Source organism: Sphingomonas sp. GW821-FHT03E12 (assembly GCF_059420685.1).
Genome location: NZ_JBWKUF010000001.1, coordinates 1 through 227,950 on the forward strand (window position 1 = coordinate 1; position 227,950 = coordinate 227,950).

The 227,950-nt window shown below is 67.1% G+C and carries 201 protein-coding genes, 1 tRNA gene and 3 pseudogenes (1 of these 205 cut by a window edge); 87 read left to right on the forward strand and 118 right to left on the reverse strand.

Features of this window, described 5'->3' with window-relative positions; translation table 11 throughout:
- Positions 1-145 precede the first annotated feature (145 nt).
- Positions 146-1,612 carry an MFS transporter gene (locus AC07TU_RS00005; protein ID WP_495185867.1) on the reverse strand — a complete coding sequence of 489 codons (1,467 nt, stop codon included), beginning with the start codon at positions 1,610-1,612 and terminating at the stop codon, positions 146-148.
- A gap of 150 nt (positions 1,613-1,762) precedes the next feature.
- Between AC07TU_RS00005 and AC07TU_RS00010 the strand changes: the two genes are divergently transcribed.
- Positions 1,763-2,632, forward strand: coding sequence for a LysR family transcriptional regulator (locus AC07TU_RS00010; protein ID WP_495185868.1), 870 nt, complete (start codon positions 1,763-1,765; stop codon positions 2,630-2,632).
- Positions 2,633-2,645: 13 nt separating this feature from the next.
- On the opposite strand, the gene AC07TU_RS00015 is transcribed toward AC07TU_RS00010, so the two are convergent.
- The 11 genes from AC07TU_RS00015 to AC07TU_RS00065 all read right to left on the reverse strand — a co-directional run bounded on the left by AC07TU_RS00015 (position 2,646) and on the right by AC07TU_RS00065 (position 25,926).
- Complete coding sequence (locus AC07TU_RS00015; RefSeq protein ID WP_495185869.1) at positions 2,646-3,083, reverse strand: hypothetical protein; 438 nt, start codon at positions 3,081-3,083, stop codon at positions 2,646-2,648.
- Positions 3,084-3,090: 7 nt separating this feature from the next.
- Positions 3,091-3,705, reverse strand: a complete 615-nt coding sequence (locus AC07TU_RS00020; protein ID WP_495185870.1) for an OmpH family outer membrane protein — start codon at positions 3,703-3,705, stop codon at positions 3,091-3,093.
- A gap of 4 nt (positions 3,706-3,709) precedes the next feature.
- Positions 3,710-4,513, reverse strand: a complete 804-nt coding sequence (locus AC07TU_RS00025) for a SapC family protein (protein WP_495185871.1) — start codon at positions 4,511-4,513, stop codon at positions 3,710-3,712.
- 29 nt (positions 4,514-4,542) lie between these two features.
- Positions 4,543-17,871 (reverse strand): filamentous hemagglutinin family protein, encoded by a 13,329-nt coding sequence (locus tag AC07TU_RS00030; RefSeq protein ID WP_495185872.1) that lies wholly within the window; start codon positions 17,869-17,871, stop codon positions 4,543-4,545.
- 103 nt (positions 17,872-17,974) lie between these two features.
- The gene (locus AC07TU_RS00035; RefSeq protein ID WP_495185873.1) at positions 17,975-18,331 is read right to left on the reverse strand and encodes a hypothetical protein; all 357 of its coding nucleotides are present in this window, start codon (positions 18,329-18,331) and stop codon (positions 17,975-17,977) included.
- A 161-nt stretch (positions 18,332-18,492) separates the two neighbouring features.
- Complete coding sequence (locus AC07TU_RS00040) at positions 18,493-20,199, reverse strand: putative porin (protein ID WP_495185874.1); 1,707 nt, start codon at positions 20,197-20,199, stop codon at positions 18,493-18,495.
- Positions 20,200-20,251: 52 nt separating this feature from the next.
- Entirely contained in the window at positions 20,252-20,962 is a 711-nt protein-coding gene (locus tag AC07TU_RS00045) for a TonB-dependent receptor (protein WP_495185875.1), read from the reverse strand.
- Positions 20,962-21,381, reverse strand: coding sequence for an ExbD/TolR family protein (locus tag AC07TU_RS00050; protein WP_075152919.1), 420 nt, complete (start codon positions 21,379-21,381; stop codon positions 20,962-20,964). Before AC07TU_RS00050 ends, AC07TU_RS00045 begins: the two co-directional genes overlap by 1 nt.
- Before the next feature lie 17 nt (positions 21,382-21,398).
- Positions 21,399-23,135: a DUF2341 domain-containing protein gene (locus tag AC07TU_RS00055; protein WP_495185876.1), complete on the reverse strand. Its 1,737-nt coding sequence runs from the start codon at positions 23,133-23,135 to the stop codon at positions 21,399-21,401.
- On the reverse strand, positions 23,135-24,733 hold the full coding sequence (locus tag AC07TU_RS00060; protein WP_495185877.1) for a ShlB/FhaC/HecB family hemolysin secretion/activation protein: 1,599 nt from the start codon (positions 24,731-24,733) through the stop codon (positions 23,135-23,137). Before AC07TU_RS00060 ends, AC07TU_RS00055 begins: the two co-directional genes overlap by 1 nt.
- 323 nt (positions 24,734-25,056) lie before the next feature.
- Positions 25,057-25,926, reverse strand: a complete 870-nt coding sequence (locus AC07TU_RS00065; protein WP_495185878.1) for a helix-turn-helix domain-containing protein — start codon at positions 25,924-25,926, stop codon at positions 25,057-25,059.
- Between the two features lie 125 nt (positions 25,927-26,051).
- Between AC07TU_RS00065 and AC07TU_RS00070 the strand changes: the two genes are divergently transcribed.
- The 4 genes from AC07TU_RS00070 (at position 26,052) to AC07TU_RS00085 (ending at position 29,025) form a co-directional block, all read left to right on the forward strand.
- Positions 26,052-26,747 (forward strand): energy transducer TonB, encoded by a 696-nt coding sequence (locus AC07TU_RS00070; RefSeq protein ID WP_495185879.1) that lies wholly within the window; start codon positions 26,052-26,054, stop codon positions 26,745-26,747.
- Between the two features lie 85 nt (positions 26,748-26,832).
- The gene (locus AC07TU_RS00075; RefSeq protein ID WP_495185880.1) at positions 26,833-27,468 is read left to right on the forward strand and encodes a TonB C-terminal domain-containing protein; all 636 of its coding nucleotides are present in this window, start codon (positions 26,833-26,835) and stop codon (positions 27,466-27,468) included.
- Positions 27,468-28,025, forward strand: a complete 558-nt coding sequence (locus tag AC07TU_RS00080; protein ID WP_495185881.1) for an RNA polymerase sigma factor — start codon at positions 27,468-27,470, stop codon at positions 28,023-28,025. Before AC07TU_RS00075 ends, AC07TU_RS00080 begins: the two co-directional genes overlap by 1 nt.
- A 31-nt stretch (positions 28,026-28,056) precedes the next feature.
- Positions 28,057-29,025: a FecR family protein gene (locus AC07TU_RS00085; RefSeq protein ID WP_495185882.1), complete on the forward strand. Its 969-nt coding sequence runs from the start codon at positions 28,057-28,059 to the stop codon at positions 29,023-29,025.
- Positions 29,026-29,038: 13 nt separating this feature from the next.
- On the opposite strand, the gene AC07TU_RS00090 is transcribed toward AC07TU_RS00085, so the two are convergent.
- A complete protein-coding gene (locus tag AC07TU_RS00090) occupies positions 29,039-33,094 on the reverse strand; it encodes a glycosyl hydrolase (protein ID WP_495185883.1) in 4,056 nt (1,351 codons plus the stop codon).
- A 198-nt stretch (positions 33,095-33,292) separates the two neighbouring features.
- Here AC07TU_RS00090 and hppD point away from each other — a divergent pair, with 198 nt between their 5' ends.
- A complete protein-coding gene (hppD, locus tag AC07TU_RS00095; RefSeq protein WP_495185884.1) occupies positions 33,293-34,342 on the forward strand; it encodes a 4-hydroxyphenylpyruvate dioxygenase in 1,050 nt (349 codons plus the stop codon).
- Between the two features lie 136 nt (positions 34,343-34,478).
- A complete protein-coding gene (locus AC07TU_RS00100) occupies positions 34,479-34,835 on the forward strand; it encodes a Rieske (2Fe-2S) protein (RefSeq protein WP_495185885.1) in 357 nt (118 codons plus the stop codon).
- On the opposite strand, the gene AC07TU_RS00105 is transcribed toward AC07TU_RS00100, so the two are convergent.
- The 9 genes from AC07TU_RS00105 to AC07TU_RS00145 form a co-directional block, all read right to left on the reverse strand.
- Positions 34,832-36,304, reverse strand: coding sequence for a flavin-containing monooxygenase (locus AC07TU_RS00105; protein WP_495185886.1), 1,473 nt, complete (start codon positions 36,302-36,304; stop codon positions 34,832-34,834). The two genes, AC07TU_RS00100 and AC07TU_RS00105, sit on opposite strands and share 4 nt — an antisense overlap.
- A gap of 370 nt (positions 36,305-36,674) precedes the next feature.
- The gene (locus tag AC07TU_RS00110; RefSeq protein ID WP_495185887.1) at positions 36,675-40,877 is read right to left on the reverse strand and encodes a translocation/assembly module TamB domain-containing protein; all 4,203 of its coding nucleotides are present in this window, start codon (positions 40,875-40,877) and stop codon (positions 36,675-36,677) included.
- Positions 40,877-43,045 (reverse strand): autotransporter assembly complex protein TamA, encoded by a 2,169-nt coding sequence (locus AC07TU_RS00115; protein WP_495185888.1) that lies wholly within the window; start codon positions 43,043-43,045, stop codon positions 40,877-40,879. The genes AC07TU_RS00110 and AC07TU_RS00115 overlap by 1 nt, the downstream gene beginning before the upstream one ends.
- Before the next feature lie 77 nt (positions 43,046-43,122).
- Complete coding sequence (locus tag AC07TU_RS00120; RefSeq protein ID WP_495185889.1) at positions 43,123-45,225, reverse strand: malate synthase G; 2,103 nt, start codon at positions 45,223-45,225, stop codon at positions 43,123-43,125.
- Between the two features lie 74 nt (positions 45,226-45,299).
- Positions 45,300-45,752: a MarR family winged helix-turn-helix transcriptional regulator gene (locus AC07TU_RS00125; protein WP_495185890.1), complete on the reverse strand. Its 453-nt coding sequence runs from the start codon at positions 45,750-45,752 to the stop codon at positions 45,300-45,302.
- A 94-nt stretch (positions 45,753-45,846) separates the two neighbouring features.
- Positions 45,847-47,136 carry an MFS transporter gene (locus AC07TU_RS00130; protein WP_495185891.1) on the reverse strand — a complete coding sequence of 430 codons (1,290 nt, stop codon included), beginning with the start codon at positions 47,134-47,136 and terminating at the stop codon, positions 45,847-45,849.
- A gap of 55 nt (positions 47,137-47,191) precedes the next feature.
- Positions 47,192-47,983 (reverse strand): 2-keto-4-pentenoate hydratase, encoded by a 792-nt coding sequence (locus tag AC07TU_RS00135; RefSeq protein ID WP_495185892.1) that lies wholly within the window; start codon positions 47,981-47,983, stop codon positions 47,192-47,194.
- A 66-nt stretch (positions 47,984-48,049) separates the two neighbouring features.
- The gene (locus AC07TU_RS00140; protein WP_495185893.1) at positions 48,050-49,489 is read right to left on the reverse strand and encodes a mannitol dehydrogenase family protein; all 1,440 of its coding nucleotides are present in this window, start codon (positions 49,487-49,489) and stop codon (positions 48,050-48,052) included.
- Entirely contained in the window at positions 49,486-50,958 is a 1,473-nt protein-coding gene (locus AC07TU_RS00145; protein WP_495185894.1) for a UxaA family hydrolase, read from the reverse strand. The genes AC07TU_RS00140 and AC07TU_RS00145 overlap by 4 nt, the downstream gene beginning before the upstream one ends.
- Positions 50,959-51,032: 74 nt before the next feature.
- On the opposite strand from AC07TU_RS00145, the gene AC07TU_RS00150 reads away from it, so the two are divergent.
- Positions 51,033-52,052, forward strand: coding sequence for a LacI family DNA-binding transcriptional regulator (locus AC07TU_RS00150; RefSeq protein WP_495185895.1), 1,020 nt, complete (start codon positions 51,033-51,035; stop codon positions 52,050-52,052).
- Between the two features lie 222 nt (positions 52,053-52,274).
- Entirely contained in the window at positions 52,275-52,427 is a 153-nt protein-coding gene (locus AC07TU_RS00155) for a hypothetical protein (protein ID WP_495185896.1), read from the forward strand.
- A gap of 206 nt (positions 52,428-52,633) precedes the next feature.
- Here the strand turns inward: AC07TU_RS00155 and AC07TU_RS00160 are convergent, their stop codons facing one another.
- Positions 52,634-52,828 carry a hypothetical protein gene (locus AC07TU_RS00160; protein ID WP_495185897.1) on the reverse strand — a complete coding sequence of 65 codons (195 nt, stop codon included), beginning with the start codon at positions 52,826-52,828 and terminating at the stop codon, positions 52,634-52,636.
- A 274-nt stretch (positions 52,829-53,102) separates the two neighbouring features.
- Here AC07TU_RS00160 and AC07TU_RS00165 point away from each other — a divergent pair, with 274 nt between their 5' ends.
- From AC07TU_RS00165 to AC07TU_RS00200, 8 genes are all read left to right on the forward strand, one after another.
- On the forward strand, positions 53,103-53,315 hold the full coding sequence (locus AC07TU_RS00165) for a cold-shock protein (protein ID WP_495185898.1): 213 nt from the start codon (positions 53,103-53,105) through the stop codon (positions 53,313-53,315).
- Positions 53,316-53,371: 56 nt separating this feature from the next.
- The gene (locus AC07TU_RS00170) at positions 53,372-53,566 is read left to right on the forward strand and encodes a hypothetical protein (RefSeq protein WP_495185899.1); all 195 of its coding nucleotides are present in this window, start codon (positions 53,372-53,374) and stop codon (positions 53,564-53,566) included.
- Positions 53,563-53,706 (forward strand): hypothetical protein, encoded by a 144-nt coding sequence (locus AC07TU_RS00175; RefSeq protein WP_495185900.1) that lies wholly within the window; start codon positions 53,563-53,565, stop codon positions 53,704-53,706. The genes AC07TU_RS00170 and AC07TU_RS00175 overlap by 4 nt, the downstream gene beginning before the upstream one ends.
- Before the next feature lie 498 nt (positions 53,707-54,204).
- Positions 54,205-55,644: a glucuronate isomerase gene (gene uxaC, locus AC07TU_RS00180; RefSeq protein ID WP_495185901.1), complete on the forward strand. Its 1,440-nt coding sequence runs from the start codon at positions 54,205-54,207 to the stop codon at positions 55,642-55,644.
- Positions 55,645-55,666: 22 nt separating this feature from the next.
- Complete coding sequence (kduI, locus tag AC07TU_RS00185) at positions 55,667-56,509, forward strand: 5-dehydro-4-deoxy-D-glucuronate isomerase (protein WP_495186867.1); 843 nt, start codon at positions 55,667-55,669, stop codon at positions 56,507-56,509.
- A 5-nt stretch (positions 56,510-56,514) separates the two neighbouring features.
- On the forward strand, positions 56,515-57,270 hold the full coding sequence (gene kduD, locus AC07TU_RS00190; protein WP_495186868.1) for a 2-dehydro-3-deoxy-D-gluconate 5-dehydrogenase KduD: 756 nt from the start codon (positions 56,515-56,517) through the stop codon (positions 57,268-57,270).
- Positions 57,271-57,295: 25 nt separating this feature from the next.
- Positions 57,296-58,306, forward strand: a complete 1,011-nt coding sequence (locus tag AC07TU_RS00195) for a PfkB family carbohydrate kinase (RefSeq protein ID WP_495185902.1) — start codon at positions 57,296-57,298, stop codon at positions 58,304-58,306.
- Positions 58,303-59,850 (forward strand): carboxylesterase/lipase family protein, encoded by a 1,548-nt coding sequence (locus tag AC07TU_RS00200; RefSeq protein ID WP_495185903.1) that lies wholly within the window; start codon positions 58,303-58,305, stop codon positions 59,848-59,850. The genes AC07TU_RS00195 and AC07TU_RS00200 overlap by 4 nt, the downstream gene beginning before the upstream one ends.
- 52 nt (positions 59,851-59,902) lie before the next feature.
- On the opposite strand, the gene AC07TU_RS00205 is transcribed toward AC07TU_RS00200, so the two are convergent.
- From AC07TU_RS00205 to AC07TU_RS00220, 4 genes and pseudogenes are all read right to left on the reverse strand, one after another.
- On the reverse strand, positions 59,903-61,288 hold the full coding sequence (locus AC07TU_RS00205) for a DUF4861 family protein (protein ID WP_495185904.1): 1,386 nt from the start codon (positions 61,286-61,288) through the stop codon (positions 59,903-59,905).
- 13 nt (positions 61,289-61,301) lie between these two features.
- On the reverse strand, positions 61,302-62,885 hold the full coding sequence (locus AC07TU_RS00210) for a pectate lyase (protein ID WP_495185905.1): 1,584 nt from the start codon (positions 62,883-62,885) through the stop codon (positions 61,302-61,304).
- Complete coding sequence (locus AC07TU_RS00215; protein WP_495186869.1) at positions 62,882-63,277, reverse strand: cupin domain-containing protein; 396 nt, start codon at positions 63,275-63,277, stop codon at positions 62,882-62,884. Before AC07TU_RS00215 ends, AC07TU_RS00210 begins: the two co-directional genes overlap by 4 nt.
- A pseudogene (locus tag AC07TU_RS00220) lies at positions 63,269-63,979 on the reverse strand (ThuA domain-containing protein); the annotation flags it as partial. The gene AC07TU_RS00215 and the pseudogene AC07TU_RS00220, both read right to left, overlap by 9 nt.
- A 294-nt stretch (positions 63,980-64,273) precedes the next feature.
- Here AC07TU_RS00220 and AC07TU_RS00225 point away from each other — a divergent pair.
- Genes AC07TU_RS00225 through AC07TU_RS00235 form a run of 3 tightly spaced genes read left to right on the forward strand, consistent with a single transcriptional unit; the run spans position 64,274 to position 69,757 of the window.
- A complete protein-coding gene (locus AC07TU_RS00225) occupies positions 64,274-67,096 on the forward strand; it encodes a TonB-dependent receptor (protein ID WP_495185906.1) in 2,823 nt (940 codons plus the stop codon).
- 14 nt (positions 67,097-67,110) lie between these two features.
- The gene (locus AC07TU_RS00230) at positions 67,111-68,130 is read left to right on the forward strand and encodes an alpha/beta hydrolase (RefSeq protein WP_495185907.1); all 1,020 of its coding nucleotides are present in this window, start codon (positions 67,111-67,113) and stop codon (positions 68,128-68,130) included.
- Positions 68,131-68,155: 25 nt separating this feature from the next.
- A complete protein-coding gene (locus AC07TU_RS00235; protein ID WP_495185908.1) occupies positions 68,156-69,757 on the forward strand; it encodes a family 43 glycosylhydrolase in 1,602 nt (533 codons plus the stop codon).
- A gap of 4 nt (positions 69,758-69,761) precedes the next feature.
- Here AC07TU_RS00235 and AC07TU_RS00240 read toward each other — a convergent pair whose 3' ends face one another.
- The 8 genes from AC07TU_RS00240 to AC07TU_RS00275 all read right to left on the reverse strand — a co-directional run bounded on the left by AC07TU_RS00240 (position 69,762) and on the right by AC07TU_RS00275 (position 78,177).
- Positions 69,762-71,381, reverse strand: coding sequence for a HAMP domain-containing sensor histidine kinase (locus tag AC07TU_RS00240; RefSeq protein WP_495185909.1), 1,620 nt, complete (start codon positions 71,379-71,381; stop codon positions 69,762-69,764).
- Positions 71,378-72,088, reverse strand: coding sequence for a response regulator transcription factor (locus tag AC07TU_RS00245; RefSeq protein WP_495185910.1), 711 nt, complete (start codon positions 72,086-72,088; stop codon positions 71,378-71,380). The genes AC07TU_RS00240 and AC07TU_RS00245 overlap by 4 nt, the downstream gene beginning before the upstream one ends.
- An 11-nt stretch (positions 72,089-72,099) precedes the next feature.
- Positions 72,100-73,749 (reverse strand): DUF4153 domain-containing protein, encoded by a 1,650-nt coding sequence (locus tag AC07TU_RS00250; protein WP_495185911.1) that lies wholly within the window; start codon positions 73,747-73,749, stop codon positions 72,100-72,102.
- 142 nt (positions 73,750-73,891) lie between these two features.
- Positions 73,892-75,040, reverse strand: coding sequence for a copper resistance protein B (locus AC07TU_RS00255; RefSeq protein ID WP_495185912.1), 1,149 nt, complete (start codon positions 75,038-75,040; stop codon positions 73,892-73,894).
- Entirely contained in the window at positions 75,037-76,830 is a 1,794-nt protein-coding gene (locus tag AC07TU_RS00260) for a copper resistance system multicopper oxidase (RefSeq protein WP_495185913.1), read from the reverse strand. Before AC07TU_RS00260 ends, AC07TU_RS00255 begins: the two co-directional genes overlap by 4 nt.
- An 86-nt stretch (positions 76,831-76,916) precedes the next feature.
- Positions 76,917-77,468, reverse strand: a complete 552-nt coding sequence (locus AC07TU_RS00265) for an RNA polymerase sigma factor (protein ID WP_495185914.1) — start codon at positions 77,466-77,468, stop codon at positions 76,917-76,919.
- Positions 77,465-77,899: a periplasmic heavy metal sensor gene (locus tag AC07TU_RS00270; RefSeq protein ID WP_495185915.1), complete on the reverse strand. Its 435-nt coding sequence runs from the start codon at positions 77,897-77,899 to the stop codon at positions 77,465-77,467. The genes AC07TU_RS00265 and AC07TU_RS00270 overlap by 4 nt, the downstream gene beginning before the upstream one ends.
- Positions 77,896-78,177 carry a hypothetical protein gene (locus AC07TU_RS00275; protein ID WP_495185916.1) on the reverse strand — a complete coding sequence of 94 codons (282 nt, stop codon included), beginning with the start codon at positions 78,175-78,177 and terminating at the stop codon, positions 77,896-77,898. Before AC07TU_RS00275 ends, AC07TU_RS00270 begins: the two co-directional genes overlap by 4 nt.
- 109 nt (positions 78,178-78,286) lie before the next feature.
- Here AC07TU_RS00275 and copC point away from each other — a divergent pair, with 109 nt between their 5' ends.
- Together copC and copD are read left to right on the forward strand one after the other, a co-directional pair.
- A complete protein-coding gene (copC, locus tag AC07TU_RS00280; protein ID WP_495185917.1) occupies positions 78,287-78,676 on the forward strand; it encodes a copper homeostasis periplasmic binding protein CopC in 390 nt (129 codons plus the stop codon).
- A 1-nt stretch (position 78,677) separates the two neighbouring features.
- On the forward strand, positions 78,678-79,553 hold the full coding sequence (gene copD / locus AC07TU_RS00285) for a copper homeostasis membrane protein CopD (RefSeq protein WP_495185918.1): 876 nt from the start codon (positions 78,678-78,680) through the stop codon (positions 79,551-79,553).
- A gap of 6 nt (positions 79,554-79,559) precedes the next feature.
- Here the strand turns inward: copD and AC07TU_RS00290 are convergent, their stop codons facing one another.
- Complete coding sequence (locus AC07TU_RS00290; RefSeq protein ID WP_495185919.1) at positions 79,560-80,699, reverse strand: NAD(P)/FAD-dependent oxidoreductase; 1,140 nt, start codon at positions 80,697-80,699, stop codon at positions 79,560-79,562.
- A 114-nt stretch (positions 80,700-80,813) separates the two neighbouring features.
- Here AC07TU_RS00290 and AC07TU_RS00295 point away from each other — a divergent pair, with 114 nt between their 5' ends.
- A complete protein-coding gene (locus tag AC07TU_RS00295) occupies positions 80,814-81,707 on the forward strand; it encodes a LysR family transcriptional regulator (protein ID WP_495185920.1) in 894 nt (297 codons plus the stop codon).
- Between the two features lie 18 nt (positions 81,708-81,725).
- On the opposite strand, the gene AC07TU_RS00300 is transcribed toward AC07TU_RS00295, so the two are convergent.
- The 5 genes from AC07TU_RS00300 to AC07TU_RS00320 form a co-directional block, all read right to left on the reverse strand.
- Positions 81,726-83,135, reverse strand: a complete 1,410-nt coding sequence (locus AC07TU_RS00300) for a CapA family protein (protein ID WP_495185921.1) — start codon at positions 83,133-83,135, stop codon at positions 81,726-81,728.
- Positions 83,136-83,143: 8 nt separating this feature from the next.
- Positions 83,144-84,421 (reverse strand): M20/M25/M40 family metallo-hydrolase, encoded by a 1,278-nt coding sequence (locus AC07TU_RS00305; protein WP_495185922.1) that lies wholly within the window; start codon positions 84,419-84,421, stop codon positions 83,144-83,146.
- Between the two features lie 266 nt (positions 84,422-84,687).
- Complete coding sequence (locus tag AC07TU_RS00310; RefSeq protein WP_495185923.1) at positions 84,688-85,311, reverse strand: RNA polymerase sigma factor; 624 nt, start codon at positions 85,309-85,311, stop codon at positions 84,688-84,690.
- A 57-nt stretch (positions 85,312-85,368) separates the two neighbouring features.
- A complete protein-coding gene (locus AC07TU_RS00315) occupies positions 85,369-86,928 on the reverse strand; it encodes a serine hydrolase domain-containing protein (protein WP_495185924.1) in 1,560 nt (519 codons plus the stop codon).
- 19 nt (positions 86,929-86,947) lie between these two features.
- Entirely contained in the window at positions 86,948-89,653 is a 2,706-nt protein-coding gene (locus AC07TU_RS00320; protein WP_495185925.1) for a TonB-dependent receptor plug domain-containing protein, read from the reverse strand.
- A gap of 427 nt (positions 89,654-90,080) precedes the next feature.
- On the opposite strand from AC07TU_RS00320, the pseudogene AC07TU_RS00325 reads away from it, so the two are divergent.
- From AC07TU_RS00325 to AC07TU_RS00340, 4 genes and pseudogenes are all read left to right on the forward strand, one after another.
- A pseudogene (locus tag AC07TU_RS00325) lies at positions 90,081-90,242 on the forward strand (Arm DNA-binding domain-containing protein); the annotation flags it as partial.
- A gap of 9 nt (positions 90,243-90,251) precedes the next feature.
- Positions 90,252-91,172, forward strand: a complete 921-nt coding sequence (locus AC07TU_RS00330; RefSeq protein ID WP_495185926.1) for a tyrosine-type recombinase/integrase — start codon at positions 90,252-90,254, stop codon at positions 91,170-91,172.
- 274 nt (positions 91,173-91,446) lie between these two features.
- Positions 91,447-91,701, forward strand: coding sequence for a hypothetical protein (locus AC07TU_RS00335; RefSeq protein ID WP_495185927.1), 255 nt, complete (start codon positions 91,447-91,449; stop codon positions 91,699-91,701).
- A 66-nt stretch (positions 91,702-91,767) separates the two neighbouring features.
- Complete coding sequence (locus AC07TU_RS00340) at positions 91,768-92,187, forward strand: hypothetical protein (RefSeq protein ID WP_495185928.1); 420 nt, start codon at positions 91,768-91,770, stop codon at positions 92,185-92,187.
- On the opposite strand, the gene AC07TU_RS00345 is transcribed toward AC07TU_RS00340, so the two are convergent.
- Entirely contained in the window at positions 92,184-100,076 is a 7,893-nt protein-coding gene (locus tag AC07TU_RS00345) for an Ig-like domain-containing protein (RefSeq protein WP_495185929.1), read from the reverse strand. The genes AC07TU_RS00340 and AC07TU_RS00345 overlap by 4 nt on opposite strands.
- A gap of 345 nt (positions 100,077-100,421) precedes the next feature.
- Between AC07TU_RS00345 and AC07TU_RS00350 the strand changes: the two genes are divergently transcribed.
- Positions 100,422-101,054: a phage tail protein gene (locus AC07TU_RS00350; RefSeq protein ID WP_495185930.1), complete on the forward strand. Its 633-nt coding sequence runs from the start codon at positions 100,422-100,424 to the stop codon at positions 101,052-101,054.
- A gap of 89 nt (positions 101,055-101,143) precedes the next feature.
- On the opposite strand, the gene AC07TU_RS00355 is transcribed toward AC07TU_RS00350, so the two are convergent.
- Positions 101,144-101,434: a DUF6916 family protein gene (locus tag AC07TU_RS00355; protein WP_495185931.1), complete on the reverse strand. Its 291-nt coding sequence runs from the start codon at positions 101,432-101,434 to the stop codon at positions 101,144-101,146.
- Positions 101,435-101,547: 113 nt separating this feature from the next.
- On the opposite strand from AC07TU_RS00355, the gene AC07TU_RS00360 reads away from it, so the two are divergent.
- Positions 101,548-102,105: a GNAT family N-acetyltransferase gene (locus AC07TU_RS00360; protein ID WP_495185932.1), complete on the forward strand. Its 558-nt coding sequence runs from the start codon at positions 101,548-101,550 to the stop codon at positions 102,103-102,105.
- Between the two features lie 11 nt (positions 102,106-102,116).
- On the opposite strand, the gene AC07TU_RS00365 is transcribed toward AC07TU_RS00360, so the two are convergent.
- Positions 102,117-103,286 carry a sulfotransferase family protein gene (locus AC07TU_RS00365; RefSeq protein WP_495185933.1) on the reverse strand — a complete coding sequence of 390 codons (1,170 nt, stop codon included), beginning with the start codon at positions 103,284-103,286 and terminating at the stop codon, positions 102,117-102,119.
- A gap of 149 nt (positions 103,287-103,435) precedes the next feature.
- Here AC07TU_RS00365 and AC07TU_RS00370 point away from each other — a divergent pair, with 149 nt between their 5' ends.
- The gene (locus AC07TU_RS00370) at positions 103,436-104,032 is read left to right on the forward strand and encodes a phospholipase effector Tle1 domain-containing protein (RefSeq protein ID WP_495185934.1); all 597 of its coding nucleotides are present in this window, start codon (positions 103,436-103,438) and stop codon (positions 104,030-104,032) included.
- A 147-nt stretch (positions 104,033-104,179) separates the two neighbouring features.
- On the opposite strand, the gene mobA is transcribed toward AC07TU_RS00370, so the two are convergent.
- From mobA to AC07TU_RS00435, 13 genes are all read right to left on the reverse strand, one after another.
- Entirely contained in the window at positions 104,180-104,368 is a 189-nt protein-coding gene (gene mobA, locus AC07TU_RS00375) for a molybdenum cofactor guanylyltransferase (RefSeq protein WP_495185935.1), read from the reverse strand.
- A 4-nt stretch (positions 104,369-104,372) separates the two neighbouring features.
- Positions 104,373-105,605 (reverse strand): molybdopterin molybdotransferase MoeA, encoded by a 1,233-nt coding sequence (locus AC07TU_RS00380; RefSeq protein ID WP_495185936.1) that lies wholly within the window; start codon positions 105,603-105,605, stop codon positions 104,373-104,375.
- A complete protein-coding gene (gene cobA, locus AC07TU_RS00385; protein WP_495185937.1) occupies positions 105,592-106,392 on the reverse strand; it encodes a uroporphyrinogen-III C-methyltransferase in 801 nt (266 codons plus the stop codon). The genes AC07TU_RS00380 and cobA overlap by 14 nt, the downstream gene beginning before the upstream one ends.
- Positions 106,385-108,985, reverse strand: a complete 2,601-nt coding sequence (locus tag AC07TU_RS00390) for a molybdopterin-dependent oxidoreductase (protein ID WP_495185938.1) — start codon at positions 108,983-108,985, stop codon at positions 106,385-106,387. Before AC07TU_RS00390 ends, cobA begins: the two co-directional genes overlap by 8 nt.
- Positions 108,982-109,320 carry a nitrite reductase small subunit NirD gene (gene nirD, locus AC07TU_RS00395; RefSeq protein WP_495185939.1) on the reverse strand — a complete coding sequence of 113 codons (339 nt, stop codon included), beginning with the start codon at positions 109,318-109,320 and terminating at the stop codon, positions 108,982-108,984. The genes AC07TU_RS00390 and nirD overlap by 4 nt, the downstream gene beginning before the upstream one ends.
- Positions 109,321-111,822: a nitrite reductase large subunit NirB gene (gene nirB, locus AC07TU_RS00400; RefSeq protein ID WP_495185940.1), complete on the reverse strand. Its 2,502-nt coding sequence runs from the start codon at positions 111,820-111,822 to the stop codon at positions 109,321-109,323.
- Positions 111,822-112,991, reverse strand: a complete 1,170-nt coding sequence (locus tag AC07TU_RS00405; protein WP_495185941.1) for a hypothetical protein — start codon at positions 112,989-112,991, stop codon at positions 111,822-111,824. The genes nirB and AC07TU_RS00405 overlap by 1 nt, the downstream gene beginning before the upstream one ends.
- Positions 112,992-113,041: 50 nt before the next feature.
- A complete protein-coding gene (locus tag AC07TU_RS00410) occupies positions 113,042-114,277 on the reverse strand; it encodes a nitrate/nitrite transporter (protein WP_495185942.1) in 1,236 nt (411 codons plus the stop codon).
- A gap of 259 nt (positions 114,278-114,536) precedes the next feature.
- The gene (locus AC07TU_RS00415; RefSeq protein ID WP_495185943.1) at positions 114,537-115,748 is read right to left on the reverse strand and encodes a CmpA/NrtA family ABC transporter substrate-binding protein; all 1,212 of its coding nucleotides are present in this window, start codon (positions 115,746-115,748) and stop codon (positions 114,537-114,539) included.
- Entirely contained in the window at positions 115,745-116,326 is a 582-nt protein-coding gene (locus AC07TU_RS00420; RefSeq protein WP_495185944.1) for an ANTAR domain-containing response regulator, read from the reverse strand. The genes AC07TU_RS00415 and AC07TU_RS00420 overlap by 4 nt, the downstream gene beginning before the upstream one ends.
- A gap of 163 nt (positions 116,327-116,489) precedes the next feature.
- Entirely contained in the window at positions 116,490-117,074 is a 585-nt protein-coding gene (locus tag AC07TU_RS00425; protein ID WP_495185945.1) for a DUF6118 family protein, read from the reverse strand.
- Positions 117,075-117,083: 9 nt separating this feature from the next.
- On the reverse strand, positions 117,084-117,659 hold the full coding sequence (locus AC07TU_RS00430) for a hypothetical protein (protein ID WP_495185946.1): 576 nt from the start codon (positions 117,657-117,659) through the stop codon (positions 117,084-117,086).
- Positions 117,656-118,033, reverse strand: coding sequence for a hypothetical protein (locus AC07TU_RS00435; RefSeq protein WP_495186896.1), 378 nt, complete (start codon positions 118,031-118,033; stop codon positions 117,656-117,658). Before AC07TU_RS00435 ends, AC07TU_RS00430 begins: the two co-directional genes overlap by 4 nt.
- Here AC07TU_RS00435 and AC07TU_RS00440 point away from each other — a divergent pair.
- Positions 117,986-118,196: pseudogene (locus AC07TU_RS00440) on the forward strand (helix-turn-helix transcriptional regulator). The gene AC07TU_RS00435 and the pseudogene AC07TU_RS00440 sit on opposite strands and share 48 nt — an antisense overlap.
- 222 nt (positions 118,197-118,418) lie before the next feature.
- Here AC07TU_RS00440 and AC07TU_RS00445 read toward each other — a convergent pair.
- From AC07TU_RS00445 to ypfJ, 4 genes are all read right to left on the reverse strand, one after another.
- Positions 118,419-118,494: transfer RNA gene (locus tag AC07TU_RS00445), tRNA-Ala, on the reverse strand.
- 106 nt (positions 118,495-118,600) lie between these two features.
- Complete coding sequence (locus tag AC07TU_RS00450; RefSeq protein WP_495185947.1) at positions 118,601-119,395, reverse strand: hypothetical protein; 795 nt, start codon at positions 119,393-119,395, stop codon at positions 118,601-118,603.
- 2 nt (positions 119,396-119,397) lie between these two features.
- Positions 119,398-119,871, reverse strand: coding sequence for a GreA/GreB family elongation factor (locus tag AC07TU_RS00455; protein WP_495185948.1), 474 nt, complete (start codon positions 119,869-119,871; stop codon positions 119,398-119,400).
- Between the two features lie 16 nt (positions 119,872-119,887).
- A complete protein-coding gene (gene ypfJ / locus AC07TU_RS00460; RefSeq protein ID WP_495185949.1) occupies positions 119,888-120,799 on the reverse strand; it encodes a KPN_02809 family neutral zinc metallopeptidase in 912 nt (303 codons plus the stop codon).
- Positions 120,800-120,926: 127 nt separating this feature from the next.
- Here ypfJ and AC07TU_RS00465 point away from each other — a divergent pair, with 127 nt between their 5' ends.
- The 4 genes from AC07TU_RS00465 (at position 120,927) to AC07TU_RS00480 (ending at position 124,874) form a co-directional block, all read left to right on the forward strand.
- Positions 120,927-122,084: a patatin-like phospholipase family protein gene (locus AC07TU_RS00465; protein ID WP_495185950.1), complete on the forward strand. Its 1,158-nt coding sequence runs from the start codon at positions 120,927-120,929 to the stop codon at positions 122,082-122,084.
- Positions 122,085-122,093: 9 nt separating this feature from the next.
- Positions 122,094-122,879 (forward strand): 3-hydroxybutyrate dehydrogenase, encoded by a 786-nt coding sequence (locus tag AC07TU_RS00470; protein WP_495185951.1) that lies wholly within the window; start codon positions 122,094-122,096, stop codon positions 122,877-122,879.
- 1 nt (position 122,880) lies between these two features.
- Complete coding sequence (locus AC07TU_RS00475) at positions 122,881-123,498, forward strand: DUF4893 domain-containing protein (RefSeq protein WP_495185952.1); 618 nt, start codon at positions 122,881-122,883, stop codon at positions 123,496-123,498.
- Between the two features lie 62 nt (positions 123,499-123,560).
- The gene (locus AC07TU_RS00480; RefSeq protein ID WP_495185953.1) at positions 123,561-124,874 is read left to right on the forward strand and encodes an amidohydrolase; all 1,314 of its coding nucleotides are present in this window, start codon (positions 123,561-123,563) and stop codon (positions 124,872-124,874) included.
- Between the two features lie 3 nt (positions 124,875-124,877).
- On the opposite strand, the gene AC07TU_RS00485 is transcribed toward AC07TU_RS00480, so the two are convergent.
- The gene (locus AC07TU_RS00485; RefSeq protein ID WP_495185954.1) at positions 124,878-125,138 is read right to left on the reverse strand and encodes a hypothetical protein; all 261 of its coding nucleotides are present in this window, start codon (positions 125,136-125,138) and stop codon (positions 124,878-124,880) included.
- Positions 125,139-125,264: 126 nt separating this feature from the next.
- Positions 125,265-126,011 (reverse strand): Bax inhibitor-1/YccA family protein, encoded by a 747-nt coding sequence (locus AC07TU_RS00490; protein WP_495185955.1) that lies wholly within the window; start codon positions 126,009-126,011, stop codon positions 125,265-125,267.
- 117 nt (positions 126,012-126,128) lie between these two features.
- Here AC07TU_RS00490 and thpR point away from each other — a divergent pair, with 117 nt between their 5' ends.
- Positions 126,129-126,671 (forward strand): RNA 2',3'-cyclic phosphodiesterase, encoded by a 543-nt coding sequence (gene thpR, locus AC07TU_RS00495; protein WP_495185956.1) that lies wholly within the window; start codon positions 126,129-126,131, stop codon positions 126,669-126,671.
- A gap of 9 nt (positions 126,672-126,680) precedes the next feature.
- Here the strand turns inward: thpR and AC07TU_RS00500 are convergent, their stop codons facing one another.
- Entirely contained in the window at positions 126,681-127,280 is a 600-nt protein-coding gene (locus tag AC07TU_RS00500) for a superoxide dismutase family protein (RefSeq protein ID WP_495185957.1), read from the reverse strand.
- 72 nt (positions 127,281-127,352) lie between these two features.
- Complete coding sequence (locus AC07TU_RS00505; RefSeq protein WP_495185958.1) at positions 127,353-128,249, reverse strand: tyrosine recombinase XerC; 897 nt, start codon at positions 128,247-128,249, stop codon at positions 127,353-127,355.
- 46 nt (positions 128,250-128,295) lie between these two features.
- Between AC07TU_RS00505 and AC07TU_RS00510 the strand changes: the two genes are divergently transcribed.
- The 5 genes from AC07TU_RS00510 to gloB are packed head-to-tail and all read left to right on the forward strand — an operon-like array spanning position 128,296 to position 132,099.
- Positions 128,296-129,024 (forward strand): alpha/beta fold hydrolase, encoded by a 729-nt coding sequence (locus AC07TU_RS00510; RefSeq protein ID WP_495185959.1) that lies wholly within the window; start codon positions 128,296-128,298, stop codon positions 129,022-129,024.
- Positions 129,021-129,773 (forward strand): tetratricopeptide repeat protein, encoded by a 753-nt coding sequence (locus AC07TU_RS00515; protein WP_495185960.1) that lies wholly within the window; start codon positions 129,021-129,023, stop codon positions 129,771-129,773. Before AC07TU_RS00510 ends, AC07TU_RS00515 begins: the two co-directional genes overlap by 4 nt.
- Before the next feature lie 49 nt (positions 129,774-129,822).
- The gene (locus AC07TU_RS00520; protein ID WP_495185961.1) at positions 129,823-130,275 is read left to right on the forward strand and encodes a VOC family protein; all 453 of its coding nucleotides are present in this window, start codon (positions 129,823-129,825) and stop codon (positions 130,273-130,275) included.
- Positions 130,276-130,296: 21 nt separating this feature from the next.
- A complete protein-coding gene (locus tag AC07TU_RS00525; protein WP_495185962.1) occupies positions 130,297-131,367 on the forward strand; it encodes an NAD(P)H-dependent flavin oxidoreductase in 1,071 nt (356 codons plus the stop codon).
- Positions 131,368-131,370: 3 nt separating this feature from the next.
- Positions 131,371-132,099 carry a hydroxyacylglutathione hydrolase gene (gloB, locus tag AC07TU_RS00530; protein ID WP_495185963.1) on the forward strand — a complete coding sequence of 243 codons (729 nt, stop codon included), beginning with the start codon at positions 131,371-131,373 and terminating at the stop codon, positions 132,097-132,099.
- Here the strand turns inward: gloB and AC07TU_RS00535 are convergent.
- Genes AC07TU_RS00535 through rsmI form a run of 4 tightly spaced genes read right to left on the reverse strand, consistent with a single transcriptional unit; the run spans position 132,096 to position 134,931 of the window.
- A complete protein-coding gene (locus AC07TU_RS00535) occupies positions 132,096-132,695 on the reverse strand; it encodes a DedA family protein (protein ID WP_495185964.1) in 600 nt (199 codons plus the stop codon). The genes gloB and AC07TU_RS00535 overlap by 4 nt on opposite strands.
- Positions 132,696-132,729: 34 nt before the next feature.
- Positions 132,730-133,686 (reverse strand): glutathione synthase, encoded by a 957-nt coding sequence (gene gshB / locus AC07TU_RS00540; RefSeq protein ID WP_495185965.1) that lies wholly within the window; start codon positions 133,684-133,686, stop codon positions 132,730-132,732.
- 49 nt (positions 133,687-133,735) lie between these two features.
- Positions 133,736-134,089 (reverse strand): YraN family protein, encoded by a 354-nt coding sequence (locus AC07TU_RS00545; RefSeq protein ID WP_495185966.1) that lies wholly within the window; start codon positions 134,087-134,089, stop codon positions 133,736-133,738.
- On the reverse strand, positions 134,086-134,931 hold the full coding sequence (gene rsmI / locus AC07TU_RS00550; RefSeq protein ID WP_495185967.1) for a 16S rRNA (cytidine(1402)-2'-O)-methyltransferase: 846 nt from the start codon (positions 134,929-134,931) through the stop codon (positions 134,086-134,088). Before rsmI ends, AC07TU_RS00545 begins: the two co-directional genes overlap by 4 nt.
- Before the next feature lie 11 nt (positions 134,932-134,942).
- On the opposite strand from rsmI, the gene AC07TU_RS00555 reads away from it, so the two are divergent.
- A complete protein-coding gene (locus AC07TU_RS00555; protein ID WP_495185968.1) occupies positions 134,943-136,136 on the forward strand; it encodes a penicillin-binding protein activator in 1,194 nt (397 codons plus the stop codon).
- A gap of 160 nt (positions 136,137-136,296) precedes the next feature.
- Here AC07TU_RS00555 and hemW read toward each other — a convergent pair whose 3' ends face one another.
- Entirely contained in the window at positions 136,297-137,433 is a 1,137-nt protein-coding gene (gene hemW, locus AC07TU_RS00560) for a radical SAM family heme chaperone HemW (RefSeq protein ID WP_495185969.1), read from the reverse strand.
- A 39-nt stretch (positions 137,434-137,472) separates the two neighbouring features.
- On the opposite strand from hemW, the gene AC07TU_RS00565 reads away from it, so the two are divergent.
- Positions 137,473-138,024: a CAP domain-containing protein gene (locus tag AC07TU_RS00565; RefSeq protein WP_495185970.1), complete on the forward strand. Its 552-nt coding sequence runs from the start codon at positions 137,473-137,475 to the stop codon at positions 138,022-138,024.
- A gap of 207 nt (positions 138,025-138,231) precedes the next feature.
- Here AC07TU_RS00565 and AC07TU_RS00570 read toward each other — a convergent pair whose 3' ends face one another.
- Both AC07TU_RS00570 and AC07TU_RS00575 read right to left on the reverse strand, forming a co-directional pair.
- Positions 138,232-140,376: a TonB-dependent siderophore receptor gene (locus AC07TU_RS00570; protein ID WP_495185971.1), complete on the reverse strand. Its 2,145-nt coding sequence runs from the start codon at positions 140,374-140,376 to the stop codon at positions 138,232-138,234.
- Positions 140,377-140,453: 77 nt separating this feature from the next.
- Positions 140,454-141,062, reverse strand: a complete 609-nt coding sequence (locus AC07TU_RS00575) for a TetR/AcrR family transcriptional regulator (RefSeq protein WP_495185972.1) — start codon at positions 141,060-141,062, stop codon at positions 140,454-140,456.
- A 92-nt stretch (positions 141,063-141,154) separates the two neighbouring features.
- On the opposite strand from AC07TU_RS00575, the gene AC07TU_RS00580 reads away from it, so the two are divergent.
- The 3 genes from AC07TU_RS00580 to AC07TU_RS00590 are packed head-to-tail and all read left to right on the forward strand — an operon-like array spanning position 141,155 to position 142,739.
- Positions 141,155-141,817 carry a class I SAM-dependent methyltransferase gene (locus AC07TU_RS00580; protein ID WP_495185973.1) on the forward strand — a complete coding sequence of 221 codons (663 nt, stop codon included), beginning with the start codon at positions 141,155-141,157 and terminating at the stop codon, positions 141,815-141,817.
- 14 nt (positions 141,818-141,831) lie between these two features.
- On the forward strand, positions 141,832-142,332 hold the full coding sequence (locus tag AC07TU_RS00585) for a DinB family protein (RefSeq protein WP_495185974.1): 501 nt from the start codon (positions 141,832-141,834) through the stop codon (positions 142,330-142,332).
- A gap of 11 nt (positions 142,333-142,343) precedes the next feature.
- Complete coding sequence (locus AC07TU_RS00590; protein ID WP_495185975.1) at positions 142,344-142,739, forward strand: cupin domain-containing protein; 396 nt, start codon at positions 142,344-142,346, stop codon at positions 142,737-142,739.
- Here AC07TU_RS00590 and AC07TU_RS00595 read toward each other — a convergent pair.
- The 5 genes from AC07TU_RS00595 to rph form a co-directional block, all read right to left on the reverse strand.
- On the reverse strand, positions 142,736-143,434 hold the full coding sequence (locus AC07TU_RS00595) for a phosphocholine cytidylyltransferase family protein (RefSeq protein ID WP_495185976.1): 699 nt from the start codon (positions 143,432-143,434) through the stop codon (positions 142,736-142,738). The genes AC07TU_RS00590 and AC07TU_RS00595 overlap by 4 nt on opposite strands.
- Positions 143,435-143,504: 70 nt before the next feature.
- Positions 143,505-144,596, reverse strand: a complete 1,092-nt coding sequence (locus tag AC07TU_RS00600; protein WP_495185977.1) for an inositol-3-phosphate synthase — start codon at positions 144,594-144,596, stop codon at positions 143,505-143,507.
- A 5-nt stretch (positions 144,597-144,601) separates the two neighbouring features.
- A complete protein-coding gene (locus AC07TU_RS00605) occupies positions 144,602-145,456 on the reverse strand; it encodes a CDP-alcohol phosphatidyltransferase family protein (protein ID WP_495185978.1) in 855 nt (284 codons plus the stop codon).
- 123 nt (positions 145,457-145,579) lie between these two features.
- On the reverse strand, positions 145,580-146,221 hold the full coding sequence (gene rdgB, locus AC07TU_RS00610; protein ID WP_495185979.1) for an RdgB/HAM1 family non-canonical purine NTP pyrophosphatase: 642 nt from the start codon (positions 146,219-146,221) through the stop codon (positions 145,580-145,582).
- Positions 146,218-146,934, reverse strand: coding sequence for a ribonuclease PH (gene rph, locus AC07TU_RS00615; RefSeq protein WP_495185980.1), 717 nt, complete (start codon positions 146,932-146,934; stop codon positions 146,218-146,220). The genes rdgB and rph overlap by 4 nt, the downstream gene beginning before the upstream one ends.
- Before the next feature lie 254 nt (positions 146,935-147,188).
- On the opposite strand from rph, the gene AC07TU_RS00620 reads away from it, so the two are divergent.
- The 7 genes from AC07TU_RS00620 to AC07TU_RS00650 all read left to right on the forward strand — a co-directional run bounded on the left by AC07TU_RS00620 (position 147,189) and on the right by AC07TU_RS00650 (position 153,206).
- Positions 147,189-147,608 carry a DUF6438 domain-containing protein gene (locus tag AC07TU_RS00620; protein WP_495185981.1) on the forward strand — a complete coding sequence of 140 codons (420 nt, stop codon included), beginning with the start codon at positions 147,189-147,191 and terminating at the stop codon, positions 147,606-147,608.
- A gap of 46 nt (positions 147,609-147,654) precedes the next feature.
- On the forward strand, positions 147,655-148,698 hold the full coding sequence (hrcA, locus tag AC07TU_RS00625; RefSeq protein ID WP_495185982.1) for a heat-inducible transcriptional repressor HrcA: 1,044 nt from the start codon (positions 147,655-147,657) through the stop codon (positions 148,696-148,698).
- A gap of 22 nt (positions 148,699-148,720) precedes the next feature.
- Positions 148,721-149,269 carry a nucleotide exchange factor GrpE gene (gene grpE / locus AC07TU_RS00630; protein WP_495185983.1) on the forward strand — a complete coding sequence of 183 codons (549 nt, stop codon included), beginning with the start codon at positions 148,721-148,723 and terminating at the stop codon, positions 149,267-149,269.
- A 57-nt stretch (positions 149,270-149,326) separates the two neighbouring features.
- Positions 149,327-152,068 (forward strand): [protein-PII] uridylyltransferase, encoded by a 2,742-nt coding sequence (locus AC07TU_RS00635; protein ID WP_495185984.1) that lies wholly within the window; start codon positions 149,327-149,329, stop codon positions 152,066-152,068.
- Between the two features lie 67 nt (positions 152,069-152,135).
- Positions 152,136-152,507, forward strand: a complete 372-nt coding sequence (locus AC07TU_RS00640; RefSeq protein ID WP_495185985.1) for a hypothetical protein — start codon at positions 152,136-152,138, stop codon at positions 152,505-152,507.
- Between the two features lie 136 nt (positions 152,508-152,643).
- The gene (locus AC07TU_RS00645) at positions 152,644-153,024 is read left to right on the forward strand and encodes a VOC family protein (protein WP_495185986.1); all 381 of its coding nucleotides are present in this window, start codon (positions 152,644-152,646) and stop codon (positions 153,022-153,024) included.
- Positions 153,021-153,206: a hypothetical protein gene (locus AC07TU_RS00650; RefSeq protein ID WP_495185987.1), complete on the forward strand. Its 186-nt coding sequence runs from the start codon at positions 153,021-153,023 to the stop codon at positions 153,204-153,206. The genes AC07TU_RS00645 and AC07TU_RS00650 overlap by 4 nt, the downstream gene beginning before the upstream one ends.
- 16 nt (positions 153,207-153,222) lie before the next feature.
- Here AC07TU_RS00650 and infC read toward each other — a convergent pair whose 3' ends face one another.
- From infC to thrS, 5 genes are all read right to left on the reverse strand, one after another.
- Positions 153,223-153,756 (reverse strand): translation initiation factor IF-3, encoded by a 534-nt coding sequence (infC, locus tag AC07TU_RS00655; protein WP_066571643.1) that lies wholly within the window; start codon positions 153,754-153,756, stop codon positions 153,223-153,225.
- Between the two features lie 195 nt (positions 153,757-153,951).
- Positions 153,952-155,097 (reverse strand): hypothetical protein, encoded by a 1,146-nt coding sequence (locus tag AC07TU_RS00660; protein WP_495185988.1) that lies wholly within the window; start codon positions 155,095-155,097, stop codon positions 153,952-153,954.
- A 51-nt stretch (positions 155,098-155,148) separates the two neighbouring features.
- The gene (locus AC07TU_RS00665; RefSeq protein ID WP_495185989.1) at positions 155,149-155,796 is read right to left on the reverse strand and encodes a helix-turn-helix domain-containing protein; all 648 of its coding nucleotides are present in this window, start codon (positions 155,794-155,796) and stop codon (positions 155,149-155,151) included.
- Entirely contained in the window at positions 155,793-156,236 is a 444-nt protein-coding gene (locus AC07TU_RS00670; protein WP_495185990.1) for an acetyltransferase, read from the reverse strand. The genes AC07TU_RS00665 and AC07TU_RS00670 overlap by 4 nt, the downstream gene beginning before the upstream one ends.
- The gene (gene thrS, locus AC07TU_RS00675) at positions 156,233-158,224 is read right to left on the reverse strand and encodes a threonine--tRNA ligase (protein WP_495186870.1); all 1,992 of its coding nucleotides are present in this window, start codon (positions 158,222-158,224) and stop codon (positions 156,233-156,235) included. Before thrS ends, AC07TU_RS00670 begins: the two co-directional genes overlap by 4 nt.
- 284 nt (positions 158,225-158,508) lie before the next feature.
- Here thrS and recF point away from each other — a divergent pair, with 284 nt between their 5' ends.
- Both recF and AC07TU_RS00685 read left to right on the forward strand, forming a co-directional pair.
- The gene (recF, locus tag AC07TU_RS00680; RefSeq protein ID WP_495185991.1) at positions 158,509-159,570 is read left to right on the forward strand and encodes a DNA replication/repair protein RecF; all 1,062 of its coding nucleotides are present in this window, start codon (positions 158,509-158,511) and stop codon (positions 159,568-159,570) included.
- Between the two features lie 47 nt (positions 159,571-159,617).
- Complete coding sequence (locus AC07TU_RS00685; RefSeq protein WP_495185992.1) at positions 159,618-160,667, forward strand: DUF5700 domain-containing putative Zn-dependent protease; 1,050 nt, start codon at positions 159,618-159,620, stop codon at positions 160,665-160,667.
- Here the strand turns inward: AC07TU_RS00685 and AC07TU_RS00690 are convergent.
- Positions 160,664-160,801, reverse strand: a complete 138-nt coding sequence (locus AC07TU_RS00690) for a hypothetical protein (protein WP_495185993.1) — start codon at positions 160,799-160,801, stop codon at positions 160,664-160,666. The two genes, AC07TU_RS00685 and AC07TU_RS00690, sit on opposite strands and share 4 nt — an antisense overlap.
- A 2-nt stretch (positions 160,802-160,803) precedes the next feature.
- Positions 160,804-160,956 (reverse strand): hypothetical protein, encoded by a 153-nt coding sequence (locus AC07TU_RS00695; RefSeq protein ID WP_495185994.1) that lies wholly within the window; start codon positions 160,954-160,956, stop codon positions 160,804-160,806.
- Between the two features lie 140 nt (positions 160,957-161,096).
- Between AC07TU_RS00695 and gyrB the strand changes: the two genes are divergently transcribed.
- Positions 161,097-163,649, forward strand: coding sequence for a DNA topoisomerase (ATP-hydrolyzing) subunit B (gene gyrB / locus AC07TU_RS00700; RefSeq protein WP_495185995.1), 2,553 nt, complete (start codon positions 161,097-161,099; stop codon positions 163,647-163,649).
- On the opposite strand, the gene AC07TU_RS00705 is transcribed toward gyrB, so the two are convergent.
- On the reverse strand, positions 163,650-164,783 hold the full coding sequence (locus tag AC07TU_RS00705) for an acyltransferase family protein (RefSeq protein ID WP_495185996.1): 1,134 nt from the start codon (positions 164,781-164,783) through the stop codon (positions 163,650-163,652).
- Positions 164,784-164,937: 154 nt separating this feature from the next.
- On the opposite strand from AC07TU_RS00705, the gene AC07TU_RS00710 reads away from it, so the two are divergent.
- The 3 genes from AC07TU_RS00710 (at position 164,938) to ppc (ending at position 169,848) form a co-directional block, all read left to right on the forward strand.
- Positions 164,938-165,315, forward strand: a complete 378-nt coding sequence (locus tag AC07TU_RS00710; RefSeq protein ID WP_495185997.1) for a septal ring lytic transglycosylase RlpA family protein — start codon at positions 164,938-164,940, stop codon at positions 165,313-165,315.
- A gap of 109 nt (positions 165,316-165,424) precedes the next feature.
- Complete coding sequence (locus AC07TU_RS00715; protein ID WP_495185998.1) at positions 165,425-167,101, forward strand: MFS transporter; 1,677 nt, start codon at positions 165,425-165,427, stop codon at positions 167,099-167,101.
- 71 nt (positions 167,102-167,172) lie between these two features.
- Positions 167,173-169,848 (forward strand): phosphoenolpyruvate carboxylase, encoded by a 2,676-nt coding sequence (gene ppc / locus AC07TU_RS00720; RefSeq protein ID WP_495185999.1) that lies wholly within the window; start codon positions 167,173-167,175, stop codon positions 169,846-169,848.
- On the opposite strand, the gene AC07TU_RS00725 is transcribed toward ppc, so the two are convergent.
- Positions 169,845-170,339: an Lrp/AsnC family transcriptional regulator gene (locus AC07TU_RS00725; protein ID WP_495186000.1), complete on the reverse strand. Its 495-nt coding sequence runs from the start codon at positions 170,337-170,339 to the stop codon at positions 169,845-169,847. The two genes, ppc and AC07TU_RS00725, sit on opposite strands and share 4 nt — an antisense overlap.
- Before the next feature lie 100 nt (positions 170,340-170,439).
- Between AC07TU_RS00725 and AC07TU_RS00730 the strand changes: the two genes are divergently transcribed.
- Entirely contained in the window at positions 170,440-170,808 is a 369-nt protein-coding gene (locus tag AC07TU_RS00730; protein ID WP_495186001.1) for a nuclear transport factor 2-like protein, read from the forward strand.
- 18 nt (positions 170,809-170,826) lie between these two features.
- Here the strand turns inward: AC07TU_RS00730 and AC07TU_RS00735 are convergent, their stop codons facing one another.
- The 5 genes from AC07TU_RS00735 to AC07TU_RS00755 all read right to left on the reverse strand — a co-directional run bounded on the left by AC07TU_RS00735 (position 170,827) and on the right by AC07TU_RS00755 (position 173,963).
- A complete protein-coding gene (locus AC07TU_RS00735; protein ID WP_495186002.1) occupies positions 170,827-171,222 on the reverse strand; it encodes an acyl-CoA thioesterase in 396 nt (131 codons plus the stop codon).
- 40 nt (positions 171,223-171,262) lie between these two features.
- Positions 171,263-171,670, reverse strand: a complete 408-nt coding sequence (locus AC07TU_RS00740; RefSeq protein WP_495186003.1) for an ExbD/TolR family protein — start codon at positions 171,668-171,670, stop codon at positions 171,263-171,265.
- 63 nt (positions 171,671-171,733) lie between these two features.
- Complete coding sequence (locus AC07TU_RS00745; protein WP_495186004.1) at positions 171,734-172,327, reverse strand: YdeI/OmpD-associated family protein; 594 nt, start codon at positions 172,325-172,327, stop codon at positions 171,734-171,736.
- Between the two features lie 64 nt (positions 172,328-172,391).
- Complete coding sequence (locus tag AC07TU_RS00750; protein WP_495186005.1) at positions 172,392-172,646, reverse strand: DNA primase; 255 nt, start codon at positions 172,644-172,646, stop codon at positions 172,392-172,394.
- A 78-nt stretch (positions 172,647-172,724) separates the two neighbouring features.
- The gene (locus AC07TU_RS00755) at positions 172,725-173,963 is read right to left on the reverse strand and encodes a multidrug effflux MFS transporter (protein ID WP_495186006.1); all 1,239 of its coding nucleotides are present in this window, start codon (positions 173,961-173,963) and stop codon (positions 172,725-172,727) included.
- Between the two features lie 103 nt (positions 173,964-174,066).
- Between AC07TU_RS00755 and AC07TU_RS00760 the strand changes: the two genes are divergently transcribed.
- From AC07TU_RS00760 to AC07TU_RS00770, 3 genes are all read left to right on the forward strand, one after another.
- Positions 174,067-174,570 (forward strand): hypothetical protein, encoded by a 504-nt coding sequence (locus AC07TU_RS00760; RefSeq protein ID WP_495186007.1) that lies wholly within the window; start codon positions 174,067-174,069, stop codon positions 174,568-174,570.
- Between the two features lie 139 nt (positions 174,571-174,709).
- Positions 174,710-175,660 (forward strand): isopenicillin N synthase family dioxygenase, encoded by a 951-nt coding sequence (locus AC07TU_RS00765; protein WP_495186008.1) that lies wholly within the window; start codon positions 174,710-174,712, stop codon positions 175,658-175,660.
- A gap of 52 nt (positions 175,661-175,712) precedes the next feature.
- Positions 175,713-177,005, forward strand: a complete 1,293-nt coding sequence (locus AC07TU_RS00770) for a homoserine dehydrogenase (RefSeq protein ID WP_495186009.1) — start codon at positions 175,713-175,715, stop codon at positions 177,003-177,005.
- Between the two features lie 4 nt (positions 177,006-177,009).
- Here AC07TU_RS00770 and AC07TU_RS00775 read toward each other — a convergent pair whose 3' ends face one another.
- Both AC07TU_RS00775 and AC07TU_RS00780 read right to left on the reverse strand, forming a co-directional pair.
- Entirely contained in the window at positions 177,010-177,360 is a 351-nt protein-coding gene (locus AC07TU_RS00775; protein ID WP_495186010.1) for a hypothetical protein, read from the reverse strand.
- 54 nt (positions 177,361-177,414) lie between these two features.
- Positions 177,415-177,753 carry a hypothetical protein gene (locus AC07TU_RS00780; protein ID WP_495186011.1) on the reverse strand — a complete coding sequence of 113 codons (339 nt, stop codon included), beginning with the start codon at positions 177,751-177,753 and terminating at the stop codon, positions 177,415-177,417.
- A gap of 156 nt (positions 177,754-177,909) precedes the next feature.
- Here AC07TU_RS00780 and glpX point away from each other — a divergent pair, with 156 nt between their 5' ends.
- Genes glpX through AC07TU_RS00795 form a run of 3 tightly spaced genes read left to right on the forward strand, consistent with a single transcriptional unit; the run spans position 177,910 to position 181,536 of the window.
- Positions 177,910-178,878, forward strand: a complete 969-nt coding sequence (gene glpX, locus AC07TU_RS00785) for a class II fructose-bisphosphatase (protein ID WP_495186012.1) — start codon at positions 177,910-177,912, stop codon at positions 178,876-178,878.
- Positions 178,879-178,906: 28 nt separating this feature from the next.
- Positions 178,907-179,614: a CPBP family intramembrane glutamic endopeptidase gene (locus AC07TU_RS00790; RefSeq protein ID WP_495186013.1), complete on the forward strand. Its 708-nt coding sequence runs from the start codon at positions 178,907-178,909 to the stop codon at positions 179,612-179,614.
- Between the two features lie 53 nt (positions 179,615-179,667).
- The gene (locus tag AC07TU_RS00795; RefSeq protein ID WP_495186014.1) at positions 179,668-181,536 is read left to right on the forward strand and encodes a CocE/NonD family hydrolase; all 1,869 of its coding nucleotides are present in this window, start codon (positions 179,668-179,670) and stop codon (positions 181,534-181,536) included.
- A gap of 24 nt (positions 181,537-181,560) precedes the next feature.
- Here AC07TU_RS00795 and AC07TU_RS00800 read toward each other — a convergent pair whose 3' ends face one another.
- The 6 genes from AC07TU_RS00800 to AC07TU_RS00825 form a co-directional block, all read right to left on the reverse strand.
- The gene (locus AC07TU_RS00800; RefSeq protein ID WP_495186015.1) at positions 181,561-182,331 is read right to left on the reverse strand and encodes an ABC transporter permease; all 771 of its coding nucleotides are present in this window, start codon (positions 182,329-182,331) and stop codon (positions 181,561-181,563) included.
- Positions 182,328-183,269 (reverse strand): ABC transporter ATP-binding protein, encoded by a 942-nt coding sequence (locus tag AC07TU_RS00805; protein ID WP_495186016.1) that lies wholly within the window; start codon positions 183,267-183,269, stop codon positions 182,328-182,330. Before AC07TU_RS00805 ends, AC07TU_RS00800 begins: the two co-directional genes overlap by 4 nt.
- 80 nt (positions 183,270-183,349) lie before the next feature.
- Positions 183,350-184,426, reverse strand: a complete 1,077-nt coding sequence (locus AC07TU_RS00810) for a serine hydrolase domain-containing protein (protein WP_495186017.1) — start codon at positions 184,424-184,426, stop codon at positions 183,350-183,352.
- A gap of 23 nt (positions 184,427-184,449) precedes the next feature.
- Positions 184,450-185,202, reverse strand: a complete 753-nt coding sequence (locus AC07TU_RS00815; protein ID WP_495186018.1) for a DsbA family protein — start codon at positions 185,200-185,202, stop codon at positions 184,450-184,452.
- Positions 185,199-186,545 carry a M48 family metalloprotease gene (locus AC07TU_RS00820; protein ID WP_495186019.1) on the reverse strand — a complete coding sequence of 449 codons (1,347 nt, stop codon included), beginning with the start codon at positions 186,543-186,545 and terminating at the stop codon, positions 185,199-185,201. Before AC07TU_RS00820 ends, AC07TU_RS00815 begins: the two co-directional genes overlap by 4 nt.
- Positions 186,546-186,677: 132 nt before the next feature.
- Entirely contained in the window at positions 186,678-189,287 is a 2,610-nt protein-coding gene (locus tag AC07TU_RS00825) for an Rne/Rng family ribonuclease (protein WP_495186020.1), read from the reverse strand.
- A gap of 463 nt (positions 189,288-189,750) precedes the next feature.
- Here AC07TU_RS00825 and AC07TU_RS00830 point away from each other — a divergent pair, with 463 nt between their 5' ends.
- The 4 genes from AC07TU_RS00830 to AC07TU_RS00845 all read left to right on the forward strand — a co-directional run bounded on the left by AC07TU_RS00830 (position 189,751) and on the right by AC07TU_RS00845 (position 195,574).
- On the forward strand, positions 189,751-190,998 hold the full coding sequence (locus tag AC07TU_RS00830) for an N-acetylmuramoyl-L-alanine amidase (RefSeq protein WP_495186021.1): 1,248 nt from the start codon (positions 189,751-189,753) through the stop codon (positions 190,996-190,998).
- A 96-nt stretch (positions 190,999-191,094) separates the two neighbouring features.
- Positions 191,095-193,605 carry a penicillin-binding protein 1A gene (locus AC07TU_RS00835; protein WP_495186022.1) on the forward strand — a complete coding sequence of 837 codons (2,511 nt, stop codon included), beginning with the start codon at positions 191,095-191,097 and terminating at the stop codon, positions 193,603-193,605.
- A 65-nt stretch (positions 193,606-193,670) separates the two neighbouring features.
- On the forward strand, positions 193,671-194,798 hold the full coding sequence (gene prfB, locus AC07TU_RS00840; RefSeq protein WP_495186023.1) for a peptide chain release factor 2: 1,128 nt from the start codon (positions 193,671-193,673) through the stop codon (positions 194,796-194,798).
- Positions 194,795-195,574: a class I SAM-dependent methyltransferase gene (locus AC07TU_RS00845; RefSeq protein ID WP_495186024.1), complete on the forward strand. Its 780-nt coding sequence runs from the start codon at positions 194,795-194,797 to the stop codon at positions 195,572-195,574. Before prfB ends, AC07TU_RS00845 begins: the two co-directional genes overlap by 4 nt.
- Before the next feature lie 2 nt (positions 195,575-195,576).
- Here AC07TU_RS00845 and AC07TU_RS00850 read toward each other — a convergent pair whose 3' ends face one another.
- The gene (locus tag AC07TU_RS00850; RefSeq protein WP_495186025.1) at positions 195,577-195,975 is read right to left on the reverse strand and encodes a JAB domain-containing protein; all 399 of its coding nucleotides are present in this window, start codon (positions 195,973-195,975) and stop codon (positions 195,577-195,579) included.
- A gap of 150 nt (positions 195,976-196,125) precedes the next feature.
- On the opposite strand from AC07TU_RS00850, the gene AC07TU_RS00855 reads away from it, so the two are divergent.
- The 7 genes from AC07TU_RS00855 (at position 196,126) to AC07TU_RS00885 (ending at position 203,753) form a co-directional block, all read left to right on the forward strand.
- Complete coding sequence (locus AC07TU_RS00855) at positions 196,126-196,920, forward strand: thymidylate synthase (protein WP_495186026.1); 795 nt, start codon at positions 196,126-196,128, stop codon at positions 196,918-196,920.
- Positions 196,917-197,393 (forward strand): dihydrofolate reductase, encoded by a 477-nt coding sequence (locus AC07TU_RS00860; RefSeq protein ID WP_495186871.1) that lies wholly within the window; start codon positions 196,917-196,919, stop codon positions 197,391-197,393. Before AC07TU_RS00855 ends, AC07TU_RS00860 begins: the two co-directional genes overlap by 4 nt.
- Before the next feature lie 102 nt (positions 197,394-197,495).
- A complete protein-coding gene (locus AC07TU_RS00865; RefSeq protein ID WP_495186872.1) occupies positions 197,496-198,668 on the forward strand; it encodes a dipeptidase in 1,173 nt (390 codons plus the stop codon).
- A gap of 189 nt (positions 198,669-198,857) precedes the next feature.
- Positions 198,858-199,787 carry a bifunctional riboflavin kinase/FAD synthetase gene (locus AC07TU_RS00870; RefSeq protein ID WP_495186027.1) on the forward strand — a complete coding sequence of 310 codons (930 nt, stop codon included), beginning with the start codon at positions 198,858-198,860 and terminating at the stop codon, positions 199,785-199,787.
- A 69-nt stretch (positions 199,788-199,856) separates the two neighbouring features.
- Positions 199,857-202,766: an isoleucine--tRNA ligase gene (gene ileS / locus AC07TU_RS00875; protein WP_495186028.1), complete on the forward strand. Its 2,910-nt coding sequence runs from the start codon at positions 199,857-199,859 to the stop codon at positions 202,764-202,766.
- The gene (lspA, locus tag AC07TU_RS00880; RefSeq protein ID WP_495186029.1) at positions 202,763-203,293 is read left to right on the forward strand and encodes a signal peptidase II; all 531 of its coding nucleotides are present in this window, start codon (positions 202,763-202,765) and stop codon (positions 203,291-203,293) included. The genes ileS and lspA overlap by 4 nt, the downstream gene beginning before the upstream one ends.
- Positions 203,286-203,753, forward strand: coding sequence for a DUF3035 domain-containing protein (locus tag AC07TU_RS00885; protein ID WP_495186030.1), 468 nt, complete (start codon positions 203,286-203,288; stop codon positions 203,751-203,753). The genes lspA and AC07TU_RS00885 overlap by 8 nt, the downstream gene beginning before the upstream one ends.
- An 89-nt stretch (positions 203,754-203,842) precedes the next feature.
- Here AC07TU_RS00885 and AC07TU_RS00890 read toward each other — a convergent pair whose 3' ends face one another.
- The 4 genes from AC07TU_RS00890 to AC07TU_RS00905 form a co-directional block, all read right to left on the reverse strand.
- Complete coding sequence (locus AC07TU_RS00890; RefSeq protein WP_495186031.1) at positions 203,843-204,571, reverse strand: TorF family putative porin; 729 nt, start codon at positions 204,569-204,571, stop codon at positions 203,843-203,845.
- 250 nt (positions 204,572-204,821) lie between these two features.
- On the reverse strand, positions 204,822-205,280 hold the full coding sequence (locus tag AC07TU_RS00895) for a RidA family protein (RefSeq protein WP_066571765.1): 459 nt from the start codon (positions 205,278-205,280) through the stop codon (positions 204,822-204,824).
- A complete protein-coding gene (locus tag AC07TU_RS00900) occupies positions 205,277-205,924 on the reverse strand; it encodes an HAD family hydrolase (protein ID WP_495186032.1) in 648 nt (215 codons plus the stop codon). The genes AC07TU_RS00895 and AC07TU_RS00900 overlap by 4 nt, the downstream gene beginning before the upstream one ends.
- The gene (locus tag AC07TU_RS00905; RefSeq protein ID WP_495186033.1) at positions 205,921-206,193 is read right to left on the reverse strand and encodes a DUF3572 family protein; all 273 of its coding nucleotides are present in this window, start codon (positions 206,191-206,193) and stop codon (positions 205,921-205,923) included. Before AC07TU_RS00905 ends, AC07TU_RS00900 begins: the two co-directional genes overlap by 4 nt.
- Before the next feature lie 41 nt (positions 206,194-206,234).
- On the opposite strand from AC07TU_RS00905, the gene AC07TU_RS00910 reads away from it, so the two are divergent.
- Positions 206,235-206,597 (forward strand): response regulator, encoded by a 363-nt coding sequence (locus AC07TU_RS00910; protein ID WP_495186034.1) that lies wholly within the window; start codon positions 206,235-206,237, stop codon positions 206,595-206,597.
- A 114-nt stretch (positions 206,598-206,711) separates the two neighbouring features.
- Here the strand turns inward: AC07TU_RS00910 and rpmG are convergent, their stop codons facing one another.
- Entirely contained in the window at positions 206,712-206,879 is a 168-nt protein-coding gene (gene rpmG / locus AC07TU_RS00915; protein ID WP_066571778.1) for a 50S ribosomal protein L33, read from the reverse strand.
- A gap of 189 nt (positions 206,880-207,068) precedes the next feature.
- On the opposite strand from rpmG, the gene AC07TU_RS00920 reads away from it, so the two are divergent.
- The 3 genes from AC07TU_RS00920 to AC07TU_RS00930 all read left to right on the forward strand — a co-directional run bounded on the left by AC07TU_RS00920 (position 207,069) and on the right by AC07TU_RS00930 (position 208,561).
- Positions 207,069-207,386: a hypothetical protein gene (locus AC07TU_RS00920; protein WP_066571779.1), complete on the forward strand. Its 318-nt coding sequence runs from the start codon at positions 207,069-207,071 to the stop codon at positions 207,384-207,386.
- Positions 207,387-207,398: 12 nt separating this feature from the next.
- Positions 207,399-207,965: a TMEM165/GDT1 family protein gene (locus AC07TU_RS00925; protein WP_495186035.1), complete on the forward strand. Its 567-nt coding sequence runs from the start codon at positions 207,399-207,401 to the stop codon at positions 207,963-207,965.
- A 98-nt stretch (positions 207,966-208,063) separates the two neighbouring features.
- Entirely contained in the window at positions 208,064-208,561 is a 498-nt protein-coding gene (locus AC07TU_RS00930; RefSeq protein ID WP_495186036.1) for a Dps family protein, read from the forward strand.
- Positions 208,562-208,571: 10 nt separating this feature from the next.
- On the opposite strand, the gene AC07TU_RS00935 is transcribed toward AC07TU_RS00930, so the two are convergent.
- Together AC07TU_RS00935 and AC07TU_RS00940 are read right to left on the reverse strand one after the other, a co-directional pair.
- Positions 208,572-209,582 carry an aldo/keto reductase gene (locus AC07TU_RS00935; protein WP_495186037.1) on the reverse strand — a complete coding sequence of 337 codons (1,011 nt, stop codon included), beginning with the start codon at positions 209,580-209,582 and terminating at the stop codon, positions 208,572-208,574.
- The gene (locus AC07TU_RS00940) at positions 209,579-211,195 is read right to left on the reverse strand and encodes a rhamnogalacturonidase (protein ID WP_495186038.1); all 1,617 of its coding nucleotides are present in this window, start codon (positions 211,193-211,195) and stop codon (positions 209,579-209,581) included. The genes AC07TU_RS00935 and AC07TU_RS00940 overlap by 4 nt, the downstream gene beginning before the upstream one ends.
- Before the next feature lie 60 nt (positions 211,196-211,255).
- Between AC07TU_RS00940 and AC07TU_RS00945 the strand changes: the two genes are divergently transcribed.
- The 3 genes from AC07TU_RS00945 (at position 211,256) to AC07TU_RS00955 (ending at position 215,068) form a co-directional block, all read left to right on the forward strand.
- Complete coding sequence (locus AC07TU_RS00945) at positions 211,256-211,984, forward strand: SDR family oxidoreductase (protein ID WP_495186039.1); 729 nt, start codon at positions 211,256-211,258, stop codon at positions 211,982-211,984.
- A gap of 138 nt (positions 211,985-212,122) precedes the next feature.
- Positions 212,123-214,108, forward strand: coding sequence for a right-handed parallel beta-helix repeat-containing protein (locus tag AC07TU_RS00950; protein ID WP_495186040.1), 1,986 nt, complete (start codon positions 212,123-212,125; stop codon positions 214,106-214,108).
- A 129-nt stretch (positions 214,109-214,237) separates the two neighbouring features.
- Positions 214,238-215,068 (forward strand): ThuA domain-containing protein, encoded by an 831-nt coding sequence (locus AC07TU_RS00955; RefSeq protein ID WP_495186041.1) that lies wholly within the window; start codon positions 214,238-214,240, stop codon positions 215,066-215,068.
- Here the strand turns inward: AC07TU_RS00955 and AC07TU_RS00960 are convergent.
- Together AC07TU_RS00960 and AC07TU_RS00965 are read right to left on the reverse strand one after the other, a co-directional pair.
- Complete coding sequence (locus tag AC07TU_RS00960) at positions 215,065-215,763, reverse strand: anti-sigma factor family protein (RefSeq protein ID WP_495186042.1); 699 nt, start codon at positions 215,761-215,763, stop codon at positions 215,065-215,067. The genes AC07TU_RS00955 and AC07TU_RS00960 overlap by 4 nt on opposite strands.
- Entirely contained in the window at positions 215,760-216,242 is a 483-nt protein-coding gene (locus tag AC07TU_RS00965; RefSeq protein ID WP_495186043.1) for an RNA polymerase sigma factor, read from the reverse strand. Before AC07TU_RS00965 ends, AC07TU_RS00960 begins: the two co-directional genes overlap by 4 nt.
- A gap of 96 nt (positions 216,243-216,338) precedes the next feature.
- On the opposite strand from AC07TU_RS00965, the gene AC07TU_RS00970 reads away from it, so the two are divergent.
- Both AC07TU_RS00970 and AC07TU_RS00975 read left to right on the forward strand, forming a co-directional pair.
- The gene (locus AC07TU_RS00970; RefSeq protein WP_495186044.1) at positions 216,339-217,592 is read left to right on the forward strand and encodes a S8 family serine peptidase; all 1,254 of its coding nucleotides are present in this window, start codon (positions 216,339-216,341) and stop codon (positions 217,590-217,592) included.
- A gap of 86 nt (positions 217,593-217,678) precedes the next feature.
- Positions 217,679-218,632, forward strand: a complete 954-nt coding sequence (locus AC07TU_RS00975) for a hypothetical protein (protein WP_495186045.1) — start codon at positions 217,679-217,681, stop codon at positions 218,630-218,632.
- 54 nt (positions 218,633-218,686) lie between these two features.
- Here the strand turns inward: AC07TU_RS00975 and AC07TU_RS00980 are convergent, their stop codons facing one another.
- From AC07TU_RS00980 to AC07TU_RS01015, 8 genes are all read right to left on the reverse strand, one after another.
- Positions 218,687-220,309, reverse strand: a complete 1,623-nt coding sequence (locus AC07TU_RS00980) for a rhamnogalacturonidase (protein WP_495186046.1) — start codon at positions 220,307-220,309, stop codon at positions 218,687-218,689.
- Between the two features lie 64 nt (positions 220,310-220,373).
- Positions 220,374-221,171, reverse strand: coding sequence for a kinase (locus tag AC07TU_RS00985; protein ID WP_495186047.1), 798 nt, complete (start codon positions 221,169-221,171; stop codon positions 220,374-220,376).
- Positions 221,155-222,111: a 2-hydroxyacid dehydrogenase gene (locus tag AC07TU_RS00990; RefSeq protein WP_495186048.1), complete on the reverse strand. Its 957-nt coding sequence runs from the start codon at positions 222,109-222,111 to the stop codon at positions 221,155-221,157. Before AC07TU_RS00990 ends, AC07TU_RS00985 begins: the two co-directional genes overlap by 17 nt.
- Positions 222,112-222,120: 9 nt before the next feature.
- The gene (locus tag AC07TU_RS00995; protein ID WP_495186049.1) at positions 222,121-222,891 is read right to left on the reverse strand and encodes an enoyl-CoA hydratase/isomerase family protein; all 771 of its coding nucleotides are present in this window, start codon (positions 222,889-222,891) and stop codon (positions 222,121-222,123) included.
- Positions 222,888-224,003, reverse strand: coding sequence for a carbohydrate ABC transporter substrate-binding protein (locus AC07TU_RS01000; RefSeq protein ID WP_495186050.1), 1,116 nt, complete (start codon positions 224,001-224,003; stop codon positions 222,888-222,890). Before AC07TU_RS01000 ends, AC07TU_RS00995 begins: the two co-directional genes overlap by 4 nt.
- The gene (locus AC07TU_RS01005; protein ID WP_495186051.1) at positions 224,000-225,193 is read right to left on the reverse strand and encodes a CaiB/BaiF CoA transferase family protein; all 1,194 of its coding nucleotides are present in this window, start codon (positions 225,191-225,193) and stop codon (positions 224,000-224,002) included. Before AC07TU_RS01005 ends, AC07TU_RS01000 begins: the two co-directional genes overlap by 4 nt.
- Before the next feature lie 12 nt (positions 225,194-225,205).
- Positions 225,206-225,952 carry an SDR family NAD(P)-dependent oxidoreductase gene (locus AC07TU_RS01010; RefSeq protein WP_495186052.1) on the reverse strand — a complete coding sequence of 249 codons (747 nt, stop codon included), beginning with the start codon at positions 225,950-225,952 and terminating at the stop codon, positions 225,206-225,208.
- Positions 225,949-227,127 (reverse strand): aldose 1-epimerase family protein, encoded by a 1,179-nt coding sequence (locus tag AC07TU_RS01015; protein ID WP_495186053.1) that lies wholly within the window; start codon positions 227,125-227,127, stop codon positions 225,949-225,951. Before AC07TU_RS01015 ends, AC07TU_RS01010 begins: the two co-directional genes overlap by 4 nt.
- A gap of 88 nt (positions 227,128-227,215) precedes the next feature.
- On the opposite strand from AC07TU_RS01015, the gene AC07TU_RS01020 reads away from it, so the two are divergent.
- Positions 227,216-227,572, forward strand: coding sequence for an L-rhamnose mutarotase (locus tag AC07TU_RS01020; protein WP_495186054.1), 357 nt, complete (start codon positions 227,216-227,218; stop codon positions 227,570-227,572).
- 127 nt (positions 227,573-227,699) lie between these two features.
- Here the strand turns inward: AC07TU_RS01020 and AC07TU_RS01025 are convergent, their stop codons facing one another.
- A protein-coding gene (locus AC07TU_RS01025; protein WP_495186055.1) for a FadR/GntR family transcriptional regulator crosses the window boundary here: on the reverse strand, positions 227,700-227,950 show its 3' portion. It continues 484 nt past the right edge of the window; 251 of the gene's 735 nt are visible here — the last part of the coding sequence; its start codon lies beyond the right edge, outside the window; the stop codon is at positions 227,700-227,702.

The window sequence follows — 227,950 nt, forward strand, 5'->3', positions numbered from 1 at the left end:
ACCCGCTCCGGCAAGATCATGCGCCGCATCCTGCGCAAGATCGCCGAAGGCGACACCTCCTCCCTCGGCGATACCTCAACCCTCGCCGACCCCGCAGTCGTCGACGACCTCGTCGCCAACAGAGTGGGGTGAACCTGCGGAGCGCTCATGCTGCACACTCTCTCCGGGTTTCCCTCAGCCCCGAACGGAACAGGACGAAGCTCAACGCGGCGAGGATCCATGCGCCCGCTCCGCCGTAGATCATGACGAGGCCAAAACCGGCGGCAATCGCCTGACCGGCCGCGAGCGCCTCGCTATTACCGGCGGCGATCGCCTCCGCCGCGGCGCGCAATTGGGAGATCTCGACCGGCCCGGCGGCAGCCCGCTGCAGCGCCGCGGCGATCCCTTCGACCAGCAGGATGCCCATGACCGCAATGTTCACCGCCAGGGTGATCAGCCGCGCACTCATGTCGATGCCGGACGCCATCCCCGCCCGGCTCGGCGGCACCGATGCCGTGGTGGTGTTGGTCACGGGCGTGTTGGTGATACCGATCCCGATTCCGGCAAGCAGCAAACCCGGCAGCATCGTCAGCCAGCCCGGCTGTGCGGCAATGCTGCCCAGCTTCATCGCCATGAAGCCGAGCCCGATCGTGGCGAGACCGAGCGGGATGACGGTGCCCGGCCCGTATCGCAGAGCCATGCGCTCACCCAATGGCGGAAAGACCAACGCCGGCAGCGTATAGGCGAGCAGGCACAGGCCGGTGCTGAGCGGATCATATCCAAGGCCGGTCTGCAGGTAGATCGGCAGATAGATCATGAACGGCCAGTAGCTCACATTCATCGCGATACAGCCAAGGATCGCGCCGGAGAAACTGCGGTTCCGGAACACGGAGAAATCGAACATCGGATGCGCCTGCCGCCGCTCGGCAACCAGAAAGGCGGCGAAGCAGACTGCCGTGGCCGCCGCGATCGCAATCGAGCCGTATAGCCCGAGTGCAGACCCCTGGGTGATGACATAGACGAGTCCGAACACCGCCAGCGACAACGTCACGATCCCTGCCACATCCAGACGCTTGGCTTCCGGATCACGGGATTCAGCAATGGCACCCGCAGCGATCGCAAGGGTCAGCAGGGCGATCGGAACATGGACGAGAAAGATCCATTCCCAGCCCGTCAGCGCGATGATCGCGCTCCCGACAAGCGGACCGAAACCAAGGCCGATCCCCGACACGACGCCCCAGGTCGCAAAGGCACGGCTGCGGGCGCGCGCATCCTGAAACTGGTGCGAGAGGAGCGCGATCGAACAGATCAGCATCGCCCCGCCGGCCAGCCCCTGAAGCAACCGGCCCGCGATCAGCAACGCCATGCTGTCCGTAAGGCCGCACAATGCAGAGGTGGCGCCAAAGGCGGCGACGCTGACCAGGAAGACCCGCTTGCGCCCGAAGCGATCGGCCAGCGTTCCGGTCGCCATCAGTACCGTGGTGCAGGCAAGCGTATAGGCGTTCATGACCCATTGAAGCTCCTGGAAATCGCCATCCAGGACCCGTTCCAGGCTGGGCAGGATCACCGGCACGCTGGTGATCTCCAGACCGAACATCAATGCGCCGAGGCACATGGCAAGCAAGGCCAGCATATCTTTGCGGGCTGAAGGGGGGGACATCGGCGGCACCTCTCGCGTGTGTGGGCGTGCTTGCCCGGCCGGCGCGATCTGGGGCGGAGGAAGTGATAACGGAAATGATTTTATTTTCTGGAATCTATTACGATCGATAATTAATCATGCACCATGGACATCGATCCGATCCTTCTTCGTGCGTTCGTGGCGGTGAGCGAGACGGGCGGCTTCACCCGCGCCGCCCGGCGGCTGAACCTCACCCAGCCAGCGGTCAGTCACCAGATCCGGCGGCTCGAGGAGCAGATCGGCCGGGCGCTGATCCGCCGGACGACACGTCGCCTGATCCTCACCGACGATGGAGAGGACTTCCTGCTCCACGCCCGGCAGATACTAACCGGTCTCGATGCGCTCGCGCAGCGCTTCCGCCCCTCTCCCGTGACCGGCGTCGTGCGGTTCGGGGCTCCGGAAGCGTTCATGGGCGAGCGGCTCCCGGCGCTGCTCTGCCGCTTCTCACGCGCCTTTCCGGCGGTGCGGCTCGACGTGCATGTCAGCACCTATCTCGATCTCAGCACGATGATCGCGACAGACGATCTCGACCTTGCCGTCGTGCTCTCAACCGCCGGCGGCGAGAATGGCGGCGTCCCGCTGCGACGCGCCGAGTTCGCCTGGGTTGCTGCCGACAACTTCCTCCCGCCCGCAGGGGCGTCGCTGCCGCTTGCCTTCCATCCGCCCAATTGCATCAACCGGCTGGTGGGTGTGGCTGCACTGGAGGCGACGCCGATCGACTGGCACATCGCCTTTACCTCCCCGAGCGAACAGGGCCTGCGCGCGGCGGTGCGGTCGGGGCTGGCCGTGGCGGTGCTGATGCGCAGCGACATCGAGCCCGGCCTGCGCATCCTCGACGGCGACTATGGTCTCCCGGCACTGCCGAGTGCCGACTTCATGCTGATCCAGAGCAGCGCCACGCCATCCCCGGCCGCCCGCGCCTTTGGCGAGATGCTGGTGGAGATGGAAGCGCCGGCGGAGGACACCGCTCGCTGATCCGGCGGGATGCTCACTCGGCCGCCGCGTCAGCCTCGATCCGGACCGCAATGCGCATCGGCAGCAGCATCGCCTTTGGCGGCTTGCCGAGGCTGCGGCCGATCAGCGCATCGTGCAAATCGCTATTGGCCTGCGCATCTGTGAAGGGCGCAAAGCGCAAGCGTTCGATACGACCGTCCGGCTTCACCCAGAGGCTGATCTCGACATCGACCGGCGCACCTTCGGCAACCCGCCGGTCGTTGAGGTAGCCGCGCAGCCGCGCGGGGATCTCGCCATCCTCCTGCAGCCAGGCGGACACCGTGTCCGTCGAAGCTCCGGCATAGCGGACCCATTCGACGGGGGCGGCCGAGGGCGCGACGCTCTGCGCGGACGCCGCGCCCAGCATCGCAGCGAAACCCGCCGCGATGCCGGCGACACGCGCGGTCAGCACGCGACGGGTTCCTGACTTCATCGCCGGCTCAGCGCGCTGCGGGCGCGGCAGGCGCCGCCGCCTGCGGGAGCCGCTCACGCTCGAAGGTGATTGTCTGCACCTTGGCGTCGAGTCCCTTCACGACATCGGCGGTGAGGTCGTTGCCGAGATTGCCGCCGAGCGCGACGTTGCGGTCGAACAACAGGCCGCATTTCTTCTGGCCATAGACCTGCGCGATCACCGGCTGCGCGTCATTGGCGATCCGCTCGAGCGCCTTGGTACGTGTCGCCTCGATCTCGCGGCTGTCATGCGCGGCCTTGGCCTGCAAAGCCTGCCAGCGCGTAGCCGCCGCGGTGCGGCGCTGCTTGGTCTGGGGATTGTCGGGCTGCCCCTCCAGCGCCTTGGCTTCCGCTTCGATCGGCGCGCGCTCGCTGTCGATCGCGGTCTGCGCCGCACGGGCGATTTCCTGCAGGCGGACGGTCGCGGCCTTGCCGACGGCGGCATTGGCATAGATCGCCTCGCGCGAGATCAGGCATACGCCGGGAACCAGCGGCCCGCCGAGCGTCTGTTGCGCAGCCGGTGCGGCCGGCGCCGCAGTCTGCGCGAGTGCCGGGCTGACGAGCGCCGCTGCCAAAGGGAGAGCGATGAGAGAACGCAGGATCATGAATTCAACCTTCTTCCGAATGCGTGGTGTGGCCCTCACCATGCGGATGTGACGTTGGCACGACAGCCGGGCGCCCCGCGCGCCGCGCCAGCAGGACCGGAAACCGGTCGAGCGAGGCGAGGTGATACTGAACAAGCGCGAGCCACCCGTTGCGATGCCATTCGATAACCGTTTCGTCCGGAAGCTGCGAGAGCTTCTCGACGTCGACGATGCGGAAGCCGTCGAGCCCCAATGCGCGGCCGTCGGGCAGTTGCACATCGGCGCGCCGGTCGACCAGCAGCTCCGCCGCAACCAGTGCATCGGCAAAGGCGCGCGTCGCGGTGGCCTGAAACTGGAATGCGTCGCAAAAGGCGAGCGCCTGGCGTGTCAGTTCCGACGGCTCGGCGCCGTCGAACAGGGCGGTGCCCTCGCCGCCGTCCTTGCGGATCCGGCCTGCTGCGGTGTCGATCGCCAGCGCGAACCCTTCAGGATTGATCGTCGGGATGAAGCCGAACGGGTAACGCCGGACATAAGCCGGAACATAGGCGTCGGCCGCCCAGTCACCGCCGGTGACGAACAAATTCTCGCGCTCGACCCCCATCACCGCGATCGGGTGCGCGTCGCCCGCGGAAAAGACGATGGGATAGCTGTGCATCGCCTGCGCGATCTCGCCGGTGACGACCGGAACGAACGGCGTCTCCGCCGCAAAGGCGAAATCCCCCTCGCCCAGCCGCCAGCCCTCGTGCGCAACGGCGGAAAGCGGCTCGGGCGCCGTGTAGAACAGGGGCACCGGCCCCGCCGCTGCGGCGGGGTTCTGATCTTCGGACATGGTGTTCAATTCTCCAGTGGATACGCGTCTCAGGGCTCGGCGCCGAAGCCGAGCAGGCGGACGGTGACGATCACGGGCATGTCGGTGCGTGCCGGCCGAGCACGCTCGGCAGCCTTGACCGCTTCGGCGACCACCGCGCTGCTCGCCGACGAGGCCGCAGTCAGCGCGCTGGTGTTGACCACCGGCGGCAACGGGATGCCGCGCGCCTCACCCTCGACCTTGATGTTCGCGGCGTTGAGCACCTGAAGCGCGGCGAGGTTGACGTTGCCCGACACGCGGATGCCCGCCTCGCCCGCATCGATCACGCCAAGCGGCGCGATCAGATCGACGTCGCCCGCGGGGATTTCCGGGATCGGCGCCAACGTGGCGATGCCCGCACCAGTATTCTGCGTCGGCGGCGACAGGGTGACGATACCGTAGCGGTCATAGATGCGCCGCGGCGGCTGGAACACGGCCGTGCTCTTCGATCCGCGGCCGGCGTTGATGTCGCCTTCCGCCGACCAGATCAGCAGATCGCCGCCAAAGGTCGTGAACACGCGGCTCTGACCAAGCAGCACCGAACGGCGCGAGTAGATGTCGATATCGCCCGAGCCCATGCTGAGCACGCCCGCCGTCGCCGGCGGCACCAGACTGCCGACGCCGACCAACGTCTGGCCGCCCGCGACGAGCAGCTCGACATTGCCGCCGAACAGCGTCCGCACACCCGACCCGCCGAACATGGTGAGGTCGCCCGCATAGGAGATCGCCTTGCCGCCGGCATCCTTCTCCGGGAACAGCACCGCAATCGCGTTGCGGCCGCGCAGATAGCTCGCGAAACGCGGACCTTGCTCGTCATTATACTCGCGCCCGCCGGCCTTCAGCTCGTCATAATAGACCTGGCGGACGAAGATGCCGCGCTCGACTTCGGTCAGCTCGCTGTTGAAATAGTCGAGCGCACCCTTCGCGTCAGCGGCCTCATAGCCGAACCGGGCCTTGAGCCACTGGCGCAGTTCCGCGTCATAGGTCTTGACGACCTTGCCCTCATTCTCCGGATGCGCGAGCGGGAATTCGGCGTTCGCGCGGTTGGTGGGATCGAGGTAGAGCTTGGCGAACGCGTCGTAGTTCGGGCCGCCCGCGCCCACGCCGGTCAGCACGGTGATCGCCGCGCCGCCATTGCGGGTCTCCGGGGTCAGGCCGAACAACGGCCCCATGCTGCTCAACCGGCCATTGTCGCCCTGATAGACGTGGCGTCCGGCCTCGACGATCAGATTGCCCGGCCCGGCGACGGTCATGTTGGCGAAGACTACGTCGCGCCCGGCCGAAATCAGCGTGATGTCGCGCGGATCGTTATGGACGACGAGGCCGGAGGTGAGGAACGGGCCGCCATAGATTTGCCCCGTGCCGCGGCAGTCCACAGGACCCGCGATCCCGCACCCGAGCGCCAGCGGCGAACCCAGATTGACGATGTCGCGCCCCGCACGGATCGTCGCCGATCCCGAGCTGATATAGATCGGGCTCAGCAGGCTCCAGCTGGTCATACCGAACGAGAATTCGCGCACATCGCCTTCGACCGCGTAGAACAGCGCCGGCTTCTTTCGGCCTTCGATCAGGCGGCCGCTCGCGGTTTCCGGCTGGAACGCGATGGCACTGCCGACCGAGCCGTTACCCTTCACCTCGGGCACCGGCCCGTTCGGGACCCGCTGCGCCATTCCGCCCCAGACCGGCCGGAAGATGTTGGGCAGCAGGTCCGGGCTGTTCGACATGCCGGACATCGCGATCGGCATGCTCGTCACGAAATCCCCGACGCCTTCCTGCGAGAACTGGGCCATGCCGGAGATGGTGTGGCCCGCCAGGAACTCGATCTGCCCCTTGGGCGAAGGCGAAAGGACCAGCGCCGGGATACCGGTATTGCAGTCATTGCCGCAGAAGGCGCCGCTCCAGTCGATGTTGCCGCCCGGCGCAGTGGCGGTGAGGATCGCCGGATACCAATAGCGCAGGTCGCGCCGCCCGGCGTTCGACGTCGCCAGCGCCACCGGGGTGATCGACCCGCCGGCCGAATAGAGGTGGATCGCGGTATCGTCCTGCCACAGCGTGAAGCTGCTGCGCGCGAACAGCCCGTCGGTCCGCGTCCAGACGCCCGCGGCGTTGACCGTGCCGAAGCTGGTCCCCGCCTCGGTCATCTGGACGAGCGAGCCGGGGTCGGCGACGCCCGACAGGGTCAGCTTGCCGCGGGTGGAAAGGGTCACCGTCGTGTCGCCCGGGGCGAGCGTGATCCAGCCAATCGAGCGCGCAGTGACGTCGATATCGCCGCGCAAATTGGTCAGCGTGCCGCCCAGATCGGTGTCCGAAATCTGCCCCGGAGTCATTGGGTTGAGCGCGCCGCCGATCCGAATCGTCATGTCGCCGCCGCCGGTCTGCACCACCTCGCCGCCGGTGACGAAGCCCGCGACGCGGGTTACCTCGGTCACTCGGCCCGTCCCGGCCACCGCGAAGTCGAGCCCCGTGCTCGCGATCCGTGCCCGCAGCGAACCGCCGCTCGCGGTATCGCCGAGCGGCGTGCTGAAATCGGTCAGCGTGCCGGCGTCGCCGCCCGCCGAAACGGTCAGGTTGCCGCCGCCCAGCGTACCGATTCCCATGAAGCCGACCAGCAACGGGGCATTATGGCTGATGATCGAATCATTGTAGCTCGCCGCGTAGTTGGGGATGTAGCCGCCGAAATGGATCCACCAGGCGGTGGGGATATCCTGACCGAGCTGCGTGCCGACGCCTTCGGTCACGCCATAGCCGCCCTGACGCCACAGCCAGTTGGTGATCGATCCGCTGCCCGGCCGCAGATAGGCGAAGTCGCGCCCGGTCTGATAGCCGATCAGCTCGCCCTGCACCGCGAGGGTGAGGTCGCCGCCATGCTCGGGATACCAGGCGCGATAGTCGCGGATGCTGTCGGCATAGCCGTCGAACCCGGCGCCGATCCACGGATTGGCGAGGTTGCGCCCGCCCGACAGGATGCCGCGCGGCTGATCATAGACATTATAGCCATCCGGCGTGGTGCCGCCGATCGTGTCCGAAGGCGTACCCGCGGTATAGACCCCGAACAGCGAATATTGCTTGTAGGAACCACCCGCGAGCAGATCGAGCGAGCCGATGCCGGTGCGCACGACGCTGAACGCCTGCACCGCGCGCATGCGGATCAGCCATTCGGGAGTGAAGCCGTCCGCCGTGGTCAGCTGCGGGTTGAGATAGTGGCGATCGGACAAATTGAGGTCGCCCGTCTGGCCCGATGCGGCAAGGTCGGTGGCGGCGCGGAGAGCGCGGCCGTCGGCCGATCCGATATCGGCGCCCGCCACGAAGCGCATCGACCAGGATTCCGAACCCTGTTTGAGCATCGGCGCCGTCGCCCAGATGCGCCCCTGCGTGCCGTCGGCCTGGACCGGGCGCATCTGCTCGCGCGGAGTTCCGGCGATCTGGACGTCGACCCCGGCGCCGAGCACCGTGCCCGCGGGTACGATGAGCGGCTGCGCGAGGTAGACGTTCGCGACGTTGAAGACGTTGAGCGGCGTACCCGCTGGCACCTTGGTCATCGTGACCCAATAGTTCGCCGGCATCGTCGAACCGGCACCAAACCAGCTCCCTTGGGGCAGACGCGCCGATACGACCGCGCCTGGCCGGACGATCGGCGCCGCGCCGGCCTCGAAGTCGGCCTTGCTGGCCCAGATCGGCGCCGTCGCGGTCCATCCGGTCTGCGGAACCTGAGTGGTAAGTTCGAAGCCGAACGGGATCGCCGTGCCGCGGCGGATCTGCGTGCCATGCCGCACGACGATCCCGAAACCGAGAACGAAGCTCGAGTTCGGACCGCCCGGGAAGACGGTCGCCGTGCCCGTGGCGCTGCCGAGCAGTTCCATCGCGGACGGCAGCGTGACCGGTGCGGTGAGCAGCCCGGTGATCGCCGACGACAGCAAGGTCACGTCGCGCGGAATGACGTCGCCGGCGGCGAGCGTGACCATCGACGACAAGGTGACCGACGCAGGCAGCTTGACGCCCTTGGGCCAGGTCATCGCGCGCAGGCTGACCGCACCGGGCATCACGCTGCCCTCGCCCAGCACCGTGCCAGCGGGCAGTTGCGTGTCCGCCGCGATGATCGCGCCACGTGCGATCACGCTACCGTCGGGCAGCCCGATATCCGCGCGCGCCACCCATTCGCGGCCGAAGGTGAAGGCCGAGGCCAGACGCGTTTCGGTGCCGAGCAACGTGTTCGACTCTGCGGTGAAGCCGTTGACCGGCAGATCATAGCCCAGCGCCACGGCGCCCGGGAACCGCGTCCCGGTGCCCAGCGAAGCGACCGCGGGCAGGCGATAGTCCTGGATCCAGGCATCGTTCACCCCCTGGCTGCCGGGGTAGAGGACCCAGCCATTGTCGTCCGGGGTGCGCGCAGGCACGCCGAAGCCGTCGGTGATCGATCCGTTGATGTCCAGATCGCCCGCCGCGCGGATCAGCAGCGCGCCCGCCTCGCCCGAGCCATAACCGTCGCCGAACGGGTCGGCATAGTTGGCGGCACGCTGGGTCTTGGCGTTGAGGCTGGCGTAGCGGTGTCCGGCAAGGTTGAGGTCGCCCGAGACCCGCAGGTCGCCGCCTGCCGCGCTCACCAGCTCGACGCCGGGGCGCAGGTGGAAGGCATCGCCGAGCGCGCGCAATCCGGCGATCCGGCCGAGCAGCGCGCCATTGCCGATCGCGGCGTTGATGAACGCATCGCTGTCCTGATGGATGCCGTCGAGCAGCGCCTGGTCGATGATCCCGCCCGCAGGCTGATAGCTGCGGAAGGCATTGACCGAGAGGCTGCTGGCGCCACGGATGTTGAGCGCGCCCGCCGCCGCGATCGCGACATCGTCGCTGCCCAGGCGGCGCGCGTTGAGCTCGATCCTGCCGCGGCGGACGCCGTCTGGCGACGTGACGTCGATCGTCGCGCCCTGCTGGAGCGTCAGCGTACCCCCGGTGCTGCTCAGCTCGACCGTCGCGCGGTTCGATGCCTCCACCGGCGCGCCATAGGCATCGACCTGAAGCACCGTGCCGCGTGCATCCAGCACCGCACTGCCGGTCAGAACCAGGTCGTTCTTCGCCGACAGGCGGATCGATCCCGGCTTGGCGCCGCTCGCATCGATGCGGCCGGTGACCGTCAGGCTTCCGCCGTCGGCGGTGATGCTGACGTTGCGTGCCTTCACCTCGTCGCCGATGACGAGGTCGCCGGTCCGGGTCAGGAAGCTGCGCGAATGGGAGACGCCGCCCTCGTTCAGCCGCGCATTGAGCGCCGCGAAGCCCGCGATCTGGCCTGCGCGAATGTCGATGCCGCCGGCGCGCAGTTCGGGGTTCGGTCCCTGCCCGCCATTGCGCGCCTCGCCCCTGATCGCGCCGTCGAGCGCCGCCATGCCCTTGAGCGCGGTGACCTTGAGCAATCCGGCATGGTTGTAGTCGGCGCTGAGATCGATCACCGCCCCCTTCGCCATCAGCACATTGCCGGTCGCGCTTTCCAGCTCGACGTCGCCGCCCCAGCTGTAGCGGGTCTCGTCGAAGAATTTCGACGCCATCCCGGCCATGTCGATCTTCGCGCGATCGCCCAGCGTCACGTCGCCGTCGCGCGCGGTCAGCTTGAGGCGGCCGCTCGGCAGCGCCACCAGCGTGTCGAGTGCGACCGTGCTGCCGGTGAAGGCGATCTCGCCGCCCAATGGAACCTCGGGCCGGTTGGCCGGGGCGGTCCAGCCCTGCGGCGCGGCAAGCTTGATCGCCCCGCCCGCGACGAAGCCGACATTCGACCCGCCCTTGCCGGTCAGCAGCGGCGTGGTGATGTTGAGCGCGCCGCCGGTGCCGGGCTTGCCCGCAACCGCCTGCGATTCATAGACCGAGATCGTCCCGCGATCATTGGTCTCGATCCGCTGCGCCGCGGTAAGGTTGACCGCCGAGAAACCGAGCGCAAGCCGGTTCATGTTGAGCGTCGGAATGCCCGAGAGCTTGTCCTGATAGCCCAGCACGATCCGGTCGGCGACAAGGTTGAGCGTGCCGTGGCCTGTGCCCGGTCCGCCCGCGATCGGCGCGCCCGGATTGGCTTCGACGATGACCGAGCTATAGCTCGGCCCGCTCGTCCCGTAGACGCCGTTCCACACCAGGGTCGCCGCGCTGATCGTCGCGGTGTCGTTCGCGCCGCCATGACCATAGAGCGCCGGCGTGTTGAGCACGAGCTGAAGCGCCGAAGTCCCCGCGCTCCCGCGCGTGTCGAGATTGACGGTGCCGTAGAAGTTGATCGAATCATTGGCGGTCAGGATCAGCCGCTCCAGCGCGGGCGCACCGGTGCTGCTGTCACCGCGCATCAGCCGTTCGAGCACGCCCTGGTTGAGCAGGATGCCGCTGGGCAGGATGCCCGCCTGACCCGCCGCAGCGAGCGACTGGCTGGTGCCGATGTTCACGCTGCCGGTCGACAGCGCCAGATAGCGCGCGCCGTAGCGAACCTGCTCGCCCAGGCGGACCTGGCCGATGCTGGAAAAGGCGAGCGTACCTTCCGAGTAGAGCGCAGCGCCGTCCTCGACGGTGATCACGCCGGTGGTGCCGGCACCCGACGGAGCCTGAAGCTCGAGCAGGCCGTTGGAGACCGCCAGCATCGCCACCCGGTTGCTGATGATCTGATAGCCGCTGTTCATGTCGAACGCGGGCTTGCCCTTGCCGATCGTGGAGAGCGTCGCGCCCGCTTCGACCGTGATGTCCGAGCGGCCGTCGGAGACCAGCATGATCTGTGCGCCCGACAGGGTCGCACCCTGGCGCACGGTGATGCCGTTGAAGCCGGTGTACGCGAACTGCTCGTTGCCCGCCCGGATCTGGAGCGTGGCCGTGATCGCCGTGGTGCCGAAGACCTGCCGCTGGACCTCACCGCCGATGATCAGCAGGTTGGCGCCGACCGCGTTCAGATCGGATGCGTAGAGGCCCGCGGCGCCCTTGCTCGCGGTCATGCCGTCGGCAAGGATCTCGAGCGGCATCACGCCTGCGGAACGGTAATTGCCCGGGGTCACCGACAGCGACCCGCCGATTCCGCCCTCGGCCGCGGCGAACTTGCCGGTACCCTTGAACGAGAAGAGCGGACGGTCCCCCAGATCGGCCACAGCGGGCAGCGCCAGCGTGAACTGCTTGCCGTCGCGCGGCAGCACCGGCGGCGGGCGGTTGAACAGCGCGCGATCGGGCAGGTCGGTCAGGAACTTCTCGAAGCTCGTCTCGACATATTGCGAATGAGTGCGGACCACGTCGGCAGGGGTCAGGATGATATCGACCGCCTGTGCCGATCGGGTCGTGAGATTGGCGACGCCGGTATGGACACCCAGCGCAAGCGATCCGTCGGGCAGCTTGGTGAATTGGCCAGCCCCGGGCGCGGTCGTCCGCCCCATCTCGACGCGATACGCGCCCTTCATCAGCGCGAACTCGGCGGGCAGCAGCATATAGGTGCCGGCCTTCAGCCCGGGCACGCCCTCCGGCACGATGATCTGCTGGCCGAATTCGGGCTGCGCATGGCCGTCGATCGCGCGCGGTGCGGCCGATCCCTGATAGTCGGGGACGATCGCATAGACCTTGTTGTCGGCATGGCTGAACCCGGCATAGGCAGGGTTCACATTGGCAAGCGCAGTCTTGAGGATATCGACCGATCCGCCGCGGCCCGGGGTGAAGCCCGCACCGGTCGGCATGCCGCCGCCCGACAGGTCGAGCACTGCGCCCGCATCCGCCCGGAGCGAGCCCACCACGGTCACGCCCTGACGCGAGGTGGCATCGCCGAGCTTGACGCCGTTCAGCATCCAGCTGAGGCCGTCGGTGGTGCCCCCATAGGGAATGGCGAGGCCCGCACCGCTCACCGAGGTGAGGCTGCCCGGCAGCAGATTGACCTCGCGGGTGGTGACGTAGCTGTCCGACCAGCCGATCTGCCCCGGCGTCGCCTTCTCCGGCCCCGGTACATAGTCGTCGCCGCCGACCCCCAGCGTGATCGAGCCGAGCGGCGCAACCAGCACGCCGCCCTGGTTGATGATGTCCGCGCCCACGGTGAGCTGGCCATAGACCGACAGCGGGGCCGAGGGCTTGCTTCCGGCCAGCTTGTGGAAGCTGACGGTGCCGCCCTCCATCATCGTGCTGTAGATCGCGGTGTTGCCCGGCAGGCGGTAGGAGTAGACGCCGGCATAGATCGCCGCGACCGCGCCTGTGGTTGGATAGATTTGCGCGGCGGTGAGCGAGATGTTGCTCATCGACCGCACCTCGCCGCCGGTCAGGCGGATGTCGCTGCGGCTGACGATGTTGATGTCCTTCGACGCCGCATAGTCATAGTCGCGCTGCCCGCCGCCGATCAGCCCGATCGTGCCGTTCACGCCGAAGCGGATGCCCGCCATGTCGATCAGGCCGCCGGTGATGGTGACGCTGCCATTGCCCGCGACAGGCCGGGTCTGCAGCGCGAGCTGCCCCATATTCTGCGCGACGAGGGTGTTCCCCCACATCGTCCCGCCGCCCGCGAAATTCACATAGGCGGCCGACAGCTTGATATGGCCGTCGGGATTGAGGTTCGCGATCGACCCGAACAGCGTCAGGTTGCGGCCGAGATCGAGCGAGACGTCGCCGTTGAACAGCACGACATCGTCGCTCGCCAGCGACAGGCTGTCGAAGCCGCCCGCCTTGATACGATCGGCACCGATCCGCGCCTGGCCGACGAGATTGGCGACACCTTCGTTCGAGGCATTGGCCTGAGCGACGGTCTGCCCCGGCGTCCAGCAACCGGTGACGCAGCCGCCGAACTCGATCGCATCGGACAGGACCGGCGAGTAGCTGGTATCGACGATCACCTTGCGCAGCTGGCGCATGAAATCGGGGACTTCGCGGCCGGTGCCGATCCCGCGATCCGACACCAACGGCGTCGTCAGCCGGATCGACAGCTCGCCGCCCAGTGCACCCTTGCCGCCCGCCCTGGCGCGCAGATCGCCGTCGAGGAAGACGCCGAACTGCGAGTCGAAAGCGATCTTGCCGCCATCGGTCGCGAGCAACAGGCTGCTCCGCTGCGCCGGAAGGCCGGAGCCCAGATAGTCGATCTCCGCGCTCGCGCCCGAAGCATCGAGCACCGCGCCCTCGCGCACCACGACATAGGCCGAGGTCATCTGGCGCGGCGCGGGCAGCGTCGAGCCGAAGGGCTGCTGGGCCTCGCCGCCGATATGGATCGATCCGCCCGCCGAGACGCTGGCATAGCGCAACCCGCGCGCGTCGACCGCAGTGAAGGCGCGGCCGGAAACATCGATCACCGCGCCGGAATCGATCCACAGCGAGCGGGTCGGATCGTAGCGGATCGGTGCGTTGGCCGGAACGTCGCGGTTCATATTCTCGAACAGGGTCGAGGTGAGCTCGACCGTGCCGCCATGCGCCTCAATCTTACCCTGAAGCAGGATCGATTCCGCCGCGGTCAGCTTGACCGACTGGCCGTCATCCACGCGCAGGACCGCGCCCTTGCCGACGCGCAGCTGGCCGAACAGCTGGCGATCGGTGAGCCGGTTGCCATAACCGTCGCGCCCGTCGCCATCGCCCAGGCCCGATGCCGCCAGCGTCAGGCTCGCGCCCTGGCGCTGGATGAAGCGGCCGTTCGCCGCGTCCTCGCGCATCATCGGCGCGGTCCACAGCTCCATCGCGTCGTCGAGCGCGGCACCGCTCGCCACCTTGTGGCTGTCGCCCGTGATCCGGCGCACCGGCGCCATCACATCGAGCTTGGTATTGTCGCTCACCCACAGGTCTCCGCCCGCGCGAACGGTGTAGTTGGTGAAGCCCTTCTGGAAGAAGTCCGTTTCGAGGTGCAGCGGGGTCGCGACCTTGAGATCGGCCTCGAACGTCCAGCCGCGCTTCAACGTCGTGCCCGCCGCGAGCGTCAGGTCATTGGCGAGCGGGGTGCCCGCGGGGATGAAGCGCGTGATCGGCGTCGCAAGCGGAACCTCGTTCCCGCCATAGATCGCGCTCAGATCAGGGACGGGCTGTCCCTTGGCGAGCGACATATAGGCCATCGCAAGGAAGGTGCCCGCGGGCAGCATCTGCCCCGGCCCGTACCAGTTGAAGTCGACGTCATAGGCCTCAGCGCCGTCGGGAACGAGCCAATCGGCCAGCAGCGTCCTCTCGGTGAAGTCGAGGAACAAATTGTCGTCGGCGATGTCGCCGGTCAGCAGCTTGGTGACCTGATAGGAATATTCGAAGGGCAGGCTCATCCCCGCCTTGAGCAGCAGATTCTCGCCGAGTTGCATGTCCATCGGCAGCGGCTGCCCCGCGACCAGCAGATTGCCGCCTGCGAACAGGTTCTCGCCGATCGTCACCGGCCGCCCGCCATTGTTGATGATCAGCGACCCGCCCGCAAAGTCGCCTGAGCCGTAGGAGCGGATTTCGCCGTCGAGGACGAGTGTGTTGGCGATGGGCCGGGGCGTGTTGCTCGCCGAGATCACCACGTCGCCGCCACGCGCGCCGAGCGTCTGGCCCTGTTCGAGGATGGCGCCGCCCGCGGAGACGTCGATCAGGCTGTTCTTGCCGAGCCGCGCCGATCCCTGGCTGCTGCTGATGAAGACGTCGCCGCCCTTGAGGAACGCGAGGTCGCGGCGGCTGCCGCCGGTCTTGAGGTTCACCCACAGGCCGGTGGCGTCGATCTTCACGCCCTGCGCCACGTCGATCGGGGTCGGGATGATGTCGCAGACGGTGCTGCAATTGGCGATGATGCCCTCGATCGAGATGGTGCCGCTGCGCGCGGTGAGATCGCCCGCGATCTTCGTCTTTTCGGCGCGCAGTGCGATGCTGCCGCCATGGGCGACGGACAGGTCCGCATCGACCAGCAGGCTCTTGCCGCTGACCCGCAGCGCGCCGAGGCCCGCCTGGTTGATCGATTCCGCCGAAAGCTGGACGTTGTTGACCAGATCGGGCGTCAGCACGGTCCCGGCATTCATGCCCGAGGTGACATCGGTGCCGTTGCTGATCGTCACGTTCGAGCTGAACGGCTGGAAGCCCGAACTGGGCACATGCGCCTCGAGCCGGTTGCCGACATAGAGGCCGCCGGCAAGCGGGGTCACATTCTGCGGCAGCTTGTACCCGTCGATCCGGGTCGCGGTGGTGCCCTGCAGGGTGCCCTGCGGATCGACGGTGATCGGGAGGTCAGGCCGCGTCCGGGTCTGGCGGTCGCCGACGACCACATCGGCGCGGATCGTTCCCTCCATCAGCACCGTCGGCACCGACAGCGAGATCGTGCCGGCATCGCGGCCGACGGTGTAGCCGTCCTCCCAGCGCGCCGTCTGGGTGCGCGAGAAGGGCGTATTGAAGAGCTCGGTATAGCCCTCGCCCCAGCGTTCGTGGCGGCGCATGAACGCGGCGCCAATCGACATCATCTTGACGCCCGCCGGCGCCTGGCCCGAGGCATAGAGCTTGCCGTCGGACCCCATGAACAAGGTCGAGCGGACGATACCCGCTTCATAATCGAGACTGCCGCCCGAGATGTCGAGGATCGCGCCCTTCTGGATCACCAGCTGGCCGGCGTCGGGCGGACGCACATTGGTCGAGCCGACGCCGCTCTGGAAGGTGATGCTGCCGCCCACCGAGGCCCATTCGCCGATCGAATGCGCGACGTTGCTGAGATGCCCGCCAACCTCGAGCAGGCCGCCTGGCGTGTAATAGCGGTCGCCAGTGTGCCCGCCCGTGCCGCTCGGCAGCAGGATCAGGTCGCGGATGTCGATCCACACGTCATTGTGCTTCAGCCCCTCGACCTCGCGGTTCACCGCGGAATCGCGCATCTCATAGGGCTGGACATTCACCTTGAGCGTGTTGGACTCCATGTCCATCGCCACGCCGCGCACGCCCGACACGTCGAGCACCGCGCCTTCGCCGACGAACGCCTTGGTGCGCGCCATCACCGCGATCTGGCCGCCCTGCGCGATCGTCTGCGACCCGGCCTCGAAATTGGCCGTCCCGCCGGTCATGATCTCGACGCGCGAACGGTCGAGCCGGTCGGCGATCATCAGGCCGAGATTGCCGTCGCCCTGATTGTTGAGGTTCCAGCTCAGCGTCGTCTGCGGCGGGTTGGCGAGCGCGTCGCGCTGCGCATTGGTGGCGGTATCCTTGCTGTCCAGCTCGGGCAGGATCAGCGTCAGGCTGTTCCCGGTCAGCGTGACGCTCGTGTTGCTCTTGTTGCCGGCGACGTTGGTCAGCAGGTGGACGGTGCCGCGCGCATGGACGTTGGTCGTCGCCACCGCGACGCCACCCTGCACGACATGCTCGCCTGCGATCGTGATGTCGCCCTGCCGCGCCTCGATCAAGCCGCTGTTGACCGCCCGCCCGGCGGTGCTGTCCGCGGCGACGGTGACCTGCACCTCGTTGCCGCGCGTGGTCGACCGCTGGTTGGCGTCGGTGCCGTAGCCAGGCCGGATCAGGAAGCTGTCGCCCGCCGCGAGCAAAGTCTGGCCGCGATCGGTGCGGATCGACCCGGCATTCTCGACCTTGCTGCCCAGCAGCATGACGAAGCCGCCGGCCTCGACCACCGATTTGGGCGCGGTCGTCGTGATCCGCGCGCCGGCCTCGACCTTCACCTCGCCCTTGGCTGCGGTGAAGCTCTCGACGATCGCGCTTGGCGGGGTGCTCGCCGAGCTCTGCGTGACGCGGGCATAGATGCCATAGTCGCGGAAATGCTGGTCGGTCATCGTCGCCGCAGCGGCAACGATGTTGCGCGCATTGACCTGGCTCGCGCCGCCGAAGATCACGCCATTCTGGTTGAGGACATAGACCGAGCCGTCGGCCTTGATCGTGCCCAGGATCTGCGACGGATCGGCGCTGTTGCCGACGACGCGGTTGAGCGTCACCCAGTTGCTGTTGCCGTGGTGGTTGAAGGTCAGGTCGGTCTCGCGCCCGACATTGAACGAATCCCAGTTGAGGATCGCCTTGTCCTGCGTCTGGTTGACGGTCACCGAGGTCCGCCCGCCGGTGCCCTGGCTCTGCGTCGGGCCATCGGCACCGACCCACAGCTTCGGGTCGAGCGCAACGCCATTGGCGACCTTGAGCCCGCCGTCGCCAAGCCCGTTGGGCACCGCGGACTGCGCCGCCAGTGCCGCTGCGCGAGCCGCCGCCTGCGCCGCGTCCATCTGCGCGCGAATCCGCGTCGCATTCTCGAGCGTCGCGCGGGTGCGCTGCGCCGCCGCGCGCGCCGCGGCGTCACGGCTCGCGGCGGTCTGCGCTGCCTGCGCAGCGGCGGTCGCCGGGTTGGCGGTCGCGCCGCGGCCACCGAAATTCTGGGCGAGCGAGGTGCCGGCCAGCACCAGGCTGCCGAGCGAGGCGCCAAGGAGCAGACGGTTACGGAACGGGCGGTCGGTGCGGATCATCGTGCGGACTCCAGGGTGCGCGCCGGCCGGCATGCGGCAGCGTCGAAAGCGGAAGGAACAGGACGCGGCAGGCGGAGGGCGCCGCGCGTCGCGAGGAACGGGATCATGGCTGCCGGCCCATCGGGTTGACCGGGACTGCAGTCGGGCGGGCGGGGCGTGCCGAAACGCCCAGATTGCTTCCCATGCGCAGGCGCGAGCCCGACAGGCTGGTCACACCGACGCGCACGTCGGGCGAACCGGCGCGAACGACTGAAAGGTTGCGGATCGCATCGGCCTGTGCGCGGGCGATCCTTGCCGCCTGTGCCGCCTGTCGCGCGGCACATTCCAGGTCGCCCGATCGTGAGTCGCCGACCTCGACGACGACGCACGGCGGCGCCGGTGGGGATTGAACCACCGGTTCCGGCGCATCGCGTTGCGTAGCCCCGGCCGGGATCGCGATCGCCGCGGCGAACCCCAGCATCACACGCGCCGCTCCGGCCGTCCGGACTCGCCCCGAAGGGGCTCGAGGCGAGTCCGTCCGGCCGCGCGCACCGGCACAAAGGGCCGCCGGTGCGGGCCGCGAGCCGGGGGAGCTGCCGTCCCCCTGCCCTGCGCAAGAATGAGCGAGCGGCGCCATTGCGATCAGAACCGCGTGGTCAGGTCGAGCATCAGGTGATCGACCGAGAGCGGCGGTCCTGCGATCTCGTCGGCCGACAGCCAGCGCACGCTGAGCGCGGTGTTCTTCGCGAAGCCATAGGTGGCGCCGGCGAACCAGCCCTTCATGTTGGTGCCGCCAAGGCCGAAGTCGCTGTCCGCGATCGCATCGAGCGTCGCATCGGATTCGACATGGCGGTAGCCGGCGAGCAGGCTCCAGTCGCCGGCGCGGATGTCCTCGCTCAGATTGCCGACGGCGAACTGCGCCTGCCAACCCTTGTCGCCGCCGTCATATTTTCCGCCGGTCGTACCGATCACCGGCGCGAAATTGTTGAGCGCGAGTGGCGCGATCTTGGCGCGGTCGAACCCCAGATTCTGGATATAGTCGCCGGTGAACCGCGCCGTGACGCGGTCGTTCAGCCCATATTCGATCTCGCCGCGCGCGCCGACGACCTGGAATTTCGAGGCAAGCCCGAAATACTGGACCTCGGGGCTGGCACCGGGCGCGACCGCCGGGTTGGGGATGACGTGGCGCAGCGGCTTGTTGGTGTTGCCGAACTGCTGGAACGCCGGTCGCATCGCATCGGTGTCGCAGGCGTCCTGGTCGAAATTGCACGGCTTCGAAAGTTGGCCCTGCACATTTTCGAACCGGTAATAGCCGCCGGCGATGCGCGCACGGAACCGGTCACCCGATCGGAAGTCGATGCCGATCTGCCCGGCGGCGAGGTAGCGATCCTGGCTCGGATAGGCGCCGCCGAAGATCGTGCCGACGCCGCTCGATCCGAAGTTGAACGCGGTGTTGAACAGCGGGAAGAAGCCCGCGGTGCCGAACACGCTGACAGTGTCGCCGAACCTGGTCTCGCCGGAGATCGCGACGCCGTCGAAGTTCAGATCCTCGTCGAACTGCATCGCGCTCGACCAGAAGGGGTTGCCGAACCGGCCGACGCTCACCTTCACGTCCTTGACCGGCGTCAGCGTCAGGTTGGCGCGATCGAGCCAGAGGGCATATTTGCCGAACTCGCCATTCTGGCCGAGCGTCTGGTTGGTCGAGACCGGGCCGGTATCGTTGCCGGTGGCGACGCGCACTTCCGCCGCAACCCAATCGTCGATCCGAACCTTCAGGCCCAGCCGCGCGCGCAGCCGCATCGCCCAGCGATTCTCGACCGTGTTGAGATAGGGCGGGCGGACAAAGCCCGGCGCACCCTGATTGACCTGCAGCCCGGCGCCGGCGTTGATCGCGCGCCAGTTGACCAGATCCTGCGAATTGCCCTCGCCGAACAACATGCCGTCGGCGCGCGTGCGGATGTCCCCGAACAGGGTGATCCGCTTGGTCCATTCGGCGACCTCGCCGGGCTTCGCCCAGCCTTCATTCTGCACCTGTGCCGTCATTTCGGTGCGGACCTGCTGGACGATCTGGTCGCGCACCACCTGCGGCACATAGGGGATGGTCTGGGTACCGTCGGCCGCGACGCCGCCCGCAGGGACCGGCGGCTGGGCGGGCTGGGCCGCCGGCGCGGTCGCCTCGGCGATCATCGCATCGGCTTCCTCGCGCGAGACCAGGCCCTTCTTGACCATGAGCTCGAGCAGCTTGTTGGAGTCGACCTGCTGCGCGAGCGCAGGCGAGGCGAGGAGAGAAGCACCGGCCGCACAGGCGAGCAGCGAAGTCTTCAGGTGACGAACATGGACACGAAACATGGGATCATTCCCCTTGGAGCAATGGGTTTGGTGGACTGGAGCGCCGCGGCGCTCAGCTCCCACTCAGGGCGACGCGCAGGCTGGGCATTCCGGCCGGCGGGCGCTGTGACAGTTGAAATCCGGTCAGCAATTGGGTGATGCGCGCGTTGCGGCGTTCGTCGCCGCCGCGAAGCACCCGCACGCGGCTGATCCGCCCTTCGGCATCGACCGCAATCTCGATCTCCTCGATCCGGTAGCGGCCGCGGTTCAGGTCGCGATCGGCCTGCGCCGCGCGGCGGATGTCGCCGACCGCCATCTGGCCATAGGCCGCAAAGATGCTGCCTCCACCGCTGCCGCCCGGGCGTCCGCCGATCCGCGTTCCGCCCCCGTCCCCGGCCGCAAGGCCATAGTTGGAGGGGCCGGCGCCTTCGCGCGCAGTGAGCGCATTGTCGCCGGGCGCCGGATCGGACTGGCTCGGCGCATCCGGCGTCGGCGGCGTCGGCGCCTCGACCGGCTGGTCGAGCGGCGGCGCGATCGTCGGCTCGGGCGGTGCGATCTCCTTTTCCTGTGGCGGCGGAGGGGGTGGCGGAGGTGGCGGCGGCAGGATCACCTGCGTCGTCTTGTTCTCGTTAGGCCGCTCGGTGACGATCTGGGCGCTGAACAGGCTCCAGATCACGAACCCGGCGAGCGCGATCCCGCCAGCCATGGCGATGCGGCTCAGCGTGACCGGGGAGCGTTTGCGACGCCCCCCGCCCGGGCCGCCGGGCATAGCCAGCGCCGTCATCACTTGCCTCCGCCGGGAGGACGGGTCGACGCCATGCCCAGGCTCGGCACCCCGACCTTGGAGCACAGGTCGAGCACCTGCATCACCTTGTCATATTGCACCGCCCGGTCGCCCCGCAGGATCACCGCCAGATCGGGCGTCGAGGCGATCGAGGTGCGCAGCTCGCGCTCCAGCTCGGAGAGCGAAACCGGGATCGCGTCGATCGAGATGGTGCCGTCGTCGGCCACCGCGATCACCCGCGATTTCTGTGCCTCCAGCGGCTTCGCGGACGAAGCGCTGGGAAGATCGACCTTGATGCCCTGCACCGCCGCGGTGGTGAGCAGGATGAAGATGATGAGGAGCACCAGCATCACGTCGATCATCGGCGTGACGTTGATCTCGTTATACGGCTTGTCCTCGTCGCCGATCTGGATCGCCATGGCTCAGGCCCCCTCGCTCAGGCGGCCTGCGCGGCAGGAACGTCCTGCCACGTTTCGGCGATGCGCTTTTCCAGCTCGTCGGCGAAGATCTGGTTGCGCGCCGTGATCTTCTTCGATCGGACGAGCAGGCTGTTATAGCCGAACATCGCCGGGATCGCGACGACGAGGCCCGCCACGGTCGCCAGCAGCGCCGCCGCGATACCCGGGGCGATCGCGTTGATGTTGACCTCACCCGCAGCGGCGACGCTGGCGAAGGTGATCATCACGCCCAGCACGGTTCCGGCGAGGCCGATGAACGGACCACCCGAGATCGAGTTGGTCAGCAGTCCCATCCGGTCGTGCAGCTTCTGCCCCTGGATCACCTGCTCGGCGTCGAGCGCCGATCGGATCGCCGCGATCGACTGCGCGCGGATCGCGAAGCGGCTGCCGGTGGAACGGCCTTCGGCAAGCCGCTCGGAAAGCTCGCGACGGCCGACCTGATAGAGGTCGCCCAGCGTCGAATGGACCGCGCCAACGCCCGGATCGAACGAGGGCAGACCGGTATGGTCGCCCGAGCGTTTCGCTTGATTGCGATAGGCCTCGATAAAGTCGTCGTTCGCGCGCTCGATGCGGCTGAACAGCAGATGCTTGGACAGCATCACCCACAGCGCCAGCACCAGCATCACCGCCAGGATCGCGATCACCGCCCAGGCATCCCAGGTCAGCGCCTTGAACAGGATGCCGAAATAGCCGTGGCCGCCACCGGTCTCGACCTGCTCGGCAGTGTCGAAGGTCAGCAGCCGCGCGCCCTGCCCTTCGCTCGCCGCGGCAAGCTGGAACATCGATTGCGGCAGCGCCGCCTTGGCGACGCGGAACTCGTCGATCTCGCCGGCAAAGCCCTGGCCGACCAGCGCGTCGCCGGTGGCCGTGCCGAGCGCGCCTTCGACTTCGCCCGCGGGCTGGCCGTTGACGAACAGCAAAGTCTTCTTGCCGTCATTGACCAGCGCCACGTTCGCCCAGCTGCCCGTAGCGAGCGCTGCGCCCGCCGAGCGCTTGCCGCCCTGGTCGATGAAGATCTGGCCGCCTTGTGCAACCAGGCTCACTGCGCCGGGCAGGGTGAAGACCGTGCCGTCCGAACCGGGCTTGACCCAGAAGCTGAGCGAGAGCGGGCCGGCGACGAATGCGGCGGCCGGAACGCTCAGCGGCGTCGTGCCGTCGAGCACCAGGCTGTTGCCGATCAGGCCGCTGGCGTTGCGAGTCGCCGCGCCGCCGCCCTGGACGCCGTTCGCCGTCACGTCCTTGGCCGGGCCGCTGCCCTCGAAGTGATAGACCAGCGCGTAGTCGGGGCCGAAGCTGCCCGCGGCATCCTGCGCCGCGGCGGCCTGCTTGTTGCCGTAATAGGCGTAGATCGCGGCGGCCTGTCCGGGCTGGAGGCCCTGGACATCGACCCATACCAGCGCCTGCTGCGCCTGCGCGTTCCAGCTCTCGATATGGAATTTGAGCGGCGTGCGGTCGTCACCCGCGACGAAGCGCAGGTCCGACCCGTCGGGCTTGGCGTCCGAGAAGTTGAAATTGCCCTGATGCAGCCGCACCAGAACCGGCGCGCGCGTGACCTCGCCAGTCACCCCGGCCGCGCTCGTGTTCAGGTTGATCTTCGTGCGATAGGCATGGTCGGTGCCCCACCACGCCTGTGCGGGCGCGGCAAAGGCAGTCATTGCGGCGAGCGCGACCGCGCCCGCCATCGCGCCCTGACGGACGCGCTGGATCATCGACATTAGAATTCCCCCCAAATGCGGAAGCGTGCGAAGATGTCGCCGGTCTTGCTCTCCGGCCCGGAAATCAGCGGCGAGCCGACATCGACGGCGCCGTTGAGGTATCGAAACAGCTTGATGCGGGCGCCCGCGCCCAGGCTCATCAGCCTGAAGCGCTCGGCCTGGCCGCGGAGCGGCTCATGAATGCCGCCCCAGCCCATGTCCCAGAAGCTGTAGAGCCGCAGCGAGTCGAGCGGACCGCCGATCAGTTCGGCGGCGTCGGGCGTGCGGAATTCCAGCTGATAGGTGAAGCCGTAGTCGGCAAGTGTCTCGGATTCATAATAGCCACGGACGCTTTGCATCCCGCCGATCGAGAAGCCCTCGTTCGAGATGAGCGGCGTCGCCGACCATTGGGCGTTGAACCGCGCGTCGATCTGCGCGCCGTCCAGCACATCCTGGGTGTGGCCCGCATCCAGCTTGAACGCGAAGAAGCTGTCGCGCGCGCGATAGCGTTTATATTCGAACGCCGCCTTGTTATCGCCCAGCCCGCGGATCCCGAAGATGCCGGTGACGCTGAGGTCGCTCTTGCGCCCTTCCCCGTTCCAGTCGCCGCGCCACGACAGCGTCGCCGGGAAATACTCGATCGGCGCCTTGTCGGTGTCGGAACCGAGCTTCAGATTCTCGGCGAAATCCTTCCAGTCGATGCCGACGGTCAACGCGTGGTGGAAGCCTTCCGATGCGCCGAGCGACTGGATCAGCCGCACGCCGACGATATTGCCCTTGCCCACCACGCTGGTGCCGCCGATCACGGCGATGTCGCTGTCCGAATGGACGCCATAGAGCATCAGCTGCGTGCCCTGGCCGAGCCGGGTCAGATAGTTGCCCGAGAAGACGGTGCCGTCATCGGGCCGGCGCGGCGCGGTCTGCGCGGTCAGCGACAGGCTGTCGCCGCGGCCCCACATATCGTCATAGCGCAGCGTCGCCGATGCGCGCAGATCGGTGGTCGCCGCCGAGCTGAAATTGTTGAGCTCGACCGTGCCGTGCCACGCTGAGCTTTCCTCGACCTTGAGCACGACGTCGAGCGTGCCCGGCGCGACGCCGGCCTTCAGCTCGGGCGTTACCCGCCGCGTCGGTTTCTGATTCATCGCGATCACGTCGCGCTGGAATTCGGTAATGTTCGGTGTCTGCCCCGGCGTCAGCGACGGCGCCTGCGCGCGGATCGCATCGGGGTTCTTCGTGCCTTCGACCACGACCGAACCGATCGCCTGCGGCTGCACCTCGAGCTGAAGGATGCCGCCCGCCACACCTTGTTCGGGAATGAACACCGACACCGCGACATAGCCCGCATCCTCGAACGCCTTCTGAAGCGCAGCGCGTGCCGCCTCCACATCGGCCTCGCTGCGGCCCGGCCCCATGAAGGGATAGACCGCCCGCTCAACGGCATCGGGCGACAATAATTTGTTGCCGCGCACCTGGAACGCCCGGATATCGAACGTCGCTGCGGTCGGCTGAGCGACCGGTGCCGCGTCCTGCGCCAGCGCCGGGGTCCCGCCCCCGATCGCGATCATCATGGCGATCGCCAGGCCCGAAGCCCTCTCACCATCGCCTGCTACGGTCTTCAACTTCAAATCCCCCGCAACCTGGCCCGCCCGCGGCCGTGCGACCGCGGCGGGCGAATAGAAGCTCTGGCCTTTGGCGGGGGGCTGTGACGCATTTGCTGCAATGCGACATCCCCGCTGCCGGGGTGCCCTTAGGGACGTTTACGAAAGACGCTCAAGTCAATTGAAGCGCTAGCACGCGCAATCTTCTGATCAAGTTGCGATACATGAAATAAATATTTCAGTCTTTGCGCAACATATTCAATTGCAGAATCACAAATATCCAAGGAATCAGCAGACTCCTTGGATAGAAATGATATTGAGTATTTTAGATAGTTTGATATCTACTATGATTCTATATGATCACCATAAGGAAATCGGACGGATTCTGCACGAGTCCGCGTCGGCGTTTTGCCAAACAGCCGTTGATAGGCGCGCGCAAAGGCGGTGACCGATGCGAACCCGGCAGCATGCGCGATCGCGCTCACGGGCCGGGTTTCGCGCGCGCTCATCAGGCGCGCCCGCGCCTCACCGAGCCGGATCCGTTGCGCATAGCCGGCGACGGTCACACCGACGCAGTCGCGAAATCCCCGTTGCAGCGTGACCGCAGTAACCCCCACGCCGCGCGCGAGATCTTCCAGATCCCAGGCACGCGACGGATCGGCGTCGAGCCGGCGCCGCGCCAGGCTGATCGATCGAGAGAGCGGACAGGCCGTATCGATGGCATAGCGGGCCGCGAGCGCGGCAACGACGGGCCGGATCGCGGCGTTCACACACACGCTTTCGCAACCGCTGTCGGCGATCGCGGCAAGGCCGGCCTCATCCGCGAGCACGAAGGTGGCACGCATCAGCCGCCTCGCGCCGCCATGGCACTCACTCGCCCATGCCTGGGTCGCGTTGCGGGGCAATGCGACCTGAATCACTCGGCTTCCCGCCGGGCAACTGCCGGCGATGGGGCCGAGGCACGCATTCAGGACCGCCTGCCCCGGGGATATGCGGACCGGCGCACCCTCAATCTCGAAGCAGGCCGAGCCCTCGGCCACGATAACCAGCCCCGCTCTCACTGCATCGGCCGGCAGCTCGAACCGCTCCCCCGCTGCGACGATCATGTGCGTCACGGTCAGTTCCGCGTCGCGGAGCGAATCCGAAGCGGACCGCGAAGCGGCATTCCCGGTCACATCGACACGCCGCACCGGCACCTGTTCTGCGTCCATCATCGCCGTGCAATTCGTCCGCATGAACCGTCCTCCACCTGCTGGACAACCGACGCGAGCCGATCGCGAACGACTTTTTTGCGTGCGCGCAGATGTCATGAAGCGGCCCTAGGGACCGCGCTCATGAAGTGCGGACCCTTCCCATCCTCCGGCCCTGGCGCAGCGGCCGCATGAAGCCCGAGCCGGTCGAGCGCGTCATTTCGCTGGCGCTGGCGGCCCTGATTCCGGCGGCTGCCGGCGTGGCCTTGCTCCTGACGCTCCCGCCCGGCAACGACGGGCGGGGCGGCAAGCGCGAAGGCCGCAACGGCGTCCTGGTGGTCGAGATGCTTCCGCTCGAAACACGCTCCGCCGCCCTTGCCACAGGCGCGCCGCCGCCATCCGAGGCGAGCAAAGCGCCACCGTTGCTGCAGCATCCAACCGGAAGCGCTCTACTCGGCATGCCGCAGCAGCCGGCAGGCGGATCCCAGCCTCCAGCCCCTGCACGCGAAGAAGTCCCCGGGCGCATTCCCGGCGAAAGCGTGTCGAGCCTGAGCGGGTCAAGCGCGATCAGCTATCGCGACACGCTGCTCGCGCACATCGCCCGCTATCGCCGCTACCCGGCCGATGCGCGCCGCGATCATGTCGAGGGGACGGTCGAGGTCCGCTTCGTGCTCGATCGCGCGGGCGCAGTGCAGAGTGCCTGGATCGCGGCCAGCTCGAGCCACACCAATCTCGACGCCGAAGCGCTCGCGGCGATCCGCCGTGCCGTGCCGATGCCCCGGATTCCAGCCGAACTGCCCGATTCGATCGACATCACCCTGCCCATCGATTTCGAAATCGGCTAAGCGAATGCGGCGTAGAGGGGGGATCCGGGCAATCCAGCTTGTCATCTGCGCCGGCATAGCGGCGGGCACCGCAACGCCGTGCGCCGTGGCCTGGCAGGCACAACCGGCCACGCGCGACTATGACATTCCGGCCCAGGACCTCGAGGCTGCGCTGCTCAAGCTTGGACGCGAGAGCGGAATCGATATCCTCTATGAGCGTGACGTGCTGGCCGGGCTCCGCTCGGCTCCGGTCAAGGGTGCGCTGACGCCGCAAGCTGCGGTCGCGCGCATGCTGACCGGCACGCCCATCAACCACCGCTTCACCAGCACCACTGCGGTGCTGATCCTGCCCGCACGCGCGGCGGGCCGCGGCCCCGGCACCAGCGTAGGCCCCGCAGCAGCAGCAGCGCCCCGCCTCGTGCTCGACCGGCTGCAGGTGAAGGCGGAGCGCGTTATCGGGCAAGCGCCGGGGCCGGACTATCGCCCGTTCGGCCAGCTGGTCCGCTCCACCATCGCCCGGCGATTGCAGGATGATCCGCGCACGCGCGGGCGCAGCTTCAACGTTCGTCTTGCCGTGGCGATGGACCCGCAGGGCGTCATCCGCGACCCGCTCGTCCGGCGGAGCAGCGGCACCGGCCATCTCGATCGCGCAATCGTCTCGGTGGTTTCGGGCACCACGCTTCCCGAACCTCCCCCAGCCGGCATGCCCCAGCCGATCTGGCTGGAGATCGTCGCGCGATGATGGCCGACGCCCCCCGGGCGCTACTGCTGCGCTCGCTGCTCGCACGCTACTCAGCGATGCGCGGCCGCCTCGCGCGCCGGTTCGGGCCGCAGATCGCCGAGGACGCGCTGCAGGAGACCTGGATCCGGATCGAGACGCGCACCGAACTCGCGCCGGTCAAGGATCCGGAGGCCTATGTCTATCGCGCGGCGCTCAACACCGCACACAATCTGGTCAAGTCGGAGAACCGGCGCCTCAGCTTCGTCGATATCGAGGAACTGCTGGGCGTCGCGGACGATGCACCCGGCCCCGCGACGATCGCCGCCGATCGCGCGGACATCGCCGTCGTCGCGCGCACGCTTGCAGAGCTGACCGAGCGGCAGCGCATCATCTTTCAGGAGGCGTTTCTGGGCGATGTCAGCCACCATCTTCTCGCCGAGCGCTTCAACGTGAGCATCCGCACGGTGCAGAAGGATCTGCGGCGCGGCATCGATCTGTGCGCGCGCCGGCTGGGCAAAAGAAAGTCGTTCGTCACGGGCGCAGCCAGACTGTCCGACAGAGAGGAAGAGCAGGAATGACGATGGCCGCCGGGCGCAACGACCGATGACGATGCGTGATGCAGAGACGAATGGCCTTTCGGCCCCGATGCATGAGGCATTGGGCTGGGTCGTCCGTCTCACATCGGGTTCGGCGACCCGGGCAGACGCGCATGCGTTCGAGGCGTGGCGCGCGCAGGACCCGGCACATGCCGAGGCGTTTCGCGAAGCCGCGGCGCTGCGCAAGGCACTGCGCGCGATGCCGCTGGGCCCGGATCTGCCCGGCAACGTCATTCCCTTCGGCGCGCGGCTGCGACAAGCCGCAATGGACCGGCGCGGCTTCCTCCTGACCGGCGGCGCGATCGCTGCATCCGGCGCGATGCTGATGGTCAATCCGCCTTATGCGCTATGGCCCTCGCTCGCCGAACTCGGCGCGGGCGAGCGAACCGGCGTCGGCGAGCGCCGGCTGCTGCGTCCCATGGCCGGGGTGACGATCGAGATGAACGGCCGCACCGCGCTTTCGCTCGATGCCGCGCGGCGACAGGCGACGCTGATCGCGGGCGAAGCCTTCGTCGCGGTGATTGAGGGCGTCGCCCCGTTCGCGATCCGCGTCGGCGAAACGCTCTGGCTGGGCAAGGCCGCGCAGTTCGACGTGCGCGCCAGCGAACGTGAAACCTGCGTCACCTGCCTTTCCGGGCATGTGTTCGGCGAGCAAGGAACTGCTCGGCATCGCATCGTCGCAGGGCAGCGTTTCGCCGCAGCGCCCGGGGAAGCCGCGCGGATCACGCAGATCGACCCGGCGGTGAGCGGAAGCTGGCGCCGCGGCGTGCTGATCTTCCGCGACACGCCGCTCGCCGCGGCGATCGAGGACATCAATCGCTATCGCCACGGGCGCATCATCCTGTCGAACAAGGCCGTCGGCCGGCGGCTGGTGAGCGGCATGTTCCACACCGCCCAGATCGAGAATGCGGTCTCTCAGATTCAGCAGTTGCTGAACCTCGACGTCACCGAGATCGCAGGCGGCGTGACGGTGATCGGCTGAACAGCGAGCCGGCCTACAGGGCGACCTTCAGCGCGCTGCGCAGCACGACCGGCCCCAACAGCCCCGATTCGAGCAGCGGCGACTCCTTCGAATAATGTTTCCAGGTGCTGAAGGTGACGCGCCCGCCCGGCGGTTTGGGGCGCCCCTCGCGATACCAGCCGGGCAGCGTGTCGATCCCGCCGGTCGCGCTGAACGCGGTGACCGGATAGCGGTTCTCCTCGGGCAGATGCTCGTCGCCGATCAGGCGGTTGGGCCAGAGGTTGGTGACCGACACTTCAAGCCGGTTCTCACCTGTCTGTACCGCGTCGGTGACATCGATCAGGAAAGGCGGCTTCCACAGGCTGCCCAGCGATCGGCCGTTGACGCGCACCTGCGCGATCACCTCGACCCGGCCAAGGTCGAGCCAGAGCCGCCTCCCAGCACCGAGCGCCGAACGCGCAACGGTGAAGCTGGTGGAATAGCTGGCGGTACCCGAGAAGTGGCGCACGCCGGGGTCGGCATGGCGATGCAGCGATTGCAGGCGTTCGAGCATGACGCCCGGCGGCGCGCCCATGCCCGCCGGGAAGGCGACCTGCCACGGTCCCGGCACCTCAGCGGGCGGCGCGATGCCTGTCGCGTCGATCGCTCGCTCCCCGGCGACATAGCGCCCATTCTCCCACAGCAGCAGCCCCGAGCCCGGGGCAAGCGTGAAGGCCGGCAGCGCCTCGGGCGGGGGAAGGCCCGCCGCCGCCCGCCGAACGATGGCATCGGGCGGCAACGCGGCCGGTTCCAGCCGGATCCCCGCCACGTCTCCTTCGAAATGACGGGGCCGTGCCACGCTGAGTCCGGGTGCGGCGTGCACGGTCGCATCGGATGGCTTGCCGCTGCCGGCCCGCTCGCCGTTCAGGAAAAGCGAAGGCGTACCGCGATCATAGACCAGCGCCAGATGGGTCCAGCCTGCAATGGGCACGGGCAGCGCGAGCACGGCGGGATAGTTGTCGCCGCGATTCTCGTAGAGGATCAGCCCGTTGCGGCCCGCCGACAGCGCGGCGGTCGCGTGTCCCTTGCCGAACAGCGTTTCGCCGGGCGGCGGATCGAGCAGGAAGCTCGCGCCCGAGACTCCCAGCCGCTCAGCGCTCCCCCCACGTGCGAACGCGGCGGCACGCGCGGCGGCAATGGCCGGACTCTGATCCGCCGATGCGATTTCGGGAGATATCGGCCAGAGGTCGGTCTCGGGTTTGATCCAGCCGCTCAGCGTGAAGCTGTCCGCGACCGTCGCCGGGCGGGCGTGGAGGGGGGGCGCACCCGCCGAGATCGAGGTACCACCCATTTTGCCGATCGCGGGCAGACCTGCCCTGGCGGATGCGCGGAAGACGACGAAGCACGACCCGGCCGGATCGAGGCGTAGCGGCATCCGGACGCGGCCATCGACAGGTTCGTAGACGGGCGCCGCGCTGATCTCGCCCGTCTCCGCGTTCCAGATTTCCGGCTGCTTACCGGCAACGCGGAAGATGCCGGTGACCGCTTCCTGGCGGCGGCGGCCATTGGCGATGAAATAGATGTCCGCGTCGCCATCGCGGCGATGGATCCAGCGGACCGCGGCATCGTGCATGGCGGGGAACAGTTCGACATCGGGATGCGTCCGTGCTGCATTCAGCACCTCACGCAGCGACCGGCCCCAGATCACCCGCCCCTTGCCGACATCGCGCTCCCGCCGGGCCTTGCCGTCAAGATCGCCCCACAGGCCGCGGGCCATGGCCTGCACATCGGCATCGCTTTCCGGATAGCCCGCCAGCCCATGCGAATGACGCGGCGGCGCGCCGACCAGCCACATGCCCTCCGCCACCATGTCGCGCAGCCGCGCGAGCAATTCGCGGGTGATGCGCTGATCCTCGGGCAGTACCAGGACACGGTAGCTGATCCCGTCGGGCAGGACGATGCGGCCATCCACGACCCTTGCGCGCTTGAGCAGCACTTCGGCGTCGCACACGTCGTAGTCATGCCCCTCCGGCACCTCGAGCGGGAGCCTGGGCCGCGCGCCCGAGAGCGTCGCGGCAACCGGCTCCTCGACATGCACGGCGACCTGCACCGGGGAATTCTCGCCGGTGAAGAACAGGATGTCGGCGACGAAATTGCCGCGCTTCAACATGTGCTGGCAACGCGCGGCATAGGTGAGCCAGGGCCCTGCCGCTTCGAACCAGGTGTTGGTGCGGTCGAAATGGAAGCCCCAAGGCCCCATCGTCATGCCGGGCTTCGCGTCCGGATGCGGCTGCTGCGCGTAGCGGTGGAAGATGAAGTGGTTGAGGCCGAGCGTGTACATCTCGTCCCCCAGCGCCTTCATCGCATAGGGGTGTTCGAGCCAGCGCGACTGGGCCGGGCGGCCGGTGAAGCTTTCCGCGCCGATAAAGGTCTTGCCATGGACGTGCGCAACCGCGGCGGCGAGCTTGACCGAATAGGCGGCGGCCCCGCCCCGCACCCAGAATTCGCCCATCAGCCGGTCCATCTTCGCACCGGCCTGCATGTCGTCGAACGGGCCGTTGCCATAGGGCTCGGTGTAGGAGACCAGGCCGTCGCGTTCGCACAGTTCGTGGAAGCGGCCGAAATAATGATCCTCCATCAGCAGCGCGAGGACTCGGCGGAAATCCCACAGGAAGCGCTCGGTGATCTCGGGCGATCCGACGATACGGCCGGTCAGCGCAGGCATGTAACGCGTGATCGGATAGCCGCGCCGTTTCTCGAACTCGGCGGGGAGGCCTGCGGTCCAGTTCTGCTGCCCGGTCTCGTAACTGTCGACCAGCGCGCCAGCGAGGCCGCGCTTGCCGAGCTTGCGCATCACGTCACGGACCTGCCCGAAATAGTGCTCGAAGTGGAAATCGAGCGCGGCACGGCTGAACTTGTCGCACTCGAGGCCGATGCCGGTGTCCGAGGCGGCGACGTTCTTCGCACCGGTCGCGGTATGGCCGAAGCGCAGCACCGTCCAGTCGCCGGGCGGCGGGGTCCAGCGCAGCCGGCCATTCGCGTCCATGAAACTGCTGACATCGATGACTTGTGCCGGATCGATCGCGTCGACCGGACCATCCGGTTCCTCGCCGCGATTGGCGACCCGGCCCCAGCCGGCCTTGGCGCCGATATCGGCGGTGCGCGTGGTGGCAGACAACCGAACCTCGGCGACACGCAACACGGCGGGGAGCGTCAGCCGGAAGGCCCGCGCCGTCACTATGTCGAAGCTGGCAGTCAACGGCGGGATGGTGCGCAGCCGCCAGAAGGGAATGGCAAGATCAGCAAGCTTGCGGAAGGTCTTGCCGTCCTCCGACACCTCCAGCGCCGCAAAGGTGCGGGGCTCGAAATTCGGGATATCGTCGCCCGGGATCGCCTGCACGGTGATCGAACGCGCGGTCACCGGCGTGTCGAACGTGAAGGTCAGCGCGCCAGCCTCGCTCGCGCTCAGATCGACCCCGGTTGCCGCATCGCCGTCGGTGATCAGCCGCGCCTCGATTGCCTTTCCGCCCGCCGAGGCACGGACGATCTGACCCTGCGCCGCATCGGCCGCGTTGGCAGGGATCGCGACCGTCAGCGCGTCGCGATAATGGCCCAGCCGGGTCAGCGGCTGCGGCAGCTGAACGTCCGCCGGCGCGCCACCCTTCACCGCGGCCTCGCTCCACACCAGCTGCTGCATCCCGAGCTCCGGCGTGACCCACGGCCCGCCGCTCGACGACCAGCCCGGGCAATTGTGCAGCGTGAACGAAAGGCCCAGCCGGTCGCACTCCGACACCGCATGCCGCACCAACTTGACCCAGAGCGGGCTCAGCACCGCCGCCGGCCCTTGGGGGATGCCGACGCCGACATCGAACATCTGGACACCACCGACGCCGACGCGCGCCATCGCCTCGAGATCGCGGGTAATCCCGTCGGCGGTGACGTTGCCGTTCATCCAGTGCCACCAGGTGTGCGGGCGCGCATCGGGCGGCGGGGTACGGAAGCTGGCATCCATCGAGCCTGTTCTGGCCGCCCTGGCGCCGCGCGGCAGCCCGAACGAAACCGTCAGCGCGCCGGCAGCGGCGCCCGCGACGAAGGTCCGGCGGTCCAGCATCTCGCACTCTCCCAGATCAAGGCGTCTGCGCGCCGGATTAAGTGATATTATATTACAGAATGAAAGCTGCAAGACACGTTTGCGCGTCCTTGCCGGTGGTCCAGACGGGTGGAAAGCCGGACAGGGCGATTTAGTATCAATTGACACCAAATCCGGCGAGGTCTAGATTTCGGCCAATTCTTTCCGGAGCGCTGGACCATGACCGACCCCGCCAACCCGAGCTACAATCCTCTGGGCCTCAACGGCTTCGAGTTCGTCGAATTCACCTCGCCCGATCCTGCAGCAATGGCCGCGCAGTTCGAGCAGCTCGGTTTCGTCGCCAGCCATCGCCACCCGACCAAGAACATCACCCGCTACAAGCAGGGCCGCATCAACCTGATGCTCAACCGCGACGATGCGGGCCGCGTGGCGAAGTTCCGTGGCGAGCATGGCCCCTCGGCCAGCGCGATGGCGTTCCGCGTCGCCGATCCGGCCAAGGCGATGGAATGGGCGCTGGCGCATGGCGCCGAGCGGACCGAGGAAGACGATACCGTCATCCTCGGTATCGGCGGATCGTATCTCTATTTCATCGAGGACGGCCACGACCTGTACGAGAGCTGGGCCGAGATTCCCGGCTGGCGCGAGGCTGAAGCGGCCAACAATGTCGGCCTCGACCTGCTCGACCACCTCACCCACAATGTCCGCCGCGGGCAGATGCGGGTGTGGAGCGAGTTCTACAAGACGCTCTTCGGGTTCGAGGAGCAGAAATATTTCGACATCAAGGGCCAGGCGACCGGGCTGTTCAGCCAGGCGATGATCGCGCCCGACAAGGCGATCCGCATCCCGCTGAACGAGAGCCAGGACGACAAGAGCCAGATCGAGGAGTTCATCCGCGAATATCATGGCGAGGGCATCCAGCACCTCGCGCTCACCACGGACGACATCTACGATACGGTCGAGCGGCTGCGCGCCCGCGGCGTCAAGCTCCAGGACACGATCGAGACCTATTACGAGCTGGTCGACAAGCGCGTCCCCGGCCATGGCGAGGATCTGGAGCGGCTGCGCAAGAACCGCATCCTCATCGACGGCAATGTCGGGGAGGAGGGGATCCTGCTGCAGATCTTCACCGAGAACATGTTCGGCCCGATCTTCTTCGAGATCATCCAGCGCAAGGGCAATGAAGGCTTTGGCAACGGCAATTTCCAGGCACTGTTCGAGAGCATCGAGCTCGACCAGATCCGCCGCGGGGTGATCAAGGTCGACGCCTGAGACCGACGCCTGACCGATTGGAGAGGAGAGCCGGGACCACCCGGCCCCCAATTCCTTCCAAAGGGGGAAGGAACAGGATGCGGGAGTGGACCAAGCACCACTCCCGCATCCAACTTTTCCGGACTAGATCAACCGCATGAGCGAACGCCTTTCCTCGACCCCGCCGGGCGTCCGGCTCGGCCCGATCGCGCTGATCGCCGACGGCGCCGCACGCAATTTCGTGCTGGAGATGAAGGCCGGGCGTTTCCATGGCTTCGCCGTGCGCAGCGGCGACGCGGTCCACGGCTATGTCGACCGCTGCCCGCATATGGGCCTCCCCCTCGCGCAGCAGCTCGACGCCTATCTCACCGGCGACCGCGGCCTGATCCAGTGCAGCTGGCACGGCGCGCTGTTCCGGATCGAGGACGGCGCCTGTGTCGGCGGCCCCTGCACGGGCGCGGCACTGACGCCCTGGCCGCTCGAAGTGCGCGAAGGCGCGATCTTCACCGCCTAGGCGGCGGCTTTCGCTTTTGGCTCGGGGTTGGAGAATTCCATTCCCTCGTCGATCCCGCCCCAGCGCAGCGCCACCAGATCGAGCGCGTAATTCTGGTGCACCCGCCACGGCTTGCGATTTCCCTGCTTGGGGAACTTGTCCATGCCGCGCTGGACATAGCCCGAGGTGAAATCGAGGAACGGCTCGGGCTCGACGTCGCCCGCGATACGCGGGGTCGCCTGCCGCATCCCGCGCTTCTTCATCACGTTGAGCAGCCGCGCGACATAGGCGGCGGTCAGGTCCGACTTCAGCGTCCAGCTGGCATTGGTATAGCCGAAGCTGGAGGCGAGGTTCGGGATGTCCGAATACATCATCGCCTTGTAGCCCAGCGACTTCGCGGGATCGACCTGAACCCCGTCGACGCTGAAGGGAATGCCGCTCATCAGCTGCATGTCGAGGCCGGTCGCGGTGACGATCACATCGGCAGGGAGCAGATCCCCCGACTTGAGGCGGATGCCCTCTTCCTCGAACGTATCGATCTGGTCGGTGACGACCGAGGCGCGCTTGTCGCGGATCGAGGCGAACAGATCGGCGTCTGGGACGAGACAGATGCGCTGGTCCCACGGATTGTAGCGCGGCGTGAAATGGGTGGCGACGTCATACTCCTCGCCCAGCTCGTCGCGGACCATCTGGATCAGCCGTTCCTTGGTCTTCTCCGGCTTCCTGCGCGCGAGCCGGTAGAAGAACTGGCCGAGCGAGATGTTCTTGAGCCGGGTCAGCCGATAGGCGAGCTTCCCGGGGAGTTTCGCGCGCAGCCAGTTGGCGATACCGTCCTCGGACGGGCGCGCGACGATATAGGTGGGCGATCGCTGGAGCATCGTCACATGCCCCGCGGTCTTGGCCATTTCCGGCACCAGCGTCACCGCGGTCGCGCCCGAGCCGATCACCACCACGCGCTTGCCGGCATAGTCGAGGGACTCGGGCCAATGCTGGGGATGGACGATGTCGCCCTTGAACCGGTCGCGCCCGGCGAATTCGGGAAGGTAGCCCGCGGCGTAATTATAATAGCCCGAGCACATGAAGAGGAAATTGCAGGTGAACTCGACCGGCTCCTTGTCGGGGCCGCGCGTGACGCTGACCGTCCAGCGCGCATCCTGCGTCGACCAGCTGGCGCCGGTCACACGGTGCTGGTGGCGGATATGCTTGTCGATTCCGTAATCGCGTGCGGTCTCGTCGAGATAGCGCAGGATCGACGGGCCATCGGCGATCGCCTTGGCCTCGGTCCAGGGGCGGAAGCTGTAGCCGAGCGTGTACATGTCGCTGTCGGAACGGATGCCCGGATAGCGGAACAGGTCCCAGGTTCCGCCGATCCGCTCGCGCCCTTCGAGGATCACATAGCTGCGGTCGGGACAGTCGCGCTGCAGGAAATAGCCCGCACCAATGCCCGAGATCCCCGCGCCCACTACCACGACATCGAAATGCTCGGTCATTCGTCTCTCCCGGCGAGCATACTTACATTTGTGTAAGTAAAGAGCAAGGGTTGGAAGGCGTCCTCAAAATTTCTGAACGGTACCGTTCATTTAATTGACAAAGCCGACGTGAAACGCATGTTTTTGGTGTCAGCTTGACACGTGTCATGCGCGGGAGGGTGTCCGGGCTTGGCGCTAGCAGGTGCATGGGCTCGGCATAGCGGAACGGGGCGGTGTAGGAAAATCCCACCGCCCCTGCCATCCCGTCCGGCCTTGTGCCGGGGTCCACTGCGCCGCGCCGGAGACCATTGAGCCTCTTGCCCAACGCCTGCCTCCCGGTGGGCCCCGGCACAGGGCCGGGGTGACGGCTTTGGGGCGGGACAAACGCCCGCTAATAATCCTTCGAATATTTGAGGCCGGCGCGTGACCCGCCGAACGAGCCGACTTGCGAGAGCAGGCTGAGCGACCGCGTCAGCGCAACCTCGAGCTGCACTGCGGTGTAGCCGCGGGCGTCGGTGATGATTTCTATGTAGATGTCGTCGGTGAGGTACTGGCCCGCCGCGAGCGCCATGCCGCGGCCGGTGGTGTCGTCTTCGCCGAGGATGCGGAGGCGGTCGATGCCCGCGGCCGAACGGAGCTGGCCGAGCGGGTTGAGCCCGCCCGAGGCGCGCAGCGAGTTCAGGGCAGCGGCGAGCTGGATCGCCTCGGTCGCCGACAAGTTGGTGACCGAGCTGCCGAACAACAGGCGCGAGAGCACCTCGTCCTGCGGCAGCGCCGGGGTCGAGGTGAAGGCGATGCGCGGCTGCTGGCCGGTGCCGGTGATGTTGATGATCGCGGTCACCCCCTCCGCCGTCGTGTTGGCGGAGATGTTGATGCTGGGATCGGTCAGCGGCCCGCCTTCGAAGTTGATCTGGCCGCGCGTCAGCTCGAACCGGCGGCTGGCGAAGCTGTAGGTACCGCGCACCACCTTTGCTTCGCCGATGACGATCGGCGCGGCAGAGGTGCCGGTCACCTGCATCCGCGCCTCCCATTCGGATTCGAGGCCCATGCCGTTCACGAACAGCCGGTTGTCGGCGACCACCGCGACGTTGAGGCGGAAGGTGCCGACGGGCTTGGGCCGCACCGGGCGCTTGCCCGTCGCGTCGAGCTCGCTCTTGCGATAGACGCCGGTCAGCTCGGGCACCTCGGCCGCGCCCTGACGGATGATCTGGTAGCGCGCATCGGGGATGATGATCCGCCCCTCGATCAACCCGCCGTCGAGGCCGTTGGTGATGCGCAGCTGCCCGGTCGCGGTCGCACCCAGCGCGTCGCTGCGTGCCAGCCGCGCATTGCGGAAACGCGCGGTGATGTCGATCGGGAAGCCCTCGGCCGCAGACAGGCCCACCGTTCCGGTCGCGATCACCCGGCCATTGCCCGCCATCGCATTCATCTCGGTAATGTCGAGCGTGTCGGCGTCGAAGCGGCCCTCGATCTTCATCTGGGTCAGGCGCGTGCCCCAGGTCTCATTCTCATAGGTCAGATTGGCGGCGCGCAGCTGGCCGGTGATCTGCGGCGCCCGCAGCTGGCCCGAGAAATCGGCCGCGATCGAGATCGGCCCCGACACCGACTGGTTGGTGAAGCCCGCGAGCGAGAACAAGACCGCCGAGGGGCCATTGTAGCGGATGCCGCCCGACAGCGGCGCCGCCATCAGCCGCTCGTTCCAGGTCGCGCCCGGGCCGAGCGGCTGAAGCGTCGCGATCATCCGCCCGATGGTCGTCTGGCCGCGCTTGATCACCGCGCGCGCGTCTCCGCCCTCGGGCAGCAGCCGGCCGACAAAGGCGATGTCCACCGGGGTCGACACCCCCGCCAGGCTCGACCGGTTGAAGCCGGCGATGTTGAGCCGCGTGACCGCCTGCGGGAAGCTGCCGTCCGCGGCCTGGCGGAAATCGATCGATCCGGTGGCGCTGCCGCCGATGCCGAGGCCCGGCGAGAAGGCGTTGGCGATGGCGAGATCGAGCTTGTCGATCCGCGCCTGCACGGCCAGCCCGTCGCCCCAATTGCCCGCCACGCGCGCGCTGCCGCGATCGAAATCGATCTGGGTGGGCGCGAGACGGTAGCCCGCGTCGGTCACCGCGATCTGCGCCGCCTTTGGCGTGCGGAAGCCGATATTGTTCGCGCGCCCCGAAAGCGCGACATGCCAGAGATCGGGCGTGAAGCGGGCATTGGCCGCAACGCGGAAGGGTACGCCCGACGAGCCTTCGGCCAGCGCCTGCGCGGTCCCGCTGCCGCCGCGATAGTCGATCTTGCCGCGCCCCCGCGCCAGCACGAAATCGCCGCGCCGCAGATTGGCGACCTGCGCCTCGCCGGTGATCGCGGGTGCATCGTCGTAGAGGATCACGGTCGCGTTGACGACCGCGCGGCCGATGGTGAATTCGAGGTCGCCCGGGATCTGCGCATTGGCCGCGGTCGCGCGGACGACGGCCTGCTGGTATTTGCCCTGCGCCGACAGGTCGACATTACCGGTGATGCCCGAGCCGGTAAAGGCGAGCGCGCCGGCGAACGGCCCCGCCGCGGTCTGGGTCAGCTTGCCGGTGATGTCGGTTCCCGCGAAGCGCGCGGTGCGCACATCCACCGTCATCGCCGCGCCGGTACGCACCAGCACATCGGCGGTGAACGGGCCGTAGCTGGTCCCGCCCTTGGCGATGACGGCCCAGGCATCGCCCTGCCCGCGGATCCGCGCCTCGAGGTTCGCGAGGCCGACGCCGAGGCCCGGCTTGGGCACACGCAGGTCGATCACCGGCGCATAGAGCGTCCCGGTCACCCGCGCGGACATCGGACCATAGGCCTTGGACACGCCATCGGCATTGACCAGCAGCGGCCCGGCCGGGTCATAGCGCCCCGACCCGCGCTGAATCGCGAATTGCGGCGCGGAGAGCTTGAGGTTGCTGAACTGGATGATCCCGCTGGGATCGAGTCCCACATTCACGCTGAGGATCGCGTTGCCGCCCAGGAAATCGCGCACGCCCGAATTGAACAGCCGCGTGCTGCGCCCGACGATCCGGCCCTTGATCCCCCAGCCGCCGCCCGGCGCGGCATAGAGATTGGCGTCGGTGGTCAGATTGACGATGCCGATGCTGTCGATCGTATAGTCGTTGACGCGTCCCTTCAGGGCACCGGCGTAGCGGCCGGTGGCGATATTCGCGGCGATGATCGCGGTCGCGTCGATCTTGTCCGAGCGGATGCGCAGATTCTCCGACAGGATCTGCGGCCCGGTGATCGCGAGATCGCCTGCCAGCGTCACGTTGGTGAGCAGGCCTCCAGCGGCGGCATTGAGACCCGAAACCCGCTTCGCGCGCGCCTTGACCGGAACGAGGATGCGGTCGGTATTCACCGTCGCCAGCCCCTCGGCATAGAGGTCCTCGACCACCGTCTCGCCGAAGCCGAGCGCGGCCGCCTTCAGCTTGTAGTTCACCGTCGGCGTCGCGAATGGGCCGTTGAGCGCGACAGCGCCGACCACCGAGCGGCCGTTGAGGTTGGGCGCGATCGCACCCGGGGTCAGCAACGTCCCCTCGACGCGGAACTGGTCGAAGGCATTCTTGCCGAGATCGATCGTGCCGGTGGTCGTCACCGCCAGCGCCTTCGAGCGCAGCCTCAGCCTTGTGTCGGCGCGGCGCTGGTCGAGCGTCGCGTCGAGCGCGACCTGGAGATTGGGTGTGGTCAGCCGCTCGACCGGCCCCTTGAGGATCAGTCCCGGCTGGGTGGTGCCGCGAACCTGGAAGGTCCCCTTGCGCGCGGCGACATCGAGATCGGCGAGCGGCGCGCCGCCCAGCGTGCCGGTGGCGCGGCCCTGCCAGCTTTCCCAGCTGCCGCGGCCGTCGAGCCGGACCACCAGCGGCGCCTTGAGCCCGGTCAGCCCGGCGACCAGCCCGTTTGCGGGCGCGTTGAGGTCGGCGCGCATGTCGAGCTTGTTGGCGTCGGGCACCGCATCGAGCACCAACCCGACCAGATCGCCGCCCTGCCGCCCGAGCGTGCGCCCGTTGACGATCACGCGCGCACGCCGGTCGGCGATCGCCGCCTCGCCGCTCAAGGTCGCGACATAGCGCCGTCCCGCGACCGGCGGATCGAGCACCAGCCGGTCGATCGACAGCCGCCCGATATCGATGTCGAGATCGGGCAGATAGGGCGCGTCGGGGTCGCTCGGCTTCAGCTCGGGCAGGCGCGCGACCCGTACCAGCGGGCTGGTCGCCGAGCGGACATCGATATGGTTGTTGAAATAGGCAAAGGGCCGCCAGTCGACCGCGACCGAGGGCGAGGTGGCGAACACGCCCTTGGGATCGCTGACCCGCACGTCGCGCAGCACCATCGCGCCGTAGATCGATCCCTCGATCCGCCCGACCTTGATGTTGAGCCCGCTTTCGGTGCTGTACCGGCCGATCTGGTCGGCGACGAAGCGCTTGCCGGGGCTGGTGTCGAGTCCGAAGATCGCAAGCGCGACCAGCAGCGCAAGACCCACGACCCCGATCGCCAGCCACTTCGCGATGCGCAACCAGAGCGGCGACCGCGCCGCCGCGGGTTCGCCGGTGTCGATCTCGGCCGGGGCGACCTCTTCGGCCATCAGAAGGCCTGCCCGATCGAGATGTAGAGCGCGATCTTGCTCTCACCCGGTTTCCGGTTGATCGGGGTGGCGACGTCGAGCCGGAGCGGGCCGAAATTGGTGTACATCCGCCCGCCGATGCCGAAGCCGAAGCGCATGTCGCTGAACTGCGGCATGGTGCTTTCATAGACCTGCCCGGCATCGACGAAGGGCACGATCCCGAAATCGCCGAAGCGGTAACGCGCCTCGATCGCGAACTCGTTATAGCTGCGGCCGCCGATCGGCTTGCCATCGGGCGCGCGGGGGCCGAGCTCCTGATAGCCGAAGCCGCGCACCGATCCGCCGCCGCCGGCATAGAAGCGCCGCGACGGGGCCATGTCGTTGCGCTCGATCCCCTGGATCGTGCCGAACCGGGCGCGGCCGGCGATCACGATGCTGTCGCCGATCGGATAATAGCCGGACCCTTCGAGCATGACGCGGGCATAGGGGCGGACCGCGCCGCGGACCGAGGTTTCGGGGCTGAGGTTGAGCTTCACCCGGAAGCCGCGGGTCGGGTTGAGCAGATCGTCGGACTTGTCCCACCCCAGGAACAGCGGCAGCGTGGCGATGAAATAGGCGCCACGGCGGCGCTCGCCGCGATCGAAATCATAGCGGTCCTCGCTCGTCCCGATCAGCTCGACGCCGTAGGAATAGGTGATCGGCTTTTGCCAGATCGGTGTCGAATCATACGAGACGCGCGCGCCGAGCGTGCCGGTCAGGCTGGTGAATGCCTCGACATCCTTGCGCAGTGCCGATGCGAAGAGCTGGAAGGTCCGGTCGCGCCGCCCGGCATTGGAGCGGCGGAAGGTCGCCGACGCGCCCTGTTCCTGCGTCCCCGCGACCCCGCTGAAGATCACCGCGCCTTCGGGCGGGAACAGGTTGCGATGGGTCCAGCTGACCTCGGCGCGCAGCCCCTGACCGGTCGAGAAGCCGAGCTCGCCGGCGAGTGTGCGCGGCGGCCCGGCGGTCTGGCGGACGAGCAGATCGACATATTCGGTGCCCTCGGGCGCCGTCTCGCCGGTCTTCACCGGCTCGACCGAGACCGTCGAGAACAGGCTGGTCGCGATCAGCGCGTCGCGCAGATCATCGACCTTGCGGCTGTCGTAGAGATCGTCGCGATCGAAGCGGGTCAGCACATCGATATGCTTGGCGTCGAACGCCTGCGTCCCCTCGGTCTTGATGCTGCGAAAGCGCGCGCGCGGGCCGATGGTCACGGGCAGCAGATAGTCGCCGGTATGGGTTTCCTCGTCGAGCAGGATGTCGCGCTGTCCCACCTCGGCGAAAGGATAGCCGTTCTGGGGCAGAGCGAGGCTCACCGCGGCCTCGGCCGCCTGGACGCGCACCGCGTCGATCCGCTCGCCGGTCTGGAGCTTGAAATTGTCGGCGATCAGGCTGGGTGGTACCGTCGGATCGGCTTCGATCTTGATCGCCCCGAGTGTGTAGAGCGGCCCCGGAATCGCGGCGATCGTCACGGCCACGGGACGCCCGGGCGTCTGGTCGATCGTCGCGACTGCGGTCGCGTCATAATAGCCGAGCGTCTTCATCAGCCGCACGACCAGCGCCTCGTCCTCGCGCGCCCGCGCGCCGATGATCGCGGCGTTGGCGGCTTTCCCGTCGCCATTCTCAAGCGCGGAAAGCTCCTCGAACTGGTCGTCGAGGCTGAGTTCGTCGAGCCCGGTCACGCGCGTGACGTAGCGGATCTCGACCGCCGACTCGTCGACGACCATGGCCTCGGCGATCGGGGTGCTGTCAAATTCGCTGAGCGGCGGGAGCGGCGCGGCCAGTTCGGTCTCGGTCTGGCCCCCGGCGGGCGGCACGTTCACGCCGAGCGGGTCCGCCGCATCGATCGCGAGATCGGTGGGGGGCGCCGCCGGGTCAGCGGGCGTCATCGGCTCGAGCGGGCCATTCATGTCGTCGCTCAAGGGCGGGAGCGACTTGTCGAACTCCTCATCCGAGACGATCGGCTTGTCGTCGGTTGCCGGGGCCGCGCGTTCCTGCACCGATCGCCGGACTTGCGGGGGGTTGTCCGCGGGCGCGCCCTGTCCGGGCTTGCCTGCGTTGCTGCCGATCTGTGCGCCGGCCGGTGCCAGCGCGCTGCTCGCCAACAGCAGGATCCCCAGTCCGACGCCCGAAATGCCCTGTCCTCCCAATGGGATCGCGATCCTTGCCCACTCGCTAACCCAACGAGCGAGCCGGGGGAAGGTTCAAGCGCCGGAGCGGGCGATTTTCAGCCCCGCGCCTTCGCCTCCGCCCGGAACTTGTGCAGCAGCGGCTCGGTATAGCCGTTGGGCTGGGCGACGCCGTCGAACACCAATGCGCGCGCCGCCTGGAAGGCGAGGCTGGCGGCTTCGTTCCCGGCCATCGGGCGATAGAGCGGGTCGTCCGCATTCTGCGCATCGACCTTGGCCGCCATCCGCGCGAGCGCGGCGTCGATGTCCGCGGCGGTCGCGACGCCGTGCAGCAGCCAGTTGGCCATATGCTGCGAGCTGATCCGCAGCGTCGCGCGATCCTCCATCAGGCCGATATCGTTGATGTCGGGCACCTTGGAGCAGCCGACGCCCTGATCGATCCAGCGCACGACATAGCCGAGGATGCCCTGGGCGTTATTGTCGAGCTCGCGCGCAACCTCGTCCGGAGTCCAGTTGCGGCCCGAGGCGGCCACCGGGATGGTCAGCAGCGGCGCGAGGGCGGGCACCGGCTCACCGGCGATCTCGCGCTGGCGGGCGAAGACATCGACCTTGTGGTAGTGCATCGCGTGCAGCGTCGCCGCGGTCGGCGAGGGCACCCAGGCGGTGTTGGCGCCACTGAGCGGGTGGCCGATCTTGACCTCGAGCATCTCGGCCATGCGGTCGGGCGCGGCCCACATGCCCTTGCCGATCTGAGCCTTGCCCGACAGGCCGTGGCGCAGACCGATGCGGACATTGCGATCCTCATAGGCCTTGATCCAGCTCGATGCCTTCATCTCCGCCTTGGGGATCATCGCCCCGGCGCGCATCGAGGTGTGGATCTCGTCGCCGGTGCGGTCGAGGAAGCCGGTGTTGATGAAGGCGATGCGGCCGCGCACCGCATGGATGCACGCGGCGAGGTTGGCGGAGGTGCGCCGCTCCTCGTCCATCACCCCGACCTTGATCGTGTGGCGGGCGAGGCCGAGCAGATCCTCGACCGCGTCGAACAGGTCGTTGGTGAAGGCGGCCTCGTCCGGCCCGTGCATCTTCGGCTTGACGATATAGACGCTGCCGGTGCGGCTGTTGCGATGTGTGCCCAGCCCCTGAAGGTCGTGGACCGCAATGGTGCTGGTGACGATCGCGTCGAGGATGCCTTCGGGCGCTTCGGCGCCGTCGAGCATCACCGCGGGCGTGGTCATCAGATGGCCGACATTGCGGACGAAGAGCAGGCTGCGGCCGGGCAGCGTCAGGTCACTCGCAAAGGGGCGCTGGTAGACGCGATCCTCGGCGAGACGGCGGGTCAGCGCCTTGCCCCCCTTGTCGAAGGTCTCGACGAGGTCGCCGCGCATCAGGCCCAGCCAGTTGGTGTAGGCCGCGACCTTGTCGTCGGCATCGACCGCCGCGATCGAATCCTCGAGATCGACGATGGTGGTCAGCGCCGCTTCGAGGATCACGTCGGCGATCCCCGCCGGATCGGTGCTGCCGATCGTGGAGGTCCGGTCGATCACGACCTCGATGTGCAGGCCATTGTGCTTGAACAGCAGCGACTCGCCGCACGTGCCGGCGAGCTGGGCCGGGTCGGCGAGCGGCAGGGCGCCGCCGGCAAAGTCTGCCCATTTGATACCGGTCAGCGGGACCGCTTCGTCGAGGAACGCCTTGGCCGCCGCGATCACCTGCGCGCCGCGCTCGGCGTCATAGCCGCCCGGCTTCGGCGCGCCGGGCAGCACATCGGTGCCGTAGAACGCGTCGTAGAGGCTGCCCCAGCGGGCATTGGCCGCGTTGAGGACGAAGCGGGCGTTGAGCGCGGGCACGACCAGCTGCGGCCCGGCCATCGTCGCGATCTCCGCATCAACATCGGCGGTGGTGACGGTGAAATCGCCGGGCTCGTCGACCAGATAGCCGACCGAGCGCAGGAACGCCTCCTGCGCCGCCGGATCGGCGGCACGAGCGGAATCCTCGGCGCACCAGGCGTCGATCTGCGCCTGCAGCGAATCGCGCGTGTCGAGCAGCGCGCGGTTGCGCGGCGCAAAGCGGGTGAAGATCGCCGCCGTGCCGCTCCAGAACACGTCCGCATCGATGCCCGGCCCCGGCAGCACGCGCTCCTCGATGAAGCGGGCAAGCGGTTCCGCCACCGACAGTCCGGCGCGCGTCACATAAGCAGTCATGCGGATTCCTCCTGGGTAAGCTCAAATCGGCCCTGGGGAGGGAGTGCCCGATTAAACGAGGGAGCGGGTGCCGATCAACCCCCGGTGCCGATCGCCGCCGCCACATTCTCCACCCGCTCGAGCATATTGCGCAGCTGCGCCTGCTCGGCGTCGGACAGGCTTTCGAAGATGCGGCGTTCCAGTTCGAGCGCCTTGGGCGCGACCTGGCGATAGAGCGCCCAGCCATCGATGCTGAGTTCGAGCAGATGCGAGCGCTGGTCGTCGGGATTGGGGGTCCGCGTGACGAGGCCGCGTTCGTAGAGCGAGATCGCGGCACGGCTGACCGTCACCTTGTCCATCTGAGTGCGGCCGCACAATGCCTGCTGGCTCATCGCCCCGAATTCGGCGAGCACGGTGACCAGCCGCCACTCGGGAATGCGCAGGCCGAACAGCGCCTGATAGGCGCCCGCAATGGCGCCCGACACACGGTTGGACGCCACCGAAAGGCGGTAGGGCAGGAATGCGTCGAGCTTGAGTGTTGCCGTCATAGGACAGTGATTGCCCCGTTCCCGCGGCGGGCGCAATGAGAGCATTGCTTCATTGCGCCCAAAGCGGGACTACGGATAGATAATATCAAGCGATTTAGTCGACTTTAACCGGCTCGAGACGCGGCGAGAGCAGGTGAACGACCAGCAGCGCGACGAAATAGGCGCTGCCCGCGACCCAGAAGAGCGGCCAGTAGACGCCGAGGCGATCGAGAATCTCGCCGGCATAGAAGGCCATCAGGATACCGCCGACCGCACCGACCGTGCCGCCAATGCCCACGACCGATCCGACCGCGCCGCGCGGGAACAGATCGGAGGGGAGCGCGTAGAGATTGGCCGAGAAGGCCTGGTGGCCCGCGGTCGCGACGCCGATCACCAGCACGGCGACCCAGACGCTGGTGATCGATTCGGCGAACACCACCGGCAGGACGAGACAGGCGCAGACGAACATCGTCACCTTGCGCGCGAAGTTCGCCGACCTGCCCGCCTTCATCAGCTTCGACGACATCCAGCCGCCGAACACGCTGCCGACGTCGGAGATCAGGTAGATCGCCGCGAGCGGGATGCCGAAGGTCAGCAGGTTGAGGTCGTACTGCTTGAACAGATAGCCCGGCAGCCAGAAGAGGAAGAACCACCAGATCGGGTCGATGAAGAACTTGCCCAGCGAATAGGCCCAGGTCTCCTTGCGGGTCAGCACGGTGCCATAGCCGATCGGCTTGACCGGGTCGGCGGGATCCTGCTCGATCCAGGCGAGTTCGCCTTCGCTGACCTTGGGGTGCTGACGCGGGCTGCGGTACATCGCCCACCAGGCGATCAGCCACACGAAGCTGATGACGCCGGTGACGACGAACGCCATGCGCCAGCCCCAGGCGATCACCATCAGCGGCACCACTAGCGGGGTGATCACCGCACCGATGTTCGCGCCCGCGTTGAACACGCCGATCGCAAAGGCGCGCTCCTTGGCCGGGAACCATTCGGTCACCGCCTTGATGCCCGCCGGGAAGTTGCCCGATTCACCGATGCCAAGGCCGAAGCGCGCCATCGCGAACTGGGTCATCGAATAGGCGCCGCCATGCGCGATATGCGCGAGCTGCCAGATGACGAAGGCGACCGCATAGCCGACGCGCGCGCCGACCATGTCCACGAACTTGCCGAAGCCGATATAGCCGATCGCATAGGCGATCTGGAACCAGATGATGACGCCCGCGAAATCGCGTTCGGACCAGTGGAGGTCCTGCATCAGCGTCGGCTTGAGCACGCCGATCATCTGGCGGTCGATATAGTTGATGACCGTCGCCGCGAACAGCAGCGCGACGATCATCCAGCGGTACCGCCCCGCTTTGGCGGCGGCCGCAGTGCGGATACCGTCGGCCTGGCTCGCGTCCATTCAGTCTTCTCCTCTTACCCGCCCCGTTTTCCGGGGCCCGGTTGTTCGGTCCCGGTTATCGAGGCCTGGCCGCTTCGATCGAGCAGCTCACCTGCATGCCATTGAAGGTTGCCGTCACTGTGGCACCGACGGGCACTTCATGTACACCGGTTACCGCACCCGACGAAATCCACTGCCCGGCTTCGAGCGCGACGCCGCGTTGGGCCATCGCCTCGAACAGGAAGCGCGCCGCGCCGACCGGTCCGTCGAGCATCGCGCGCGCGGTCGCCGCGCCCGCCTGCTCGCCGTCGATCAGCAAGGTCACCGGCCAGTCGACGAAGTCGAGGGTCCGCCAGTCCGGAATCGCATCCCCGATCACCAGCCCGTAATTGTTGCCGAAGTCCGAGATGGTGACGAGCGGACCGAAGGCGTTGATCCCCGGAAAGGGCGAGCTCGCGACTTCGATCCCGACATGGACCGCGTCGATCAGATCGGCGGCCTCGTCCATGGTGTAGCTGGTCTTGGCGGGATCGGGCGCGCGCGCGATGCGCAGCAGGAATTCGGCCTCGCCCGCGGCAAAGCCCTCAGCGAAGACCGGCATGACGGGGATTTCGCCGCGTCCGTCGCGCACGCTGTCCGCGAAGATCGGCCCGGCAAGGCGGTTCGTGCCGAGCTGGGTATCGAGCGGCGGATTGATCCGGCCGACCTTCCAGCCGGCGACTTGGCCGCCGTTCAGCGTCCGTGCGCGATCCTGGATCGCATAGGCAGCGTCCAGCGATTCAGGCGGGGTGCCGGGATAATCGGGCAATCCGGTTGCCGTGCGGCGCGCCGTGACGAAGGCCTGCGCGATCGCGTCCAAACTACTCATCCACCCCTCGCTCTGTTCTTGAAGCGACGGGGTAGTGGAAACCGGTGTCATTGACAAGGGGCGCAATCAACGCGCCAGCAGCGCCTCCACGCGCCCCTCGGCCAGCGCCTCGACTCCCGCGGCCACCGCAGCGCGATAGGCGGCATGGCCGGCGATCTCGGGCCGGAACACCGACTCGAAGGCGAACAGCCGTTCGGCGAGCTGCGCGGGCGAGGCGCCCGCTGCGGCATCGGCGAGCGGCGCGGCGAGCGGATCGGTGATCGCCTCCCCCGCCGCCGCGCGGCGCGCGACGAAGTGCATCCATGCGGCCACCGGCACCGCGAGGCGGTCGACGGGGCGGCCCGCGCGGATCGCCGCGGCGGTGGTGTCGAGCAGGCGATAGGGCAGCTTCTGCGATCCGTCCCAGGCGATCTGCGACAGCAGATGCCGGATCGCGGGGTTGCGGAAACGGTCGAGAACGGCCTGGGTATAGGCGGCATGGTCGAGCCCGGCGACGGGATCGAGCACGGGCACGATGTCCTGCAGCGCCAGCCGCTCGGCAAAGGCCGCGAGCGGCGCCGTGCCCATCGTATCGGCAACCGTCTCCAGCCCCATCGCCAGGCCGAGATAGGCGAGGCTGGAGTGGAGGCCGTTGAGGATGCGCAGCTTGGCGCGCTCGTACCCGCCGACATCGCTGGTCAGCGTTGCCCCCGCACCGGCGAGGTCAGGCCCGTCCGCGAGCGTGTAGGGGCCGATCACCCATTGGGTGAAGGCTTCGCGCTGCACCGTCGCGCGGTCGGCAACGCCGAGCTCCGCCGCGACCTTGGCATAGAGCGCGTCATCGCTGGCGGGAGTGATCGAATCGACCATCGTGTCGGGGAAGGCCGCGGTGTCGGCGATCCACTTCGCCAGATCAGGGTCGCGTTCGGCTGCCAGCGCGATCGTCGCCGCGCGCAGCTTGCCGCCATTGCCCGAGAGATTGTCGCAGCACAGCACCATGAACGGCGCCGCCCCGGCAGCACGCCGCGCCGCGAGGCCCTGAACCAGCCAGCCGACAAAGCTGCGCGGCTCACCACCCTGAAGGTCGGCGACGATGTCGGGATGGCTCATGTCGAGCGTGCCGTCACCGGCGAGGCAATAGCCCTTCTCGGTCACGGTCGAGGTAACGATGCGCACCTCGGGCTTGGCGAGCAGCGAAGCGACCTGCGCGCCGCCGCCCGGGCCGATCCATGTCCGATGCGCGCCGATCACGCGCATCGACGGCTCGCGATCGAGCACCGCCAGCGTGTAGAGCCCGTCCTGCGCGGCGAGCGCCTCGACCGTGCCGCCCGAGCGCAGCGAGACCGCGGCGATGCCCCAGCGCGGGTCGTTCGCCAGCACGGTGTCGAAATAGCTCGCCTGATGCGCGCGGTGGAAGGCGCCGGGACCGAAATGAACGACGCCGGTCGAGACCGTCGCGGGATCATAGGCAGGCTTCGCGATCGCCGCGGGGACAGTCCGCAGCGTTTCCAGCGTCAATCGGCTCACAGGGTTACGCCTCGCTTCCAGATTGCAATTTCACGCTCGCCATTGCGCTCGGCGGCGGCTTCCTCGCCCGATGCGATTGCGGCGATGCGCGCGAGCAGGGCGTCGGCGGCGATGTCCATGCCGTCGGTCAGCACCTGCCCTGCGTCGAAGTCGATCCAGCCCGGCTTGCGCGCAGCGAGATCGGAGTTGGACGCGATCTTGAGCGTCGGCGCGGGAAAGCCGAGCGGCGTACCGCGGCCGGTGGTGAACAGGATCACCGTCGCCCCCGCCGCCGACAAGGCGGTCGAGGAGACGGCGTCGTTGCCGGGCGCCTCCAACAGCGTCAGCCCGGTGCGCTTCACCCGGTCGCCATAGTCGATCACGTCGGTGACGATCGCCTGCCCGCCCTTCTGCACCGCGCCGAGGCTCTTTTCCTCCAGCGTGGTGATGCCGCCGGCGATGTTGCCGGGCGAGGGGTTCTCCGACACCGGCTCGCCATGGTCGATGAAATAGCGCTTGAAGCGGTTCACGAGGCCGCCGATCGCGTCGAAGGTCTCGGCATCGGCGGCGCGCGCCATGAGCAACTGCTCGGCACCGAAGATCTCGGGGATTTCGGTGAGGATCGCGGAGCCGCCGGAATCGGTGATGCGATCGGCCATGATCCCGACCAGCGGATTGGCGGTGAGACCCGAGAGGCCGTCCGAGCCGCCGCACTTGACCCCCAGCACCAGCCGGTCGAGGCCCATTTCCTCACGCTGCGCGGTCGCGGCGAGCTGCGCCAGTTCGAGCACCTTCTCGACGCCCTCGGCGATCTCGTCGGGCGAGGACTGCGCCCCGACGGTGCGGACGCGGGCGCGGGTCTCTTCGGGAAGCGTTTCGAGCAGCGCCGAAAGCTGGTTCGATTCGCAGCCAAGCCCGACGAGCAGCACACCGCCGGCATTGGGATGCTGCGCCAGCGCCGAGAGGATGTTGCGCGTGCCGTCGAGATCGTCGCTGAGCTGCGAGCAGCCGAAGGGATGCGCGAAGGCGTGGACGCCGTCGATGCCCTCGGGCAGCAGCGCCTCGGCCTTCGCTGCGATCTTCTGCGCGGTGCGGCCGACGCAACCGACGGTGGGCAGCACCCAGATCTCGTTGCGCGTCCCCGCCCGGCCGTCGGCGCGCGGATAGCCGCGCCAGGTGATGGCCGACGCCTGTGCCTGCGCACGCTCGGCCCCGGCCCCGCCGCCATAGGCCGCCTCGCCCGCCAGCGCGGTCGCGACATTATGGACATGGACATGATCGCCCGGCGCGATTCCCGCGGTCGCTTGCCCGATCGGGAAGCCGAACTTGAGCACCGGATCGCCCGGCGCATGCGCGACCAGCGCGAATTTGTGCGCGCGCGGGATCGCGTCGCTCAAGGTGACGCCGAGCACCACCTCGCCCGCCACCAGGTTGCGCAGGGCGGTGGCGACGGTATCGGCACCATGGATTCGGAGGGCGGCAGGATTCATCATACGACTACCGGTGTCATTAGCCTCATGCGCCGCGATTGGCTAGGGCTCGCTTGCGCGCTATGCACTTGGTCATGAAGAAAAGCGCGCAGGCGACGATCAACGATGTAGCGCGGCTGGCCGGGGTCTCCAAGAAGACCGTCAGCCGCGTGATCAACCGTTCCCCCCTTCTCAACGAGGAGACGCGCGAACGAGTGGAGAAGGTGATCGCCGATATCGGCTATGTCCCCAACCCGCAGGCGCGCGCGCTGGCGCTGCGCCGCAACTTCCTGATCGGGCTGATCCACGACAACCCCAACCCGCATATGGTGCTCAACGTCCAGCAGGGGTTGCTGGAGGTGCTGCGCGACACCGAGTTCGAGCTGATCGTCCACCCGGTCGATCGCGGGTCGGTGACGATGCTCGACGATATCCGTCGCTTCCTCGAGCGCCAGCGCCCGTACGGCGTGATGCTGCTGCCGCCGATTTCGGACAATGACGCGCTGGCCGCACTCTGCGTCGAGATCGGCACGCGCTATGTCCGCATGGGATCGGCGGTGTTCGACGATGCCGCGCACATGGTCGCGTCGAACGACCGCGAGGTGGTGCGCGGCGCCGTCACGCATCTGATCGAGAATGGACACAAGCGCATCGGGCTGGTGCTCGGGCCGCACGGCTTCCGCTCCGCATTCGAGCGCGCCCAGGGCTATGAGGCCGCGCTGGACGATGCCGACATCCCGATCCAGCGCACGCTGATCGCACAGGGCGACTATACGTTCGAATCGGGGATGCGCGCCGCGGAACGTTTGCTCGACCTCTCTCCGCGCCCGACCGCGGTGTTCTGCTCGAACGATGCGATGGCGGCGGGGGTGCTGCATACCGCCCGCCAGCGCGGGCTGGACGTGCCGCGCGACCTGTCCATCGTCGGTTTCGACGACACGTCGATCGCGTCCTATCTGTGGCCGCCGCTCACCACCGTGCGCTGGCCGATCGCGACAATGGCCCGCGCCGCGGCGCTCAAGCTGATCGGCGACGGCGAGGATGAGGAAAGCGGAGAATCGCTGTTCGTTTCGACACTGATCCGGCGGGCATCGGTGGCGCCGCCGGGTGAGTGAGACCCAAGGCAGAAAAAATCGCGTGGAAAATCGCGCATTGTAACGGATACTTAACTGTCCGTAGTTGACTTGGGCCGCGTGGCTATGAGAGGCCTCGAACGTCAACTCATGGTTAAAGGGGATACCATGCGCGCACTGAAATTGTTTGTCGCAACTGCCACCGCCCTGAGCATTGCGGCCTCACCGGCCCTTGCACAGGCAGACGCCGCTGCGAAACTGTCCGTGAAGAATGTTGCAGCCGCACGCGCATCCACCGATGCCGGGGACAGCAACAAGCTCGCTCCCGCAGTTCTGATCGGCGTGCTTGCGACCATCGCGATCATCGGCGGCGCGATCGTTCTGGCCGACAGCGACGACACTCCCGACAGCCCCTGACACGGGCCGGGCTCCGAATCACATCGGGCCTCAGTCAGATTGAACGGCGCATCCGACGATCGTTTCGATCGGGTGCGCCGTTTTTTTGTGCCTGCCGCGCGGCGCGCGACCTGCAGCATGCGCAGCTTCGACGGCAGCCTGATCGCCTCGGGCCCGAGTTCCCGCGCACCGCAGCCCCTATCCGAATGCAGGCCGAAGCCGCCGGATCAGATCGCTCCGGGCCCGCTGGACACGCCCAGAGCCAGCGGCGCGTTCTCCTGCGGCTTTCGGCGCAGATCGCGAATGCGGCCGGCGTAGAACTCGGCCAGCCCCTCGTGGACGATTCGCGCCTCCGTACAGGACGCATTCTGCGCGCACATCAGCGACATCTGATGACGATGAAGGAGTTCGTCGAGATCCATAGAATCCGCCCCGTCCATTGTAAGCGGGAGCGCGATTTGTCTCTCAGCCACTGAAGCTTACGGAAAATCTTTCAGCGATGATTACGAAATGGATCTCGAAGGCAATATTTTCAAGCCAGACCTTGTATTAAACAATAATACTCCCGATATACACATCGCTACAGTCGCAAATCGACGGTTACCGGAGCTTTGCGGCCCCCACTTCCTTCTTTCTGCAGCCGCGGCACCGGGCGATCCGGTACTCGGTTCGCCCTCAACCAGAAGGAAGTTACCCATGAGCATCACCGGCACCGTCAAATTCTTCAACGCCGACAAGGGCTATGGCTTCATCGCCCCGGACGACGGCACCAACGACGCCTTCGTCCATATCTCGGCGGTCGAGCGTGCGGGCATGGTCACGCTGAACCAGAACCAGCGCGTGATCTATGAGCTGGAAGAGGATCGCCGCGGCAAGATGGCCGCGGTCAATCTTCAGCCCGCAGAGTAATCCGCGATCCGCGTGCGGCCCCGCGCCGCACGCGCCACGCCAGAATGGAGGCCAGGATGGCGCAAATCCCCTATCGTGAACACGCGGCGCGTGCGCGCGCCGATGCCGAAGCCGCAACGCTCGAGAATGTCCGCGAGCGCTGTCTTCGCGCCGAAGCCGCCTGGCTCGACATGGCCAAGCGGCAGGAAAGCGTCGATCGCGCCCGCGCCCAGCGCGAGCAGCAACATCTTCTTCAACAGGAACCTACGTGAATTTCGAACATCTAAAGACCGAACGACATCAATTTACCCTCCGCGAGGCGCCCTACCAGCCCCGCACCCGTCGCCGCAGTGCCGCCGATGCGCGCGCCGCAGCGATCGCCTTCACCGCCGCCCGCGACGTTCTCGGCTAAGCACCGGCTTTCGCTGGTGGCACCATCCCCCGCCTGCTAGAAAGCCGGCATCAGCGGACCTTCTTTCCTAAGCACCGCTGGCTGAGAGACCTTGCGCGCTCCCGCTTACCAGCCGGAGACACGCTATCGATCCCCGTCAGAGCCTTGCCTATGCGATCGTCATCGCATTTGCCGCCGTTGCCATGACCTTCGCGATGACCGCGTTCCATCGCGCGCGCGACCGCCGCCGCTCGCGGTTCAATTCCACGAAGCGGCGGCAACGGCTGCTCGGCTGGTGGCGGCGATAGGCCCGCAGACCGGAGCCTTCCCGTTAGGCTGAAGCGCCGAAGTCCGGCCGTGCACGCTTACTCTCCCCTCTCCCTCCAGCCGTGAAATATGATAGCGGCTGTCCCCGCGCTGCCGGATTCGCTCTCCCGGAGCCGGTGCACGGAGACTCTGGTTGAAATCCAGTCTGACACCGGTTACCGGGATCGGACACCAAGTGAGAGGAATGTGAAAGTGCGCCCCCTGGCACTCGATCCCGACCGGCTGTTTCCGGCCGATCCCACCACCCGCGGCATTGCGCGTGACCTGTACAAGGAGATCGCCGGTCTCCCGATCGTGAGTCCGCATGGCCACACCGATCCGGCATGGTTCGCGACCGACGATGCGTGGGAGAATGCGACCGAGCTGTTCCTGGCGCCCGACCACTATGTCTTCCGCATGCTCTATTCGCAGGGTGTCGATCTCGACGCGCTGCGGGTGCCGCGGATCGATGGCGTGCCGGCCACCGATCCGCGTGCGGCCTGGCGGCTGTTCGCGAGCAACTATCACCTGTTCCGTGGCACGCCGTCGCGCATGTGGCTCGACCATGTCTTTGCGGAGGTGTTCGGGATCGACGTGCTGCTCGAAACCGGCACCGCCGACCATTATTACGACACGATCAACGCCGCGCTGGCGTCGCCGGGATACCGCCCGCGCGCGCTGTTCGAGCGGTTCAAGATCGACTTCCTCGCCACCACCGAGGGCGCCGACGATCCGCTCGAGCATCATGCGGCGATCCGCAAGTCGGGCTGGGGCGGGCGCGTGGTCACCACTTATCGCCCGGATTCGGTGATCGATGTCGAGCATGAGGCGTTCAAGGGCGCACTCGAGGCATTCGCGGGGCTGACCGGCGAGGATGTGCACAGCTGGAAAGGCTATCTCGCCGCGCACCGCAAGCGCCGCGCGGACTTCCGTGTTGCGGGTGCGACCGCGACCGACCATGGCTTTGCGACGGCACAGACCGCCAATCTTTCGGCGGCCGACAGCGAGGCGCTGTTCGGGCGCATCGTCGGCGGCAAGTGGGACGCGGCCGATGCCGAGCTGTTCCGCGCGCAGATGCTCACCGAAATGGCGAAGATGAGCGTCGAGGACGGGATGACGATGCAGATCCATCCCGGATCGTGCCGCAACCACAATGCCAAGCTGTTCCACAGCCATGGCCGCGACAAGGGCGCCGACATCCCGACGCGCACCGACTATGTCCATGCGCTGAAGCCGATGCTCGACGTGGTCGGCAACGAGCCGGACCTGACGGTGATCCTCTTCACCCTCGACGAGAGTACCTATGCCCGCGAGCTGGCCCCGCTGGCCGGCCATTATCCGTGCTTGCGCCTCGGGCCGAGCTGGTGGTTCCATGACTCGCCGGAGGGGATGCGCCGCTTCCGCGAGATGACCACCGAGACCGCGGGCTTCTACAACACCGTCGGCTTCAACGACGACACGCGCGCCTTCTTCTCGATCCCCGCACGGCACGATGTCGCGCGCCGGGTCGACTGCGCCTTCCTCGCCCGCCTCGTCGCCGAAGGGCGGATGCAGGACTGGGAAGCCGCCGAACTCGCCTATGAGCTGACCAACGGCCTCGTCCGCAAGGCGTACAAGCTCGACCAGCCCCTTACCGCCGCCAAGGCGGCCTGACCCTTCTATCCGGAGCCACATGATGTTCGATCGCACCTATTACGCCACCCATCCCGACATGATGGAGTGCGTCTCCAACGACGAGCTGCGCGACCGCTACCTGATCCAGGGCCTGTTCCGTGAGGGCGAGGTCGTGCTGAACTACACCCATGCCGACCGGTTCGTGATCGGCGGCGTCGCGGTGGGCGCGGCCCCGGTCAAGCTGCCTGCGCAGGAAGAACCGGCCTCGGCCAAGGGCCACCCCTTCCTCGAGCGCCGCGAGATGGCGGTCGTGAACGTGGGCAGCGTCGAGGGTACGATCACCGTCGACGGCGAAAGCTTCACGCTGGGCAACAAGGACTGCCTCTACGTCACCATGGGCGCGAAGGATGTCGAGTTCAGCGGCCAGGGCGCGCGCTTCTACATTGCCTCGTGCCCGGCGCATAAGGGCTTCCAAACCCGCAAGCTGTCGATCGCCGACGCCAATGCGCTGGAGCGCGGCAGCCTCGCGGAATCGAACGAGCGCACCATCTTCCAGCTCGTCATCCCCGGCGTGTGCGACAGCGCGCAGCTGGTGATGGGCCTGACCGTGCTCAAGCCCGGCTCGGTCTGGAACACCATGCCCCCGCACATCCATGAGCGCCGCAGCGAGATCTATTTCTACTTCGAGCTCGACAATCTCGACACCGATCGGGTGATGCACTTCATGGGCGAGGGCGAGGCGACCCGCCACATCGTGATGCAGAATGAGGAAGCGGTGATCTCGCCGCCCTGGTCGATCCATATGGGCGCGGGCACCAAGGCCTATGCCTTCATCTGGGCGATGGCCGGCGAGAACCAGGACTATACCGACATGAACGTCCTCGACATCTGCCAGCTGGCATAAGCATGATGAGCAACCCCTTCGACCTTTCGGGCAAGGTCGCTATCGTCACCGGCGCCAACACCGGCATCGGCCAGGGCATTGCCCTCGCCCTTGCCGCGGCGGGCGCCGATGTCGCGCTCGTCGGCCGCTCCGCCGCGACCGAGACCGCGGAGAAGGTCCGTGACCTCGGCCGCAAGGCGGAGATCGTCAGCGCCGACCTGTCGAGCATCGAGCCGGTCGGCCGCGTGGTCGCGGAGGCGGTGGAGAAGCTCGGCGGCCTGCACGTCCTGGTCAACAATGCCGGCATCATCCGCCGTGCGGACTCGGTGGACTTCACCGAGGAGGACTGGGACGCGGTGATGGACACCAACCTCAAGTCGGTGTTCTTCCTCTGTCAGGCCGCTGCGCGCCACATGATTCCGAATGGAGGCGGCAAGATCATCAACATCGCATCGATGCTGACCTTCCAGGGCGGCATCCGCGTGCCGAGCTACACCGCGTCCAAATCGGGCGTCGGCGGACTGACCAAGCTGCTGGCGAACGAATGGGCGTCGAAGGGCATCTGCGTCAACGCGATCGCGCCCGGCTATATCGCCACCAACAACACCGACGCGCTGCAGAAGGACGAGACGCGCAACCGCCAGATCATGGAGCGCATCCCCGCCGGCCGCTGGGGCGACCCCGCCGACCTGGGCGGCGCCGCGGTTTTCCTCGCGTCGAGCGCATCCAACTATGTGCAGGGCCATATCCTCGCGGTAGACGGCGGCTGGCTGGCGCGCTGACGCCGGCGCGTACAAGGGAGACATCATGGCCGGCCGTATCGTCTGTTTCGGGGAATTGCTGCTCCGCCTGACCGCTCCGGGGCGCGAACTGCTGATGCAGACGCCGCGGCTCGACGTGGTCGTCGGCGGCGCGGAGGCCAATGTCGGCATCGGCCTCGCCAATCTTGGCCACGCCGTCTCGATGGTCAGCGCAGTGCCCGACAATGCGCTGGGCCGCGCCGCGGTGCAGTTCGTGCGCGGTCAGGGCGCCGACACCAGCGGCGTGCAATATCGCGACGGCCGCATGGGCCTGTATTTCCTGACGCAGGGTGCAGGCCTGCGCGCATCGGACATCGTCTATGACCGCGCGGATTCCGCCTTCGCCAACGCGCCGGCCGACGCGTTCGACTGGAAGACGCTGCTGAGCGGCGCGGCAATGCTGCATCTGTCGGGCATCACCCCCGCGCTCGGCCCGGCGACGGCGCAGGCCGCGCTTCAGGCCGCGCGTGCCGCCAAGGAGCTGGGCGTCGCGATCAGCTTCGACGGCAATTACCGCGCCCGCCTGTGGGAAGCCTGGGACAGCGATCCGCGCGCGGTGCTGACCGAGCTGGTGAGCCTTGCCGACACGATGTTCGGCAACCATCGCGACGTCTCGCTGCTGCTCGGCAAGACCTTTTCGGGCGACGGAGCGGACCGCCGCCGCGAGGCCGCCGAAGCCGCCTTTGCCGCCTTCCCGAATTTGAAGCGCATCGCCTCGACCGCGCGCCATGTCGACGATGCCGACCGGCATCGCATCGCCGCGCGGGTCGATACGCCCGAGCGCGGCTACCAGACCGAGGAAGTCGTGGTCGCCGGGATCATCGACCGGATCGGCGGGGGCGACGCCTATGCCGCGGGCATCCTGCACGGCGTGCTGTCGGGGCAGGATCTGGAAGGCACCGTCGCCTCGGGCCTCGCGCTCACCTGCCTCAAACATTCGCTGCCGGGCGACGCGAGCCTGTTCCGCCAGGCGGATATCGACGCGTTTCTCGAGGGCGGACTGGACGTCAGGCGGTGATTCAGCGGCGGACGCTGCTGGGGGCGAGCGCGGCATTGGCCGCCCTGCCCTCCGGCGCGTTCGCCCAGTCCGATCCGGTTGCGGTCGGGAAAGGCGGGCGCTGGCGGGGCAAGCGCGATGGCGGGGTTCGGGCGTTCCTCGGCATCCGCTACGGCAACGACACCAGCAGCACCCGCTTCCGTCCCGCCACGGCGCCTGAGGCGTCCCGCGATACGCTGATCGCCACCGCGTTCGCCGCGAGTTGCCCGCAGACCGGGCGGGTAGCCAACCAGCGCGAGGACTGCCTGTTCCTCAACGTCTGGACGCCCGACGCCAGCGCGAACGCACGCCGCCCGGTGATGGTCTATTTCCACGGCGGCGCTTACTCGAACGGCACGGTAATCGAGCCGCAGGTGTTCGGCGCGACGCTCGCCGAGAAGGGCGATGTGGTCGTCGTCACGGTCAACCACCGGCTCAACGCGCTCGGCTATCTCTACCTCGCCCGGCTCGACCCGCGCTTCCCCGATAGCGGCAACATTGGCCAGCTCGACCTGATCCTCGCGCTGCGATGGATCCGCGACAATATCGCGGGCTTCGGCGGCGACCCGAGCCGCGTCATGCTCTTCGGCCAGTCGGGCGGCGGCGCCAAGATCGCGACCTTGATGGGCATGCCAGCGGCGAAAGGCCTGTTCCACCGCGCCGCGACCATGTCCGGCCAGCAGGTCACCGCCAGCGGGCCATTGAACGCCACCCGCCGCGCACAGGCGCTGCTCGACCGGCTCAAGGCGAAGCCCGGCGACCTCGCCGACATGCCGGTCGAAAAGCTGATCGACGGCCTGCGCGCCGAGGACCCGATCCTTGGCGGCGGAGTCTATATGGGTCCGGTGCTCGACATGAAGTGGCTGACCCGCCACCCCTTCTGGCCCGACGCCAATCCGCTGGGCAATTCCATCCCGCTGATCCTCGGCAACACGCGCGACGAGACCCGCGCGTTCGACGATCCGAAATCAGAAGTGATCCGCACGCTCGACTGGACCAACCTTGCCGATCGCATCGCACCCCGTTTGCGCATCGACGCGCACCCCGAATGGGTGGTCGGCGAGTATCGCAAGCAATTCCCCTCATGGACCCCGGCCGAAATCTTCTACGCCGCGACCACCGCCGGGCGCAGCTGGCGCGGACAGGTGATCGAGGCCGAAGAACGGGCGAAGGCCGGCGTCCCGGCCTGGGTCTATCAGCTCGACTTCACCTCGCCGATCGAGCCCGAACGCGGCGCCGCGCACACGCACGACATCCCGCTGGTGTTCGGCACGATCGGCGCCGAGGGAACGATGTCGGGCACCGGCCCGGCGGCACAGGCAGCATCGGCGACGATGATGCGCGCCTTCGTCAATTTCGCCGCCAAGGGAGACCCCAATGGCGCGGCGGTGCCGGCGTGGCCGAAGCATATGCTGCCGCTGCGGCAGACGATGGTCTTCGATGCGAAGAGCCGGGTCGAGAACGATCCGCGCAAGTGGCAGCGCGAGCTGTTCGCGCGGGTGCCGTACATCCAGCCGGGGACTTAGGCTCAAGCGTCATCCCGGCCTTGTGCCGGGATGACGGTCGAGGAAGAATGCACTACTCCTTCGCTTCTACCGCATAGCCCGCCAGCCGCGCCGGCGCGTTATACTCCTTCGCCACACCCACCACATAGTCGCGGAACTCGGCGGCGGTCTTGAGCACCTCGCCTTCGCTCCAGCCGGCGGCGATCATATATTCGTACGTGCCGTCGGCGCGCTGCGGGAAGCGGAACACCTCGTTGCCCTGCTGCTGCGCGACCGGGACGTGGCGGGCGCGGTAACTGTCCTTCACCGCCAGTCCGATCCCGGCATAGGCGACAGTCAGCGCATTCTGGGTCGAGTCCGTGTCGTCGGGATTGCGGATCGCCTCGGGCGCGGTGGTGACAACCACGCCGCCCTGCCGCAGGCCAAGCGTCTCGCCCGCCTTCTTGCGGATGCCCGCAGCGAATTCGACGCCCTTCCCGCCCGGCTCCCACTGCTGGAACCGCACCTTGGCGGTCGCGTAATTGTGGTTCGCATAGGCGGTGTAGACCTGCTCGAGCGCATAGCGGCCCTTGCCGGTGTTCCAGTTCATCGTCTTCACGCGCACCATCGAGCGCAGCGGGCCGTTGACGATCACCTCGAACGCGTAGCGCGTGTCCTTGAGCTGGTTGGTGTTCCACCGCTCCGCCGCATCGGCACTGGGTGAGAAACGCGGACGCGAGACATGGTCGCTGCCCGGCGTCTCGAACAGCCCGATCCCGCCGCCGCCGAAACTGTCGTCCACCGACATGATGTCCGAGCCATAGGCCGGATCGACATAGGCGACGGCATAGCCGTCCCAGTTCTGGGTCAGGATCTGCGGCGCGACGAGGAGGTTCTTGCGCTTGCCGTACACATCGGCGCTGTCGGGGAACCAGAGCTTCCACCCGACATTGCCCGATTCCCAGAAGGGCACCATGTGCCGCGAATAGCTGCCGATCGCCGCCGCCGCCCCATGCGGGTTCCAGCCGCGCTGGTGGAAGCCGAGATAGAGATAATAGGTGCGCGTCTCACGCGGCTTGAGGTCGGCCTGGAAGAACAGCTCGTCCCAGACGCCGTCCTTGTCGAGATCGTCCATCTGCAGGTCGAGCTGACGGCCGTTGGCTTCCTGCCGGATGCCGTGCGGCCCCATCACCGCGAGCTGCTCCTTGGTCGGCACCGGGCGCGGCGTGCCCTTGGGATCGACCAAGGTCACCGTCAGCTCGTGCATCCCCGCAAGCTCGGGGATCTGGGCCGGGGTGATCGCCACCGGGGTCGCGCGCACCGGCTGGTCGAGGTCGTTGGCGACGCGGATCGCGATGCGGCGGACCGGCTTGAAGTCCTCGCGGACATACCAGGGGTCGCTGGACGGGGCGGTTTCTGCCTGGGCTGGAAGGGCGCCGGCCAATGCCAGCAACGATACGCAAACAACCCGCCCGGGCATGCCACCTCCTATGTCATCCGGCGCCTCGGAGCGCGCCAATTAATGTTATCATATGATCTATATAGGTGCCAGTCGAGATGCCGATCGGACCGTTCTCAACGTCGAAGGGCGAGGTGTCGGTGATGTCGCCGACATCGGTCGAGCGGAAGTCACCCGGTGCCACAGTCTTCGATCCGGGACCGGCATAGGGATGGCTCATCGCCTTGAGCTGAGTCGGCCACCAGCCCTCGGCATTGAGCGATCCGACCAGCGTCCCGGCATTCTTGCCGCCGGTCACATTCTTGTCCGACCCCGGTTCGACCGCAGCAAGCCAGTATTTCGCCAGCGGCTGGCGGCCCTTGAGCAGCGGCGAGTCCTTCGATGCCACACCGCCCGGCGTCGCCTTGAGCTTCTCATAGTCGCGGCGCAGCCTGGCGGTATCGACCGAGCGGCGGGCGTTGTAATGGCCGATCGTGTGCGCGGGGTCGTAATCGGCATAATATTCGCCGTTGACGACATTCGACCCGCGACGATGCACCCAGAGCGGCTTGTTGGTGCCGATCTCGACAAAGGTCGGGAATTGCCGCCCGCCCACCTGAAGCTCAGCGGGCAGGCGGACGCTCTCCAGCCAGTCGAGCGCCGCCGGGACCGGGGCGAGATATTTGGCGTTGCCGGTCAGCTTGTAGAAGTTCAGCAGCTGCTCGATGTTCGACGCCGTGGTGTGGGTGACCAGCGCCGCGGGTTCATAGGTGCGGGCGCCCGCGGGCTTGAGGTCCATCGTGTGCTGCAGACCCCAGCCGGCCTGCGGCGCGGGCTGCTGGGTCTTGAGATAGATGTCCATCGCGCGCTCGATCGCGGGCACGATGCGCGGGTCGCCGATCGCCTGGTGATAGGTCAGCAGCACGTCGATATTGTCGTGGATGACGCCGTCATTGAAGGTGATCAGGCCGGTATAGTCAGGCTTGCCGTGCAGCCCGCCATTGGCGACGCGCGGCCAGCGCTGGGGCCAGCCGCCATTGGGAAGCTGGCTCGCGAGCAGGAACTCGATCGCCTTGTCGAGTCCCGCCTTGAAGCGCTTCTCACGCTTTTCGGCGTAGATGCGGATCAGCAGGCGGATCGCCTCGCCCGTGCCCTGATCGTCGAAGGTGGCGTTGCCCCAATGGTGCTGGAATTCCTCCATGCGCCAGGCGTTCTTGCCGATCGTGTCGTACCAGCGCTTCGTCGAGGCCGGCCCGCCGAAATCGATGAAATAGCCCCAGCCGCCCTTGGGCAGCTGTCCCGCGATCAGCGATTCCGCGGCCTTGGCCGCGGCCTCGTAATAATAGGCGTCGCCGGTCGCGCTATAGGCGTCGAGATAGAGATGCCCCATCGTCGCGGTGCCGGGCGGCTGCACCCAGACCATCGTCTTGTACGCTTCGATCTCGCCCCAGACGCGCGAGCGATCGGGAAGGTAGGACCAGAGATAGCCGCCGCGATAGGCCAGCTGCTCGACCATGAAGCGCGTCGCCCGCTTCATCGTCTCCGCGATCTGCGCCTTCGACACGGTCTGCGACAACGCGGTACCGGGAGTCAGCGCGAGCGTCGCCGACGCGGCGAGCAGGGTACGGCGTGAGATCATTTCTGGGGCACCTTTTCGAGCGGATAGCTGATGATGAGGACGAGCGGCGCCTTGCCGGTCTGGCGGATGCCGACCTGTGCACCGGTGTAGAGATAGGCGGTCATGCCGGGCCTGAGCTTCGCGGTCTGGCCGTCGGAAACGACCTCGCCCTCGCCCGAGACGACCGCATAGACTTCGTCATGGTCGATCGGGTGGACGCCGATCGCCGAGCCGGGGTGAAGCGAACGCCTGCGATATTCCATCATCCGGCCGGGCACGCCGTCGGTGATGCGCCAGGCGGTGCTCATCCCGATCTTGCCATGCGGCGTGGGTTCGTCGCGCTGCCTTGCGGCTTCGTCGATCACCACCATCGCCCGCGCGCCGCGGCCCAGCGTCCAGTCGAGCCCGCCCATGACATGGCCGAGCACGCGGGGATCCGACCAGGCTTCGGGCGCGTGGCCGAGCGCGGTGTAGAAGACGCGCCCGCCCTCGAACCCGTGCGCCCAGGCGATCGGACGCGGGTTCGCGCCCTTCTCCCCGATCGAGGCGGGGTCGAGCAGCAACAACGGGCGCAACCGCGGGTCGAGATCGTCGAACCAATACCATTCGTCGACCGCCTCGAACGTCGCCGGCAGATCGCGGATCGACGGGTGATCGAGCTCGGCCCGGGTCAGCGCGCCCTTGGGGGTACCCGATGGATGCCGCGCGAAACGGGCGCCGATCATCCGGCCGTACCAGTCCCAATTATAGTGCGAGTCCGCGGCGCCATGCACGCCGACGATCCCCCCGCCGCCGCGCACGAACGCCTGCAGCGCGTCGCGCCGCGCGCCGGTGAGCCATTCGCCGGACGCATTCTCCTTGGGCCGTGTGGTCGTATTCAGCAGCACGATCGTGTCGAAGCGCTCGAGCGTCGCCCTGTCGTCGAACAGCGCCGGATCCTCGCTCGCGGTGACCGCATAGCCTTTGGCCTTGGCCGACGCGGTGATCGCCGCGATCGCCGGTTCGATCGAGGCATGGCGATAGCCGGTGGTGTGGCTGAAGATGAGTATCGCAGGCGACGGCGACGCGGCCGCGCCCAGCAGCAGCGCGCCCAGAATCAGCAGAATCAAGCGCATTCCGGCATCCCTCTCTACGCCGCTGATCCGGGGCGGCAGCCCGTATTCGCCGTTCGAACCGCCTTCTTGACATGAGCGGCTTTAGCGAACAATGTGCCAATGACACCGGTTTCTCAAGCAGAAAATTACCGGTGCGAGACCGCGACAACGCGGCGAAAACGGGAGGATCGCGCTGATTTCGCCGCGAATCGCGGCAAGGCACCCCTCCCGAATGTCATTTTGCCCGCTGCCGGACGGCTGCAGGCAGCAAATAGCTACCGGTGTCATCTGACACCGATTGAGAGGGGAAGTTTCATGCGTGTCACTCTACGCCGCCGGGAGGCGCGGCTGCTCGCCGCCGCATCCGCCTTTGTTATCGCTACCGCCGCTCAGGCGCAGGACGCGCAGACCGCCGATCCTGCCACCCAGGAGCCCGAGGAAGTCGTCGTTTCGGGCTTCCGCGCATCGCTCGACGCCGCGCTGAACGTGAAGCGCGAATCGGTCGCTGCGGTCGATGCGATCGTCGCCGAGGACATCGCCAAATTCCCCGACCAGAATCTTGCCGAATCGCTGCAGCGCATCCCGGGCATCGCCATTCAGCGCGACGGCGGCGAAGGCCGCTCGATCACGGTGCGCGGCCTTCCTTCGCAATTCACCCGCGTCCGGGTGAACGGGCTTGAGACGATCACGACCTCTTCGGACGGCGCCGCCGCCAATCGCGACCGCGCATTCGATTTCAACGTCTTCGCTTCCGAGTTGTTCAGCTCGATCGTGGTGCACAAGACCGCGTCGGCCGACCTCGACGAAGGATCGCTGGGCGCGGTGGTCGATCTCAACACCGGCAACCCGCTCAAGGGCAAGGCAGGCTTGACCTTCGCCCTCTCCGGACAAGGCAGCTACAACGACCTGTCCGATACCTGGGGGCCACGCGTCGCGGGCCTGCTGAGCTGGAAGTCGCCCGACGGCACGCTCGGCGCCTCGATCTCCGCCGCATACCAGAAGACCAAGACCCGCGAGATCGGCAACAACACCGTGCGCTGGGCCCAGGCCCGGTTCGACTCGGTCGATGGCGTCAACTGCTGGACCACGCAGAACAGCGGCGGCACCTATGTGCCCAGCGCAGCATGCGACAAGGCTGCGCTGTCCTTCCACCCGCGCATCCCGCGCTATGGCGAAGTCACCCATTCGCGCGAGCGCCTCGGCCTGACCGGCAGCATCCAATGGTCGCCCACGGACGCGACCAGGGTGTCGATCGACGGCCTCTATTCCAAGTTCAAGGCCGACCGCCGCGAGAAATGGGGCGAGGTGCTGCTGCGCTCGAACGAGCGCTCGATCAACGTCGTCAGCCCGGTGTACGATTCGAACAACAACATGATCGCGGCCACGCTCAACGACGCGTGGGTCCGGACCGAGCATTTCTTCCGCAAGAGCCAGACCGAATTCTACCAGATCGGCGGCAGCTGGGATCAGGATATCGGTGACAAATTCCGTTTCACCCTGATCGGCGGCTATTCGAAGTCGGACGCGTCGGTGCCGGTCGAGACCACGGTCGTGTTCGACGATCGCGACGCGCAGGGTTACAGCTACGACTATCGCGATCCGATGTTCCCGACGCTGACCTTCGGGACCAGCGTCACCACGCCGGGCAATTTCCAGCTCGCCGAAATCCGCGACCGGCCTTCGGATGTGGTCAACCAGTTCAAGACCGCACAGCTTCGTACCGAATGGGACGTGACCGAAGGCTTCACGGTCAAGGCCGGCGGCGTGTGGCGGCGCTACGACTATGACATCACCGCCTTTACCCGCGACACCGCGGTCTGCGGCAATGGCGGCGCCGATCTGGTGCTGGGCACCATCACCTGCTCGCCCTCGTCGGCGTTCGGCCCGGCCGCGATTTACGGCTTCCCCGTCACGTCCGCGCTGTCCGAGGTGTTCAACCTGCACGGCGCCGACGCGCCGGGCGGAACGACGACGTCGTGGCTGATTCCGAACCTCGACGCCACGACCGCGTTCACCAACCTCTATGGCCGCACGGCGCGCCTCGACGTCGGCAACAACCGCGGCGTGCGCGAGGAGACCAAGGGCGTCTACCTCCAATTCGACGCCAAGGGCGCGCTGCTCGGCCTCGACTATGCGCTCAACGCGGGCATCCGTTACGTGAAGACCGACCAGTCCTCCTACGGCATCAACAGCAACGTCGTGGTGACGGTGAAGCGTGACTATGAGGACTGGTTGCCCTCGTTCAACCTGGCGCTCTATCCCGCGAAAAACGTCATCATCCGCGGCGCGATCGCCAAGGTGATGACACGCCCCGCGCTCGGCAATTTGACGCCGGGCGGTACCGCTGACGGGTTCAACTATCGCATCACCAGCGGCAACCCGTTCCTCGAGCCGTTCCGCGCGACCAATTTCGACGTGGCGCTGGAATGGTACTTCGCCCCCCAGTCGATCGTCTCGGTCGGGCTGTTCAAGAAGGACATCGCCAGCTTCCCGGTGGCGATCACGCGGACCGGAACCTTCACCGAAACCGGCCTGTCGCCGTCGGTGCTGGTCCCCTCCTCGCCTGCCGCGCTCAACCCGGCGCAGCTGTCGCAGCCGATCTGGACGATCTCGACCACTGGCAACGGCAGCGGTGCATCGGTCAAGGGCGTCGAGGTCGCGATCCAGGCGCCGTTCAAGTTCCTGCCCGGCTTCCTGTCGAACTTCGGCGGCATCGTGAACGCAACCTTCATCGACTCGACGGCGATCTACACCCAGCAGGGACCCGCGACGACGCCGGGCGGCGCACTGCCCTCAGCGCCTTATGAGTCGACGCTCTACGGCCTGTCCAAGCGCCAGTATAATGCGACCCTCTATTACGAGGACAGCAAGTTCAGCGCGCGTGCGTCGGTCAGCTATCGGGGCCCCTTCGCGGATGCCGGCTCGGCGACGGGCAACATCTTCGAGGGCTATGAGGCGATCACCAATGTCGATGCGTCGGTCCGCTACAAGCTGACCGACTATCTCGAACTGTCGGTCGAGGGTACCAACCTCACCGATGCGTATCGCGAGCGCTGGAACGACGTGAATGCGCGCCGCAACTACGAGAACAACCATTTCGGCCGCACCATCCTGGTCGGCGCGCGCTTCAAGATGTGACCGAGAGGGGGAGTATGGCGGACCGGAACGAGAGATTATTTCGGCCCGGCCGCCGTGCTTTTTTGACGGCTGCGGGCGGCGGGGCGGTGTTCGCCTCCGCCGCCCTTGGCCAAACCGCGCCGCCGGCCACCGGAATGCCGGGGCCGGCGCGCGAGCCTGACCCGACCGAGACGATCGACCTGTGGCCCAAGGGCGCGCCGGGCATGCCCGCCACACCGCCGGTCGAGACCGTCGTCGAACGCGGCACGGGCCAGAGTTTCGCCGATCGTGCGGTGAGCGGTATTTCCCGGCCGCGCATGGCGGTGTTTCGCCCCGAAAGGCCCAATGGCGCCGCGGTGATGATCATGCCCGGCGGCGGCTACACCCGTATCGTGATCGACAAGGAGGGCTATGAGCTCGGCCGCTGGCTGGCGGTGCGCGGCTTCACCGTCTTCGTCCTCTTCTATCGCCTACCCAGCGAGGGATGGGCAGCGGGGCCGAATGTCTCCCTCTCCGATGCCCAGCGCGCGATGCGGCTGATCCGCCATCGCGCGACCGCCTATGGCGTCGATCCCGCGCGGGTCGCCGCAATGGGTTTCTCCGCCGGCGGGCATCTCTGTGCCGATCTGCTCACGCGCTTTGCGGTGCGCACCTATGATCCGGTCGATGCCGCCGACGCCCTGTCCGCGCGTCCCATCGCCGCGGCGCCGGTCTATCCGGTGGTCAGCATGACCGCGCCCGAAGCGCATCCCGGTTCGCGCGAGAAGCTGGTCGGCAAGGACGCCTCTCCAGCGCTGGAACGCGCGCATTCGCCGCACCTCAACGTCCCCGCCGACGCCCCGCCCGTCTTCCTGCTTCATGCCGAGGACGATGCGACCGTACCGGTCGAGAACGCGATCCTGCTGCGCGCTGCGCTGCGTGCGAAGGGGATCCCGGTCGAGACGCATCTGTTCGCGCGCGGCGGGCATGGCTTCGGTCTGCGCGGCACCCCGGGCAAGCCGGTCGCGGCCTGGCCCGAATTGTTCGTCGAGTGGGCCAAAGGCCTCCTCATCTAATCCAATCGCAACTAAGGACCGTGGGATGCATCTGAACCGACGCGACATCATGGGCGCAGCCGTTGCTGGTAGCGCTACCATCCTCAGCCCGGCCACAGCTGCCGCACGCGCCGCCACGGCGAAGCAGCCCGCGCCCGACTGGAAGCGCGGCTTCGACAATCAGCGCATCCCCGATCTGGGCGACGGGCGCTTCCTCAACCCGCTGATGGCGGGCGACCATCCCGATCCGACGATCCTCAAGGACGGGAAGGACTATTACATGACCTTCTCGACCTTCGATTCCTATCCGGGCCTGGTGATCTGGCACTCGCGCGACCTGATCAACTGGCGCCCGATCACTGCGGCGCTCACCAAGTTCATCGGATCGGTCTGGGCGCCCGAGCTGTGCAAGCATAAGGGCCGCTTCTACCTCTACATCCCGACCAAGAACCCGACGACGAGCTGGGTGATCTGGGCCGACAGGATCGAGGGGCCGTGGAGCGATCCGATCGACCTCAAGCTTCCTGCACATATCGATCCCGGTCATGCCGTGGGCGAGGACGGATCGCGCTGGCTATTCCTGTCGGGCGGCGACCGCGTTCGGCTGTCGGACGATGGCCTTTCCCGCATCGGCGAGCCCGAGCATGTCTACGACCCGTGGCGCTATCCCAGCGACTGGGTGGTCGAGGGGTTCGCGCCGGAGGGACCAAAGATCACCCGCCACAATGGCTGGTTCTACATGATCACCGCGGTCGGCGGCACAGCGGGTCCGCCGACCGGGCATATGGTGATCGCCGCACGTTCGAAGTCGATCCACGGACCGTGGGAAAATTGCCCGCATAACCCGCTGGTCCGCACCACCTCGCTCGACGAGAAATGGTGGTCGCGGGGGCATGCCACTTTGGTCGAGGGACCGGACGGTGGCTGGTGGGCAGTCTATCACGGCTTCGAGAACGGATACTGGACGCTCGGGCGGCAGGCGCTGCTCGATCCGGTCGAGTGGACCGCGGACGGCTGGTTCCGGATGAAGGGCGGCGACCTCTCCCAGCCGATCGCCAAGCCCAAGGGCGGCGAGAAGGCAGGGCCGCACGGCATGGCGCTGTCGGACGATTTCAGCAGCCTCGCAATCGGCACCAAGTGGAACTTCTTCAAGCCCGCCGCCGATGAGCAGACCCGCGCCCGGGTCGAGAACGGGTCGCTGATCCTGAAGGGCCGCGGCACCGCGCCGTCCTCATCCTCCCCGCTGCTGCTGATCGCGGGCGACCCCGCCTATCGCTTCGAATGCGATATCGAGATCGCACCGGGCGGTACCGCCGGCCTTATCCTCTTCTATGACGAGAAGCTCTATTGCGGCCTCGGCTTCGACGAGAAGCGCTTCGTCACGCATCAATATGGCATCGAACGCGGCCGCCCCGCCAATCCGCACGGGCGCAAGATGCGGATGCGGGTGACCAACAACCGCCACATCGTCACCTACGACACGTCGAGCGACGGCGGGAAGACGTGGGCGCGCTTCGACCGCGGCATGGAGGTTTCGGGCTACCACCATAATGTCCGCGGCGGCTTCCTGATGCTCCGCCCAGGCCTCTATTCGGCGGGCGAGGGCGAGGCGAAGTTCACCAACTTCAAGTTCGAGGCGCTGGGCTGAAGGCTCAGATCTGGTGAGGCCCGTTCGCGGCGGCGAGCCCGCACACCAGCTCGAAATGCGCGCCGCCATCCGACGGGAGCAGGCGCAGCGTGCCGCCATAGGATTGCATCAGCGAGCGCGCGATCGACAGGCCGAGGCCGGTTCCACCGGTCGCGCGCTTGGTCGTGAAGAAGGGGTCGAAGATCCGGTCGCGGTCGCCCGGCGCAATACCAGGCCCGTTATCGGTCAGGTCGAGCATCACCATACCCTCTTCGACGCGCACAGCGATCGCCAGCTCCGACGCCCCGGCCTGACGCGCATTGTCGGCGAGCGTGGTCAGGATCGCCTCGAGCGTCCGGCCGTCGATCGCGAGCGGGGGCATCGCATCGGGCAGCGCGAAGCGGATCGCGAACCCGTCTCCGCTCAGCCCATCGGCGACCGCGGCCAGGACCGGCGCCAGCGCCGCGCGCGGCTCGGCATCATGCTGATGCAGATCCGCCTGCGCCAGCTCCATCAAACGCCGCACCAGCCGCGACAGCCGCTCGGCATCGCCCGCCATGTTGCGCAGGAAGCGCTCGCGCTCTGCCGCGGTCATGTCGCCGCCATGATCCTGCAGCAGCTCGATCGCGCCGCCGATCCCGGCGAGCGGCGTCTTGAATTCGTGGCTGACCGAGGAGGCGAAGTCCCGCAGGTAGCGCGAACGCTTGTCGATGCTCTCCGCCATGATCTCGAAATCGTCGAACAGGGCGCGGATCTCGACCACCTGGAGCGAGGGACGCGGCGGCTCGACCCGACGCCCCGACGCCAGGGCGCGGGTGGTGCGGCTCAGATTCTCGATCGGCCGGACGATCGCGCGCGACAGGACACCGGAGAGGACCACCAGGGTCATCAGGATGAGCACGACGCCGAGCGCGATCTTGCCGCGGTCCTCATAGATGCCGCGGAACAGCGCGCGCGGCGATCGTGAGACCAGCAGCACGCCCGCCACCTGCCCGTCCGCCGCGATCGGCCGCGCATGATGCAAGCGGAGATTGGAGGCGCGGCTGAGCCATTCGAAGGGATAGCGCGCGGCGTAGCTCTCATTCTCCCGGAGAACGGTGGCCGGGCTGCCTGAGAGCGCCGTGCGCACTTCGGGGAGCGTCGCGAAGGAACGCCCCTTGTCCGGCCCTGTCAGCACGATCCCGTTGCGGTCGAGCATGACGATCGAGGAGAGCGTCGCCTGCTTGGTCTCCAGAAAGGCGGGCATCATCCGCCCGGCGACCGCGAGCGCGGCTGGTTCGGGTGCGATCGCCGTGGCCGCCGCCGCCGGCCGGGGCGGAAGGATCGGCGACGCGCGCAGGTCGACCTCGGTCGGCTGCTCGCGATAGCGCCGGCTGCGATCGCCGGGCGCGGCCTCGCCGCCGGGATCACCCGCCGGAACCGCGCGGTCGGGAACCCAGAGCACTGCCGCGCTCGCCGCCAGCGCCGCGCTCTGCGCCACCAGCTCGGCCTCGGTGCGGCGGACCAGCGCATTCTCGTACACGCGCAAGAAGATCGCGCCGAAGCCCGGAAGCGCCGCGACGAACAGCAAGGTGCCGAACAGGATCGTGCGCAACCGCAGCACCGGCCAGTGCCGCGCGACCAGAGCCTTGAGCCGGGCGATCATGCCGCCGCGATCGTCCCCTTGCAGCCGCCGAGGCGGTAGCCGACCCCGGCGCGCGTCTCGATCAGGTCGGCACAACCGGCATCGGCAAACTTGCGCCGCAAATTGCGGACATGGCTGTCGACAGTACGGTCGGTGATCGCGAAGCCGGGGCCGTGCAGCCGGTCGATGATCATGTCGCGCGAGAAGATACGCGAGGGCATCGAGGCAAGCGTGCGCAGGATCGTGAACTCGGTCACCGTCAGCGGCACCTCGCCCCCCTGCCAGCTGGCCGACCAGGAATCGCTGTCGATGCTCAACCCGCCATAATCGAGCCTGGCGGCATTCTCGACCGGCGGCGGCGCGGCGGCGGTACGGCGCAGGATCGCCATCGATCGCGCCACGACCTCGCGCGGCGAAAAGGGCTTCACGACATAGTCGTCGCCGCCGAGCTCGATCCCCAGCACCCGGTCGATCTCGTCGTCGCGCGAGGAGAGGAACAGGATCGGCACGTCCCCCGCCGCGCGCAGGCGCCGGCAGACCTCCAGCCCGTCCATGCGCGGCATGTTGATGTCGAGCACGATCAGGCTCGGCCGCTGTCGCGCGACGGCTGCCAGCGCCTCTTCGCCGTCGCCCGCCTCGATCGTATCCAGCCCGGCCTTGCCGAAGGCGAAGACCAGAAGCTGGCGAATGTGCGGATCATCATCGACGATCAGGATCGAGCGCGGCATGGGGCACATGATCATCGCTGCGGCTCCGCTGTCAATGCGGCGGGCGAGGCGGCTTCGGACGCCGCCCGTGCGGCGGCTTCGGCGGCGGAGTCAGCGGGAACCGCTACGGGAGGACCTTCAAGCGCGGCAGGCGGTTCCCCTGGGATGATCGTGCCGTCGCATCCGCGCGGCCCCGGTTTGAGCGCCGGACGATCGGGCATTGCGACCAGCATTTCCTGACCCTGCACCAGTTGCCGCGCGCCGCGCAGTGACCAGCCGCCTTCCAGCACCTCGTACTGGAGCCGCTGGTGGACCTCGCCGCGCACGCTCTGCACGCGCTCGCGGAAATCTGGGCCCAGATCCTGCCGTTTCTCCAGCTCGACCAACGCCGCGAACGCCGACCCGCCAAGGCTGTTGAGATAGCAGAGATCGAGTTCGGCGCCCCGGCCACCCGCCTCGCGCGCGTGGCGGACATTCCAGCTGGCCGCGATCGCCGCGGTATCGGTCAGGCTGAATGCGGTCAGCACCAGCCCGGCGGCGGCGAGGTTGACGTTGATCAGCCAGCCCGCGCTCTTGCCCGCCAGCATGCGCCAGCAGGTGAAGACCAGCCCCAGCCCGACCAGTACCATCCAGGCCAACGCCGCCATCCGGAACTCGGTCAGCGAATAGACCTCGACATAGTCGATCGTGCGCAGGATCGAGGAGCCGACCAACACCAGATTCTGCGCGATCCAGAGGACTACCAGTCCGCGGATCAAGGGGACTGCGGCGGTGGTCGATCCGGGGCGCAGCGTCACCAGCACGAACAGCGCGGCGAGCAGTGCCGTGGCGATCAGCGGATAGGCGCCGCGATGCGCGTACTCGGCGAGCGTGATCCCCCCGGGCATCGGCAGCAGCCCGCCCAGATAGGCGATGTCCATTGCATTTTGCAGCGCGAACAGCAGGTTGAAGGCGACGAGCGACAGTGTCACCGAGGCGACCGATACGCCGGGCAGCGGCAGATCGCCCGAACCGTCGAAGGTGCCAAGCAGCTGCTGCCGCGGGCGCGGATGCAGCAATGGCCAGGCCAGCAGCAACAGCCCGCACCAGAAGATCACACGGGCGATGCCCGTGACCGACAGCTCAACCTGGGTGAGGCTGCTGAGGAACCGGTCGAGCACCGGGTTGGCGGAGGCGAAGAGCATCAGGATCACCGCGCTGCCCGCGACCGGCAGCGCGAAAACCGCCAGCCCGCGCGGCAGGCTGAGCCCGCTGCGCTTGCGCCGGCGGCGCACCCGCAGCACGCGGAGCAGATCGAGCAAGGGCGCAAGCGGCGTGCGCAGCCCATGGAGCAACAGCCGCTGGAACCAGCGCCAGCCATCGTCGAACCGGCCGGTCGCAGGCAGCAGCACCGCCATCGCGGACGCGGTCAGGAACAGCAGCAGAGCGAGCCAGCCCGGATCGATCACGATCGCCGCGGCGAAGAGCATCGCCGCCGCCGCTGCCGCCATCGCCCGGCCGTCGCGCCACATCGCCGGGCGCACCGCCACCGCCATCAGCATGAGGGCCATCAGATACCCGCCGAGCTGCCCGCCATGGCGGTCATATTGCCAGAAGATGAGGTCGCCGAGCGCGACGATCGCCGCCGCGGCAACGCCAAGCCAGACGAACCGCCGCCGGCGGGCAAATGCGAGAAGGTCCATTGAATTCCTCCCTTTCGCAGGGAGGTTTGCGCGGTCGTTGCGCAGCCGTTGCGCAACGCGCCATGCGATTTCGGTCTGCTGGATGTGCAGAACCGGTGCAGCGCGGCCCGGACCGCATGGCCCGGGCCGGATCAGCACGGCGTCAGAACCAGGCGCGGACGCCCACCACGAAGTTGGTGGAGGCGCTGTCTTCCCCCGCGGCGCGCGCATAGTCCGCCGTCCGTCCGAACTTCCGTTCGTGAACGACCCCGATATAGGGCGCGAATTCGCGGGCGAACTCGTAGCGAAGGCGCAAGCCGAACTCGGCGCCCGTCAGGCCCGATCCGATCCCGAGTTCAGGCATGTCCTGCACCGACAGGTCGAACTCCACCTTGGGCTGGAGGATCAGGCGTTGCGTGAGGCGCTGGTCATATTCCCCCGCGAAACTCGCCGTCACTTCCCCCTGGGTCGACAGGTAGAGATAGCCGCTGACCTCGAACCAATAGGGCGCCAGCCCCTCGACCCCGATCACTGCATGGGTGCGGTCGGGACCGGGTCCTACGTCCTGCCGGATACCGGCCTGGAGGTTGAAATAGGGATCGATCGCGCGGCTGTAGAGCGCGGTCAGTTCGGCGCCTTCCATCGCCTCGCCGAACTCGCCCTCACCCTCCGCCTTGAAGACGAAGCGGTTGATGTCGCCGCCGTACCAGACATTACCCTCGAACTTGTAGCCCTCATGCCCCTTGGCGATCTTCACCTCGGCCAGGTCGAGCATGACCTGATTGAAGGTGCCGCCACCATGTTCGCGGTGGAGCTGGGTGCGCGCTGGCTGCATCGCGCCCGCGCCCCACACCCGGTCGGCATAGTTGGCCGGGACCGGACGCGGCGCGGGGGCGTCACCCGCGGGCAGCGCGGTGCCGGCGGCCTCTTCGGACGGAGCTGTCTTCTCGGACGGAGGTGCCTTGGGGGTGCAATGACCCATTTTCGCATGCTCGGGCGGACAGTCCGGATCGGCCGCGGCCGGAGCTTCGGGCACGGGTTCCGGCTTGGCCTCGGGCATCGTACAATGCCCCATCTTGGCGTGCTCGGGGGTGCAGCTGCTCTGCGCAGGGGCCGCGGGCGGCGCCTCCGGCATCTTGCAATGCCCCATGGCCGCATGCTCGGGCGTGCAACCGGATACGGCCGGTGCAGGCGCGGGCTTCGGCGCCTGTGCAGCACCCTGCTGGCCATGGCCGTCATGCGCCTGAGCCAATGCGGGTACCGCAGCAACGAGCGCACCGAACGCCGCGCCGATGGAGAGGAGCCGGATCATGCCGCGCCCTCCCGCGGACGCACCGTCACGACCTGCATCATCCCGGCATGCATGTGGTAGAGCATATGGCAATGGAACGCCCAGTCGCCGACCGCATCGGCGGTGAAGTCGAAGGTCGCGGTTCCGCCCGGCTGGACGTTCACCGTGTGCTTGCGCGGCGCATAGTCGCCATGCCCGGTCACCAGCTCGAAGAAATGCCCGTGGAGATGGATCGGGTGGCCCATCATCGTGTCGTTGACGAGCGTGACGCGCACGCGCTCGCCCTCGAGGAACGGGATCGGCGCCTTCACCTCCGACAGCTTCTCGCCGTCGAACGCCCACATATAGCGTTCCATGTTGCCGGTAAGGTGGATGCGCATCGCCCGCTCGGGCGCGCGGATGTCGGGATTGCGATCGACCGCGACGAGATCGCGATAGGTGAGTACGCGGTGGCCGACATCGGCCAGCCCCTGGCCCGGGTCGCCCATCCGGTCGACCGGCATCGGCGAGATCGACTGGACGGTCGGGGTCTTCTTGACCCCTGGCGCGACCGAGAAGTCGCGCATCCCGTGCTTCATCGGTGCGGCCGGAGCCGCCGCCGCCGCATGATCGCCGGCACCGGCTTCAGGCATCTTGCAATGGCCCATCGCGGCATGTTCGGGCGTGCATCCGCCCGCCGCACCGCCGCCGCCGCCATGATCCATGCCGCCCATGCCCATATCGGTCATGGTGGCAAGCGGGCGCTTGCGCAGCGGCGGCACGACCGCCGCCATGCCGGGACGCGGCGCCAGCGTGGCGACCGCCATGCCCGACCGATCGACGCTTTCGGCGACCAGTGTGTAGGCACGGTCGTCGGCAGGCTCGACGATGGCGTCATAGGTTTCGGCGACCGCGATCTGGAACTCGTCCACCGCGACCGGACGCACCGGCAGGCCGTCGGACTGGACGATGGTGATCTTGAGCCCGGGGATACGGACGTTGAAGGTCGTCATCGCCGACGCGTTGACGAAGCGCAGCCGCACGCGCTCGCCCGGCCGGAACAGCGCAGTCCAATTGTCGCGCGGTCCATGGCCGTTGATCAGGTAGCTATAGGTCGATCCGGTGACGTCGCCGACGTCGGTCGGGTCCATCCGCATCCGGCCCCATTCGAGCCGGTCCTTGATCGACATCGGCTCGCCATCGGTCGCGGTCAGCTTCTGCTGGTTGAAGTAGCCGCCCATCTGCTTGAGCTTCTGGAAGATCTTGTGCGGATGCATGAAGCTGTAGTCGGACAGCACGATCACATGCTCGCGATCCGACACGATCGGGTCGGTGCCTTCGGGATCGATCACGATCGGGCCATAATGCCCCATCTGCTCCTGAAGGCCCGAATGGCTGTGATACCAATAGGTGCCCGACTGAACGATCGGGAATTCATAGGTGAAGGTCGAACGCGGCTTGATGCCGGGGAAGCTCACGCCCGGAACGCCATCCATGTGGAAGGGCAGGATCAGGCCGTGCCAATGGATCGAACTGTCTTCGTCCAGTGCGTTCTCGACATGAAGGCGGACCGTCTGCCCCTCGCGAAGGCGGACCAGCGGGCCGGGCACGGTGCCGTTGATGCCGATGGCATGGCCCTGCCTGCCGTCGATCGTCAGCATCTGGTGCGCGATCTTGAGCCGGATGTCTTCGCCCGAAACCTTGGGCAGGTCACGCACGAGGCCGGGCGAGTTGGTCTGCGCCCAGGCCGGCATCCATGCAGAAAGCGCCAACGCGCTGCCGCCGACCCCGGCGCCGCGCAGCAATTGCCGCCGGTCAATTGTCGAATTCATGAGACTCTCGAAACTCCGTTGGTTACCCGGTTCTACGCTAGGGCACCCAAAACCCCTCACATCGAAATGGCCGAATTTGCCGGGAATCAGCGTTCGGCGAGGTGCCGCCGGGCGCGATAGAGCCGCGTTTCCACCGACTTCTCGCTGATGCCGAGCATCTCCGCGACCTGGGTCTGCGGCAGTCCTTCGATCGTCCGCAATACCAGCACTTCACGCAGCTTCGCGGGCATTTTCGCGATCTGCCGGCGCACCGCATCGAGCTCCGCCCGGTCGGAAACCTGCTGCTCGACCGAAACCTCGTCCGCCGCGACGTCCGGCGCATCGCCGAGCGGCAGGACGCTGCGCAGCACGGCGCGCACGCGTTCCTTCCGGCGCCAGTCGCGCGCCTTGTTGATCGCGATGCGTGCCAGCCAAGTCCGCATCGGCCGCTCGGGGTCGTAGCGCTTGAGCGCCCCGTGCGCGGACACGAACGCTTCCTGCACCACGTCGAGCGCATCGTCGGGGCCGCCGACCAGGCGCGCCGTGAGGCCATAGAGGAACTGCTTGTGGCGGCTCACAATCTCGGCGAACGCGCGCTGATCGCCGGCAAGCGATCGCGCCGCCAGATCGCCATCGCTTTCCGCCGCAGCAAGGGTCACTGTTGTTCTTCGACCAGCGCCTTGGTCACCGCCTCGTCAAAAATCCGGGCCTGATCCTCCCGAAGCAGCCCGCGCATCGCAAAGACATGTGCGAGCGTTGCTTTCTGGAGTTCCCCCATCGTCACATGAGTCGCGTCGATCGCGGCCTCGACCGCGGGACCGTTGCGATGCTCCGCCGCGATCGCCTCGGCGAGCCGGCGGTTATGCGCCCGCATCCTTGCCTCGAGCGCACGGCGGCGCACGGCGAATTCGCCTTCGAGCGCATCCAGCTTGCGCGCCTGATCGGCATCGAGGTCCAGCCGCTCGTGCAGCACGGTATGGATATCGACGCGGCCCTGCTGCTTCGCGGGCGCGAGCGCGCGGCCCGCGAAGACGCCGAGCAGCGCTGCCGCAAAGGCGATCAGTGCGATGATCAGATTGCGCTTCATCATCGCTCGGCCGAGCCCAGCAGCAGCGACGAAGGGGCAAGCGGGCCGGGATCGGCGAAGGTCGCGGGGGTCGATGCGACCGCCGGCTTGTAGGGCAGTGTCGCCCCCGCGGCGCCGAGCAGCATCGCCCCGGCAGCCAGCGTAAGGGTCATGCGCGATCCGACCGCGTCCGCGCGCCGCGCGTCGATCGACGCCAGTACGCGCGCCTCGATCCCGTCGAGTTGCGGGTGATCGGGAAAGCGGCCCAGCGCCTGCAAGGTTTCGTCGAGGTCGGTCGCCATCTATCGTCTCCGTCGGTCGCATCTACGCAAACCGATGCCGCCACCCTCGAAATTTCGCGGGGTTGGGCATTTCGCCGCGTATTCAGAACGAACATTCATGGAGTCATATATGCATCCCTTCTCGAAAGTCGCACTATCGCTTGCTGCCGCTCTCGCCTTCGCGGTCCCCGGCCTGGCCGCCGCCCATCCGAAGCTGGTTTCGGCAACCCCGGCGGCGAACAAGCCGGCCAAGGCGGTGTCGCGGATCGTACTCAAGTTCAGCGAGCGGCTGACCCCGAAGCTTTCGGGCGCGGCGCTGATCATGACCGGGATGCCGGGCATGGCGAACCATCCCGACATGAAGATGACCAACGTGAGCGCCGCGGTCGGCAGCGACGGCACCACGATCGTCCTGACCGCCGCCCGGCCGCTTCCGGCGGGCACCTATCGCGTCGACTGGCATGTGGTGGGCGCCGACACCCACCGGATCACCGGCACGCACAATTTCGCCGTGAACTGACATGATCGCCTGGGCAGCAGGAGAAGGCGCGGCGGTGATGCTGCGCGCGCTGGTCTATCTCGACCTCCTGCTGCTTGCCGGGCTGTTGCTCTGCGCGCGGCGGACTGCGCCCGGCGACCTGTCTGCGCCGGCGATCGCCGGGCTGGCAGGCGCCGGGGCGATCCTCGCCATCGCGCAATTGGTGGTCACGGCGCTCGCGATGGCGGGCGGCGATACGGCGGTGCTGGATGCCCCGATGCTGCGCTTCATCGCGTTCGAGACCAGTGCGGGCCTGTCGGCGATCGTGCGTTTCCTGTGCCTCGCGGTGCTGGCCGTGCTTGCGGCCCGCGCCACGCGGTCCCGGGTGCCACACGCCGTGCTGGCACTCCTGGCGCTGGCCGCGCTGGCCTGGACCGGACATGCCGGGGCCAGCGAAGGCGCCACCGGCACCCTTCATCGTGCGTCCGATATTCTGCACCTGATCGCCGCGTCGGTCTGGCTCGGAAGCCTTGTCCTGCTGTTCCTGGCGCTTGCCCGGTCGCGCACCGCCACGGCCGATCTGATCGCCGCACTTCGCCGGTTCTCCGTCACGGGCACGCTGATCGTCGGCACCCTGCTGGTCACCGGCGTCGTCAACCTCTGGGCGATTGCGGGGCTCGGCTCGCTCCCGGCGCTGGCGGCCAGCGACTATGGCCGCGTGCTTGGCCTCAAGCTGATGCTTTTCGCAGCGATGCTGGGCTTTGCCGGGTTCAATCGCTGGCGCCTGACGCCACGCCTGGAAGTCGCCTCGCGATCGGCGATGGGCGGCTTGCGAACCAGCGTGACGCTGGAGACGCTGTTCGCCATCGCGGTGATCCTCGCGGTCGCCCTGCTCGGAACCTTGTCGCCCAACAGTTGACGGCGATCAGCCGAACAGCCGCTCCGGCTGGATCTGCTCCGGCCTGACGCCTTGCGCCCGTAACGCCTCAGGCCAGCGCAGGTCGAACATCAGCGCTTCGGCGGCCATCGCCATCGCAGGCGCGGTCTGAAGTCCGTAGCCGCCCTGCCCGGCCAGCCAGAAAAAGCCGTCCGCATCGGGCGCAAAGCCCGCGGTCGGCACCTTGTCGGCGACGAAGCTGCGCAGCCCGGCCCAGCGCGTACTGACCCGGCCGACATTGAGGGTGGTCGCCTCCTCGACCCGCCACGCCGCCAGCGCGATCTCATATTCGTCGGGCTGGACGTCGCACGGCTCGACCGGGGTCACGTCCATCGGCGAGGCCAGCAACAGGCCCGCGTCGGGGAGCATGTAGAAACCCTCATCGGCGACGGTCTTGAGGAAGGGCCAGCCGGACACGTCGAGCTCGGGCGGCGGCGCGAAGCCGATGATCGTACGGCGAAGCGGCTGAAGGCCCAGCGGCCGGACCCCGGCCATGCCCGCCACGACATCGGCCCAGGCCCCGGCAGCATTGACGATGGTTCGCGCAGCGTAGGAACCGACCGGCGTCTCGACCTCCCAGCCGTCGCCTGCCCGCGTGATCGATGTGACGGGCGCGTCGAAAACGACTTCCCCCCCGGCGCGGCGGAACGCGCGGGCATTGGCCTGGAGCAGCGCGTCGGCATCGAGCTTGCGTCCGCCGGTGTCGAGCAGGCCGGCAACGACGCCGTCTTCCCCGGTCTTCAGGACCGGGACGATCTCCAGCATCGCTTCCGGCCCCACCCGCGAGATGGTGGTGGTGAACCGGTCCATCTCGACATGCAGCGCCTCAAGCTCGGGCATCGAGTTCCGGTCGGCGATGAACAAGGCGGGCTTGGCGGTCCAGAGCGGACCGTCATGATAGTCGGCCGGGGGATTTGCAAAAAAGTCGCTGCTCGCCGCGGTCATGCCGCGCACGGCGTCGTTGCCGATCCCGAAATGGTAGAAGGTCGCGCTGCGCCCCGACGAATGATAGCCGAGCGCGGATTCACGTTCGAGGACGACGGTTTCCGCATGCTGCGCGATCCGGGCCGCCGCAGATATCCCCGCGATTCCACCGCCGATCACAAGGACTTCGACACTTTTGCGCATTGGGGCGGATCTCTCCAGCGTTGGCGTTCGCGGCGCCGGTTATCATTCGCGTTCTAAGACGCCGGTTTTGCCGTTAAGCGAACCCGGCGGACGATGAAACAAGGCGGATCGGCAATGGACCTGAAGCATCTCGAGGATTTCGTCAGCCTGTGCGAAACGCGCAGCTTCTCGCGATCCGCAGCCGCGCGCAACGTCACCCAGTCCGCATTCAGCCGGCGGATCCAGGCGCTGGAACTGTGGCTCGGCGTATCGCTGATCGATCGCAGCACCTTTCCGACATCGCTCACAGACGAAGGGCGGTCGTTTCGCGAGACTGCGGACGAAGTACTGAACATGCTGCGCGATGCGCGCGCCGACATGCAGGCGCGGCGGCAGCTGTCGCGCAAGACGGTCAGCTTCGCCGCGCTGCATACGCTGGCGCTGAGCGTGTTCCCCGAATGGCTCAAGGAGATCGAGCGGACGCTGGGACCGCTCAAGACCGATGTCCTCGCCGACAATTCGCACAATTGCATCCAGTCGCTGGTCGAGGGCGAGAGCGACTTCCTCCTGACTTTCCACCACGACGCGGTGCCGATGTCGCTCGATCCCGAGCGGTTTCCGTTCATCGTGCTGGGCGAGGACCGGTTGCTGGCCGCGTCGCGCTGCGAGAACGGCAAGCCGCTGTTCAAGCTGGACGGCGAAGCATCGCTGCTGGCCTATGGCCCGAACTCGTTCCTCGGCCGGCTGAGCAATCACGCGGCGCGCGTTTTCGGCGTCCAGCTGCTGACCAGCCATGTCAACGACAACGCCGTGGCGGAAATCCTGAAGGCGATGGTGCTTGCCGGGCACGGCATCGCCTGGCTGCCCGAAAGCCTGATCCGCCGCGAGCTGGCGAGCGGCTATCTTTGCGATCTCGGCGCCGATGTCCGGATGCAGATCCGCATGTATCGATCGGCCGATCGCACGCGGCAATCGGTCGATCAGGTATGGAAGGCCGCCAGCGCCCTGCCCGCAATGGGCAGCGCCTGACGGCAACGCGCGACGGCGCTACCGGGCGGGCTTGCCGTCCGGCGCAGCGAGACGGATCACGCCCACGCCATTCTCGATCCGGATCGTCGTGCCGAGCGGCGCGGACAATGCGCGCAGCCGTTCGAGAATCCGGTCGCCATGCGCGCGCGACGCCATGCGCGGCACGCCGCGATCCGCCCCCTTGATCTCGACGCCCAGATCGACCGGGTAGAGCTTGATCTCGGTCACTTGCCCGCCCGAATAGCGCGACACTGCGATCACCGATTCATAGAGGTTGGGGTCGGAAAAGCTCCGGGTGTTGCGTGCCTGGAGCAGCTCGGGAACGGTGCCGCTTTCGGGAGCGACGCCGAACTGGTCGTACATGTCGGGGGCGACGACATCGAGCGAGTTGTTCATCATCGCGAAGTTGCCGAGCGAGTAGAAGATCGGCTTGCCCTTGTAGATCTCGATCCCGCGCAACTGGTGCGGGCCATGGCCCATATAGGCGTCGGCGCCCGCATCGATCGCCTTGCGCGCGAGCTCGATCGCGAAGTCCGCAGGCTCCTGGAAATCATTCCCCGGCTCGTGATTGTGGACCGAATAGATCACGAAATTGCCGTTCTGCTTCGCCTGCCGGATCGAACGAAGGTTCGCGGTCAGATCGGCCGCATTCATCGAATAGCGATAGTCGAGATGCTTGCCGCCGGTCGCGCCCGGCGCGAAGCGGTTGCCGAACAGCGTCACCGCGTCGCCCTTGCGCCCGTCGGTTCGCAACGGGGACTTGGCGGCGATGGCCGCGAGCGTTTCGAGCTGCTCGGCGGTGACCAGCGCGGTGCGCACGGTGCGGAGGGTGTTGGCGCCCGGACGCCCCGCCACTTCGCCATAACCGTCGCTTGCCCGTGACATGGGGGTGAAGGTCGAGGTTGCCGAGACGATCGCGACGCGGCCCTTGGGCGCATCGAGATAGCGCGGCGCACGCGCGGCGGTCATGCTCGGCCCCGTCCCCGACCAGACGAGCTTCGCATCGGTGAGGCGGCGTCCGGTTTCGGCCATCCCCTCGACGCCCCAGTCGGTCGAATGGTTGTTGGCGTGGCTGACGATGTCGAAGCCGAGACCCGCAACGTCTTCGGGAACGCCCGGGTCGGCGAGGATCCAGGTCCCGCCCGATTCCGCCTGTGCCACGCCCTTGGTGGTCGCGAGGTCGAGCACGGTCATCTCGAAATTGCCGAAAGTCACATCGGCCGAGCGCAGCAGGCGCACCATGTCGGGGCTGCGCGCCTCAAGCGTCGCCAGCATCGGGCGCAGGTAGATGAGGTCGCCGACCGCGGCGAGCGTGAACTCGCCCGCGATCGGCGTGGTCGGAACCGGCGTGGTGACCAGCGGCTCCTGTGCCGGAACGGCGGTGAGCGGGAGCATGGCCGCAGCGGCCAGCAGCGCGATGCGGACCATGCCCGCGCTCACTTGGCGCCTGCCGCCGCGAGGAGGATGCCAAGGCCGACCGACATGCCCTGCACGCTCGCGCCCCTTTCGACGTCGATCCACTCGTCGAGCGAATGGGCGCGGTCGCCCTTGCCGCCCGAACCGATCGTGATCGCGGGGATGCCGAGGCTCATCGGCAGGTTCGAGTCGGTAGAGGAGAAGGACGCGGCGGGAGTCATCCCCTTGGCGGTGATGATCGCGGTCGCGATCTGCACGATCTGAGCCGTCGCGGGCGTGCTGCCCGCCGGCCGGTCGCCGATCATCTTGAGATCGGCGCTGATCTTGCCCTCCCGGGTACTGCGCGCGGCATTCTCGGCATCGACGCTCGCCTGGACGATCGTCTTGAACTGCGCCTCGACCTTGGCGAGCTCGGCCGGATTCTCGGAGCGCATGTCGAACTCGACGAAGATCTCGTTCGGGATCGAGTTGACCGAGGTGCCGCCGCCGGTGACGCTGGCCGCATAGGTGGTCTTGGGCGATTTCGGCACGGGGATGGTGTAGAATTCGGTGACCGTGCGGCCCGCCGCAACCATCGGGTTGACGAGACCGAACGCGCCATAGCTGTGGCCACCCGGTCCCTTGTAGGTGACGCGATAGCGCTTCGATCCGACGCCGCCGGTGACGATGCGCTCCGGATTCGTGCCGTCCATCGACATGAACGCCTTTACCCGGTCCTTGTACTTGCCCTTGGTGAAGAGGTAGCGGACCCCGCGCAGATCGCCCGGCCCCTCCTCGCCGACATTGCCGACGAACAGGATGTCGGTCTTCGTCTTGATCGCATTGGCCTTGAGCGCGCGCGCATAGGCGAGGAGGACGGCGAGGCTGCGCGTATCGTCGCCGATGCCGGGGGCATGGAGGCGCGTCCCTTCGCGCCGGACCTTCACATTGGTTTCCTCCGGAAACACCGTGTCGAGATGCGCGGCGAGCACGATCACCGGGCCGCCCGCCGGGCCAGTGCCGCGATAGAGGCCCATCGCATTGCCCTCGGCATCGATCTCGACATCGGTCAGACCCGCCTCGACAAGCATGTCGCGATACGCCGCGGCGCGCTTCGCTTCCTTGAACGGCGGTGCCGGAATCTCGGTCAGCTTGACGATCTCCTCGACGATCCGGTCATGCTCGCGATCGAGCTGGGCGGCCGCGGCGCGATAGGATGCGCTCGCCAGCGTCGCCTTGGCCGCCTTGTCCCCCTGCGGGTCCGCGGCCGGCGCGGCGCCGGCGGCGAGGAGGGCGGCGAGGGAAACGAGAACAGTCATGAATCAACCTTTCGTGGGAATCGCGTCGAATAGTTTCGGCCGATGTTCGCAATCGGCGTATCTACACGTCTTGTCAGTATCGATGCGGTCAAAGGCGCAGAGGATGCAGAGAGGCACAGGGACCGGGCGCCCGAATGGCTGTGAAGACGGCCAAGGCGGAGGCGCGTGATCGACCCCGAGATCTTCGAGCAGCTGGTCGCGCGGATCACCGGCGACACACCCTTGCCGGACGCGGCGCTTGCGGCGCTGCTGGACGACCCCGAAACCTATGCATGCGCCTGCGAGCTCGATGCCATCTGGCACCTGACCGGTACGCTGGAACCGCCCCCCTCACCCGACAGATCGGCATGATCGCCGCGCAGGAACGGGTGTAGCCGGTTCTGAAGATGCGCCATCGCAATCACCATGTGTTTCTGCACCATCCGGGTCGTGATCGACAAGCTTGCGGCGACATCGGGCGCGGTCATGCTGCGGTGGCGGCGCAGATGGAAAACCTGTGCGCAGCGCGGCGGCAGCTCGGCCAGCGCGGCGTGATAGGCGCGCTGCAAATCGGCCAGTTCGCGCCCCTGTTCCTGCAGAGGATCGGTCGCCAGCAGATTTTCGGAGACACCATCGATATCGACCGAATTCGTCAACGGCGTACGCCGCCTGGCGCGATCGATAATAATATTCAGAGCAATACGGTAGAGATATCCTAGCGGATTGGCGATCGACTCCTCCTTATCGATCGAACAAAATCTCAGAAACGTTTCCTGAACCACATCGTCCGCATCGCTGGCATTACTGATCCGAGACGCAACAAAGGAACGCAGACGTATCTCGAATTCTCTGAGATTCTGCCGGCGCTGCTCCATATTCGGATGCTGCCGCGCCTGCAGGGAAGCGTCCAATGCCGATGCCGAAAGGGGTATTCGAAATTTGCATAATGCTGCCCTGCGGGCCTTTCATCAGCGAATCCGGGCAAATCGCACGTTGCGCGCGCGTTCGACGCTGACCGTAAGGGCAGTCACCTTGCCGCCAGCGCCACGCTGGAAGCGGAAGGTGGCGCCGTCACCCTGAAAGGCGTCGCGATAGACCGGCTTCAGCGTCTGCACGAAATCGGGCCGTTCGCGGATTCGCCAGGTCAGGCCGTCGGCCCCGGGGGTGATGCTGTAGGCCGCGCCGACCTCATCGCTGGCATAGAGCCCGGCATAATCGGCGAGCTTCACCGCAGCCGCCTCGACCGGCGGGGTCCGCAGGAAGACCGCGACATTACCGTCGCGCCCGGTCAGCTCGATCCGGTCATTCGACACGATCCGGCTGTCGTTCGCGCGGAAGCGCGCGGCATCGAGCGGCGTGCCCGATGCCTGATCGACGAACAGCCCCGTCGGCATCGGTTTGGCGATGTCTGTGTCGGACTGGTCGGGCAGGAACAAAGCCGCGACCTTTCGCCCCATCCCGGTATCGGCGTTGGCCGCATTGCACAGCAGCGCCACCGACAGCCGGTGTGCGGGATAGCGGGCGAGCCAGGCACGATAGCCTGCGGTCGCGCCTGAATGGGCGATCTCGTCGGCGCCGTGGAAGCGGTAGTTGAACAGCCCGCGGCCATAGGTGATCTTGCGGCCGTCGCGCAGCGTGCTGCGTTCGGCGAGCTTTGTGGTCACGAAGGCACCGAGCTTGCCGCTATCGAGCGCGCGGTTCCAGATCAGCAGATCGCCGACGGTGGTGAGCAGCCCGCCATTGCCATACGCATCCTCGAACGGCATGTCCTGCTCATAGCCGCCGCCCTTCCGGTCATAGGCCTGGGCGCGGCCCGGCACGATCCGGCGGAAATTGTCCCGCCACTGGGTGTGCGTCATGCCGAGCGGCACGAAGAAGGTTTCGCGGCTATATTCGGCGAGCGACTTGCCGCTGACCCGCTGCACGATCTCGGTCAGCAGGTTGTAGCCGGTGTTGGTGTAGCTCGATTCCGCACCCGGCTCGTAGTTGAGCGCCTTTTGCCGGGTGGCGACGAGCAGGAAATCCTTCTGCGAGTTGGTACGCGTGGTCCGCGGCCAGCCGGCAAGGCCCAGCACCGCGCCCCAGTCGCGCAGTCCGCTGGTGTGATTGAGCAGCTGGTCGACCGTGATGACCTGACCGTAATCGGGCAGTTCGGGAATGATCGTGCGCACATCGGTGTCGAGTTTCAGCTTGCCTGCATCGACCAGCGCCAGCACCGCCGCCGCGGTGAACTGTTTCGACACCGACCCCGCCTCGAACACTGTATCAGGCGCGTTGCGGATGCCATGTTCGAGGTCCGCCATGCCATAGGCGCGGGTCAGGACAGGCTGGCCGGGCCGGTCCACCGCAATCGCGCAACCCGGCGCGGTCTCCGAATTGAACGTTGCGAAGATCGGATCGAGCTGCGCGGCGGTTACCGGCGTCGCGGACTGGGCGGTGGCGGGCATGGCAGCCAGCACCGCGACGCCGGTCGCGAAGGCAACGCCCCCGCGGATCGATCCCTTCAGGGCCGGGCAAGATGAGCTCATGGCAATTTCCCCCTGCGCGTCAGAACCGGATCTTCGCCGCCGTCGAGAAGTACCGGCCGATCTGGTCATAGTGGATCTGGCCCGTGGTCGTCAGCGGCGGATCGACATCGAACAGGTTGTTGACGTTGAGCGACAAGGTCAACTTGTCGATCGTCACCCGCGCGCCAAGATCGACATAGGTGCGCGCCTTGATCGCGTTGTTTTCGAGGTCCTTCAGCGCGCTGTTCCACATGCCGCCAGCGACATAGCGAAGGCGCGCATCGACGCTGAGCGTCTGATCCTGATAGGTCAGGCTGCCGCTCGCGCGCCATTTCGGCGTGCCGAACGGAAGCGCCTCACCGACCTCGCCCGCATATTCGATCTTGCTGACGCCATCGTCGGTGGTCAGGCTCGGCACATAGGTCGCGAGGCCGCGGAACTTGAGCGTGCCCGGCCACGAAGCCGACAGCTTGCTGAGCGGCAGGTTGTACGACGCCTCGAAATCGATCCCGTGCGTCTTGTATTCGGCCAGGTTGACGAAGGTCGCGAAGATGTGGGCGATCTTGTTGTCGCTGCCGCGGACGATTTGTCCGCACAGCGCGGTATTGCCGTTGGCGCAGCGCGTGATGATGTCCTGACCGCTCAGCGTCGAAATGGCGCCCTTGATCCGGATATCGAAATAATCGACCGACAGGCTGAGGCCCGGAATGGAGGAAGGCGACCAGGTCACGCCGGCCGTGGTCGTCTCGCCAATCTCGGGATCCAGCGCCTGGTTGCCGCCGCCATAGGTGATGATCTCGTAGCTTCCGTTGCTCCCGTCAGCGACGGTCGATCGGGTGGTCGAGCGGTTGGTGAACAATTCACTCAGGCTGCCCGAACGAATGTCGCGCGAGCGCGAAACGCGCAGCAGCAGTTCGCTGTAGACGCGGTTGGTCAGGCCCAGCTTCCAGGAATTGACGCTGCCGGTGTTGCTGTAATGGCTGTACCGGCCCGCCGCGCTGAATTCGAGCTTGCTGAAATCCTGATCGAGCAGCGGCACCGCGACTTCGGCGAACCCTTCCTTGACGTTGAAACCGCCGTTGAGCTCGGAGAAGTTGAAGGTCGTGAACCCCCGCGCGGCGGAGATCGGATCGAGCCCGCTGGACTCGATCGATTCCCAGCGCGCCTCGGCACCGATCGCGATCGATACCGGACCGGCCCAGAGCGAGAAAGGATCGCCGCGCAGGCTGACCGCCGCCGTGTCGAGCTTGGTGGTGTTGCGGACATGCGCCGTGTTCGAGAAGGCATAGGCAATCGCCGCCGGATCGGCATTGCCTTCGCCGAAGACGTTGAGCGGACGGCACGCGGTGGTGGGATCAGTCAGCGCCACGCGGCAGATCGGTGCGCCGGTGACCGGGTGTGCCACGACATCGATCGCACGCGTGAAGTTCGCATCGACCTTCTGGTTCAGATAGCCACGATCGTCGATCAGCTGGCCATGGCCGTAATAGGCGCTGTACCGCCACTTCCCGCCGCCGAACGATCCGTCGATACCGATCGCGGCATCGATCGTCTCACGCGTGTAGCCGAAGGTGCGATAGCCATAATCCTCGAACACGCGGCCCATGCGGAAGCTGGTCTGGTTCGCCGCGATCAGCCGGTCACGCACCGCCTTCGGCAGGAAGGGATTGTCGCGCGACACGATGATATTGCTGCTGCCGCGGTTGCTTTCGGCGTAGAAGGGATATTCCGCCCACATCCGCGAATAGCTGCCATCGACCCACAGCTTCGCGTCGCCCAGTTCGAAGCTGGCACGGGCATAGCCGTTCAGCCGCTGATAGGGCGCCGACAGCGCGGTCTCGTCGCGAAGGCTGGTGCCTTCGCCGCCGACCATCGACGACCCGTCATTCGGGCTGCCGAAGCGGAACGGGCGCAGCGTGCCATCACGCTCGAAAGTCTGCCCCGCCAGCACGCCGGTCGTGATCAGGCCGCCGACGCTGGCGTTGGAATAGTTCACGTCCTGCGCGATCACCCGGCCGCCGCCCGGCTTCGAGAACAGCGTCGTGCTGCCGAGGTTGGGGCGGGAATCGCGGTCCAGCACGCCCTCGTCGTTCATATACTGAACGCCGATCATGAGATGGCCTGCGCCGCCCGCGAAGCGCGTCCCGAAGCTCGCGTCGAAGCCGTAGCGGAACGCGTCCTCGCGCGACGAGACGCCACTCTGTGCGCCGAGCGTCAGCCCTTCGAGTTGCTCGTTGAGCATGATGTTGACCACGCCGCCGACCGCACCCGATCCCCAGGCCGCCGATGCGCCGCCGGTGACGACCTCGACCCGGCCGATCAGGCCCTGCGGGACGGTGTTGAGATCGCCGGCACCGGTGAAGCGGCGGCCGTTGAGCAGGGTCAGGGTGCGCGTGGTGCCGAGGCCGCGAAGGTCGGCGGGCGACGAGCCCGACGCGGTGCCCGAGAAATTGGTGACCGGCGTGGTCGAAGCGCGGAACTGCGGCAGATCGTTCAACACTTGCGCGATGCTCGGGCGGTCACCCTGCAGCAGCGCGTCGCCGCTCAGCACCGTGGTCGGCGTCGGCGCGTCGAAGCCCGCGCGATCGATGCGCGACCCGGTGATGACCAGTTCCGCGGGCCCTTCATCCTCCGCCGTTTCGGCCGCCTGCGCTACGGCATCACCGCCGGACTGAGCCCAGGCCGGCGCGGCGGCGATGGCAAGGCCACAGGCCGTGGTCAGAAACAGCAGATCCCGAGTTTTCATGTCTACCCCCTGAAGGACTTCGGTCAGAAGCTCTTTGTCGTTGGGGGTTAGACGTGGCCGGTCAGGCTTTCCGAATGTCGGCGGGAAACTTTTTTGCGATCTGGTGGCGTAGTGTGGAACGGATCGCGCCCGGATATGGACGCTGACGACCGATTTGTTGCGACCCGGCGCGACAGGAAAAGGGTGCGGACGTGTCTCGCCGCACGCGATGCGCGTCAGATCAGACTGTCAGGATTTCCGGGGACCGTGGTTGGTGGAGCTGAGGACGATAAACAGGTCGTCTCGCAGGGTCTCATACCATCCTTATCTCTTTGATTCAAAAAGAGTTATCAGATGGTGCCGTTTCAGAAGGAACCGCGAATTTTCACCGCATCCGACCGGGTGTGGGCTCATTCTGTGGGACGAGAAGTTATAGGCGCTTACATCCATCGAAGTCCGAAATGCCAAGCCGGGGCGGCACGCCGACGGCGCCGGTCTCTATCTTCTGGTACGCCCGACGGGCTCCAGATCCTGGGTTCTTCGAATGCAAACCGCAGGCAAACGACGCGATCATGGGCTCGGTGCATTCCCTGCGGTATCACTCGCCCAAGCCCGGGTTATGTCGGCCGACCTCAAACGTCAGATTGAACGCGGCGAAACGATCTCAGCCGTTCGGGCACCCCTTCCCCTCTCGCCAACTTTCGAGGCAGCCGCGCGAGCATGCCACGATGCGCTAAAGGCGGGCTGGCGCAACAAGCATCACCGATATTCTTGGCTGTCCTCCCTTGAGAATCATGCCTTCGGTTTCATTGGGACTGTTGCGGTTGATGAGATCACACCCGCGCTTGTGCGGGACACCCTCGCGCCAATCTGGCTATCAATTCCCGAGACCGCGCGACGGGTTCTCCAACGCATCACGACCGTTCTCGACTACGCTCACATCGTAGGATGGTGCCCGCATGAGGCGTCACTGCGCACTGTACCCAAGGGACTGCCGCGCCAAACCATCGACGAGCGACATTACGAGGCGATGGATTACAGCCTCGTTCCAGCTCTGGTTCGAAGCCTGATCGCAGCAGCCCCAACGGCTGGACGCGATGCGCTGAGTTTCACCATCTATAATGCCGTACGCTCGGGCGAAGCACGACTAACGACGTGGTCGGAAATAGACTTTGAGGCTCGCACCTGGTCAATCCCCGCGGTCAGGATGAAAATGCGAAAGCAGCATCTTGCCCCCCTTTCCCTGCCCACGCTGCGCATTCTTGAGCGACGTCGGCAATTTGGAGAAGACCGGGACGGCCTCATCTTCTCCAGCGGAGGAAATCGACCACTGAGCCAGATGACACTCATCAAGGTCCTGCGCGACAAGGGCCACAATGCAATCACTGTACATGGCTTCAGAAGCAGCTTTACCCACTGGGTGGCCGAGTGCACCGACTATCGCAAGGAGGTCGTGGACAAGGCGCTAGCCCACAAGCTGGCAGACCGGGTCGAGGCGGCCTACAGGCGAACGGATTTTTCGAGCGCCGCCGAGAATTGATGGAGGCGTGGGGACAATATCTCGAGCGGTGACTGCGGCTGAGAAACGGGCGGGTTGCCTTAGGGCAGGTGTCCGCGCGACTGGACGCCGCACCAATGATACACCGTCACATCGCCGACATTTCGTAGCGGTGCTAACGCCTGAAACATGGGGCGCATCCTGTCAGCCTTGCTCATTCTTGTCCTTGCGCTTTCGCACAGGCCGTTGAGTGCTGCCGTGCCCCACCTCGACGGCTCGACACACGAGTATGTCCGCATGGTCGATGCGGATCATCATGATGATCATGACGGCGACCACGCGACCGCCGACTCGCACGCAAGGCGATGACGATGCGACCGGCAAGACCGATGATCTCGGCAAGTCAGCCCCGGGTATTGGCCACCACACGCACGTTTCATCGGGCGGCGTGCCGACCAGCAATATGAGTCTATCAGCGCGGCTGATCGATCGCGATCACTTGCTCCCGACCAATGACGCGCGCCTGCGCTCGATAGCGCCCGAACCGCTACCCGAGCCTCCCTCAGCCTGATCCCCGCCATCCGGTGGCGTGCGTCCTTGCGCGCGCCGCTGACCGTTCAGGATCGGGAGATTCCGCATGTATTCCCCGTTCGGGGCCGCGTTTGTCGTGGCCGTCTGTCTGCCATCGGCAGCGCTTGCTCAAGCGCCGCCGCTGGGCCTCGACGACGCGATCCGGCGCACGCTCGCCGCCGTGCCGCAAACCGCTTCAACAACCGCCCGCATTGAGGCGCAAACCGCGGCGCGAACCGCTGCCGGCCTGCGCCCGCAACCGAGCATCGACGTCACCGTCGAGAATTTCGGCATTCCGACCGGCAACCTCTACGATCAGTTCCAGATCACCGGCATGGACAGCCAGCGTATCGAGCGTGGCGGCAAGCGTGAGGCGCGCGTTGCCCTGGTCGATCGCGACATGGACGTGACCCGGGCCGAGGCGACCGTCATCTGGCTCGACATCATCGCGCAGGTTCAGCGCCTCTCCGGTCCCGACACCCCTTAGAACCGCCGCGACGCGCGCAGCTGAAGCGTTCCAGCCCGACCACCCTGACCGCCCCGCCACCCGGTCTCGAAGTCGAACGCCCAGCCGCCCAGCAGGTGTTCGATGCGGGTGCCCAAGCTCAGCTGGAACTGCTCACGCGACCAGCCATTACCCGGCAGCGAGTAGAATGCCGCACCGGGGATGTCGGCATAGTCCATCAACTGCGGATCGATATCGGCGAACTCATGGTTCCATTCGACCCGCAGGCGCGGGATGATCGAACCGAAGCCCACTTTCTGGCGATACTGGATACGGCCGCCGATCGTTCCGATCACCGAGCGCACCTCACGCTCGTCGAAGCGTAGATTATAGCGTCCCGCACCACTCTCGGCATAGGCGTCGAGATCAGCATCGAGATACTCGCCGCGGCCATAGAGCGACCATTGCAGCGGACCGCTGGTCTGATCGACGCCGAGCGAGAGCGCGGCAACGGTGTAGCTGCCGTCACGGCTTCCGCGCGCTTCCGAATTCACCACCCTGACAAAGCGCCGCGTGGAGAAGTCGAGCTGGCCGCGGCCGATCATGCCATCCAGGAAGATGCCGTCGACCGGCAGAATGCTGGCATAGGCGGCGTAGAGCGAGCTGGTCCCGCGGACCTGTGCCGCAGTGCCGATCCGGCTCAGATCGTTGCCATAGCCACCGCCCACGCCAACGATGATCCCGTCCGCCAGCTTGATATCGGCGCCGCCGCTGAGGCCAGCGGTGGTCGCAGTGATCTTGCTGCGGTCGGTGGTCTCGTTGCGCGTACCGATCTCGATCGCACCGCCTGCCCAAAGGGCGACCGAGCCGATCCGGCGCTTGCCGTCCTCGTCGACCGATCCCGATCCCGGCTCGGCGGCGGCATTCGCATTGCCGCCCCCGATTCCCGGGGCCCCTCCACCCGTCACACCGCCGGCGGTGGCGAGCATCCGGCCGTCACCGAGCGCATCCGCCCGCGAGAGCGGCGAGCGCGGGTCATTTGCCACCCGGCCGATTGCCGGATCCTCGCTAGACCGGCGCATGCGATCGGTGATCAGCAAGCCCCAGGTCGAATCGTCGAACCGATCGATCATCCCGGAGCCGTCGCGCGAGTTGAGAGTGATCCCCATCCCCGCACCGGCACCACCGCTATCGCCGTGGAGCTGCTCGGCGCGGCGCATGAAGTTGGACACCTGCGCACGGGCGAAGCGGCGCGCCGTTTCCGCCTGAGCGTCACTGATCGCGCCCACGACCGGATCGGTCCGTGGATCTGGGCGCGCCTCGACGGTGAGCGTCACCGTCGACGGCGCCGAGGTGCCGAACACGTTGTTGAGCGTGTAGGTAACCACGATCGTGCCGCCGAACCGGTTGTTCGGCGTCACATCGAGGCGATAGGCGCCAGCACCGACCGCGACGATCGCTGTGGTCGCCGAGTTCGCAGGCGTCACGCTGACGACATTCGCGCCGGTGAACGGACCGCGGTCCGCACCGTCGGTCAGCATCACCGAAACGATCTCTCCATCGCCCGTCTTCGCCGTCTTCGGCGTTGCGACCGGCACCTGGCCGACAACCGTGACGGTCACGGTTCCCGGCGTCGAAGTGCCGCCCGGGCCGACAGCGACGAAGGTGAAGCTGTCGGCGCCGGCATAGTTCACCGCCGGCTTGTAGGTGGCGATATAGGGCACGCCTGCGCTCAGCGTCACCACGCCGTGCGCGGGCTGGGTTGCGATCTGGATCGAACCGTAAACACCACTGACCAGTACCGACAGGTCGATGGCCACGCTGTTGTTCGTCGCCGTCGTGTTTCCGGAAACGCTGCCCGTGCCCGGCGCCGTCACCGGTGCCGGCGGATTGGCTACGGTCAGGCTCACCGTCGCGGGCGACGACGTGCCGCCTGGACCGGTCGCCGTATAAGCGAAGCTGTCCGCGCCATAATAGCCCGCGGTCGGGACATAGGTGACCAGGTTTCCGCTCACCGTTGCCGTGCCGTGTGCGGGCATGGTCGTGATGGCAACGCCCGTGTACACGCCGCTGATCGAGTTGGTCAGATCGATCGCCGTGCCAGGGCTGTTATAACCCACGGCGACGCCACTACGGTTCGCCGCGACCGGTGCCGGTGGATTGGCCACGGTCAGGCTCACCGTCGCAGGTGCGGACGTGCCGCCCGGTCCGGTCGCCGTATAAGTGAAGCTGTCCGCGCCGAAGTACGTCGCCGACGGCGTGTAGGTCACGACATTGCCGCTCACCGTTACCGTACCGTGCGCCGGCGCAGTCGCCACCGCGATGCTGGTGTGGACGCCCGTGATCGAACTGGTCAGGTCAATCGCCGTGCCGCTGCCCGCATAGGGCACCGCCACACCGCTGCGATCGGCAACCGTCGGTGCCGGCGGCACCGCCACGGTCAGGCTCACCGTTGCCGGCGCCGAAGTGCCGCCAGGGCCAGTTGCCGTATAGGTGAAGCTGTCCGCACCGAAGTACGTCGCCGACGGCGTGTAGGTCACGATATTGCCACTCACCGTCACCGTGCCATGCGCGGGTGCACTCGCCACCGCAATGCTGGTGTGCACGCCCGTGATCGAGCTGGTCAGGTCGATCGCCGTTCCGCCGCCCGCATAGGGCACCGCCACGCCGCTGAGGTTGGCCGCGACCGGCGTCGGCGGAGTAGCCACGGTCAGGCTCACCGTCGCAGGTGCGGACGTGCCGCCCGGGCCGGTCGCCGTGTAAGTGAAGCTATCCGCGCCGAAGTAGGTCGCACTCGGCGTGTAGGTTACGACATTGCCGCTCACCGTCACCGTGCCGTGCGCGGGTGCGCTCGCCACCGCAATGCTGGTGTGAACGCCGCTGATCGAACTGGTCAGGTCAATCGCCGTTCCGCTGCTCGCATAGGGCACCGCGACGCCACTGCGATTCGCCACGGTCGGCGCCCCGGGTGTTGCCACGGTCATGCTCACCGTCGCGGGCGACGATGTGCCGCCCGGACCGGTCGCCGTGTAGGTGAAGCTGTCCGCACCGAAGTAGGTCGCACTCGGCGTATAGGTCACGACATTACCACTCACCGTCACCGTGCCGTGCGCGGGTGCGCTCGCCACCGCGATGCTGGTGTGAACGCCGCTGATCGAGCTGGTCAGATCGATCGCCGTGCCACTGCTCGCATGGGGTATTGCGACGCCGCTGCGATTAGCCGCAACCGGCGCAGCCGGGGTCGCGACAGTCAGGCTCACCGTCGCGGGCGACGACGTACCGCCCGGGCCGGTCGCCGTATAGGTGAAGCTGTCCGCACCGAAGTAGGTCGCCGACGGCGTGTAGGTCACGACATTACCAGCAATCGTCACCGTGCCGTGCGCGGGTGCGCTCGCCACCGCGATGCTGGTGTGAACGCCGCTGATCGAGCTGGTCAGGTCGATCGCCGTTCCGCTGCTCGCATAAGGCACCGCGACACCGCTAAGGTTCGCCACGGTCGGCGCCCCGGGCGTTGCCACGGTCAGGCTCACCGCTGCCGGTGCGGACGTGCCGCCGGGTCCGGTCGCCGTATAGGTGAAGCTGTCCGCGCCGAAGTAGGTCGCACTCGGCGTGTAGGTCACGACATTGCCGGCAACCGTCACCGTGCCGTGCGCCGGTGCAGTCGCCACCGCGATGCTGGTGTGAACGCCTGTGATCGAGCTGGTCAGGTCGATCGCCGTGCCCGTGCTCGCATAGGGTACCGCCACGCCGCTGCGGTTGGCCGCAACTGGTGCTGGCGGATTTGCCACGGTCAGAGTCACGGTCGCGGGCACAGATGTGCCACCCGGTCCGGTCGCGGTGTAAGTGAAGTTGTCTGCGCCGTAATAGTTCGTAGTCGGCGTGTAGGTGACGACGGCACCGGCAATGCTCACCGTACCATGCGCCGGTGCCGTGCCGATCGCGACGCTCGAATAGACCCCGCCAATCGACGGCGCGAGATCGATCGCGGTACCCGTGCTGTTATAGGGGATTGCGGCGCTCGTGTTGGCAGCCGTTGGTGCTGTCGGCGTTGCCACCGTCAGGCTTACCGTCGCGATGTTCGAAGTGCCGCCCGGGCCGGTCGCCGTATAGGTGAAGCTGTCCGTACCGAAATAGCCGGCCGTCGGCGTATAGGTCACCACATCGCCCGCAATGCTGGTCGTGCCGTGCGTCGGCGCCGTGCCGATCGCGATGCTGCTGTGCGGACCGCCGGTGATCGAGGCCGAAAGATCGATAGCCGTGCCGGTGCTGTTATAGGGCACCGCTACGCCCGGCTTGTTCGCCGCGATCGGCTTGTCGATGAAGGTGAAGGTTGCCGAGGTCGTGCTGGTCTGCCCGTTGACGGTGACCGTCACGGCCTTCGCGCCCGAGCCCGCAGCCGGCGCGGTGACGGTGAGCGAGGTCGCGCTCGCCGCAGTGACATTACCGTTGCCCGCCGAACCGAAAGTCACCGTGTTGTTGCCCGGCGTCGTGCTGAAGCCGGTGCCGCTGACGGTCACGACCTGGCTGACCGGGCCCGAAGGCGGTGCGACGCCGGTCACCGTCGGGACGACGGCGAAGCTGCCGCTCGGGGCCGACGGCGTCGTCGGGTAGCCGCTCGGGGTGAAGGCACCGAGCGAGAACCCGGCGGTCGAACCCGCCGTGGTGCCGGTATAGCCGATCGTGACGGTGCAGCTGCCCGAGGGAATGCTGAAGCCGTTGAACTGGAAGTTGGCACCGCTATCCGAACCGCTGGCGCCGCAGCTGCCGCCCAGCGTGCCACGGCTGACCAGCGCCGAGCCGCTGAACAGCGGCGCGATGTTGGGCGAAGCCGAGGCATTGGGATTGGTGAAGGTGATCGTCGCGGTACCGGTCTGGCCGACATCCAGCGAACTGGTCGAGAAGCTGACCGAGGTGGTGATGGCACTCGCCACGCCGACGGTGACGCTCTGCTGGACCTGCGCGGCGGCGTTCCAGTTGGAATCGCCGGCCTGGTTGGCGTTGATGACGCAGGTGCCGGTCGATTGGAAGGTGACCGAGCCGCCGGAGAGCGTGCAGATCGCGGCCGAACCGGCATCGATCGTAAGGACGGGTGTGAGGCCGGAAGAGGCCGCGGCGGTCACGTTGTACGCAGCGCCCCCCACCGACGCGGACGGAGCGGTGGAGGTGAAGCTGATCGTCTGGTTACCCTTGGCGATCGTGACCGTGGTGACTCCGGTGTCCGCCGTACGGGGCGGCCCCTGCGAGTCGCTCACCCGGACGATATAAGAGAAGCTGCCGGCGACGGTCGGTGTGCCCGAGACGACACCGGTCGAACTGCTGAGCGTCGTGCCCGGCACGAACGCACCGGCGTTGAGCGTATAGGTATAGGGCGCGAGACCGCCCGCGGCGGTGTTGGCCTGGCTATAGCTGGCGCCGACCTGGAGTCCCGAAGCGGCGGCTGCGTTGATCGTCAGGTTCGCCGGAGTCACGGTGAAGCTCCGGACGACGTCGGGCGCGGCGTTCCAGTTGCCGTCACCCGCCTGGCTCGCGGTGATCGAGCAGGTGCCCGTCTGCAACAGGGTGAGTGTGGTGCCCGAAACGGTGCAGATACTCGTGGTGGTCGAGGCGAAACTGACCGCCAGGGTCGATGACGCCGTTGCCGAAAGGGTCAGCGGCGACGCCGAAAGCGAGGCGTCGGACAGCGTGCCGAAGGTGATCGTCTGGCCGCCCTGGGCCACGGTGATGCTGTACGACTGGGTCCGGGTGTAAGGACCGCCGCTGCCCACGGTCGAGCTGTCGGTCGCCGTGATATTGAAGTTGAAGGTGCCGGTGGCGGTCGGCGTGCCCGACAGCGTGCCGCCCGACAGAGTCAGGCCGCCGGGCAGCGTGCCAAGCGTTTGCGCATAGCTGTAGGTGGCCGTACCGCCGTTTGCCGTGAAGCTCTGCGAATAACCGGTGCCGACCGTCCCACCCGGGAGCGCGCCTGAGGCGGGCGACAGGGTGATCGTCGGCGCGGCGATGGTCAGCGAGAGCGTGCCGGTTGTCTGGGTGAACGGGCCGGTGCCGAGCGAGCTGTCGGTGACGGTCGCGGTGAAGGTGAACGTGCCGCTCGCGGCGGGGGTGCCGGTGATGGTGCAGTCGGCGTTGATCGCCGTCCCCGCCGGCAGCGAACCCGATGCCGGCACGGTGCCGCAGCTATAGGGCGCCCGGCCGCCGCTGGTGTTGATCTGTACGCCGGACAAGGCCTGGCCGCGCGTGCCGCTGCCGCCGGCGAGCGAGGACGATAGCGTCGGATTGCTCACGGGAACCGTGGTCGTCGCCGGAGCGGAGGTGCCGCCCAGATTGGTCGCCGTGAAGGTGAAGCTGTCGTTGCCACGGAATCCGGTCGGCGCGGTGTAGGTCACCAGCCCGGCGGAATCGACCGTAACCGACCCGCCTTGGGCGGTCGTGGCCGAACCGACCGCGAAATTGGTCGGACTGTTCGTCGCGTGGCCGGCAACGCTGAAGTTCACTCCGGCGGCGTCGTACGCCACCGCCGACGCCGTGAACGAGCTGGCGACCGGCGGGGCGATATAGCTGAACTGATCCGCCGCGCTGGTCGCGCTGGGGCCGCCAGGCGTGGTCACCCTGATGTCGACCGTGCCTGCACTGCCGGCGGGCGCAGTCGCGGTGATCTGCGTGTTGCTGTTGATCGTATAAGTCGCGTTCGCCGCGCCGAACGTCACCGCGCCTGTTCCGGGCGCCGCCGCAAAGCCGGTGCCGGTGATCGTCACCGTGGTACCGCCCCCGGTCGGGCCGGCAGCGGGTGAGACCGACGTGACCGTCGGCGCCGTAATATAGGTGAACTGATCCGCCGCGCTGGTCGCGCTGGTGCCGCCGGGCGTCGTCACCGTGATGTCGTACGTCCCTGCGGAATTCGCCGGCGAGGTCGCGGAGATCTGCGTGTTGCTGAGGATCGTGTAATTCGCGTTCGCGGCGCCGAACTTGACGGCGCCCGTCGGGTCCGCCGTCGCGAAACCGGTGCCGTTGATCATCACACTCGTGCCGCCCCCGGTCGGGCCGGCAGTGGGCGAGACGGAGGTCACGGTGGGCGGCGGCGGGCTCACCGTCAATTGGAAGCTCTTGGACGACGTACCCGTCCCCTGGTGGCTTACGGTGACGGTAAAATTGGTCGCGGCGAGCGCGGCGGTCGGCGTGCCGCTGACGGCCCCGGTGCTGGTGTTGAACGTCATGCCGCTCGGGAGCGTGCCGCCGCTCAGCGCATAGGCATAGGTCCCGTAGCCGAAGGCCGCAGTGACCGGCGTGAAGTTCATCGCCGTGTTCACGGTGCCCGTGGCCGAAGCCACCGCCTGAGTGGTCCTGACAGCGCAATAGATCGTCCAGGTCACCGTGCCGGAACCGGCACCCGGCACATAGGCCGATGCCGCCATGAAACGAGAGTCCACTGGCAAGGTTATGGAGCCGCTGCCACTGGTGTTCGTATCCACAAAGACAGTGGCGACACCCGCAAGCGGCGCGCGATTCAAACGCGCGTTCACCGCGGAACTGGAAACCGTGTACGCGTAGTAGACCTCAGTCCCCGCCGCGAAATTGACGACGCCGGTCTGATTTCCGAACGGTGCCTGATTGATGAGGGTCGCCGGCCCGCTACTGCTGACGTTATAGCTGGCGTTGTCGTAGAAACTTGGATTGTTCCTGAGGTAGTTGCAGCCATCGCCATCGGCGGCATGGGCCGCAACCGGCGCGAGTAGGGAAAGGATTGCCGCCAGCGCCAACACCAGAACGTGCGCCTTCCGGCGAACGCCGCTCGACAGCGAACCGAAATCGGGAAGCAGCGCCATCAGCGCCACGAGCCATTGCCACCCTGAGGTCCGGCACACCGCGCGCCCTCCGGTCCCGGCACGCACCATGTTCCCCACATGGGCCGCCACTGGCGTGAAAAGCTGCTTCATATCCCCCGACCCCAACATCCACGCACCGGATCTGCATCCAATACATTCTTTACAGTCGATTCACGATGAAGCGGCAAGCATCCCCCTTGACCGCAACACCCACACTTACATGAGATAACTCAGCAAATGAGACAGAACCGTAAAAATTTGCCGCTTTATGCATATAAATTCAGATGCGTGCAATCTCACCTCGGAGAACAGACTTGAGGTTTGGCAACCCCCTCCTCACAATAATTGCTCCGAATCCGATACTTCAGATGATTCCACTCTGATTTGGAAACATGGACGGGACACGTTACGATTTTTGAGTTACGATCCCTCCCGATTCAAAATGGGAGGGGTAGAATGTCAGAACCTTTTGTTGGTCAGATCATGCAGGTTGGCTTCAACTTCGCGCCGCGCGGTTGGGCGCCATGCCAGGGCCAGATCATGGGTATCAGCCAGAATGCCGCGTTGTTCTCTTTGCTCGGCACCGTCTATGGCGGCAACGGCCAGAGCACGTTCGGTCTCCCCGACTCGCGGGGTCGCGTCTTTGTCGGTCAGGGCAACGGTCCAGGGCTCACACCCATCACTCTGGGCGAGCTCGGTGGTGTGAACAGCCAGATTCTCACCCTCGCGCAGATGCCGATCCACAACCACCCGGCCACCTTCACACCGACCGGCGGGACCCCGGTGACCGGCACGCTCCAGGCGATGACCGGCGCGCTCTCCGCAGAGACCGCGGCACCGGCCGCCGGCTCGTTCCTTGGCGTCGCCAATGACTCTTCGGGCAGTGTCACGCCGACCTTCTATGTGCCGGCCGGCCAGTCGGGTACGACGCCGGTCAATCTGGGCGGCCTGAACATCGCGGGCGGCGGTGGTGGCGGCACCGTGACCGTGGGCAACGCCGGTGGCAGCCAGCCATCATCGCTGATGCAGCCCTATCTCGGCATTCAGACCAACATTGCGTTGGAAGGCGTGTTCCCCTCGCGGAACTAAGCCAGGGTTCCGAAAGAGTCGGCCGCGCGCTGCACAAGCAGTTGCGCGGCCGAGCTTTCATGGTCGAGGCCGCGAACCCGGCCCGCCGGTCAGGAAAAGACCGCCTGATAGTGGCGCGTGGTAGCCGTAGGCACCAGCTGGGTGATCAGGATCTCGTGTGGACCGCCCTTACCGCAGTCCATCTCGAACGAGGCATTCATCAGATAGACCTCCAGCGGCGCTTCGAAGAAGAGCGAGAAGGGCTGACGGACATCAATGCCGATCAACGCCGGTCGGCGCTCGATGCGGGCCAGCGTGATCTCCACCGGATCAGGCAATGTGTTAAGACGCACCTTGCGCCCGACCCAGGGCTCGAAATCCTCCGGCGTCAATAAATGCATCAAACCCCTCCCCACCCGTCCGCGGTACGCTAACGCTCCGGATTGCACGGTGACAACCCGCTTGTGAAGTTGCCATGATTGATCGCGTTGCAGACCAGGGGGGGGATAAGACGATGGTGGACGCGGCACTGCCCCCGTTCCCGCGCGGGCGATCCGCTCCAACAGTCGATCCGCACCTCACCGCCCGAACGATCGCGCTTCGCCGCGCAACAAGCGACGACCTTCCGCTGCTCGCGCGCCTCTATGCAGGCCTCCGCAATTCGGAGATGCCGCTCGCTCCGTGGAGCGCGGCGGAGAAGCAGGCCTTTTTCGACAGCCAGTTTCGGCTGCAGCACAGCCATTTCGTCCGCCACTTCCGGCGCGCCGATTTCTGGATCGTCTGCGATGCCGATTCGGCGCCTCTCGGCCGCTTCTATCTCGATCGCTCGGCCCGGGAATGGCGACTGATCGACATTCTGCTGGCGACCGATGCGCGCGGGCGAGGCATCGGCACCGCCCTTGTCCGCTGGGCCCAGGCACATGCCGTCGATGCCCGAGCCAGCGGGATCGCGCTACACGTTGCGATCAACAATCGGCGCGCTCACGCGCTCTACGCGCGCATGGGGTTTGTCGAAGGTCAGAGCCAGGACGGACTGCATATTCCGATGCTTTGGCGCCCCGGCGAGCTGTAGCCGGCACGTATCTATCGTATCGAAAGCGCACGCAGCTCCGCATGCGGCCCCGCCAGATACCGGGCCACCGCATCACCGATCGCGGCACCGGCCTCACTGCGCTTGCCCTTGCCGTCGGGCTCGAACCGCGAGTCCGGGAACTTCGCATCGCGCGATGCGCGCGCCGCCGCCCGGGCTCGTTCCGCGCTGGTCAGGTCCAAGCCGAAATGCGGCGCGATCCGCTGTTCGAACGCTTCGGGCAGCGCCGCATAATCGACCGCCATTCCATCTCCGTTTCGCAACGCGGCGATCGCGGCGGCGTGATAATGCGCGAAAATGACCGCGCACTGCTCTTCAGCCGCGACCGGGATTCCGTCGGCCGGTCCGTAGAGCCCATCGGGCACCAGACCCGGCACGGTCTGATAGCCGCGCATCCGCAGCTGCGACACAAGCACCTCCGCCGGATCGCGGAACAGATAGATCCAAGGGACATCGGGAAACGCCGCACGGAACAACGGCAGCGCCAATATGTGCCAGCTGTCGAGCTTGATGAAGCAACGCTGCTCGCCCTTTACTGGTCGCGTCAGGGCGGCGACCATTGCCCGCATTAGTGCGACGTGCCGGTCTTGCGGTATATCGGGCCGGGCAAGGGCGAACCGCACCACGGAATCGAGCGGCCCCGGCTCGGAAAGCGATATCGTCGCGTCGAGCACGCCCAACATCTGCCCGACCAAAGTCGAACCACAACGCGACATGTGAAAGACCAGCCCGCCCAGCGAGGCGGCAGGCTGTGCCGGCGCGGCTGCGACGAACGCGTCGAGCGTCGTCGCGTACCGCAGCACCCGGTTGAAGGGCCGGTACGTCGCGGTCGCGATGGCATCGGCATAAAAGCTCCGGTCGATGGGCGCATGGCCGAAGCGGGCCCAGTCGATCGCAACTTGTCCGGCATATTCCGTTAACGCGACCGGAAGCCAGCCAGACGGTGCCCATGTGGGGCTCGCCACAGCCGCAGCTCTGCGCGACCGGGGCCGAATCGCCTCATCATCAAGGTCCAGCCCGAGCCTTCGCGCAATATCCTGCGCCCGCAAGACAAAGGCGTCGGCGCAGATTGTGTCATCAAGCTCTGCCTGCAGCGAATCGTCGGCGAGAATCGCCCGCTGAAAGGTATCGAAGCCGCTTGTCACCCCGTTCTCCGCATGCATGATTATCCGACACGCGCGCCGCCGTATCACCGAACGACAATGGACTTGATGAGCAGTAGCCCCAAACTATTCCCCGACCGGGTACGCCTGCCGCTCATCTTCGATCCGGTCAGGCTTGCCGCAAATCTGGAAAAGCTTGAGAGCAAAGGGTGGTCGAGCCGCGCAACCTCAATCTGCTCGACTATGTCTATCGCGCCTACAAATCGATCGGAGAGGATCAAGAAGAGAAGAAGGAAGCGTTCGATGAGATCCGACTCTTTGAGCGCATTCTAGACCCGGACCGGCCGCCAATCCGGATGCTGGGATTGTTCGACACCGTCGCTTCGGTGATCGAGAGCGGACGATATGGCCCTCGGCTCAAGTCTCACGCATTCACCAGCAGGAACACGAGCGTCGAAGCCGTTTCGCACACCGTAGCGATCGACGAGCGACGCACGATGTTCCGGCAGCAGCTCTGGCCGAATGATCAGGAATATTGGGGAAGCCCATTCAAGCATGCGGGGGCGAAGCCGCAGGACGCCAAGGAAGTCTGGTTCTCGGGCGGTCATCGCGATGTTGGCGGGGGTTATCCTGAAGCCCAGAGCGCCCTTTGCAAGGTACCGCTGATATGGATGATCACGCGCGCAAACGCCAACCTCGCCTTGTTGAGTCTGAGTTTCGCCTGCATCCGACCGTCATCAAACGGCTTGAAGCGCCGGCCGTGCCCGATCCTGAGTGTTCTCAGCCCTACCGTCCGCCCCAGCTAGCTAAAACCATCCGCAAGCCGCTGAGTTCTTCACTGAGCCGCGGGCGGGCTGGCCGATTGTGGGATTGAAACCAGAATAGCAGACATCGTTCCCCGCTAAGCTAGGCCGGTAGGCCGATTGAGGTTGCGCAGTCCCCATAGGGTGTCATCAACGGTACCCGCACCCACCTTCTCGACCCATGAGCGCACGGGTCGACTGGACGAGATCATCGACCTGCGATGCCAATGCGGCCCGGGCCTGCTCGAGCAGCGTATGCCCCTCGACCAGCGCCTGGGCCTTGTCGCTCCCGAAGCGGCGGGACGCGCCGCCCGCCAGGATCGCTCCAAGCACGGCCATGGCCCTATTCTCGCAAGGATAGTGCGGGGACCGGCATCTCGGCATCGATCGGCATAGCGTTCGCAACGCGCCGGACGAGCAAGTCGGCACGCGCGAGCAGCGCTTGGCCCGAAGCTTCCTGGCGATCCAGGACACGGACGGCCCCATCCTCTTCGAAAGCGCACAGGAACGCCTCGCGGGGGCCGTTTTCCGCTACCGGCGACGCGACCTTCCGCATTGTCCAGCGCAGGGCCGATGCGGGCGCACGGCCACCCAGTCCTGCGAGCAACGGGGCAAGGAACAGGCGCGCGGCGGTGAGCGCCGCTGTGGGATTGCCCGGCAAACCAAGGACGGCCAGCGCGCCCAGCTGCCCGAACCAAACCGGCTTTCCGGGCTTGATCGCCAGATCGGCGAAGGCGAGGTCGAGGCCAAGCGCCTGCAGCGCGCTGCGGCAATGATCACGGTCGCCGCGCGCGGCACCCCCGGCAAGGACGAGCACGTCGCTGTCGCCAAGAGCCGTGAGGGTCACGGATCGGATCGCCGCCGGATCGTCGGGAACACGCGTACTCCATATCTCGGCTGCTCCCCATTGGTTGCAGAAGGCGGCGAGCGCGAGCGACAGGCTGTCGGGGATCAGATGCGGCGCGGCTTTCGCGCCGCCGGGCGCGGTGATCTCGTCCCCGGTGGCGACGATCCGGACGCGCGGGCGGCGCCACACCGTCACCGCCGCTACATCCGCCGCCGCAGCGGTGACCAGCGCGAAGGGATCGAGCCTGGCACCGCTCTGCAGAAGGGGCGTGCCGCAGGCGAAGTCGCTGGCGCGGGGGCGGACATGGGCGCGCTCGCCGGGGTAGGGCGTGGCGTACAGGCGGTCGCCGGTCATTTCGCAACGCTCGATCATCACTACCCGGTCGGCGCCCTCGGGCAGCGGCGCGCCGGTCATCACGCGTATCGCATCGCCCGGGCCGATCGCTCCCCCTTCCCCTGCGCCCGCATAGCGAGCGCCGATGACGCGCAAGGAACCGCCGTCGACAAGATCCCCACTACGCAGGGCATAGCCGTCCATCGCCGCACAATCGCGACGGGGGGAATCGATCCGGGCGACGATCGGTTCGGCGAGCAAGCGGCCCGCCGCCGCCGCCAGAGGGACATACTCCGTGCCCAGCGGCAGTGCCTGCGCGGCGAGGATCGCCTGCGCGGCGTCAAAGTCGAGCGTCACGGCGCAGCCGGGCACGAAGATCCGCTCAGGGCTGCCCATGCATCGCCTCGCGCATCGCCGGCGGTGCGAGCAGCTGCTTTCCCGCCATCCGCACCGCCTCGCCGACCAGGATCAGCGTCGGCGCATCCTCCGCAAAAGCGCGCGTCGCGACGCTGAGCAGATCGAGCCGGGTGGCAAGGCGCCGCTCGTGCGGCAGGCTGACATCGCACGCGATCAGCACAGGGGTTGCCGGATCGAGGCCAGCCTCGATCAGCCGGCGCGCGATTTCCCCCGCAGCACCGCGGCCCATATAGAAAGCGAGCGTTGACTTGCCCGCGGCCAGCCCCTGCCAGTCGAGATCGAGCGCGGCGCCGTTGCGGTTGTGTGCAGTGACGAAGCGCACCTCGCGCGCGGTGCCGCGCAGCGACAGCGAGACGCCGGCGGAAGCCGCGGCGGCGCTGGCCGCGGTGATACCGGGACAGACCCGGACACGAATGCCCGCATCGCGCAGCGCCGTCATCTCCTCCGCCGAGCGCCCGAACAGCGACGGGTCGCCGCCCTTGAGGCGCAGTACGCGCTTGCCCATGCGTGCGGCGGTGACGAGCAGCATGTCGATTGTCCGCTGGTCCTTCGAATGGCGGCCCGCGCGCTTGCCGACGGAGACCAGCTCGGCATCGGGGGCGAGCGCGAGGATGCCGGGGCCAACCAACGCATCATAGAAGACGATCTCCGCTTTCGCGATCAGGCGGGCGGCCTTGAGTGTGAGCAGCTCGACATCGCCCGGACCAGCGCCGACCAGCCACACGCTGCCTGCAGGAAAGTCGTCAGCCCCAGAGTGATCAGACATTCACGGCCTCCTGTCTCGTTTCGGCGAGGATGCGGGCGAGCGCGGGGCGGCAGGAGCCGCAGTTGGTGCCCGCTTGCAGCGCCGCGCCGATCGCGGGAACGTCGGTCAATTGCTGGTTGCGGATCGCGGCGATGATGGTGTTGAGGCCGACATCGAAGCAGACGCAGATCACTGCGCCGCGGTCGGGCTGCGCGCCCGGCGCGCGGCCTGCGAGAAGCGTAGGTGCGACCTGCGGCGCGGAGAGCTGGGCGATCAGCCAGTCGCGCGGCGGCAGCTCGCCGGTACGCGTGACGAAAAGCGCAGCGGCAAGACGATCGTGGCGCAGAATCGCGACGCGCCGGGTACCACGCGCGGCATCGACCGCCTCAACCCGCTCGCCTGCCGGAAGCAGCTTGTCGAGCTGCAGCGCGTCACCATTGCCCGCCATCTCCCACATCGTCCCCTGGGGGATTGCGACGCGGGTCGCCCAGAGGCATTTTGGCGGCGCAGTCGGCTCGCCCGTGACGATCAGAAAGGCACGCCATTCAGCAGAAACCGGCTCGATCCGCGCCGGGGTCAGCTTGAACCCCGGCTGGCCCGAGAAGGGATCGGTGAGCGGGCGCGGGAGCAGGCCGGTGCGTCCGCCGGTCGAGGTGCGATCGGTCCAGTGGATCGGTGTGAACAGCTCACCGGACCGCTGCGCGTCGGTGACGGAAGCGCGGAAGATGCTCTCCCCTTGCGGTGTCGCGACGCGAGCGAGACCGCCGTCTTCGAGGCCGAGTGTCGCAGCGTCGTCCGGATGGACTTCCACCAAGGGTTCCTCGCGGTGGCGGGCCAGCTTGGGCGACAGGCCCGTGCGCGTCATGGTGTGCCACTGGTCGCGATAGCGACCCGTGTTGAGCGTCATCGGCCAGTTGGCGATCCGATCCTGCAAAGGCCGCTGCGTCACGGGCACCAGCCGCGCACGGCGGTCGGGGGTCGGGTATAGACCATCGGCGAACGGCACGCCGCCCCAGCGCTGGGGTTCCATCGTTTCATACGCCGCGTTGCCGCCCGCGCCGCCATGCGGCAGCGCAAAGACGCGCGCGCCATCGTTCTGATAGGTCGACAGGCGGCAATGCTCGCGCCAGATCTCGGCGGCACGGTCATAGGCGAAGGGCGTCTTCCACCCCATGCGCCGCGCGACTTCCTTGACGATCCACCAGTCCGGCTTCGCCTCGCCGGGCAGCGGGAAAAGCGAGCGCTGGCGGCTGATCGTGCGATCGCTGTTGGTGACGGTGCCGTCCTTCTCACCCCAGGCAGCAGCTGGCAGGCGGACATGCGCATATTCGCCGGTGTCGGTGCGCTCCATCACATCGCTGACCACGACAAAGGGACAGGCAGCGAGCGCTTCACGCACACGGCCGGCGTCGGGCATCGACACTGCCGGGTTGGTCGCCATCACCCACAGCGCCTTGATCCGCCCCTCGTCGATCGCGCGGAACAGGTCGACGGCCTTGAGACCCGGCTTTTCGGCGATCGACGGCGAAGCCCAGAAACGCTGGACGCGCTCACGGTTCTCGGGCGCGAAGTCCATATGCGCGGCGAGGGTGGAAGCGAGTCCCCCAACCTCGCGCCCGCCCATCGCATTGGGCTGTCCGGTGATCGAAAAGGGCGCCGCGCCCGGTTTGCCGATCCGCCCGGTGGCGAGATGGACGTTGATGATCGCATTACCTTGATCGGTACCGCTGATCGACTGGTTCACGCCCTGGCTGAACAGCGTGATGGTGCGAGGATTGGCAGCGAACAATTCGTAGAAACGCCTGAGGTCGACAAGCGGCACGTCGCAGACGCGCGCCACCGACCACAGGTCGCTCCCCTCTCCAAGTCTGTCCCAGAAATCCTCCGGCACGGCGACATGCGCGGCAAGATAGTCCTGATCGAGCGCGCCCGTCTCGCGGCACCATTGGAGCAGGCCGTTCATCAGCGCGACGTCGCTGCCCGGTCGGACCGCCAGGTGGATGTCCGCTTCCTCGGCGGTTTCGGTACGGCGCGGATCGATGACGACGAGGCGGGCCCCCGCCTCGCACCGCGCACGGATGCGCTGATAGACGATCGGGTGGCACCAGGCGGTGTTCGATCCAACAAGGACGAACAGGTCGGCGGCGTCGAGATCGTCATAGCTCGCCGGGACGACATCCTCGCCGAAGGCGCGGGTGTGCGCGGCGACCGCGCTCGACATGCACAAGCGCGAATTGGTGTCGATATTGGCCGAGCCGATGAAGCCCTTCATCAGCTTGTTGGCGACATAATAGTCTTCGGTGAGCAACTGACCGGAGACATAGAAGGCGACGCTGTTCGGCCCGTGTTGGGCAATGGCATCGCGGAAGCGTTTCGCGACGAGATTGAGTGCCTTGTCCCAGCTAGCTCGCTTCATGCCGATCATGGGATTGAGCAGACGGCCTTCGAGCCCGACCGTCTCACCCAGATGCGTACCCTTGGAGCAAAGCCGACCGCGATTGGCGGGATGATCCGGGTCGCCCTCGATCCGTACTTCGCGCGGGCCGGTCACGGTCGCGCGGATGCCGCAGCCGACGCCGCAATAGGCACAGGTGGTGCGGACCGCTTTGCTCACGCGAGCCCCGCGAGGGCCTCGGCGCGGGAAATCAGGATGCGGCCACCGTCGATCTTGACCGGGATCACCGGCACGCAGCCCTCGTCACCGCCCAGCGCCTTGCCGGTGACGAGCGAGATGCGCCAATTGTGCAGCGGGCAGGCGACCGAAGTGTCGTGGACGATGCCCTGGCTCAGCGGTCCCTGCTTGTGCGGGCATTTGTTCACCAGCGCATGGACCGATCCGGTGGCGGTGCGGAAGATCGCGATCTCCTCCCCGCCATGCACCGGAAGCGTGCGTGCACCCATTGCGGGCAACTGGTCCACCGGACCGATATCGAGCCACTCGGCGTCCATCTACTCTGCTCCCACGACCGCAAAGGGCCGGATTTCTGCGATATGCTGGTGAAGCTCGCGCTCCGCGCCCGCGGCGCGCTCGGCCCAGGGATCCTTCTGAAGGTGGCGCTGGGATTCGTGGAAGCGCGCCTTGAGCGCCTCGCGGCCCTCTTCATCCTCGACGATGCGCGACTTGATATAATCGAGCCCGACGCGCTCGACCCACGGCGCGGTGCGGTCGAGATAGCGCGCTTCCTCGCGGTAGAGCTGGATGAAGGCGGCGCAATAGTCGAGCGCTTCCTGCTCGGTCGCGACCTTGCACAGCAGGTCGGTGCCGCGCAGGTGGATGCCGCCATTGCCGCCGATATGCAGCTCGTACCCTGAGTCCACGCAGATCACGCCGAAGTCCTTGATCGTCGCTTCGGCGCAGTTGCGCGGGCAACCGCTGACCGCGATCTTGAACTTGTGGGGCATCCACGAACCCCAGGTCATCCGTTCGGTCTTGATGCCGAGGCCGGTCGAATCCTGCGTGCCGAAGCGGCACCATTCGGAGCCGACACAGGTCTTCACCGTGCGCAGCGACTTGCCATAGGCGTGGCCCGAAACCATGCCCGCGGCGTTGAGATCACCCCAGATCGCGGGCAGATCTTCCTTCTTGATCCCGAACAGGTCGAGCCGCTGGCCGCCCGTGACCTTGACCATCCGCGCGCCATATTTGTCGGCGGCGTCGGCGATCGCGCGCAGCTCATTGGGCGTTGTGACACCGCCCCACATGCGCGGGACGACCGAATAGGTGCCGTCCTTCTGGATGTTGGCGTGCATGCGCTCGTTGACGAAGCGGCTCTGCTGGTCGTCGACATGCTCGGCGGGCCAGGCACAGAGGAGGTAGTAATTGAGCGCCGGACGGCAGGAGGAGCAGCCGTCGGGGGTCGACCAGTTGAGCGCCTGCATCACCTGCGGGATGACCTTGAGTTCCTGCGCGACGATCTCGCGCCGGACATCGTCGTGGGTGAAGCTGGTGCATTTGCACATCGTCTTGGGGCCGGACTGGACCTCGTCGCCAAGGTTGAGTGCCAGCAACGTCTCGACGAGGCCGGTGCACTGGCCACAGCTGGCCGATGCCTTGCAGGTGCCGCGCACCGCGTCGAGGCTGTGCGCACCCCTGGCGATGCAGGCGACGACCTGGCCCTTGCTGACGCCGTTGCAGCCGCAGATTTCCGCATCGTCGGAAAGCGCCGCAACGGCCGCCTTAGGGTCCGCCTGCCCACCTCCGGAGGCGAAGGCCTGGCCGAAGATCAGCAGGTCGCGCAGGTCCGCGACATTCTGCTGCTTCTTGAGCAGGTCGAAATACCAGCTGCCGTCGGCGGTATCGCCATAGAGGACGGCGCCGATGATCTTGTCGTCCTTGACGACGACGCGCTTGTACACCCCACGCGCGGCGTCGCGCAGGACGATGTCCTCGCAACCCTCCCCGCCTGAAAAATCGCCCGCCGAAAAGACGTCGAGCCCGGCGACCTTGAGCTTGGTCGAAGTGACCGACCCGCGATAGCCGGTCGGGTTTTCGGTCATGTGATCGGCGAGCGCGCGGCACATGTCCCAGAGCGGCGCGACCAGGCCATAGACGTTGCCGTCATGCTCGACACACTCGCCGACTGCGAACACATCGGGGTCGCTGGTGACCATATGGTCATCCACCTTGATGCCGCGGCCGACCTCCAGCCCCGCATCGCGGGCGAGCGTTGTCGAGGGACGGATACCGACCGCCATGACGACGATGTCGGCGGGGATTTCGGTGCCATCCTTGAGCTTCACTCCCTCGACACGGCTCTCCCCCAGGATCGCAGCGGTGTCGGCGCCAGTCAGGATGGTCTGGCCGCGACTTTCCAGCGCCTGTTTGAGCAGCCAGCCCGCCGCCTCATCGAGCTGGCGTTCCATCAGCGTCGGCATGAGGTGGAGGACCGTGACCTTCATGCCCCGCAGGCTGAGTCCGTGCGCAGCCTCCAGCCCGAGGAGACCGCCGCCGATCACCACCGCGCTACCCCCGCCATTCTCTTTGCCGGCTTCGGCTGCAGCGAGCATGGTGTTGACGTCGTCCATGTCGCGGAAGCTGATGACGCCGGGCAGGTCCTTGCCCGGCACCGGGATGATGAACGGATCGGACCCGGTGGCGATCAGCAGCTTGTCATAGGACACGACCTCGCCGCCGCGCGAGGTCACGGTCTTCGCCGTGCGGTCGATGCCGATGACAGGGTCGCCCGCGATCAGGTCGATGCCGTTCTCGACATACCAGTCGGCAGTGTTGATCACGATGTCGTCGAACGCCTTCTCGCCCGCCAGCACGGGGGAGAGCATGATGCGGTTATAGTTCACCCGCGGCTCGGCGCCGAAGATGGTGACGCGGTAGCGGGCAGGATCGCGGGCAAGGATTTCCTCGACCGCCCGGCAGCCGGCCATGCCGTTGCCAATCACGACGAGGTGCTCGCGGGTATCGTCCTTTGCGGCCGCAATGCGTTGCAATTCCATCAGATCGTCCAGTCCAGTTGCAGCCAGAATTTTCGGGTGTCGGTGGCGAACAGGTCCGCCTGATAGTCGGCGAAGCGGACCGAGGCCGTGGTCTTGCCAAACTTGGCCGAGGCCATGAGGTTGAGCTCGTCGCCGTAATGGCGGATCAGACGATCGCTCGCGAAGCGATGCCAGACGGCCTGAAGCGTCACGCCTTTGGCCGGGCCTATCGCCTTCCAGCCCCAGCCGGCGCTGACATAGAGATCGCGCACGCCATCGGGCGGGGTAGTGAGGTATTTGTCCGCCCAGCCCTGGAACTTGAAATTGGTGCCGAGCGGAGTCTGGAAGCTGGTGAGCGCCACACCGCTGCTGGCGCCGAGCGTCTCATAGCCCGCACCGAGCTTCGGACCGTTGAGGTCGAGCGCTACGTCGGCGAGCCAATAGTCGGCGGTATAGTCGTTGGGGTTGCGGCCCATATCCGACTGGCGGGCGTAGCTCAGCTGATACGCCAGCTTGGCCTTGCCTATCGGACGGGTGCCGGCGAGCCGCACGCCGAAGGTCTTGCTGGAGAGGCGGAAGCCCTGCACCGCGGCCTCGTCCTGGTCGACCCAATAGCCAAAGCCGGTGAGCGTGCCGACCGGGATGGCGTAGGAGAGGTTGGCGAAGAGGTTGTCGCCGCTCACCGCGCGCTGGCGGGCACCGGTGCCGTCCACGCCCCAGATGGTGCGGACGGCCCAGGCATAGGTGAGGTCGGCCTTGAGGCCCTTGAACGGCGTCACTTCGGCGCGGACGGCGTCGAAGGTCTGGGCGTTCTGGCGGAAGGCGGCGTTGCCGACGAAGCGCTCGTCGTCGAGGCCGACGCGCTGACGGCCTGCAGTGAGCGTCGCGAAGGGTAGCTTGAGTGCCATCTGCGCGCGGTAGAGCGCGACATTCTGCGGATCGCCGATCAGCGGGCGGGTCGCGGCGCCGTGGAGACCGTCATAATAGTCGCCCGCGATGGCAAGGTTGCCCTGCGCCTCGACCAATGCGGTGAGCGGGCCCTGGCTCGCCTGGAACCCGGCGCGGACACGCAGGGTGAGGGCGTCGGAGGAGTCATCCGCTAGTCCGTTCTGATCGGCCTGCTCGTAACGCACCCGGGCTTCGGCGAGGGGTTTGACCGCCAGGGTCTGGGCTTGGGCGGTGGCGGGCATTGCCGCCACCCCCAGGACCATTGGCCCGCAAAGAATGAACGCCGCGCGCATCAGATCCGCACGCCTTCGGCGGCGGCCCAGGTCGCGCGCCACTTGCCCTTGACCAACATCAGCCCGATCAGCGCGGCCACCGCGAGCACCGCGAAGATCAGGAAGCCGCCGGCGAAGCTGCCCGTGAACTGCTTGGCGAGGCCGAGCGAGGAGGCGAGGTAGAAGCCGCCGACGCCGCCCGCCATGCCGACCAGGCCGGTCATCACGCCGATCTCCGCCGAGAAGCGCTGGGGCACGAGCTGGAACACCGCACCGTTACCGGTGCCGAGCACCAGCATCGCGAGGACGAAGAGCGTGAGCGCGGTGGCGAAATTCACGGCCATGCTGACGCCGACCAGCGCGAAGGCGGCGAGGATGAAGACCGCGGTCAGCGCCTTGACCCCGCCGATCGCATCGGCGAGCGCGCCGCCGAGCGGACGGATCAGCGATCCGGCGAAGACGCAGGCCGCGGTCGCGTAACCCGCCTGGATGGTGGTGAGGCCGAAGCGGTCGGTGAAGTAGATCGGCAGGCTGGCGGCGAGGCCGACAAACCCGCCGAACGTGACGGCGTAGAAGCCCATCAGCCACCAGCTGTCGGCGGCCTTGAGCGGCTGGAAATAATCCTTGAGCGACTTGGCGGGCGGGCGGTTCGGTGCGTCCTTCGCCATCACGACATAGACGATCAGGACGAGCGTGAGCGGGATGCAGGCGAGACCCAGCACCGCGTTCCATCCGAACAGCTTGGCGAGCACCGGAGCGAACAGCGCGGCGAGCACCGTGCCCGAATTGCCCATGCCGGCGAGGCCCATTGCCTTGCCCTGATGCTCGGGCGGATACCAGCGGCTGGCGAGCGGTAGCGCGATCGCGAAGCTGGCCCCGGCGAAGCCGAGGATCACGCCGAGCGCGAGCGTACCGGCAAAGCTGGTGACCCCTGCCATCCAGGCCGTGAACAGGCCGGCGATCACGATGATCTGGCTGATCGTACCCGAACGCTTGGGCCCGACGCGATCGACCAGCAGGCCGTTGACGACGCGCAGCAGCGCTCCGGCGAGCGTCGGCACCGCGACCATCAACCCCTTCTGAGCAGGGGTGAGCGCGAGCGTCTTGGCGATCTCGGGCGCGAGCGGTCCGAGGATGACCCAGACCATGAAGGCGAGGTCGAAATAGAGGAACGCCGCCATTAGCGTGGGCTTGTGCCCACTGGTCCAGAAATTCGACTTGGACGGCGCATTCGCGCCCATGAATGTGGTTGCCATCTTCGTGTCCCCATGCGTGCGATGGACAAGAAAAAAGCCGCCGGAACGGCGGCCCTTGACGGCGCGTTCCGGCGGCTTCGTTGCCTGTTTTCGGTTGATGGGGCTTGCGCCCCGGCCCGTCGCGATCCGGCTCCCCCCGTTGGAAGCCTAACCGCGTAATTCTGCCCCGGCGTCCTTGCCGAGTGAGGGAAAGCTGCCTGATTCGCCGGGCCGCGGCAAGCGCTTTCTTCGCAACTGCAATATTTTTAGGTGCGCCGCGTCATGGCAGCACCGCGAGATAACCCGGAATGTCTTCCGGGTCGAAGGCGCGGCCGTCGAAGAACCGGTCGGCACCAAGAACAAGGCGCCCCTGCACCGAGCCGGCGCCGATCGGCTCGTGCAGGCCGCCTTCCAGCTTGGAGCTGGCACCGGGGAGCGGCGCGCCCGAACCGGCCAGCGCCTCGCGATACAGATCGGGACGAAACACGCCCGCAGCCGTCGCAGCGTCGGCATCGGAATAGGGAACGACGTCCCACCGCGCCATCTGCGAATAGAGCCACGCCGCCTGGCTGCGCCAGGGGAAGTTGGCGGCCTCGCGATACTGGAACATGAAGTCCGGATAATGAACCGGCGGTCCTTCGGGGACGAGACGGATACGATCGGTGATCGCGCGCAGGATCGCATCGTGAGAGGCGTCGAGATAAGCGGAACGGGCGAGGATGGCCGCGCTCTGCTCGGCGGTGTCGGAGCGCACGAAATGCGCCGCGGCAGCGTGGAGTGCGCGGATCAGCCGCAGCACCGCGTCGCGCCGCTCGTCTGCAATCTCGCCGCGCAGCGCCAGCACCTTCTCCACACCGCGCCGCCAGATCTGCGCGGTGGCGAGCGCGATGCGGCCGACGCCGCGATCGACCGCGATCGAATTCCACGGCTCGCCGACGCAGATCCCGTCCACTTCGCCCGCCGCCAGCGCATCGGCGGCAAAGGGCGGGCTCGTGACGGTGATCTCGACATCCGCATCGGGGCGGATCCCGACCCCGGCGAGCCAGTAGCGCAGCATATAGTTGTGGCTTGAATAGCGATGGACCACGCCGAAGCGCAGCCGCCGGCCCCGGGCCGCGCGCGCCTGTGCCACCTGTTTGAGCGCGGCGCCGACCGCGACCGGATCGCCCAGTGTGTCACCCAGGCCGACCGCCCCGGCGAGCGCGGTCGAGAAGGTGATCGCGTTGCCGTTGAGTCCGAGCACGAACGGTACTGCCATCGGTACCGCCGGCCGGTCGCGCCCCAATGCCGTCGAGATCGCCAGCGGCGCCACCATATGGGCCGCGTCGGTATGGCCATAGAGCAGCCGGTCGCGCACCGTCGCCCAGGTCATGTCGCGAGTCAGTTCAAGCGACAGGCCTTCAGCCTCGGCAAAGCCCAGTTCGTGCGCGAGAATCGGAAGCGCCGCATCGACAAGGGGCAGGAAGCCGATGCGGAGAATCTCACGGGTCACGGCAGGTCTCCCATCAGCGTTTCGCTGGTGACAATCGCCTCGGCGATCTCGACGATCCGGCGGTTGGTCCGCATCGCCTGGCCGCGCAGCAGCGCATAGGCGGCGGGCTCGTCGATCCTGCGGCGCTTCATCAGGATCGCCTTGGCGCGATCGATACTCGCGCGTTCGGCAAGCGCGTTCCTCGCGTCGTCGAGTTCACGCTGGAGGCGGGAAAAGGCCTGGAACCGGCGCACTGCAAGGTCGAGCACCGGCTTGATCCGTTGCTTGGACAGCCCGTCGACGACATAGGCCGAAACGCCGGCGTCGATGGCGGCACCGGTCGCCTCGGCATCGCTCTGGTCGACGAACATCGCGATCGGGCGCGCGAGCGCGCGGGACATGGCGAAGAAGTCCTCGAGCACGTCGCGGCTGGGGTTTTCAAGATTGATCAGCACCACCTCGGGTCGCGCCGCTTCGATCTGAACGACGAGCGCGCCCATCGGATCGATGACGACGAGATCATCAAGCCCGGCCTCACGCAATCCGTCGGAGATGATCGCGGCGCGGGTAGAACTTGTGTCGATGATCGCGATCCGCATGGCGTGACCTTTATGCAATCGTCGCTTGGCCGGCTAGATCGCTCGATCATGGCCCTAGAATGTTGCCAGGTCTTCCGGAATACCATCCCGTCCGGCCCACGATGAACGAACGGCGGCTTTCGGGGTCACATGCATACCGACTTAACGACGGCTATAGGGGTGCTTACCTGCCGTGGGAGGCCGACTCTCGGCGCGCGGTCGAGATCATCCTCTCTCCGGCCTCACGTTGATCAAGCCCGATCGTCCGGGCAGCCATCCATTCCGGTACATGCCAGCTCGCCGGAAGGGATCTGGCAATGGCGCCCGGCAGAATAGTCATCAACAGCATCACTCCCGCCGCGGCACCGACACCGGTGGATATGAGCAAGCGGCGCTGTTGGTACGCAGCCCGGCCGTGATCGACCATCGTGCCGATCCGACCAATGGCTCGAAGCATCTCGTCACGAACTTCATGTATCTGCTTTTGGTCTGCCCCGCGCGCAGCCTCACTAGCCTTGACGATCTCGGCGGCCATCGCCGGTGGCGACAGGCTGATGGCGGGGCTGCGCTCGATCCGGCTGAGGCGTTCGTCGGCATTCTTCTGGACCGCGAGCATCTCGCTGAGCGTATCGCTATAGTCGGGGATGCGCTCGCGCGCGGCGGTCAGACCCTCGATCGCAGCGCGTATGAGACTGACAGCTCTACGCAGCTCCTCGAACGCAATGGCGGGATTATCTGCAGGGGCGGTTTGGATGGTTTCGTCGGTCATTGGGCGAGCCTAACGGCTCAATCCACGCCCGCGCGAGAGGCCGGGACTATTCAGGAGCTCATGAGAAAGTGAGGCCCCGCTGACCTTGCCGATTCCAAGGTCCTGCACCCGATTTCGCAGCAGCGACTCGAGCTGAGGATCGCGGTGTAGGCTTTTTGCCATGTCGGTGAGATTGCTCCTGACCCGGCCGCCAGCATCATAGTCGCCGCTGCGCTCATGAGCATGGAGACAGCGCACATTGTGCTGCCAGCCGGCGACGAACTGATCCGCACGCCGGGCACCGTCGATCCGCAGCTCGGCTTCCAACGCGATCGCGCGGATGGCGGCTGCGGTCTTGCCGTTCGCCGCCTGATCGATGAGCCCGTGATCCGCATTGAATGCGCTGCGCAGATCGCGCGTCGCATCCGGCCGGATCGCGTCGAGCTCCCTGCCCGCCTGGGCGAACGCGGCACGCTGGTGCGGAAGCTCCTCCATGCCGCGACCGCGCATGCGCAGGATGTCCGCGGCGGCTCGGGCGTAGCGTTCGACGGCCTTGTCGAGCGAAGTCGCCAGTGGCGCGGCTGCAGGTGCAGGTCCAAGCTTCAAGCCAGCGAACGGGTTGCGCGGCGGCGATGCCGCGACAGCGCGACATAAGCGGCATGGCGATCAAGCCCGAGCGTGCCGTTCTTCACGCCCAGACTGCGCTCGTTGCGCAGGAACATCACGTGGTCACCGGCCGCGAACGCCCGCTCGCCGCGCTCGGTCCGAACCGTAACATCCTCGCCTCGCTCCCCGCCTGAACGCAGCCGTTCGCGTGCCGCGATATTGAGCGCACGAACCTCGTCGTTGGTATGAGTCAGGATGATTCGGGTGGCGCGCGGCGAGGCGCGGCAATCTCGATCCCAACACTCGATCAGCTCGCCTCTCGCCTGATCGCGCGTATCGGCTGCGTAGATGTGCCCACGTTCCTCATACGCCACGATCGCTTCTGCCGTTCGACCATGTATCGGAAGATGGAGAACGGCACCTTCCCACGGAACGTTCAGATCAGCACACGCTGCGCAGGCTGGCGCGAGTCAGCGAGTCAGCGCCTGGCTACGCAACCCGATGTTCTACAGCGTGGACGATCTAGAAAGCCGCTGAAGGCCGGCTCTATCAATGAAGCCCCTTCCACGATCATTCTGACGACGACGTGCTCGGAATTCGCGCTCGCGCCGAAATTGGAATGTCGGCTGCTAGGTCGCGGCATGGATCGCCGAGTCTCGATCTATCCCAAAACAGCCTAAGGCTCTGAGGGACGAGTATGGGGGACCGATCCGCACAGCCCCCGTTAGGGGCTGATATTCAACGCATTTTTTGCTTGAATGGTGGAGCTGAGGGGAATCGAACCCCTGACCTCTGCAGTGCGATTGCAGCGCTCTCCCATCTGAGCTACAGCCCCGCTCCACCCCGGCATTGCCGGAAGGCGGCCGCTCTAGCTTCACTCCTGCGCCGATGCAACGGCCCTTGTGCGCTTTTTGCGGCGCTCGTCGCGGCCAGCGTGCCGCTCAGCTTTCCGTGTAGCGGAGCAGCAGCCAGTCACGGCCCGTGAGCAGCTCCGCAAACTCCCCGGGCGCGGCTTGCGGCGTGTCCGCATAGAGGCCGCACAGCGCCGCAGCGAGGCGCTGCGCCTCTTCTTCGGACAGCGGCAATTCGCGCCGGAATGCCAGGAAGCGCGAGCCGATCCCGAACAGGTCGAGACCATATTCGGCCTCCAGATGCCGGGCCAGCGCATGGTTCTGGAACGGGCTCAGGTCACCGTCGAAATAGCCGTTGGGGAAGGCCGCAATTGCGTCCGCAGCAGATGCGACCGGGACGAACTGGAAGATCACTTCCCGTTCCTGCGCGATGCGCAGAACCGCATCGGGATCACGGTTGATCGTGATCGCGTCATTGGCGTCGCCAGACGTCTCCCAGAGGAGCAGATCACGGACGGCTTCAAGCTCGACCGGCTCGCGCAACAGATTGGCGAGACGGATGGGGAAATCCGCCGGCGTACTGAGATATCCGGGATGCGGAGGAAGGTTATCCGCGGAATCATCCGCCACGACATCATCGAGCCGATGCGCTTCCGTGCCATGGCCAGACGTGTAGGCAGCCTGCCCCAGATCATCGAGCGAGGCCAGCACGCGCTGGTCGGGCCGTTCGGCCTGCAGGCGGGCATGCAGGACCCGTAGTGCGGCGAACGACGGCAGATTGTGCGCGGTCACCCCGTCGCAGAGGATCGTGTTGAAGAGGCGGGGCGGGGTCTCCGCAAAGGGAACCAGCGCCACCGGTTTGGGCCGGCGCTGCCAGCCGAACATGCTTAGCCGTCCCCCGGGATCGCCTGGGTGGAGATCACCGCGATCGCCTCAGCGCGGCCGTTGAAATCGACACGCTCGTCCGGCTCCGCCCCCAGCATCGCGGCCGCGAGCGGCGCCTGGAAGGCGATGCGGTCCGACGCCGGATCGGCCTCGTCCGCGCCGACGATGTCGATCTGCCGCTCACGCCCGTTCAGGCGGAAGCGCACGCGTGACCCGATCGCGACGGTATCCATACCCGGCACCGGCGCCAGTTCGGCTGTGGTCTGGCGCGTATGCCAGTAGCGCAGATCACGGCGCAGCACCGCGCGCGCCTCATCCTCGGCCGCGACCGCGATTGCCGCCTCCAGTTCGGCAACGCGCGCGTCGATCAGCGCCAGACCGCGCGCGGTCACCAGATTGGGGCCGGCGGGGATCGGCAGCTCGAAACGGGGTTCCTTGTGCTCCTCGTCGCTCTCCCGGCGAAACGCGACACTCATGACGATCGATGCCGCATCAGATCGCGCCGCTGAACGTGTCGCATTGCTGCAGCCAGTTGGTGTCGGTGCTTGCCAGCCCGCGCCGCAGCCATTCCATGCGCTGCGCCGAAGTACCATGGGTGAAGCTTTCCGGCACCACCGTGCCCTGCGCCTGACGCTGGAGCGTATCGTCGCCGATCGCATTGGCGGCGCGCATCCCTTCCTCGATATCGCCCGCCTCGAGCCGGTCCTTGTTCCGCGCGGCCCAGACGCCGGCATAGCAATCGGCCTGCAGCTCGACGCGCACCGACATGGCATTGCCCTGCGCGCGGTTCATCCGCGCCTGCGCCGCCCGCACCTTTTCCATCGTCCCGGTGATGTTCTGGATATGGTGCCCCACCTCATGTGCGATCACGTAGTTCTGGGCGAAATCACCCGCCGCGCCGAAACGGGTCGCGAGCTCGCGGAAGAAGCTGGTGTCGAGATACACGCCCTGATCCGCCGGGCAGTAGAACGGCCCCGCCGCGGACGAGGCATTGCCGCAGCCCGACTGCACACCGCGCTGGTAGAAGCTCAGCACCGGCGGCTGGTAGCGCGCGCCCTCGGCAGCGAAGAGCGGGGCCCAGGTCTGCTCGGTGCTGCGCATCACCCGGCACGCTTGGAGTTCCTCAGGCGTGTCGCACGGCTTGTTCTGGCCCGCCTGTTGCTGCTGGCCCGGACCGGTCGGGGCAACGCCTTCGGTGAGCAGGCCGCCACCGCCGCCGACCGCCATGAACAGCGCCACGCCGATACCGATCAGCGCGATGGTGCCGCAGCCCAGCCTGCTCCCGAGCAGCATCGGCAGCAGGCCGAGCAGGATATTGCCCCCGCCCCCGCCAAAGCCGCCCCCGCCGCCGCCCTGTCCCAGGTCGCGGACATTTTCGCTGGGATCGAGATCGTCGAGCCGCATGGCGGGCACCCCTGTTGTTTCCTGCACGCGACAATGCCCCAGCTTGCCGCACGTTGCACGCCGATTTGCGCATTATGCATCCATTCGCGCATTGCCCTTCGCGCTGCAGCGCGGCATGACCTGCGCTATGGCCGATGCCGAACCAAGCAGAGCCGGACGCAGATCGAAGGGCGAGCGCCCGCTCCCCCTGCCCGATTGCGTGGCGCTGGTGCTTCAGGGCGGCGGCGCGCTGGGCAGCTATCAGGCCGGGGTGATCGAGGAACTGGCCGAGGCCGAGATCGAGATCGACTGGGTCGCGGGCATCTCGATCGGCGCGGTCAACGCCGCCATCGTCGCGGGCAACCCGCCCGAGCGCCGGGTCGAACGGCTCACCGCCTTCTGGGAGAAGGTGACAAGCGCGCTGCCGAGCTTCCCGATCTTCCCGCAGGACGAGATTCGCGAAGCGGTGCACGAATGGTCCGCAGCGATGGTGCTGGCGCAGGGCGTGCCCGGATTTTTCCGCCCGCATTGGATCCCGCCGCTCTTCTCGCCACCGGGCAGTTGCGACGCGCTGAGCTTCTATGACAGCGAACCGCTGGCGGCGACGCTCGATTCGCTGATCGACTGGGATCTGCTCAACAGCGGCGCGGTGCGCCTGTCGGTCGGTGCGGTCGAGATCGAGAGCGGCAATTTCCGCTATTTCGACACGACGCAGGAGCGGATCGACGCGCGGCACATCATGGCGTCGGGCGCGCTGCCGCCGGGGCTTCCCCCGGTGGAGATCGACGGCAAATATTACTGGGACGGCGGGCTCGTCTCCAACACGCCGCTGACCCATGTGCTCGATCACCAGACCTGCCCGATGCTGGTCTTCCAGGTCGACCTCTTCTCGTCCGTCGCGGTGATGCCGCGCACGATCACCGACGTGATGGCGCGCGAGAAGGAAATCCGCTTCTCGAGCCGAACGCGCCAGGTTTCCGCCGAACGGATGCGGCTGCGGCAGGAGCGCGAGGCGATTCGCAAGGTACTGGCGAAGCTGCCGCCCGAGCTGCACAACGACCCCGATGTCGTGGCGTTGCGCGAGGCGGCGGACGAGAAGCCGGTGAGCCTGGTCCACCTCATTTTCCGTGCCAATGCCTGGGAAGGCGGCAGCCGCGACTTCGAATTCTCCGCGCGGTCGATGCGCGAGCATTGGGAATCGGGCCGCCTCTCGGTCAAGGAGACGATGGCGAATGCGCGCCTCGTCGCCAGCAACATCATTGACGGGCGCACCGCCGCGTTCGATCTGACGCCCAAGCGAAGCTAGGAGTATCCCATGTTCCTTTCCGGCAAATCCGCCATCATCACCGGCTCGACCTCGGGCATCGGCCTTGCCATCGCCAAAGCACTCGCCGCCGAGGGCGCGAGCGTGATGATCAACGGCTTCGGCGACGCCGCTGCGATCGAGACCGAGCGCACCGGCCTTGAGGCACTGAGCGGGGCGAAGGCGCTGTACGACGGCGCGGACATGTCCAAGCCCGACGCGATCTATGCGATGGTCGAGCGCTGCCATGCCGAGCTGGGCGGGCCCGACATCATCGTCAACAATGCCGGCATCCAGCATGTCGCGGCGATCGAGGATTTCCCGCCCGAGAAATGGGACGCGATCATCGCAATCAACCTGTCCAGCGCCTGGCACATGATGCGCGCCGCTGTGCCGCACATGAAGGCCGCGCAATGGGGCCGGATCATCAACACCGCCTCCGCGCACAGCCTGGTCGCGAGCCCCAACAAATCGGCCTATGTCGCCGCCAAACACGGCATTGCGGGCCTGACCAAGACGATCGCGCTGGAAACCGCGACCGATGGGATCACGGTGAACTGCATCTCGCCCGGCTATGTCTGGACGCCTCTGGTCGAGAACCAGATCCCCGACACGATGAAGGCGCGGAACATGACGCGCGAGCAGGTGATGAACGACGTCCTGCTCGCCGCGCAGCCGACCAAGAAGTTCGTCCAGCCCGAGCAGATCGCCGCGCTGCTGGTCTTCCTCTGCCGCGATGAGGCGAGCGCGATCACCGGCGCGAACTACACGATGGACGGCGGCTGGACGGCGGCCTGAGATGCGTATCGCCGCCGCAGCCCTGATCGCCCCCATTCTTCTGGCTGCCTGTACCAAGGACGGCAACCTCCAGCTCGTCAAGGAAGCACCCGAGACGCGCTGGCGGATGATCACCACCGATCAGGACCGCGAACGGCTGCGCAACTGGCGCAAGGCATGGGTTGCGGCATTGCCCGAGGCCCGCAAGGCCGACGCAGCGGCGGTCGCCGAACAGGGACCGCTGTTCGATCCGGACCGGGCGCTGGACCGTGCGATGCCGCCGCCGGGCGACTATAAGTGCCGCACCTTCAAGCTCGGCGGTCAGCGCCCGGACATGCGCAGCTTCACCGCCTTTCCCTGGTTCAGCTGCCGCGTCGGCCAGGGCGATCTGCCGAGCTTCGCCAAGCTGGACGGGACGCAGCGCCCGATGGGCAAGATCTACGCCGAGAGCGATACGCGCGTGATCTTCCTCGGCGCGCTCGAGCTGGGCGACGAGACCATCCCGCTCAGCTATGGGCAGGACAGGAAGCGCGACATGGCGGGCTATATCGAGCGCGTCGGCGCTGATCGCTGGCGGCTGGTGCTGCCCTGGCCGGCGTTCGAATCGCAGATCGACGTGATCGAGCTGGTCCCCGCCTGAACGACGCTCTTACCCGCGATTGGACATTGCGCCGCTGTTGCGCCCCCTTAGGCTAGGATCCCATGAAGCACCTCCTCATTGCCGCGGCGAGCAGCCTCGCCTTCGCCCTTCCCGCTGCCGCCGATCCCGTCCGCGATGCCACCGTCAAGGAGCTGCCGTCGCTGATGACGCTCTACAAGGAGCTGCACGCCGCGCCCGAGCTCAGCCAGCATGAGGTCAAGACTGCCGCACGGATGGCGGCCGAGGCGCGCAAGGCCGGCTTCACCGTGACCGAGAAGGTCGGCGGCACCGGTGTGGTTGCGGTGATGAAGAATGGCGACGGGCCGACGATCCTGATCCGCGCCGATATGGACGGGCTTCCGGTGACCGAGGAAACCGGCCTGCCCTTCGCGTCCAAGGTGCGCGGCAAGACGCCGGAAGGTGTCGACACCGGCATCATGCATGCCTGCGCGCACGACACGCACATGACCGCCTGGGTCGGCACGCTGCGCAACCTCGCCGCGATGAAGGACAAGTGGAAGGGCACGCTGGTGATGGTCGCCCAGCCCGCGGAGGAGAACAGCGCGGGCGCAATCGCGATGCTCAATGACGGGCTCTATGCGCGCTTCGGCAAGCCGAGCCACGCCATCGCGTTCCACAACAGTGCGGCACTGCCCGCAGGAACGATCGGCATCCGCTCCGGCCCGACCTTTGCCAGCGTCGATTCGGTCGACATCGTGGTGAAGGGCGTGGGCGGGCACGGCGCCTATCCCGCGACGACCAAGGATCCGATCGTGCTGGGCGCGCGCATCGTCGGCGCGCTGCAGACGCTGGTGAGCCGCGAGGTCGATCCGCTCGATTCGGCGGTAGTGACGGTGGGCAGTTTCCAGGGCGGGACGCGGCACAACATCATTCCCGAGCAGGCGCTGCTGCTGCTCACCGTGCGCGCCTATACGCCCGAAGTGCGCAAGCAGCTGCTCGACGGCATCGCGCGGATCACCAAGGGCGAGGCGATCGCCGCGGGCGTGCCAGAGGAGCGGATGCCGGTCGTCACGATCCGCGAGAATTTCACGCCGCCGACGGTCAGCACCGATCCGTTTGCGGGCCAGCTCAAGACGCTGTTCACCGCGCGCTTCGGCAAGGATCGGGTGAGCGACATCGCACCGACGATGGCGGGCGAGGATTTCGGCCGCTACCACATCGCCGATCCGTCGATCCAGAGCGTGATCTACTGGGTCGGCGGCGTGCCGCAGGACAAATGGGATGCGGCGAAGGCGTCGGGGGGCAAGGGTCTGCCTTCGCTCCACAGCTCCAAATGGGCGCCGGATGCGGAGAAGGTGATCGGCACCGCGGCGGAAGCAATGACCGCCGCGGCACTCGACCTCCTCCAGCCCTAGAGCCTATTCGGCCTCCGCCTTCCGGCGGCGCTGCTCGGCCAGCTTGCGCTCCTTCGCCTCGTCATAGCCCGACGAAGGCGGCGGCTCGTGCGAATGCACCGGTTGCGTCGTTGCGGGCGGATCCGACGCGTCCATCGATTCGTCGAGCGCGCGGTCGAGCCGCGCCTGTTTGCTTTCGGGGTTCTTCTCCAGCCGCTCCTCAATCGAGGCGTCGGTGCCGGCGTCGCCGGGTTTCACGGGCTTCCGGTCGGCATCGTCGTTCATGATCCAACTCCTGTCTGTCGGCATCAAGAACGCGCGGGCGGAAACCGGGGTTCCTGTGCGGTTCCTACAACGAAAAAGGCCCGGCCATTGCTGGCCGGGCCTCGATCTTCATTCCATCCGAAGCGATCAGTCGCGCGAGCTGCCGATGATGCTGAGCAGGAACTGGAACATGTTGATGAAGTCGAGATAGAGCGACAGCGCGCTCATGATCACAACCTTGCCCACCATGTCGGTGCCCGCGACATAGGCGTACATGCTCTTGATACGCTGCGTGTCATAGGCGGTGAGGCCCGCGAAGATCAGCACGCCCGCGTAGCTGATGATCAGCGACATCGTGTCCGACTTGGTGAAGATGTTGATGATGCTCGCCACGATCAGGCCGATCAGGCCGACGGTCAGGAAGCTGCCGAGACCCGACAGATCCCGCTTCGTGGTGTAGCCATAGAGGCTGAGGCCAGCGAAGCCCGCCGCCGTCGCGAAGAAGGCCTGCGCGACCGAGGCGCCGGTGTAGCGCAGCAGCAGCGTCGAGAGCGACAGGCCCATCAGGACCGCGAAGCCCCAGAACAGCGCCTGCAGCGTGCCGGTGGACATCTTGTTCTGGCCGAAGCTCATCGCGAACACGATGGCGAGCGGCGAGAGGATGATCAGCCAAGCGAGCGGGCCGCCATTGGCGAACACCGAATAGGCCATCGAGGTCTCGCCGCCCCATGCGAAGAGCAGGGCAACGACGCCGCTGAGCAGCACGCCCGACGCCATATAGTTGTAGACCGAAAGCATGTAGGACCGCAGCCCCGCATCGTACGCAGCATCCCGCGTACCTGCGGCCGTCGCGTACGGCGCGGCGGTCGTGTGGGGGTCAGACCAATTAGCCATCTCAAACTCCTTTGCCCGGCGCATCTCGCCGGATGTGACCGAATATCATGGTTTGGCGCTCTGTTTTCAAGGAAAACCGGCATCGCGCGCCCTGATGGAAAGGGTTAAGACGGCCCTATGCACCGCCTGTTCGTTGCGCTGCGCCCACCAAAGGCGATCCGCGAGCGCCTGCTCGGCCTGATGGGCGGCGTGCCCGGCGCGCGCTGGCAGGACGACGGCCAGCTTCATCTGACATTGCGCTACATCGGCGAGGTGGAGCCGCACGCAGCCGAGGATATCGCGACCGCACTGGGATCGGTGCACCATGCTCCAGTCGAATTGCGGCTCGACGGATGCGGCGTGTTCGACGACAGCCGCGGGAGGCCCAATGCGGTCTGGGCCGGAGTCTCGCCGCGCGAGCCGCTCGCCGCACTTCACCGCAAAGTCGATGCTGCGATCGTGCGCGCGGGGCTGGAGCCCGAACGGCGCGCCTACCTGCCCCATATCACGCTGGCACGGATGTCGGGATCGGCCGGGCCGGTCGATCGCTGGCTTGCCGAGCATGCCGCACTCGCCAGCGAGCCCTTCGCGATCGATGCGATGCTTCTCTACGAAAGCCGCCTCGGCCACGGCGGCGCGAGCTACGAGCCGGTCGCGCGCTATCCGCTGACCGGCTCGTAGCAAACGGGCTTAATTCGCCGCGAAGACGCCGCAGGCGACGCGATCGCCGCTATTGCCCGACGGATCGGTCTTCTGATCGTCCGGCCCCGCATGCACCACAAAGGCCGAGCCATCGGCGTCCAGCAGCTGCGCGAGCGTGCCCGACTTGAGGACGAAGGTGAGCGTGCCGGTGCCGTCGTCGGCAACGGTCAGGTTCGGCATGTCGCCGGCATGGGCGCCGTCGGGCGCCTCGAGGCCATGCTTGGCATTGCCCGGGTTCCAGTGACCGCCCGCACTGGCAAAGGCCGGGCCTTCGCACTTCCCGGTCATGTGGACGTGCACGCCGTGCTGGCCGGGGCTGATGCCCGTGACCGAAACCGAGACGCTGAGCCCCTCGGGCGTCACGCTGGCGATCGCGCTGCCCGCGGCGGTGCCGTCGGCCTTCTTCAGCGCTGCGGTCGCGGTTTCCGCCACTTCTGAACCATTGTCGAGCGGAAGCGCCTCGCCTTCATTCTCGATCGGCATCGCGGCGTTGACCGGCTCGCCGGTGTTCGCGGGCGGGGTGGTCACGCTGCCGCACGCGGTGGTCGCAAACGCCAGCGCGGCAATCGCGCAGCCATATCGGATCATTCGAGGTCTCCTGTTACAAACCGAACAAATGCAATGGCCGGGACGCCATGAGGTTCCCCGGCCTGGTGATCTTCACGCCCGGGGATGGGCGTTGCGATAGACGTCTAGCAAATGCGCCGCATCGACCGCGGTGTAGATCTGCGTCGAACTGAGACTCGCATGGCCGAGCAGCTCCTGCAAGGCACGAAGATCGGCGCCACGCCCGAGAAGATGGGTCGCGAAACTGTGGCGCAGCGCATGGGGCGTCGTACGTGGCGGCAGGCCCAGCCTGGTCCGCGCCGCCCGAACCGAGCGGCGAATGATCGCGGGCGAGAGCGGCCCGCCGCGCGCACCGCGGAACAGCGCCTCCCCCGGCGCAGTGCCATAGGGCGAACGGCGGACATAGTCCTCCACCGCGTCGCGCACCTGCGGGAGCAACGGGACGATCCGCGTCTTGCCGCGCTTGCCGGTCACGCGCATCGCCTCACCCAGCGGGAGCACAGCGCCGGTCAGCCCCATCGCCTCACCGATGCGCAGCCCCGCGCCGTAGAGGAGGAGAAGCACCGCCAGATCGCGCGCGGCAATCCAGGGTTCACGCGCATCGTCGGCGACTTCCTCGGCCAGCGCCAGCGCCTCGTCCGGGGAAACCGGGCGCGGGAGCCCCTTCTTGACCCGCGGGCCGCGCAGCCGGGGGATGTCCGTGCCGTCCCCGCCACCCGCAAATTTGAGGAAGGCGCGCACTGCCGAGAGCTCACGCGCGGCGGACGCATTGGACAGGCCGTCGGCGCGCCGGTGCGCGAGAAACGCGCGCAGATCCGCGGCGCTTGCCCGGGCGAGCGCCTCGCGCGTCGCCGCCTCGCCCCAATGTCCGCCCAGGAACACGACGAGCCGGACCGCAGTCGCCTCATAGGCGCGAACCGTATGCGCCGAGCGCCGCCGGTCGCGCGCAAGATGCGCGGCGAACAACAGGGGCAGCGGGCGTTCGTCCATGGACGTGACCCTATCCCGTGGGATTCGGCCAGTCTATGCACCGGCGATGCAGACCATCGAACGCAACGGTAATGCCCTCGCCTACACCCATGTCCCCGGCAGCGGGCCGACCACCGTCTTCCTGCCCGGCTACGCCTCCGACATGAGCGGGAGCAAGGCGGTGGCGATCGACGCCTGGGCGCGCGAGACCGGCCGCGCCTGTCTGCGCTTCGACTATGCCGGATGCGGAGAAAGCAGCGGCGCGTTCGAGGATCAGACGCTGGCGAGCTGGCGCGACGACGCGCTGGCGGTGATCGATGCGGCCACCGCCGGGCCGGTCGTTCTGGTCGGATCGTCGATGGGCGGGTGGATCATGCTGCTCGTCGCCCTTGCCCGGCCGGAGCGGGTCGCGGCGATGGTCGGGATCGCCGCCGCGCCCGACTTCACCGATTGGGGTTTCACACCCGAGCAAAAGGCGGTGATCCAGGCCGAGGGCCGTCTGGCCGAGCCGTCGATCTATTCGCCCGAGCCGACCATCACCACCCGGGCTTTCTGGGAATCGGGTGAAGCGAACCGGTTGCTGGATGCGCCCATCGCGATCCCGGTTCCCGCACGCCTGATCCATGGCCAGCGCGACCCGGACGTGCCGTGGGAGCACAGCCTGACGCTCGCCGGCCTGCTGCGTTCAGACGAGGTGCAGACGATCCTGGTCAAGGACGGGGACCACCGCTTGTCGCGCCCGCAGGACATTAGTTTGATCCTGAAGGCGATTGAGGACGTTGCCGCCACCCAATGATGCTTTTCCTGCTTGCCCAGATCGCCACGCCGCCCACACCCGTGACCGGCCCGCCCGCGCCGGCGCAGCAACGCTGGGAGGATTGCGTCGAGCTGGCGGTCGGCGATCCCGCGCGCGGCGTTGCCGTGGCCGAGCACTGGAAGATCGCGGGCGGCGGCTTCCTTGCCTATCAGTGCCTCGGCATGGCCTATGCCGCCCAGCGGCGCTGGACCAGCGCCAGCGCCGCGTTCGAGACCGCGGCGCGCGAGGCCGAAGTGGCGCGCGATATCCGCGCGTCCAAATATTGGGCGCAGGCCGGCAATGCCTGGCTCGCGGCCGCCAACCCGGCCAAGGCGCGCGCCGCGCTCGATGCCGCGCTCGCCACCGGAAACCTGACCGGACTGGAGCTGGGCGAAGCGCATCTCGATCGCGCCCGCGCGCTGGTCGCATCGGGCAGTATCGGCGACGCGCGCGGCGATCTCGACCAGGCGGTGGCGAAGGCGCCCGGCGATCCAATGGCGTGGCTGCTGTCGGCCACGCTGGCGCGGCGGACGGGCGACCTTCCGCTCGCGCAGCGGCATATCAAGGAAGCCGTCACCCGGGCGAGCGACGACGCTTCGGTCCAGCTCGAGGCAGGCAATATCGCCGCGCTGTCCGGTGACGAGACGGCGGCGCGGGCCGCATGGGAAAGGGCCGCGCAACTCGCGCCGGAAACCCAACAGGGCAACGCGGCCCGCGCGGCGCTCAAACAATTCGACGCGCCGCAATAGACTCTCGCGGTGAGCGACCTATCTGAGGAGCAAATCGAAAGAGGGTCCCATGAAATATCTCCACACGATGATCCGCGTCGCCGATCCCGACGCCACCGTCCGCTTCTTCGAGCTGCTCGGCCTCAAGGAGATGCGCCGCGTCAACAGCGAGCCGGGCCGGTTCACGCTGATCTTCCTCGCCGCGCCCGAAGATGTCGAGGCGAATGGCGACCATGCGCAGGCCGAGGTGGAGCTGACCTATAACTGGCCGCCCGCCGACGGCAGTGCCCCGGAGGAATATAGCGGCGGGCGCAATTTCGGGCATCTCGCCTATCGCGTCGGCAATATCTACGAGACCTGCCAGCGGCTGATGGACGCGGGGGTCACGATCAACCGCCCGCCGCGCGATGGCCATATGGCGTTCGTGCGCACGCCCGACGGCATCTCGGTCGAGCTGCTTCAGGACGGCTATCTCGACCCCGCCGAACCCTGGGCGTCGATGCCCAACACCGGCAACTGGTGAGCGCCAATGGCCGGAGGGATCATGACGGAATGGCCCGTTAGCGAGTTCCTCCGGCTGACCGGCGCGCGGGCGCCGATCATCCAGGCACCAATGGCGGGCGCGGGCGGGGTCGCGCTGGCGGCAGCGGCGATCCGGGGTGGTGCGGTGGGATCGCTGCCGTGCGCGATGCTGACGACGGATCAGGTCCGGGCGCAGGTGGCCGAGGTGCGGACGCAGGCCAAAGGGCCGCTCAACCTCAATTTCTTCTGCCACACGCTGGACGAAGCGCCTGACGATGCGGCCTGGCGCGCGACGTTGCAGCCATTCTACGAGAAGGAAGGCGTGGGGCCGCCCGAGACGCCGCCGCCGCTTCGCGCACCATTCGACGAGGCGATGTGCCGGGTGGTCGAGGAGATGCGTCCCGAGATTGTCAGCTTCCATTTCGGCCTGCCGGATGCCCAACTGCTGGAACGTGTGAAGGCCACCGGCGCTGTTGTGATCGGCAACGCGACCAACCCGGAAGAGGCGCGCTGGTTGCAGGAACATGGGTGCGATGCGATTATCGCGCAGGCGGCGGAGGCCGGCGGGCATGCCGGCTGGTTTCTAGACCGTCATCGCCCGATCTGGCTTGCTTCATTGCTTCGACAGATCCTCGAGGTGGTGGATCTGCCGGTCATTGCCGCGGGCGGTATCGTCGATGGCACCGGAGCGGGGGCAGCACTGCGCGTGGGGGCTGCAGGGGTCCAAATCGGAACCGCCTATCTCGCATGCCCGGAAAGTTCGATCTCCCGGCCGCATCGCATGTTGCTCGGCACGGAGGCGGGAAGCGATACCGCCTTCACCGCTCTGCTGTCCGGCCGCCGCGCGCGAGGTATCCGCAACGCGTTGATGCGCAAGCTAGACCCAAAGCACCCCGCAGTGCCGCCATTTCCCTACGCTTCCGCCGCGCTTACCCTGCTTCGCGCCAAGGCGGAGGCGGAGGGACGCGGGGACTATTCGCCGCTCTGGGCGGGAACGAATGCGGCGCGCGTCCGGACACTTCCGGCCACGGAACTCACCGAAACGCTGGCCCGCGAGATGGTTGCCTATCTGGCGTTGACCGTAGAGGACTAGCGCATGATCGAAGTCGTCCGAATCCCCGCGCTCAGCGACAATTACATCTGGCTCGCGCATGACGATGCCTCGGGTCAGACCATCGTCGTCGATCCGGCGCAGGCCGAGCCGGTGCTGGCCGCGGCGCAAGCTCGCGGGTGGACGATCGATGCGATCTGGAACACGCACTGGCACCCCGATCACACCGGCGGCAACGCCGCGATCAAGGAAGCGACCGGCTGCACCGTGATCGCCCCCGCCGCCGAAGCGGCGAAGATCCCGACCGCGGACCGGCTGGTCGCGGAGGGCGATGTGGTGACGCTGGGCGATCATGCCGCGACCGTGCTGGAGGTGCCGGCGCACACCGCCGGGCATATCGCCTATTACCTGCCCGAGGACGCCACCGTCTTTGTCGGCGACACGCTGTTCGCGATGGGCTGCGGGCGGCTGTTCGAGGGGACGGCGGCGCAGATGTTCGCGAACATGCAGCGGCTCGCCGCATTGCCGGGCGAGACCATCGTCTATTGCGCGCATGAATATACCCAGTCGAACGGCCGCTATGCGCTGGTCGCCGAGCCGGACAATCAGGCCCTGGCGGAGCGGATGGTGCAGGTGGACACAATGCGGGCGCAGGGGCTGCCGACCGTCCCCACCACCATCGAGCTTGAGCGCGCGACCAACCCGTTCATGCGCGCGGGGAGCGTCGAGCAGCTTGCCGAGCGCCGCGCCGCGAAGGACAGCTTCAAGGGCTAGGGCCGTTCCTTCCAGGTGACGACGCGCCAGAGATAATAGGCCAGCACGACCACCGAAGTCCCGATCGCGACCGGGCCGACATAGTCCTGCAGATGCGTGAACCGCGATCCCAGCAACAGACCGGCATAGGCCAGTACCGCGTTCCAGATCGCGCTGCCGGCGAAGGTCGCGAGCAGGAAGCGCGGCAGCCCCATCTTCGCCATCCCGGCGGGCAGCGAGATCATCGTGCGGAAATTGGGCAGGAAGCGGAACACGAACACCACCCACAGGCCGTGCCGGCGGAAGAAGCGGTTAAGGCCCTCGACATCCTCCCAGCGCAGGGTCAACCAGCGGCCATAACGGTCGACGAAGGGCCGCAACCGCTCGACCCCGATCCAGCGTCCGACACCGTACCAGAACAGGTTGCCGAACGTGGTGCCGATCGTGGCCCAGATCAGCAGCGGAGCCATCGCCATATCGCCGCGCGCCACCGCCATGCCGCCGAAGCCCATGATCACCTCCGACGGGATCGGCGGGAAGACATTCTCAAGCGTCATCAGGATGAAGATCCCGATGTAGCCGCCCCAGGCGATCAGGTTGAGGATGAACTCGGTCACTGACTTGGATAAACCCGCGAGGCTGCGAAAAGGATCAGGCGCGTTCAGCCACGCGCCGCTCGATCGCATCCCAGATCATGCCCGCGGTATCGGTGCCGTTGAACCGGTCGATCGCGACGATCCCGGTGGGTGAGGTCACGTTGATCTCGGTCAGCCATTCGCCGCCGATCACGTCGATGCCGACGAAGATCAGCCCGCGCTTCTTGAGCTCCGGCCCGAGCGCGGCGCAGATTTCCTGCTCCTTCGGCGTCAGTTCGGTCTTCGCCGCTGTGCCGCCGACCGCGAGGTTGGAGCGGATCTCGCCCTCCCCCGGCACCCGGTTGACCGCGCCCGCGACCTCGCCATCGACCAGCACGATGCGCTTGTCGCCCTTCGCCACATCGGGAAGAAAGGCCTGGATCATGTGCGGTTCGCGATAGGCGGTGTTGAACACCTCGATCAGCGAGGAGAGGTTGGCGCCGTCGGAATCGATCTTGAAGATCGCCTTGCCGCCATTGCCGTGCAGCGGCTTGACCACGATCGCGCCGTGCTTTGCGAGGAACGCCTTCGCCTCGTCCAGGCTGCGCGTCACCAAGGTCGGCGGCATGAAGCGGGCGAAATCGAGCACCCACACCTTTTCCGGCGCGTTGCGCACGGCTGCAGGATCGTTGACCACCAGCGTCTTGTCGGCGATCCGCTCGAGCAGATGGGTGGCGGTGATATAGCCGAGGTCGAAGGGCGGGTCCTGGCGCATGAGGATGACGTCCGCCTCCTCGCCGAGGTCGAGCTTCACCGGATCGCCAAAGCTGAAGTGATTGCCCGCAACGCGCTGGACGGTCACCGGATGCGCAGTGGTCCAGACGCGGCCATCGGCATAGTTCAGCGCCTCGGGCGAATAGTGGAACAGCCGGTGCCCGCGCGCCTGCGCCGAGAGCATCAGCGCAAAGGTCGAATCGCCCGCGATGTTGATCGCATCGAGCGGGTCCATCTGGACGGCGACGGTGAGAGCCAAGCGTTCCTCCTTTGATTTCGCTGGCAGTTAGGGATGCGCGGGCCGATTGTCACCCGATCCAGGCATTCTCGATGTAGCGCGGGCGCACACCGGGGGCGAGCAGCAGGACATCGACGCGGATATCCTCGCCGTTCGTCGCATAACGCGGCATCAGATATTCGGCTGCCGCAGCGACCCGGGCGAGGCGGCGTTCGTCGATCGCGAAGTCGAGCTCGGCCTCCGTCTTCCGCGCCTTGACCTCGACGAACGCGACGAGCTTGCCGCGCTTCGCCACCAGATCGACCTCGCCGGCCGGGGTGCGCACCCGCCGGTCGAGGATGCGCCAGCCGCGCAGCCGCAGATACCAGGCCGCGCGCGTCTCGCCCTCGCGCCCCGATCGTTCGGCGGCGCGGCGGTCTCTCATCCCTCTTCCCTGGCCTTGAGCTCCATCGCCCGGGCGTAGAGCGCCTTGCGGTCGAGGCCGAAACGCTTCGCCACCTCGCCCGCCGCCTTGGAGACCGGGAGCCGGGTCAACGCCTCGGCCAGCGCGGCGTCGGCATCCTCGGCGCTGGCAGGCGGGGCCTCGCCGGGCGGAGCGACGACGATGACGATCTCGCCCTTGGGCGGGGCATCGTCATAGCGCGTGGCGAGTTCTGTGAGGCTGCCGGTGACGCATTCCTCGAACTTCTTGGTGATCTCACGCGCCACGGCGGCTTCGCGGTCGCCCAGCCCTTCGGCGAGCGCCGACAGCGCCGCCGACAGCCGCGGGCCCGATTCGTAGAAGACCAAAGTCGCGCGGATCGCCGCGACTTCGGCGATCGTCTCGGCGCGGGCCTGCTGCTTGGAAGGGAGGAAGCCCATGAACAGGAAGCGGTCGGTGGGCAGCCCGGCCAGGGTCAACGCCGCGATGCCGGCGCAGGGGCCCGGGATGGTGGTGACCGCGTGGCCCGCGGCCCGGGCGTCGCGGACCAGCTTGAAGCCCGGATCGGAGATCAAGGGGGTGCCGGCGTCCGAGACCAAAGCGACCGCTTCGGACGCCATCCGCGCCACCAGGCCGGGGCGGACGGCCTCGGCATTATGGTCGTGATAGGGGGTCATCGGACGCTTCGCGCCGAGGTGGCGGAACAGCCCGGCCGTCACACGCGAGTCTTCGACTGCAACAATATCGGCGTTCAGGAGTATTTCAGCCGCACGCGGGGAAAGGTCGCCGAGATTGCCGATCGGCGTCGCGACGATGTAGAGGCCGGGGGCAAGAACGAGTGTCATTGGGGAGCGTCATGGCAGAGGCAGTAGTGAAACCGCAACGGGGCATCGCCTCGCTGCTCCGGGGACTCGTCATCGTTGGGGCGTTGGCGGTCTCTGCCTGCGTCCGTCCGTCCGGCCCGCCGCCTGCCCCGACTCGCCCCGAACCCGCGCCCGTCCGCCCCGCGCCCGGCCCGGTCCGCCCCGGCCTGCCCGAGGAAGATACCGCACGCCACCGCGTCGCGCTGCTGGTGCCGCTGTCGGGCGGCAATGCCGGGGTCGGCCGCAGCCTCGCCAATGCGACGCAGCTCGCGATCCTCGATCTCAAGGCCGAGGATGTCCGCATCACCAGCTATGACACCGCGACCGGTGCCGCCGCCGCCGCGCAGCGCGCGATCGCCGACGGTAACAAGCTGATCCTTGGGCCCCTGCTCGCCGAAGATGCGCGCGCGGTCGCACCGATCGCGCGGAACGCGGGCGTGCCGGTGCTGAGCTTCTCCAACGACACCAGCGTCGCGGGCAACGGCACCTATCTGATGGGCTATGCGCCCGCCCAGTCGATCGAGCGCGTGGTCGACCATGCCCGGCGCAGCGGCGTCACCGAGTTCGCGGGCCTGATGCCGACCGGCCTCTATGGCGAGCGCGCTTCGACCGCGTTCCTCCGCGCGGTCGAGGGTGCAGGCGGTAAGGTCACCGCGCTCGAGACCTATAGCCGCGGCGCGCCTGCGATGAACGCGGCGATCGCGAAGCTTGCCCGCTCGCCCTTCCAGGCGGTGCTGATCGCAGACGGCGCGACCGGTGCCGTCACCGCGGTCCCCGGCATCCGCCGCGCCAGCCCCGGCGCGCGGATTCTGGGCACCGAACTGTGGAACAGCGATTCGGCGATCGGCGGAGTCACTGCGCTCAATGGCGCATGGTTCGCCAGCGTCTCCGACACCTATTATCGCACCTATGCCGCCAAATATCGGGCGCGGTTCGGCACGGCGCCGTACCGCCTGTCGACGCTGGCGTACGACTCGGTGCTGCTGACCGCGCGCATCGCCCGCGACTGGCGGCCGGGCGACCGCTTCCCGACCGCACGGCTGACCGACGCGGGCGGGTTCGGCGGGATCGACGGCGCCTTCCGCTTCGGCCGCGACGGCATCGCCGAACGCGCGCTGGAGGTGCAGGAGATCCGCGGCGGGACCACCGTCACCGTCTCCCCGGCGCCGCAGAGCTTCGGGCGGTAGGTCCGGAAAATCGTGGAGCAGCGGCGCGTGCCGTTGTTCCACTTTGCCATCTTATCAAAGAACCGTGCCGGAGCGCGGTCCATTGATGCCAGCAAATGAAATCCAACATTGCAAGCGCGCGTGAATTCACGCGTTCTTTCAGTGTGTTGGAACCTTGCACCTAGCCCCGGACGATCTCGCGCAGCAGGGCTTCGAGGACCGGCATGCCGGCGTCGGTGACGGCGAGGCGATTGCCGGAACGGAACAAGTAGCGGTCGAAGTTGGGATTCGCGACTTTCGCCATGTCCAGCATCCCCTCCGGAATGTCCGAAAGGTCGATGCCTGCGGTCATGCGCAGCCCCATGACGAGTCGCTCCATCGCCACCTCGGTTTCGGACAGCGGCGTCTCCTCCTGCAGCCCGGAGCCGTTGCGTTCGACCGCGGCGATCCAGTTTTCGGGCTTCTTGTGGCGGAGCGTGGCGAGACCGGTGCGGCGGCCATGCGCGCCCGGGCCGACCCCGGCATAATCGGTGTAGCGCCAGTAAGCGAGATTGTGGCGGCTCTCCGCCCCCGGCCGGGCGTGGTTCGATACCTCATAGCGCGGCAGGCCGGCGGCGGCGGTGAGCGACTGGGTCACGTCCCACAGATCGGCGGCATCGTCCTCGCCGGGGATCGTCAGCTCGCCCTTGGCCGCGAGCGTGGCGAAGCGCGTGCCCGGCTCGATCGTCAGCTGATAGAGCGAGAGATGCTCGGTCCCGAAGCTGAGCGCGCGCGCCAGTTCGGCCTCCCATGACGCGACGCTCTGGCCCGGGCGGGCATAGATCAGGTCAAAGCTGACCCGGCCGAAGTGGCGCTGGGCGGTAGCGAGCGCCGCCAGCCCCTCATCCACGCCATGCGCGCGGCCAAGGAAGTGCAGGGCATCGTCATGAAGCGCCTGAAGCCCGAGCGAGACGCGGTTGACCCCGGCGGCGGCGAGATCGGCGAAGCGCGCCGCCTCGACCGAGGAGGGGTTCGCCTCCAGCGTGATCTCGACATCGCCGACCGGGGACCAGGCGGTGGTGGCGGCATCGATCACCGCCGCAACCGTCTCGGGCGGCATCAGCGAAGGCGTGCCGCCGCCGAAGAAGATCGAGCCGAGCCGCCGCCCGGGCAGCAACGCCGCCTCATGCGCGAGATCGGCGAGCATCGCCTTGCGCCACGCATCCTGGTCCACCAATTCGCGGACATGGCTGTTGAAATCGCAGTACGGGCATTTGGAAACGCAGAACGGCCAATGGACGTAAAGGGCCAGAGGCGGCTGCGGTCGGGAAGCGTTCATTTGCGGCGCGCTATGCGCCCGAACGGAGGTTTGCGAAAGATGCTGCTGCCATTGCTGTTGCTCGCAGGGTGTTCGGCCGTGCCGCAGGATGCGCCTGAGCGGGTGGTCGAGCCGCGCCGGTTCGAGGAAAATGCGCCGCGCGGCAACGACCGGCTGCGTAACGCGATGCTGGCGCTGCACAACGAAGCCCGCGCCGAGGTGCGGATGTCGCCGCTGAGCTGGGATCCGGCACTCGCTAAGGATGCGGAGCGCTATGCCAGGGAACTCGCCCGCCGCAGCGTGTTCGAACATTCGAAGCAACCGCGCGGCCCGGCGGCACAGGGCGAGAATCTGTGGACCGGCACCCGCGGCGCCTATCGCTATGAAGAGATGGCACAGCACTGGATCGACGAGCGGCGCGACTTCGTGAACGGGCCGGTGCCGAACGTCAGCCGGACGGGCCGCTTTGGCGACACCGGCCATTACAGCCAGATCGTGTGGAACGGCACGACGCGCGTCGGCTGCGCGCTCGCGAGCAACCGGCGCGACGATTATCTGGTGTGCCGCTATTCGCCGGCGGGGAATGTGTGGGGGCGGAAGGCGTTGCCTTAGGGAAAACTGGGAATTCTCCTCTCCCCTGTGGGGAGAGGATACCGGAGCTTGGCGCTTCAGCGCCTAGCGCAGGTTGGTGAGGGGTGAGCGCTTGCGAGGCAAGCGCGCGAGCCTCCGGCTCGCTCCCCTCTCCCAGCTCCGACTAAGGCCTTGCTGCGCAAGACCCAAGTCTGCGCATCCCTCTCCCCTGACGGGGCGAGGGAAGAACTAGAACCGGCGGCTCAGCCTTACCGTGAAGCTGCGCGGTTCGCCCGGGGTGGTGCGGGTGAGCGAGCCGGTGGGAAAATAGCGCTCGTCGAACAGGTTGCGGACATTGGCCTGAAGCGACCAGTCGCCGATACGGTAATAGAGCGCGGCATCGACCAGCGTGTACGCGCCGAGCAGGAAGGGCGCCGTCGCTCCCGGCACCGCCGAGGCAGTGCTGGCCATGCGGTCGCTCTCATGATGCAGCCCCAGCCCCCCGCCGAGATTGGCGAGCGGACCGTGCTGGACGGTATAGCGGCCCCAGAGATTGACGATGTCGCGCGGGATCGAGCCGAGCCGCGATCCCACGCGCAGCCGGTTGTCGGCGGTGACCACGGCGTTGAGATGGGTGTAGGCGCCGGTCAGTTCGACGCCCGGCGCGGGGCGCCATGCGACCTCGGCCTCAAGCCCGCGGGTGCGCTGCTGTCCGGTGAGGACATAGACGTTGGGCAGGACGGCATCGGCGGTCGCGACATTGGCGCGGGTCAGCTCGAACACCGTCAGCATCCCCGTCAGGCTGCCGTCGGCGCGGGCGAATTTGAGGCCGCCCTCATAGTTCACGCCATTCTCGGGCGGCAGCGGCGAGCCGTCGGCCGAGCGATAGCTGCCCTGCGGATTGAATGACTTGGCATAGTTCACATAGGCCGAGACCCAGTCGGCGATCTTGAGCGTGACGCCGGCACGCGGGCTGAACGCGGTGTCGCGGACCTCCGTCCCCTGCACGCCATTATTGGCGTTGCGGCTGATCGCGAGATCCCAGCGGCCGCCGAGCGTGATCGCAAGCGCGTCGCCGAGCTTGATATGATCCTGAACATAGATGCCGCGCTGGCGGGTGGTGCTGGCAGCGGTCGCCGCAGGAACCGCCGGGTTGTGGCCGGGGACGGTACCGTAAACGGGGTTGAACAGGTCCAGCTCATAGGGGCGGCTGGTGTCGTAGACATTGGTGTCGCTGGCGCGCCGGCGGCCATAGTCGATCCCGACCATGAGGTAATGGTCGAGCGGCCCGGTATCGAAACGCGCGCTGGCGTTGGTGTCGACGCGGAAATAGGTGCCATGCTGGTCATAGGGGCCGTAAAAGGCGCGCGTCACACGGCGGCGATCGGCCGAGATGCCGGTGATGAACAGCCAATTATCCCAGCTGTTGTGGAAATCCTGATAGCGCAGCGACTGGTGGACGGCGATCGCGTCGCTGAACTTGTGATCGAACACATAGCCCAGGCTCCAGTAATCATTATCCTGAACCGCCGGATAGACGCCGTCGTTGATCGAGAGCTTGCGCCGCACCTGGCCGTTGGGATTGGGCAAAGCGGTGCCATAGGCGGTGGTCGGCGACCATGGATTGATATGATCGTCGAGATAGCGGCCGAGCAGGGTCAGCGTGGTTTCGGGCGCCGGCTTCCAGGTCAGCGCGGACGCGACCAGGATGCGGCGCTGGCCCGAATAGTCGACGAAGAAATCCTGGTCGCGATAGACGGCGGCGAGGCGGGCGAGCAGTGTGCCCGAAGCGTTGAGCGGGGCGTTGGCGTCGAGCGTCACTTCCTTGAACGCATAGCTGCCGGCCGCCACGCCGATATCGAGGAACGCATCCGCCTGGGGGCGTTTGCTGACGAGGTTGACGATGCCCGAGATCGGCCCCTGCCCGAACAGGCCTGAGGCGGGGCCCTTCACCACCTCGACCCGGTCGAGAATGCTCATCTCCGACGTGCCGTAGCCGGTGTCGTCGAGCAGCCCGTCGAGATAGGTGGCGTTGGTGGCGTTGAAGCCGCGGATGTTGAAGCCGTCGAAGAAGCCGTAATTGTTGCTGCGCGAGACGCCCGCGACGTTGAACAGCACCTCGCCGACACGGCGCAGCCCCTGCGCCTCGATCAGGTCGGCGGGGACCGAGGAGATCGCCTGACTGCTTTCGAGCAGGGGGATGTCGGCCTTGGCCGCGACCGGAGCTTCCGCGAGATGGCCGGTGACGGTGACCGTCTCGACGGTCTGAGAGGCTTGGGTTTCGTCGCCTGCGGGCGCTCCGCCGCGAGCCTGCGGAGTTTCATCGGCGCGTGCCGCTCCCCCGCTCAAGACCATGGAAGCCAGTGAAGCTGAAGCCAGCCAGATCGTTTTCATGTGTTTCCCGCCCTGTTGATCGAGGGGGCGGATAGTTATTTTGCAACTGACTCGCAATATCTATTCTATTGATGGCGCTAAACTGTTTCCAGCGCGCGGTGACGGGGGCGCAGATAGCCGACCAGCAGCCGGGTCACCTCCTCGACCAGAGCCTCGGGATCGATCGAGCCGTGGGGATGGAGCACCGCGTCGTGCGTCAGCGTCTCGACCGTGGTGACGCAGATGAAGGTCGCGGTATCGAGGTCGCGTATCTCGATCTCGCCACGCCGTTCGTCGAGATAGGCGCGGACCACGGCAAAGATCTCGCGGTCGATCGCCTCGACCTCGGCGAGCTGGCCCATGCGCGGGATCTGTTCGTCGCAGATGCGATGCAGGTCGGGATCGACGCGGTGCGCATCGATCATCGCGCCGACCAGCACGCGCATCGCGCATTCGAGATCGAGTTCGGCCACTGCCGCCATCGAATCGCGCAGCAGGTCGAGGATCTGGCGGTTGTGGCGTGCGACCAGCGCGCCGACGATCGACTCCTTGTTGGGGAAATACTGGTAGAGCGAGCCGACGCTGACCCCGGCCACCGCAGCGATGCGGTTGGTGCTTGCCCGGTCATATCCCTCGCGCACCAGAATACGAGCAGTTGCGTCGAGCAACGCCTCGACCGTCGCCTGCGAGCGCGATTGCGAGGCCATTTTGCGCGGATTCAACGGGGGCGGGCTGGCCATGGCGGTGCTCTCCGGCAATGCGAGTAGACAATGTGAGCGATAGCTCGCAAATTTTCGGCATGCAATCGGCTCCGACCCAAAGCGGCTTCATCCCGGCCTTTCCGGTGCTGGGACTCTATGATCCGGCGATCCGCCTGCTGACGCGCGAGCGGGCATGGCGGGCGGCGTTGCGCGCGATGCTGGCGCCCCATGCGGGCGGGTGCATCGTCGATGCCGGATGCGGCACCGGCAGTTTGCTGGCCGAGCTCGGCCGCGACTTTCCGAAGGCACGGCTGATCGGCGTCGATCCCGATCCGCGAATCCTGACGCGCGCTGCGGCCAAGCTGCGTGAAGCCGGCGTACAGGCGGCGCTGGAACAGGGCTATCTGCGCGATCTCGCCACCTTGCTCGCCGGGTGCGAGGTGCGTGCCATCGTCTCCAGCCTGGTGTTCCATCAGGTGCCGATGGCCGAGAAACGCGCCGGGCTGGCGGCGATGCATGGCGCGCTGGCGCCGGGCGGGCTGCTGCTGATCGCCGATTATGGTGCGCAGCGCAGCCTGGCGATGCGAACGGCCTTCCGGCTGGTGCAGGCGGTCGACGGCACCGCGACCACCCAGCCCAATGCCGATGGCGTGCTGCCCGGCCTGATCCGCGCCGCCGGCTTCACCGATGTCGCCGAGCCGCACCGCTTCGCCACCGCGACCGGATCGATCTCGATCTACCGCGCGATCAAACCCGCCTGACGAGGGAGCTACGGATGCCCGCTTACCCTTATGACACGCTGATGCGGTACAAGAGCTGGGCGACCGGCGAACTGACCGCGACGATCGCAGCCAATCTGCACCGGATCGACCCGTTCGACCGGATGCTGATCCTTCGGCTGCTCGACCATATCCAGACGGTGGACGAGATTTTCGGCGACAATCTGGAGGGCCGCGCGCATGGCCGCCATGCGCCGCGGTCGTTCGAGCTGCCCGACTTCGAGACGCTGGCGCGCAAGGCGATCGTCACCGCCGAATGGTATGTCTCCTATGCCGATCTTCTGACCCATGCGCAGCGCGACGAGACGATCGACTTCACTTTCTCCAACGGGTCGCCGGGTCGGATGACGCGCGGCGACATGCTGTTGCACGTCGCCACCCATGGCACCTATCATCGCGGCAATATCGGCATCCTGCTCCAGAAGAACGGGGTCGAGCCCAATGCGGACCGGCTGACCGATTTCCTGATGAGCGAACGCACGCTGGAACCCGCCTGAAAGGACACGACATGCCCCGGCTCGACACGCACCCGATCCATCTCGGCCTTGGCGCGACCGCCGTCACCGAACCGGTGCTGACCGGCCCGGAATGGTATGAGGCCTATGGCGCGCGCCATGAGGCCGACGGGGCGGAAGGGCGTGTGGTGATGCAGTATGGCTTCACCGAAAGCTGGGGCATGTGGGAGGTTCACCCGATGGGCGCGGAAGTGGTGCTGTGCGTCGATGGGCGGGTGACGCTGATCCAGCAGGCTGAGGACGGCGGCGAGACGCGGGTGACGCTGGAAGCGGGCGACTATGCGATCAACCCGCCGGGTGTGTGGCACACCGCCGATATCGCGCCGGGCGAAAGCGCGAACTGCGTCTTCATCACCGCGGGCGCGGGGACCGATCACAAGCCGCGTTAGGCCTTCCAGGCCTCCGCCTTGGCGAGCGCGGGGGCGTCGTCCACGTCCAGCCAGTCGAGGTCGCTGCAATCCACCACCTGCGCGCGCTTTTGCGCGGCGAGGATGCGCATCCCCTCGGTCAGCGAGGGGGAGTCGAGCATGTGGAGCGCATCGAACAAGGGCTGGCCGATCGCGAACACGCCGGTGTCGTAGCAGTCGTGCGGCTCGAGCCCCTTGCCGATCGCGACGATCGCGTCGCCCTCGGTCGCAACGCAGGTAACGTCCTCGGGATCGACCCAGGGATGGCCCAGCCGCCGGTCGATGCCGAGCCGCGCGCCATGGCCCGCCCCGGCATGGGCCAGCCGGCGGTAGAGCGCCGGATCGACGAGATGATCGCACATCGCCAGCAGCGTTTCCTCGTCCCGCTTGAGCAGCGGTTCGGCGGCGAGCAGCGAGCTGCCATTGGGTTTGCGATAATCCTCGACCCGCACCATCTCGACGAAGAGCGGCCAATGGCCTGCGCGCAGATAGGCCTCGATCTCGTCCGCGCCATAGCCGAGCACGACGATCGCGCGCGACAGACCCGCCGCCGCCAGCCCGTGCAGCGCGTGCTGGACCAGCGGCCGGCCGGCAACCGGGCAGAGCGGCTTGAACGGCGCTGCCGGACGAAGGCGGCTGCCCTCTCCCGCGGCGAGCAGGATCGCGGTTTCGATCATCTTGAACCCGTCATTGCGATGCCGGCCCGCCTCCTCTTGCGAGGAAACGAGCCGGTACCGTCTTCAATGTTTACGCGGCTGCGATGAACTTCTCGACTTCGAGCTGGGCGATGTCGTCGGTCATCTGCGTGCGCGGGTGCTTGCAGAAATAGGCCGATGCGGCGTCGATCGGACCGGCCAGACCGCGGTCCTTGGCAAGCTTGGCGCAGCGGATCATGTCGATCGCGACGCCCGCCGAGTTGGGGCTGTCCTCGACCGACAGGCGCAGCTCGAGGTTCATCGGCACGCCGCCGAACATCGCGCCTTCCATGCGCAGGAAGCAGACCTTGTTGTCATTCTGCCACGGCACATAGTCCGACGGACCGATATGGACATTCTCGTCCTCGAGCCGCTCGGCCGCGACCGACTGGACCGCCTCGGTCTTCGAGACCTTCTTCGAGGCCAGGCGGCGGTGGTTCGACATGTTGAGGAAGTCGGTGTTGCCGCCGGTGTTGAGCTGGTAGGTCCGCTCGAGCTTGACGCCGCGCTTGGCGAACAGGTCGGTCAGCACGCGGTGGACGATCGTCGCACCAAGCTGCGCCTTGATGTCGTCGCCGATGATCGGCACGCCGGCATCGACGAAGCGCTGCGCCCATTCGGGGTTGCTGGCGATGAACACCGGGATGTTGTTGACGAAGGCGACGCCAGCTTCGAGCGCGCATTCGGCGTAGAATTCGCTGGCTTCCTGCGACCCGACGGGCAGGTAGTTCATCAGCACGTCGACCTTGGCCGAGCGCAGCGCCGCGACGACTTCGTCCTTGGTCGCCTCACGCTCCTTGGCGACGACGAAGGTACGGTCGTCGGCATAATCCTCCATGTGATCGGCGACGCCGTCGAGGATACGGCCCATCTGGACCTTGGTGCCGGTCGGCTCGATCGATTCGCAGAAGATCGCGGTGCAATTGGGCTTGGCGAAGATCGCGTCGGCGACATCGTGCCCGACCTTGCGCGCATCGACGTCCCACGCCGCGACGACGCGGATGTCGCTGGGGCGATAACCGCCAAGATCCCAGTGCATCAGGCCAACGGTGTCATTGGCGCCGTCACGATAATGCGACAGGCCCTGAACCAGAGAGCTGGCGCAGTTGCCGACGCCGACGATGGCGATGTTGATGCTCGACATTTACTTCACGTCCTTTGGGTGTGGGATGGGGTGGAAAGCAATTGACTTGCGGCACCGGCGAGCCGCGCTTCGACTGCACGGTGCCAGAACAGGCCGATGACGAGGATGGCGGTGAGCGGAATCAGCTCGAACCACCAGAAGAGGCGCGGATTGCCCGCGAGACAAGCGACGAAGATCGCGATGACGCGCATATTGGCGCTGAGCAGCCGCATCAGCCCCAGCGGGCCGGTCGCGGCTTCGCCATAGGCTGCGCCGAACGCCGCAGGATCGGGATGACGGCGCAGGCTGTCGTCAAAGGCGCGAGAGAAGCGATCGACCGCGTTGGCGACCGAATCATAGAGGCGCACCAGCGGGTTGCGGCTGGGCACGGGCGGGGTGCCCGCATCCCCCTTGCAACGGCGGTGGAACCGCGCGCGCTCGCCCTCGTAGAGGCTCGACTGCACGGCATGCGCGACGCCCGCGGAGATCGCCAGCGCCCAGCCCTCGACCGTGCCGATCGAGCTGGCGAGGACGACATAGATCAGGATGAAGACGCCGTGATCGCACAGTCCGTCGAGGAAGCGGCCGAGCGCGCTGGCCGTGCCGGTCGCACGCGCGATCATTCCGTCGAGCCCGTCGGCGATCAGCCATCCGGCGGAAAGCAGCAACCCGGCGATCGCCCAGCGCCAGTCGCTCCAGTTCGAATAGGCAAAGGCGGCGCCGATGCCGAGCGCGAGTCCCGCGACCGACACGGCGTTGGCCGAAATTCCGCGCGCGATGAACCACGGCAGCAGGCCGCGGCCTGCCGGGTGGATGATCCAGAGGTTCGTCGGATCCTCGATCCGGCGATCCCGCGACCGATCCGGCGGAGGAATTGTCATGGAGCTGTCACGTACAGCGCGAGGTGGTCACGCAGCAAGCGAATTGATGGAGATTGCATGGAGCATGCCGCGACGGACTCACCGTCCGCCGCGTGCAGGGCCGCTCATCCCCTTCAGAATGCCTCAGAACACCGCGGCGACGAGCTGGCGGAAGGCGTCGGCGCGATGGCTCATCGCGTGCTTCGCCTCGGGATCCATCTCGCCGAAAGTTTCCACATGGCCATCGGGCAGGAACATCGGATCATAGCCGAAGCCATTGGCGCCACGCGGCGGCCAGACCAAAGTGCCGTCGACGCGCCCTTCGAACCATTCGACATGACCGTCGGGCCAGGCGAGCGCCAGCGCGCAGACGAAATGCGCGTCGCGCGACGGGGCAGGCTCGCCCTCGACCGCGGTATCGGCGATGTTCCTCTCGACCAGCTCCATCGCGAGGCCGAAATCCTTGGACGGCCCGGCCCAGCGCGCCGAGAAGATGCCCGGCTCACCGCCGAGCGCATCGACGCACATCCCCGAATCGTCGGCGAGCGCGGGAAGGCCCGAAAGATCCGCCGCCTGCATCGCTTTGAGCTCGGCATTGGCGACGAAGGTGGTGCCGGTCTCGTCCGGCTCGGGCAGGCCGAGCGATCCGGCGCTGACCGGCTCGATGCCATAGGGGGCGAGCAGCGCGCGGATTTCGCGCACCTTGCCCTCATTATGGCTGGCGATGACGAGCTTGCCCGCGGCGAGCTTGCGGATCGCCTGCGGGTCCCTGCCCTCCCCGCTCACCGGCCGGCGGCCTTGAGCTGGGCGGCGAAGATGTCGTTGCAGCCGATGCGGGCGAGACGGAGCAGGCGGAGCAGCCCTTCCTCGTCATAGGTCGCGCCTTCCGCGGTCGCCTGCGCCTCGGCGATCTTGCCGTCGGCGAGCAGGACGAAATTGGCGTCGGCATCGGCGGCCGAGTCCTCGTCATAGTCGAGGTCGAGCACCGGATTGCCCTGATAGATGCCGCACGAGACGGCCGCGACCTGGGTGAGGATCGGATCCCTGGTCAGCGCACCCGAGGCGAGCAGCTTGTCGACCGCGATGCGCAGCGCGACCCACGCGCCCGAGATCGCCGCGGTGCGGGTGCCGCCATCGGCCTGAATCACGTCGCAGTCGAGGGTGATCTGGCGCTCGCCGAGCGCAGTGAGGTCGGTGACGGCGCGGAGCGAGCGGCCGATCAGCCGCTGGATTTCCTGGGTGCGGCCCGACTGCTTGCCCTTGGCGGCTTCGCGGTTGCCGCGGGTGTGGGTGGCGCGGGGGAGCATGCCATATTCGGCGGTGACCCAGCCCTGGCCCTTGCCGCGCAGGAAGGGCGGCACGCGCTCCTCGACGCTGGCGGTGACCAGCACCTTGGTGTTGCCGAAGGCGATCAGCACCGAACCCTCGGCATGAATGGTGAAATTGGGCTCGATCGAGATCGCGCGCATCTGATCGGGGGTGCGGCCGCTGGGGCGCATAACGGGAATCTCCTGTGGGTTTCTTGTCCCGGCACCTAAACGCCGGGAACCGAACGCGCCAGTCTCGGTTCGCGATCCGTGGAGGATCATCGATGAAGCGTATCGCGATTATACTGGCCGGATTGGGGACGAGCGCGTGCATTCCGCAGGTGACGCCGCCGGGAGGCGTGCCACGCCCGCCCGTCGCGCCGAGACCGCAAGCACCGCCTCCTCAGACCTACGCGCGCCCGGCCCCCACATCGCCGGTGCGCCCGGTGAGCGGCGAGGCCATCGAATATCAGACCGGCCCGTGCTTCGGCCGCTGCCCGGTCTATCGCTTTCAAGTCAGCCCCAACGGCATGGGCAATTTCACGGGTATCCGCTTCACCGCCGTGACCGGCCAGCGCAGTTTTCGCGTGACGCCCGAGCAAGCGGCAGCGCTGGCCCGGTCGCTCGCCCCCTATCGCCCCGCGACCGCACGGACGCGGCGCTATGCGCATGGCGAGCCGGGGTGCACCCAAGCCGCCACCGACATGCCGAGCGCCGAGATCCGCTGGCGCGGACGGCAGAGCACGACGACGCTCTATTTCGACTTTGGCTGCGACCGCGACGCCAACCACGCCATGGCCGCCGCAATCGGCAATGCGCCGGACCTGATCCCCGCACTCGGCCCGCTGATCGGGGCGCGGCCCTAGAGGCCCACCCTTGAGCCGCGGCGCGGGTGCGTTACATGACTGGATTGTGACCACCCCGCCGATCACCGAACTGACCGACCGCGCACGCGATATCTTTCGCGTGGTGGTCGAATCATATCTCGACGCGGGACAGCCGGTGGGGTCGCGGACCATCTCGCGCGTCGCCGGGCTCAACCTCTCCCCGGCGTCGATCCGCAACGTGATGCAGGATCTGGAAGAATTCGGGCTGCTCGCCGCGCCGCATACCAGCGCGGGGCGGATGCCGACCGAGCTGGGACTGCGGCTGTTCGTCGACGGGATGATGCGTGCGTCCGAACCCTCGGCCGAGGAGCGCGCCGCGATCGAAGCGCGCGCCGGCGGGGGCGGACCGGTCGAGGAGGCGCTGGCCAGCACCACCGCGGCGCTGTCCGGCCTGTCGGCCTGCGCCGGCATGGTGCTGGTGCCCAAGGCCGAGCGGGTGGTGCGCCAGTTCGGCTTCGTGCCGCTGGGCCAGGATCGCGCGCTCGCGGTGCTGGTGGGCGAGGACGGGTCGGTCGAGAACCGCGTGGTCGAGCTGCCGCCGGGGATGCCGGCAGGGGCGCTGGAGCAGGCGGCAAATTACCTGACCGCGACGCTGGGCGGACTGACGCTGAGCGAGGCGCGCGCACGGGTCGAGCGCGAGCTGCGCGCCGAGCGTGCGGCGCTGGACGATGCGGCGCGGGCGCTGGTCGAGCGTGGCCTCGCCGTCTGGTCGCAGGATGGCGGCGACCGGCCGGTGCTGATCGTGCGCGGCCAGGCGCGGCTGATCGACAGCGCCGCGGCCGACGATCTCGACCGGGTCAGCCAGCTGCTCGACGAGCTGGAGGGCAAGGAAGAGATCGCCCGCCTGCTCGACAGCGCGCGCGAGGGCGAGGCGACGCGCATCTTCATCGGGTCGGAGAACAAATTGTTCGCGCTGTCCGGCTCGTCGGTGATCGCCAAACCGGTGCGGTCGCTCGACGGACGCGTGGTCGGCGTGGTCGGTGTCATCGGACCGACACGGTTGAACTATGCCCGCGTCGTGCCCATGGTGGATTTCACCGCAGCGACCCTCGCCAGACTATTGGCCTGAAACACGAAGAAAAACAGGGACTATGACCGAAGAAAGCAAGACCGAAGCGACCGAGGACCTCCGTCAGGAGACCGCGGAGGGCGCCCCCGAAGTCGCCGAGCATGACCGCGTCGCCGAGCTGGAAGCCCAGCTTGCCGAAGCGCAGTCGGCGAGCCTCTATGCCCGCGCCGAGGCGCAGAACCTGCTGCGCCGCGCGCAGAAGGAGGCCGAGGACGCGCGCGCCTATGCCGCGACCAGCTTCGCCCGCGACATCCTGTCGGTCGCCGACAACCTCGCGCGTGCGCTCTCGGCGATTCCGGACGAGCTGCGCGGGGACGAGAAGCTCAAGGGCCTGGTCACCGGGCTCGAGGCGACCGGGCGCGAGCTCGACAGCGTGTTCGCGCGCCACGGCATCTCCAAGGTGTCGGCATTGGGCGAAGCGCTCGACCCCAATCGCCACCAGGCGATGATGGAAGTGCCGAGCGCCGACGCCGCACCGGGCACGATCGTCCAGGAAATCCAGACCGGCTACATGATCAAGGACCGCCTGCTGCGCCCGGCGCTGGTGGGCGTTGCGCGGAAGCCCGACTAACCCCCGTCCCTTCAAAGCTTTGTAGCGCGCGGGCGCGGCTTCCCCTATCTGGCAGCCATGTCCGCGCGCTTCGACTCCGTCCCCAACCGCCGCGCGATCGTCGATCGGCGGGCGCTGGCGGACGAATTGGCGGCGCTGAGCGCGCCCGACACGATGCGGCTGCGCCAGGCCGGGGCATTGCGGCTCAAGGCGGCGCTGGAAGCCGGACGCGCCGAGATCGCCCGGCGGCTGGAGGAACATCCCGCACGCGGCCATGAAAGCGCGGCGAGCGGCGCGTTCCTGATGGACCAGCTGCTGCGCGTGCTGTGGGACTTCACCCTCGCGCGGCTCTATCCCAACAGCAACCCGAGCGCGGCCGAGCGGATGGCGCTGGTCGCGGTCGGCGGCTATGGCCGCGGCGAGATGGCGCCGTTCAGCGACGTCGACATCGGCTTCATCACCCCGTGGAAACAGACCAGCTGGAGCGAGCAGGTGATCGAATCGATCCTCTACTCGCTGTGGGACATGGGGCTGAAGGTCGGGCACAGCTCGCGCTCGCTCGACGAGATGGTGCGCGAGGCCAAGGCGGACGTGACGATCCGCACCGCGTTGCTCGAGGGGCGCTATGTGTGGGGCGACACCGCGCTGTACGACGAGGCGGCGACACGCTTCCGCACGGAAGTGCAGAAGGACAGCGCGCGCGCCTTCATCGCGCAGAAGCTGGACGAGCGGAACGAGCGCCACCGCAAGATGGGCGACAGCCGCTATGTCGTCGAACCCAACGTCAAGGAGGGCAAGGGCGGGCTGCGCGACCTCCACACGCTCTTCTGGATCGGCAAATATACCTATGGCGTGGTCGAGCCGGCCGAGCTGGTCGGCGCGGGGCTGCTGACCAAGCTGGAATACCGCCAGTTCCGGCGCGCCGAGAACTTCCTGTGGGCAGTGCGCTGCCACCTTCACAACATCGCCGGGCGCGCCGAGGACCGGCTGACGTTCGACTTCCAGCGCGAAATCGCCGAGCGCATGCGCTACGCCGACCGGCCGGGCAAGTCGAAGGTCGAGCGCTTCATGCACTTCTACTTCCTGCAGGCGAAGATGGTCGGCGACCTGACCGGCGTCTTCCTCGCCCATCTCGACGAGAAGTTCGCCGCGCGCGGGAGCCGCTTCGGGCTGCCGCGGATCCGCCGGTCGCCGGCGAAGCTCAAGGGCTTCGTGCTCGACCGCGGGCGGCTGGCGCTGCCGCGCGATAGCTTCTTCGCCGAGGATCCGGTGCGGCTGCTCGAGGTGTTCCAGCTCGCCGACCTGCACACGCTGGAGGTGCATCCGCTGACGATGCGCGCCGCCGCGCGCGACGCCAAGCTGATCGACGACCGACGCAACGACCCGCGCGCCAACGCGCTGTTCATGGACGTGCTGACGTCGCCGCGCGACCCCGAAACGGTGCTGCGCTGGATGAACGAGGCAGGCGTCTTCGGGCGGTTCGTTCCGGACTTTGGCCGCGTCGTCGCGCAGATGCAGTTCGACATGTACCACCACTACACGGTGGACGAGCATTCGATCCGCGCGATCGGGCTGCTCAGCCAGATCGAGAAGGGCGACCTCAAGGAGGATCACCCGCTCGCCAGCGGGGTTCTCGACCAGATCGCGTCGCGCCGCGCGCTCTATGTGTCAGTGCTGCTGCACGATATCGCCAAGGGGCGCGGCGGCGACCATAGCGTGCTGGGCGCGGAAGTGGCGCAGCGGCTTTGCCCGCGGCTCGGGCTGACGCCCGCCGAGACCGAGACGGTCGCATGGCTGGTCCGCTGGCACCTGCTGATGTCCGCCACCGCGTTCAAGCGCGACCTGTCCGACTTCAAGACGATCCTCGATTTCGCCGAGGTGGTACAGTCGCCGCAACGGCTGATGATGCTGCTCGTCCTCACCATCGTCGATATCCGCGCGGTCGGCCCCGGCGTCTGGAACGGGTGGAAGCGCCAGCTGCTCACCAACCTCTTCGACAGCGCCGAGGAGGTGCTGCGGCTCGGCCACAAGCAGAAGGGCCGCGGCGAGCGGATCGCGGCGAAGCAGGAAGCCCTGTCGGCCGCGATCGGGCGCGACATGAGCGCGCTGATCAAACGGCTGCCCGATCCCTATTGGGTCGCCGAGCCCGAGGATGTGATCGAGCGTAACGTGCGCTTCATCGAGCGTTCGGGCGAGGCGCAGCTGTCGGTCGAGGCGACGGTCTATCCCGATCGCGGCGCGACGCTGGTGACGGTCTATGCCGCCGACCATGCCGGCCTGTTCTACCGCATCGCCGGCGCGATCCATGCCGCGGGCGGCAACATCATCGACGCGCGCATCCACACCACGCGCGACGGCATGGCGATCGACAACTTCCTGGTGCAGGATCCGCTCGGCCGCCCATTCGACGACCCCGGCCAGCTTGCCCGGATCGAGACCGGCATCGCCGAGGCGCTGGCCAATCGCGCCAAGCTGACCGAGCGGCTGGCGGCCAAGCCCCTGCCCCGCCCACGCGCCGACGCCTTCGCAATCGAGCCGGCGGTGCTGATCGACAACAAGGCGTCGAATCGCTTTACCGTGATCGAGGTGAATGCACGCGACCGGCCGGCGTTGCTCCACCACCTTGCCTATGCGCTGTTCCAGTCCAAGGTGACGATCCACTCCGCCCATGTCGCCACCTATGGCGAGCGCGCGGTCGATACCTTCTATGTAACCGACCTGACCGGCGACAAGATCAGCGCGGTGCTGCGGCTCAAGTCGCTCGAACGGCGAATGCTGGATGCCGCCACCGGGCTGGGAGAGTTCGCGACAGCCGCGTGAGCACGCCGTTGCAATTCCGCCACAAGTGAGTTAGCTTTGCAACACACTCACTTCCGGAATTTCCATCATGCAGACCCAGAGTCTCGATACAGCCGAAACCCCTGCCCGTTCGGGATGGCTGCGCGGCCTTCGCAAGCGTTGGGTCAGGTGGACGGCGGCACTGGCGGTCATGGGGTTCGGCGTCTTCATCACGCTGAGCATCTGGGCCGAGCCGGGCTCGCCGGTCGCCTTCCATGGCGGCATGCTGATGGCGAGCGGACGGCTCCAGCAGGTATTGAACGACCCGTCGGTCGCTGGTGGCGAATATGGTCCGACCGCCGGCAAGGATTTCACCGACAAGGCGGGGCGCAGCTGCCGCCCGTTCGCGCAAGGCGCGATCGATGGCACCGCATGCCGGATCGACGGCGAATGGCGGGTGATCGAGATGCGCCAGCGCTGACGCTGGGCTCGTACAGGCCGCCTGAAGAGCCAATCGAAGCCCACTTCCCTTCCCTCCGTCATCCCGGGAACCGTGCACGCCTAGCCGAGCCGGACTTTGCGCCCTAGGATCGCGCGACCGGCAAGGAGGTGGATCGATGGGCGTACTCGGCATGGGCGGGTTCTTCTTTCGCGCGAAGGACCCGGACGCACTCGTCGCATGGTATCGTGAGCATCTGAACATCGGCATGGGATGCAATGCCGAAGGGGAAGGCGATCCCGACGACTGGTACTGGCAGACTCAGGGCGGGCCGATGGTGTTCGCGCCGTTCAAGGCCGACACTGACTATTTCGCCGCGGACAAGCAGTTTCTGATCAATCTGCGCGTCAGCGATCTTGAGGGGATGCTCGAGCAGCTCAACGCTGCGGGGATCGCGATCATCACCAAGGATGAATGGGACACGCCGGAAACCGGCAAGTTCGCGCGCATCCACGACCCCGAAGGCAATGCGATCGAATTGTGGGAGCCGCCGGTATGAAGGCCGTCTGGATCGCGCTGCTCGCCGTCGGCGTCTCGCTGTTCACCACGTTCATCGCGATCTACGCCGCACAGGTGAAGAAGGCCCGCGACGGCGGTACGGACGCGCATAGCAGCGCCAGTGGCGACAGCTCGACCGCTTCGGATTGCGCTTCGGACGGGGGAGGCGGCGGCTGCGACTAGCGCAGCCGCCCGCGACTCACTTGGGCGAAAGCACCATGAGCATCTGACGGCCTTCCATGCGCGGATAGGACTCGACCTTCGCATCCTCGGCGCAATCATCCTGGACGCGCTTGAGCAGCGCCATGCCGAGCTGGCCGTGCGACAGCTCACGCCCGCGGAAGCGCAGGGTGATCTTCACCTTGTCGCCCTCACCGATGAACTTATGGACCGCCTTCATCTTGGTCTCATAGTCATGGTCGTCGATGTTCGGACGCATCTTGATCTCCTTGATCTCCTGCGTCTTCTGCGACTTGCGGGCGAGGTTCGCCTTTTTCTGCGCCTCGTACTTGTACTTGCCGACATCGAGGAACTTGGCGACGGGCGGATCAGCGTTGGGCGACACTTCGACCAGGTCGAGGCCCAGCTCCTGCGCCTGTTCCATCGCTTCACGCGTGTACATCACGCCCAGATTCTCACCCTCATGGTCGATCACGCGAACCTTGGGCGACTGGATGAATTCGTTGAAGCGCGGGCCGGTAGGCACCGGGGGCGCGAACCCGCGCCGGGACATGGGAGGACGTATAGGAACAGCTCCTGTTACAGTTATAGACCGGTAAGATAGCGCGCCGAGGCGCGACAGGGTAGCCCCGCCGCGCGCATTCAGGCGAAAAAGCCACAGGCTGTGGCGCGAACGCTACGCAATATGGGAGCCGAGGTCCGCTCAGGCAAGCGGAGAGCCTGTGTTTACCGCACCAGCCACAACAAACTAGCCAAGCGGCCAGAGCCGATCGACGGGCCGTTCGAGCACCTGTGCGGCGACGGGGTGAAGCACCCGCGGCGCGAGCCGGCCCGCTGCCACCGCCCGTGCCAGCCACTGCTCGATGTCGCCGCCATTCTCGACCCATTTGTCGGCGCGCAACAGGCCATAGAGACCCGCGGCGAGGATGTGCATGCCATCATCCGCCTTGCGCCAGCGATCGGCGGGATTGCGCGCGACGCCCAGCGCCTCGCTGATCGTCTGGTCGAGCGCCTGGCACAGATCCTCGTTCAGATAGCCTTCGAGCGTGGTGTAGCCCCAGCGCGGATCATGTTCGCGGACGATCCGCATCATCACCGCGTCCTTCTCCAGCACCGCAATCGCCGCCTTCGCCGCGGCGCCGTCCATCGGCACCGGTGGGTGCAGCATCTCGTGCGCGGCGATTCGGACGGTAAGCGCTACGTCATAGTCGGCCGACTGGAGGAAGGTCTGGCCCTGCACCTTGATGCCGTGCGGCTTGGAGAATTGCAGCAGCACGATCGAAATCTCGGGTTCGAAGGCGCGGCCGGTCAGCTTGCGCTGCCATTTGATCACATCGTAGTTTGCGAGGGCGCGGGCGATTTCCGCGGCGCGCGTCTCGATCCCCGTGGTGCGTTCTGCGCGGAAGGCGGCGAAGCCCGCATCGCGCATCGCCACGAACACTCCACGCAGGCGCGGCGCCTGGGCGGTGAGCCAGGCCCAGTCCTTGGCGTCCCAATAGGGGCTGGCCTGATAGGCGGGGCGTACGCGGCCCTCGAGATCATCGAAATTTGAGATCACGGCATCGAGGGTGGAGAGATCGGCGCCCGACAAAGCGGTGGAAAGATTGGGGCCGAGCAGGCCGTAATCCTTGCCCGCCTCCTTCCACAGTTTCGGGATATCGGCGCGAATCGCTTCGGGCAGCTTGGGCGCGAAGGCGGCGGCATCGGCGGCATAATAGGTCTGGTAAAGCGCCTCGCCCGAGAGCGGGCCGAGAAAGGCGAAGGCATCATGCCCTTCCGATGCACCGACCTTCCAGCGGGTGACGGGCGGTGCGGCCTGCGCTGCGGCGGGGAGGATGGCGCGGGCGGCGGCGAGCGAGCCCAGCGTGGCGGCGAGGAAGAGGCGGCGGTCCATGACTGTGCTATTAGACTAGAACACCGAGGTCGGGCTTGAACGGACTTTGCCCTAAACCCTGAGCTGCGAGGGCGTGAAGCCGGTCAGCGCCAGTGCGGCGCGCGCGAAATGCGCCTGATCGGCAAAACCGTGATCGGCTGCCAGATCGGCGAGCGTGCCGCGCCACCCCGCCAGCGCGCGCACGGCGGTGCGGGTGCGCAGTTCGAGCCGGAAGCGCTTGGGACTGACGCCATAGGCGCGCGCAAAGCCGCGGCTGACCGAGGCGGGGTCGAGCCCGGCATGATCGGCCCAGCCGGTGATCGACAGCGCCGGATCGCGGGCGAGTGCGGCGGCGAGCAGGTCGGGCCAGTCGTTCGGCCCGGCGAGCATCGGCGTCGCGGTATCGCGCACCAGCTCGGCGGCGGCATGCAGATCACGCTCGGCCAGCCGGACGACGGCGTCGGGATCGGCGACCCGGACCGCGCCTTCGGCAAGACCGGCGGGGAGAGGCAAATTCAGAACATGCGCGCCGGCCACACCAAAGCCGTCCTGATGCGCCGACCAGCCGTGATGGATCAGCGCCATTCCCGCCTCGGCCCGGATGCGGCCGCTCTCGCCCGCCTCCAGATAGCCGCCGTCGAGCACGACCGCGACATAGCCCGTATCATGCCGGTGCCGCGCCAGCGCCTCTCCGGGGGCATGGCGCGTCCGGCCTTTCACCCCGCGCGGCCGGGGTGACGGAAATGGATCAACGGATAGGGCCGGCCCTGCGGATCCTGCTCGGACCGGCCGGTACGGACGAAGCCGCGCGATTCGTAGAAGGGCACGGCATTGCTCGCCTGCTCGCTCGCGTCGACCAGTGCGTTGGGCGCGAGCGAGAGGGCATGGTCGATCAGCGCACTCCCGATTCCGCAGCCGTGCACCGCCGGATCGACGAACAGCGCGTCGATCATCTCGCCGTCCATGACGAGGAAGCCCTGCGGACGGTCCGCATCGTCGACCGCAAGCCACAATGGCACATTGGGCAGGAACTGCTCCGCCACCATCGCGTCGATCTCGGCGCGATCCCCGGCGCTGAGGAACCCATGCGTCGCGTCGACCGCGGCGCGCCAGATCTCCAGCGCGCGCGGCACGTCCGCAGCGGTTCCGGCGCGAATCATCCCAGGAGGTCCGGGGGCGTCGCCTCGCCCTTGAGCCAGGCGATCGCCTCGGCGAGCGGGATCACGCGCTGGCCCTCGACGCCCAGCGTGCGGATGGCGACGGTGCCTTCCTCTGCCTCACGCTTGCCGACCACCAGCAAATGCGGGACCTTGGCGAGGCTGTGCTCGCGCACCTTGTAGTTGATCTTCTCGTTGCGCAGATCGCTGTCGGCACGGATGCCCGCGGCCTTGAGCTGGGCGACGGCGTCCTTCGCATAATCGTCGGCGTCGGAGACGATCGTCGCGACCACCGCCTGGGTCGGCGCGAGCCACGCCGGCAGCCGGCCGGCGAAATGCTCGATCAGGATGCCGATGAAACGCTCATACGAACCGAAGATCGCGCGGTGGAGCATGACCGGGCGATGACGCTCGCCATCCTCGGCGACATAGGTCGCGTCGAGGCGCTCGGGCAGCACGCGGTCCGACTGGATCGTGCCGACCTGCCAGGTCCGGCCGATCGCGTCGGTGAGGTGCCACTCGAGCTTGGGCGCGTAGAAGGCGCCCTCGCCCGGCAGTTCCTCCCAGCCATATTCCGCGGTCGCGAGACCGGCCTTCTCGACCGCATCGCGCAACTCGGCCTCGGCCTGGTCCCACATCTCCTCGGTCCCGAAGCGCTTTTCGGGGCGCAACGCGAGCTTGATCGAGTAGGTGAAGCCGAAATCCTTGTAGACGCGATCGGCGAGCGCGCAGAACGCCTTCACCTCGTCGACGATCTGGTCTTCGCGGCAGAAGATGTGCGCGTCGTCCTGGGTGAACTGACGCACGCGCATCAGGCCGTGGAGCGCGCCGTGCGGCTCGTTGCGGTGGCAGCAGCCATTCTCGTAGAAGCGCAGCGGCAGGTCGCGGTACGACTTGATCCCCTGCTTGAAGATCAGGATGTGCGCCGGGCAGTTCATCGGCTTCAATGCCATCCAGTCGGCGTCGTTCGAGACGATCGGGCCGTCATCGTCGACGTTCGGCACCTCGTCGGGGATCACGAACATGTTCTCGCGATACTTGCCCCAGTGCCCCGACGCCTCCCACTGGCGCGCGTCCATCACCTGCGGCGTCTTGACTTCGCGGTAGCCGGCGCCGTCGATCGCGCGGCGCATATAGGCCTCCAGCTCGCGCCAGATCATATAGCCCTTGGGGTGCCAGAAGACGCTGCCATGCGCTTCCTGCTGGAGGTGGAACAGGTCCATCTCCTGTCCCAGTTTGCGGTGGTCGCGCTTGGCCGCTTCCTCGAGCTTGTGGAGGTGCGCGTCGAGCTGCTTCTTGTTGAGCCAGCCGGTGCCGTAGATGCGCGTGAGCTGCGCATTCTTCTGGTCGCCGCGCCAATAGGCGCCCGCGACGCGCATCAGCTTGAACGCCTGCGGATCGAGCTTGCCGGTCGAGGCGAGGTGCGGGCCGCGGCACATGTCGAGCCAGTCGTCGCCCGACCAATAGACGGTCAGTTCCTCGCCCTCGGGCAGCTCCTTCGCCCATTCGGCCTTGAAGCTCTCGCCCTCGGCCGTCCAGCGGTCGATCAGCGCCTGGCGGCTCCACACTTCGCGGCGGAGCGGTTTGTCGGCGCGGATGATCTCGCGCATCTTCTCCTCGATCGCCGGAAGATCGTCCATCGAGAAGGGATCGCGCGAGGCCGGGGCCATCACGTCGTAATAGAAGCCGTCGTCGGTCGCCGGGCCGAAGGTGATCTGCGTGCCGGGGAACAGCGCCTGCACCGCTTCGGCCAGCACGTGCGCGAAATCGTGGCGCGCGAGTTCGAGCGCGTCCGCCTCGTCGCGCGAGGTGACCAGCGCGAGCTGCACATCCTGTTCGAGCGGGCGCCCGATATCGCGCAGTTCGCCATCGACGCGCGCGGCGATCGCCGCCTTGGCGAGGCCGGGGCCGATCGCGGCGGCAATGTCTGCGGGGGTGGTGCCGGGCGCGACTTCGCGGACCGAACCATCGGGAAGCGTGACGGAGATCATGTTCATTTCGGCAATCCTGTTTGGTGCGCCTTACACAGCGGACGGCGCCGGGAAAAGCTGGCGCGGAAAAGTCCGGAGCGGAAACAGGTGCCGTGCGCCCTCACCCGTCACCGGGAGAGAGTCCGCCGCGGCTAGCTGCGCGTGCGGCCCACCCGGTCGCCCCGGGTGGTGGTAGTGAGAAAGACGCGCGCTCGATTCGGCATGATGGGAGAGATAGCGCGCAATCACTGCCGATCAATGGCGGTCGCTTCCGCTCGTGCTCTCGCATCGCTACAGGCGGGCAAATGGCCCTTGCCCGCCTTGTCCTGACCGATTTCCGTAATCACGCCGCGGCGGCGCTGACGCCCGGCACGGGGTTCGTGGTGCTGACCGGCGACAATGGCGCGGGCAAGACCAATGTGCTGGAGGCGGTATCGCTGCTCGCGCCGGGGCGCGGGCTGCGCCGGGCGCCCCTGCCCGAGATCGCCCGACAGGGCGGCAGCGGCGGTTTCGCGGTCGCGGCCACCCTGGCGGAAAGCGTCGAGATCGGCACCGGCACGCAGGCCCCTGCCCCCGAACGCCGGGTGGTCCGCGTCAACGGCGCGGCGGCGGCGGCCACCAGCCTCTCCGAATGGCTGACGGTGCTGTGGCTGACCCCGGCGATGGACCGGCTGTTCGTCGAGCCGGCGAGCGAGCGGCGGCGCTTCCTCGACCGGCTGACGCTGGCGCTCGCGCCCGGCCATGCCCATCACACCGCGCGCTACGAGGCGGCGATGCGCGAGCGCAACCGGCTGCTGGCGGCGGATGAACCCGCCGACCCCGACTGGCTGACCGCGCTGGAGGCCCGAATGGCCGAACATGGCGCGGCGATCGACGGTGCGCGGCGGGGTGCGGTCAAAGCGCTGGCGGCGCGACTGGCGGACCAGCCCGAAGGCGTGTTCGCACGGGCCGGGCTGACGCTTGAGGGCGAGGCGGTGGCCGATCTGGCGCAGGCGCTGCGGGCAGGCCGTGCACGCGATACCGCGGCGGGACGCACCCTCACAGGGCCGCACCGGCAGGACCTGTCCGTGACCCATCTGGGCAAGGATCAGGCGGCGCAGCTCTGTTCGACCGGCGAGCAGAAGGCGCTGCTGCTCGGCATCGTGCTCGCCCATGCAGAGCTGGTCGCCGACCGCACCGGCCGCGCGCCGATCCTGCTGCTCGACGAGGTCGCCGCGCATCTCGATCCGAGCCGCAGGCGCGCACTGTTCGAGCGGCTGGCGGGGCACGGACAGGTGTGGATGACCGGGACCGAGCCCGAGCTATTCGACGGGATAGGCGACGCCGCGCGCTATGCGGTGCGCGACGGAGCGATTGCCCCTGCCTGACCGCCGCACGGCTTTACGATTACACATGTAGTCACTACAGTCTGCGGATGGCCAGAGCCGCTTCCCCATGGCTGTCATTGGCGCTGCTCACCGCGACCGTCAGCGATGGGGCCGCACAAGCCCCCGCGCGGGTGCAGGTGTCGCTGGACATGGATGAGGCCAGGGCGGCCGTCGCGCTGATCGAGGCACTCGCCGCCGGCCGTACGCCGGACGAGGCTGAATGGCAGGCGCTGTTTGCGAGCCGCGGATATCGGCGTCTCAAGGAACGCGAGGCGGCGATGAAGCGCGACTTCACCGATGCCGAGTTCCGTGCCTTCCTGACCGCGCCCGAGACAGTCGCGCGCGCCGCACCGCTGCGCATGGCGCTCGACCGCTGGCAGGCCGATCCGAGCGGCGCGGCCGCCGCCAGGGCGCTGGCCTATCTTCCGCCCGGAACGACGTTGCGCGCGACGATCTTTCCGATGGTGAAGCCGAAACCGAACGAGTTCGTCTTCGACCTTTCGGGCGATCCGGCGATCTTCCTGATGCTCAATCCCGCCGTGCGGCCGGAGAAGGCCGCCAACACGCTCGCGCATGAGCTTCATCATATCGGCATGGGCGCCGCCTGCAGCGCAAAGCCGCAGGGAACCGAGCCGAGACGCGCATCGCTGATCGGCTGGCTCAGCGCCTATGGCGAGGGACTCGCGATGCTCGCCGCAGCGGGCGGGCCGGCGATCCATCCGCATACCGAGAGCGACGCGGCCGAACGCGCCGAATGGGACCGCAACGCCGCCAGGTTCGCGGCAGAGATGACCGAACAGGATGCGTGGTTCCGGTCGATCCTCGCCGGGACTGCGGGCGACGAGGCCGCGATCACCGCGAAGATGCGCGGCTATTTCGGCACGCAGGGGCCCTGGTACACCGTCGGCTGGCGCATGGCCCGGACCATCGAGATCAACCTTGGCCGCGCGCGAACGATCGACGCCTTCTGCCGTCCGGCAACGCTGCTCGCCACCTATAATCAGGCGGCAGCACTGCAGGAGAAACGCGGCGGAATCCGCCTGCCACGCTGGGACGCTGCGCTCGCCGCGACGCTGGCCGGGCCGCCCCCGCGCTAGAGATTGCGCTTGCGCCGGAGCGCACCGCGATGCGCGAGCTGGCCACGCCGCTCCAGCAGCGCCACTCGGCCGGTATAGCCGACCGCGACGATCATGAAGGCAATCGTGACGGCGAAGACGAGGAGCGCGTCCATGATCACGCGCTCCACATCGCATGAAGGGCGGCGATCAGGGTGATGCCGGTGACCATGCCGAGGATGAGCTCAAGCGGCTTGCAGGCGCCGAGCCAGTCGGTGGTCGCTTCCCATCGGGTGCGGTGGGCGCGGACCAGTCTTCGATGACGTTCCATGCTGCAGCAGATGGCGGAAACCCGCGTAAAATTGCCACGGCGAACCCGTCCCGCCGCCATTAAGTTTCCATAGCCATGCGGATGCCACGGAGTGACCCATTTTGCTTCCGTTTCGTGACTCGCGACCCTATATGCTCGGCATGGAATCGAACGATCAGAACACCCCCGAAAACACCCCCAACGCGAACAGCTACGGCGCCGACAGCATCAAGGTCCTCAAAGGCCTCGACGCGGTACGCAAGCGCCCCGGCATGTATATCGGCGACACCGACGACGGTTCGGGCCTGCACCACATGGTGTTCGAGGTTTCGGACAATGCGATCGACGAGGCGCTGGCCGGTCATTGCGACAAGATCATCATCCAGCTGAACGCCGACGGATCGGTGAGCGTCGAGGATAACGGCCGCGGCATCCCGACCGGGATTCACGCCGAGGAAGGCGTGTCGGCGGCCGAGGTCATCATGACCCAGCTCCATGCGGGCGGTAAGTTCGAGAACACCAGCGACGACAATGCCTACAAGGTCTCCGGCGGCCTGCACGGCGTGGGCGTGTCGGTGGTCAACGCGCTGTCCGAATGGCTCGACCTCAACATCTGGCGCGACGGCGAGGAGCATTGGATGCGCTTCGCCTATGGCGACGCGACCGCACCGCTCAAGGTGATCGGCAAGGCGCCCGTCAACCCGGACGGAAGCACCAAGAAGGGCACGCGCGTGACCTTCCTCGCCTCGACCGAAAAGGTCCCGGGCGACGGCGGTACGTTCAAGAACCAGATCGAGTTCGACTTCGAGAAGCTCGAGCATCGCTATCGCGAGCTGGCGTTCCTGAACTCGGGCGTGCGCCTGTTCCTGCGCGACGCACGGCACGAGGAGGTCAAGGAAGTCGAGCTGTTCTACGAGGGCGGCATCGCCGCGTTCGTGAAGTGGCTCGACCGCAACAAGTCGCCGCTGTTCCCCGATCCGATCTCGGTCAACGGGCAGCGTGACGATATCGGGATCGATGTCGCGCTGGAGTGGAACGATTCCTATTACGAGAACGTCCTCTGTTTCACCAACAACATCCCGCAGCGTGACGGCGGCACGCATCTGGCGGCGTTCCGCGCGGCGCTGACGCGCACGATCAACAATTATGCCGACAAGTCGGGCCTCCTCAAAAAGGAGAAGGTGACCCTCACCGGCGACGACATGCGCGAGGGGCTCACCGCGATCGTTTCGGTCAAGCTGCCTGACCCGAAGTTCAGCTCGCAGACCAAGGACAAGCTGGTCAGCTCCGAAGTCCGCCAGCCGCTCGAAGCGCTGATGGCCGACAAGATGTCCGACTGGCTGGAAGAAAACCCCGCGCTGGCTCGTGCGATCATCCAGAAGGTGATCGACGCCGCCGCCGCGCGCGAGGCCGCGAAGAAGGCACGCGAGCTGACCCGGCGCAAGGGCGTGATGGACATCGCGTCGCTGCCCGGCAAGCTCGCCGACTGCCAGGAGCGCGATCCCGCCAAGTCCGAACTCTTCCTGGTCGAGGGTGACTCGGCAGGCGGGTCGGCCAAGCAGGGCCGCGACCGGCATTTCCAGGCGATCCTTCCGCTGCGCGGCAAGATCCTGAACGTCGAGCGTGCGCGCTTCGACCGGATGCTGGGATCGAAGGAAATCGGCACGCTCATCCAGGCGATGGGCACCGGCATCGGCCGCGACGACTTCAACCTCGAAAAGCTGCGCTACCACAAGATCGTCATCATGACCGACGCCGACGTGGACGGCGCGCATATCCGCACGCTGCTGCTCACCTTCTTCTACCGCCAGATGCCCGAGATCATCGAGGCGGGGCACCTCTACATCGCCCAGCCGCCGCTCTACAAAGCGAGCAAGGGGCGGTCGGAAGTGTATCTGAAGGACGATGCCGCGCTCGACGACTATCTGGTCGAGGGCGGTGTGAGCGGCAACCGGCTGGAGACCAATGAGGGACCGCGCTTCGGCGAGGACCTCGCCAAGCTGGTCGAGCATGCCCGCCGCATGAAGACGCTGATGCGCTATGTGCCGCGCCGCTACGATCCCTCGATCATCGAGGCGCTGGCGCTGGGCCGCACGCTCGATCCCGAAGCAACGCGCGAGCAGCGCGCCGAACGGCTCGCGGCGGTGACCAAGCGGCTCGACCTCACCGACGAGGATGCGCGCTGGTCGGCGCGCGTCACCGAGGAAGGCGGCTTCCATTTCGAGCGGCTGTGGCGCGGCGTGACCGATCATCACATCATCGAGGCGGCGTTCCTGACCTCCGCCGAAGGGCGCAAGCTCCACGCGCTCGCCGCCGAGCAGGCCGATAGCTATGCGGCGGTGTCGAAGCTGGTGTCGGTCAAGACCGCGCAAGCCGAGGATGTCACCCCTGCCGCTGAGGGCGAGGACGAGGAGCCCGTGGTCGCGGCCAAGGGCGAAACCCTGGTCGCGCGCCCGAGCGAGCTGCTCGACGCGATCCTCGCCTCGGGCCGCAAGGGCCTGTCGATCCAGCGCTACAAGGGGCTGGGCGAAATGAACGCCGAGCAGCTGTGGGAAACCACGCTCGATCCGCAGAACCGTTCGATGCTGGTGGTCGAGGTCGATCAGGCCGATGTGGCCGACGAGATCTTCACCCGCCTGATGGGCGATGTGGTCGAGCCGCGCCGCGAGTTCATCCAGGAGAATGCGCTGAGCGTCGCCAATCTCGACGTCTGATCAGGTGGCGGGGCGCCTGCGTCCCGCCAGCCATTTGCGCACGCGCCCGGTATTGGCCTCGGTGAGCATCGAGAAGCCATAGGCGAAGAACAAAGCGGCGAGGAAACCGAGGCAGACGAAGAGCAGCGACGTCATCGTCGGCTCAGCCCGCGCAGGGCCGACCTCGATCCCGGCGATCATCGCGAGAACCGGGAAATGGGTGACGTAGAGCGAAAAGCTCGCGCGGCTGCCGAAATGGGCTGCCCCGTTCAGGAAACGCGGGAAGCGCGGGCGCATCGCCAGCAGCGCGGCAACGAAGGCGGCGAAACTCAGCGCGACCGGAAACTCCCAGCCCAACAGGGGTGCAAGACGCGCCCAGGCGAGCACCGCCAGGGTCAAGGCCCCCGTGACGGCGAGCGTGAGGGGGTGGCGCAGCAGCGATTGCGCAACCTGCCTTCGCTCGATCACCCGCACCAGCACGCCGAGCAGCCAGCAGACGAACCCGAGCAGCATCGCAGGATACCAGAAGAAGATCGCCATGGTGACCAGCACCGGGGCCGGCCGGCGGGTGCGCCAGAGCAGGATCAGCGCCGGATACCAGAGGTAGAACCACCATTCCCAGGCGAGGCTCCAGAGCGGCCCGTTGGTGCCCAGCGGGTGGACGATGGTATCCTGAAGGAAGAAGAGGTTGCCGGTCCATACCGGCCAGTCGAGGTTCGCCGCGACGTCGGTGCGCAGGACATAGGTGTTCGTCAGGCCGAGATGAGTCGGCGTCCGCAGCCAGAAGGTTCCGATCAGATCAAGACTGCCGCCGATCAGCAATGCCGGGATCAGGACGATCCAGACGCGGGTCAGGCGGCCAGTAAGATAGCCCTTCCAGCTCCAGCCCTGTTCGAGCCGCTGCTCGACCGATCGCGCGATCCAGTAACCGGAGAGGACGAAGAACAGGATGACCGCCGCGTGCGAGAAACCGGCGACGAAATAGCCGATCTTCGCCCAGAGCGGGGCATCGCCATGATAATCGGCGATGGTGAGATGCCATGCATGCGCGAACGCAACGATCGCGGCGAGCACGAATCGGGCGGCATCCATATAGGAATAGACCGCGTTGCGCTCGCCACCGGTTTCGGCAACGGATATCGTCTTAGCCCCCATGGTTACGGATACGCATTAGTCGCAGCCGGCCCTTGCGTCACCATCCCGTGACATTTCGTCGCAGATGGTCGCGGATTCGGGGCAACGCAACGCTGCGCGGATTGCCGTCCGGGATTGTTGTTGTTTCACCCGTGCCCGCAAAAGGGGACGGGACATGCGGGGTTTGTTGATCGGCGCACTGGCGCTTGCGCTGGCGGTTCCGGCCGCGGCGGCGGACGGTGAGGTAGAAGCCGGCACCGATCTCGGCAGCGGGATGGCGAGCTATTTCAGCCGCGAGATGGCGGGCAACCGCACCGCCAGTGGCGAGCGTTGCGACCCCGACACGCTGACCGCCGCCCATCGCACCGCCCCCTTCGGCAGCCGCATTCGCGTCACCAGCCTTTCCACCGGCAAGAGCGTCGTCGTGCGGATCAACGACCGCGGACCGTTCAGCGGCGGCCGCGTCATCGACCTCTCCCACGCCGCCGCACGCGAGATCGGGATGCACCGCACCGGCACCGCCAGGGTCGCGCTCGCGCTGCTCGAGGACTAGCCACCCACACTGGCCCAGCACTGGCCCAGCGCCGTAGCGTCATTTCGGCCCTCGACGGCCAGCACAAATCCCGCCACCATCCCGCGCAAAACCAATCAGGGAGAAGAGGATGACGGCGCAGCCAGCAGTTGCGGGCCGGACCGAGCGCAAGGTGATCATCGCCTCGTCGCTCGGCACCGTGTTCGAATGGTATGATTTCTACCTCTACGGGCTGCTGGCAACGGTCATCTCCGCCAAATTCTTCTCGGGCGTGAACGAGACCACCGCGTTCATTCTCGCGCTCGGTGCCTTTGCCGCGGGGTTCGCGGTCCGGCCGTTCGGTGCGCTGGTGTTCGGGCGGCTGGGCGATGTCGTCGGGCGCAAATATACGTTCCTCGTGACGATGGGCCTGATGGGCCTTTCCACCTTCGCGGTCGGCGTGCTGCCGAGCTATGCCAGCATCGGCGTCGCGGCGCCGGTGATCCTGGTGCTGCTCCGCCTCGTCCAGGGTCTCGCGCTCGGCGGCGAATATGGCGGCGCTGCCACCTATGTGGCCGAGCATGCGCCCGAGGGTAAGCGCGGCCTGTTCACCAGCTGGATCCAGACCACCGCGACGCTGGGCCTGTTCGCGGCTTTGCTGGTGGTGATCGGCATCCGTACCGTGATCGGCGAGGCCGCCTTTGCCGACTGGGGCTGGCGCCTGCCCTTCCTCGTCTCGATCCTGCTGCTCGCGGTGTCGCTGTGGATCCGGCTCCAGCTGGCCGAAAGCCCGGTGTTCCAGAAGATGAAGGAGGAGGGCACCACCTCCAAGGCCCCCTTCACCGAGGCGTTCGGCCAGTGGCGGAGCCTGCGCGTTGTGCTGATCGTGCTGCTGGGTGCGGTCGCGGGTCAGGCGGTGGTCTGGTACACCGGCCAATTCTATGCGCTGTTCTTCCTCGAGAAGACGCTGAAGGTCGATGGCGCCACCGCCAATATCCTGATTGCGATCGCGCTGGTGATCGGCACGCCCTTCTTCGTGATCTTCGGCGCGCTCTCCGACAAGATCGGGCGCAAGAAGATCATCCTGACCGGCTGCGCGCTGGCGGCGATCAGCTATTTCCCGGCTTTCCATGCGCTGACCCAAGCGGCCAATCCGGCGCTGGCCGCCGCGCAGGAACGGGCACCGGTGACGATCATGTCGAGCAACGACATCTGCTCGGTCCAGTTCGATCCGATCGGCCGCAACAAGTTCGACCAGTCGGGCTGCGATATCGCCAAGGCCTACCTCGCCAAGTCGGGCATCCCCTATAAGAGCGTGCCCGCGACGCTTCCGCCGGGCGCGCCGACGCTCAAATTCACTACCGTTCGCGTGGGCGACGAGGAACACCCGGCGCCGGATCCCGCCGGGGTCGCCCCAGCCGAACGCACAGCCTTGATCGCCGCCTATCAGCAGGAACTGAAGACCGCGCTGACCAAGGCCGGTTATCCCGCCAAGGCCGACCCGGCGGCGATGAACAAGCCGCTGATCGTCGCCCTGCTCTTCTGGCTCGTGCTGCTGGTGACCATGGTCTATGGCCCGATCGCGGCGCTGCTGGTCGAGATCTTCCCGACGCGAATCCGCTACACCGCGATGTCGCTGCCCTATCATATCGGCAATGGCTGGTTCGGCGGGTTCCTGCCGACGATCGCCTTCGCGATGGTCGCCGCCACCGGGGATATCTATTACGGCCTCTGGTATCCGATCACCGTCGCGGTGCTGACGCTGATCATCGGCCTGTTCTTCCTGCCCGAAACCTTCCGCCGCCGGATTGATGACCATGCGACATAATCAGTCGCGCTTGTCGTCTCCCAAGTAACGATCCGGTTGACGCTGGCCATGCCGCAGTGCAGCACGCGCGCATGGCCAGCGCTCCACCGATCACCAACAATCCCGACATCCGCTATCTGGGCCGCGTCCTTGGCGACGTGATCCGCGCCTATGGCGGAGAGGCGCTGTTCCGGCGAATCGAATATATCCGGTCGGCATCGGTCGACCGGCATCGCGGCATCGCCGGCGCCGACAGCATCGATCCGGGCCTTGGCAGCCTCAACCTCGACGACACGCTCGATTTCGTGCGCAGCTTCATGCTGTTCTCGATGCTCGCCAACCTCGCCGAGGACCGGCAGGGCGTGGCGTCGGAAAGCGGCGCGGATGTCGAGCACGCGATCGCCAGGCTCAAGGAACATGGCGTCGACAGCGCCAGGATCGCCGAGCTGCTCGACCATGCGCTGGTCGCGCCGGTGCTGACCGCGCACCCGACCGAGGTGCGGCGCAAGTCAATGATCGATCATCGCAACCGCATCGCCGAACTGATGGCGCTCAAGGATCGCGGCATCGCCGAGACCGAAGACGGCGACCTGGTCGACGAGGCGGTGGTGCGCCAGGTCGCGCTGCTCTGGCAGACCCGTGTGCTTCGGCCCGAGCGGCTCTATGTCGCCGACGAGGTCGAGACCGCGCTGTCCTATCTGCGCGACGTCTTCCTGCCGGTCCTGCCCGCGCTCCACGCGCGCTGGGACCGCGCGCTGGGCAGCCGCGTTCCGGCTTTCCTGCGCCCGGGCAACTGGATCGGCGGCGACCGCGACGGCAACCCCTTCGTCACCGCCGATTCGCTGCGGCTCACGCTGTCGCGTTCGGCCGAGACGGTGCTGAACCACTATCTCGACGCGGTGCACGCGCTCGGTGCCGAGCTGTCGATCTCAAGCCATCACGCCGATATCGATCCGGGCGTCGTTGCCCTTGCCGACGACAGCGGTGACGCAGCCGCCAGCCGCGCCGACGAACCCTATCGCCGTGCGCTGTCGGGCATCTATGCCCGCCTGGCCGCCACCTATCGCGACCTGACCGGCAAGGCGCCGCCGCGCCCCGGCGCGCTGACCGGCGAACGCTATCCCGATCCCGCGGCGTTCCGCACCGACCTCGCCACCGTCGCACACGGCCTTGCCGCGCAGGGTGCCGAGACGCTGGCGTCGAGCGGGGCACTCGGGCGGCTGATCCGGTCGGTCGACATCTTCGGCTTCCACCTCGCCACGCTCGACATGCGCCAGAACAGTGCGGTGCATGAGCGGGTGGTGGCGGAGTTGCTCAAGGTCGCGGGCGTCGAGGCGGACTATGCCGCGCTCGGCGAGGAAGCGCGGATCGCGCTGCTGCGCCGCGAGCTGGCCAGCCCGCGCCCGCTGACCAGCCGCTACGCGACCTATTCGGACGAGACCGCGTCCGAACTGGCAATCGTCCAGGCCGCGGCCGAAGCGCATGACCGCTACGGGCGCGCCGCGATCCGCCAGTATATCGTGTCGATGGCGCAGTCGGTCTCCGACCTGCTCGAAGTCCATGTGCTGCTCAAGGAAGCCGGCCTCTACATCCCGGGCGAGGAACCGCAGGCGCATGTCATGGCGGTGCCGCTGTTCGAGACGATCGCCGATCTCGACGCCGGGCCGGACATCATGCGCGCCTGGTTCGCGCTGCCCGAGGTCGCGGCGATCGCCGGCAAGCGCGGGCATCAGGAAGTGATGATCGGCTATTCGGACTCGAACAAGGACGGCGGCTACCTCACCTCCACCTGGGGCCTGTCCAAGGGTTCAACGGCGCTGCAGCCGGTGTTCGAGGAAGCCGGGATCGCGATGCAGCTGTTCCACGGCCGCGGCGGCGCTGTCGGGCGCGGCGGCGGATCGTCGTTCCAGGCGATCCAGGCGCAGCCCGCCGGTACGGTGCAGGGCCGCATCCGCATCACCGAGCAGGGCGAGGTGATCGCCGCGAAATACGGCACGCGCGAGAGTGCGCAGACCAACCTCGAGGCGATGGCGTCGGCGACGTTGCTCGCCAGCCTCGAGCCCCAGCAGCTCAGCACCGCCGACGCCGCGCGGTTCGAGGCGGCGATGGAGGAATTGTCGGGCACGGCGTTCAAGACCTATCGCGGCCTCGTCTATGGCACCGAGGGCTTCACCAGCTTCTTCCGCCAGATGACCCCGATCGCCGAGATCGCCGGCCTCAAGATCGGCAGCCGTCCGGCGAGCCGCAAGAAGAGCGACGCGATCGAGGATCTGCGCGCCATCCCCTGGGTGTTCAGCTGGGCGCAGGCGCGCGTGATGCTGCCGGGCTGGTACGGCGTCGGCGCGGCGCTGTCCGCATTCAAGGACCGCGGGCTGCTGCGCGAGATGGCGGCAGGCTGGCCGCTCTTCGCCTCGGCACTCGCGAACATGGAGATGGTGCTCGCCAAGTCCGACATGGGCATCGCCGCGCGCTATGCCGGGCTGGTCGAGGACCGCACGCTGGGCGACGCGATCTTCGGGCGCATCCGCGACGGCTGGCAGGCGACGCACGACCAGCTGCTCGAAGTGACGCGCCAGACGCGGCTGCTGGAGAAGCATCCGGCGCTGGAAACCTCGATCAAGCTCCGCCTGCCCTATATCGAGCCGCTCAACCTGCTTCAGGTCGAGCTGCTCAAGCGCCACCGCGCGGGCGAGACCGATCCCAAGATCGAACAGGGCATTCTGTTGTCGATCAACGCGATCGCGACGGCGCTGCGCAATTCGGGTTAAAGCGCGCGGCGGCGATCCGGCGCGTCGATACGCGGCAGCTGAAAGCTTCGCTTCACCTCGCTGATCGAGACGCTCGAATTGACCTCACGCACGCCGGGGAGCTGTGAGATCCGTTCGTAGAACAACGTCTCGTAATAGCTGATGTCGGGGACGACGATCTTGAGGATGACGTCGATCGCGCCCAGCAGGATGTGACATTCCATCACTTCCGGCAGTTCGCGGACCTGCTCGCGAAAGGCGTTGGTGGCATCGATGCCGTGTGCTTCCAGCCGGACGGTCGCGAAGATCGTGATGGTCAGGCCCAATGCGGCCGGGTCGGCGATCCAGACCTGCCTTTGCAGCACGCCCGCATCCTTCAGCCGCCGGACGCGCCGCCAGCAGGGCGGCGGCGTCATCCCCAGCCGATCGGCCAGATCGGCCACCGATAGCGACCCGTCCTCCTGCAACAGCGCCAGAATCTGGTGATCGATGGCGTCGAGGGTAATTACCATTCCATCTCTCGCCAATTCTCCGAGAAATATAACCTATATTCGCATATTTGGCAAAATTTCATGAATGAAATTTCCTCGGCCGCGCGGATATCTTTCCCGCATGAGCGACATCCGGCATCTGGTCACCGCCTATTATCCGCGGATCGACGCGGTCGATATCGATTGGGTCATGGCCCTGTTCGCGCCCGGCGCGTCCTATCAACGCGCCGACGTCCGCTATGAAGGGATCGCCGCGATCGACCATTTCTTTCGCGTCGAACGCCAGATCCGGGGCACGCATGTGATCGACCGACTGTGGTGCGACGAGGCGACACGAACCGTTTTCGCAACCGGCGTGTTCGAGGGGTATGGCGTCGCAGGCGATGCGCGTCGTGCGGGCTTCGCCGATATCTGGCGGTTCGACACCGACAATCATGTCACGGACAGGCAGACCTATCTGGCGCTGGGCCACGCCTATGTCGAACGCTGACGCCGCGTCGCCCCGTCCTCATCCCTCCAGAAACGGCGCCGCAATCTCGTCGCGCACGCGCACCAGCCGGCCGGTGGCGCGGTCGAGCATCGCCCAGGTCGAGACCGCCTCGACCTTCACCTTGCCGTCGGCGCCGGTGAAACGCATGTGGCGGTCGAAGCGGGCGCCGCGCGGCGGATGGGGCACCCAGGTTTCGCCCGTCACGGTTTCGCCTTCGGACACGTTGCCACGATAGTCGATCTCGTGCCGCGTCACGACCCAGATATAGGCGTCATGATGCTCGGGCGCGGCGACCGCATGCCAGTGCGCCACCGCGACATCCTGGATCCAGCGGACCCAGACCGCATTGTTGACATGACCGAGCTCGTCGATGTCGTCCGGTCCAGCGGTGATGGTCCGTGTAAAGCGCGCCATAGTGCTTGACGTTTACGGCAACTATGGCGCGCTGCAAAGCTCAGTCGAACGCCATCCGTTCGTTGCCGACGAAGCCGAGCTTGGTCACGCCCGAACGCTTGACCGTGTTGAGGACCGTGGCGAAGCGCTCGTAGCGCGCGGCTTCGTCGGCCTTGAACTGGAGCACGCCGCTCTCCGCGGCGGTCGCGGCAAGCAGCGCCGGAAGCTCCGCATCGCTGATCGCCCGCCCGTCCCATGCGAGGTTGCCTGACGCCGCAATGTCCAGGCGGTGCGGCAGCTCGGAGACCGGGTTGGGCGGCCCTGCCGGCAGATCGACCGGCAGCTTGTGCGTCGCGGCGGGAATGGTGACGATCAGCATGATCAGCAACACCAGCAGCACATCGATCAGCGGGGTGGTGTTGAGCGCGGAAATCGGCTCGGGCTCACGATAAGCAATGGAACGACGCATCAGGCACCTCCTATCGCTAGAGATGTTGCATCATTACATATCCGGTATTGAATACAAGCCGCTTCAGCAGCTTTCATATCGCCAGTGGCGCTTCTTGCCCTCGCGGATCCAGGCCATCGCCTCCGCCAGCCTCTTGTCGCGCGTCGCTTCGCGCTTGGCCTCGCCGATCCATTCGCAATATTCGCGGCGGCAGCTGGGCGCGAAGGCCTCGAAATTGGCGGCGGCTTCGGGGTCGCGGGCAAGCGCCTCGGCCAGCACCTCGGGGATTTCGGCTTCGGGCTTGGGCGGCCTGGCGGCGCGCTTGGGAATGTCCCCCGAATCGATCAGCGCCATCGCCTCGCCGATCTGCACCTCCATCGCGGCTTCACCGGGCAGGTCGGCGAGCGTTTCGATCCGGCCGAACTGGCCCATCGCCTCCCCTTCCCTGCCGGTCGCCATCTGGTCGCGATACCAGAAGCCGAAGCTCGCATGCGCCTTGAACGCGGCCATGTTGGCGAGCGGGCGGCCGCGATGCGAGAAGGCGGGCATGCCCCATTTGATGCCTTCCTCGACATCCGGACAGGCGGCATGGACCCGGGCGCGCAGCCAGGCGAGGATCGGCCGCGCGAAATCGGCCTGACGTTCGATGTAGGAATCAATCCGCGGATCGGTGGCCATGGCGCGCGCTCCTGTCGCGGCGATGCTCGGCCCGAAGCATGCGGCAGTCAATCATCACGAAGCGCTAGGCGTCGTCTTCGTCGTCCGCGTCGAACTCCACCACATCGCCCTCGGCATCGTCGGCGATCATCTCAAGTTCGTCGTCATCCTCGGCATCGATCGCCTCGCCCAGATCGGGATCCAGGTCGGTCTGGACCAGACCATCGGTCGGGCCGTTGCGCGTCACTTCCAGAATCTCCGCGCGCTGGCTCTCGTCATAGCCGTCCTCGTCATAGCCGTCGTCGCCGGGTCCGCGCCCGGGAACCTGATGACCGCCCATCGCAGCCCTCCTTGCTTCGCCTGAAGGTGGGAACGGCGAGAGGGCACACACGGTTCCTTGAAGCCGCGGCGCGCCGGATCAGTTGCGGCGGAACAGCTTGCCGCGTTCGGTGACGAAGACGATGATCAGTGCGGTGAAGCCCAGCACCGTGAACCCAAGGTAGAGCGGCACCGTCGTCCCGTCGAACGACTGGCCGATCACCGCACCCAGCACCGCCGCACCCATCGTCGTGAGGAAGCCCTGAAGGCTCGACGCGGTGCCCGCAATCTCCCCCATATTCTCCATCGCCATCGCCGAAAAATTCGAGTTGGCGAGGGCCATCGCGGCCATCATCGGCGCCTGCAGCGCGATGAACACCCACAGATTCTCGCCGCCCAGCAGGATCACCGTCAGGTGGATCACCGCGAGCGCGGTCGTGATCACCAGCGCGAGGTGCGAGAGGAAGCGCATCCCGAACCGCATCACCAGCCGCGAGTTGAGGAACGACCCCAATGCCATCAGCCCGGCGACCGAGGCAAACACCACGGTCAGCAGCTCCGGCCGCTTGAACACGTCGTAGACGATCTGCTGGATCGACCCGATGAAGGAGAAGAAGCAGCCCGAGATAGCGGTCGCAGCGAGGGTATATCCGATCGCCCAGCGATCGCGGAACATCTTGCCATAACCGCGCCAGATCTCGCGCACGTCGAGGGGTTGCACCGTGTCGCGCGCCAGCGTCTCGGGCATCCGGAGGGTGAACCACATCAGCACCAGCGCCGCGATGACCGCGATCCCGCCGAAGATCGGGCGCCAGTCGCCGAAGACGACCACCATCAGCTGCCCCCAGGCGGGCGCGAGCACCGGCACGACCATGAAGGTCATGAAGGCCAGGCTCATCACCCGCGCCATCGCCCGCCCCTGGAAACAGTCGCGGACCAGCGCGATCGTCACCACCCGGCCGGCCGCCACCGCCGCGCCGCTCGCCGCGCGGGCCAGCAGCAACAGCTCGAAGCTGCCCGAGAATGCCGCAACCGCATTGGTCGCAACATAGAAGCCAAGCGCGATGCCGATCACCGGCTTGCGTCCGAACCGGTCGGAGAGCGGGCCGTGGAACAGCTGCGCGACGCCGAAACCGAGCATGAAGGCGGTAATGACATATTGCCGGTGGTTGGGCTGGGTCACGCCCAGCTCGTCACTGATCGACGGCAGCGCCGGAAGCATCGAATCGATCCCGAGCGCGGTCAGCGCCATGATCGCCGCAATCAGCGCGACGAACTCGCCCATCGGAATGGGCGAGCGGTTCGCCGCTTCGCCGGGTTGATGGGTCTGCGCATCCATGCCGCGCCCCATGCCGCATCGCTCCGGACGCGTCACCCCGCGCCTTGATTTATTTTCTCGATATGGCTAGTGTATTGCACAACTAATACGGTGGAGCTTGCGTATGACCCGGAACTGGCTTGTCCTTCCCCTGGCGGCGGCGCTCGCGGCGTGCGGCGGCGGCTCGGGCGAGGGCAATGGCGCGAGCATCTCGGTCAAGAGCGGCGAAGGCGAAGCCTCGATCAAGGCCGACAAGGACGGCCGTATCGCAATCAAGGTGCCGGGCTTCGAGGGGGCGGCCAAACTGCCGAAGATCGATTGGGGCGCAGAGAATTTCGAGATCGACGGGCTCAAGCTCTACCCCGGCTCGACGATCGCCAGCCTCAATGTCGATGCCAACCAGGACAAGGGGGGCGAGGATACGGTGCGCGTCCAGTTCGACTCGCCCGCCGGCATCGATCAGGTCCGCAGCTGGTTCCAGGAGCAGATGCAGGCCGCGGGCTTCACCGTCGCGGCAAAGAACGGCCAGCTCAACGGCAAGACCGGCGAGGGAAGCGACTTCACCCTCAAGCTCGACGCCGCGGGCGACGGCAAGAGCCGCGGCACGCTCACCGTCCTCGGCAAGTAATTCCCATCCCGTCGCTGCGTAGGCGATTGGCTGCGGGAGGGGCGCGCGGCACCGCGTCTCTCCCGCCTCTGTTCGTGCCTCTGTTCGGGGGCGCCGCGAAGGTCTATTTCCGGGAGAATCGTTTCCGGAGTTACCTTGAATGTCCGATACCGTCCTTGCCGAAGTCCCGCTGGTCAGCCTGGCCGATCAGGAGCGTGACCCCGATGGTTTCGCCGCGGCGCTGGGCGGTTCCTTCGAGCGGTTCGGCTTCGCGATGGTCAGCAATCACGGCGTACCGCAGGACCTGATCGACCGCGCCTGGGCGGCGACCAAGACCTTCTTCGACCTGCCCGAGGACGAGAAGCGCGGCTATTTCGTCGCGGGCGGTGGCGGCGCGCGCGGCTACACGCCGTTCAAGACCGAGATCGCCAAGGGGGCGGACTATGTCGACCTCAAGGAATTCTGGCATATCGGCCGTGAACTGCCCGCCGGGCATCGCTTCGAAGAAAACATGTCGCCCAATATCTGGCCCGACCGGCCCGAGGGGTTCCGCGACACCTTTCTCGAGCTGTTCGCGGCGTTCGACACCGCGGGCGACAAATTGCTCTCGGCGATCGCACGCCATCTCAGCCTCAAGCCCGACTGGTTCGATCATGCCGTGAAGGACGGCAATTCGGTGCTGCGCCTGCTCCACTATCCGCCGGTGACCGAGGATGCGCCGAACGTGCGCGCCGGCGCACACGAAGACATCAACCTCATCACGCTGCTGCTCGGTGCCGAGGAAGCAGGACTCGAACTGCTCGACAAGGACGGCCAGTGGCTGCCGGTCAAGCCGCCCGAAGGCGCGATGGTGGTCAATGTCGGCGACATGCTCCAGCGGCTGACCAACCATGTCCTGCCCTCGACCACGCACCGCGTGGTCAACCCGCCGGTCGAGCGCCGCGGCACGCCGCGCTATTCGATGCCCTTCTTCCTTCACCCCGCGCCCGATTTCCTGATCAAGGCGCTGCCGCAATGCGTGACCGCGGAGAATCCCGAACGCGAGCCGCCGATCACCGCGCACGACTATCTCGCGGAGCGGCTGCGCGAGATTGGCCTGACCAAGAAATAATTGGGTTGCGGCGCTCCGGGCATCCTCTAGCGGGGTGCCAGGAGATTTAAACATGACCGAACCGTTGCGCGTTGCTCTTGCCGGCCTTGGAACCGTGGGTGCGGGCGTCATTCGCCTGATCGACGCCAATGCCGAGCTGATCGCGCGACGTGCCGGCCGGCCGATCGAGATCGTCGCGGTCTCCGCGCGCGACCGCGCCAAGGATCGCGGCGTCGATATTTCGCGCTTCGACTGGGTCGATGACATGACCGAGCTCGCGCGCCATCCCAAGGCGGATGTGGTGGTCGAGCTGATCGGCGGGTCGGATGGCCCCGCCCTTGCGCTCGCCCGGGCAACGCTTGCAGCGGGCAAGGGTCTGGTCACCGCGAACAAGGCGATGATCGCGCATCACGGCCTGGAGCTGGCCGGGGTCGCCGAGAAAAGCGATACGCCGATGAAGTTCGAGGCGGCGGTCGCGGGCGGCGTTCCGGTCATCAAGGGGCTGCGCGAGGGTGCGGCGGCGAACCAGATCGACCGCGTCTATGGTATTCTCAACGGCACCTGCAATTTCATCCTGTCCAAGATGGAGGCCGAAGGCCGCGACTTTGCCGAAGTGCTTGCCGAGGCGCAGGCGGCAGGTTTCGCGGAAGCCGATCCCAGCTTCGACATCGACGGCGTCGATGCCGCACACAAGCTCTCGATCCTTGCCAGCATCGCCTTCGGCACCCAGCCGGCGTTCGGCGACGTCGCGATCGGCGGCATCCGCCACCTGCTCGCCGCCGACATCGCCGAGGCGGCGGCGCTGGGCTATCGTATCCGACTGCTCGGCATCGCCGACCTGAACGGCAATGGCCTGTTCCAGCGCGTCCACGCGCACCTCGTCCCGCTGGCGCATCCGCTCGCGCACGTCCTGGGTCCGACCAATGCGGTGGTGGCGGAGGGCAATTTCGTCGGCCGGCTGCTGTTCCAGGGTGCGGGCGCGGGCGACGGCCCGACCGCATCGGCAGTGGTCGCCGACCTGATCGACATCGCCCGCACCGAATTCGGCCCGCCCTATGCGATGCCCGCCGCCAGCCTCACCGCCGAGCCTGCAGCCCCCACCGGTGAGCGTCGCGGCCGTGCCTATCTGCGCTTCACCGTTGCCGACAAGGTCGGCGTGCTGGCCGAGATCGCCGCGGCGATGCGCGACGCGGGCGTTTCGATCGAGTCGCTGATCCAGCGCGGTGCGATGGCCGACGGCAGCGTGCTGGTCGCGATCGTGACCCACGAAGTGCCCGAACGCTCGATCGCGCAGGCGCTGGAGAAGCTCCGCGGCTCCCCCAGCCTGGCGGGCGAGCCGATGTGGATGCACATTCTGGGCGAGTGACGCGTTAAGGCGCCGGTTCACGCTTGCGCATCACCTTGCCGTCGAACCCGACGCCGACCGTCACCCCGACCATGCCGCCGCACTGGGTGAGGAACGGGCCGCTGACGCCGCACTGGAACATCACGTCCTCCAGCACCCGCTCGGTCTGGGCAGGTACATTGTCCCGCGCGCTCGAGGTGACGAAGGGGACGCGATATTTCTTGTCGGCCTCGCGAAGCGCGCAGATCGTCACCTCGTCGGGATCGCCGGTGGTCTTGCACGGGATGATCGCGCGGGTCTTGTCGCGATAGGCCTGCATCGCGGCATCGTCGCCGCCGGCCTGGAGCGTGAACGCAAGGATAAGCAACACGGACATGGGCAGAACCCTCCGCTCGTTGCGATAGCATAACGAAGGCGTTGCGAAAACGCCTCAGTCGATCCGCGTGTGCAGCAGTTCCTGCCCCTTCTTCGGGCAGACCGGCGCGCCCTGCACGCCGCAGGGCATCCTGGCCGAGCGGACCACGTCCATCTTGCCGCTATGCTCCCGCGTCGTCACGCCCGTGAGGCGATCGCCGGGCGCCGCGGACCGGGAGCAGCTTCCGGTAAGGCACAAAGCTGCCGGCTGGGGCAGCGCGCGCCGCACGGGCTTTCGCGCAGCCCGCTTGCGCACCACCGCCGCCGGCCGCGCGCGCTTGGGAAGAGTAACGATCTTCGGCGGCTCGCCCGCCACGCTCAGCGCCAGCAACAAGCTCAACATCTCGAACGCCATGTCCAGTCCCCGTTGCACGCCGAACGCGGCGAACCGTGCCCGGTTTCGCGGCGTCGCCCGCTTTTGCATGGATGACAGCGTTAGCCCCCATCGACAAGGGCGCCGCGCGCTCCTATCGCGCAGCGGAAACGAACTTGAGAGAGGGCTTCGCCGATCATGCAGACCGCCAGCAAGGTGCTCGACCGCGTCCTGGTGCTTGAGATGGTGCGCGTCACCGAAGCCGCGGCAATCGCCGCCTCGAAACTCACCGGCCGCGGTGACGAGAAGGCCGCCGACGCCGCCGCTGTCGAGGCGATGCGCGCCTCGCTCAACTCGCTCTACATGGACGGCACCGTCGTGATCGGCGAGGGCGAGCGCGACGAGGCGCCGATGCTCTATATCGGCGAGAAGGTCGGCAGCGCGCCGGGCAAGGGACCGAAGATCGACATCGCGCTCGACCCGCTCGAAGGTACCACCATCTGCGCCAAGGCCGGGCCGAACAGCCTTGCGGTGCTGGCGATCGCCGAAGAGGGCAACCTGCTCAACGCACCCGACGTCTATATGGACAAGATCGCGGTCGGCCCCGGCTATCCGCCGAACGTGATCGACCTCGACAAGAGTCCGACCCAGAATATCGAGGCGATCGCCGCGGCGAAGGGTGTGAAGCCCGACGAGATCATCGCCTGCGTGCTCGACCGCCCGCGCCACGAGAAGATGATCGCCGAGCTGCGCGCGATCGGTTGCGGCGTGGTGCTGATCGGCGACGGCGACGTTGCGGGCGTCATCGCCACCACCGATCCCGACACCACGATCGACGTCTATATGGGCCAGGGCGGCGCGCCCGAGGGCGTGCTTGCCTGCGCCGCGCTGCGCTGCGTCGGCGGCCAGTTCAAGGGCCGTCTGGTCTTCCGCAACGAGGACGAGCGTTCGCGCGCGCGCCGCTGGGGGATCGAGGATCTCGACAAGCAGTACGACCTGACCGAGCTGGCCAAGGGCGACTGCATCTTCGCCGCGACCGGCGTGACCGACGGATCGCTGCTCGAAGGCGTCAAGCGCAAGCCGGGCAAGATGACCACCGAAAGCGTGGTGATGCGCTCCAGCTCGGGCACGGTCCGCTGGGTCCGGGGCGAGCACCGCAACGGATGATGAGGCCGCAGCGCCAAGGCATATCTGATTGACCAGCTGGCTGCTGCTGGCGGGGTTGATCGCCGCCTATGCCTGGTATCTCCGGGGCGGCGGCGTGCCGCCGGACACCGGACGCATCGCCCGCTACCGCCGCTGGATACGTCGCGCACCGCTGGCGTTCGGGGCGAGCGCGCTGGGCGCGCTGGCGATCGGCCGACAGCTCGGTGCGCTGGCGCAATTGCCCGCCGAGTTCATGCCGCTGGCGGTTGCGGCGCGCCACCTTGCGGGATTTGGCGGGACGGCGCTCAAGGCTGCCGTGCTCGCCGGACTGGTGGGCGGCGCGGTGCTCGGCCTTGTTCTCGCCCGCTGGCGGATCCGGCGCGGCCGCCGGCCCTTTACCGCAGGCAATATCGATCGCTTCCTGCCCCGTAGCGGCGACGAACTCCGCTGGACCATGGTGCTGGCGACTGCGGCGGGCATCGTCGAGGAGCTGTTCTTCCGCCTGGCCTTGCCGCTGTTCGCGACGCTCGCGACCGGAAGCGCGCCGCTCGGCTTCGCCGTTGCGACCTTGTTGTTCGCCGCCGCCCATCGCTACCAGGGCTGGATCGGAGTGGTTCTTACCGCCGTGTCCGGAGCGCTGCTTGTGACGCTCTACCTCGCCACCGGCGACCTCTGGTTCGCGATGCTGATCCATGCGCTGCTCAACCTGAACGGCCTGGTCCTGCGCCCGGCGATGCTGCGTCCGCGGATCGATTGACAGCGGCAGACGCCACGCCTCTATTCCCGCCACCAACGGGGAGACGTGAGTTGATGTACCGCCGCTTTCTTGTCGCCGCCGCCCTTGCCGCGACCGCGCTGACCGCACCCGCCCCGGCCCGGCAGGTGACCGTCACGCAAGTCCCGGCAGCCCCGGCCTTCACCTTTCAGGAGGTGATGATCCCGATGCGCGACGGGACGAAACTCCAGACGGTGATCCTCCGCCCCGCGGGCAAGGCAGGCAAGCTCCCGCTCCTGCTCCAGCGCACGCCCTATGGCGTGCCCGGCGCGGCGCCCAAGGCAGTGCCGGCATCGATGAAATATCTGATGGAGGACGGCTATATCCTCGTCTTCCAGAACATGCGCGGGCGCTACAAGTCGGAAGGCGTGTTCGCGATGTCGATGGCGCTCTCCCCGTCCGGCTCGAACGCGCCCGACGAGGCGAGCGACGCGTACGACACGATCGACTGGCTGGTGAAGAACGTCGAGGACAATAATGGCCGCGTCGGGATGATGGGCGGCTCCTATCCCGGCTATGCCGCGGCGGTCGCGCTCGCCCGCCCGCATCCGGCGCTGAAGGCCGTCAGCCCGCAGGCGGCGTGGAACGACTGGTGGATGAACGACGATCTCCACCGCTACGGCGCGCTCCGCCTCTCCTACCTCACCGACTGGACCTATGGCCTCCAGAACAACAAGGACGGTGACGATTTCGACTATAATCCGGGCGGCCCGCCTCCGGTCGATCTCTACGACTGGTTCCTGAAGCTCGGCCCGGTCGAGACTCTCGACAAGCAGCACTTCAAGGGCAGCGTGCCGATGCTCACGCAGATCATCGAGCATCCCGATTACGATGATCACTGGAAGCGGCAGGTCTGGACCGAACGGCTCGGCCGCACCTCCGTGCCGACGCTGCACGTCGTCGGCTTCTGGGATCAGGAAGATCCGCTGGGCGGCTGGAAGATCTATGAACAGATGGAGAAGGACGATCCCAAGGGGCTGAGCATCATCGCGGCCGGCCCGTGGAATCACGGCAGCTGGCGCGGCGCGGGCGACGACCTGGGCTATGTGAAGTTCGGCAAGCCCAGCGGCACCGAGTTCATGCGCGATATCGAGGCCCCGTTCTTCGCCTATTGGCTGCACGGCAAGGGAACCCAGCCGGCGGGCGAGGCCAAGATCTTCCAGAGCGGATCGTGGCAGTGGAAGAACTACGCCAAATGGCCGCCCGCCGGAACCAAGGCGACCAGCCTCTATCTCCGCGCCGACGGGTCACTGTCCTTCACCGCACCCACGGGCGAAGGATGCCGCGAGTATATCTCCGATCCCGCCAACCCGGTGCCGTACCGCGCACGCCCGATCTCGGTCACCTATCCTTCACTGGAATGGAAATGGTGGGAGGCGGCGGACCAGCGCTTCGTCGATGGCCGGCCCGACGTGCTGACCTGGGTCAGCGCACCGCTCGACAGGGACCTGACCGTCAGCGGCGCGATCAGCGCAACGCTGCAGGCTTCCACCTCGGGCACCGACAGCGACATGGTGGTCAAGCTGATCGACGTGCTGCCCGACGATTATGACATGGCGACGCCGATCCGCGCGCTGGGCGATTACCCCAAGACGCTCAACGGCTATCAGCTGCCGATCGCGATGGAGGTGCGCCGCGGCCGCTGGCTCGAAAGCTTCTCGACACCCAAGCCGCTGGTACCGAACAAGGTCGTCGCGTGGAACGTGCCGCTGCGCGACCACGACCATGTCTTCAAACAGGGCCACCGCATCATGGTGCAGGTCCAGTCGAGCTGGTTCCCGGTGATCGACCGTAACCCGCAGACCTTCGTCCCCAATATCTACAAGGCCAAGCCTGCCGACTTCGTGAAGGCGACCCAGCGCGTCTGCACCGGATCGCTGATCACGCTGCCCGTGGCGGGGTGAGGGCCCGTGACAGGGTGAGGCGGCTCAGTTCTTGAGCCGCCAGCCGGTCTTGAAGATCCAGCCGATCACGCCGAGGCAGACCGCAAGAAACGCCGCGGTGAAGCCGAGGCTGACGCCGATCGCGACGTCGCCGGTGCCGAAGAAGCTCCAGCGGAACCCGCTGACCAGGTAGACGACCGGATTGGCAAGGCTGATCGTCCGCCACGGATCGGGCAGCATGTTGATCGTGTAGAAGGCGCCGCCGAGGAAGGTCAGCGGCGTCACGATCAGCGCCGGGACGAACGAGAGCTGCTCGAACCCCTTGGCCCAGATGCCGATGATGAAGCCGAGCATGCTGAAGGTAAGCGCCGTCAGCACCAGCATCGTCAGCATCATGAAGGGATGCTTGATCGGCACATCGACGAACAGCATCGCCGTCACCAGGATGATCAGGCCGATCGCGATCGACTTGGTCGCCGCCGCGCCGACATAGCCGATCACCATCTCCATCGCCGAGACCGGCGCGGAGAGCAGTTCGTAGACCGTACCGGTGAACTTCGGGAAGTAGATGCCGATCGACGCGTTGGAGATCGACAGCTGGAGCAGGTTCATCATGATCAGGCCCGGCACGATGAAGCTGCCATAGGCGACTCCGTCCAGCTCCTGCATCCGCGATCCGATCGCGCCGCCGAACACGACGAAATAGAGCGCGGTGGTGATGACCGGGGTAACCAGGCTCTGCCAGAGGGTGCGCATGGCGCGCGCCATCTCGAACCGGTAGATCGCCCAGACGCCGTGATGGTTGAACCCCCTCATGCCGCCTTCTCCTCATCCCGGCGTTCGACAAGGTCGACGAAGATGTCCTCGAGGCTCGACTTGGAGGTATCGAGATCCTTGAACTGGATGCCGAGGTCGCCGAGCTTGCGCAGCAGCGAGGGGATACCCGTGCGTTCGGCCTGAGCATCGAAGGTGTAGCGCAGCCGCGTGCCTTCATCTTCCAGATGCAGATGCCATTCCTCAAGCTCGGAGGGGATCGCGGCCATCGGCTCGACCAGCGCAATGTCCATCTCGCGCTTGCCGAGCTTCTTCATCAGCTCCGCCTTGCCCTCGACCAGCAGCAGCTCACCCTTGTTGATCACGCCCACCCGGTCGGCCATTTCCTCGGCCTCCTCGATATAATGGGTGGTGAGGATGATCGTCGTGCCGCGTTCGCGCAGCGACCCGATCAGCTTCCACATGTCGCGGCGGAGCGAGACGTCGACGCCAGCGGTCGGCTCGTCGAGGAACAATATGTCGGGCTCGTGCGCCAGCGCCTTGGCGATCAGCACGCGGCGCTTCATCCCACCCGACAGCTCCATCACCTTGGAATTGCGCTTGTCGTAGAGCGACAGGTCTTTCAGCACCTGGTCGATATAGCCATCGCTCGCGGGCCGGCCGAACAGGCGGCGGCTGTAGCGGGTGGTCGCCTGGACCGTCTCGAACATGTCGACCGACAATTCCTGCGGCACGAGGCCGATCTTCATCCGCGCCGCGCGCGGCTCGCTGATCGCGTCATGCCCGTCGACGATGATCGTGCCCGAACTGGGCGTGACGATGCCGCAGATGATCGAGATCAGTGTCGTCTTGCCCGCGCCGTTCGGCCCGAGCAGTGCGAAAATCTCGCCCTTGTTGATATCGAGATCGACCGATCCCAACGCCTTGTGCCCCGAGGCATAGGTCTTGCTGACACCGCGAACGGATAGGATCGGCTGCATGGAAGGCCCCCTGATAAGCGCGCGATGTAGGAACGGATGCGCCCCGCGCAACCCGCAATGTTCGTCCTTCGTTCGATTTTTTATTCGGCGGTTTCGCTGGATTTCATCATCGCGCGATAGCCGCGGACCACCAGGGATTGCGGATCGACCGCTTCGATCACCTGCATCGCCAGCGGCGCATCGCCCTCACCCGACAGGAAGACCAGCGCGCCATCGCGCGTGTCCGCATCGAAATAGGCGATGGCGGTGACGCCCGGATCGCCGCCTTCGTGCAGCACCATCCGCCGCTTGCCGAAGGTCAGCACCTGCCAGCCCAGCCCCATCGCGACGCTGTTCGGGCAGCCCTCGACCGGCTTTGCACAGCCCGGCATCGCGACCTGCGGGCGCAACCGTTCGGCCTTGAGCTTCGCATCGAGACCGTCGCCACGCGCCACCGCCGCGACAAAGGCGGCATAGTCGCCGACCGTCGTGTAGATGTCGTCCGCCCCCAGCCAATGGCCATAGGGGTGCGGCCCCGCGGTTCCGGGATAGCCGTTGCCGTTCGCCGGAACCGCCACCCGGCCCTCCATCCAGGGCCGCCAAGTATAGGCGGTGCGCGTGAGGCCCATCGGGCGGAAGACATAGGCGTCCGCCAGATCCTCGAAATCGGCGTTGAGCTTGCGCGCGGCGAAGCGGGCGACCAGCTCGATCCCTTCGCCCGAATAGATGAAACCGGTTCCCGGCTCGCGCGCAAAGGTCAGCCGCTGGTTCTGCGGGCGCCAGTTGGGGAAACCGGTTTGGTGGCTGAGCGCCATCCGCGGGGTGAGCCGCTTCGCGCGCGCGTCGCCGGCGACATCGGGATCCATCCATATCCGCGCCATCGGCTCGTCGAGGCCGATCCGCTTCGCCTGCACCAGCCGCATCACCAGCTCGGCGGTGACCGGCTTGGTCATCGATGCGACGTTGAACAGCGTATCGCGCGTCGCGGGCTGCTGATCGGTCTGCGCCCCGGCAACGCCGGTCCACACCACCTTGCCGTCGCGGATCAGCGCCGTACCGATCGCGGTGCGGGGATGCGCACGCGCCAGTGCCGCGATCGCGTCGTCACGCGAATCCTGGGCGGCAACCGGACCGGCCACGATCGCCGCGGCAGCAAACAGGAGGAACCCGAAACGCATACACCCCTCCCCCTGGCGCGCGGTCAGCCCGGCTTGCGCGCCGCCTTCACCGCATCCTGAAGCACTTCATAGGGCACCATGCCCGAAATCACCCGGTCGCCGATCACCCAGCTCGGTGTTCCGGTGACGCCGAGCTTGCCCGCGGTATCGAGGTTGCGTGCGATCTCTGCCTCGACCCGCGGCGTGGTGAGCGCCGCCTGCACCTTCGCATTGTCCAGCCCGGCCGCGGCCGATGCGGCCCGGATCGATGCCTCGCTCAGCTGTCCGGCCGAATAGAGCGCGGTGTGGAATGGCTTGAACTTGTCCTGCTCGGCTGCGGCAAGCCCCCAGCGGGCCGCAACCCGGCTGACCTCGCTCAGCACCGGCAGCTCGCGATAGACGATGCGGACATTGGCGTCCTCCGCCACCAGCCGCGCGATCATCGGCAGGCTGGCGCGGCAATAGCCGCAGGCATAATCCATATAGACCGCGACGGTGACGTCGCCCTTGGGATTGCCTTCCCAAGCCCCGGCATAGGGCTGGGTGATCGCCGAACGGCTCGACGCGACCGCCTTGCCCGTCTCGCGTTCCTGAAGGCGCTTCATCGCCTCAGGCAGGATCTCGGGATTCTCCAGCACATAGTCGCGCACGACCTTGCCGATCCGCGCCGTATCCGCGTCCCCGGTCCTGGCAGGGATCAACGCCTGCGCGCCCAGTACGATGCCGCCACCCAGCGCCGCGGACAGCGCCAGCAAGCCGGCAAGCGCCAGCGGAGTCTTCACCATAGCCTCACTCAACGTCTCTTCCTGTCCTGCATCATCGCCTGCGCGGCCATGACGATGTCCTGTGCGCGGATCCAATCGGGCGAGCCTTGCGGCAGCCCGGCCATCGCGGCCTGCGCACTGGACAGCGCGCGACCCATATCGCCGATCATGCTCGATCGCTCCGCGGTGGCGAGTGCCGCCCGGGCGCCGTCGCCCTTGCGTTCATAGACCATGCCGAGCTGATACCAGGCGAAGGGATTCTCCTGGTCGCGGACCACCGACTGGCGCAGCACCTTCTCCGCCTCCGGCAGCAGTGCGGGATCCTCGACCGCGAGCAACGCATGGCCAAAGGTCGTGGCGATCAGCGGCTGATAATTGGTCTTCTCGGTTGCCTCGCGCAGCGGCGGAATCGCCTCTTTGGGCTTGCCCGATTCGAGCAGGATCTGGCCCTCCAGCTCGAGGAAATAGGGATTGTGCGGCTCGGCCTTCACCAGCGCCGCCGCCTCGGCCGCGGCCTGCTGCGGATAGCCCGACTTATGATAGGCATAGGCGCGGGCGTAGCGTGCCGGGACGCTCGTGTCGGTTTCGGGATAGCGGCGCAGCGTGTCCGGGGCATCGGCGACATAGCCGCGCAGCTTGGCCTGAACGCGGCGGAAACGCTCCTCCAGCGCAGGGTCATTGTGCTTGTTCCACGCCGGATCGGCCTGGAGATCGGCGGTCAGCGTCGAGATGCGGTCCCCCGACATCGGGTGACTCATCACATAGCTTTGCTCGCCGCGCTTGAGGCCCCAGCGATATTCCTGCTGCTGGAGCTTCTTGAAGAAGTCGAGCATCCCGCGCCCGCTGACGCCCGCGCCCGAAAGATATTTGACCCCCGCGGCGTCGGTCGTGGCCTCCTGCGCGCGGCTGAAGGCAAGGAAATTGCCGAGCGCGGCACGCTGGCCCATCTGCATCAGCCCCATGCCCGCATCCGCCGATCCGGCGGCCATCGCCGCGGCGCCGAGCAGCAGGCTCAGGATCGTGATGCCGGTCGCGCCCTTGGCCATGCGGTCGCCGAGCGGCACGTGTCCGCCGGTGACGTGACCCAGCTCATGCGCGATCACACCCTGCACCTCGTTCGCGCTCGAGGCAGCGTCGATCAGGCCGGAATGGATATAGACTGCCTGCCCACCCGCGACGAAAGCGTTGATCGACGGATCGTTGATCAGGATGATACGGACATTGTTGGGCTGCAGATTGGCAGCCTTGATCAGGTCGCGCGACATGTCCGCGAGCAGCGCTTCGCTCTCCGCATCGCGCAGGATCGACTGGGCAAAAGCCGGGTTCGCGATGCCGATGAGCAGCAGGAGCGCGAAGAACGATACGAAGCGCTTCATGGCCGGCATCATGGCGGATTATCCCCTGCGATCAAGCGCCCGCTACGGCCGCACGCCCCCGGACGGGATGGATCGGGCCGAATGAACGGCGCGTGAGCGGCGGGAATGGGATCATTCCCGCCGCTCGACACATCATGCCCCGAAGGTGCGCTGCCACCAGCCGCGGCGCGGTTCGCCATCCTCACCGACAGCGCCGGCTTCCGCTTCGCCGTCGGCCGGGACCTGCTCGGCAACGGCGGGCTCCAGATCCTGCGCGACCGGCGCCTTGGCGCGGCTGCGGCGCTTGGGCTTGGCCGGTGCTTCGTCGGCAACCGGCTCGGCCGCCGCCTCGACCACCGGCTCCGGCGCAGCCTCGACGACGGCAGGCGCTTCCGCCTCGGCCTTCTTGCGGCGCGTGCGCTTGGGCTTGGCAGGCGCCTCTTCGGCAACCGGCTCGACCGCCGCCTCGACCACCGGTTCCGGCGCAGCCCCGACGGCAGGCGCTTCCGCCTCGGCCTTCTTGCGGCGCGTGCGCTTGGGCTTGGCAGGCGCCTCTTCGGCAACCGGCTCGGCCTCGACCGCTACCGGCTCGACGTCCTCGACCGGCTCGGCGGTCTCGGTCTCAGCAGCTTCGCCGCCCTCGCCGGCCGCGCCACGACGGCCACCGCGGCGGCCGCGGCGGCGGCGCTTGCGGGTCTCGCCTTCGTCAGCCGCACCTTCGACGGGTGCTTCGGCTTCCGCCATCTCTTCCGGCTCGGCCTCGCCATCCTCGTCGGCCGCATCCGCAGCCTCCTGATGCTCGCCCTGCTCCTCGTCGCGGCGGCCGCGGCGGCCGCGGCGGCGACGGCGGCGCTTGCGGCCGTCACCCTCAGCCTCGCCGCGATCGCTGCGCTCGCGGCGCGGCTCGCGGGCCTCGACTTCCTCTTCGTCCTCTTCCTCGTCGATCTCCTCGACGATGTCCTCCTCGATCTCCTCGATCGCAGCAGCGAACTTGGGTGCATGCGCCGGCGGCGGGCCGCTGGCCTCGACCGACATGCGCGCGCCTTCGAGTTCGCCGTCCGACAGGATCTCGACGGTCACGCCATAGCGATCCTCGATCTCGGCGATGTCAGCGCGCTTCTTGTTGAGCACATAGAAGGCCGCTTCCTGGCTGCAGCGCAGCGTCAGCAGCGAGCCGCGGCCGCGCGCGGCCTCGTCCTCGATCAGGCGCAGCGCCGACAGACCCGCCGACGAAGCGGTGCGGACGAGCCCGGTGCCCTCGCAATGCGGACAGGTAACGGTCGACGCCTCGAGCACGCCGGTGCGCAGGCGCTGGCGGCTCATCTCCATCAGGCCGAAGGCGCTGATGCGGCCGACCTGGATGCGCGCGCGATCGTTCTTGAGCGCTTCCTTCATCGCCTTCTCGACCTTCCGGACGTTCGATCCGTGGTCCATGTCGATGAAGTCGATGACGACGAGGCCGGCCATGTCGCGCAGGCGCAGCTGGCGCGCGATCTCCTGCGCGGCCTCGAGATTGGTCGCGGTCGCGGTCTGCTCGATATTATGCTCGCGCGTGGAGCGCCCCGAGTTGATGTCGATGCTGACCAAAGCCTCGGTCGGATTGATGACGAGATAGCCGCCCGATTTCAGCTGCACCACCGGATGGTACATCGCCGCCAGCTGGTCCTCGACATGCGCGCGCTGGAACAGCGGCACGGCATCCGAATAATGCTTCACCTTCTTGGCGTGGCTCGGCATCAGGAGCTTCATGAAGTCCTTGGCGTGGCGGTAGCCCTCCTCGCCCTCGACGATCACCTCCTCGATGTCGCGATTATAGATGTCGCGGATCGCGCGCTTGATCAGGTCACTGTCGCCATAGACCAGGGCGGGCGCCGACGACTTCAGCGTATTCTCGCGGATCTCGTCCCACAGGCGGGCGAGATAGTCGAAGTCGCGCTTGATCTCGGTCTTGGTGCGCTGAAGCCCCGCGGTGCGGACGATGCAGCCCATCGTCGGCGGAAGCTTCAGGTCCGACATGATCGACTTCAGTCGCTTGCGGTCGGCAGCGCTCGAAATCTTGCGGCTGATCCCGCCGCCATGCGCGGTGTTGGGCATCAGCACGCAATAGCGGCCGGCAAGCGACAGATAGGTGGTCAGCGCCGCACCCTTGTTGCCGCGCTCTTCCTTGACGACCTGAACCAGCAGCACCTGGCGGCGGCGGATCACGTCCTGGATCTTGTAGCGGCGGCGCAGGTTCATGCGGCGCTGGCGCAGCGCCTCGACCTGATCGTCGCTGCCCTTGCGGCCGCGGCGGCGGCGGCCGCCATTGGCGGCGGCGCCTTCCTCGCCCTCCGACGCTTCGGAGGCTTCCTCGTCCTCGTCGGCCGGACGCTCGACGACCTCGACGTCGCCATCCTCGGCGCCGTCATGCTCGTCGTCATGGTAATGATCGTCGTCGCCGTCAGCTTCTTCGCGCAGCGCCGCTTCCTCGGCGGCATGCTCGGCCTCTTCGCGCAGCAGCGCGTCGCGATCCTCCTTGGGGATCTGATAATAATCGGGGTGGATTTCGCTGAAGGCCAGGAAGCCGTGGCGGTTGCCGCCATATTCGACGAATGCCGCCTGGAGCGAGGGCTCCACGCGGGTCACCTTGGCCAGATAGATATTGCCCTTGAGCTGCTTGCGCTCGGCGGACTCGAAATCAAACTCCTCGATTCGGTTCCCTTTGACGACCGCCACGCGGGTCTCTTCCCGGTGGCGTGCGTCGATCAGCATACGCATGGTCATTTAATGTTCTCCGGGCGCGCCGAGCGGTTGTCAGCCGCGGCACGCGGTCAATGATGCCGACTGCGCAGCTAGTGGCGGCGCGGTCGAAATGGGTTTGAAGATTTGCGTCTGCTGCAAGCGCACGTCCGAGCCCGCGGCCCGGATGCTTCACCGTCGCGTACCGGCCGGCTGGAACAGCCTGGCGATCGGAACGACGGGAAAATTGCGACATCACAGCATCAACCTGAATTACCGCCGAAACATGGTGGCGGCGACTGGCCGGCACAAGCCGGTCGGCGATGCGTAGCACCCTGCAACCGGCCGCGCAACGGATCAGCCCGCGAAGCCCCGGACGGCAAGACCCTGCCACCCATTCCGGCAAAAACGTGCCGAACTGCAAATTAACCCTGCTGTTTCACCTCGTTTGAAGCCACTTCGTCCTAGTCGTGCTCCGGTCAGGGATTTGATCAGTGAGTAAACGTGCATGCTTTTGGGCTGGACCCCCCCCAGCCCGGCGCGGCATATCGCCCGGGTGTCCTTCTTCCTTGCCCTCCTCGCCGGCTTTCTGTCCGGCGCACCGAGTTGGGCAGGCACGATCCGCGAGATCGACGTTCAGTCGAACCGCATCGTCATCCGCTTCGATGAGCGGGTGGCGGCGGCGAGCAGCTTCGTCCTGGCGGGTCCGAACCGTATCGCGCTCGATCTTGCGGGCGCGGCGCCGGGCGCGCGTGCCGATGCCGGCGGACTGGTCAACGGCGTGCGGCAGGCGCAGCGCGGCGACGGATCGCGCGTGGTGTTCGACCTCGCCCGTCCCGCAATCGTGACGCAGGGCCGCTTCTCCGCCGACGGCACGGCGCTTACGCTCGAGCTGCGCACGGTGGACGATTCGCGTTTCGCCCGCGCCGCGGCAGAGGGGCGGATGAGCTTCCTGCCTCCGTTCAGCTTCACGCGCGCGTCGAGCCGCCACAGCTACAGCGTCTCGGTCCCCGTGCCGTCGCGCCCGGCCGCGTTCAAGCTGCCGCGCATCCAGGGCAATGACGACAGCCGTCCGCTGGTGGTGATCGACGCCGGCCATGGCGGGCACGATCCCGGCGCCATCTCCAGCGACGGCCTTCAGGAGAAGGACCTGACGCTCAAGACCGCGCGTGCGATCCGCGACGAGCTGCTCTCCTCGGGCCGCGTCCGCGTCGCAATGACGCGCGAGGACGACCGCTATTTGCTTCACCGCGACCGGTTCGAGATCGCGCGCAAGCTCGGCGCTGCGCTGTTCATCTCGATCCATTGCGACGCCGCGCACAATGCCGAGGCAAGCGGCGCCACCGTCTACACCCTGTCCGAGATCGCGTCGGACAAGGAAGCCGCGCGCCTCGCCGCACGCGAGAACAAGTCGGATCTGCTCTCGGGCATCGATCTGGCAGGACAGAATCGTGAGGTCTCCTCGATCCTGATCGACCTGACCCAGCGTGAGACGATGAACAGCTCGGCCAAGTTCGCCCGCCTCCTCGGCCGCGAGGCGCAGGGACTGATGCCGGTCAAGGACAATTACCACCGCATGGCGTCGCTGCTGGTGCTGAAGGCCCCGGACGTGCCGTCGATCCTGTTCGAGACCGGCTATATCTCGAACGCGAAGGACGCGGCCTTCCTCAATTCAGCCGAGGGCCGCCGCCGCGTGGCGGAAAGCGTGAGCCGCGCGGTCGCGATCCATTTCGCGACCCGGATGGCAGCGCGGTAAGTTTCATCCGCTCGCGCGGATGCGGCGCCGTCCCTTCAAACAACCCGCCGCATCACCGGCTGGCAAGCCCGCTCAATCCTGCTAAACCCCGCCCCAATGGCGGAAGCGACCGAACCCAATTTCACGCTCAAGTTCACGCGAGGGGATGCAGGAGGCCGCTTTGCGGCCCTCCGCAAACGCTGGTGGTTCAAGCTGCTTGCATGGCTGGCGCTGCTCTCAGGCGTCGGCACGGCGGTGCTGTGGGCGCTGTTCCTGCGCGACCTGCCCTCGGTCGACATGCTGCGCGCTTATGAACCGCCGCTCCCGACCAACGTTCGCCAGGCGGATGGCTCACCGCTGCGCAGCTATGCGCGCGAACGCCGGGTCGAGCTCTCCTACGACGAATATCCCAAGCTGCTCGTCGGCGCGTTCCTTTCGGCCGAGGACAAGACCTTTTTCGAGCATGGCGGCGTCGATTATCCGGGCCTGGTCCGCGCGGCATGGCAGGGGATGACCAGCGGCGAGACCCCGCGCGGCACCTCCACCATCACGCAGCAGGTCGCCAAGAACCTGCTGCTCAACAACGAGGTCAGCTACGTCCGCAAGGCGCGCGAGGCGATCCTTGCATTCCGGATCGAGAATTCGCTGTCCAAGGAGCAGATCCTCGAACTCTACCTCAACCAGATCGCGCTCGGCCGCAACGCGTTCGGGGTCGAGGCCGCGGCGCACGCTTATTTCGACAAGGGTGTAAGCGAACTCACGCTGCCGCAATTCGCCTATCTCGCGATCCTGCCCAAGGGCCCGTCCAACTATATGCCCGAGCGGCATGCCGACCGCGCCATCGAACGGCGCAACTGGGTGCTCGGGCAGATGCTCGCGAACGGCTATATCGACCAGGCCGCGCATGACGAGGCCGTCGCCGCCCCGCTCGGCGCGGTGCCGCGCAAATCGCCCAGCACCGATCCGCTCGGCGGCTATTTCATCGAGGAAGTCCGCCGCCAGTTGCTCGACCGGTTCGGCGAGACCGAGAAGGCCGGGCCGTACAGCGTCTATGCCGGCGGCCTGTGGGTGCGCACCTCGTTCGATCCGGAGATCCAGAAGGCGGCGCAGAAGGCACTGCGCGACGGCCTGCTGCGCTACGACCGCGGCCGCGGCTGGTCCGGCCCGATGCGCGAGGTGAGCTTCGAGGGCGACAATTGGCGCGCGGCGCTGCTCAACACCAACATCAACCTCGATTATGAGGATTGGCGCCCCGCCATCGTGATCTCGAAGAGCGGCGGCAGCATCGAGCTTGGCTTTGGCGACGGCCGCACCGGCGCGCTCCCCGCCTCGGGCGCGCAGATGCCGGTACGCGGCCAGGGCGGTACGGCGTTCAGCGCGCTGAAGCCCGGCGACGTGATCGCGGTTGCGCCTGAAGGCGGCGTGTTCGGGCTGCGCTCGATCCCCAAGGTCTCGGGCGGCATGGTCGTCGAGGATCCCAGCACCGGCCGCGTCCTCGCGATGCAAGGCGGGTTCGACGCGACCGTCCAGGCGTTCAACCGCGCCACCCAGGCACAGCGCCAGCCGGGCTCAACGATCAAGCCGATCGTCTATTCCGCCGCGCTCGAGAACGGGATGACCCCGGCCTCGATCATCGTCGACGGTCCCTTCTGCGTCTATCAGGGCGCCTCGCTCGGCCAGAAATGCTTCCGCAATTTCGGCGGGACGCGCGGTGCGGGACCGCACACGATGCGCTGGGGTATCGAACAGTCGCGCAACCTGATGACCGTGCAGGCGGCGAACACCACCGGCATGGAAAAGGTGGTCGATCTGATGCAGCGCATGGGCGTCAGCTCGCAGAAATACCCGCCCTACCTCTCCTACTCGCTCGGCGCGGGTGAGACGACGGTGATGCGGATGGTCAACGCCTATTCGATCCTGGTCAATCACGGCCGCGCGCTCACGCCGTCGCTGGTCGATTTCGCGCAGGACCGCAAAGGCAAGGTGATCTGGCCGCAGAACTGGCGCGCATGCGACCGGTGCAACATGCCCGACTGGGACGGGAAGGCGATGCCGCGCCCGGTCATCCGCTCGCGCCAGGTGGTCGATGCGATGACCGCCTATCAGATGGTCCACATCACCGAAGGCGTGATCCAGCGCGGCACCGCGACGATCCTGCGTGACCTCAATCGCCCGATCATGGGCAAGACCGGCACGTCGAACGGCCCGCGCGACGTGTGGTTCATCGGCGGCACGCCGCAGATGATCGCCGGCATCTATGTCGGCTACGACACGCCGACCAACCTTGGCGGCTATGCTCAGGGCGGAACGCTCGCCGCACCGATCTTCAAGCAGTTCGCGCAAAAGGCGTTTGAGGGGCTCGACGTGCTGCCCTTCACCGCACCTGCGGGCATCCGCATGGTCCGCATCGATCGCGCCAGCGGCCGCCGCGTCTATGGCGCGTGGCCGGGCACCGACCCCAAGGCCGCGGTGATCTGGGAAGCGTTCAAGCCCGAGAGCGAACCCCGCCGCCGCGCCCGCCGCAGCGACGAAGTCGAGGCTCCGAAGGCCGAAGCGACGAAGAAGGCCGCACGTCAGGATGGCCCGCGCGACAGCGACTTCTTGCAACGCGAGGGCGGAATCTACTAGCGCGACGCCTATATTGCCGGCCCGACCGCCGCCGGCGCCATGGAATAGTTTGAAAGGTTACAACGATGCGCGCCGAAGCGCAGGCATATGCCGACAAGATCAATGACGCGCTCGCGCTGCTCCGCCGGTTCATCGACTGGGACAAGGCGCTGCGCCGGCTCGACGAGCTCAACGCGCGCGTCGAGGATCCGACGCTGTGGGACAATCCCAAGGCGGCGCAGGATGTGATGCGTGAGCGCCGCCGGCTCGATGAATCGATCACCGCGACCCGCGCGATCGAGCGCGAGCTCGCCGACACGTCCGAGCTGATCGAGATGGCCGAGGCCGAGGGCGACGAGGAAATGGCGGTCGAGGGCGTTGCGGGCCTCGCCGCACTCGCCGCGCGCGCCGATGAGGACAAGGTCAAGGCGCTGCTCTCGGGCGAGGCCGATGGCAACGACACCTACCTCGAAGTCCACTCCGGCGCCGGCGGCACCGAGAGCCAGGACTGGGCCGAGATGCTCCAGCGCATGTATACGCGCTGGGCCGAGCGCCACGGCTTCAAGGTCGAGCTGATGGACTACCACGCCGGCGACCAGGCCGGGATCAAGTCCGCAACCTTGCTGATCAAGGGCGAGAACGCATACGGCTATGCCAAGACCGAGAGCGGGGTGCACCGTCTGGTTCGCATCTCGCCCTATGACAGCTCGGCACGCCGCCACACCAGCTTCTCGTCGGTATGGGTCTATCCGGTGATCGACGATTCGATCGACATCGAGATTCTCGAGAGCGACCTCAAGATCGATACCTATCGCGCATCGGGCGCAGGCGGGCAGCACGTCAACACCACCGATTCGGCGGTCCGCATCACCCACGTGCCCAGCGGGATCATCGTCGCCAGCCAGCAGGACCGCTCGCAGCACAAGAACCGCGCGACCGCGATGGGGATGCTCAAGGCCCGCCTGTACGAGGCCGAGCTGGCGAAGCGCGAGGCGGCGGCGATGGGCGAGTACAGCGCCAAGACCGAGATCGGCTGGGGCCACCAGATCCGCTCCTACGTCCTCCAGCCCTATCAGCTGGTGAAGGACCTGCGCACCGGAACCACTTCCACTGCGCCCGCAGATGTGCTCGACGGAGCACTCGACCCGTTCATGGCAGCTGCGCTATCACAGCGCGTGACCGGCGAAACGGTCGAGGTGGAGGACGTGGATTGAGGCCAAAGGGCGCCTCGCTGCTGTTGCTGGGTGCCCTTGCGATCGCAGGGTGCGACGCCACCGAGCCGCGCCCGGCGCCCAAGCCCGAACAGGAGCAGGAGCTCCATTTCCCCGCCGCCGACCGCCCGGTCGCCACCATCGTCTCCGCGCGCTGGTCGACTGAGGAAGCGCGCGACCGGCTCAACGAAGCCGATGCGGTGATGGATCTCGCCCAGATCAAGCCCGGCACCACCGTCGCCGATATCGGCGCGGGCGAGGGCTATTACACGATCCGCCTCTCTGCCCGCGTCGGCAAGCGCGGCCGGGTGCTGGCGCAGGACATCATCCCCGGCGTGCGCGACGCACTCGCCCAGCGCGTATCGCGCGAGCGGCTCGACAATGTCAGCGTCAAGCTCGGCGAGCCTGAGGATCCCAAGCTGCCCGACAACAGCTTCGATCGCATCCTGATGGTGCACATGTACCATGAGATCGAGGATCCCTATGAATTCCTCTGGCGGATGCGTCCCTCGCTGCGTCCCGACGGCCTCGTCGTCGTGGTCGATGCCGATCGCGAGACGCAGAATCACGGTACGCCGCCCGAACTGCTCGAATGCGAGTTCGCCGCCGTCGGCTACAAGCTCGTGACCAAGCGCGACATGCCCTCGGCGGGCGGTTATCTCGCCATGTTCAAGGCGGAAGGGCCGCGCCCCGAGCCCGAGGCGATCCGCGCCTGCCGCTTCCGTCCCTCGCCAAAAAGGGCCGGCGCCCCCGCGCCCAAATCGACCACGGACGAGTAAGCCTAGAGCAGCCCCGCGGCGCGGAAGCTCCACGCCTCGTCCCGTCCCACCACCAGATGTTCGTGCAGCCGGACGCCGAGCGCACGCAGCGCATCGGCCAGCCGCCGCGTCGCGTCGCGATCGGCGCGGCTGGGCCAGGCTTCGCCGCGCGGATGGTTGTGCGCCATCACCACCACTGCCGCATCCAGGCTGAGCGCGTCGATCGCCACGCGCCTGACGGGCAGGTCGACCGCGTCCGTCGCCTTTCCACGCGCATGCCGGATCCCCAGCATCCTCCCCTCGCGGTCGCAATAGGCGAAGGCGGCGACCTCGACCCTTTCCCCGGCGACGCTGTCCGCGACAAGTCTGCCGATCGCTTCGAACGGCGCGCCGGGGGATGGGAGAGACGCTTGCGACGCCATGACACCAAACTTCCGGAACGCGCCGAATCCGTCGAGCGCAACCGCCTCCACTGCGGAGTGGCATTGCTCCATAATGGATGAAAGACGATCCACAGCTTCGCGCCCGCCCATGCTTGGCGTCACCCGGGCGCTCGGCTAGGCTGACCCGCGATGCGGCAATATCTCGACCTCATGGAACGGGCATTGGCCCATGGCGCGGTGCAGATGGACCGCACCGGTGTCGGCACGCGCAGCGTGTTCGGCCACCAGATGCGCTTCGACCTGTCCGAAGGCTTCCCGGTGCTCACCACCAAGAAGCTGCATCTGCGCTCGATCATCGTCGAGCTGTTGTGGTTCCTGCGCGGCGACACCAATGTGCAGTGGCTCAACGATCGCAAGGTCAGCATCTGGGACGAATGGGCCGACGACAACGGCGATCTCGGCCCGGTCTATGGCAAGCAGTGGCGCGACTGGCAGGCGCCCGACGGCAGCCATATCGACCAGATCAAGGAGCTGATCGAGACGCTGAAGACAAACCCCGCCTCGCGCCGGATGATCGTCTCCGCCTGGAACCCGGGCGAACTCGGCGCGATGGCGCTGGCGCCGTGCCACTGCCTGTTCCAGTGCCATGTCGCCAATGGCAAGCTCTCGCTCCAGCTCTACCAGCGCTCGGCCGACATCTTCCTCGGCGTGCCGTTCAACATCGCGAGCTACGCGCTGCTCACCCACATGCTCGCCCAGCAATGCGACCTCGAGCCGGGCGAGTTCATCTGGACCGGCGGCGACTGCCATCTCTATTCCAATCATCTCGAGCAGGCCGAGCTCCAGCTCTCGCGCGCGCCCGGCCCGCTCCCGCGGCTCGAGATTCTGCGCAAGCCGGCTTCGATCGACGCCTACGCGTATGAGGATTTCGTCCTCCACGACTATGTCGCCCAGCCGCATATCAAGGCCGAGGTCGCCGTCTGATCAGCTTCCATCTCGCGCGGGCCGATAATGGCGTGATCGGGGTGGACGGACGGCTGCCCTGGCACCTGCCGGCCGACCTCAGGCGCTTCAAGGCGCAGACCATGGGCAAGCCCATGATCATGGGCCGCAAGACCTTCGAGAGCTTTCCGAGCCCGCTCCCCGGCCGCCGCCATATCGTGCTGACCCGCGATGCTTCCTGGCAGCGCGAGGGTGCCGAGGTCGCGACCTCGGTCGAGAACGCGCTGGCGCTTGCGGGCGACCGCGAAATCGCAGTGATCGGCGGCGCGGAGATCTTCGCGCTGTTCCTGCCCCTCGCAGGCCGAATCGAGCTGACCGAAGTCCATCTCTCGCCCGAAGGCGACGCCAGCGTCCCGCCCTTCGGCGCCGAATGGCGCGAAACCGCGCGCGAGGATCATCCGGCCGAGGGCGACCGTCCCGCGCACAGCTTCGTCACGCTCGAACGCTTGACGTAATCGTCACCCCGGACTTGTTCCGGGGTCCAGCTTGCCCCACACAATGCACGACAGCGGCACGATGGATGCCGGAACGAGTCCGGCATGACGGAGGGGGTAATGATGAAACGGAAGTGGCTGCTCTGGGCGCTCGCGCTCATCCTCGTTGCCGCACTCGCCTTCTTCGCGCTCGCCCCCGGCATCGTCGAAAAGGGCATGAACAAGGTCGTCGCGACCAAGCTTCCCACAGTCACGCCAGAGACGCGCAAGCTCCACGCCAGCCTCCAGATCGCCGACCTCCACGAGGATACGTTGCTATGGAAGCGCAGCCTCAACGACCGGTCGGACCGCGGTCAGGTCGACCTGCCCCGGCTGATCGAGGGCAATGTCGCACTTCAGGTCTTCTCCTCGGTCACCAAGACACCCAAGAACCAGAATTACGACGCCAACGGCGCCGACACCGACAACATCACCATGCTCGCGGTCGCCCAGCTCCAGCCGCCGCGCACCTGGACCTCGCTGCTTGAGCGCTCGTTGTTCCACGCGCAGAAACTCGACCGCGCGGCCGCCGCGTCGGACGGCAAGCTGCGCGTGATCCGCACCCCTGCCGATCTCGACGCGCTGCTCGCCGCACGCGCCGGAAAGTCACAGCCGGTCGGCGGCCTGCTCTCGATCGAGGGCCTTCAGAACATGGAGGGCAAGCTCGCCAATATCGACCGGCTGTATGCCGCGGGCTTCCGCATGGCCGGGCTGACCCATTTCTTCGACAATGAGCTGGCCGGGTCGATGCACGGCATCGCCAAGGGCGGGCTCACCCCGCTCGGCCGCCAGACCGTGCGCCGCATGGAGCAGCTCGGCATGGTCGTCGACATCGCCCATGCCAGCCACAAGTCGGTCGCCGAGATTCTCGCCATGGCCAAGCGACCCGTCGTCTCCAGCCATGGCGGGGTGCAGGCTGTGTGCAAGGTCAACCGCAACCTTTCCGACGACGAGATTCGCGGGGTCGCGAAGACCGGCGGCGTGATCGGCATCGGCTATTGGGATGCGGCGATCTGCGGCACCGAGCCGGAGAAGGTCGCCGCCGCGATCGCGCATGTCCGCGATCTGGTCGGTATCGACCATGTCGGCCTCGGCTCCGACTTCGACGGAGCGGTCACCACCGGCTTCGACACCGCGCAACTGGTCTTCGTGACGCAGGCGCTGGTCGATCGCGGCTTCACCCCTGAGGAGATCCGCAAGGTGATGGGCGGCAATGTGCTTCGCGTACTGCGCGCGGGGATCGCGCCGGGCAAATAACTCCTCCCCGGCACGGGGAGGTGGCAGCGCGCAGCGCTGACGGAGGGGCCGCCGCGAAGACGGCGGAAACGGTGTGACGGAGTACCGCCCTCTGCGGGGCGGCCCCTCCACCACCGCCTTCGGCGGCGGTCCCCCTCCCCGTACCGGGGAGGATTTGATTCCTCGCGTCCTGCCCCTATAGGCGCGCCCATGGAGCGGCTGGACGGAGCGGTCGCGGTTCCGGCGCCCTTACGCGGCGGGATCGTCGCGCTCGGCAATTTCGACGGGTTTCACCGGGGTCACCAGGCGGTGGTCGGCCGCGCGATCGAGCGCGCCCGGGCCGAGGGCCGCCCGGCGATCGTCGCCACCTTCGATCCGCATCCGATGCGCTTCTTCCGGCCGGATACCCCACCCTTCCGCCTCACCACACTCGACCAGCGTCAGCGCCTGTTCGGCGAGGCCGGCGCCGATGCGATGCTCGTCTTCGGCTTCGATGCCGCCCTCGCCGGGCTTTCGGCGCGTGAATTCGCCGATCAAAGGCTGATCGGCCTGATCGGCGCGGGTGGCGTCGTCACCGGTGCCGATTTCACCTTCGGCAAGGGCCGCGACGGCGACGTCACGGTGCTCGCCGCGCTCGGCAAGGTGCTTGGCTTCAGCACCGACACGGTCTCTCCCGTCACCGACGGCCCCGAGCCGATCTCGTCGAGCCGCATCCGCGAGGCGCTTCAGGCCGGCAAGCCGCGCGACGCCGCTGCGCTCCTCACCCGTCCCTTCGCGATCGAAGGCGTGGTCGAGCCGGGCGCGAAGCTTGGCCGCGAGCTCGGCTTTCCCACCGCCAACCTCCAGCTCGGCAATTATCTCCGCCCGCGCTACGGCATCTATGCAGTGCGCGGGCATCTGCCGGATGGCCGCATCCTCGACGGCGCCGCCAATCTCGGCGTCCGCCCGAGCTTCGACCCGCCGGTCGAGCTGCTCGAACCCTATTTCTTCGACTTTTCGGGCGACCTCTATGGCCAGACCATCGAGGTCGAGTTGATCGAGTTCATTCGCGACGAGGCGAAGTTCGATTCGCTCGATGCGCTCAAGGCGCAGATCGCCGCGGATTGCGATGCGGCGCGGGCCGCGCTGCGAATTAGCTAGCCCCTCCCGGCCGCGGGAGGGGCATCACGCTTTCACCTTCCCACGCTTTCCTCTAATCGGCCGAAACGCATGACCGAAAACACTGACTCGCAGCGCGACTGGCGCGACACCGTCTTCCTTCCGAAGACCGACTTCCCGATGAAGGCGGGCCTTGCCGCCAAGGAGCCCGCGATCCTCGAGCGCTGGGCGCGCATCGGCGTCTATGACCGGCTGCGCGAGCAGCGGAAGGGACGCGAGCGCTTCATCCTTCACGATGGCCCGCCCTACGCCAATGGCGACCTGCATATGGGCCACGCCATGAACAAGATCCTCAAGGACATCGTGGTCCGCAGCCAGAGCCTGATGGGCAAGGACGCGCCCTATGTGCCCGGCTGGGACTGCCACGGCCTGCCGATCGAGTGGAAGATCGAGGAAGCCTATCGCGCCAAGAAGCTGAACAAGGACGAGGTTCCCCCGGCCGAGTTCCGCGCCGAATGCCGCGCCTATGCCGCGAAATGGGTCGATATCCAGCGCGAGCAGTTCAAGCGGCTGGGCGTCACCGGCGACTGGGACGATCCCTACCTCACCATGAAGTTCGACGCCGAAGCGACGATCGCGGGCGAGCTGCTCAAGTTCGCGACCAGCGGCCAGCTCTATCGCGGCGCCAAGCCGGTGATGTGGTCGCCCGTGGAGAAGACCGCGCTGGCGGAGGCCGAGGTCGAATATGAGGACGTTGTCTCGACCCAGATCGACGTCGCGTTCGAGATCGTCGAGGCGCCCAACGCCCCCGAGCTGGTCGGCGCCCATGCGGTGATCTGGACGACCACGCCGTGGACGATTCCGGTGAACCAGGCTTTGGCTTACGGGCCTGAGGTTGAGTACGTTCTAGTGACGGTGAGGGCTCCAGGTGCGCCCGTCGCGACAAGTTCCAGTGCAGATCCAACATTTGTAATCGCGGAAGCGCTAGTTGATGCATTCGCCGCTCGGCACAAGGCAGAGATCGCAAGGGCTAATGCGGACTACGCCTCCCATTTACAGTTTGTCCGCGGCGCAACCTTCAAGGGCTCCGACCTCGCCAACGCCGTAGCCCGCCACCCGATGCACCATCTTGGCGGCTTCTTCGCCAAGCCCCGCCCCTTCCTGCCCGGCGATTTCGTCACCACCGACGCGGGTACCGGCCTGGTCCATATGGCGCCGGACCATGGCGAGGACGATTTCGAGCTGTGCAAGGCGCATGGCATCGACCCGGTCTTCGCGGTCGATGGCGCGGGCATGTACCGCGCCGACTGGGCCTGGCTCGGCGGTCAGGGATCGGTGATCAACAAGAAGTTCGTCGCCAGCGACGGGCCGATCTGCACCGACCTGCGTGAGGCCGGCGCACTGCTCGCCGCGACCGACGATTTCGCGCACAGCTATCCGCATAGCTGGCGCTCCAAGGCCAAGATCATCTTCCGCGCCACGCCGCAATGGTTCATCCCGATGGACCGCCCGGCAGGCACCGTCGCGCAGGCCGAGGACGAATCCGTCGCCGGCGCCGCAGGCTTTGCGGGCTTCGCACCGATCGCGCCGCACAATGCCCCCACCCTTCGCGGCCTCGCGCTCGACGCGATCGAGCGTACGCGCTGGGTGCCCGAGCGTTCGATCAACCGCATCCGATCGATGGTCGAGGGGCGCCCGGACTGGGTGATCAGCCGCCAGCGCGCCTGGGGCGTGCCGATCCCGCTCTATGTCCACCGCCAGACCGGCGATTACCTCCGCGACGAAGCGGTCAATGCCCGCATCCTCGACGCCTTCCGCCAGGGCGGCGCCGATGCGTGGTTCGGCGCGGATCATCAGGCTTTGCTCGGCGCCGACTATGATCTCGCCGACTATGAGGTGGTCAACGACATCCTCGACGTGTGGTTCGACAGTGGCTCGACCCACAGCTTCGTGATCGAGGCGCGTTACGGCGAAGGCGTTCGCGCCAACCTGTATCTCGAAGGCTCCGACCAGCATCGCGGCTGGTTCCAGTCGTCGTTGCTCGAAAGCGCCGGCACGCGAGGCCGCGCGCCCTATGACGCGGTGCTGACGCACGGCTTCGCGCTCGACGGGCAGGGCCGCAAGATGTCCAAGAGCCTCGGCAACGTCGTCGATCCGCTCAAGGTGATCAACGAAAGCGGCGCCGACATCCTGCGCCTCTGGGTCGCACAGACCGACTATTTCGACGATGTCCGCATCGGCAAGGAAGTGCTGGGCGGCACCGGCGACGCCTACCGCAAAATCCGCAACACCTTCCGCTATCTGCTCGGCGCGCTCGACGGCTTCACCGATGCGGAAAAGGTGGACGTCAAGGCGATGCCCGAGCTGGAGCTGTACGTGCTCCACAAGCTGGGCAACCTCGATGTCGAGCTGCGCTCGGCGGCGGAAGCCTATGAGTTCAACCGTTACGCCCGTGCGCTGTCGGACTTCATGAACGAGGACCTGTCGGCCTTCTTCTTCGATATCCGCAAGGACTGCCTCTATTGCGACGCGGAGAGCGATCCCAAGCGGCGCGCCTATCGCACTGTGCTCGACCTGCTGTTCCATGCGCTGGTCCGCTATGCCGCGCCGATCCTGGCCTTCACCGCCGAGGAAGTGTGGCAGAGCCGCTATCCGTCCGAGGACGGGTCGGTCCATTTCCTCGAATGGCCCGAGCTTCCCGCCCTGCCCGGCGACGACGCGATCAGCACCGAATGGGCCGATATCCGCGCGCTGCGCGAGAAGGTGACCGAGGCGATCGAGCCCCTGCGCCGCGAGAAGACGATCCGGTCGAGCCTGGAGGCCGAGGTCACGGTGCCCGGGATGCTGCGGCCCGCCGCCGAGCTGGCCGAGGTGTTCATCGTCGCCGATGTGAAGCTCAAGGACGGCGAGGTGACGGTGTCGCGCACCAGCCATGAGAAGTGCGGCCGCTGCTGGCGCTTGCTGCCGGAGGTTGAAGCCGACGGCGCGCTGTGCCACCGCTGCACCAAGGTGACCTCATGAATCGCAATCGTACCCTTGGTTTCGCGCTCGCCGCGCTGATCTTCATCGCCGATCAGGCGGTGAAGGCGTTCGTCGTCGAGGGGCTGGGCATCGCCTATCCGGGCGCGGTGCGTGAGATACTCTCGTTCTTCGACCTGCGCTTCGTCGCCAATAACGGCGTGTCGCTGGGCCTGCTGGCCGCGGAGACCGAGCTGATGCGCTGGGGGCTGGTGGTGATGACCGCGGTGATCGCGATCGGCGTCGGCTTCTGGATGGCGCGCGAGAAGAACCGCGGCGACCTGCTCGCGCTGGCGCTGGTGCTGGGCGGCGCGCTCGGTAACATCGTCGATCGCGTGCGCTTCGGCTATGTCGTCGACTATGCCGATCTGCACTTCGGCGAATGGCGCCCTTTTTTGGTCTTCAATGTCGCCGATGCTGCCATTACCATCGGCGTCGTGATCCTGCTCATCCGGGCGCTGTTCGTGCGTGAAAAACCAAAGGCCGAAGCAAGTGCCGACGCTGCCCCTGTGGAGAATGCCAATGCGTAAATCCGTCCTCATCGCCGCCGTCGGCGGATCGGCGATGCTGCTCGTCAGCTGCGGCAGCGGCGGCATGCTCAACCGCAAGCGCCCCGACGAGTTCGCCGTGGCGCGTCAGGCGCCGCTGGTGATCCCGCCCGATTTTGCGCTCCGTCCGCCCCAGCCCGGCGCCCCGCGCCCGCAGGATTCGGGCGGCCCGTCGCAGCAGGCGCTCGACGCGCTGTTCGGCGGCGCAGCGCAGCGCAGCGCGTCCGAACAGGCGGCGATCCAGGCTGCAGGTGGCAACAGCGCCGCCGATGTCGGCGTCCGCTCCTCGGCGGGCAGCCCGGGCACCAATGTGATCGACAAGGGCAGCACCACACGCGACATCGTCGCCGCGCCGCAGGGCGATGGCCGCGACGCGCGCACCGCGACGGGCGCGGCGCCTGCAACGCCCGCGCCGACCCCCAGCCCGACGCCGCAGAACTGATCACCCGGCACCACGCCGGGAACGTCCAACAGAAAAGGGCCGCGGAACCCGGTTCCGCGGCCCTTGCCGTTTCTTGAAGCAGCGAACGCTTAGAAGGCGGCGCCCAGCGAGAAGAGGACCGCGCCGTCGGCGCCGACCGCTTCCTTATACCCGCCCAGACGCGGCGCATCGGTGTTGACGTAGGACACGCCGAAGGTCAGCACCTTCCACGTCGCCTCGACGCCGACCGAATAGTCGAACACATCGCCGTCCAGACCGCCCAGGAAGCTGTCGCTCTTGGAGAAACCGAGATGGCCCTTGAGCTTGAACGGGGTCGAGGGAACGGCCACGCCGACATCACCCGACAGATAGACCGCGCTGTCGCCGGCCAGCGAATCCTGCCCGCCCGGCGCCCAGGCCACCATGCCCTTGATCGTCGCAGGACCGACGGTGCCGGTCATCGCGAAATAGGGCTCGATCACCGTCGTGTTCGACGAACCCGGATAGAGATAGACCGTCGCGCCGATATCCGCGGTCAGGCCCGAGGAAACTTCCTTGGCGAAGCCCGCGATCACGTCGATTTCGGTGCCGTTGTTGAAGCCGATGCTCGACCCCCAGGTCCCGACATAGAGGCCGCTCTCATGGGTGACGGTGAAGCCGCCCTGGATCGCAGCTTCCTCGTTCGACTGCGAAAAACCGCGGAAGCGATAGTCGCTGACCACGGTCGCGCTGCCGGTGATGGTGATCGGCGCGGGCGCATCGGTTTCTTCCTGCGCAAAGGCAGGAGTCGCGGTGGCCGCCAGCAGCAGAGCGCCGACAATGGCTTTGGTGAAACGCATGGGATCCCTTTCGTCTAAATGCGAGTGGTCCCAACCTGCCAGCGATCGGGACGCCGCCTTTGGCTCAGGGCCTTCACCCCGGCGCGGCTATTTCCGATTGCTGAGGCGTTTTTGCCGCATTCCGCTGCGCTGCACAATCACCTTTCGTCCGACCGTGACAATTGCGCCGCGGATGTTGCGGCGGTGCAACAGGATTGTCACGGTTGTGACGGAACGGTGCCGACCGCTCCCGCGCCCGGCACCGCTGACTTCAACGCACTGCGACGATCGCGTCGACCTCGACCGCAGCGCCGCGCGGCAGCGCCGCGACGCCCACCGCGGCGCGTGCATGGCGGCCGGCCTCGCCGAACAGCTTCTCCATCAGCTCCGACGCGCCATTGCCGACCTGGGGCTGTTCGGTGAAGCTCGGTGCCGAATTCACGAACACGCCGAGCTTGACGATCCGCTCGACCCGGTCGAACCCGCCCAGTGCCTTCTCGATCTGCGCGACGAGCATCAATGCGCAGCGCTCGGCCGCCTCCTGACCGTAGGCGACATCGCGGTCTTCGCCGAGACGGCCGGTCATCACAGCGCCGTCCTTGAAGGGAAGCTGGCCCGAAATATGGAGCAGCCCGCTCGCCAGCACGGTCGGCACATAGGCCGCGACCGGCGCGGCCGCCTCGGGCAGGGTCAGGCCGAGTTCGGCAAGCTTGGCGTGCACATCAGTCATCTAGCATCTCCCAGGGGTTCAACTTCGGTTGCCGGTTGCCCGGCGGCAAATCGTGCGGAAATCCAGCGCTCCGCCTCGCGCCAGTCGTCGATCCGCGCGTGCGCATAGGGTGCAGCAGGTACGTGCGACGCCATCGCAGGTTCGGACACCATGTGGAGGCGGAAGACGTCGGGCGCGGCACGCGCAACCGATTCGTGATGCTGGGCGAGATCGTCAACGAACACGGCAACGCCCGCGCCATGCTCCTCGACGAGCCGCGCCACCGGCCGCCCCTTGCCGCCCTGATTGCACTCGACGTGATGGACGATGCCGTGCGTGTCGAGCTGCGCGATGCGATGCTCGCGGCAATGATCCTGCAAATTGGTGAGGATGACGATGTCCGCCGTCTGCGCCAGCGCGGCCAGCGCCGCGCGCGCGTGCGGCACCAGTGTCTGCCGCGCCATCTGGCCAGGGAAGAAGCCGTCGAGAAACCCCCACATCGCCTCATGCGTCAGCTCGCCGCCGTCGCGGCGCTTCATCGCATTGGGCCAGTCGTGATTCGACACGTCGAAATCGACGTCATGCGCCTCGTCGAGCCATGCGCTGAAATGCCGCACCATGTGCAGCAGCACCTCGTCGCAATCGCAGATCAACAGCGGCTTCATGCCATCTCCAGCTTCGCGCGAGCGGCCACCAGCGCCGCAGGCTCGGAATCGATCGCCTCGGCACAGGCGACCAGATCGGGCTCATAAGCCTCGAGGAACCCAAGCACCGCCGCGAGCACCGACGGCTCGCCGGCGCGCGCGCGCAGATCGGTTGGGGTGAGGCCCGTCATGTCGAGCAACCGGTGTGCGCGGGTGACATCTGACACCGTCCAGCCCAGCGCAGCGAGCGCCAGTGCGGTTGCGTCCTCATTTGTCTCGCCAGCGCGCATCGCCTAGAGCTTGCCCGACCTCTTTGATGGATAGATTGCGCGTGGCAAAAAGGGTGCTGGTTGTCGAGGACAACGAACTCAACCTCAAACTTTTCTGCGACCTGCTGCGCGCGCACGGCTTCGAAACCTCGCCGGTGCGAGACGGGCGTGAGGCGGTGGCGACCGCGCGGGCCTTCAACCCCGATCTGGTGGTGATGGACATCCAGCTCCCGCACATCTCCGGCCTCGACATCATCGGGCGGATGCGCGGCGACCCGGCGCTCAGGGACATTCCGGTGATGGCGGTGACCGCCTATGCCGGACAGGAGGACGAGGCCCGGATCCGCGCGGCAGGCGCCAACGCCTATGTCACCAAGCCGATCTCGGTGATGCGCTTCGTCCAGGAAGTACAGGCGCTCTTGTGAGCCGGCGGCGCGGGCCGGCGCCGAAACCTCAGGCAAGCGAAAAGGCCGCCAGGCGATTCGCCCGCGGCCTTCAGCCCCGTCGATGCGGGGCGGCGCGATCCGGCCGGAGCCGGATTACTTGATCTTCGCTTCCTTGAACTCGACATGCTTGCGCACGACGGGATCGTACTTGCGGAAGCTCAGCTTCTCGGTCTGGGTACGGGGGTTCTTCTTGGTGACATAGAAGAAGCCGGTGTCAGCAGTGCTGACGAGCTTGATCTTCACGGTTGTCGGCTTGGCCATCGCCCAAATCCTGCAGTTTCGTTCAAAAGAATAAAGCGGCCGCGCGCTGGCAGGCCGCTGTCAGGGGTGGGCGCATGGCCTGAAGGGCTCGCAATGTCAAGCGCGAGGACGAGATTCAAGCCGATTAGCGAGGCATTAACCATGGCTGGCGCACCTTTCCGCGGTGAGGATCGCAGGGGGAGAACCGCGATGACCGATGCACGCAACTGGGTGCTGGCTGATGAGCTTGGCCAGCGAATCGATTCGATCGGCGCGCGTGCGGCGCGGGCCGCGACCGCCGAGCTTGCCGCCGATCTCGACGCAATCCGGCGAATCGCACTCGCCAACGGCATCACCCCGGCACTTCCGGTGGTCCATGCGCTCGAATCGGCGCTTGCCGCCGGCCAGCGCGGGCCGATGATCGCGGACGGGCTGGCGCTGTTGCGCGACGCGGTCAGCTGCGGGCGCGACGATCCGCGCACCGCCGCCGCCTTTACCGCTGCCTGTTCGATCCGCCTCGGCGCCTGATATGGCGGCCTGATGGATTCGCTCGTCCCCGCCTTCATCGCCGTCTTGCTGGCACAGGCGGGCGACCGGTCGCCCTGGCTGGCCGCGATCCTGGCCGACCGGTTCGGCAAACCCTTCACCGTCGCCTTCGCCGCCTTCCTCGCGCATGCCGCGGGCAATGCTGTGGCGGCCACCGGAGGCATGCTGATCGCGCCGATGCTGACCCCCAACGCCCGCCAGCTGCTGCTTGCATTGGCGCTGGGGTTCGCAGCGATGGGTGCGCTGTGGCGCCTGAAACCACCCGATCGGCTCGAGGGCTGGAAGCTCGGGACGTTCGCAACGTCGCTGTGCGGTATCGGTATCCTTGCCGCGGGCGACACGACGCAATTCTTCACCCTCGCCTTTGCCGCGCAGGAGCCCGCACCCGTGCTCGCCGCGATCGGCGCGACGCTGGCGGCGCTGGTCGTCAACACCGCCGCAGCGCTGATGGGGGAGAAGGCCTGGCGCAAGCTGCCGATCGGCCCGTACCGCATCGGCTTCGGGCTGATCTGCCTCGCAACGGGGGCCGTACTCGCAGCGGGCGCGCTCCGCCTGATCTAGCCGCTCGATTACCCTGATCGCACTTTCCGCAGCGCAACAACGGACCCTATGTGGCAGGGGATCGTTTCATAGCCGACTCAACCGATCAGGAGCGAATCATGGCCGACACGACCGCCGCGCTGAAGACGCCGACCGACCTCAACCGCAACGACACCAAGACCGTGGCGCAGGCGCTGAACGGCATTCTGGCGGACAGCTACGCGCTGTATTTCAAGACCAAGAATTTCCACTGGCACGTCTCGGGCCCGCATTTCCGCGACTATCACCTGCTGCTCGACGATCAGGCCGCGCAGATCCTCGCGACCACCGACGTGATCGCCGAGCGCGTGCGCAAGACCGGCAACGCCACGCTGCGCTCGGTCGGCGACATTTCGCGCCACCAGACGATCAAGGACAATGACAAGGACTTCGTCGCACCCGAGGAGATGCTGGCCGAGCTGCGCGACGACAATCTCAAGCTGATCGCGCTGCTGCGCGAGGCGAAGGAGATCGTCGACGAGGCCAAGGACAACGCCACCAGCGGTATCCTCGACGAATGGACCGATCAGGCCGAGGAGCGTGCCTGGTTCCTGTTCGAGACCACCCGCAAGGGATAAGTGCGCGGGATCACGCCGGGACCGGTGCGTCCCGGCGGATCAACCCTGCATCCTTGAGTTCGGTCCATAGCGCCGCAGGAATGACCTGCGACATCAGTGCCACCGCGTCGTCGACCTGACGGGCCGACCCCATCCCCGGCACCACCGAAGCGACCTGCGGGTGCGCGAGCGGGAACTGCAGCGCGGCGGCGGCCAGCGGCACGCCATGACGTATACAGATATCCTCGATCGCCCCGACCCGCGCGACGATTTCGGGCGGGGCAGGCTCGTAGTTGAAGTTGGGAATCGCGCCGCCATGGCGGACGCCCTTGGCGAGGATACCGCTATTATACGGCCCGGCGATCACCAGCCGCACGCCACGCCGCGCGCAGAGCGGGAGCAGGTCGTCGAGTGGATCCTGCTCAAGCAGGGTATAGCGCCCGGCGAGCATGATCAGGTCGATGTCCCCCGCACCGAGCATCTCGATGCACACCGCGACCTCATTGACCCCAAGCCCGATCGCGTCGACCGCGCCCGAATCGCGCAGCTCGAGCATTGCGCGATAGCCGCCGCCCATGAACTCGGCGAACCGCTCCGGATGCGCGAGACCATGCGCGAAGGCGCCGATATCGTGCGCGTAGAGGATGTCGATCCGGTCGCGACGCAACCGCTTGAGGCTGTCCTCATACGAGCGCATCACCGCGTCGTAGCTGTAATCGAACACGCTCTCATAAGGCTCGGGCGAGACGAAGGCCTGGCGCATCGCCGACAGGTCCGCATCCGGCCGCGGATCGAGCCGCCGGCCGACCTTGGTCGAAACAATCGCTGTTTGCGCAGGGTCGAGTTCGGCGAGCGCAGCGCCCAGCCGCTTCTCGCTCAGGCCAAAACCGTAATGGGGAGCGGTGTCGAAATAGCGGACACCCGCATCCCATGCCCGTGCCACCACCTCCAGCGCCTGATCCTCGGGTACCGCGCGATAGAGGTTGCCGATCGACGCCGCGCCGAAGGCGAGCTTCCCCAGATCCGTCAGGCGATCCGTCATGCCAGCGTCTGTACCGCGCCGAGCGCGATCCCGCTGCTGTCCTTTGCCGACACCGCCGCGTCGCGCGGCTTGCTCGAGACGAGGCCGTCGATCAGCGCGCCCTCGACATTGCGCAGCGCCACCGTCGGCCGCGCATCGGGTTTCTCGACCGCGAAGCGGCAGTCGCGGATCGTCAGCCGCCTGGCATGCCGCGCCCAGACGCCATGTGCGGGAAGCGTCTTGAGATAGCTCACCTCAAGGCTGGTCTCACGCCGGTACTCGGGCTCGCGCGCCGCATCGGCCGCGCTGCCCCCGCCGGGCGAAGTCACATCGACACCAACGAAACTCACATCCTCGACCGGGCCGTCGGCAATGCCCTCGACCCCGCAGGGATAGCGCAGGTCGGCGCCGGAGACCTGGACATCCTCGAACCGGACGCGGCGGATCTTGCCGACCGGCGTGCCCTTGGGCGCGCGCATCCGCGCGGCGTGGTGGACGAACAGCGGGTGGTTGACCGGATCGCGCAGGGAAATGCCGCTCACCACCACATCCTCCATCAGCCCGCCATCGACGATACCGACCAGGATGCCGCGGCTGTTGGTGCAGATACAGTCGGAGATGCGAACATTGCGGAACCCGCCATTGGTCTCGGTCCCCATCTTGATCCGCCCGAGCACGCCATTGCCGTCGGGCGAACCATAGTCGGACAGGCGATAGCTGCCGTCGAGCAGCGATCCCATCGCATAGCCGCTGGTCTTGCAGCCCTGGACCAATATGTCCTCGCACATCGTCTTGCGGCCGAGCGCATAGCTGCTCTTGAGCACGATCGCGTCGTCCTTGGGCGCGTTGACGGTGCAGTTGATCACCCGCACGTCGCGGCAGCAATCGATGTCGATCCCGTCGCGGTCGGTGTCGATGACGATCCCGTCCAGCGCCATGTTGGTGCAGCCGTGCGCGATGATCCCGAAATGCCCGGCCTGGAGGATGGTGAAATCCTGGAGCCGGACGTTGCGGCAGTTCATCAAGCCGACGGTCTTGTTCGCGCGCCCGACCTGCGCCGCTTCCTTCGCGTCGCGCAGCATATACTCCTTCGGGCTGATCCCCAGCGCCTTGGCCGATTGCCAGGTGTCGCGCTTCCACCAGCGGTCCCCCGGTCCGTCGCGATCCAGCCCCAGCCCGTGCAGCATGCCGTGGCCGACCACGCCGATGTTCGACGCCCCGTCGGCATAGATCAGACTGTTGTGAACATGGGTGATCCCGAAATCCTGGAACTGCTCTTCCAGATAGTTTTCGGGCGGATCGTAGTTCCGGCCATGAATGTCCGGGTCCGCCGCCTCGATCACCGCGCCCGCCGAAAGCGCCAGCGTCACATTGTCGAGCAGGCGGATCGAGAAGCTCAGATACCGGCCCGGCGGCACCAGCACCACGCCGCCGCCGCGCTTCGCCGCTGCCTGCATCGCGCGGTTGATCGCCGGGCTGTCGATCGCGCGCCCGTCACCGCGCGCGCCATGTTTTCGGATATCCTCCACCCCGTGGCCGTCGAGCGCAATCTGCGCCGCGGCAGGCGTGCCGAAGATGAGAGCGAGCAGCCCGAGGGTCGAGCGGCGATCGATGCTTGCATGATGCTCAAACATAATTCATCATACGAATACAAAAGGCGTTGTCTACGCCGCAATCAACCCATTGGAGAGTTTATGGGCCGTCTCGAAGGCAAGATCGCACTGGTGACCGCGGCGGGCCAGGGCATCGGCCGGGCCACCGTCGAAGCCTTTGTGCGCGAAGGCGCGCGGGTGATCGCCACCGACGTTCGCGCAGAGGCGCTCGAAGGGCTGGAGGGCGCCGAAGCGCGGCAGCTCGACGTGACCAGCAAGGAAGCCGTGCAGGCGATCGCCGCCGAATTCCCCGAACTGAACATCCTCTATAATTGCGCAGGCTTCGTCCATGCCGGCACGATCCTCGATTGCGACGAGGATGCCTGGGACTTCTCCCAGTCGCTCAACGTCACGGCGCAATATCGCATGATCCGCGCGGTGCTGCCCAACATGATCGCGCGCGGCGGCGGATCGATCATCAACATGTCGTCGGTCTGTTCGAGCATCAAGGCGGTGCCCAACCGCTTCGCTTATGGCGCGACCAAGGCGGCGGTGATCGGTCTGACCAAGTCGGTCGCGATCGACTATGTGACCAAGGGCATCCGCTGCAACGCGATCTGCCCCGGCACGGTCGAGACGCCCTCGCTGATCCAGCGGCTGCACGACACCGGCAATTTCGAAAAGGCCTATGCCGAATTCACCGCCCGCCAGGCGATGGGCCGGTTCGGCCGGACGAGCGAGCTGGCGGCCCTGGCCGTTTATCTCGCCAGCGACGAAAGCGCCTTCACCACCGGCACCGTCAATGTGATCGACGGCGGCTGGGTGAACTGAATTCCCCTCCCCGTCACCCCGGCCTAGTGCCGGGGTCCACCGAGAGGCGAACGACGAACATGAGGCGCGAGCGCAGCGCGCGAGGCATAGTGGCCCCGGCACAAGGCCGGGGTGACGATAGATAGGAGAGAGTTCCCGATGATCGCACGTACGCTGGCCCTCAGCGCCGCCCTTCTTTGTGCCTCGACCGCGATGGCGCAGGTGACGGTACATGTCGCGCCGGGCGGCGAAGACCGCAATCCGGGGACCACGGCAAAGCCCGTGCGCACGCTGGAGCGCGCGCAGACGCTGGTGCGCGCAAGCAATGGCAAGAACGACGTCACCGTCCTGCTCGCCGACGGAACCTACAAGCTGGCCAAGCCGCTGGTGTTCCGGCGTGCCGATGGCGGCCTCAACGGCAAGAAGGTCGAGTGGCGCGCGGCCGAGGGTGCCAAGCCGGTCATCTCGTCGGGGATCGAGGTCACCGGTTTCGCGAGCTTCGACGAAGAGCGCCGCATCTATGTCGCCACGACCCCCAAGGGGCTCGACACGCGCCAGATCTGGGTCAACGGCACCGTCGCCGAGCGCCCGTGGATCGAGCTGCGCGCGTCCGACGTGAAATTCGGCCCCAACGGATTCGAGATCACCAACCCGAAATACGACTATGTCGGCAAGCTCGCCCGCCCCGACCGGCTCGAGCTTGAGGCGACCGGATTCTTCACCGACCGCTATTCGCCGGTAAAGTCGATCAGCGGCACGACGGTGACGATGCAGCAGCCCGCCTGGGACAACAACACCTGGGGCTATGACACGGTCAGCAAGCCGATCTTCCCGGACGATTCGCGGCTGTTCCTGGTCAACGCGCTCGAATTCATCGGCAAGACCAATGACTGGCATGCGCGCTATCACCAATGGGTGATCGAGCCCGAAGCGGGCAAGCTCTACCTGCGCGCAGGGATCGACGAGGACATCAAGGATCTGAAGGTCGTCGTGCCGACGCTGGAGACTTTGGTGTCGATCAGCGGCACGCCCGCGGCGCCGGTCGAGCGCCTCACCTTCCGCGGCCTCACCTTTGCCCACACCTCATGGATGGGGCCCAGCAAGCCGACCGGCTATGCCAACCAGCAGAGCGGCGCCTATCTCAGCGACGTCTCGCCGATCCGGCCCAAGGATGCGTGGGACACATGCGGCTGGGGCTGTGTCGAGTTCGAATCGATGCGCCTCAAATGGCACCAGATGCCGGCGGCGGTGCAGGTGTCGGCGGCGCGCGACATCGCGTTCGAGGGCAACCACTTCACCCAGCTCGGCCAGATCGCGCTGGGAATCGGCAACGAGCCGGTCGCGCACCTGACCGGCGTCGGCCTTGCCACCAGCGGCATCCGTGTTTCGCGCAACCGCTTCTCGATCCTGTCGGGCGGCGCGATCATGGCGGGCGGCGTGCGCACCGACGCGCACCACCCGACCGACCCCAATTTGATCAACCGCAACCTGGTGATCGAGGACAACACCGTCGTCACCGTCAGCCAGGACTACAAGGACAATGCCGCAATCCTGACGACGTACATCGACGGTGCGACGATCCGGCACAACGACATCTCGGACGCGCCGTACGACGCGATCGCGGTCGGCTGGGGCTGGGGCTATAACGACGCGGGCGGCAATCCGAATTACGACGAGAAGCAGAAGGGCTACGTCCACAACCCCAAGTTCACGACGCCGACGACGCTGCGCAACACGCTGGTCGAGGGCAACCGCATTCACGGCGTGAAGCTGTGGTACGAGGATGGCGGGGCGATCTACAACCTCTCGGCCAACCCCAATTCGATCATCCGCAACAACCACATCTTCGACATCTCGAACCGGATCGGCATCTATCTGGACGAGGGCAGCAAGCATTTCACCGTCACCGGCAACGTCGTCGAGACCGGGGGCAAATGGCTCAACATCAACACCGCGGGCGGCATGTTCCGGCGCCGAATCTCGACCGACAACAAGGCGTCCGGCAACTGGCACAACTCAATGTCGACCGGTGGGCGCTGGCTGCCCGAGATCGGCAATGATGCGCGGGGCAATTTCCTCGTCCCCGACCGCGACTGGCCGGAAGAGGCACGCACGGTGATCGAGGCGGCGGGCCCGCGGAACTGACTCTCCCCGTCATCCCGGCCTTGTGCCGGGATCCACCGGGAGGCGAGCACTGCACGAGAGGCTCAAGGACACGAAACTGGGCGGCGTGGATCCCGGCACAAGGCCGGGATGACGAGAGGGGAATAGCACATGATCCTGCACGGCCTGATCGCCCTTGCCATCTTCTCGGCACAGGCGGCCCCCTCCCCGCCACCGCCGCGCGACCCGCGCAACTGGCCCACCCCGGTGATGGACACCGCGCCGCCCGCGCTCCCCAAGCTGCGGCGGGGCGCGGTGCTGGTGCTGTCCAAGACCAACGGCTTCCGCGATCCCGAGCAGATCGACGCGGCCAAGCGGGTGCTGACCGATCTGGTCCGCAAGCAGGGCCGCGATGTGTTCGAGACCGAGAATGCCGCGGTCATGAACCCGCGCGACCTCGCAAAGTTCGCGACCGTGGTGTTCAACAGCACCAGCGGGAATATCTTCGACGAAGGGCAGCGCACGGCATTCAAGGCGTGGGTCGAGCGCGGCGGGGGCGTGGTGCTGCTCCACGGCGCGAGCGGCGATCCGAGCTATGACTGGAAATGGTGGCCGGAAACGCTGATCGGCGCGCAGTTCATCGGCCACACCGGACGGCCCAAACAATTCCAGCAGGCGACGATCGACGTGATCGAGCGTAACCATCCGGCGATGCGCCGCCTGCCCGCCAAATGGGTGCGGACCGAGGAATGGTATTCGTTCGACCGCATTCCCGTCGGTAGCGGCACCCGTATCCTCGCCACCGTGGATGAGACCACCTACGAACCCTTTCCCGAGCGGGTGCGGATGGGCAAGCCACATCCGGTGATCTGGACCCGGTGCATGGGCAAGGGCCGGATGATCTTCTCCTCGCTCGGCCACAAGGCGGAAACCTATGCCGAGCCACTGCACCAGACATTGATCGGCAACGCGATCCGCTGGGCGTCGGGCAGACGCTGCTAGCGCCAGCCGCCGTCGCGCGCGGCCTTTTCGGCGGGGGTATCGAGCGGATCGCCCGCCATCATCGCCTGCGCATCGGCCATCATCGCCGCCGCAGGCGACCCGGCCTGGCGATAGGCGCCGCTTTGTTGCGAGACGCCGCCATAGAGCCGTTCGATCCGCCACTCCTTGCCCTGCGCGCAGGCGATGCCACCGGTCGCGCCCGCCTCGAACGTGCGGCACCAGCGCTGCGTGCCGTCACGGAAGGTGACGCCGACGCGGACCGGCGCGTCCGGCGCCTGTACCGAAGCGAGTTGGGTGCCCAGCGCCTTCGCTACCTCGCCGCTCGCGATCGCGGTGCCGTCGCGCATCGCGACCCCGCCGGGATCTCGCGGGAGCAGCAGCGGCCCGGCCAGCAGGCCCGCGACGAGGCTGGCGGCGACCGCGCCCATCCAGAAGGGACGCACGCGACGGGCGGATTTCGGAGCGAGCGGGACGATCTTGGCTGACTCGCGCAGCATCGTTTCGACAACGGGCGGGACCGGCGCGACAGCAACGGGGTCGAAGGCTGCGCGGAGCGAAGCGGCGAGCTCGCGATGCTGTTCGACCTGTGCGGCAAGCACGGGGTCTGTGGCGATCGCAGCCTCGACGCGCCTGGCGGCAATCGGATCGAGCTCGCCATCGGCATAGGCCATGAGCGTTTCGGGATCGATCGTCATGCCGCTTCTCCCAGTCTTACCATCAGCGCCTCGCGTCCGCGCACCAGGCGCGAAGTGAGCGTGCCCATCGGAATGTCGAGGATTTCGGCGGCCTCCTTATAGGCGAACCCCTCGATCACCACGAGCGCGACTGCTTCGCGCTGCTCGGGCGGCAGGGTGCGCATCGCCTGCGCGATCTTGCCAAGCTCGACCGCCATTTCCTGACCGCCAACGGTGCCGATCGCCTCGCCCGCCTCGGGCGGGACGAAGGTCTCGCCGCGGCGCGTTTCGGCGCGGACGGTGTCGATCCACAGATTGCGCATCAGTCGGTACATCCAGCTATCCAGTCGCGTTCCCGGCTCCCATTGACGGCGCTTGAGGAGCGCACGCTCGACCGATGCCTGAAGCAGATCGTCGGCATCCGCCGCACTGCGGGCGAGCGCATGGGCGAAGCGGCGCAGCCGCGGCAGATGACCCAGCAGTTCTTCCTCGAAAGCCAATCGGTGACAGCCTTGTTGCTTGCCGGGATGAAACGGATGGCTCCGCGCGTTTCATCCAGCATGACGCAGAAAAATCGCAAGTCTAGGATGCCGGCCATGGGGTTCGCACGCATCGTCACCGGAGGCCTGCTCCTGCTCGCGCCCGTCGCGAGCGCCCAGTTACTTCCACAACTGCCATCGGTGCCCCCGGTCGGCGGGGTGGTGGATCGCATGACCGGGACGGTCGGCGATCTCGATCGCACGCTCGACGATGCCCGGTCGCTGGCGCGGCAACAGGTCGAGCGGACGCGCGCGCTGGTCCGGCGCCATCCCGACCGCATCGCGATCGACCCTGATGGCAATGCGGTGCGCGCGGGGGAACTGATGATGCTCGACCCCGACCGGGCGGCGGTCGATGCGGCAACGGCACGCGGATTCCGGCTGATCGAGCAGGTCGAACTCGACGGACTCGGCATCGGCTTTGCCCGGTTCGAGACGCCGCCCGGCATGGCGATCGGACGCGCGCTACGCGAGCTGCGCAAGATCGCCGGCCAGCGCGAAGTGAGTGCAGATCAGCTCTATTTCGCCAGCGGCAGTGCGGCGGCACCTGCGGCATCTGCACCGGCACTGGCGCAGGCCGGTGCCGCAGGACGGATCGGGATCATCGACGGCGGAGTGCCGCCGGGCACGGCGGGAGTCTCCGCGCAACAAGGGTTCGTGGCCGGAGCGCCCCGCGCGAACGACCACGCAGCGGCGATCGCATCCCTGATCGCAGGGGGCAACGGCATCCGCGCGAGCGCGCCGGGCGCGCGGCTGCATATCGCCGACATCTATGGCACCGACCCCGCTGGGGGTAACGCCGCAGCGCTTGCGCAGGGGCTGGCGTGGATGGTGCGTCAGAAGGTTCCAGTGGTCGTGGTGAGCCTGACCGGACCGCCCAACCCGCTGCTCGCGCGCGTCGTCGCGGCGGCGCGGCGGCTGGGCACGGTGGTGGTCGCAGCGGTGGGCAATGACGGCCCCGCCGCTCCGCCCGCCTATCCGGCTTCCTATCCGCAGGCGATCGCGGTCACCGGCGTCGATGCGCGTGGACGGGTACTGATCGAGGCCGGGCGCGCGCTCAGGCTCGACTATGCCGCGCCGGGGGCGGACCTGCTGGCCGCGAACGCATCGGGCAAGGCGCAGCGCGTGCGCGGCACCTCCTATGCCGCGCCCTTCGTCGCAGCACGGCTGTCGGCGCATCTGGGTAGCGGTGGGATCGAAGCGGCGCTCCGCGGGCTCGACGGCGAGGCACGCGACCTGGGCAAGCGTGGCGCCGACAGGCAGTTCGGCCGCGGGCTGGTCTGTGGCGACTGCGCCACGCGGCCACGCTGAACCGCTTCGGGGATTAAATCCGCAACCACATCCGTTCCCCTTTCGAAGCGCGCTGCAAAGCCCGGCGCGCGACGAAGGAGGAAGCGATGAAGACCCTGTTCCTTTCGGCCGCCGCAGTCGCGGCCCTCACCCTTTCGGCCCCCGCTTCGGCACAGCTGCTGGGCGGTGGCGGCGGCCTCACCGGCGGACTGGGTGGCCAGCTCGGCGGTACACTGGGCGGAACGCTCAACCGTCCGGCCGGCGGCATGCTCGATCGCCCGATCAGCCGCCCGCTCGAACGCGTTCCGCTCGACCGGCTCGACGCGCCGGTCGAGCAAACGACCCGCGCAACCAAGCGCGCCAGCGGCTCGGCCGAGGTAGAGCGCAATGTCGACCGCCGCAGCGGTAAGGCGAGCGCAAGCGGTCGCGCCGATGGCGGCATCGGCGGCACGCTCGACAACCAGACCCGCACGCTTGGCCGCAGCACCGGCCTGTCGGGCAGCGGTGACGCGTCCGGCAGCGCATCGGGTGGTGCGTCCGCTGACCTGATCGGCACCGATGATGTGCGTGGCGCGACCACCGGCCTGCGCGATCGCGCGGGCAGCGCGGTCGGCACGGCGCGCAGCACTGCCACTGGCGCGGTCGAGCGCACCCGCGGCGCGGCGGATGGCGCGCGCGGCGCACTCGGCAATGCCGGGAATCTCGGCGGCGGCCTCGGCGGGAGCGGGTCGGGCAGCGGTTCCGCCGGCGGATCGGCCGGGGCCGGCAGCGCGTCGGGCTATGGCTCGGCCGAGGGCACCGGCATGATCTCGACGGCCGCAGCCAATCCTGCCGCCGTGCTCGAACCCGGCGCGCGCGTCGAGGATGCGAAGGGGCGCCTGATCGGCAAGCTCCAGCAGGTCAACCGCAACGCGCGCGGGCGGATCGAATCGCTCGATGTGCTGGTCGGCCGCAAGGTGGCGACGCTGCCCGCCGGCAATTTCAGCGCCAGCGGCGACGTGCTCGTCTCGGCGATGAGCAAGGGCGAAGTGAAGGATGCCGCGGAAGACGGCAGCAACTGAGCGGCTCCCCCCTGCCGTAACTGGCGCGCCCGGCTCCGGCCGGGCGCGATTTTGTCAGCTTCGGGTCGCCAGCGATCCGATCGCGACGTTTCGGCTGTCCGCACCGGTGCGGACAGCCGCATCGCGCGGCTTGGGCGACGTCACGCGATCGATCACCGCGCCGTCGACATTCTCCAGTGCAACCGCAGGCCGCGCGTCGGGCGCTGCCGTGTCGAAGCCGCAATCGGTGACGCTCAGATTGCGGACATGGCGAGCATAGAGTCCATGCGCCGGCAGTATTCCCATGAAGCTCGGCTCGAGGCTGGAATTGCGCCGTTCGGGCACCTGCCGACTGGCCTCCACCCCGGTGCCGCCGCCCGCTGCGGTGACATGGACGCCGCGAAAGCTCACATCCTCAATGATCCCGTCGGGGATGCCGACGACACCGCACGGATACTCCATCCGCGCGCCCGACACCTGGATATCGGTGAAGCGCACGCGGCGGACCTTCGCTACCCCCGCCCCCTTCGGCGCACGGTTGCGCGCGGAGAGGCGCAGGAAGATCGGGTGGTTGACCGGGTTCACCAGATTGATGTCGCGGAAGGTGACATCCTCAAGCACCCCGCCATCGATCGCGCCAAGCTGAAGCCCGCGCGAATTCTCGCACACGCAATCGGCGATGAGCACATTGCGGAAGCCCGCGATGCTGTCGGTGCCGAGCTTAATCCGGCCGAGCACGCCGACCTTGTCGGGCGCGAGATAGGGCGACTTCCGGTACGTCCCGTCGAGGACGGTGCCGAGCAGATAGCCGCTGGTCTTGCAGCCGATCACCTGCACATCCTCGCACAAGCGCGCTTCCTGCAGCCCGTAGCTGCTCTTGAGGCAGATCGCGTCGTCCTTGGGCGCGTTGACCACGCACTTGGTGACACGCGCATCGCGGCAGCAATCAAGGTCGATGCCGTCGCGGTCGGTGTCCACCGTGAGACCGTCGATACGGACATTGGTGCAGCCCATCACATAGCAGGCGAAATGCCCGCCCTGCAGGATCGAGAAGTCCTTGAGCAGCACGTTGCGGCAGCGGATCAGGCCGATCGCCTTGTTGCCGCGGCCCTCATATTTCATCTCCTCGGGATTGGCGCGGCGGGCGGCGTCGGCACTCAGCCCGCGCTCCTTGGGCGATTTCCAGCCCGGAATGCCGTGCCAGCCTTGCGGCGGCCCCTCGCGATCGAGACCAAGGCCGTGGATCAGGCCGTGACCGATGATCGCGACGTCGCTGACCCCGTCGCCATAGATCAGGCTGTTGTGGAAATGGGCGAGGCCATAGTCGACGAACTGCTCCTCCCACACGCCTTCGGGCAGGTCATATTGGCCCTTGTGCCGATCGGGGCTCGCCGCCTCGATCACCGATCCGGGGCTGAGGACGAGCGTGATGTGGCTCTTCAGCCGGATCGAGAAGCAGAGATAGTGGCCGGGCGGGACGATGATCGTACCGCCGCCCTTCGCGCTCGCCGCCTCGATCGCGCGGTTGAAAGCGGGGGAATCGATCGCCTTGCCGTCACCCTTCGCGCCATAGTCGCGGACATTGTGGAAGCCGGTGAGCGAACCGGTCGCGCGGACGGGGATAGCGCTGGCGGCGAATGCCGCGCCCGCTCCCAGCAATGCCGTTCTGCGGCTGAATTCGGCCCGTGCCTTGAGCAATGATCCTCTCCTGTCGCTGTTTATCATATGATGAATTAGCGGGGCGGGGATCACAAGCTGTAAGTCAGGTTTTGCCGATCACCTCGCGATCGGGGCCAAGACGGAGCGTCAGATCGGCGCGGCCCGGCATCTCCTGCAGGATCGCGCGGGTGATGCGCTCATAATGCTGGATGAAGCGGCCGATCTGCGCGTCGGTCATCGCCAGAGCCGGGTCGCGGCCCTGTGCGGCGAGGGTGGCGCGCAATTCCGTCTCCTGCTGCGTCCGCCAGCCATGCACGATCTCGAACCCCGGCGCGGTGAGCAGCACGAGCCGGTCGATCCGGGCGAACAGCGCCTGATAGGGACCAGCCAGCGCGGCGTTGACCGCGCGGCGCCAGCTGCCGCCGGCGTCTTCGGCGCGCTCGAGATCGTTGACCGGTCCGGCGAGGTCAGCCTCAGCCTGAGCAGCCGCGCCGACGCACCAGCCTTCGAAGATCAACAGATCGAGCGGGGCGTCGATCGCCTCCCATTGTGCTTCGGGGAGCGGCTCGTCGCTCGCCTTGTCGAACCGGGGCAAGCGCACCGGCTGCCCCGCCTTCACCGCATCTAGGATCGCACAGCCCAACGCGACATCATGCGTCAATGGCACACCGCGGGTGGCGAGCAGCGGGTGGATGTCGCGCGCAAGACCCGCCCGCGCCACCTTGCCGAGATAGAGGTCATCGAGTGACAATGTCGCGGCACGGACGCCCAGCGTCTCGACCAGCCCGCGTGCGAGGGTCGACTTTCCGCTGCCCTGCGATCCGCAGATGCCGAGGATCAGCGGCCGCGGGCCGAGCCAGCCCCTGACCGCCCGGGCGACGATCTCAAGCGACGCGGTCAAATGGTTCGCGCCCGGCGAAGAAGGCGTCGAGATTGTCGGCGACCTTCATCCCCATCGCCTCCCGCGTTTCGAGCGTGGCCGAGCCGAGATGCGGAAGCAGGACGGCGTTCGGGAGATCGACCAGCGCCGCCTCGACTGCGGGCTCGCGCTCGTACACGTCCAGGCCGGCTGCGGCGATCGTCCCCGCCTTCAGCGCGTCCGCCAGTGCGGCTTCGTCGATCAATGTTCCGCGCCCGGTGTTCACCAGCACCGCCCCCCGCTTCATCCGCTGAAGCGCCGCGGCGTCGATCATGTGGCGGGTCGCGGCGCCCCCGGGTGCGTGGAGCGAGACGATATCGGCGGCGCGCAACAGACTGCCCAGCGTGGGGTGATAGGCGGCCTCAGGCACATCGGCCGCGCGGCTGCGACTGTGAACGACGACCTCCATCCCGAACGCCTTCGCCCGCTCGGCCACGGCGCGCGCGATGCGGCCATAGCCGACCAGCCCCAGCACCTTTCCGCGCAACGACCGGCCGAGCAGATGGGTCGGCCGCCAGCCGGTCCAGTCTCCGGCGCGCAATTCACGCTCCCCCTCGCCCGCGCGGCGAGTCGCCATCAGGATCAGCGTCATCGCGATATCGGCGGTGGCGTCGGTCAACACGTCCGGCGTGTTGGTGACGGCCACCCCGCCCGCCCGCGCCGCATCGAGATCGATATGCTCGAACCCGGCACCATAGTTGCCGATGATGCGCGTGCGGCGGCCTTGAGTCAGGATGATGTCGCGGGTGATCCGGTCGGTGACGGTCGGGCAGAGTGCGTCATGCTCGCACATCGCCTGCGCCAGTGCGGCAGCATCCATCGGCACATCGGTTTCGTTCAGCGTCACGTCGTAACTGGCGGCAAGGCGCGCTTCGACCGCTTCGGGCCAACGTCGCGTGAGCAGAATCTTCGGCTTGGTCATGCGCCGAGCCTAACGCCGCCGGAAGACGGGCGCACGCTTCTCGGCAAAGGCGGCGCGACCCTCCTTGGCGTCGTCGGTGGCGAAGCAGATCGCCTGAAGGTCGCGCTCATATTCGATCGCCTTTTCCCACGGCATGGTGTGGGCGGCGCGCAGATTGAGCTTGGCGGTCTCCGCCGCGATCGGCGCGCGCGAGGCGATGGTCGCGGCGATTGCCTGCGCGCGGGCGTGCAGCGCGTCGGGCGCAACGACCTCGCTCACCAATCCCCAGGCGAGTGCCTTGTCGGCATCGATCATGTCGCCGGTGAGCAGCATCAGCGCGGCATTGGACGCACCCATCGAATAGGTCAGCCCCGCCGCCATCCCGCCGCCGCCGATCCAGCCCAGCTTGATCTCGGGCGCGGCGAAGCGAGCGTTAGTGCTGGCGATGCGGATGTCGGCGGCCATCGCCGTCTCGAGCCCGCCGCCCAGGGCATAACCGTTGACCGCGGCGACCACCGGCTTGCGGCAGGCGCGCAGCGCATCGCAATAATCGTCGCGATTGCGGAAGTCCCAGGGCGTCGCATAGCCGTCGAGCGTAGTGATGTCCGACCCGGCAGAGAAGGCCTTCTCCCCGGCCCCGGTGATGACGACGCAGCGCACCGCGTCGCTGGTGTTGCACTCGCCGACCGCGGCGATCAGCGCGGCCGCCATTTCGGGCGTCAGCGCATTCAGCTTGGCCGGGCGGTTGAGGGTGATGGTGGCGACATGATCGGCCACGGTGAACAAGAGGTCGTCGGTCATGTCTCGGCTCCGGCCGGATGGTGGCTGCGATAGAGTGTTTCGAGCTCGTCGAGCACGGGATCGGCGGCATCACCGTCGAGCAACGCCGCACGCAGCCGGATCGAAGCCGCAGTCTGGAAGGCAATCGCCGCATCGTGACGCGGGCGCAGCAGCGCGGCTTCGACCGTAGCGAGGGTTGCGGCGAAGAAGCCGCCGGTCGCCGCGTTGACCGCATCGTCCTGCCATGCCGAACGGAGCGCCGGCTGGCCATCATGCTGCGGGATGAAACCGCACTGCGCCGGATCGGACATCAGCCAGCGCAGATGATCGAGCAGCTCGGGCGTAATTTGACACCGCTTCGACACGCCGATGCCGGTGCCGCCCAGCGTCGATCCGATCCGGCCGGTGGGGCCCGCGGGCGCGTTCGTGAAACCCACATCGCGCGAATAGTTCACATAGCCGTAGATCAGCGGGCAGAGGTCGATACCCTCGCCGCGCTCGATCACACCGAGCATCGCGATCGGGTTGAGATCGCGCGCGCGGCGGGTGACGTCACCGGTAAGCGCCGCCATCAGATCATAGGCTTCGCGGCCAATGGCACGATCCATGAACCCGTCGCGCGGCGCGGCCGGTTCGAAGCCGAACGCGCCGCAGATCGACTGGAAGCTCAATATCGCGTGCGGGCCGGCGAGCGACAGCGCAACGGCGTGATCCGTGGCAAAGGCAGGAAGCTGCGCCCATTCGAGCGGGGGCAGCGCCACGGTCTCGCGGCGGTAGGCCATCACCTGAGTCGCAGCATCGAGCGGCAATGCCCAGTGCTGCCCGGCATAATGATAACTGGCGAGCGAAGGTCCCGCGACCGCGCTGCGCCAGGCGGCGATCTCGTCCGCACCGAACAGCTCTTCGACGGGCACAAGGCAATCCGCCGCAACCGCTTCGCCGACATGCGGATGATCGAGCACGACGAGGTCGTAGCGCGCGCACAAATCGCCGATCGGGTGCGATTCGAACCCTTCGAGCGGATGCTTGTCCCAACTCAGTGCCAGCGTGTCCGCCTGCGCCGCCGCGGCCGCCAGCGCATTATAGCCGCGCGGATGATCCCAGGTCAGGCCGCGATATTGGGGCATGCTCATGCGTGTTGGCGCACCACGCCCGATTCGATCAACGCCTCGATAGCAGCATCGTCCAGCCCCGCCTCGCGCAGCAGCTCGCGGCTATGCTCGCCCACCAGCGGCGCGCCGCGCTCGACGGTCGATGGAGTCTTGGAAAAGCGGATCGGGAAGCCCGGCGCCTTCACCCGGCCCTCGGTCGGATGGTCATATTCGACGAAGGTGCCGTTGTGCTTGATCTGCGGATCCTCGACCAGATCGGCATAGCCGTAGACCGGCCCTGCCCAGATATCGCGCGCGCGCATCTCCCCCAGCCACGCGGCACTGGTGCGCGCGGGCAGATGCGCCTTCACCTTGGCGAAGATCTGATCGCGCAGCGCCCAGCTGTCGCGCTCGTCGTCCAGCCCGTCGAAGAAGGAATCCCCGAACAGCTCGCCAAGCTTCTTGAGCGAGGCCATGGCGACGGTGATGTAGCCGTCGCTGGTGGCGAACACGCCATAGGGCGCGCGGATATAGCTGTGCGCGTGCGGCTCGGCGGAGCGGGCCTGCGGCTTGTCGCCGACGGTGAACACCGACAATTCCTGCATCTGGATCGTGGTGATCGCGTCGAGCATGTTGACCTGGACCAGCTGGCCCTCGCCGGTGCGTTCGCGGTGGAACAAGGCGGCGAGCGCGCCTTCGAACGCCGAATAGGCGGTGACCGCATCGACCAGATACTGCCCGGCGGCGGACGGCGGCGCACCCTCCGCCCCCGTCGACATCATCGCCCCCGACATGCCCTGGAGCAGCAGATCCTGCCCCGGGAAATTGCGATACGGCCCGTCTTCGCCATAGCCCGACATCGAGATGTAGATCAGCCGCGGGTTGATCTTGCTCAGCGTTTCGTAATCTACCCCCAGCCGCTCGGCGACGCCAGGGCGGTAGTTCTGAAGGAAGACGTCGGCGTCCTTGACCAGCTCGAGCAGCAGCGCCTTGCCCTCGGGCGCCTTGAGATCGACCGCGAGGCTGCGCTTGTTGCGGTTGAGCGAGAGGAACGAGACGTTGATCTTGTTGCCGTTGGCGCCGCCGGCCGAGGCGTGGCGCTGCCACTCGCCGCTGGTCGGCTCGACCTTGACCACGTCGGCGCCCATGTCGCCCATGCGCTGCGCCGCGAACGGGCCGGCCATCGCGATCGAGCAGTCGAGCACGCGGATGCCGCTCAGGATATTGGTCACGTCTTCTGTTCCTTAACTCATCGTCCAGCCGCCATTGACGTCCAGCGTCTGGCCGGTGACGAAACCGGACTCGTCGCTCGCGAAAAAGGCGATGGTGTTGGCAATGTCGTGGGCGGTGCCGCGGCGTTTGATCGCCTGCGCGTCGAGCACCATGCGGTTGTATCCCTCGGGATCGGGGTGGATTTTCTCGGCGTCGGTCGGGAAGGCACCCGGTGCGATCGCATTGACCGTGATGCCATAGGGACCGAACTCGCGTGCCCAGGCACGGGTGAGGCCGATCAGCGCCATCTTCGACGCGACATAGGGCGAAAGGTTGGCCCAGCCGCCCGACACGGTGATGCTCGAGATGTTGATGATCCGCCCGAAACCGCGCTCGCGCATCCCGGGCATCGCCGCCTGCACAGCGACGATCCCCGCATCGACATTGACGCGCTGAACCGCCTGATGCTCCTCGATCGAATAGTCCTCGAAGGGCTTGGACGGGTAGATCGCGGCGTTGTTGATGACGACGTCGAACCCGCCGGTCTCAGCGATCAGGCCATCAAGTGTAGCGCGGAAGCCGGCAAGGTCGGACAGGTCCGCGGTCGAGACGACGAGCTTGCCCGCCCCCTTGCCCCCGGCTGCTGCCTTGAGCGCCTCGACCTTGGCAAGATCGTTGTCGATCGCGACCACCGTCGCGCCGCGCTCGATCAGCAGCAATGTGGTGTCGAGACCCAGGCCCCCGGCCGCGCCGGTGTAGAGGATCGTCCGCCCCTTCACTTGGCACCTCCGATCGGGGGGAAGTTGCCCGACGGCGTGGGATATTCGTCCGCCGGCTGAAGCGCGACGCCCTCGATCCGCTCCACCGCGTCGGCAACCGCCGCGGCATCAGGGAGGATGCGAAAGACGCTGTCGTAGCGCCGTGCCTCGCCATGTTCGAGCCAGATCAGCTCACCGCGCTCGCGCGCGAAATCCTTGCCCATGACATGATTGGTCGAAGGCTCGATCCCGACGGCATAGTGGCCGGCATGCAGGTTCTGCCATTCGTACATCGCCGGGAACTGGTCCTTGCGCGTCTCGACCTCGAACCCGAAGCCGATCGCCTCATTGACCACCGCCACATTGACCTTGCCGTCCGCATCGGCGGCCATGTCGTGCTGCCAGACCTGTTCGTGAAAGTTGACGATCGGCGCAGGGAAAGTGCGGTAGCCGGTCTTCTGGTCGCGATATTTGGCTTCGTGCGCCGCCCAGATCACGTCGCGGATCGGGGCGACGTAGCGCGACCCCTCCGCCACCACCGGGTGGCTGACATTGATATGGTAGCAGTACATATGCGGCGTGCGGTAGAAGCCGTGGTTGACCACGCGGTCGTGCAACCGAATCTCGTCGCCGCCGACATCCGCCTCGATCCGGCGGATGAGATGAAGATCCTCGCCGAACACCGTCGATTGCTGGACCACGCCTTCGGCCCAGAGCACGCAGCGGTCGCCTTCCCAGCTTTCGCCATAGCCGGTCAGCCGCGCGGGAATGGTGCCGATACGGCCGTGGAGCGAGGAGGCGACCTTTTCGCGCGGGCCGTAGTGATAATGGCCGGCGGGATCTTCGTGCATGAACAGGACATGGTCGAGCCCGCAGGTGATCAGCAGCCCCGACATTGAACGGAACCAGCCAAGTCCGCCCTCGCCCTCATACTCATGCAGCCCGGGATGGCGGAAGCCCGAGGGCGAATGCCAGCCGATCGCGCGGCCGTTATGCTCGCATTCGGCGATGTCCATCGCGCGGTCGACCAGGACGGTGAAGCGCAGACCGCTGCCGGTGCGGAACTCCAGCTGGCGCACCCCGCGCTCGACCCCGTCGCCCAGTGTGGAGAGGCGCACCCCTGCAAATTGCGAGAGCGAACCCGATCGCGCCGCAAGGTCGCGCCGGTTAAGGGTCTCGCCATAGAGCCTCGGCACCATCCCGCTCCATCATCATATTGTACGATGTATGATGTTTAGGGCAGGATGGCGCAACGCGTCAATCGACGTTCCGGAGAATCGTAGAATGCCAATCGTCCGCCGCTGCTTTGCCGTCGACCTGCACGACGATCCGGGGCTGATCGCCGCCTATCGCCGCTGGCACGAGCCGGGCGGGCCGCCGGCGGCAGTCAATGCCGCGATCCGTGCCGACGGAGTCGAGTCGCTCGAAATCTGGCTGACCGGCGACCGCATGTTCATGGTGATGGAGCAGGACACGGACCGCGCGCCCGATCCGGAAACCAAACGCGCGCGCGACGCCGCCAACCCGGAGGTCGCGGCATGGGACAGGCTGATGACGAGTTTCCAGAAATCGCTGCCGTTTGCGCCGGAACAGACCTGGGTCGAGATGGAGCGAATCTACGCGTTGGGGGAGCAGGGGTAGCCACTGCCCATAGGATCGTCATTCCCGCGCAGGCGGGAATCCATTGCCGCTTACGAGACGGGTCTATCCGAAAGGCCGGCCAGAATGGACCCCCGCCTTCGCGGGGATGACGGTAGAAGGTGTGCGCCTAGCCCCGCGGCTGCGCCCGGCGCTTTTCCCACGATCCCGCGATATGCTCGCGCATCGCCGCCGCGGCGCGGTCGGGGTCACCCGCGGCGATCGCCTCATAGACCTTGCGATGCGCAGCGTGGGTCAGCTTGACATGCTCGACGCTGAGCTTGCCCGAATAGCCGTGCGTACGCAGCGCTTCGGACTGGATGCCATCGATGATCGCCTTGCTCAGCCGGTCGCCCGACATATCCATGATGATGTCGTGGA

Bases quoted from the DNA above. Each gene is read 5' to 3' on its own strand.
- AC07TU_RS00575 (WP_495185972.1), bottom strand. From the start codon at position 141,062: ATGGCCTCGCAATCGCGCTCGCAGGCGACGGTCGAGGCGTTGCTCGAC.
- AC07TU_RS00420 (WP_495185944.1), bottom strand. From the start codon at position 116,326: ATGCGGATCGCGATCATCGACACAAGTTCTACCCGCGCCGCGATCATC.
- nirD (WP_495185939.1), bottom strand. From the start codon at position 109,320: ATGGACGCCGAGTGGCTCGATATCGGTCCGGTGGACCAGTTGCCCGCA.
- AC07TU_RS00290 (WP_495185919.1), bottom strand. From the start codon at position 80,699: ATGCGCAAAAGTGTCGAAGTCCTTGTGATCGGCGGTGGAATCGCGGGG.
- ypfJ (WP_495185949.1), bottom strand. From the start codon at position 120,799: ATGCGGCTCGACGATCTCGATCCCAGCGAAAATGTCCGCGACCTGGGA.
- AC07TU_RS00090 (WP_495185883.1), bottom strand. From the start codon at position 33,094: ATGCTGGACCGCCGGACCTTCGTCGCGGGCGCCGCTGCCGGCGCGCTG.
- AC07TU_RS00330 (WP_495185926.1), top strand. From the start codon at position 90,252: ATGTCGGCCGACCTCAAACGTCAGATTGAACGCGGCGAAACGATCTCA.
- AC07TU_RS00970 (WP_495186044.1), top strand. From the start codon at position 216,339: ATGGGGTTCGCACGCATCGTCACCGGAGGCCTGCTCCTGCTCGCGCCC.
- AC07TU_RS00260 (WP_495185913.1), bottom strand. From the start codon at position 76,830: ATGAATTCGACAATTGACCGGCGGCAATTGCTGCGCGGCGCCGGGGTC.
- AC07TU_RS00735 (WP_495186002.1), bottom strand. From the start codon at position 171,222: ATGGCGCGCTTTACACGGACCATCACCGCTGGACCGGACGACATCGAC.
- AC07TU_RS00850 (WP_495186025.1), bottom strand. From the start codon at position 195,975: ATGGCGTCGCAAGCGTCTCTCCCATCCCCCGGCGCGCCGTTCGAAGCG.
- AC07TU_RS00505 (WP_495185958.1), bottom strand. From the start codon at position 128,249: ATGGACGAACGCCCGCTGCCCCTGTTGTTCGCCGCGCATCTTGCGCGC.
- thpR (WP_495185956.1), top strand. From the start codon at position 126,129: ATGCACCGCCTGTTCGTTGCGCTGCGCCCACCAAAGGCGATCCGCGAG.
- AC07TU_RS00365 (WP_495185933.1), bottom strand. From the start codon at position 103,286: ATGCATGCGGAGAACGGGGTGACAAGCGGCTTCGATACCTTTCAGCGG.
- rpmG (WP_066571778.1), bottom strand. From the start codon at position 206,879: ATGGCCAAGCCGACAACCGTGAAGATCAAGCTCGTCAGCACTGCTGAC.
- AC07TU_RS00705 (WP_495185996.1), bottom strand. From the start codon at position 164,783: ATGGGGGCTAAGACGATATCCGTTGCCGAAACCGGTGGCGAGCGCAAC.
- AC07TU_RS00515 (WP_495185960.1), top strand. From the start codon at position 129,021: ATGATGCTTTTCCTGCTTGCCCAGATCGCCACGCCGCCCACACCCGTG.
- AC07TU_RS00160 (WP_495185897.1), bottom strand. From the start codon at position 52,828: ATGGATCTCGACGAACTCCTTCATCGTCATCAGATGTCGCTGATGTGC.
- AC07TU_RS00480 (WP_495185953.1), top strand. From the start codon at position 123,561: ATGAAGCACCTCCTCATTGCCGCGGCGAGCAGCCTCGCCTTCGCCCTT.
- cobA (WP_495185937.1), bottom strand. From the start codon at position 106,392: ATGTCTGATCACTCTGGGGCTGACGACTTTCCTGCAGGCAGCGTGTGG.
- ppc (WP_495185999.1), top strand. From the start codon at position 167,173: ATGGCCAGCGCTCCACCGATCACCAACAATCCCGACATCCGCTATCTG.
- AC07TU_RS00055 (WP_495185876.1), bottom strand. From the start codon at position 23,135: ATGTCGATGATCCAGCGCGTCCGTCAGGGCGCGATGGCGGGCGCGGTC.
- AC07TU_RS00755 (WP_495186006.1), bottom strand. From the start codon at position 173,963: ATGGATGCGCAGACCCATCAACCCGGCGAAGCGGCGAACCGCTCGCCC.
- AC07TU_RS00795 (WP_495186014.1), top strand. From the start codon at position 179,668: ATGTACCGCCGCTTTCTTGTCGCCGCCGCCCTTGCCGCGACCGCGCTG.
- AC07TU_RS00955 (WP_495186041.1), top strand. From the start codon at position 214,238: ATGATCCTGCACGGCCTGATCGCCCTTGCCATCTTCTCGGCACAGGCG.
- AC07TU_RS00600 (WP_495185977.1), bottom strand. From the start codon at position 144,596: ATGTCGAGCATCAACATCGCCATCGTCGGCGTCGGCAACTGCGCCAGC.
- AC07TU_RS00125 (WP_495185890.1), bottom strand. From the start codon at position 45,752: ATGACGGCAACACTCAAGCTCGACGCATTCCTGCCCTACCGCCTTTCG.
- AC07TU_RS00300 (WP_495185921.1), bottom strand. From the start codon at position 83,135: ATGGTCCGCATCGCGCTGCTGGCCGCTGCGGCCATGCTCCCGCTCACC.
- AC07TU_RS00750 (WP_495186005.1), bottom strand. From the start codon at position 172,646: ATGGGCGGTCATCAGGTTCCCGGGCGCGGACCCGGCGACGACGGCTAT.
- AC07TU_RS00085 (WP_495185882.1), top strand. From the start codon at position 28,057: ATGCGTGATGCAGAGACGAATGGCCTTTCGGCCCCGATGCATGAGGCA.
- AC07TU_RS00450 (WP_495185947.1), bottom strand. From the start codon at position 119,395: ATGTTCGGCTGGCAGCGCCGGCCCAAACCGGTGGCGCTGGTTCCCTTT.
- AC07TU_RS00645 (WP_495185986.1), top strand. From the start codon at position 152,644: ATGGGCGTACTCGGCATGGGCGGGTTCTTCTTTCGCGCGAAGGACCCG.
- AC07TU_RS00030 (WP_495185872.1), bottom strand. From the start codon at position 17,871: ATGATCCGCACCGACCGCCCGTTCCGTAACCGTCTGCTCCTTGGCGCC.
- AC07TU_RS00685 (WP_495185992.1), top strand. From the start codon at position 159,618: ATGGCCAGAGCCGCTTCCCCATGGCTGTCATTGGCGCTGCTCACCGCG.
- kduD (WP_495186868.1), top strand. From the start codon at position 56,515: ATGAGCAACCCCTTCGACCTTTCGGGCAAGGTCGCTATCGTCACCGGC.
- AC07TU_RS00050 (WP_075152919.1), bottom strand. From the start codon at position 21,381: ATGGCGATCCAGATCGGCGACGAGGACAAGCCGTATAACGAGATCAAC.
- AC07TU_RS00275 (WP_495185916.1), bottom strand. From the start codon at position 78,177: ATGGCGACCGACCTCGACGAAACCTTGCAGGCGCTGGGCCGCTTTCCC.
- AC07TU_RS00150 (WP_495185895.1), top strand. From the start codon at position 51,033: ATGAAGAAAAGCGCGCAGGCGACGATCAACGATGTAGCGCGGCTGGCC.
- AC07TU_RS00145 (WP_495185894.1), bottom strand. From the start codon at position 50,958: ATGAATCCTGCCGCCCTCCGAATCCATGGTGCCGATACCGTCGCCACC.
- AC07TU_RS00690 (WP_495185993.1), bottom strand. From the start codon at position 160,801: ATGGACGCGCTCCTCGTCTTCGCCGTCACGATTGCCTTCATGATCGTC.
- AC07TU_RS00710 (WP_495185997.1), top strand. From the start codon at position 164,938: ATGCGGGGTTTGTTGATCGGCGCACTGGCGCTTGCGCTGGCGGTTCCG.
- AC07TU_RS00940 (WP_495186038.1), bottom strand. From the start codon at position 211,195: ATGTTTGAGCATCATGCAAGCATCGATCGCCGCTCGACCCTCGGGCTG.
- AC07TU_RS00740 (WP_495186003.1), bottom strand. From the start codon at position 171,670: ATGCGTCGTTCCATTGCTTATCGTGAGCCCGAGCCGATTTCCGCGCTC.
- AC07TU_RS00825 (WP_495186020.1), bottom strand. From the start codon at position 189,287: ATGACCATGCGTATGCTGATCGACGCACGCCACCGGGAAGAGACCCGC.
- AC07TU_RS00545 (WP_495185966.1), bottom strand. From the start codon at position 134,089: ATGAGAGACCGCCGCGCCGCCGAACGATCGGGGCGCGAGGGCGAGACG.
- copC (WP_495185917.1), top strand. From the start codon at position 78,287: ATGCATCCCTTCTCGAAAGTCGCACTATCGCTTGCTGCCGCTCTCGCC.
- copD (WP_495185918.1), top strand. From the start codon at position 78,678: ATGATCGCCTGGGCAGCAGGAGAAGGCGCGGCGGTGATGCTGCGCGCG.
- AC07TU_RS00105 (WP_495185886.1), bottom strand. From the start codon at position 36,304: ATGACCGAGCATTTCGATGTCGTGGTAGTGGGCGCGGGGATCTCGGGC.
- AC07TU_RS00230 (WP_495185907.1), top strand. From the start codon at position 67,111: ATGGCGGACCGGAACGAGAGATTATTTCGGCCCGGCCGCCGTGCTTTT.
- AC07TU_RS00355 (WP_495185931.1), bottom strand. From the start codon at position 101,434: ATGCATTTATTGACGCCGGAGGATTTCGAGCCCTGGGTCGGGCGCAAG.
- AC07TU_RS00605 (WP_495185978.1), bottom strand. From the start codon at position 145,456: ATGACAATTCCTCCGCCGGATCGGTCGCGGGATCGCCGGATCGAGGAT.
- AC07TU_RS00595 (WP_495185976.1), bottom strand. From the start codon at position 143,434: ATGATCGAAACCGCGATCCTGCTCGCCGCGGGAGAGGGCAGCCGCCTT.
- AC07TU_RS00475 (WP_495185952.1), top strand. From the start codon at position 122,881: ATGCGTATCGCCGCCGCAGCCCTGATCGCCCCCATTCTTCTGGCTGCC.
- AC07TU_RS00565 (WP_495185970.1), top strand. From the start codon at position 137,473: ATGCTGCTGCCATTGCTGTTGCTCGCAGGGTGTTCGGCCGTGCCGCAG.
- recF (WP_495185991.1), top strand. From the start codon at position 158,509: ATGGCCCTTGCCCGCCTTGTCCTGACCGATTTCCGTAATCACGCCGCG.
- AC07TU_RS00555 (WP_495185968.1), top strand. From the start codon at position 134,943: ATGGCAGAGGCAGTAGTGAAACCGCAACGGGGCATCGCCTCGCTGCTC.
- grpE (WP_495185983.1), top strand. From the start codon at position 148,721: ATGACCGAAGAAAGCAAGACCGAAGCGACCGAGGACCTCCGTCAGGAG.
- AC07TU_RS00890 (WP_495186031.1), bottom strand. From the start codon at position 204,571: ATGCGTTTCACCAAAGCCATTGTCGGCGCTCTGCTGCTGGCGGCCACC.
- AC07TU_RS00800 (WP_495186015.1), bottom strand. From the start codon at position 182,331: ATGAGGGGGTTCAACCATCACGGCGTCTGGGCGATCTACCGGTTCGAG.
- hemW (WP_495185969.1), bottom strand. From the start codon at position 137,433: ATGAACGCTTCCCGACCGCAGCCGCCTCTGGCCCTTTACGTCCATTGG.
- AC07TU_RS00830 (WP_495186021.1), top strand. From the start codon at position 189,751: ATGCTTTTGGGCTGGACCCCCCCCAGCCCGGCGCGGCATATCGCCCGG.
- glpX (WP_495186012.1), top strand. From the start codon at position 177,910: ATGCAGACCGCCAGCAAGGTGCTCGACCGCGTCCTGGTGCTTGAGATG.
- thrS (WP_495186870.1), bottom strand. From the start codon at position 158,224: ATGATCTCCGTCACGCTTCCCGATGGTTCGGTCCGCGAAGTCGCGCCC.
- AC07TU_RS00455 (WP_495185948.1), bottom strand. From the start codon at position 119,871: ATGAGTGTCGCGTTTCGCCGGGAGAGCGACGAGGAGCACAAGGAACCC.
- AC07TU_RS00335 (WP_495185927.1), top strand. From the start codon at position 91,447: ATGATGATCATGACGGCGACCACGCGACCGCCGACTCGCACGCAAGGC.
- AC07TU_RS00775 (WP_495186010.1), bottom strand. From the start codon at position 177,360: ATGTCCGTGTTGCTTATCCTTGCGTTCACGCTCCAGGCCGGCGGCGAC.
- prfB (WP_495186023.1), top strand. From the start codon at position 193,671: ATGCGCGCCGAAGCGCAGGCATATGCCGACAAGATCAATGACGCGCTC.
- AC07TU_RS00585 (WP_495185974.1), top strand. From the start codon at position 141,832: ATGCCCGCTTACCCTTATGACACGCTGATGCGGTACAAGAGCTGGGCG.
- AC07TU_RS00020 (WP_495185870.1), bottom strand. From the start codon at position 3,705: ATGATCCTGCGTTCTCTCATCGCTCTCCCTTTGGCAGCGGCGCTCGTC.
- AC07TU_RS00760 (WP_495186007.1), top strand. From the start codon at position 174,067: ATGACCCGGAACTGGCTTGTCCTTCCCCTGGCGGCGGCGCTCGCGGCG.
- rsmI (WP_495185967.1), bottom strand. From the start codon at position 134,931: ATGACACTCGTTCTTGCCCCCGGCCTCTACATCGTCGCGACGCCGATC.
- AC07TU_RS00920 (WP_066571779.1), top strand. From the start codon at position 207,069: ATGACCGATGCACGCAACTGGGTGCTGGCTGATGAGCTTGGCCAGCGA.
- AC07TU_RS00485 (WP_495185954.1), bottom strand. From the start codon at position 125,138: ATGAACGACGATGCCGACCGGAAGCCCGTGAAACCCGGCGACGCCGGC.
- AC07TU_RS00295 (WP_495185920.1), top strand. From the start codon at position 80,814: ATGGACCTGAAGCATCTCGAGGATTTCGTCAGCCTGTGCGAAACGCGC.
- AC07TU_RS00240 (WP_495185909.1), bottom strand. From the start codon at position 71,381: ATGATCGCCCGGCTCAAGGCTCTGGTCGCGCGGCACTGGCCGGTGCTG.
- AC07TU_RS00110 (WP_495185887.1), bottom strand. From the start codon at position 40,877: ATGGCCGAAGAGGTCGCCCCGGCCGAGATCGACACCGGCGAACCCGCG.
- AC07TU_RS00215 (WP_495186869.1), bottom strand. From the start codon at position 63,277: ATGGGCGGGCTCGACTGGACGCTGGGCCGCGGCGCGCGGGCGATGGTG.
- AC07TU_RS00380 (WP_495185936.1), bottom strand. From the start codon at position 105,605: ATGGGCAGCCCTGAGCGGATCTTCGTGCCCGGCTGCGCCGTGACGCTC.
- AC07TU_RS00235 (WP_495185908.1), top strand. From the start codon at position 68,156: ATGCATCTGAACCGACGCGACATCATGGGCGCAGCCGTTGCTGGTAGC.
- AC07TU_RS00835 (WP_495186022.1), top strand. From the start codon at position 191,095: ATGGCGGAAGCGACCGAACCCAATTTCACGCTCAAGTTCACGCGAGGG.
- AC07TU_RS00195 (WP_495185902.1), top strand. From the start codon at position 57,296: ATGGCCGGCCGTATCGTCTGTTTCGGGGAATTGCTGCTCCGCCTGACC.
- AC07TU_RS00250 (WP_495185911.1), bottom strand. From the start codon at position 73,749: ATGGACCTTCTCGCATTTGCCCGCCGGCGGCGGTTCGTCTGGCTTGGC.
- AC07TU_RS00130 (WP_495185891.1), bottom strand. From the start codon at position 47,136: ATGGACGCGAGCCAGGCCGACGGTATCCGCACTGCGGCCGCCGCCAAA.
- AC07TU_RS00135 (WP_495185892.1), bottom strand. From the start codon at position 47,983: ATGAGTAGTTTGGACGCGATCGCGCAGGCCTTCGTCACGGCGCGCCGC.
- AC07TU_RS00350 (WP_495185930.1), top strand. From the start codon at position 100,422: ATGTCAGAACCTTTTGTTGGTCAGATCATGCAGGTTGGCTTCAACTTC.
- AC07TU_RS00015 (WP_495185869.1), bottom strand. From the start codon at position 3,083: ATGAAGTCAGGAACCCGTCGCGTGCTGACCGCGCGTGTCGCCGGCATC.
- AC07TU_RS00340 (WP_495185928.1), top strand. From the start codon at position 91,768: ATGTATTCCCCGTTCGGGGCCGCGTTTGTCGTGGCCGTCTGTCTGCCA.
- AC07TU_RS00730 (WP_495186001.1), top strand. From the start codon at position 170,440: ATGAGCGACATCCGGCATCTGGTCACCGCCTATTATCCGCGGATCGAC.
- AC07TU_RS00425 (WP_495185945.1), bottom strand. From the start codon at position 117,074: ATGACCGACGAAACCATCCAAACCGCCCCTGCAGATAATCCCGCCATT.
- AC07TU_RS00245 (WP_495185910.1), bottom strand. From the start codon at position 72,088: ATGCCGCGCTCGATCCTGATCGTCGATGATGATCCGCACATTCGCCAG.
- AC07TU_RS00205 (WP_495185904.1), bottom strand. From the start codon at position 61,288: ATGCCCGGGCGGGTTGTTTGCGTATCGTTGCTGGCATTGGCCGGCGCC.
- AC07TU_RS00745 (WP_495186004.1), bottom strand. From the start codon at position 172,327: ATGGCCACCGATCCGCGGATTGATTCCTACATCGAACGTCAGGCCGAT.
- rph (WP_495185980.1), bottom strand. From the start codon at position 146,934: ATGCGCCCCAGCGGCCGCACCCCCGATCAGATGCGCGCGATCTCGATC.
- AC07TU_RS00855 (WP_495186026.1), top strand. From the start codon at position 196,126: ATGCGGCAATATCTCGACCTCATGGAACGGGCATTGGCCCATGGCGCG.
- AC07TU_RS00780 (WP_495186011.1), bottom strand. From the start codon at position 177,753: ATGGCGTTCGAGATGTTGAGCTTGTTGCTGGCGCTGAGCGTGGCGGGC.
- AC07TU_RS00810 (WP_495186017.1), bottom strand. From the start codon at position 184,426: ATGCGTTTCGGGTTCCTCCTGTTTGCTGCCGCGGCGATCGTGGCCGGT.
- AC07TU_RS00360 (WP_495185932.1), top strand. From the start codon at position 101,548: ATGGTGGACGCGGCACTGCCCCCGTTCCCGCGCGGGCGATCCGCTCCA.
- lspA (WP_495186029.1), top strand. From the start codon at position 202,763: ATGAATCGCAATCGTACCCTTGGTTTCGCGCTCGCCGCGCTGATCTTC.
- AC07TU_RS00885 (WP_495186030.1), top strand. From the start codon at position 203,286: ATGCGTAAATCCGTCCTCATCGCCGCCGTCGGCGGATCGGCGATGCTG.
- AC07TU_RS00805 (WP_495186016.1), bottom strand. From the start codon at position 183,269: ATGCAGCCGATCCTATCCGTTCGCGGTGTCAGCAAGACCTATGCCTCG.
- AC07TU_RS00255 (WP_495185912.1), bottom strand. From the start codon at position 75,040: ATGATCCGGCTCCTCTCCATCGGCGCGGCGTTCGGTGCGCTCGTTGCT.
- AC07TU_RS00660 (WP_495185988.1), bottom strand. From the start codon at position 155,097: ATGGACCGCCGCCTCTTCCTCGCCGCCACGCTGGGCTCGCTCGCCGCC.
- AC07TU_RS00490 (WP_495185955.1), bottom strand. From the start codon at position 126,011: ATGGCTAATTGGTCTGACCCCCACACGACCGCCGCGCCGTACGCGACG.
- AC07TU_RS00005 (WP_495185867.1), bottom strand. From the start codon at position 1,612: ATGCTGGCCTTGCTTGCCATGTGCCTCGGCGCATTGATGTTCGGTCTG.
- AC07TU_RS00995 (WP_495186049.1), bottom strand. From the start codon at position 222,891: ATGACCGACGACCTCTTGTTCACCGTGGCCGATCATGTCGCCACCATC.
- AC07TU_RS00080 (WP_495185881.1), top strand. From the start codon at position 27,468: ATGGCCGACGCCCCCCGGGCGCTACTGCTGCGCTCGCTGCTCGCACGC.
- AC07TU_RS00590 (WP_495185975.1), top strand. From the start codon at position 142,344: ATGCCCCGGCTCGACACGCACCCGATCCATCTCGGCCTTGGCGCGACC.
- infC (WP_066571643.1), bottom strand. From the start codon at position 153,756: ATGTCCCGGCGCGGGTTCGCGCCCCCGGTGCCTACCGGCCCGCGCTTC.
- AC07TU_RS00670 (WP_495185990.1), bottom strand. From the start codon at position 156,236: ATGATTCGCGCCGGAACCGCTGCGGACGTGCCGCGCGCGCTGGAGATC.
- AC07TU_RS00640 (WP_495185985.1), top strand. From the start codon at position 152,136: ATGCAGACCCAGAGTCTCGATACAGCCGAAACCCCTGCCCGTTCGGGA.
- AC07TU_RS00525 (WP_495185962.1), top strand. From the start codon at position 130,297: ATGACGGAATGGCCCGTTAGCGAGTTCCTCCGGCTGACCGGCGCGCGG.
- AC07TU_RS00570 (WP_495185971.1), bottom strand. From the start codon at position 140,376: ATGAAAACGATCTGGCTGGCTTCAGCTTCACTGGCTTCCATGGTCTTG.
- AC07TU_RS00010 (WP_495185868.1), top strand. From the start codon at position 1,763: ATGGACATCGATCCGATCCTTCTTCGTGCGTTCGTGGCGGTGAGCGAG.
- kduI (WP_495186867.1), top strand. From the start codon at position 55,667: ATGTTCGATCGCACCTATTACGCCACCCATCCCGACATGATGGAGTGC.
- AC07TU_RS00270 (WP_495185915.1), bottom strand. From the start codon at position 77,899: ATGATGAAGCGCAATCTGATCATCGCACTGATCGCCTTTGCGGCAGCG.
- AC07TU_RS00065 (WP_495185878.1), bottom strand. From the start codon at position 25,926: ATGATGGACGCAGAACAGGTGCCGGTGCGGCGTGTCGATGTGACCGGG.
- AC07TU_RS00410 (WP_495185942.1), bottom strand. From the start codon at position 114,277: ATGGCAACCACATTCATGGGCGCGAATGCGCCGTCCAAGTCGAATTTC.
- gyrB (WP_495185995.1), top strand. From the start codon at position 161,097: ATGGAATCGAACGATCAGAACACCCCCGAAAACACCCCCAACGCGAAC.
- AC07TU_RS00045 (WP_495185875.1), bottom strand. From the start codon at position 20,962: ATGACGGCGCTGGCTATGCCCGGCGGCCCGGGCGGGGGGCGTCGCAAA.
- nirB (WP_495185940.1), bottom strand. From the start codon at position 111,822: ATGGAATTGCAACGCATTGCGGCCGCAAAGGACGATACCCGCGAGCAC.
- AC07TU_RS00500 (WP_495185957.1), bottom strand. From the start codon at position 127,280: ATGATCCGATATGGCTGCGCGATTGCCGCGCTGGCGTTTGCGACCACC.
- AC07TU_RS00320 (WP_495185925.1), bottom strand. From the start codon at position 89,653: ATGAAAACTCGGGATCTGCTGTTTCTGACCACGGCCTGTGGCCTTGCC.
- AC07TU_RS00975 (WP_495186045.1), top strand. From the start codon at position 217,679: ATGAAGACCCTGTTCCTTTCGGCCGCCGCAGTCGCGGCCCTCACCCTT.
- AC07TU_RS00210 (WP_495185905.1), bottom strand. From the start codon at position 62,885: ATGATCTCACGCCGTACCCTGCTCGCCGCGTCGGCGACGCTCGCGCTG.
- AC07TU_RS00765 (WP_495186008.1), top strand. From the start codon at position 174,710: ATGTCCGATACCGTCCTTGCCGAAGTCCCGCTGGTCAGCCTGGCCGAT.
- AC07TU_RS00040 (WP_495185874.1), bottom strand. From the start codon at position 20,199: ATGTTTCGTGTCCATGTTCGTCACCTGAAGACTTCGCTGCTCGCCTGT.
- AC07TU_RS00100 (WP_495185885.1), top strand. From the start codon at position 34,479: ATGAGCGAACGCCTTTCCTCGACCCCGCCGGGCGTCCGGCTCGGCCCG.
- AC07TU_RS00035 (WP_495185873.1), bottom strand. From the start codon at position 18,331: ATGCTGGGGTTCGCCGCGGCGATCGCGATCCCGGCCGGGGCTACGCAA.
- AC07TU_RS00770 (WP_495186009.1), top strand. From the start codon at position 175,713: ATGACCGAACCGTTGCGCGTTGCTCTTGCCGGCCTTGGAACCGTGGGT.
- AC07TU_RS00315 (WP_495185924.1), bottom strand. From the start codon at position 86,928: ATGAGCTCATCTTGCCCGGCCCTGAAGGGATCGATCCGCGGGGGCGTT.
- AC07TU_RS00935 (WP_495186037.1), bottom strand. From the start codon at position 209,582: ATGACGGATCGCCTGACGGATCTGGGGAAGCTCGCCTTCGGCGCGGCG.
- AC07TU_RS00930 (WP_495186036.1), top strand. From the start codon at position 208,064: ATGGCCGACACGACCGCCGCGCTGAAGACGCCGACCGACCTCAACCGC.
- hppD (WP_495185884.1), top strand. From the start codon at position 33,293: ATGACCGACCCCGCCAACCCGAGCTACAATCCTCTGGGCCTCAACGGC.
- AC07TU_RS00905 (WP_495186033.1), bottom strand. From the start codon at position 206,193: ATGCGCGCTGGCGAGACAAATGAGGACGCAACCGCACTGGCGCTCGCT.
- AC07TU_RS00960 (WP_495186042.1), bottom strand. From the start codon at position 215,763: ATGACGATCGATCCCGAAACGCTCATGGCCTATGCCGATGGCGAGCTC.
- AC07TU_RS00405 (WP_495185941.1), bottom strand. From the start codon at position 112,991: ATGCCCGCCACCGCCCAAGCCCAGACCCTGGCGGTCAAACCCCTCGCC.
- AC07TU_RS00580 (WP_495185973.1), top strand. From the start codon at position 141,155: ATGCAATCGGCTCCGACCCAAAGCGGCTTCATCCCGGCCTTTCCGGTG.
- AC07TU_RS00120 (WP_495185889.1), bottom strand. From the start codon at position 45,225: ATGACTGCTTATGTGACGCGCGCCGGACTGTCGGTGGCGGAACCGCTT.
- AC07TU_RS00170 (WP_495185899.1), top strand. From the start codon at position 53,372: ATGGCGCAAATCCCCTATCGTGAACACGCGGCGCGTGCGCGCGCCGAT.
- AC07TU_RS00950 (WP_495186040.1), top strand. From the start codon at position 212,123: ATGATCGCACGTACGCTGGCCCTCAGCGCCGCCCTTCTTTGTGCCTCG.
- AC07TU_RS00715 (WP_495185998.1), top strand. From the start codon at position 165,425: ATGACGGCGCAGCCAGCAGTTGCGGGCCGGACCGAGCGCAAGGTGATC.
- AC07TU_RS00870 (WP_495186027.1), top strand. From the start codon at position 198,858: ATGGAGCGGCTGGACGGAGCGGTCGCGGTTCCGGCGCCCTTACGCGGC.
- AC07TU_RS00510 (WP_495185959.1), top strand. From the start codon at position 128,296: ATGCAGACCATCGAACGCAACGGTAATGCCCTCGCCTACACCCATGTC.
- AC07TU_RS00225 (WP_495185906.1), top strand. From the start codon at position 64,274: ATGCGTGTCACTCTACGCCGCCGGGAGGCGCGGCTGCTCGCCGCCGCA.
- AC07TU_RS00820 (WP_495186019.1), bottom strand. From the start codon at position 186,545: ATGAAGCGCTTCGTATCGTTCTTCGCGCTCCTGCTGCTCATCGGCATC.
- AC07TU_RS00925 (WP_495186035.1), top strand. From the start codon at position 207,399: ATGGATTCGCTCGTCCCCGCCTTCATCGCCGTCTTGCTGGCACAGGCG.
- AC07TU_RS00165 (WP_495185898.1), top strand. From the start codon at position 53,103: ATGAGCATCACCGGCACCGTCAAATTCTTCAACGCCGACAAGGGCTAT.
- AC07TU_RS00695 (WP_495185994.1), bottom strand. From the start codon at position 160,956: ATGGAACGTCATCGAAGACTGGTCCGCGCCCACCGCACCCGATGGGAA.
- AC07TU_RS00635 (WP_495185984.1), top strand. From the start codon at position 149,327: ATGTCCGCGCGCTTCGACTCCGTCCCCAACCGCCGCGCGATCGTCGAT.
- mobA (WP_495185935.1), bottom strand. From the start codon at position 104,368: ATGGCCGTGCTTGGAGCGATCCTGGCGGGCGGCGCGTCCCGCCGCTTC.
- AC07TU_RS00900 (WP_495186032.1), bottom strand. From the start codon at position 205,924: ATGAAGCCGCTGTTGATCTGCGATTGCGACGAGGTGCTGCTGCACATG.
- AC07TU_RS01020 (WP_495186054.1), top strand. From the start codon at position 227,216: ATGCCAATCGTCCGCCGCTGCTTTGCCGTCGACCTGCACGACGATCCG.
- AC07TU_RS00990 (WP_495186048.1), bottom strand. From the start codon at position 222,111: ATGACCAAGCCGAAGATTCTGCTCACGCGACGTTGGCCCGAAGCGGTC.
- AC07TU_RS01000 (WP_495186050.1), bottom strand. From the start codon at position 224,003: ATGAGCATGCCCCAATATCGCGGCCTGACCTGGGATCATCCGCGCGGC.
- AC07TU_RS00865 (WP_495186872.1), top strand. From the start codon at position 197,496: ATGAAACGGAAGTGGCTGCTCTGGGCGCTCGCGCTCATCCTCGTTGCC.
- AC07TU_RS00895 (WP_066571765.1), bottom strand. From the start codon at position 205,280: ATGACTGATGTGCACGCCAAGCTTGCCGAACTCGGCCTGACCCTGCCC.
- AC07TU_RS00650 (WP_495185987.1), top strand. From the start codon at position 153,021: ATGAAGGCCGTCTGGATCGCGCTGCTCGCCGTCGGCGTCTCGCTGTTC.
- AC07TU_RS00465 (WP_495185950.1), top strand. From the start codon at position 120,927: ATGGCCGATGCCGAACCAAGCAGAGCCGGACGCAGATCGAAGGGCGAG.
- AC07TU_RS00470 (WP_495185951.1), top strand. From the start codon at position 122,094: ATGTTCCTTTCCGGCAAATCCGCCATCATCACCGGCTCGACCTCGGGC.
- AC07TU_RS00520 (WP_495185961.1), top strand. From the start codon at position 129,823: ATGAAATATCTCCACACGATGATCCGCGTCGCCGATCCCGACGCCACC.
- AC07TU_RS00025 (WP_495185871.1), bottom strand. From the start codon at position 4,513: ATGTCCGAAGATCAGAACCCCGCCGCAGCGGCGGGGCCGGTGCCCCTG.
- AC07TU_RS00345 (WP_495185929.1), bottom strand. From the start codon at position 100,076: ATGAAGCAGCTTTTCACGCCAGTGGCGGCCCATGTGGGGAACATGGTG.
- AC07TU_RS00945 (WP_495186039.1), top strand. From the start codon at position 211,256: ATGGGCCGTCTCGAAGGCAAGATCGCACTGGTGACCGCGGCGGGCCAG.
- ileS (WP_495186028.1), top strand. From the start codon at position 199,857: ATGACCGAAAACACTGACTCGCAGCGCGACTGGCGCGACACCGTCTTC.
- AC07TU_RS00725 (WP_495186000.1), bottom strand. From the start codon at position 170,339: ATGGTAATTACCCTCGACGCCATCGATCACCAGATTCTGGCGCTGTTG.
- gloB (WP_495185963.1), top strand. From the start codon at position 131,371: ATGATCGAAGTCGTCCGAATCCCCGCGCTCAGCGACAATTACATCTGG.
- AC07TU_RS00305 (WP_495185922.1), bottom strand. From the start codon at position 84,421: ATGACTGTTCTCGTTTCCCTCGCCGCCCTCCTCGCCGCCGGCGCCGCG.